At 71.9% G+C, this 228,935-nt stretch carries 195 protein-coding genes, 4 tRNA genes, 1 pseudogene and 1 riboswitch (2 of these 201 only partly in view); of the genes and pseudogenes, 82 read left to right on the top strand and 118 right to left on the bottom strand.

All coding sequences use genetic code 11. The features are described from left to right. A protein-coding gene (locus ACFYZR_RS16285; protein ID WP_391910568.1) for a cystathionine beta-synthase crosses the window boundary here: on the bottom strand, positions 1-766 show its 5' portion. 632 nt of this gene lie to the left of the window's left edge; the window shows 766 of its 1,398 coding nt (coding positions 1-766); the start codon lies at positions 764-766; its stop codon lies beyond the left edge, outside the window. 224 nt (positions 767-990) lie between these two features. Here ACFYZR_RS16285 and ACFYZR_RS16280 point away from each other — a divergent pair, with 224 nt between their 5' ends. The 3 genes from ACFYZR_RS16280 (at position 991) to ACFYZR_RS16270 (ending at position 4,368) form a co-directional block, all read left to right on the top strand. After that, entirely contained in the window at positions 991-2,055 is a 1,065-nt protein-coding gene (locus ACFYZR_RS16280) for an SGNH/GDSL hydrolase family protein (RefSeq protein WP_391910712.1), read from the top strand. Between the two features lie 41 nt (positions 2,056-2,096). Continuing rightward, the gene (locus ACFYZR_RS16275) at positions 2,097-3,317 is read left to right on the top strand and encodes an acetyl-CoA C-acetyltransferase (RefSeq protein WP_391910566.1); all 1,221 of its coding nucleotides are present in this window, start codon (positions 2,097-2,099) and stop codon (positions 3,315-3,317) included. Between the two features lie 241 nt (positions 3,318-3,558). Further along, positions 3,559-4,368: a hypothetical protein gene (locus ACFYZR_RS16270; RefSeq protein WP_391910565.1), complete on the top strand. Its 810-nt coding sequence runs from the start codon at positions 3,559-3,561 to the stop codon at positions 4,366-4,368. Positions 4,369-4,374: 6 nt separating this feature from the next. Here ACFYZR_RS16270 and ACFYZR_RS16265 read toward each other — a convergent pair whose 3' ends face one another. After that, the gene (locus ACFYZR_RS16265) at positions 4,375-4,701 is read right to left on the bottom strand and encodes a hypothetical protein (protein WP_391910563.1); all 327 of its coding nucleotides are present in this window, start codon (positions 4,699-4,701) and stop codon (positions 4,375-4,377) included. A 98-nt stretch (positions 4,702-4,799) separates the two neighbouring features. Between ACFYZR_RS16265 and ACFYZR_RS16260 the strand changes: the two genes are divergently transcribed. After that, a complete protein-coding gene (locus ACFYZR_RS16260; RefSeq protein ID WP_229353983.1) occupies positions 4,800-5,030 on the top strand; it encodes a DUF4287 domain-containing protein in 231 nt (76 codons plus the stop codon). A 96-nt stretch (positions 5,031-5,126) separates the two neighbouring features. On the opposite strand, the gene ACFYZR_RS16255 is transcribed toward ACFYZR_RS16260, so the two are convergent. Together ACFYZR_RS16255 and ACFYZR_RS16250 are read right to left on the bottom strand one after the other, a co-directional pair. After that, on the bottom strand, positions 5,127-6,014 hold the full coding sequence (locus ACFYZR_RS16255) for a Bax inhibitor-1/YccA family protein (protein WP_391910561.1): 888 nt from the start codon (positions 6,012-6,014) through the stop codon (positions 5,127-5,129). A gap of 242 nt (positions 6,015-6,256) precedes the next feature. After that, a tRNA-Leu gene (locus ACFYZR_RS16250) sits at positions 6,257-6,339 on the bottom strand. A gap of 436 nt (positions 6,340-6,775) precedes the next feature. On the opposite strand from ACFYZR_RS16250, the gene ACFYZR_RS16245 reads away from it, so the two are divergent. Continuing rightward, positions 6,776-7,549 carry an ABC transporter ATP-binding protein gene (locus tag ACFYZR_RS16245; protein WP_391910710.1) on the top strand — a complete coding sequence of 258 codons (774 nt, stop codon included), beginning with the start codon at positions 6,776-6,778 and terminating at the stop codon, positions 7,547-7,549. 34 nt (positions 7,550-7,583) lie between these two features. Further along, positions 7,584-10,103 carry an ABC transporter permease gene (locus ACFYZR_RS16240; protein ID WP_391910559.1) on the top strand — a complete coding sequence of 840 codons (2,520 nt, stop codon included), beginning with the start codon at positions 7,584-7,586 and terminating at the stop codon, positions 10,101-10,103. 62 nt (positions 10,104-10,165) lie between these two features. Here the strand turns inward: ACFYZR_RS16240 and ACFYZR_RS16235 are convergent, their stop codons facing one another. The 5 genes from ACFYZR_RS16235 to ACFYZR_RS16215 all read right to left on the bottom strand — a co-directional run bounded on the left by ACFYZR_RS16235 (position 10,166) and on the right by ACFYZR_RS16215 (position 15,314). Next, the gene (locus ACFYZR_RS16235) at positions 10,166-11,476 is read right to left on the bottom strand and encodes a class I SAM-dependent methyltransferase (RefSeq protein ID WP_391910557.1); all 1,311 of its coding nucleotides are present in this window, start codon (positions 11,474-11,476) and stop codon (positions 10,166-10,168) included. A 199-nt stretch (positions 11,477-11,675) separates the two neighbouring features. After that, the gene (locus tag ACFYZR_RS16230; protein ID WP_391910555.1) at positions 11,676-13,052 is read right to left on the bottom strand and encodes an NAD(P)/FAD-dependent oxidoreductase; all 1,377 of its coding nucleotides are present in this window, start codon (positions 13,050-13,052) and stop codon (positions 11,676-11,678) included. 555 nt (positions 13,053-13,607) lie between these two features. Then, positions 13,608-14,084, bottom strand: coding sequence for a hypothetical protein (locus tag ACFYZR_RS16225; protein WP_391910553.1), 477 nt, complete (start codon positions 14,082-14,084; stop codon positions 13,608-13,610). Between the two features lie 157 nt (positions 14,085-14,241). Further along, complete coding sequence (locus ACFYZR_RS16220; protein WP_391910551.1) at positions 14,242-14,460, bottom strand: DUF397 domain-containing protein; 219 nt, start codon at positions 14,458-14,460, stop codon at positions 14,242-14,244. Further along, positions 14,457-15,314: a helix-turn-helix domain-containing protein gene (locus tag ACFYZR_RS16215; protein WP_391910549.1), complete on the bottom strand. Its 858-nt coding sequence runs from the start codon at positions 15,312-15,314 to the stop codon at positions 14,457-14,459. Before ACFYZR_RS16215 ends, ACFYZR_RS16220 begins: the two co-directional genes overlap by 4 nt. 237 nt (positions 15,315-15,551) lie before the next feature. Between ACFYZR_RS16215 and ACFYZR_RS16210 the strand changes: the two genes are divergently transcribed. Both ACFYZR_RS16210 and ACFYZR_RS16205 read left to right on the top strand, forming a co-directional pair. Continuing rightward, positions 15,552-15,902 carry a hypothetical protein gene (locus ACFYZR_RS16210; protein ID WP_391910547.1) on the top strand — a complete coding sequence of 117 codons (351 nt, stop codon included), beginning with the start codon at positions 15,552-15,554 and terminating at the stop codon, positions 15,900-15,902. A gap of 650 nt (positions 15,903-16,552) precedes the next feature. Beyond that, positions 16,553-17,665 (top strand): protein-L-isoaspartate(D-aspartate) O-methyltransferase, encoded by a 1,113-nt coding sequence (locus ACFYZR_RS16205; RefSeq protein WP_391910545.1) that lies wholly within the window; start codon positions 16,553-16,555, stop codon positions 17,663-17,665. A gap of 60 nt (positions 17,666-17,725) precedes the next feature. Here the strand turns inward: ACFYZR_RS16205 and ACFYZR_RS16200 are convergent, their stop codons facing one another. The 13 genes from ACFYZR_RS16200 to ACFYZR_RS16140 form a co-directional block, all read right to left on the bottom strand. Further along, positions 17,726-18,667, bottom strand: coding sequence for an exopolyphosphatase (locus tag ACFYZR_RS16200; RefSeq protein ID WP_391910543.1), 942 nt, complete (start codon positions 18,665-18,667; stop codon positions 17,726-17,728). Next, positions 18,664-19,200, bottom strand: a complete 537-nt coding sequence (locus tag ACFYZR_RS16195; RefSeq protein WP_391910541.1) for a DUF501 domain-containing protein — start codon at positions 19,198-19,200, stop codon at positions 18,664-18,666. The genes ACFYZR_RS16200 and ACFYZR_RS16195 overlap by 4 nt, the downstream gene beginning before the upstream one ends. A gap of 51 nt (positions 19,201-19,251) precedes the next feature. Next, on the bottom strand, positions 19,252-19,728 hold the full coding sequence (locus ACFYZR_RS16190) for a septum formation initiator family protein (protein ID WP_391910539.1): 477 nt from the start codon (positions 19,726-19,728) through the stop codon (positions 19,252-19,254). Between the two features lie 114 nt (positions 19,729-19,842). Then, positions 19,843-21,123, bottom strand: a complete 1,281-nt coding sequence (gene eno / locus ACFYZR_RS16185; RefSeq protein ID WP_391910537.1) for a phosphopyruvate hydratase — start codon at positions 21,121-21,123, stop codon at positions 19,843-19,845. A 304-nt stretch (positions 21,124-21,427) separates the two neighbouring features. Beyond that, positions 21,428-22,177, bottom strand: coding sequence for a transglycosylase family protein (locus ACFYZR_RS16180; protein ID WP_391910535.1), 750 nt, complete (start codon positions 22,175-22,177; stop codon positions 21,428-21,430). A 4-nt stretch (positions 22,178-22,181) separates the two neighbouring features. After that, a riboswitch (cyclic di-AMP (ydaO/yuaA leader) is annotated at positions 22,182-22,364 on the bottom strand. A 259-nt stretch (positions 22,365-22,623) separates the two neighbouring features. Further along, positions 22,624-23,637, bottom strand: a complete 1,014-nt coding sequence (locus ACFYZR_RS16175) for a transglycosylase family protein (RefSeq protein ID WP_391910533.1) — start codon at positions 23,635-23,637, stop codon at positions 22,624-22,626. Positions 23,638-23,820: 183 nt separating this feature from the next. Continuing rightward, positions 23,821-25,092, bottom strand: coding sequence for a cytochrome P450 (locus ACFYZR_RS16170; protein WP_391910531.1), 1,272 nt, complete (start codon positions 25,090-25,092; stop codon positions 23,821-23,823). Between the two features lie 59 nt (positions 25,093-25,151). Then, entirely contained in the window at positions 25,152-25,595 is a 444-nt protein-coding gene (locus ACFYZR_RS16165; RefSeq protein WP_391910529.1) for a DUF6479 family protein, read from the bottom strand. A gap of 75 nt (positions 25,596-25,670) precedes the next feature. Further along, positions 25,671-26,684, bottom strand: a complete 1,014-nt coding sequence (locus tag ACFYZR_RS16160) for a nucleoside triphosphate pyrophosphohydrolase (protein WP_391910527.1) — start codon at positions 26,682-26,684, stop codon at positions 25,671-25,673. 120 nt (positions 26,685-26,804) lie between these two features. Further along, positions 26,805-27,422 (bottom strand): SurA N-terminal domain-containing protein, encoded by a 618-nt coding sequence (locus tag ACFYZR_RS16155; protein ID WP_391910525.1) that lies wholly within the window; start codon positions 27,420-27,422, stop codon positions 26,805-26,807. Between the two features lie 198 nt (positions 27,423-27,620). Continuing rightward, complete coding sequence (locus tag ACFYZR_RS16150) at positions 27,621-29,153, bottom strand: protein kinase (protein WP_391910523.1); 1,533 nt, start codon at positions 29,151-29,153, stop codon at positions 27,621-27,623. Then, the gene (locus tag ACFYZR_RS16145; RefSeq protein WP_391910521.1) at positions 29,150-29,782 is read right to left on the bottom strand and encodes a hypothetical protein; all 633 of its coding nucleotides are present in this window, start codon (positions 29,780-29,782) and stop codon (positions 29,150-29,152) included. The genes ACFYZR_RS16150 and ACFYZR_RS16145 overlap by 4 nt, the downstream gene beginning before the upstream one ends. A 178-nt stretch (positions 29,783-29,960) precedes the next feature. Next, entirely contained in the window at positions 29,961-32,009 is a 2,049-nt protein-coding gene (locus ACFYZR_RS16140) for an N-6 DNA methylase (RefSeq protein WP_391910519.1), read from the bottom strand. A 200-nt stretch (positions 32,010-32,209) separates the two neighbouring features. On the opposite strand from ACFYZR_RS16140, the gene ACFYZR_RS16135 reads away from it, so the two are divergent. After that, positions 32,210-32,902 (top strand): hypothetical protein, encoded by a 693-nt coding sequence (locus tag ACFYZR_RS16135; protein ID WP_391910517.1) that lies wholly within the window; start codon positions 32,210-32,212, stop codon positions 32,900-32,902. Between the two features lie 53 nt (positions 32,903-32,955). Beyond that, on the top strand, positions 32,956-34,407 hold the full coding sequence (locus tag ACFYZR_RS16130) for a DUF2079 domain-containing protein (RefSeq protein WP_391910515.1): 1,452 nt from the start codon (positions 32,956-32,958) through the stop codon (positions 34,405-34,407). A gap of 136 nt (positions 34,408-34,543) precedes the next feature. On the opposite strand, the gene mfd is transcribed toward ACFYZR_RS16130, so the two are convergent. The 3 genes from mfd to ACFYZR_RS16115 form a co-directional block, all read right to left on the bottom strand. After that, a complete protein-coding gene (gene mfd, locus ACFYZR_RS16125; RefSeq protein WP_391910513.1) occupies positions 34,544-38,104 on the bottom strand; it encodes a transcription-repair coupling factor in 3,561 nt (1,186 codons plus the stop codon). Between the two features lie 286 nt (positions 38,105-38,390). Continuing rightward, entirely contained in the window at positions 38,391-40,961 is a 2,571-nt protein-coding gene (locus ACFYZR_RS16120; RefSeq protein WP_391910511.1) for an ABC transporter permease, read from the bottom strand. Beyond that, on the bottom strand, positions 40,958-41,746 hold the full coding sequence (locus ACFYZR_RS16115) for an ABC transporter ATP-binding protein (protein WP_391910509.1): 789 nt from the start codon (positions 41,744-41,746) through the stop codon (positions 40,958-40,960). The genes ACFYZR_RS16120 and ACFYZR_RS16115 overlap by 4 nt, the downstream gene beginning before the upstream one ends. A 524-nt stretch (positions 41,747-42,270) precedes the next feature. On the opposite strand from ACFYZR_RS16115, the gene ACFYZR_RS16110 reads away from it, so the two are divergent. Beyond that, positions 42,271-44,097 carry a lytic transglycosylase domain-containing protein gene (locus tag ACFYZR_RS16110; RefSeq protein ID WP_391910507.1) on the top strand — a complete coding sequence of 609 codons (1,827 nt, stop codon included), beginning with the start codon at positions 42,271-42,273 and terminating at the stop codon, positions 44,095-44,097. A 51-nt stretch (positions 44,098-44,148) separates the two neighbouring features. Here ACFYZR_RS16110 and ACFYZR_RS16105 read toward each other — a convergent pair whose 3' ends face one another. The 3 genes from ACFYZR_RS16105 to ACFYZR_RS16095 all read right to left on the bottom strand — a co-directional run bounded on the left by ACFYZR_RS16105 (position 44,149) and on the right by ACFYZR_RS16095 (position 49,016). After that, on the bottom strand, positions 44,149-45,039 hold the full coding sequence (locus ACFYZR_RS16105) for a cellulose-binding protein (RefSeq protein WP_391910505.1): 891 nt from the start codon (positions 45,037-45,039) through the stop codon (positions 44,149-44,151). A gap of 186 nt (positions 45,040-45,225) precedes the next feature. Continuing rightward, the gene (locus ACFYZR_RS16100; RefSeq protein WP_391910503.1) at positions 45,226-48,030 is read right to left on the bottom strand and encodes an SUKH-4 family immunity protein; all 2,805 of its coding nucleotides are present in this window, start codon (positions 48,028-48,030) and stop codon (positions 45,226-45,228) included. Beyond that, complete coding sequence (locus ACFYZR_RS16095; RefSeq protein WP_391910501.1) at positions 48,024-49,016, bottom strand: HNH endonuclease; 993 nt, start codon at positions 49,014-49,016, stop codon at positions 48,024-48,026. The genes ACFYZR_RS16100 and ACFYZR_RS16095 overlap by 7 nt, the downstream gene beginning before the upstream one ends. 331 nt (positions 49,017-49,347) lie before the next feature. On the opposite strand from ACFYZR_RS16095, the gene ACFYZR_RS16090 reads away from it, so the two are divergent. Together ACFYZR_RS16090 and ACFYZR_RS16085 are read left to right on the top strand one after the other, a co-directional pair. Beyond that, the gene (locus tag ACFYZR_RS16090; RefSeq protein WP_391910499.1) at positions 49,348-49,878 is read left to right on the top strand and encodes a YwqJ-related putative deaminase; all 531 of its coding nucleotides are present in this window, start codon (positions 49,348-49,350) and stop codon (positions 49,876-49,878) included. A gap of 9 nt (positions 49,879-49,887) precedes the next feature. Continuing rightward, on the top strand, positions 49,888-50,394 hold the full coding sequence (locus tag ACFYZR_RS16085; protein ID WP_391910497.1) for an SUKH-3 domain-containing protein: 507 nt from the start codon (positions 49,888-49,890) through the stop codon (positions 50,392-50,394). 69 nt (positions 50,395-50,463) lie between these two features. On the opposite strand, the gene ACFYZR_RS16080 is transcribed toward ACFYZR_RS16085, so the two are convergent. Next, positions 50,464-51,858: a sensor histidine kinase gene (locus tag ACFYZR_RS16080; protein ID WP_391910495.1), complete on the bottom strand. Its 1,395-nt coding sequence runs from the start codon at positions 51,856-51,858 to the stop codon at positions 50,464-50,466. A 314-nt stretch (positions 51,859-52,172) separates the two neighbouring features. Between ACFYZR_RS16080 and ACFYZR_RS16075 the strand changes: the two genes are divergently transcribed. From ACFYZR_RS16075 to pth, 5 genes and pseudogenes are all read left to right on the top strand, one after another. Further along, positions 52,173-52,243 (top strand) — tRNA-Gln (locus ACFYZR_RS16075). Positions 52,244-52,353: 110 nt separating this feature from the next. Next, on the top strand, positions 52,354-53,811 hold the full coding sequence (gene glmU, locus ACFYZR_RS16070; RefSeq protein WP_391910493.1) for a bifunctional UDP-N-acetylglucosamine diphosphorylase/glucosamine-1-phosphate N-acetyltransferase GlmU: 1,458 nt from the start codon (positions 52,354-52,356) through the stop codon (positions 53,809-53,811). 73 nt (positions 53,812-53,884) lie between these two features. Continuing rightward, a complete protein-coding gene (locus ACFYZR_RS16065; protein WP_229356662.1) occupies positions 53,885-54,862 on the top strand; it encodes a ribose-phosphate diphosphokinase in 978 nt (325 codons plus the stop codon). A 206-nt stretch (positions 54,863-55,068) separates the two neighbouring features. Continuing rightward, a pseudogene (locus ACFYZR_RS16060) lies at positions 55,069-55,350 on the top strand (50S ribosomal protein L25); the annotation flags it as partial. Positions 55,351-55,456: 106 nt separating this feature from the next. Beyond that, positions 55,457-56,047: an aminoacyl-tRNA hydrolase gene (pth, locus tag ACFYZR_RS16055; RefSeq protein WP_126914516.1), complete on the top strand. Its 591-nt coding sequence runs from the start codon at positions 55,457-55,459 to the stop codon at positions 56,045-56,047. A gap of 63 nt (positions 56,048-56,110) precedes the next feature. Here the strand turns inward: pth and ppc are convergent, their stop codons facing one another. Next, entirely contained in the window at positions 56,111-58,834 is a 2,724-nt protein-coding gene (gene ppc, locus ACFYZR_RS16050; RefSeq protein WP_391910490.1) for a phosphoenolpyruvate carboxylase, read from the bottom strand. 202 nt (positions 58,835-59,036) lie between these two features. On the opposite strand from ppc, the gene ACFYZR_RS16045 reads away from it, so the two are divergent. Further along, positions 59,037-60,038 carry an acyl-CoA desaturase gene (locus ACFYZR_RS16045; protein WP_391910488.1) on the top strand — a complete coding sequence of 334 codons (1,002 nt, stop codon included), beginning with the start codon at positions 59,037-59,039 and terminating at the stop codon, positions 60,036-60,038. Beyond that, entirely contained in the window at positions 60,035-60,730 is a 696-nt protein-coding gene (locus tag ACFYZR_RS16040) for a TetR/AcrR family transcriptional regulator (RefSeq protein WP_189454456.1), read from the top strand. The genes ACFYZR_RS16045 and ACFYZR_RS16040 overlap by 4 nt, the downstream gene beginning before the upstream one ends. A 329-nt stretch (positions 60,731-61,059) precedes the next feature. Here ACFYZR_RS16040 and ACFYZR_RS16035 read toward each other — a convergent pair whose 3' ends face one another. Continuing rightward, a complete protein-coding gene (locus tag ACFYZR_RS16035; protein WP_391910485.1) occupies positions 61,060-61,926 on the bottom strand; it encodes a trans-aconitate 2-methyltransferase in 867 nt (288 codons plus the stop codon). A gap of 56 nt (positions 61,927-61,982) precedes the next feature. Here ACFYZR_RS16035 and ACFYZR_RS16030 point away from each other — a divergent pair, with 56 nt between their 5' ends. Further along, entirely contained in the window at positions 61,983-62,480 is a 498-nt protein-coding gene (locus ACFYZR_RS16030; protein WP_391910483.1) for a MarR family winged helix-turn-helix transcriptional regulator, read from the top strand. Here the strand turns inward: ACFYZR_RS16030 and ACFYZR_RS16025 are convergent. After that, entirely contained in the window at positions 62,439-63,227 is a 789-nt protein-coding gene (locus ACFYZR_RS16025) for a LuxR C-terminal-related transcriptional regulator (protein WP_391910481.1), read from the bottom strand. The genes ACFYZR_RS16030 and ACFYZR_RS16025 overlap by 42 nt on opposite strands. A gap of 242 nt (positions 63,228-63,469) precedes the next feature. Here ACFYZR_RS16025 and ACFYZR_RS16020 point away from each other — a divergent pair, with 242 nt between their 5' ends. Continuing rightward, on the top strand, positions 63,470-63,925 hold the full coding sequence (locus ACFYZR_RS16020) for a GNAT family N-acetyltransferase (RefSeq protein WP_391910479.1): 456 nt from the start codon (positions 63,470-63,472) through the stop codon (positions 63,923-63,925). On the opposite strand, the gene galK is transcribed toward ACFYZR_RS16020, so the two are convergent. The 3 genes from galK to galT are packed head-to-tail and all read right to left on the bottom strand — an operon-like array spanning position 63,922 to position 67,132. Further along, positions 63,922-65,106: a galactokinase gene (gene galK, locus ACFYZR_RS16015; protein WP_391910477.1), complete on the bottom strand. Its 1,185-nt coding sequence runs from the start codon at positions 65,104-65,106 to the stop codon at positions 63,922-63,924. The genes ACFYZR_RS16020 and galK overlap by 4 nt on opposite strands. After that, entirely contained in the window at positions 65,103-66,089 is a 987-nt protein-coding gene (gene galE / locus ACFYZR_RS16010; RefSeq protein WP_391910475.1) for a UDP-glucose 4-epimerase GalE, read from the bottom strand. The genes galK and galE overlap by 4 nt, the downstream gene beginning before the upstream one ends. Then, positions 66,086-67,132, bottom strand: coding sequence for a galactose-1-phosphate uridylyltransferase (galT, locus tag ACFYZR_RS16005; protein WP_391910473.1), 1,047 nt, complete (start codon positions 67,130-67,132; stop codon positions 66,086-66,088). Before galT ends, galE begins: the two co-directional genes overlap by 4 nt. 96 nt (positions 67,133-67,228) lie before the next feature. Here galT and ACFYZR_RS16000 point away from each other — a divergent pair, with 96 nt between their 5' ends. Both ACFYZR_RS16000 and ACFYZR_RS15995 read left to right on the top strand, forming a co-directional pair. Then, entirely contained in the window at positions 67,229-68,884 is a 1,656-nt protein-coding gene (locus ACFYZR_RS16000) for a sodium:solute symporter family protein (protein ID WP_391910471.1), read from the top strand. Positions 68,885-68,910: 26 nt separating this feature from the next. Next, positions 68,911-69,165 (top strand): hypothetical protein, encoded by a 255-nt coding sequence (locus tag ACFYZR_RS15995; protein ID WP_391910470.1) that lies wholly within the window; start codon positions 68,911-68,913, stop codon positions 69,163-69,165. On the opposite strand, the gene ACFYZR_RS15990 is transcribed toward ACFYZR_RS15995, so the two are convergent. The 3 genes from ACFYZR_RS15990 to ACFYZR_RS15980 form a co-directional block, all read right to left on the bottom strand. Next, positions 69,104-69,853 carry a response regulator transcription factor gene (locus tag ACFYZR_RS15990; RefSeq protein WP_391910468.1) on the bottom strand — a complete coding sequence of 250 codons (750 nt, stop codon included), beginning with the start codon at positions 69,851-69,853 and terminating at the stop codon, positions 69,104-69,106. The two genes, ACFYZR_RS15995 and ACFYZR_RS15990, sit on opposite strands and share 62 nt — an antisense overlap. Positions 69,854-70,089: 236 nt before the next feature. After that, the gene (locus tag ACFYZR_RS15985; protein ID WP_391910466.1) at positions 70,090-72,033 is read right to left on the bottom strand and encodes a PQQ-binding-like beta-propeller repeat protein; all 1,944 of its coding nucleotides are present in this window, start codon (positions 72,031-72,033) and stop codon (positions 70,090-70,092) included. Between the two features lie 195 nt (positions 72,034-72,228). Further along, the gene (locus ACFYZR_RS15980) at positions 72,229-74,031 is read right to left on the bottom strand and encodes an ABC-F family ATP-binding cassette domain-containing protein (protein ID WP_391910464.1); all 1,803 of its coding nucleotides are present in this window, start codon (positions 74,029-74,031) and stop codon (positions 72,229-72,231) included. Between the two features lie 193 nt (positions 74,032-74,224). Between ACFYZR_RS15980 and ACFYZR_RS15975 the strand changes: the two genes are divergently transcribed. Further along, entirely contained in the window at positions 74,225-75,367 is a 1,143-nt protein-coding gene (locus ACFYZR_RS15975; RefSeq protein WP_391910462.1) for an acyltransferase family protein, read from the top strand. Positions 75,368-75,372: 5 nt separating this feature from the next. Here ACFYZR_RS15975 and ACFYZR_RS15970 read toward each other — a convergent pair whose 3' ends face one another. The 11 genes from ACFYZR_RS15970 to ACFYZR_RS15920 all read right to left on the bottom strand — a co-directional run bounded on the left by ACFYZR_RS15970 (position 75,373) and on the right by ACFYZR_RS15920 (position 87,500). Further along, positions 75,373-76,293 carry a 4-(cytidine 5'-diphospho)-2-C-methyl-D-erythritol kinase gene (locus ACFYZR_RS15970; RefSeq protein WP_391910460.1) on the bottom strand — a complete coding sequence of 307 codons (921 nt, stop codon included), beginning with the start codon at positions 76,291-76,293 and terminating at the stop codon, positions 75,373-75,375. Next, positions 76,290-77,180 (bottom strand): 16S rRNA (adenine(1518)-N(6)/adenine(1519)-N(6))-dimethyltransferase RsmA, encoded by an 891-nt coding sequence (gene rsmA / locus ACFYZR_RS15965; protein ID WP_391910458.1) that lies wholly within the window; start codon positions 77,178-77,180, stop codon positions 76,290-76,292. Before rsmA ends, ACFYZR_RS15970 begins: the two co-directional genes overlap by 4 nt. Further along, complete coding sequence (locus tag ACFYZR_RS15960; protein WP_391910708.1) at positions 77,177-78,664, bottom strand: ubiquitin-like domain-containing protein; 1,488 nt, start codon at positions 78,662-78,664, stop codon at positions 77,177-77,179. Before ACFYZR_RS15960 ends, rsmA begins: the two co-directional genes overlap by 4 nt. A 627-nt stretch (positions 78,665-79,291) precedes the next feature. Further along, positions 79,292-80,224 (bottom strand): TatD family hydrolase, encoded by a 933-nt coding sequence (locus ACFYZR_RS15955; protein ID WP_391910456.1) that lies wholly within the window; start codon positions 80,222-80,224, stop codon positions 79,292-79,294. Positions 80,225-80,277: 53 nt separating this feature from the next. Continuing rightward, a complete protein-coding gene (locus ACFYZR_RS15950; protein WP_391910454.1) occupies positions 80,278-80,724 on the bottom strand; it encodes a hypothetical protein in 447 nt (148 codons plus the stop codon). A gap of 185 nt (positions 80,725-80,909) precedes the next feature. Next, positions 80,910-81,761 carry a 16S rRNA (cytidine(1402)-2'-O)-methyltransferase gene (rsmI, locus tag ACFYZR_RS15945; protein WP_391910452.1) on the bottom strand — a complete coding sequence of 284 codons (852 nt, stop codon included), beginning with the start codon at positions 81,759-81,761 and terminating at the stop codon, positions 80,910-80,912. A gap of 43 nt (positions 81,762-81,804) precedes the next feature. Then, entirely contained in the window at positions 81,805-82,290 is a 486-nt protein-coding gene (locus ACFYZR_RS15940) for a DUF6299 family protein (protein WP_391910450.1), read from the bottom strand. Positions 82,291-82,361: 71 nt separating this feature from the next. Further along, a complete protein-coding gene (locus ACFYZR_RS15935; RefSeq protein WP_391910448.1) occupies positions 82,362-83,213 on the bottom strand; it encodes an EamA family transporter in 852 nt (283 codons plus the stop codon). Positions 83,214-83,350: 137 nt separating this feature from the next. Beyond that, complete coding sequence (locus tag ACFYZR_RS15930; protein ID WP_391910446.1) at positions 83,351-84,994, bottom strand: penicillin-binding transpeptidase domain-containing protein; 1,644 nt, start codon at positions 84,992-84,994, stop codon at positions 83,351-83,353. 167 nt (positions 84,995-85,161) lie between these two features. After that, the gene (locus ACFYZR_RS15925) at positions 85,162-86,931 is read right to left on the bottom strand and encodes a dolichyl-phosphate-mannose--protein mannosyltransferase (protein ID WP_391910444.1); all 1,770 of its coding nucleotides are present in this window, start codon (positions 86,929-86,931) and stop codon (positions 85,162-85,164) included. 80 nt (positions 86,932-87,011) lie between these two features. Continuing rightward, positions 87,012-87,500: a DUF6415 family natural product biosynthesis protein gene (locus tag ACFYZR_RS15920; RefSeq protein ID WP_391910442.1), complete on the bottom strand. Its 489-nt coding sequence runs from the start codon at positions 87,498-87,500 to the stop codon at positions 87,012-87,014. A 153-nt stretch (positions 87,501-87,653) separates the two neighbouring features. Here ACFYZR_RS15920 and ACFYZR_RS15915 point away from each other — a divergent pair, with 153 nt between their 5' ends. The 5 genes from ACFYZR_RS15915 (at position 87,654) to ACFYZR_RS15895 (ending at position 90,717) form a co-directional block, all read left to right on the top strand. After that, a complete protein-coding gene (locus ACFYZR_RS15915; protein ID WP_391910440.1) occupies positions 87,654-87,893 on the top strand; it encodes a hypothetical protein in 240 nt (79 codons plus the stop codon). Further along, complete coding sequence (locus ACFYZR_RS15910; RefSeq protein ID WP_391910438.1) at positions 87,868-88,392, top strand: DUF6879 family protein; 525 nt, start codon at positions 87,868-87,870, stop codon at positions 88,390-88,392. The genes ACFYZR_RS15915 and ACFYZR_RS15910 overlap by 26 nt, the downstream gene beginning before the upstream one ends. A 24-nt stretch (positions 88,393-88,416) precedes the next feature. Further along, on the top strand, positions 88,417-89,280 hold the full coding sequence (locus ACFYZR_RS15905; protein WP_391910436.1) for a helix-turn-helix domain-containing protein: 864 nt from the start codon (positions 88,417-88,419) through the stop codon (positions 89,278-89,280). 98 nt (positions 89,281-89,378) lie between these two features. Further along, the gene (locus ACFYZR_RS15900; RefSeq protein WP_391910434.1) at positions 89,379-90,362 is read left to right on the top strand and encodes a hypothetical protein; all 984 of its coding nucleotides are present in this window, start codon (positions 89,379-89,381) and stop codon (positions 90,360-90,362) included. A gap of 1 nt (position 90,363) precedes the next feature. Next, the gene (locus ACFYZR_RS15895; protein WP_391910432.1) at positions 90,364-90,717 is read left to right on the top strand and encodes a GntR family transcriptional regulator; all 354 of its coding nucleotides are present in this window, start codon (positions 90,364-90,366) and stop codon (positions 90,715-90,717) included. Here the strand turns inward: ACFYZR_RS15895 and ACFYZR_RS15890 are convergent. From ACFYZR_RS15890 to ACFYZR_RS15870, 5 genes are all read right to left on the bottom strand, one after another. Then, a complete protein-coding gene (locus ACFYZR_RS15890) occupies positions 90,655-91,536 on the bottom strand; it encodes an SDR family NAD(P)-dependent oxidoreductase (protein ID WP_391910430.1) in 882 nt (293 codons plus the stop codon). The two genes, ACFYZR_RS15895 and ACFYZR_RS15890, sit on opposite strands and share 63 nt — an antisense overlap. Before the next feature lie 57 nt (positions 91,537-91,593). Further along, complete coding sequence (locus ACFYZR_RS15885; RefSeq protein ID WP_391910428.1) at positions 91,594-92,772, bottom strand: serine hydrolase domain-containing protein; 1,179 nt, start codon at positions 92,770-92,772, stop codon at positions 91,594-91,596. A 110-nt stretch (positions 92,773-92,882) separates the two neighbouring features. Then, a complete protein-coding gene (locus ACFYZR_RS15880) occupies positions 92,883-93,644 on the bottom strand; it encodes an energy-coupling factor ABC transporter ATP-binding protein (RefSeq protein ID WP_391910426.1) in 762 nt (253 codons plus the stop codon). Next, positions 93,641-94,405 carry a cobalt ECF transporter T component CbiQ gene (cbiQ, locus tag ACFYZR_RS15875; RefSeq protein WP_391910424.1) on the bottom strand — a complete coding sequence of 255 codons (765 nt, stop codon included), beginning with the start codon at positions 94,403-94,405 and terminating at the stop codon, positions 93,641-93,643. Before cbiQ ends, ACFYZR_RS15880 begins: the two co-directional genes overlap by 4 nt. A 1-nt stretch (position 94,406) precedes the next feature. Continuing rightward, positions 94,407-95,450 carry an energy-coupling factor ABC transporter permease gene (locus tag ACFYZR_RS15870; RefSeq protein ID WP_391910422.1) on the bottom strand — a complete coding sequence of 348 codons (1,044 nt, stop codon included), beginning with the start codon at positions 95,448-95,450 and terminating at the stop codon, positions 94,407-94,409. 282 nt (positions 95,451-95,732) lie between these two features. Between ACFYZR_RS15870 and ACFYZR_RS15865 the strand changes: the two genes are divergently transcribed. Next, the gene (locus ACFYZR_RS15865; protein WP_391910420.1) at positions 95,733-96,977 is read left to right on the top strand and encodes a DUF1524 domain-containing protein; all 1,245 of its coding nucleotides are present in this window, start codon (positions 95,733-95,735) and stop codon (positions 96,975-96,977) included. A 117-nt stretch (positions 96,978-97,094) separates the two neighbouring features. On the opposite strand, the gene ACFYZR_RS15860 is transcribed toward ACFYZR_RS15865, so the two are convergent. The 3 genes from ACFYZR_RS15860 to ACFYZR_RS15850 all read right to left on the bottom strand — a co-directional run bounded on the left by ACFYZR_RS15860 (position 97,095) and on the right by ACFYZR_RS15850 (position 101,506). After that, entirely contained in the window at positions 97,095-98,294 is a 1,200-nt protein-coding gene (locus ACFYZR_RS15860) for a MarP family serine protease (protein ID WP_391910418.1), read from the bottom strand. Positions 98,295-98,576: 282 nt separating this feature from the next. Then, a complete protein-coding gene (locus ACFYZR_RS15855) occupies positions 98,577-100,796 on the bottom strand; it encodes an MMPL family transporter (RefSeq protein WP_391910416.1) in 2,220 nt (739 codons plus the stop codon). Between the two features lie 110 nt (positions 100,797-100,906). Further along, complete coding sequence (locus ACFYZR_RS15850) at positions 100,907-101,506, bottom strand: TetR/AcrR family transcriptional regulator (protein ID WP_391910414.1); 600 nt, start codon at positions 101,504-101,506, stop codon at positions 100,907-100,909. 150 nt (positions 101,507-101,656) lie between these two features. Here ACFYZR_RS15850 and ACFYZR_RS15845 point away from each other — a divergent pair, with 150 nt between their 5' ends. Then, entirely contained in the window at positions 101,657-104,980 is a 3,324-nt protein-coding gene (locus tag ACFYZR_RS15845; RefSeq protein ID WP_391910412.1) for a S41 family peptidase, read from the top strand. 62 nt (positions 104,981-105,042) lie between these two features. On the opposite strand, the gene ACFYZR_RS15840 is transcribed toward ACFYZR_RS15845, so the two are convergent. The 3 genes from ACFYZR_RS15840 to ACFYZR_RS15830 all read right to left on the bottom strand — a co-directional run bounded on the left by ACFYZR_RS15840 (position 105,043) and on the right by ACFYZR_RS15830 (position 107,732). Then, the gene (locus ACFYZR_RS15840; protein ID WP_391910410.1) at positions 105,043-105,252 is read right to left on the bottom strand and encodes a hypothetical protein; all 210 of its coding nucleotides are present in this window, start codon (positions 105,250-105,252) and stop codon (positions 105,043-105,045) included. Between the two features lie 78 nt (positions 105,253-105,330). Further along, on the bottom strand, positions 105,331-106,215 hold the full coding sequence (locus ACFYZR_RS15835; protein WP_391910408.1) for an SDR family oxidoreductase: 885 nt from the start codon (positions 106,213-106,215) through the stop codon (positions 105,331-105,333). Then, positions 106,212-107,732 (bottom strand): flavin-containing monooxygenase, encoded by a 1,521-nt coding sequence (locus ACFYZR_RS15830; RefSeq protein WP_391910406.1) that lies wholly within the window; start codon positions 107,730-107,732, stop codon positions 106,212-106,214. Before ACFYZR_RS15830 ends, ACFYZR_RS15835 begins: the two co-directional genes overlap by 4 nt. 158 nt (positions 107,733-107,890) lie before the next feature. Between ACFYZR_RS15830 and ACFYZR_RS15825 the strand changes: the two genes are divergently transcribed. Both ACFYZR_RS15825 and ACFYZR_RS15820 read left to right on the top strand, forming a co-directional pair. After that, positions 107,891-108,613 carry a MerR family transcriptional regulator gene (locus tag ACFYZR_RS15825; RefSeq protein ID WP_391910404.1) on the top strand — a complete coding sequence of 241 codons (723 nt, stop codon included), beginning with the start codon at positions 107,891-107,893 and terminating at the stop codon, positions 108,611-108,613. 211 nt (positions 108,614-108,824) lie between these two features. Continuing rightward, on the top strand, positions 108,825-108,959 hold the full coding sequence (locus ACFYZR_RS15820; RefSeq protein WP_391910402.1) for a hypothetical protein: 135 nt from the start codon (positions 108,825-108,827) through the stop codon (positions 108,957-108,959). A gap of 215 nt (positions 108,960-109,174) precedes the next feature. On the opposite strand, the gene ACFYZR_RS15815 is transcribed toward ACFYZR_RS15820, so the two are convergent. Both ACFYZR_RS15815 and ACFYZR_RS15810 read right to left on the bottom strand, forming a co-directional pair. Then, the gene (locus ACFYZR_RS15815) at positions 109,175-109,846 is read right to left on the bottom strand and encodes a hypothetical protein (protein WP_391910400.1); all 672 of its coding nucleotides are present in this window, start codon (positions 109,844-109,846) and stop codon (positions 109,175-109,177) included. A 148-nt stretch (positions 109,847-109,994) separates the two neighbouring features. Beyond that, a complete protein-coding gene (locus tag ACFYZR_RS15810) occupies positions 109,995-110,789 on the bottom strand; it encodes an exodeoxyribonuclease III (RefSeq protein WP_391910398.1) in 795 nt (264 codons plus the stop codon). A 66-nt stretch (positions 110,790-110,855) separates the two neighbouring features. On the opposite strand from ACFYZR_RS15810, the gene ACFYZR_RS15805 reads away from it, so the two are divergent. Beyond that, complete coding sequence (locus tag ACFYZR_RS15805) at positions 110,856-111,350, top strand: GNAT family N-acetyltransferase (protein WP_391910396.1); 495 nt, start codon at positions 110,856-110,858, stop codon at positions 111,348-111,350. A 52-nt stretch (positions 111,351-111,402) separates the two neighbouring features. Here ACFYZR_RS15805 and ACFYZR_RS15800 read toward each other — a convergent pair whose 3' ends face one another. Genes ACFYZR_RS15800 through ACFYZR_RS15790 form a run of 3 tightly spaced genes read right to left on the bottom strand, consistent with a single transcriptional unit; the run spans position 111,403 to position 113,710 of the window. Continuing rightward, positions 111,403-111,909, bottom strand: a complete 507-nt coding sequence (locus ACFYZR_RS15800; RefSeq protein WP_391910394.1) for a DUF1269 domain-containing protein — start codon at positions 111,907-111,909, stop codon at positions 111,403-111,405. A 12-nt stretch (positions 111,910-111,921) separates the two neighbouring features. Then, positions 111,922-113,205, bottom strand: a complete 1,284-nt coding sequence (locus ACFYZR_RS15795; protein ID WP_391910392.1) for an ATP-binding protein — start codon at positions 113,203-113,205, stop codon at positions 111,922-111,924. 40 nt (positions 113,206-113,245) lie between these two features. Continuing rightward, the gene (locus tag ACFYZR_RS15790) at positions 113,246-113,710 is read right to left on the bottom strand and encodes a hypothetical protein (protein ID WP_391910390.1); all 465 of its coding nucleotides are present in this window, start codon (positions 113,708-113,710) and stop codon (positions 113,246-113,248) included. A gap of 320 nt (positions 113,711-114,030) precedes the next feature. Between ACFYZR_RS15790 and ACFYZR_RS15785 the strand changes: the two genes are divergently transcribed. Further along, complete coding sequence (locus ACFYZR_RS15785) at positions 114,031-116,208, top strand: alpha-N-acetylglucosaminidase (RefSeq protein ID WP_391910388.1); 2,178 nt, start codon at positions 114,031-114,033, stop codon at positions 116,206-116,208. Positions 116,209-116,393: 185 nt separating this feature from the next. Here the strand turns inward: ACFYZR_RS15785 and ACFYZR_RS15780 are convergent, their stop codons facing one another. Continuing rightward, on the bottom strand, positions 116,394-117,887 hold the full coding sequence (locus ACFYZR_RS15780; RefSeq protein ID WP_391910386.1) for a hypothetical protein: 1,494 nt from the start codon (positions 117,885-117,887) through the stop codon (positions 116,394-116,396). Positions 117,888-118,213: 326 nt separating this feature from the next. After that, positions 118,214-119,047 (bottom strand): NAD(P)H-binding protein, encoded by an 834-nt coding sequence (locus ACFYZR_RS15775; RefSeq protein WP_391910384.1) that lies wholly within the window; start codon positions 119,045-119,047, stop codon positions 118,214-118,216. 121 nt (positions 119,048-119,168) lie between these two features. On the opposite strand from ACFYZR_RS15775, the gene ACFYZR_RS15770 reads away from it, so the two are divergent. After that, complete coding sequence (locus ACFYZR_RS15770) at positions 119,169-120,062, top strand: AraC family transcriptional regulator (protein WP_391910382.1); 894 nt, start codon at positions 119,169-119,171, stop codon at positions 120,060-120,062. A 272-nt stretch (positions 120,063-120,334) separates the two neighbouring features. Here ACFYZR_RS15770 and ACFYZR_RS15765 read toward each other — a convergent pair whose 3' ends face one another. From ACFYZR_RS15765 to ACFYZR_RS15745, 5 genes are all read right to left on the bottom strand, one after another. Continuing rightward, positions 120,335-121,165, bottom strand: a complete 831-nt coding sequence (locus ACFYZR_RS15765; protein ID WP_391910380.1) for a serine hydrolase — start codon at positions 121,163-121,165, stop codon at positions 120,335-120,337. A gap of 12 nt (positions 121,166-121,177) precedes the next feature. Beyond that, a complete protein-coding gene (locus tag ACFYZR_RS15760) occupies positions 121,178-121,576 on the bottom strand; it encodes a thiol-disulfide oxidoreductase DCC family protein (RefSeq protein ID WP_391910378.1) in 399 nt (132 codons plus the stop codon). Positions 121,577-121,644: 68 nt separating this feature from the next. Then, positions 121,645-122,676 carry a hypothetical protein gene (locus ACFYZR_RS15755; RefSeq protein ID WP_391910376.1) on the bottom strand — a complete coding sequence of 344 codons (1,032 nt, stop codon included), beginning with the start codon at positions 122,674-122,676 and terminating at the stop codon, positions 121,645-121,647. After that, positions 122,673-123,281: a DUF5819 family protein gene (locus ACFYZR_RS15750; RefSeq protein WP_391910374.1), complete on the bottom strand. Its 609-nt coding sequence runs from the start codon at positions 123,279-123,281 to the stop codon at positions 122,673-122,675. The genes ACFYZR_RS15755 and ACFYZR_RS15750 overlap by 4 nt, the downstream gene beginning before the upstream one ends. A 23-nt stretch (positions 123,282-123,304) precedes the next feature. Further along, a complete protein-coding gene (locus ACFYZR_RS15745; protein WP_391910372.1) occupies positions 123,305-123,685 on the bottom strand; it encodes a hypothetical protein in 381 nt (126 codons plus the stop codon). An 895-nt stretch (positions 123,686-124,580) separates the two neighbouring features. Between ACFYZR_RS15745 and ACFYZR_RS15740 the strand changes: the two genes are divergently transcribed. From ACFYZR_RS15740 to ACFYZR_RS15730, 3 genes are all read left to right on the top strand, one after another. Then, positions 124,581-125,132, top strand: coding sequence for a hypothetical protein (locus tag ACFYZR_RS15740; protein WP_391910370.1), 552 nt, complete (start codon positions 124,581-124,583; stop codon positions 125,130-125,132). A 1,001-nt stretch (positions 125,133-126,133) separates the two neighbouring features. After that, positions 126,134-126,652, top strand: a complete 519-nt coding sequence (locus tag ACFYZR_RS15735; RefSeq protein ID WP_391910368.1) for a hypothetical protein — start codon at positions 126,134-126,136, stop codon at positions 126,650-126,652. Positions 126,653-126,852: 200 nt separating this feature from the next. After that, on the top strand, positions 126,853-128,466 hold the full coding sequence (locus tag ACFYZR_RS15730) for a hypothetical protein (protein WP_391910366.1): 1,614 nt from the start codon (positions 126,853-126,855) through the stop codon (positions 128,464-128,466). A 234-nt stretch (positions 128,467-128,700) separates the two neighbouring features. Here ACFYZR_RS15730 and ACFYZR_RS15725 read toward each other — a convergent pair. The 7 genes from ACFYZR_RS15725 to galU form a co-directional block, all read right to left on the bottom strand. After that, positions 128,701-128,774 (bottom strand) — tRNA-Ala (locus tag ACFYZR_RS15725). A gap of 107 nt (positions 128,775-128,881) precedes the next feature. Further along, positions 128,882-130,012: a gephyrin-like molybdotransferase receptor GlpR gene (gene glpR, locus ACFYZR_RS15720; RefSeq protein ID WP_391910364.1), complete on the bottom strand. Its 1,131-nt coding sequence runs from the start codon at positions 130,010-130,012 to the stop codon at positions 128,882-128,884. Positions 130,013-130,158: 146 nt separating this feature from the next. Then, the gene (locus ACFYZR_RS15715; protein ID WP_391910361.1) at positions 130,159-130,821 is read right to left on the bottom strand and encodes a GNAT family N-acetyltransferase; all 663 of its coding nucleotides are present in this window, start codon (positions 130,819-130,821) and stop codon (positions 130,159-130,161) included. Next, a complete protein-coding gene (locus ACFYZR_RS15710) occupies positions 130,818-131,411 on the bottom strand; it encodes a molybdenum cofactor biosynthesis protein B (RefSeq protein ID WP_391910359.1) in 594 nt (197 codons plus the stop codon). Before ACFYZR_RS15710 ends, ACFYZR_RS15715 begins: the two co-directional genes overlap by 4 nt. Beyond that, the gene (gene moaC / locus ACFYZR_RS15705) at positions 131,408-131,902 is read right to left on the bottom strand and encodes a cyclic pyranopterin monophosphate synthase MoaC (protein ID WP_391910357.1); all 495 of its coding nucleotides are present in this window, start codon (positions 131,900-131,902) and stop codon (positions 131,408-131,410) included. Before moaC ends, ACFYZR_RS15710 begins: the two co-directional genes overlap by 4 nt. 86 nt (positions 131,903-131,988) lie before the next feature. Continuing rightward, positions 131,989-133,344 (bottom strand): gephyrin-like molybdotransferase Glp, encoded by a 1,356-nt coding sequence (gene glp / locus ACFYZR_RS15700; protein WP_391910355.1) that lies wholly within the window; start codon positions 133,342-133,344, stop codon positions 131,989-131,991. Next, entirely contained in the window at positions 133,325-134,227 is a 903-nt protein-coding gene (gene galU / locus ACFYZR_RS15695) for a UTP--glucose-1-phosphate uridylyltransferase GalU (protein WP_391910353.1), read from the bottom strand. Before galU ends, glp begins: the two co-directional genes overlap by 20 nt. An 80-nt stretch (positions 134,228-134,307) precedes the next feature. Here galU and ACFYZR_RS15690 point away from each other — a divergent pair, with 80 nt between their 5' ends. Beyond that, positions 134,308-134,910 (top strand): 5-formyltetrahydrofolate cyclo-ligase, encoded by a 603-nt coding sequence (locus tag ACFYZR_RS15690; protein WP_391910351.1) that lies wholly within the window; start codon positions 134,308-134,310, stop codon positions 134,908-134,910. A gap of 159 nt (positions 134,911-135,069) precedes the next feature. On the opposite strand, the gene ACFYZR_RS15685 is transcribed toward ACFYZR_RS15690, so the two are convergent. Then, positions 135,070-137,997 (bottom strand): penicillin acylase family protein, encoded by a 2,928-nt coding sequence (locus tag ACFYZR_RS15685; RefSeq protein WP_391910349.1) that lies wholly within the window; start codon positions 137,995-137,997, stop codon positions 135,070-135,072. 339 nt (positions 137,998-138,336) lie between these two features. On the opposite strand from ACFYZR_RS15685, the gene ACFYZR_RS15680 reads away from it, so the two are divergent. The 6 genes from ACFYZR_RS15680 to ACFYZR_RS15655 all read left to right on the top strand — a co-directional run bounded on the left by ACFYZR_RS15680 (position 138,337) and on the right by ACFYZR_RS15655 (position 144,267). Further along, on the top strand, positions 138,337-139,863 hold the full coding sequence (locus ACFYZR_RS15680) for a potassium/proton antiporter (protein WP_391910347.1): 1,527 nt from the start codon (positions 138,337-138,339) through the stop codon (positions 139,861-139,863). A 278-nt stretch (positions 139,864-140,141) separates the two neighbouring features. Further along, positions 140,142-141,419, top strand: a complete 1,278-nt coding sequence (locus ACFYZR_RS15675; protein ID WP_391910345.1) for an MFS transporter — start codon at positions 140,142-140,144, stop codon at positions 141,417-141,419. A 66-nt stretch (positions 141,420-141,485) separates the two neighbouring features. After that, positions 141,486-141,815, top strand: a complete 330-nt coding sequence (locus ACFYZR_RS15670; RefSeq protein WP_391910341.1) for an FmdB family zinc ribbon protein — start codon at positions 141,486-141,488, stop codon at positions 141,813-141,815. A gap of 78 nt (positions 141,816-141,893) precedes the next feature. Then, the gene (locus ACFYZR_RS15665) at positions 141,894-142,775 is read left to right on the top strand and encodes an S-methyl-5'-thioadenosine phosphorylase (RefSeq protein ID WP_391910339.1); all 882 of its coding nucleotides are present in this window, start codon (positions 141,894-141,896) and stop codon (positions 142,773-142,775) included. A 383-nt stretch (positions 142,776-143,158) separates the two neighbouring features. Continuing rightward, the gene (gene mscL / locus ACFYZR_RS15660) at positions 143,159-143,656 is read left to right on the top strand and encodes a large conductance mechanosensitive channel protein MscL (RefSeq protein ID WP_391910337.1); all 498 of its coding nucleotides are present in this window, start codon (positions 143,159-143,161) and stop codon (positions 143,654-143,656) included. A 62-nt stretch (positions 143,657-143,718) separates the two neighbouring features. After that, complete coding sequence (locus ACFYZR_RS15655) at positions 143,719-144,267, top strand: GNAT family N-acetyltransferase (RefSeq protein WP_391910335.1); 549 nt, start codon at positions 143,719-143,721, stop codon at positions 144,265-144,267. Between the two features lie 42 nt (positions 144,268-144,309). Here the strand turns inward: ACFYZR_RS15655 and ACFYZR_RS15650 are convergent, their stop codons facing one another. Beyond that, the gene (locus ACFYZR_RS15650) at positions 144,310-144,501 is read right to left on the bottom strand and encodes a hypothetical protein (protein WP_391910333.1); all 192 of its coding nucleotides are present in this window, start codon (positions 144,499-144,501) and stop codon (positions 144,310-144,312) included. Between the two features lie 95 nt (positions 144,502-144,596). On the opposite strand from ACFYZR_RS15650, the gene ACFYZR_RS15645 reads away from it, so the two are divergent. Both ACFYZR_RS15645 and ACFYZR_RS15640 read left to right on the top strand, forming a co-directional pair. Further along, entirely contained in the window at positions 144,597-145,826 is a 1,230-nt protein-coding gene (locus tag ACFYZR_RS15645) for a low temperature requirement protein A (RefSeq protein ID WP_391910331.1), read from the top strand. Between the two features lie 38 nt (positions 145,827-145,864). After that, a complete protein-coding gene (locus ACFYZR_RS15640) occupies positions 145,865-146,983 on the top strand; it encodes a P1 family peptidase (RefSeq protein ID WP_391910329.1) in 1,119 nt (372 codons plus the stop codon). Between the two features lie 57 nt (positions 146,984-147,040). Here the strand turns inward: ACFYZR_RS15640 and ACFYZR_RS15635 are convergent, their stop codons facing one another. Continuing rightward, the gene (locus tag ACFYZR_RS15635) at positions 147,041-148,480 is read right to left on the bottom strand and encodes an MFS transporter (protein ID WP_391910706.1); all 1,440 of its coding nucleotides are present in this window, start codon (positions 148,478-148,480) and stop codon (positions 147,041-147,043) included. Between the two features lie 206 nt (positions 148,481-148,686). Between ACFYZR_RS15635 and ACFYZR_RS15630 the strand changes: the two genes are divergently transcribed. After that, positions 148,687-149,649, top strand: a complete 963-nt coding sequence (locus ACFYZR_RS15630) for a helix-turn-helix transcriptional regulator (RefSeq protein WP_391910327.1) — start codon at positions 148,687-148,689, stop codon at positions 149,647-149,649. Positions 149,650-149,753: 104 nt separating this feature from the next. On the opposite strand, the gene ACFYZR_RS15625 is transcribed toward ACFYZR_RS15630, so the two are convergent. Beyond that, positions 149,754-150,758, bottom strand: a complete 1,005-nt coding sequence (locus ACFYZR_RS15625) for an RNA polymerase sigma factor RpoD/SigA (RefSeq protein WP_391910325.1) — start codon at positions 150,756-150,758, stop codon at positions 149,754-149,756. Between the two features lie 451 nt (positions 150,759-151,209). On the opposite strand from ACFYZR_RS15625, the gene ACFYZR_RS15620 reads away from it, so the two are divergent. Next, positions 151,210-151,644 (top strand): hypothetical protein, encoded by a 435-nt coding sequence (locus ACFYZR_RS15620; RefSeq protein ID WP_391910323.1) that lies wholly within the window; start codon positions 151,210-151,212, stop codon positions 151,642-151,644. A 137-nt stretch (positions 151,645-151,781) separates the two neighbouring features. Continuing rightward, positions 151,782-152,825 carry a questin oxidase family protein gene (locus tag ACFYZR_RS15615; protein WP_391910321.1) on the top strand — a complete coding sequence of 348 codons (1,044 nt, stop codon included), beginning with the start codon at positions 151,782-151,784 and terminating at the stop codon, positions 152,823-152,825. Positions 152,826-152,958: 133 nt separating this feature from the next. On the opposite strand, the gene recQ is transcribed toward ACFYZR_RS15615, so the two are convergent. From recQ to ACFYZR_RS15575, 8 genes are all read right to left on the bottom strand, one after another. Then, positions 152,959-155,004, bottom strand: a complete 2,046-nt coding sequence (gene recQ / locus ACFYZR_RS15610; RefSeq protein ID WP_391910319.1) for a DNA helicase RecQ — start codon at positions 155,002-155,004, stop codon at positions 152,959-152,961. A gap of 110 nt (positions 155,005-155,114) precedes the next feature. Further along, positions 155,115-157,166 (bottom strand): restriction endonuclease, encoded by a 2,052-nt coding sequence (locus ACFYZR_RS15605; protein ID WP_391910317.1) that lies wholly within the window; start codon positions 157,164-157,166, stop codon positions 155,115-155,117. Positions 157,167-157,257: 91 nt separating this feature from the next. Next, positions 157,258-157,866: a hypothetical protein gene (locus ACFYZR_RS15600; protein WP_391910315.1), complete on the bottom strand. Its 609-nt coding sequence runs from the start codon at positions 157,864-157,866 to the stop codon at positions 157,258-157,260. Between the two features lie 122 nt (positions 157,867-157,988). Beyond that, a complete protein-coding gene (locus tag ACFYZR_RS15595) occupies positions 157,989-160,061 on the bottom strand; it encodes an RICIN domain-containing protein (RefSeq protein WP_391910313.1) in 2,073 nt (690 codons plus the stop codon). A gap of 116 nt (positions 160,062-160,177) precedes the next feature. Then, positions 160,178-161,911 (bottom strand): sigma-70 family RNA polymerase sigma factor, encoded by a 1,734-nt coding sequence (locus ACFYZR_RS15590; protein ID WP_391910311.1) that lies wholly within the window; start codon positions 161,909-161,911, stop codon positions 160,178-160,180. 163 nt (positions 161,912-162,074) lie between these two features. Continuing rightward, on the bottom strand, positions 162,075-162,803 hold the full coding sequence (locus ACFYZR_RS15585) for an SDR family oxidoreductase (RefSeq protein WP_391910309.1): 729 nt from the start codon (positions 162,801-162,803) through the stop codon (positions 162,075-162,077). Between the two features lie 172 nt (positions 162,804-162,975). Then, positions 162,976-163,048, bottom strand: a tRNA-Arg gene (locus tag ACFYZR_RS15580). Between the two features lie 111 nt (positions 163,049-163,159). After that, positions 163,160-164,512 (bottom strand): M6 family metalloprotease domain-containing protein, encoded by a 1,353-nt coding sequence (locus tag ACFYZR_RS15575; RefSeq protein WP_391910307.1) that lies wholly within the window; start codon positions 164,510-164,512, stop codon positions 163,160-163,162. 245 nt (positions 164,513-164,757) lie between these two features. Between ACFYZR_RS15575 and ACFYZR_RS15570 the strand changes: the two genes are divergently transcribed. Both ACFYZR_RS15570 and ACFYZR_RS15565 read left to right on the top strand, forming a co-directional pair. Then, positions 164,758-165,456, top strand: coding sequence for a TetR/AcrR family transcriptional regulator (locus ACFYZR_RS15570; RefSeq protein ID WP_391910305.1), 699 nt, complete (start codon positions 164,758-164,760; stop codon positions 165,454-165,456). A gap of 73 nt (positions 165,457-165,529) precedes the next feature. After that, entirely contained in the window at positions 165,530-167,032 is a 1,503-nt protein-coding gene (locus ACFYZR_RS15565) for an MFS transporter (RefSeq protein ID WP_391910303.1), read from the top strand. Between the two features lie 170 nt (positions 167,033-167,202). Here ACFYZR_RS15565 and ACFYZR_RS15560 read toward each other — a convergent pair whose 3' ends face one another. Further along, positions 167,203-167,733, bottom strand: a complete 531-nt coding sequence (locus tag ACFYZR_RS15560) for a MarR family winged helix-turn-helix transcriptional regulator (RefSeq protein ID WP_391910301.1) — start codon at positions 167,731-167,733, stop codon at positions 167,203-167,205. Between the two features lie 145 nt (positions 167,734-167,878). Between ACFYZR_RS15560 and ACFYZR_RS15555 the strand changes: the two genes are divergently transcribed. Both ACFYZR_RS15555 and ACFYZR_RS15550 read left to right on the top strand, forming a co-directional pair. Continuing rightward, on the top strand, positions 167,879-168,736 hold the full coding sequence (locus ACFYZR_RS15555) for a dioxygenase (protein WP_391910704.1): 858 nt from the start codon (positions 167,879-167,881) through the stop codon (positions 168,734-168,736). Positions 168,737-168,793: 57 nt separating this feature from the next. Continuing rightward, positions 168,794-169,642, top strand: coding sequence for a GyrI-like domain-containing protein (locus tag ACFYZR_RS15550; protein WP_391910702.1), 849 nt, complete (start codon positions 168,794-168,796; stop codon positions 169,640-169,642). Here the strand turns inward: ACFYZR_RS15550 and ACFYZR_RS15545 are convergent. Further along, a complete protein-coding gene (locus ACFYZR_RS15545) occupies positions 169,639-170,148 on the bottom strand; it encodes an EF-hand domain-containing protein (protein WP_391910299.1) in 510 nt (169 codons plus the stop codon). The genes ACFYZR_RS15550 and ACFYZR_RS15545 overlap by 4 nt on opposite strands. Before the next feature lie 233 nt (positions 170,149-170,381). Here ACFYZR_RS15545 and ACFYZR_RS15540 point away from each other — a divergent pair, with 233 nt between their 5' ends. Beyond that, entirely contained in the window at positions 170,382-170,927 is a 546-nt protein-coding gene (locus ACFYZR_RS15540) for a hypothetical protein (protein WP_391910297.1), read from the top strand. 44 nt (positions 170,928-170,971) lie between these two features. On the opposite strand, the gene ACFYZR_RS15535 is transcribed toward ACFYZR_RS15540, so the two are convergent. Genes ACFYZR_RS15535 through ACFYZR_RS15525 form a run of 3 tightly spaced genes read right to left on the bottom strand, consistent with a single transcriptional unit; the run spans position 170,972 to position 172,235 of the window. After that, positions 170,972-171,169, bottom strand: coding sequence for a DUF397 domain-containing protein (locus tag ACFYZR_RS15535; protein WP_391910295.1), 198 nt, complete (start codon positions 171,167-171,169; stop codon positions 170,972-170,974). Then, positions 171,166-171,381 (bottom strand): DUF397 domain-containing protein, encoded by a 216-nt coding sequence (locus tag ACFYZR_RS15530; RefSeq protein WP_391910293.1) that lies wholly within the window; start codon positions 171,379-171,381, stop codon positions 171,166-171,168. Before ACFYZR_RS15530 ends, ACFYZR_RS15535 begins: the two co-directional genes overlap by 4 nt. Beyond that, complete coding sequence (locus tag ACFYZR_RS15525) at positions 171,369-172,235, bottom strand: helix-turn-helix domain-containing protein (RefSeq protein ID WP_391910291.1); 867 nt, start codon at positions 172,233-172,235, stop codon at positions 171,369-171,371. Before ACFYZR_RS15525 ends, ACFYZR_RS15530 begins: the two co-directional genes overlap by 13 nt. A gap of 178 nt (positions 172,236-172,413) precedes the next feature. Here ACFYZR_RS15525 and ACFYZR_RS15520 point away from each other — a divergent pair, with 178 nt between their 5' ends. Both ACFYZR_RS15520 and ACFYZR_RS15515 read left to right on the top strand, forming a co-directional pair. After that, positions 172,414-172,641, top strand: a complete 228-nt coding sequence (locus tag ACFYZR_RS15520) for a hypothetical protein (RefSeq protein WP_391910289.1) — start codon at positions 172,414-172,416, stop codon at positions 172,639-172,641. Further along, entirely contained in the window at positions 172,638-172,874 is a 237-nt protein-coding gene (locus ACFYZR_RS15515; protein WP_391910287.1) for a hypothetical protein, read from the top strand. Before ACFYZR_RS15520 ends, ACFYZR_RS15515 begins: the two co-directional genes overlap by 4 nt. A gap of 34 nt (positions 172,875-172,908) precedes the next feature. Here ACFYZR_RS15515 and ACFYZR_RS15510 read toward each other — a convergent pair whose 3' ends face one another. The 3 genes from ACFYZR_RS15510 to ACFYZR_RS15500 form a co-directional block, all read right to left on the bottom strand. Continuing rightward, positions 172,909-173,556 (bottom strand): class F sortase, encoded by a 648-nt coding sequence (locus ACFYZR_RS15510; RefSeq protein ID WP_391910700.1) that lies wholly within the window; start codon positions 173,554-173,556, stop codon positions 172,909-172,911. A gap of 229 nt (positions 173,557-173,785) precedes the next feature. Next, positions 173,786-174,358, bottom strand: coding sequence for a hypothetical protein (locus tag ACFYZR_RS15505; RefSeq protein WP_391910285.1), 573 nt, complete (start codon positions 174,356-174,358; stop codon positions 173,786-173,788). Between the two features lie 361 nt (positions 174,359-174,719). Then, positions 174,720-176,600, bottom strand: a complete 1,881-nt coding sequence (locus ACFYZR_RS15500) for a glycosyltransferase family 87 protein (RefSeq protein ID WP_391910283.1) — start codon at positions 176,598-176,600, stop codon at positions 174,720-174,722. Positions 176,601-176,995: 395 nt separating this feature from the next. Here ACFYZR_RS15500 and ACFYZR_RS15495 point away from each other — a divergent pair, with 395 nt between their 5' ends. Beyond that, on the top strand, positions 176,996-177,925 hold the full coding sequence (locus ACFYZR_RS15495; protein ID WP_391910281.1) for a hypothetical protein: 930 nt from the start codon (positions 176,996-176,998) through the stop codon (positions 177,923-177,925). Between the two features lie 105 nt (positions 177,926-178,030). Then, positions 178,031-178,420 carry a peptidase inhibitor family I36 protein gene (locus ACFYZR_RS15490; RefSeq protein ID WP_391910279.1) on the top strand — a complete coding sequence of 130 codons (390 nt, stop codon included), beginning with the start codon at positions 178,031-178,033 and terminating at the stop codon, positions 178,418-178,420. A gap of 105 nt (positions 178,421-178,525) precedes the next feature. On the opposite strand, the gene ACFYZR_RS15485 is transcribed toward ACFYZR_RS15490, so the two are convergent. Beyond that, complete coding sequence (locus ACFYZR_RS15485; protein WP_391910277.1) at positions 178,526-181,111, bottom strand: D-alanyl-D-alanine carboxypeptidase family protein; 2,586 nt, start codon at positions 181,109-181,111, stop codon at positions 178,526-178,528. A 261-nt stretch (positions 181,112-181,372) separates the two neighbouring features. Here ACFYZR_RS15485 and ACFYZR_RS15480 point away from each other — a divergent pair, with 261 nt between their 5' ends. The 3 genes from ACFYZR_RS15480 to ACFYZR_RS15470 all read left to right on the top strand — a co-directional run bounded on the left by ACFYZR_RS15480 (position 181,373) and on the right by ACFYZR_RS15470 (position 183,929). Next, positions 181,373-182,164, top strand: a complete 792-nt coding sequence (locus tag ACFYZR_RS15480; protein WP_391910275.1) for a GPP34 family phosphoprotein — start codon at positions 181,373-181,375, stop codon at positions 182,162-182,164. A 440-nt stretch (positions 182,165-182,604) separates the two neighbouring features. Beyond that, a complete protein-coding gene (locus ACFYZR_RS15475) occupies positions 182,605-183,495 on the top strand; it encodes a helix-turn-helix domain-containing protein (RefSeq protein WP_391910698.1) in 891 nt (296 codons plus the stop codon). A 230-nt stretch (positions 183,496-183,725) separates the two neighbouring features. After that, positions 183,726-183,929 carry a DUF397 domain-containing protein gene (locus ACFYZR_RS15470; RefSeq protein ID WP_126914603.1) on the top strand — a complete coding sequence of 68 codons (204 nt, stop codon included), beginning with the start codon at positions 183,726-183,728 and terminating at the stop codon, positions 183,927-183,929. A 183-nt stretch (positions 183,930-184,112) separates the two neighbouring features. On the opposite strand, the gene ACFYZR_RS15465 is transcribed toward ACFYZR_RS15470, so the two are convergent. The 4 genes from ACFYZR_RS15465 to ACFYZR_RS15450 all read right to left on the bottom strand — a co-directional run bounded on the left by ACFYZR_RS15465 (position 184,113) and on the right by ACFYZR_RS15450 (position 190,428). Next, entirely contained in the window at positions 184,113-185,261 is a 1,149-nt protein-coding gene (locus ACFYZR_RS15465; protein ID WP_391910273.1) for an ADP-ribosylglycohydrolase family protein, read from the bottom strand. Positions 185,262-185,454: 193 nt separating this feature from the next. After that, entirely contained in the window at positions 185,455-186,741 is a 1,287-nt protein-coding gene (locus ACFYZR_RS15460) for a hypothetical protein (protein ID WP_391910271.1), read from the bottom strand. Positions 186,742-186,819: 78 nt separating this feature from the next. Beyond that, entirely contained in the window at positions 186,820-189,447 is a 2,628-nt protein-coding gene (locus ACFYZR_RS15455) for a bifunctional FO biosynthesis protein CofGH (RefSeq protein ID WP_391910269.1), read from the bottom strand. Between the two features lie 123 nt (positions 189,448-189,570). Next, positions 189,571-190,428 (bottom strand): TIGR03619 family F420-dependent LLM class oxidoreductase, encoded by an 858-nt coding sequence (locus ACFYZR_RS15450; RefSeq protein WP_391910267.1) that lies wholly within the window; start codon positions 190,426-190,428, stop codon positions 189,571-189,573. Positions 190,429-190,744: 316 nt separating this feature from the next. Here ACFYZR_RS15450 and ACFYZR_RS15445 point away from each other — a divergent pair, with 316 nt between their 5' ends. Together ACFYZR_RS15445 and ACFYZR_RS15440 are read left to right on the top strand one after the other, a co-directional pair. Then, on the top strand, positions 190,745-192,256 hold the full coding sequence (locus ACFYZR_RS15445) for a CehA/McbA family metallohydrolase (protein ID WP_391910265.1): 1,512 nt from the start codon (positions 190,745-190,747) through the stop codon (positions 192,254-192,256). A 141-nt stretch (positions 192,257-192,397) separates the two neighbouring features. Further along, complete coding sequence (locus tag ACFYZR_RS15440; RefSeq protein WP_391910263.1) at positions 192,398-192,871, top strand: DUF3574 domain-containing protein; 474 nt, start codon at positions 192,398-192,400, stop codon at positions 192,869-192,871. 28 nt (positions 192,872-192,899) lie between these two features. On the opposite strand, the gene ACFYZR_RS15435 is transcribed toward ACFYZR_RS15440, so the two are convergent. Continuing rightward, complete coding sequence (locus tag ACFYZR_RS15435; protein ID WP_391910261.1) at positions 192,900-193,802, bottom strand: helix-turn-helix domain-containing protein; 903 nt, start codon at positions 193,800-193,802, stop codon at positions 192,900-192,902. A gap of 350 nt (positions 193,803-194,152) precedes the next feature. Here ACFYZR_RS15435 and ACFYZR_RS15430 point away from each other — a divergent pair, with 350 nt between their 5' ends. The 5 genes from ACFYZR_RS15430 to ACFYZR_RS15410 all read left to right on the top strand — a co-directional run bounded on the left by ACFYZR_RS15430 (position 194,153) and on the right by ACFYZR_RS15410 (position 197,352). Beyond that, positions 194,153-194,395 (top strand): hypothetical protein, encoded by a 243-nt coding sequence (locus ACFYZR_RS15430; RefSeq protein ID WP_391910259.1) that lies wholly within the window; start codon positions 194,153-194,155, stop codon positions 194,393-194,395. Beyond that, positions 194,367-194,888 carry a DUF6879 family protein gene (locus ACFYZR_RS15425; protein WP_391910257.1) on the top strand — a complete coding sequence of 174 codons (522 nt, stop codon included), beginning with the start codon at positions 194,367-194,369 and terminating at the stop codon, positions 194,886-194,888. Before ACFYZR_RS15430 ends, ACFYZR_RS15425 begins: the two co-directional genes overlap by 29 nt. Before the next feature lie 15 nt (positions 194,889-194,903). After that, positions 194,904-195,752, top strand: a complete 849-nt coding sequence (locus ACFYZR_RS15420; protein ID WP_391910255.1) for a helix-turn-helix domain-containing protein — start codon at positions 194,904-194,906, stop codon at positions 195,750-195,752. 372 nt (positions 195,753-196,124) lie between these two features. Further along, positions 196,125-196,601: a glycine-rich domain-containing protein gene (locus ACFYZR_RS15415; protein ID WP_391910253.1), complete on the top strand. Its 477-nt coding sequence runs from the start codon at positions 196,125-196,127 to the stop codon at positions 196,599-196,601. A 76-nt stretch (positions 196,602-196,677) separates the two neighbouring features. Next, positions 196,678-197,352 (top strand): class I SAM-dependent methyltransferase, encoded by a 675-nt coding sequence (locus tag ACFYZR_RS15410; protein ID WP_391910251.1) that lies wholly within the window; start codon positions 196,678-196,680, stop codon positions 197,350-197,352. Positions 197,353-197,406: 54 nt separating this feature from the next. Here the strand turns inward: ACFYZR_RS15410 and ACFYZR_RS15405 are convergent, their stop codons facing one another. The 4 genes from ACFYZR_RS15405 to ACFYZR_RS15390 form a co-directional block, all read right to left on the bottom strand. Continuing rightward, on the bottom strand, positions 197,407-198,993 hold the full coding sequence (locus tag ACFYZR_RS15405; RefSeq protein ID WP_391910249.1) for an APC family permease: 1,587 nt from the start codon (positions 198,991-198,993) through the stop codon (positions 197,407-197,409). 195 nt (positions 198,994-199,188) lie between these two features. Next, complete coding sequence (locus tag ACFYZR_RS15400; RefSeq protein ID WP_391910247.1) at positions 199,189-200,967, bottom strand: amidohydrolase family protein; 1,779 nt, start codon at positions 200,965-200,967, stop codon at positions 199,189-199,191. A gap of 196 nt (positions 200,968-201,163) precedes the next feature. After that, complete coding sequence (locus tag ACFYZR_RS15395) at positions 201,164-202,294, bottom strand: LLM class flavin-dependent oxidoreductase (protein WP_391910245.1); 1,131 nt, start codon at positions 202,292-202,294, stop codon at positions 201,164-201,166. A 130-nt stretch (positions 202,295-202,424) separates the two neighbouring features. Continuing rightward, positions 202,425-203,651: an amidohydrolase family protein gene (locus ACFYZR_RS15390; protein ID WP_391910243.1), complete on the bottom strand. Its 1,227-nt coding sequence runs from the start codon at positions 203,649-203,651 to the stop codon at positions 202,425-202,427. A 166-nt stretch (positions 203,652-203,817) separates the two neighbouring features. Here ACFYZR_RS15390 and ACFYZR_RS15385 point away from each other — a divergent pair, with 166 nt between their 5' ends. The 3 genes from ACFYZR_RS15385 (at position 203,818) to ACFYZR_RS15375 (ending at position 208,312) form a co-directional block, all read left to right on the top strand. After that, positions 203,818-206,748, top strand: coding sequence for a BTAD domain-containing putative transcriptional regulator (locus ACFYZR_RS15385; RefSeq protein WP_391910241.1), 2,931 nt, complete (start codon positions 203,818-203,820; stop codon positions 206,746-206,748). Between the two features lie 403 nt (positions 206,749-207,151). Beyond that, complete coding sequence (locus ACFYZR_RS15380) at positions 207,152-207,439, top strand: hypothetical protein (RefSeq protein WP_391910239.1); 288 nt, start codon at positions 207,152-207,154, stop codon at positions 207,437-207,439. A gap of 612 nt (positions 207,440-208,051) precedes the next feature. Then, a complete protein-coding gene (locus ACFYZR_RS15375) occupies positions 208,052-208,312 on the top strand; it encodes a hypothetical protein (RefSeq protein WP_391910237.1) in 261 nt (86 codons plus the stop codon). A 128-nt stretch (positions 208,313-208,440) separates the two neighbouring features. Here ACFYZR_RS15375 and ACFYZR_RS15370 read toward each other — a convergent pair whose 3' ends face one another. Next, the gene (locus tag ACFYZR_RS15370) at positions 208,441-210,159 is read right to left on the bottom strand and encodes an AMP-binding protein (RefSeq protein ID WP_391910235.1); all 1,719 of its coding nucleotides are present in this window, start codon (positions 210,157-210,159) and stop codon (positions 208,441-208,443) included. A gap of 111 nt (positions 210,160-210,270) precedes the next feature. Between ACFYZR_RS15370 and ACFYZR_RS15365 the strand changes: the two genes are divergently transcribed. From ACFYZR_RS15365 to ACFYZR_RS15355, 3 genes are read left to right on the top strand one after another with little or no spacing between them, the layout of a single operon-like run. Continuing rightward, entirely contained in the window at positions 210,271-211,422 is a 1,152-nt protein-coding gene (locus ACFYZR_RS15365) for a lipid-transfer protein (RefSeq protein ID WP_391910233.1), read from the top strand. 6 nt (positions 211,423-211,428) lie between these two features. Next, positions 211,429-211,893 (top strand): Zn-ribbon domain-containing OB-fold protein, encoded by a 465-nt coding sequence (locus ACFYZR_RS15360; RefSeq protein WP_391910231.1) that lies wholly within the window; start codon positions 211,429-211,431, stop codon positions 211,891-211,893. Further along, on the top strand, positions 211,890-212,657 hold the full coding sequence (locus ACFYZR_RS15355) for an enoyl-CoA hydratase/isomerase family protein (RefSeq protein ID WP_391910229.1): 768 nt from the start codon (positions 211,890-211,892) through the stop codon (positions 212,655-212,657). The genes ACFYZR_RS15360 and ACFYZR_RS15355 overlap by 4 nt, the downstream gene beginning before the upstream one ends. Positions 212,658-212,764: 107 nt before the next feature. Here ACFYZR_RS15355 and ACFYZR_RS15350 read toward each other — a convergent pair whose 3' ends face one another. Next, positions 212,765-215,284, bottom strand: a complete 2,520-nt coding sequence (locus ACFYZR_RS15350) for a PQQ-binding-like beta-propeller repeat protein (RefSeq protein WP_391910227.1) — start codon at positions 215,282-215,284, stop codon at positions 212,765-212,767. A gap of 223 nt (positions 215,285-215,507) precedes the next feature. Continuing rightward, positions 215,508-216,311: a VOC family protein gene (locus ACFYZR_RS15345; RefSeq protein WP_391910225.1), complete on the bottom strand. Its 804-nt coding sequence runs from the start codon at positions 216,309-216,311 to the stop codon at positions 215,508-215,510. A gap of 315 nt (positions 216,312-216,626) precedes the next feature. On the opposite strand from ACFYZR_RS15345, the gene ACFYZR_RS15340 reads away from it, so the two are divergent. After that, on the top strand, positions 216,627-217,274 hold the full coding sequence (locus ACFYZR_RS15340) for a TetR family transcriptional regulator (RefSeq protein ID WP_391910223.1): 648 nt from the start codon (positions 216,627-216,629) through the stop codon (positions 217,272-217,274). 215 nt (positions 217,275-217,489) lie between these two features. Here ACFYZR_RS15340 and ACFYZR_RS15335 read toward each other — a convergent pair whose 3' ends face one another. Continuing rightward, positions 217,490-217,975, bottom strand: a complete 486-nt coding sequence (locus ACFYZR_RS15335) for a nitroreductase family deazaflavin-dependent oxidoreductase (RefSeq protein WP_391910221.1) — start codon at positions 217,973-217,975, stop codon at positions 217,490-217,492. Beyond that, complete coding sequence (locus ACFYZR_RS15330) at positions 217,975-219,294, bottom strand: acyl-CoA dehydrogenase family protein (RefSeq protein ID WP_391910219.1); 1,320 nt, start codon at positions 219,292-219,294, stop codon at positions 217,975-217,977. The genes ACFYZR_RS15335 and ACFYZR_RS15330 overlap by 1 nt, the downstream gene beginning before the upstream one ends. A 97-nt stretch (positions 219,295-219,391) precedes the next feature. Here ACFYZR_RS15330 and ACFYZR_RS15325 point away from each other — a divergent pair, with 97 nt between their 5' ends. After that, entirely contained in the window at positions 219,392-220,564 is a 1,173-nt protein-coding gene (locus ACFYZR_RS15325) for an acetyl-CoA acetyltransferase (protein ID WP_391910217.1), read from the top strand. A 77-nt stretch (positions 220,565-220,641) separates the two neighbouring features. Here the strand turns inward: ACFYZR_RS15325 and ACFYZR_RS15320 are convergent, their stop codons facing one another. Continuing rightward, the gene (locus tag ACFYZR_RS15320; protein WP_391910215.1) at positions 220,642-221,079 is read right to left on the bottom strand and encodes a Zn-ribbon domain-containing OB-fold protein; all 438 of its coding nucleotides are present in this window, start codon (positions 221,077-221,079) and stop codon (positions 220,642-220,644) included. A 124-nt stretch (positions 221,080-221,203) separates the two neighbouring features. On the opposite strand from ACFYZR_RS15320, the gene ACFYZR_RS15315 reads away from it, so the two are divergent. The 3 genes from ACFYZR_RS15315 to ACFYZR_RS15305 all read left to right on the top strand — a co-directional run bounded on the left by ACFYZR_RS15315 (position 221,204) and on the right by ACFYZR_RS15305 (position 225,174). Continuing rightward, positions 221,204-223,429 (top strand): acetate--CoA ligase family protein, encoded by a 2,226-nt coding sequence (locus tag ACFYZR_RS15315; protein ID WP_391910213.1) that lies wholly within the window; start codon positions 221,204-221,206, stop codon positions 223,427-223,429. A gap of 133 nt (positions 223,430-223,562) precedes the next feature. Beyond that, complete coding sequence (locus ACFYZR_RS15310) at positions 223,563-224,438, top strand: enoyl-CoA hydratase/isomerase family protein (protein WP_391910211.1); 876 nt, start codon at positions 223,563-223,565, stop codon at positions 224,436-224,438. Between the two features lie 58 nt (positions 224,439-224,496). Next, entirely contained in the window at positions 224,497-225,174 is a 678-nt protein-coding gene (locus ACFYZR_RS15305; protein WP_391910209.1) for a flavin reductase family protein, read from the top strand. A gap of 32 nt (positions 225,175-225,206) precedes the next feature. Here the strand turns inward: ACFYZR_RS15305 and ACFYZR_RS15300 are convergent, their stop codons facing one another. The 3 genes from ACFYZR_RS15300 to ACFYZR_RS15290 all read right to left on the bottom strand — a co-directional run. Continuing rightward, positions 225,207-226,226, bottom strand: a complete 1,020-nt coding sequence (locus ACFYZR_RS15300; RefSeq protein WP_391910207.1) for a hypothetical protein — start codon at positions 226,224-226,226, stop codon at positions 225,207-225,209. Positions 226,227-226,387: 161 nt separating this feature from the next. Then, on the bottom strand, positions 226,388-227,461 hold the full coding sequence (locus ACFYZR_RS15295; protein ID WP_391910205.1) for an alcohol dehydrogenase catalytic domain-containing protein: 1,074 nt from the start codon (positions 227,459-227,461) through the stop codon (positions 226,388-226,390). Positions 227,462-227,533: 72 nt separating this feature from the next. Further along, on the bottom strand, positions 227,534-228,935 hold the 3' portion of the coding sequence (locus ACFYZR_RS15290; protein ID WP_391910203.1) for an aldehyde dehydrogenase family protein. 62 nt of this gene lie beyond the right edge of the window; 1,402 of the gene's 1,464 nt are visible here — the last part of the coding sequence; its start codon lies beyond the right edge, outside the window; its stop codon occupies positions 227,534-227,536.

The following is a 228,935-nucleotide window of genomic DNA, read 5'->3' as shown; positions in this document are numbered from 1 at the left end:
GCGTCATCTGGAAGGCGTCCTTGTCGGAGACCGCGACGATCTCGTCGGTCACCGTGCCGTCGTAGGCGGTGGGCCAGAAGTCCTCGCCGACGCCCTCGATCAGGTACGGGCGGCCCGAACCGCCGCTGTACACCGAGCCCTCGGGGTCGGAGCCGATGACCTTGACCTTGCCGCCGCTGATCTCCTTCAGGTACCGGCCGGTGCCGCTGATCGTGCCGCCCGTGCCCACGCCTGCGACGAAGTGGGTGATCTTCCCCTCGGTCTGCTCCCAGAGCTCCGGACCGGTGGAGTGGTAGTGCGAGAGCGGGTTGTTGGGGTTGCTGTACTGGTCGGGCTTCCAGGCGTTGGGCGTCTCGCGCACCAGGCGGTCGGAGACGTTGTAGTACGAGTCCGGGTGCTCGGGGTCGACGGCGGTCGGGCAGACGACGACCTCCGCCCCGTACGCGCGCAGTACGTTGATCTTGTCCTGGGAAACCTTGTCAGGGCAGACGAAGATGCACTTGTAGCCCTTCTGCTGCGCCACGATCGCCAGACCCACGCCCGTGTTGCCCGAGGTGGGCTCCACGATCGTGCCGCCCGGCTTGAGCTCGCCGGACTTCTCGGCCGCCTCGATCATCCGCACGGCGATGCGGTCCTTCACCGAACCACCGGGGTTGAAGTACTCCACCTTGGCGAGCACGGTCGCCTTGATGCCTTCGGTCACATGGTTGAGCTTCACGAGCGGGGTGTTGCCAACGAGCTCAATCATCGAATCGTGATACTGCACGGTGATCTCCGCGGTCGGGGGCACTAGCGGTTCGTCGCGTGCCCATACCGCCAGCCTAGAGCGCCTCCGGCCGCTCCAACGGCGCGTTGCGGAGGCGAGTGCGCGGGGCAACCTGCTCATAGCGCGCACTCGCAAGGGTGCGCCGGATTCATGAAGCTTTTGTGAAGCGTTTGTAAACCGTCTTTCGGAGCGCTGAGGAGCGCTGAGGAGGCTGTCCGGTGTCCATGCTGAGGGCGAGGGCCGCGCGGCGGATCGCGGCCGCTGCGGCATACGGAGGCGGTGGGGTCGGCCTGCTCGGCGGGGCGGCGCTCGGGGTGCTGATCACGGAGGTGGCGCTGGCCCGGCGGGTCGTCGGCGGGGCCGGCGGCACCCCGCCGCACGCGGACGGCCGCTACGGCTCCTCGTTCGTCCACGGGCCGGGGCGGGAGCCGCTGCTGCTGGGGGTGCTGGGCGACTCCACGGCGGCGGGCCAGGGGGTGCACCGGCCCCGGCAGACCCCGGGCGCGCTGCTGGCCTCGGGGCTCGCGGCGGTCGCGGAACGGCCCGTGGAGCTGCGCAACGTGGCGCTGTCCGGGGCGCAGTCCTACGACCTGGAGCGGCAGGTCACCCAGATCCTCTGCGATCCGGAGCGGATCCCGGACGTCTGCGTGATCATGATCGGGGCGAACGACGTCACCCACCGGGTGCCCGCCACCCGCTCCGTCCGGCTGCTCACGGAGGCCGTGCGCAGACTGCGGGAGGCCGGGTGCGAGGTGGTGGTCGGCACCTGCCCCGACCTGGGCACGATCGAGCCCGTCTACCAGCCGCTGCGCTGGCTGGCCCGGCGGCTGAGCCGGCAGCTGGCGGCCGCGCAGACGATCGGGGTGCTGTCGGCGGGCGGCCGGACGGTCTCGCTGGGCGATCTGCTGGGGCCGGAGTTCGAGGCCAACCCCCGGGAGCTGTTCGGGCCCGACAACTACCACCCGTCGGCCGAGGGTTACGCGACGGCGGCCATGGCCGTGCTGCCCACGCTCTGCGCGGTGCTGGGGCTCTGGCCGGAGGAGGAGGAGCGGCCGGACGCGGCGCGCCGCGAGGGCATCCTGCCGCTGGCCCGGGCGGCCGCCGAGGCGGCCGCGGAGGGCGGCACGGAGGTCACGGCCCGGGGCCGCTGGGCGCTGCTCAAGCACCGCAAGCGGCGGCGGCTGCCGATGGGGGCGGAGGCCGCTCCGAACGGGGAGCGGCCCGCCCATACTGGAAAGAGTCCGGCGTCACAGCCCGGAGACCGTGACCCGGGACGTACTTGCGGGTAACTTCCGGGGAGTCTTCGTTCCCGCGCAACTGGAGCCGTGTGATGCCCGAAGCCGTGATCGTCTCTACCGCCCGCTCCCCCATCGGTCGCGCCTTCAAGGGCTCCCTGAAGGAGCTGCGGCCCGACGACCTCACCGCCACGATCATCCAGGCCGCGCTCGCCAAGGTCCCCGGGCTCGACCCGCGCGACATCGACGACCTGATGCTCGGCTGCGGTCTGCCCGGCGGCGAGCAGGGCCACAACCTGGCGCGCATCGTGGCCGTGCAGATGGGCATGGACCACCTGCCCGCCACCACGATCACCCGCTACTGCGCCTCGTCCCTCCAGACCTCCCGGATGGCGCTGCACGCCATCAAGGCCGGCGAGGGCGACGTCTTCCTCTCGGCGGGCGTCGAGATGGTCTCCCGGTCCGTCAACGGCTCCTCCGACGGCATGCCCGGCACCCACAACCCGCTCTTCGCCGACGCCGAGGCCCGTACGGCCGCCCGCGCCGAGCAGGGCGGCGAGGGCTGGCACGACCCGCGCGAGGACGGCCTGGTCCCGGACGCGTACATCGCGATGGGCCAGACCGCCGAGAACCTGGCCCGCCTCAAGGGCGTCACCCGCGAGGAGATGGACGAGTTCGGCGTCCGTTCGCAGAACCTCGCCGAGGAGGCCATCAAGAAGGGCTTCTGGGAGCGCGAGATCACCCCGGTGACGCTGCCCGACGGCACGGTCGTCTCCAAGGACGACGGCCCGCGCGCGGGCGTCACCGTGGAGGGCGTCGCGGGCCTCAAGCCCGCCTTCCGCCCCGACGGCCTGATCACGGCGGGCAACTGCTGCCCGCTCAACGACGGCGCCGCCGCCGTGGTGATCATGTCCGACACCAAGGCGCGCGAGCTGGGCCTGACCCCGCTGGCCCGGATCGTCTCGACGGGCGTCTCCGCGCTCTCCCCCGAGATCATGGGCTACGGCCCGGTGGAGGCCAGCAAGCAGGCCCTGCGGCGGGCGGGGCTGACCATCGGCGACATCGACCTGGTCGAGATCAACGAGGCGTTCGCCGCGCAGGTCATCCCCTCCTACCGCGACCTGGGCATCGACATCGACAAGCTCAACGTCAACGGCGGCGCCATCGCCATCGGCCACCCCTTCGGCATGACGGGCGCCCGCATCACTGGCACGCTCATCAACTCGCTCCAGTTCCACGACAAGCAGTTCGGCCTGGAGACGATGTGCGTGGGCGGCGGCCAGGGCATGGCGATGGTGATCGAGCGGCTGAGCTAATCGGCAAGCGGCAACTGCCAATAGCAACGTTCGGCCACCTTGCCGGAACGTGACCCAATCTCCCCCAGGATGTGACCAACATCCCGGGGGAGATTCGTTTCCCCAGGTCAGGGTGGTTGAAGGAAGAACGTCCGGGCCCTTGGTCCCGTCCGTTTACTGACGTTTTGCACTGTGGGCCTCCAAAGGCATGCGCGAAGCTGGGGTAGGAATTCGGGGGATCCAAGCAACCGGGAGTACGTCAGTGAGCGCCATGTCCCTTGCCCTGCTGCTGGGCGCTGCCGCCGCCACGGCCGCGGGCGCCGCCGCCCTGCACAGCACTCGCGGTCTGCGCCGGCAGATCACCGCCCTGCGCGAGGAACTGGCCGCCACCACGGCCGGCGCCGCCGCGCGCGGTGCCGTGCCCGCCGCCCGTACCGCCCCCGTCGCGGAGCTCTCCGAGATACGCGCGGCCGTCGCCGACGCGCTCGCGGAGGAGCGGGAGCGCGAGCTGGCCGAGGCCCGGGCGTTCTGGGCCGCCCAGGAGGCCCGCGACCTGGCCGGGGCCGCCGACGCGCCCGCCCTGCCGCTGGTCCTGCCCGGCCTCGACGACGCCCTGTTCCTGCCCCGCCAGGCCGACCTCGCCGGGCTGGACCTCACCGAGCTGGACCCGCTGGCCGACCTCGAGGCGGAGGCCGCGGACTCCCCCGAGCTGGCGGCGGCCCGCCGCCGCCACCCCTCGCACCCCGACTTCACCCCCATGGCCCCGTCCGTCACCGACCACGAGCGCACGGTCGAGCGCCTCACCGAGCTCGCCGACGACGGCGTGCCGCTCACGGACGTCCGCCCCGGCCCGCTGGGCACCCTCGACGTCTATGTCTTCGCCGACGGCACCACGGTCTGCATGACCCCCGGGCACCGCGAGACCGCCGAGCGCCTCGCCGAAGCCCTGCGGGCCGGTGACGCGCCCGTCCTGCTGGGCGGCTCCGGGGTCTCCGGCGCCTACGCGCTGACCTTCGAGTGCGCGTCGGGCACGGTCTACGTCCTGGCCGACCGCGTCATCGCGTCGCTGTAGTCGCTGTCACAGCCCGCAGCGCCCCGCGGCCTCCTCGATCAGGCCCACGGCCCGGGTCACCCCTTCGGCGACCCCGCCGGAGGCGAGCAGCGCTTCGGCCAAATCATGGCCGGCCACCGCCACTTGATCGGCCACCGCGAACATCCCGGCGTCCGGCATCTCCCGTACCGCCGGGGCGTCCGGCTCCTCGATCCGCTGGGTCCACGCGGCCAGCTCCCGGGCCAGGGCCAGCGCTTCCGCCGCCGCGCCCCGGCTCAGCCGGGACTGGGGCAGGGTCCGCAGCCGGTCGGCGAAGGTGTCCACGGCGGCCAGAAGAGGTGTCACATCATCCACGCCATGAGACTATGCGCCGCCCGCCGACTGTTGCCAACGCTTGAACACTCGGGCACGGTGACATGAAGGACCATCATTCGACGCGTCCGGAGGCGCCGATGTCCCACGTCTTCTCCGACGAGACCCACCGGAACCTGCTCTCCCGAATCCCCCAGTGCACCGGCCGCGAAGTCGCGGACTGGCTGCGCACGGTCGAAGAAGGCCCCTCCCTGTTCCGTTTCGAGGAGAAGGTCAGCTGGCTGCGCGGCGAGCACAATCTCGCCTACGGCCACGCGAAGGCCATCGTCCACGAGTACGACCTCCGACGAGCGGCGCGAAAGCTGGGCTGAACCACGCGCCACGCGCGAACGGAACAGGCCCGGGAAGGCGATGCCTTCCCGGGCCTGTCATGCCGTGGATATATCCAGATATACCCGAGCGGGGTTTTAGTCGTTGTTCAGGATCGCGATGATCCGGAGAATCTCCGTGTAGATCCAGACGAGCGACAGCGTCAGGCCGAAGGCCGCCAGCCAGGACTCCTCGCGGGGAGCGCCATAGGCCACGCCGTCCTCGATCTGCTTGAAGTCCAGCGCCAGGTAGGCCGCACCGAGCAGCACACCGACGACGCCGACCGCGATACCGAGACCGCCGCTGCGGAAGCCCAGACCGTCACCGCCGCCGAAGACCGCGAACAGGGAGTTCGCGACCATCAGCAGAAGGAAGCCGATCGAGGCGCCGATCACAAAGCGCGTGAAGCGCCGGTCGACCCGGATGATCCGGGTGCGGTAGGCGATCAGGACACCCGCGAAGACGGCCATCGTGCCGAGCACGGCCTGCATCGGGGCGCCGTAGGCGACCGCGTTGTAGTACTTGCTGATCACGCCGAGGAACAGGCCCTCGAAGGCCGCGTAGGCCAGGATCAGCGCCGGGGAGGGCTTGGCCTTGAACGACTGGATCAGGCCCAGCACCATGGCGACGATCGCCGCGCCGAAGCCCACGCCGACGGGCAGCGAGAGCGCCCAGGCGGCGCCGGCCGCGACGATCACCGTGCCCAGCGTGATGCCGGTCTTCGTGACGACGTCGTCGATCGTCATCCGGCCGGTGGCCCGCGCCGGTGCCTGCAGGCCCTGCTGGAGATCCGGCCCGCCCTGCGCGTACGGGTTCGTCGCGTAGGGGTTGCTGGGCTGGGCGTACGGGTTCCCGGCGTACTGGTCGCTCGCGTACGGGTTCCCCTGGGACGCGGCCCCGGCCTGCGCCCCCGCGCCGAAGCCCGCGTAACCGCTGTTGTCGCGGCTGAACCCCCGTCGCGAGAAGACCGGGTTGCTGCTCCTCATCTCACTCCTCCGTGGCCACCCTGCGCGGCCTTGGCGTCAAGGGTAATGGGCGAGCAAAGAAAAGGCCCTCCTGCTACGGGACGATCTTTTCTCTGCCGGACCCCGTACCGGACAACGCGATCCGGAGGCGACCGGTTCCGGGAGAACCGCGAAATGCGGCACTCTTAACGCGATGCCGACGGCAATACGGCTCTCGCGGAGTGATCGCACAGTGATCGCGGAACGATCGTGAAGTGATGAGGTGCCCGGAGCCGGACTTGAACCGGCACGGCCCGAAGGGCCAGCGAGGTTTAAGCTCGCCGTGTCTGCATTCCACCATCCGGGCGGGGGGCTCTCGGGCAGCCCGGCGGTGAGGCGCGCGAGCCTCCCCATCAAGGAGAGCAGCACGAGCCTAGCCGGGGCACGCCCCCCAAACAGCGGAACATCGACCCGAGGTTGTCTTATTTTATGGGCAACTGAGCCCCCGTCAGTGCCTGGATGACGCCTTTGGCACATGCCAGGGGCCGATCTCCGCCGTTCACCACCCCGCCCTCACGGTGAACCGGAATTGTCGCAATCTCGTCGCCCTCGGTAAGGGTCTGTCTCCTACCCAGGGATGACAGGGCCCTCCCGGCATACCTCCGGAGGCTGTCCCGGGAACGGGAGCTACGGCTGATCCGGGCGGCCGAAGCGCATCGGACCATGGTGTACGTGCCCTGAATCCGTGGACGACGAGTCCCGGAGCCCGCCGTCCCGACAGGAGAGGCCCCACCGTGACCACCATGCCCTTCGGCGCCCCGACCGCCGTCCGCAGCACCGCTGTGGCCGCCCGCGCCACGGACCTGACCAAGGTCTACGGCCAGGGCGAGACCCAGGTGGTCGCGCTGGACGCCGTCTCCGTGGACTTCCGGCAGGCCGAGTTCACCGCCATCATGGGCCCCTCCGGCTCCGGCAAGTCCACGCTCATGCACTGCATGGCCGGTCTCGACTCCGTCTCCGGCGGCTCGGCCCGCATCGGCGACGTCGAGCTCACCGCGCTGAACGACAAGAAGCTCACCCGGCTCCGCCGCGACAAGATCGGCTTCATCTTCCAGGCCTTCAACCTGCTGCCGACGCTCACCGCCCTGGAGAACATCACGCTCCCCATGGACATCGCCGGCCGCAAGCCCGACCAGCAGTGGCTGAACATGGTCGTCGACACCGTCGGCCTCTCCGGGCGCCTCAAGCACCGCCCGAACCAGCTCTCCGGAGGCCAGCAGCAGCGTGTCGCCGTGGCCCGCGCCCTGGCGGGCCGGCCGGAGATCATGTTCGCCGACGAGCCCACCGGAAACCTCGACTCCCGCTCCGGCGCCGAGGTCCTCGGCTTCCTGCGCAACTCCGTGCGCGAGCTCGGCCAGACCGTCGTCATGGTCACCCACGACCCGGTCGCCGCCTCCTACGCGGACCGCGTGATCTTCCTGGCCGACGGCCGGATCGTCGACGAGATGCGCGAGCCCACCGCCGACGCCGTGCTCGACCGCATGAAGCGGTTCGACGCCAAGGGCCGCACGAGCTGATCCCCGCCGGACTCGAACTTCAGGACTGAACCCCATGTTCCGCACCGCGCTGCGCAATGTGCTCGCGCACAAGGCCCGGCTGCTGATGACCGTCCTCGCCGTCATGCTCGGCGTGGCCTTCGTCTCCGGCACCCTGGTCTTCACCTCGACCATCTCCGACGCCTACCAGAAGAGCTCCCAAAAGGGCTTCACGAACGTCGACGTCGCCGTCCAGCCCCACAAGGAGAGCCGCGACCAGGACGTCCCCGGCGCCGCTCCCCGGCTGACGCAGGACCTCCTCGACCGAGCGGCGAAGGTTCCCGGCGCCGCCTCCGCCACCGGCTCCGTCAGCGGCTTCGCGGCGATCGCCGACAAGCAGGGCAAGCTGATAGGCAAGGGCTTCTCCTCGTCCGGCGCCAACTACTACGCGGGCTCCGGCGGCAAGGACGCCCGCTACCCGATGAAGACCGGCCGCGCCCCCCAGGGCGCCGGCGAGATCGCCCTCGACGCGAAGACCGCCGACCGGGCCGGCTACAAGGTCGGCGACACCGTCCGGATCTCCGTCGACGGCCCCGTCCTCCAGCAGAAGATCAGCGGCATCTTCACCACCGACGACGGCAACGTCTCCGCCGGCGGCAGCCTCGCCCTGTTCGACACCGCCACCGCCCAGAAGCTCTACGGCAAGCCCGGCGGCTTCGACGAGATCGACGTCAAGGCCGCCGCGGGCACCTCCCAGGCCGCCCTGAAGTCCTCGATCGAGAAGATCCTCCCCAAGGACACCGAGGCCACCACCGGCCAGCAGCTCGCGGACGAGCAGAGCAAGGTGATCTCCCAGTCCATGGACGGGATGCGGACCACCCTGCTGATCTTCGCGGGCATCGCCCTGTTCGTCGGCATCTTCATCATCGCCAACACCTTCACCATGCTGGTCGCCCAGCGCACCAAGGAACTGGCCCTGCTGCGCGCCGTCGGCGCGAGCCGCCGCCAGGTCACCCGCTCGGTGCTCATCGAGGCGTTCGTCGTGGGCACCGTCGCCGGTGTGACCGGCCTGGTCGCGGGCATCGGCATCGGCGCCGGCCTGCGCTCGCTGATCGGCGGCACGGGCGCCACCATCCCGGACGGCCCGCTGGTCATCTCCCCCAGCACCATCCTGGTCTCGATGGTCGTCGGCATCGTCGTCACCATGCTCGCCGCCTGGCTGCCCGGACGCCGCGCCGCGAAGATCCCCCCGGTCGCCGCGATGAACAGCGTCCACGCCGTGGCCACCACCAAGTCCCTGGTCGTCCGCAACTCCATCGGCGGCGTCATCACCGCCATCGGTGCCGCGCTCGTCCTGACCGCCACCAGCTCGTCCATGATGGGCCTGGGCGCGGGCCTGGTCCTCATCGGCGTGTTCGTGCTGACGCCGCTGCTGTCCCGCCCGCTGATCGCCGCCGCGGGGCCGCTGCTGCGCCCCTTCGGGATGACCGGCAAGCTCGCCCGGCAGAACGCGGTCCGCAACCCGCGCCGCACCGCCGCCACCGCCTCCGCGCTGATGATCGGCCTCACCCTGATCACCGGTCTGACCGTGATCGCCGGCAGCATGCAGCAGGCCATCGACAAGATGGCCACGGGCTCCCTCAAGGCCGACTACGTCGTCTCCATGGCCAGCATGACCCCGCTGTCCACCGATGTGGAGAAGAAGCTCGCCGGCCACCCGGACGTCGTCGCCTCCAGCCCGCTGCGCTCCTCCCCGGCCCGGATCAACGGCGAGTACCAGAGCCTCACGGGCGTCAACGGCAAGGACATGGGCAAGCTGACGAACCTGGACTTCACGTCGGGCTCGTTCGCCGGCCTCTCCGGTGACAAGGTCCTCGTGGACGACGCCACGGCCCGTACCAAGCACTGGAAGCTCGGCTCCTCCTTCGACGTCACCTTCGAGGACGGCAAGAAGGGCAAGCTGACGGTCGGCGGCGTCTACAAGGGCAACGACCTGATGCGCGGCGTCTGGATCGACGCCCCGACCCTGGCCCCCCACCAGAAGCAGGTCGACGACCGTCAGGTGATGGTCAAGGTCAAGGGCGGCGCCGACGAGAAGGTCAAGGACTCCCTCGCCAAGACCCTCGGCGACAACCCCGCCATCCAGATCCAGACCAAGCAGGACATCTCCGACGGCATCTCCAAGGCCATCGGCCTGCTGCTGAACATGCTCTACGGCCTGCTGGCCATGGCCGTGGTCGTCGCCGTCCTCGGCGTCATCAACACCCTGGCGATGTCCGTCTTCGAGCGTCAGCAGGAGATCGGCATGCTCCGCGCCATCGGCCTGGACCGCAAGGGCATCAAGCGGATGGTGCGCCTGGAGTCGCTGATCATCTCGCTCTTCGGCGGTGTGATGGGCATCGGCCTGGGCGTCTTCTTCGGCTGGGCCGCGGGCGACCTCATCAAGAAGGCCGTGAGCACCTACGAGCTGGTCCTGCCCTGGGACCGGATGGGCCTCTTCCTGCTGCTGGCCGCGGTGGTCGGCGTGCTGGCCGCGCTGTGGCCCGCCCGCCGGGCGGCCAAGCTCAACATGCTGTCGGCCATCAAGGCCGAGTAGCCTCCGCCCCCCGAGCGCGAACGGGCCGGGGCCCGCGGCAGCAGCCGCGGGCCCCGGCCTTTTCAGTTCCAGTCGCGGGTGCGCAGCGGCAGCCCGGACTCGCCGGACCCGGGCGTACGGATCGCCAGCACCTGGTTGACGCCGATGCGGTTGCGCTCGAAGGCCAGCGCGGAGGCGGCCATGTAGAGCCGCCAGACGCGGGCGCGGCCCGGGGAGGTCAGCCGCACGGCCTCGTCCCAGTGCGCCTCCAGGTTGGCCACCCAGCGCCGCAGCGTGAGCGCGTAGTGCTCGCGCAGCGCCTCGACGTCCCGGACCTCGAAGCCCGCTTCCTCCAGCTGGGCCACGGTCCGCCCGACGGGGGCGAGCTCGCCGTCGGGGAAGACGTAGCGGTCGATGAACTCGTCGACGCGGTAGTCGCCCTCGTCCCGCAGCGGGCGGCGGGCGATCTGGTGGTTGAGCAGCCGGCCGCCGGGCCGCAGCAGGGCGTACAGGTCGGCGGCGTACTCGGCGTAGCGCGCGGAGCCGACGTGCTCGGCCATGCCGATGGAGGAGACGGCGTCGAAGGGCCCGTCGGCGACCTCGCGGTAGTCCTGGGTGCGTACCTCTATACGGTCCGCCAGTCCGGCCCCGGCGGCGCGTTTACGGGCGTAGGCGGCCTGCTCCTCGGAGAGGGTGACGGCGACGACGTCCACGCCGTACTCGCGGGCGGCGTGGAGGGCCATCGAGCCCCAGCCGCAGCCGACGTCGAGCAGCCGCATTCCGGGTTTGAGCCCCAGCTTGCGGCAAACAAGGTCGAGCTTGGCCCGCTGGGCCTCCTCAAGGGTCGACTCAGGACCCTCCCAATAGGCACAGGAGTAGACCATGGACGGGCCGAGGACGTGCTCGTAGAAGGCGTTGCCGACGTCGTAGTGGTGGCTGATCGCCTGCCTGTCGCGGTGCAGGGAGTGAAGGGGGCCGCTGCCCCGGCGGGCCTCCTCGGCGGGCGGCGCGGGGGGCGGGAGGGGCCCTGCGAGCCTCAGCAGCTCACGGCCGACGGAGCGGACCTCCGGGTCGCGCAGGGCCCTGAGGACGGCCTTGGGGCCGGTGGGCCGGTCCGCGTCCTCGTCGCGCTCCCAGAAGAACCCGGCGAGCAGACCGAGGGCCTCGTAGAGATCGCCCTCGACGTCGAGGTCCCCGGCGACCCAGGCGCGGGCCAGACCGAGCTCACCGGGCTTCCACAGCAGCCGGCGCAGGGCGCGCCGGCGCCGGACGATCAGTACGGGCGTGCCGGGCGGGCCGGACTCGCTGCGGTCCCAGGCCCGTACCCGGACCGGGAGCGGGGCGCCCAGGGCGCGCTCCGCGAGCGCGGTGAGCCGTCGAGCGGCCTCGGCCATGTCGCACACCTCCATGATGAAGGGTCAGCAGATCGTTTCGCCTGACACCTGAAACACCGGCAGGTCGTGCTCTAGTCCTTCCCCGCCCGGGGGATCCGTCCTCGTCCGGGTACGCCGAAGGGCGCGTGGATACGCCGAAGGACGTCCACCCCACGGATTGGTGGACGCCCTTCGGCAGTTGTTCAGTTGTGACCGGGGGTCAGGAGGCCTTGGCCTTCTCGGTCTTGGCGGCGGCCTGCGGGGCCGGCTTGGCGGCCTCGTAGAACTCCTCGCGCGGGTTCTCCATGGCGCGCAGGGAGACGACCTCGCGCTTGAGGAACATGCCCAGGGTCCAGTCCGCGAAGATACGGATCTTGCGGTTCCAGGTCGGCATGGCCATGCCGTGGTAGCCACGGTGCATGTACCAGGCCAGCCGGCCCTTGAGCTTGATCTTGGTCTTGCCCATGACGATCATCGCGACGCCCTTGTGGAGGCCGAGACCGGCCACCGCGCCCTTGTTGGCGTGCGAGTACGTCTGCTGCGGGAAGCCGCGCATGCCGGACAGGACGTTGTCGCCGAGGACCTTGGCCTGGCGCAGTGCGTGCTGGGCGTTGGGCGGGCACCAGGCGTTCTCGTTGCCGGCCTTGCGGCCGACGACGTCCGGGACCTGGGCGTTGTCGCCGGCGGCCCAGATGTAGTCGGTGCCCTGGACCTGGAGGGTCTCGGAGGTGTCGACGTGGCCGCGCGGGCCCAGCGGCAGGCCGAAGCGGGCCAGCGCCGGGTTGGGCTTGACGCCCGCGGTCCACACGATCGTGTTGGAGTCGACCTCGAGGCCGTTCTTCAGCACGACGTGACCGTCGACGCAGGAGTCCATGGAGGTCGAGAGGTAGATCTCGACGCCGCGGCTCTCCAGGTGCTTCTTGCCGTACTCGCCGAGCTTGGGGCCGACCTCCGGGAGGATCTTGTCGGCGGCGTCGACGAGGATGAAGCGCATGTCCTCACGCTTCACGTTCGGGTAGTACTTGGCGGCGTCGCGCGCCATGTCCTCGACCTCGCCGATCGTCTCGGCGCCGGCGAAGCCACCGCCGATGAAGACGAAGGTCAGCGCCTTGCGGCGGATCTCCTCGTCCTTCGTCGAGTCGGCCTTGTCGAGCTGCTCGAGGACGTGGTTGCGCAGGCCGATGGACTCCTCGATGCCCTTCATGCCGATGCCGTTCTCGGCAAGGCCGGGGATCGGGAAGGTACGGGAGACGGCGCCGAGCGCGATCACCAGGTAGTCGAAGGGCAGCTCGTACGCCTCGCCGACGAGCGGCGCGATCGTGGCCACCTTGCGGTCCTGGTCGATCGTGGTGACACGGCCGGTGAGAACCTCCGCCTTGGGCAGCACGCGGCGCAGCGGCACCACGACGTGGCGCGGCGAGATGCTGCCGGCGGCTGCTTCAGGGAGGAAGGGCTGGTACGTCATGTACGAGCGCGGGTCGACGACCGTGACGGTCGCCTCGCCGTACCGCATCTTCTTCAGAATGCGGCGCGCCGCGTACAGGCCGACGTACCCACCGCCTACTACGAGGATCCGTGGACGCTCCGTGGTGCTCATGATTCGAGTATCCAGCACTCTCCCATGGGGTGCTCGTGAGCCCCTTCACAAGGCACCGAAAGGGGTCTGCTACACTCCGCCGCCCCCGTGATGGACGCCATACCTCCGCAAGGGAACCGCAACAGCCGGGCGGGCGTTGAACACCCCCGCTGAACTGGCCTTGGGGCCTCGCGAGCGACTGGACCACTGCCCGGCCCGGGCCCGCATAAGGCTTCCTTTAACACGGCCGAAACCGGATGGTTTCCCACCGCCAAGGCCCCGGAGGGCCCGAAAGAGGGGCCGAAGGCCCTCTTCCGACGCTCCGGAGCCGCTTTTTCATGTGAAGGATTTCACGAACATTTCCCGGCGGCCTGTCCACGGCCCGTCCGGTACGCCCGTTAAGGCACGCTCCGGGCCGCCCTCGCCGACTGCCTCGCCCGCGTCATGGGCCTGCCCGCAGTCGAGGCCCCTGCTCGAGCTCGAGCGGTTGCGCGGGACCGTCAAGGCAGGGTCCGCCCGCCTCGGCAGTCTCGAGTGCGCCCGTTGGCCGCACCCTTCTGCCGCCGCGTCGGCCGGTCAGTCCCTTTGGGCCCCGTCGGGCCAGAAGATCCGAACCGGCACGCCCATCCGACGTGCGTAAGCGACGACATCAGCGGTACCCCCGTACCCACGAGCAGGCTGACCGTCCCAGACTGCCCATAGCTGGTCAGCCAGGCCGACGAGCAGCTCGCTACCAGCCATGTGCGCTTGCGAATCCGACTGGGCGAGTCCGGTTCGGTGCACGTCCGAAGCCCTACCGAGAAGAGCGTCGTATGTCTGGTGGTGCCAATCGGGCAGGCCATCGCGGTATTCCTCGGCCGGAAGGACGACCTCGAGTCGCCCACCGCGCTCAACCACGGCTTCGGCAAACCAGCTGTCCGGCCCGTCAGCTATGCAGCTCACCCCGACCAGATCCTCGGGGCCGTACGAAGAAATGGCCTCCGTGAGGTCACGGCGCACCTGATCTTCTACGTCCGAGGGAAGGCCGCGATGGCCAGTGATGCCGATCCTCATTTGCCCCTCTCGTTTCACATGTAGACGTCGTGCATCTGCTCGTCGAAGTCACGGACGACGGTTGGTGGGGTTGGGGAGGAGTAGCAACGGCGGAAAGCGCGGGCGCGTTCCACTACACGGCCCGTCCCTTACGGCACGCTCCGGGTGTTCCTCGGGCCTACCCGAGTCTGCCGACGCGAACCGCCTCAACGAAGCCGCGGATCTGCCGGTGGCCGAACAAGAGCGCGGGCCCTGTAGGGCGCTTGCTGTCCCGCACCGCGATCACTTCCTCTTCCTCGCCCACGATGCCGACCTCCACACAGTCGGACACCGCCCCGGACGCGCTCGCCTTCCACCACCGCGCGGGAAGTATCGAGGCGTCGTCAACGTGCGTCATGCCGTCTTCCTTATCTCTGCGATGCGCTCGGCAGATACCTCCGGCGCAAGCGCCGCAGCGCTCAGCCGTTCGAAGGCACCCTGATACACCGCTACCTCTTGGCCGTCCTCGACGTAAAGGCCGGACGTCAGACTCTCGATGTGCACGACGTCGAGGTCGCTGTGATCGGCGAACCCCAGCAGGGAAAACGAACCCATCTGCCCCACATGCGGCGGGACACCGGCAGGCAACACCTGAATGGTGATGTTCGGGCGACGGCTCACCGTGAGAAGACGCGTGAGCTGGTCGTGCATCACGCCGTCTTCGCGGCACTTCGTGTGGAGCGCGCTCTCACCGATGACAACGCGCAGGTCGAGCGGGCGCTCGCGTGAGGTGAGAATCGACTGACGGGCAAGGCGCACCTCGACGAGTGCGTCGACCTTGCCCTTGACGGCTGCCGACGTGGCAGTACTGCTGATGATCTCGCGGGCGTACTCGGCGGTCTGGAGCAGGCCCGGAATCGCGCCCATCTGCCACGACCGCACCGAGGCCGCCTCAGCCTCCAAGGAGATCAAGTCTTCGTACACCGGGGACAGTACGCCCCGGTAGGAGTGCCACCAGCCACGGGCAGAGCCTTCGTTGGCCAGGGCGATCAGCGCCGCGCAGAGCTCGTCGTCAACTCCGTAGAGAGCGAGCAGCATCTTGACGTCAACGGGTTTCGCCGGCGTGCGCGCCGTCTCAAGGCGACTCAGTTTCGCGACGGTGATCCTGCCATCAGCCCTCGCGGCGACGTCTTCGAGCGTCAGCCCCAGACCATCGCGGAGTGCTCGCAGTTTCGTCCCCAGCCTGCGGCGACGCACGGTCGGTGCGCTCAACTTGCCCTCCATCATCGCGTTCTGTCGGCCAGTCTGCCGCCTGTTCGTTGGCCATGTCATCTGTGTTGATCATTTGACCCTCGTCATTTACGCACGGGCATGCAAATTCTCATTTCTGATGAGACCACTTGCATGGAACCTGAGTTGAGAGCACTCTGTTGCGCACGAAACGTCGCCGCACGATCACACCGTGACGACTATTCGGTGCTGGTCAGTGCTGCCCAGAGGGGATTTTGCATGGCGATCAGGCCTTCGCAGGCGCTCCCACAGGCTCCCGGCAACCGCAAGCCCGACGACCCTGGCCATACCGGACACCACTTGGTCGGCAGGGTGGTGCACGACTCCGAGACAGGCCGCCTCGGCAAGGTCATGGACAAGGTCGGACCGCGCTACCAGCTACGCCGACTCGATGGCGGGCGTGAGTGGGAGGCAGCGGGTGACTCCCTCGAAATCGTCACGCCGCTGCGATGCGAGTACATCGCCAGGCTCAAGGCCGAGCGCAGAAAAGCGCTGGAGGCGGGCCGCACCGATGCCGCCCACCTGCTCACCGTGGCCGTGTGTCGCCACCTGCGGGTGATGCACCCATGAGTCGACTTCGGCGCCTTCTTCGCCAAGCCTGGCGCATCGCACAACCGGCGTCGCCGCCTTCGAAGGTCCCCGAGGCACCGTCACCGCCCGCTTCACCCCCGGCAAAAAGCCTCACATGGGCCGAAGCGGTGGGGCCGTTCTTCTCTCCACCCGCCATGCCGCACCCGGACCTACCGACCGCCGTCCAGCGGCACTACGCACTCGTGGTCTGCCCGGCATGCCAGCAGGCGCGCATTCCCCAACAGACCACCCGATAGAGAAGTCCCCCGCACGCCGCCACCGCAGCGCCCCTACGATCCTTGGCCAGCGGCCCGCGCCTACTACGCTCCCGTGCCCCTTAGACCCCTGTCCGGTCGCCACCCCACAACAGTGAGGGCTCGGCGGCCCGACAGGCGCAAGTGCCCATCCGAACGAGCGAAAGGGTACAAAGTGAACATCCAATTCGTAACCGCCGTTGACGGCGGGCGTGGCAAGGACGAAGGCGAGGGGGACGGATACCCCGGGCAGCCGTGGACGCCGCCGTCCGAGCCTCCGTCCCCCGACGGCGGCAGCCCCGAGGGAGACGGGGACCACCGCAAGTGACGTTCAACCCGCAGGTGGAGCGCCCCAGCCGAAATGAGCTGGGGCGCGTCCTCTTTGAGACGAAAGCGATGTCGTCGGACTGGGCGCCGACCTTTGCCGCCGTGGACCGGGCCGCCTTCCTGCCCGATCTCATCTGGCCGTGGGACATGGAGACCGGTACGAGCGTCGCCGTCGACCGGACGACCGACCCCGACGGCTGGTACGCGGCCGTGGACAGCGACCGGCCCATCGTCACCCAGTGGGACGACGGCGAACACTCCGGCACCGCGCCGGGGCGCGTGTCGACAAGCTCGTCGTCCGCGCCGTCCGTGAACTACGGGCTGTTTCAGGATCTGGACGCGGACGAGGGCATGAACGTGCTGGACGTGGCCACCGGGACGGGTGAGACCGCCGGGGCCCTGTACCACCGCTGTGTGGGCTCACGCGGACGCGGGCGCGTCACCACGATCGAGATCGACCGCACGGTGTCCATGCGGGCTCGCGAGCGACTGTGCGCGGCCGGGCTGTACCCGGACGGGGTCGTCGGCGATGGGTTCGAGGGCCACGCGGACCACGGGCCGTACGACCGCATCCTCGCCACCGTGGGGCTCCGGGAGTCCCCGGGGGTGTGGCTGCCACAGCTGCGTAAGGGCGGGATCATCGTCGCCCCGTGGGGCACGCACTACAGCAACGCGGATGCCGTGGCCTGCCTACGGGCAAACGGCGGAATCGCGCTCGGCCACTTCACCCGCCCTGTGGAGTTCATGAAGATCCGGGCCCAGCGCTCGCCCCGGCGACCGCACGCGGAATACGTCCCGGCGGGCACGTTCGACAGCGCGGACACCTCCACCACAGCGGTTACCGAGTCCGAGTTCGTCACCGGCCGGTACACCGCCCTGCCGTTCGCCCTGGGCCTCCGTGTGCCGCACTGCGTTCAGGCCGTGGCCGACGCCCGGGACGGCGCGCGTCCCGTGTGGTTCTACGGGCTGGGCGACCGCTCCTGGGCCTGCGTGATGTTCCGGGACGGGGAAGGGACACGCGTTTGGCAGTCGGGCCCGCGCCGGCTGTGGGACGACGTGGAAGCCGCCTTCCGGTGGTGGCAGAAGCAGGACAGGCCCACGCACGACCGCTTCGGGCTCACCGTGACGCCGGACGGACAAGAGGCGTGGCTCGACACGCCGAGCGATTCCTGGCCGGTGTGAAGCAACGAGGTGGCCCCGTCCCGCGTACAGCGGGCCGGGGCCGTTCGGCTTCAGCGATTCTCAGGCGACGCTCCACGCGATGCCGTCCAGGATGTCGTGCTCGCTGACGACGACCTCCCGGGCCCCCACGCGCTCCATCACGCACTGGAGGATCAGCGCACCCGCGGCGATCACATCGACCCGGCCGGGGTGGAGCACCGGGATCGCGGTGCGCTCCTCGTGGGTGGAGGTGAGGAGGCGGGCGGTGATCTCCCGGACCCGCTCCAGGGGGATGCGCGCGTGGTGGATGGCGGTGGAGTCGTACTCGGCCAGGTCGAGGGCGATGGCCGCGACCGTGGTGACGGAGCCGGCCAGGCCCACGAGCGTGCGGGCCTCGGTGAGCGGGACGCTCTCCTCGGCGAGGTCGAGGGCGGCCTCGACGTCGGCCCGTATCGCGGCGATCCGGTCGGCGGCCGGCGGGTCGGACACCACGCCGTCCGTCACGAGATGACGTTCCGTCATCCGTACGCAGCCCACGTCCACGCTGCGCGCGGCCCGGACGTGCTCCTCGCCCACGACGAACTCGGTCGAGCCGCCGCCGATGTCCACGACGAGGAACGGCTTCGTCAGGTCGGCGCGGCCCACGAGCTCCTTGGTGGCCCCGGTGAAGGAGAACTCGGCCTCCTGGTCACCGCTGATCACCTCGGGCTCCACGCCCAGGATGTCCTTGACGCCGCGCACGAACTCCTCGCGGTTGGAGACGTCCCGGGAGGCGGACGTCGCCACGAAGCACACCCGCTCGGCCTTGAGCTCGCGGATGACCTCGGCGTACTCGCGGCAGGCGGCGAAGGTGCGCTCCAGCGCCTCCGGCGCGAAGCGGCCCGTGCGGTCCACTCCCTGGCCGAGGCGGACGATCGTCATCCGGCGGTCGAGCTCGTTCAGTTCGCCCGTGGCCGGGTCGGCGTCGGCCACCAGCAGCCGGATGGAGTTGGTACCGCAGTCGACGGCGGCGACACGGGTCACGCGCAGCCCTCCTCACCGGCGCACGGGTTCACGCACGGGCCCTTGCTCCACCACTCCGGGAGGAGGGCGATGGCCTCGTCGCCGAAGGGGTTCACGCCCGGGCCGGCCGCCAGCGAGTGGCCCACCAGGACGTGGAGGCACTTCACGCGGTCCGGCATGCCGCCGGCGCTGGGGAAGCCCTGCAGGACCTCGATGGCGTCGCGGCGCGCGATGTAGTCCTCGTGGGCGGCCCGGTAGGCGGCGGCCAGCTCCGGGTCGGTCGCCAGCCGGTCCTGCATCTCCTTCATCAGGCCGGAGCCCTCGAGGGTGCCGATCGCGCCCGCGGCGCGGGGGCAGGTCAGGTAGTAGAGGGTGGGGAACGGCGTGCCGTCCTCCAGGCGCGGCGCCGTCTCGACCACGTCGGGGTTGCCGCAGGGGCAGCGGTGCGCGATGGAGCGCAGTCCGCGCGGCGGGCGGCCCAGCTGCTCCTTGAACGCGGCGATGTCCGCGTCCGTCGGCTCGGTGGGCTCGGTCTTCGGAGGAGGCGTGTCCATGTGCTCGCTCGTGCTCGATCGGTCGTGTGCGTAATAGGTATGGATCCGCCGTCAGCGATGACCGTCTGAGGCGTCCACGTCGTCGAAGAGATTGCTGTACCAGGGGCGGTCTGCGGCGCCCTGATCCTTGTGGCGGCCGCCGTCGGCGCTGCCGTCCACCACGGTGTACCCGGTCTCGCCGGGGCGTACGAAGTGGAGGTGCTCGCGCGCCAGCTGTTCCACGTACGCCGGGTCCTCCAGCCGGGCCTTCTCCTCGTGCAGCCGCTTGACCTCCTCGCGCGCCTGCTCCGTCCGGTGCCGCTGGTCGGCGATGTCCGAGCGCTGGGTGACCCACTGGCGCATGGGGTAGGCGAGGGCGACGACGAGCGAGCAGACGACGAGCGCGAGCAGCGCCGCGCGGCCGGTGAGCCGGGAGCGGCGCTGCGGGCGGGCGCGGTAGACCCGGGCCCGGGCCGCGGTCGGCCCCTGGACCAGCGCCGTGCCCAGCGCCTTGAGCCTGGTCGCGGTGGAGAACCGGTCCGCGCCCACGTCGCCTCCCCTGGAGAGTCCGTTACGAACGTACGTCCCCGGACACGGTACGGGACCGCGGCCGGGGACGTACGGAGACTGGCGAGAAGGTCAGCCTTGCTGTGCCTTTTGGGCTCAGCCCTTGAAGCGCGGGAAGGCGCTGCGGCCGGCGTAGACCGCGGCGTCGTCGAGGATCTCCTCGATGCGCAGCAGCTGGTTGTACTTGGCGACGCGCTCGGAGCGGGCCGGGGCGCCGGTCTTGATCTGGCCGCAGTTGGTGGCGACGGCCAGGTCGGCGATGGTGACGTCCTCGGTCTCGCCGGAGCGGTGGGACATCATGCACTTGAAGCCGTTGCGCTGGGCCAGCTCGACGGCGTCCAGGGTCTCGGTCAGCGAGCCGATCTGGTTGACCTTGACCAGGAGGGCGTTGGCGGAGTTCTCCTCGATGCCGCGGGCGAGGCGCTCGGGGTTGGTGACGAACAGGTCGTCACCGACGAGCTGGACCTTGTCGCCGAGCTGCTCGGTGATGGTGTTCCAGCCGGCCCAGTCGTCCTCGAACAGCGGGTCCTCGATGGAGACGAGCGGGTACGCGGCGACGAGCTCCGCGTAGTACTCGGTCATCTCGGCGGCGGTGCGGTCCTTGCCCTCGAACTTGTAGACGCCGTCCTTGTAGAACTCGGAGGCGGCCACGTCGAGCGCGAGCGCGATGTCCTGGCCGGGGGTGTAGCCGGCCTCCTTGATGGCCTCGAGGATGAGGTCGAGGGCCTCGCGGTTGGAGCCCAGGTTCGGGGCGAAGCCGCCCTCGTCGCCGAGGCCGGTGGACAGGCCGCGGCCCTTCAGCACCTTCTTGAGGGTGTGGTAGACCTCGGTGCCCCAGCGCAGGGCCTCGGAGAAGGACTCCGCGCCGATCGGCGCGATCATGAACTCCTGGATGTCCACGTTGGAGTCGGCGTGCGAGCCGCCGTTCAGGATGTTCATCATCGGAACGGGCAGCAGGTGCGCGTTCGGGCCGCCGAGGTAGCGGAAGAGCGGCAGGTCGGACGCCTCGGAGGCGGCGTGCGCGACGGCCAGGGAGACGCCCAGGATGGCGTTGGCGCCCAGGGAGCCCTTGTTGTCGGTGGCGTCCAGGTCGAACATGGCCTGGTCGATCAGGCGCTGCTCGGTGGCGTCGTAGCCGACGAGCTCCGGGCCGATCTGCTCGATGACGGCGAGGACGGCCTTCTCGACGCCCTTGCCGAGGTAGCGCTTGGGGTCGCCGTCACGGAGCTCGATGGCCTCGAAAGCGCCGGTGGAGGCGCCGGACGGCACGGCGGCACGGCCCGTGGAGCCGTCGTCGAGGCCGACCTCGACCTCGACCGTGGGGTTGCCTCGCGAGTCGAGGATCTCGCGAGCTACGACGACGTCGATGGACGGCACGAGGGTCTCCTTCGTGTGTGTCTGGAGTTCTGCACCACGAGCCTAACGGGCGCCGGGGGCTCCGCCCGCCCTTGGTCTGCTCCCCGGGCCGAAAATTGGCACAAACGCCGAGAACACCGGACGAATCGTCGGTGTGTTCGCTCAACGAGGACGCGGGATCGACCGGCAGAACGAGCGGAGCCCCGCTCCGATGCGGCTCGGGGGGAAGTCGCATCGGAGCGGGGCGGCCGCTCGGCCGGCCGGAGCCTTCGTTCGATGGCTCCGGCCGGCCCTCGCTCAGCGCAGGTGGATCAGCGCGGATGGATCAGCGCAGGTGCAGCTGCTGGCCCGGGAAGATCACGTCCGCGTCGGGCACGATCTTCTTGTTGAGCTCGTGGAGCTTCTGCCAGCCGCCCTGGACCTTCTGGGAGACGGCGATGGTGGCGAGGGTGTCGCCCTCCTTCACCTGGTACTCGCCGTCGCCCTTCTGGACAGTCTGCGGGGCGGTGTGCTTCGGCGCCGGGGCCTCGTCGTCGGAGTCGTCCGACTGCTGGACCGGCTTGCTGCTGTGCTTCTGCTGCGGCGCGGCCTGGCGCTTGCTGCGGTCGGCGTGGGACTGGGCCTTGCCGTAGGCGCCGGACGCGGACTTCGTGGACTTCTTCGCGACGTAGCCGTCGGAGTCGTCCGTGTCGACGTTCGCCTTGGCGCCACCACGGGCGAGGCCGGTGCCAGGAGCGCACTGCCAGGCGCCCGGGCCCTGCATGGCGAGCAGGCGCTCGGCGGTGGCGATCTGCTGGGACTTGCTGGCCAGGTCGGCGCGCGGGGCGTACTGCTTACCGCCCGCAGCGGCCCAGGACTCGTTGCTGAACTGCAGGCCGCCGTAGTAGCCGTTGCCATTGTTGATGTGCCAGTCACCACTGGACTCGCACTGGGCGACCTTGTCCCACGTGGAGACGGAGGCGGCGTTGGCAGAGGTCGCGACCATCAGAGGGGCGGCGACAGCCGCGCCGGTGACACCGGCGAGCGTGACGATGCGGACGGCCTTGGACGGACGACGGTGCTTGCCCTTGGACATAAGTCGGTTTCCTCACCGACGCCTACGAGGTGAGCTGTCGGGTTCGGGCTGTGAGTTCGCCCGGCCCGGTGCGCTTTCGCGTTCCGGGCTTCACCCCAAGCCGTTCCGCTCCTTCGGCCATTGGCCTTGGGACCGTTCCGGCGACTTACCTTGGTTCCCCCGCTCCTGCCTACGGCGCTTGCGCGACGACTCCCCCGGCCGCCGGCAGGATTCGGCGTGCGGCCGTGGTGCTCGCGGTGGCGAGCGGTGACGACGGTAATCACAGGCGGCCGACGGGTTCAAACCCCACTTTTCAGCCACCGATGGCCTGAGTTGGCCCCAGAAACCTCACGTTTCCGCAGGTGAGAGGCCATTCGAGCAAATCGGATCCAAGGCATCCGACGGTCAGTCAACGAGACCCATGTCTCACTTTCGACCGGAACAGACATTCGCCTCGAACCGGAGCGCTACTGCTTGATATCAAGCTTCTGACCAGGGCGGATAAGGTCCGGATCAGAACCGACTGCTTTTTCGTTCTTCTGATACAGCGTCTGCCAGCCTCCGGAGACCGAGTGTTGCTCCGCGATCGCTGACAGATTGTCACCGGGCCGCACGGTGTAGTCGTTCGCGGCGGGCAGTTCCGTCCGGCCCTCGCCACCCCGGGAGGGCCGCTGAGCATCGCCGGAGCCCGACGGGTCGGCACGGTGCCGGCCGTTGCCGGGGGTCGCGTCGGCATCGCCGGGAAGCGGCGAAGCGGAAGGCGAGGATCCCGTTCCAGGGGTGTCCGAGGGCGTGTTCGCCGAGGTGTTCGAGGGGCTGCCGACCGGGGCGGTCGGGATGGTGGTCGGATCGGCCGACGCGCCGGTGCCCGTACCCGTCGTCGGCCGCCCCGACGGGTCCGACGGGTCCTTGCGGTGCTTGCCCGCGGAGGTGTCCGGGGACGGGCTCGTGGAAGCGGACGGGGTGCCGGAGGAGCCCGGCGTGGGCGAACCGGACGAGCCGGGCGCGGGCTTGGGCGACCCGGAGGACGGGGCGGACGGCGCGGGCGACGTGCGCTCGGGCGCGGGCTGGTTGCCGCGCCCGGGCGTACGGGGGCGGCTCGGCTCCGGCGCGGCGGAGTACGAACCGTCGCCCGGGTCCACCTCCGGCTCCTTGTCCTCGCCCCGGTCCGCCTCGCCGGCCAGGCCCGAACTCACCGCGCAGCTCCGCCAGGTGTCGGCGCCCTCCGCCTTGAGGATCCGCTCGGCCACGGCTATCTGCTGGGACCGGCTGGCCAGGTCGGGGCGCGGCGCGTACGCGATGCCGCCGTACTGCTCCCACATCTGCTGGGTGAGCTGGAGGCCGCCGTGGAGGCCGTTGCCGTTGTTGGCGCTCCACATCCCTCCGCTCTCGCACTGGGCGACCTTGTCCCAGGTACCCGCGTCGGCGGCGACGGCGGATCCGGTCGCCAGCAGCGGAAGTGCCGCGCTGGAGGCCGTCACCCCCGCCGCGACCACGATGGCGGGTATCTGACGGGGACGGCGATGTCTACCGGTTCCTGAGAGCATCTGCGGGCCTCTCGCGTAGGCGGCGTTCGAATGGTCGCAGACCCTAGCGAGGCCTCCCCGGAGTCACAAGCCGGTGTAGCGGAGGTCACGTGCCGATAAACACGGATTGACCGGGCATCACACGAGGGGGTTTTGGGGTGTGAACTCCACGGGCAAAGTACGCAATCCACGCATGATCAGGCCGCCGCGCCAGCGCAGGTCATCGGGTTCGGCGGCGAGGGATAGGTCGGGCAGCCGGCGCAGCAGCGTCGCGATCGCGGCCTGGCCCTCCAGGCGGGCGAGGGGCGCGCCGAGGCAGTAGTGGATGCCGTGCCCGTAGCCCAGGTGCTGGTTGTCGCGCCGGGACAGATCAAGGGTGTCGGGGTCGGTGAAACGCTCGGGATCGCGGTCGGCGGCGGCCAGGACGACCAGTACGGGATCGCCCTCGGCGATGCGCTGCCCGCCGAGGGTCAGGTCCTGGGTGGCGAACCGCCAGGTGGCGAGCTCCACCGGGCCGTCGTAGCGCAGCAGTTCCTCGACGCCCGTGGCGAGGAGGCTCTCGTCGCCCTCGGCGAGGGCGCGCTGGAGCCGGGCGCGCTGCTCCGGGTGGCGCAGCAGCGCGTAGGTTCCGTTACCGATCAGGTTCACAGTTGTTTCAAAACCGGCGAACAAGAGGATGAAGGCCATCGCCGCGGCCTCGTTCTCCGTGAGGTGCTCGCCGTGGTCGCTCGCCCGGATGAGACCGGAGATGAGGTCGTCCCCGAGGTCCTCCCGCTTCCGGTGGATCAGCTCCGCGAGGTACGTCCGCATCATCTTGACGGAGCGGGCCACTCCGCCGCGCGGCCCGCCGCCGTGGCCCGCTTTTGTATGGCGCAGCATCATCCCCGCCCAGTCCCGGAAGTCGTCCTGGTCCTCGCGGGGGACGCCGAGCATGTCGCAGATGGCGTAGATGGGGAGGGGGAAGGCGAACTCGTGGATGAGGTCGGCCTCCCCCTTCTCCACGAAGCCGTCGATCAGCTGGTCGGTGAGCTCCTGGACGCGGGGCGCGAACTCCGCGACCCGGCGCGGGGTGAACGCCTTGGACACCAGCCGGCGCAGCCGGGTGTGGTCCGGCGGGTCGATGTTGAGCAGGTGCGTCATCAGATTGGCGCTGCGCTCGCCGGGGATGCCCACCTTCCCCTTGCCGTGGGCGCTCTCGGAGTGGTGCACGGGATTCTTCGACAGCCGCTGGTCGGCGAGCGCCTGCCGGGCGTCGGCGTAGCGGGTGACCAGCCAGGCCTCGACGCCGCTGGGCAGCTCGGTGCGGTGCACCGGCGAGTGCTCGCGCAGCCAGGCGTACGCCGGGTAGGGGTCGGAGGCGAACTCCCAGGTGAAGAGGGGTGGGGCGGGGGGCGTGTGATTCTCGTGCACGCCCCGACGCTACCTACCCGGCGCCATGCGGGCGCCCCTGGTGGTGCCCACCGCCGCCCCTAGTGGTGCCCACCGCCGCCGCTGCCGAAGGCGCCGCTGCTGCCGGGGTCCCATTTCTTCCGCTCCTCGGAGAGCTCCTCGGGATGGGCGGGCGGGTTCTTCATCTCATGCGGGAGGACACGCTCCCCATCGGCCTCCGGCAGCAGCTGGTCCGGCTCGTGGTGCTCGGTGACGTACCCCACCGACTCCTCGTCGTGGGTGTGCCCCGGACCGTGGTCGGGAGACGAGGGCCCCCGATCGTGCTCCTGCCGGGTCTGCCAGGCGCCCTGGCGGCGCTGCGGCTGGCTCGGCGGCGGGGGCTCCCGGTCGCGGACCCTCCGGCCGACGACGATGGCGCCGATCAGGATGGCGACGACGAAGAGCCCCACGATGAAGGGGGCGATCCCGCCGAGCTGAGCGGGAGCGGCGAGGGCCGCGGCTGTGACGAGGAGCTCAGTGCGCATGGGATTCGGGTACCCGCCCGCCGCGCAGTCAAGACCGCCACTGGGCCGAACGGGTGCGCGAACGCCCCGTCCGCGCTACTCCCGGTCCCCGCCGCGGGCCTCCTCGGCGGCCCGGATCGCGTCACGGTAGGTGCGCGCGGCGGCCCGCAGGGCGGTCTCCGGCTCGACGCCGGCCGCCTCCGCCCGTACGGCCAGGGCCAGCAGCTCGTAGCCGACGCCTTCCCCGTCCGGCAGGGCGACCTCCAGCCGCTCGTGGCGGGCCCGGGAGGCGAGCTTCGCGGCGAGGGCCAGGGCGGGCTGCCCCAGCGGCACTCCCTCGGTGACCGACTCCCGGCGCTTCTCGTCGGCCTTCGTCCGCATCCAGTGCGCCTTGACCTCCTCCGGCGTCTCGGCGGACTCCTCGCCGAAGACGTGCGGGTGGCGGTGGATGAGCTTGTCGACGATGCCGGCGGCGACGTCGTCGACGGAGAACGGCTCGTCCGGGTCGTCCTGCGCGATCCGGGCGTGGAAGACGACCTGGAGCAGGACGTCGCCCAGCTCCTCCCGGAGCGCCTCCCGGTCACCGGTCTCGATGGCCTCCAGGAGCTCGTACATCTCCTCCAGCCCGTACTTCGCCAGGTCCTCGTGGGTGCGGATCCCGGTCCACGGGCAGGACAGCCGGATCCGGTCCATCACCTGCACCAGGTCGAGCAGCCGGGCGCCGGGCAGGTCGTACGAACCGGGGAGCAGCTCCAGCGCGGGCATCGACTCCCGGCCGGAGCCGGCCAGCCGGGCCAGACCGTCGGTGAGGGCCGACTCGCCCTCGGCGGAGGTGAGCACCACGGCGGTGCGCCCGCCCGCCGCGCAGTAGTCGACGAGCTCCCGCGCGACCGGCACCGCGTGCTCGACCACGACGCCGGCCTCCCCCAGATACGGCAGCTGGGGGTGGCCGGCGTCGGCGCACAGCACCCGGTCGGCGGCGCGCAGCGTCTGCCACGCCGGCCAGGACAGCAGACCGGGGGCGACCCGGTGGCTGGTGGTCAGCAGGACGATGCGGCCGAGGGAGTCGCCCTCGGGGGCGTCGGCGGAGGCGTTCACGCGGTCATTCACACGGCCGAGCCTAAAGGCTCCGCCGGGAGACCGATGATGCGTCTGCGGGCCGGTCGTGGCTGGTCGCGCCCACGCGGCGGTAGCCGCATATCGGCGCTGCCTCGCGCCCCTTACGGGCGCTCAGGCCGGCTGTTCGGGGGCGGGCTGCTCGGCGGGGCGCAGCCAGGGCTCCTGGACGGTCCGGGCCGTGCCGCGCTTGGCGTCCCACGTGCCGTAGCGCGGATTGACGTCGACGCGCAGGGCCTCGGACGTCTTCATCAGCGTGTCGACGGCACGGGCCTGGCCCAGCTTCTTCTCCAGCTTGGCGCGGACGAGCCCGGCCGACAGCTCCTGGTCCACCTGGTCCGGGGCGATCCCCGCGGCGAGGAACCGGCTGTCGACCGCCGCCGGGCCGCCGAGCAGCTTCTCCACCTCTCCCCGGCGCTCCTGGATCTCCCGCCGGGTGACGTCGACGCCGTTGTCCCGGCCGGCGGCCTCGATGACCCGGTACTGGATCAGCCGCACCAGGGTGTCCTGGCCGAGCCGGGCACTGCCCGCCAGCAGCTGCCGGCCCTGCGGCGAGGACCGCTGCGCCTTCCGCACGTCCTCCACCTGGCTCTGGAGCTGGGCGACGGTGATCCGGTCCTTGCCCACCACGGCGGCGGCACCGGGATGCGGGGTGGAGCCGCAGCCGGTGAGCAGGGGCACGGCGAGCAGCCCGGCGGCGGAGACGGAGAGCGCTGTCCTGCGGCGGATCATGAAGCCTCCCGGCAACGGAGATCGTGCGGCATGCGTGGGCAGGGGCGTAGGGCGGGGCGGCGCCCCGCGACGTGCGGTCCATCGGCCTGGCGTTGATCGATGGTAGGCAGTCCGCGTGGCCCAAGCCACTGATTCGGCCAACGATTCGCGGTCCGCCGGGATGCGCGAACGCCCCGGGGGACTCCCGGGAGAGTGGCGTCAGGCGTGCACCTGGCCGAGCCACTGGAGGGTGTGCCGGATCTCGGCGGGCAGCTGGTGGTGCGGTCCGTGCAGGAGCTCGGCGTCGTGGAGCAGGGCGACGAGGGTGTCGTGGGCCGCCTGCCGGTCGCCGAGGGACAGCAGCAGATGACCCATGCGGCGCCGGACGTCGAAGGCGGTGGCGGTCTCGTCGGGGTGGCTCTCCAGGTACGGCAGGAGGACGCGGTACTCGCCGAGCGCGGCGACGGCCTCGCCGAGCTGCTCCAGGCACTGGGCCGCGTCGTAACGGCAGCGGAGCGCCTGGCGGGCCGCGTACGGGCCCGGGTCGGCGGCGTACTCCTCGGCGAGGCGGCGCAGTTCGGGCAGGGCTCGCCGGTACTGGCCGTCGTCCATCAGCGTGGCCGCGTACTGCTTGCGGAGGGTGCGGACGACGGTGGAGTGCTCGCCGTGCTGGGCGGCGGCGGCCGGGAGGATCGAGCCGAGGAGGTCCACGGCCTGGGTGATGCCGCCCTGGTCGAGCAGGCGCTTGACCTCCTCGACGGCCGCGGCGACGTCCGGGCGGCTGGGCGGCGGGCCCACCAGGCAGGTGGCCGGGGGCGGCGGGACGGCCGCGGGACGGTCGGGCCAGGGGGCGTGCGGGAGCAGGAAGGGGCGGGTCGGGTTCATCGGGCCGAGGCGGCCGGCCGGGACGCCGGGCCTGGGGAGCAGGGGGACGAGGGCCTCGTAGACATCCTGGGCGTCGGCGGGGCGGTGCTGGGGGTCCTTGGCGAGCAGGCGCAGCACCAGGTCCTCCAGGGCCTGGGGCACCTCGGGGCGGATCCGGCGGACGGGGACGGGTGGCTCGTAGAGGTGGCGGTGGAGCACGCCGAGCGCCGTGGACCCGGCGAAGGGCACATCTCCGCTGAGCAGTTCGTGGAGCAGCACGCCCAGGGCGTAGAGGTCGGTGTACGGGCCGACCGCGCCGCCCATGGCCTGCTCGGGCGCCATGTAGGCGGGGCTGCCGATGGGGGAACCGGTGCGGGTCAGCCGGGTGGTGTCGGTGTCGAGGACGGCGGCGACACCGAGGTCGAGGACGAGGAGGGAGCCGTCGGGACGGACCATCACGTTCCGCGGCTTGAGGTCGCGATGGATGATCGGGACCGCGTGCACGGCGGAGAGCACGGAACACAGCTGGGCCGCTATGGAGACCGCCCAGGGCCAGGGGTAGGGGTCGTGCTCGGCGAGGTGGTCGGCGAGGTCGGCGCCCTCGACGTACTGCATGACGAGATAGAGGTCGTCGCAGTCCTGGCCGGCGTCGTGGACGGTCACCAGGCCGCGGTGGTCGACCTGGGCGGTGACCCGGCACTCGCGGACGAAGCGGCGGCGCAGCTCGTCGGCGGCGCTGTCGGTGCCGGCCATCCGGTCGGGGCGCAGCAGCTTCACGGCCACGCGCCGGTCGAGCCGCCGGTCGTACGCGGTCCACACCTGGCCCATGCCGCCCTGGCCGATGACGGTGGCCAGCTCGTAGCGGTCGGCGATGAGGCGTCCGTTCACTGCCCGTGCTCCTTACGGTCGCGGGGCTCCTCGCGGAGGAGCGCGCTGAGCTCGTCGAGTTCGGCCCGGACCTCGTCGATCCGGGGTGACGCCGGTCGCTGCGGACCGGCCGGGGGCGGCGTCCTGCGGGCGCCTTCCGCGAATTCCGCGAAGGGATCGGGGCGCGGCGCGGGACGCGGCGGGACGCCGAAGGGGCCCGCGGCCGGCACGGGGACGGTGGCCGGGAACGGGGCCGTCGTGGGCGGGTACGGGGCCGTCGTGGGCGGGAAGGCCGGGGCCACGGGCGGCTGCCGGTCGAGGTCGCGGTAGTGCTGGATCTCGTTCCAGAGGTAGTAGGGCACGACGAGGAAGATCAACGCCAGGAGGGTGTAGCCGCCGACCTTGTTCAGGAGGGTGCCGGCGAAGTGGTCCTCGATGGTGACCAGGCAGCACAGGCACAGCAGGAGCACGACCCAGAAGGCGGCCCAGTCGCGTCGCTGCCGGCGCACCATCGCCAGGCGCAGCAGCGGCGCCCAGGAGCACACGCCGATCGAGCCCCAGGCGACGACGCAGACGAACACGCGGATCGCGATCGCCTTCGCCCTGCCGGGTGGGCGACGCTTCGGCAGGGCGTGGCCTGGGGCGTTCATTGCTGCTCCTGGGGTGCGGTTGTCCTCTTGAGCCTAACCGCCGCCCCGTCCAACATCGCCCGGGTTGTACGGATCAGACGGTGCAACAGATCACTCAAGAGCACATCTCCCGCCCGGAGCAAGCCATTCCGGACAAGGAGGCCGGCCGCGCGGTGGCGTCACCGGCCTTCCGGGCGGCTCAGTCCGGGCGCACGGAGCCGTCGGTCAGTCCGTCGTACAACCCCTGGACCAGCTGGGCCGCCAGGCGTTCCGTCTCCCGCAGCGCCTCTTCGAAGGCGGCGAGCTCCCGGAAGCGGGCTCCGTAACGGCGCTGGTCGGCCAGGGGCAGCCGGGGCACCTGGAGACGGCGGACGTCGAGCCGGGTGGCGGTGGAGGCATAGCTGCTGGCCTGGCGCTGGTTGGCGGTGCCACGCAGGAAGCCGGCGAGGAACCAGGGATCCAGCGCCGTCGGGTCGGGCCGCAGCAGGAACAGGCCCCGGCCGAGCGCGGCGGCGGCGGTGGCCTCGTCCACGACGCGGGCCACGGTGACGTCGCCGACGACGGGCACGACGACATCGCCGGCCTCGACGAGGACGGGCTCCTCGGCCGGGCCCTCGGGGAGCGTGCCGGTGGGCGGGCTCCCGGCCTTGACGTCGTAGTCGGTGAGGACGGGGGTGGTGGCCCCGTCCGGGGAGGCGCCGGGGCCGCCCGCGCGCAGCACCAGGGCGCCGGTCCTGGCGAGTTCGCCGACGCTGGTGGTGGGCCAGCGCAGGGACCCGGCGGGCTCGGCGGGCGGCGTGGGCGAGAGCTCGCCCGTGCGCCGGAGGGCGAGGGTGAGGCGTTCATGGATCCCGGCGAGGCCTTCGGCGTCGCCCGCGGCGGGGGGCGGCGGCAGGTGGCGGGCGGGGGCCAGGTCGACGTCGTCGTCGAGAAGGTCGATGACGGGCAGCGAGCGGTGCTGTCCCGGCCGTTCCTCGACCGCGCCGTGCCGGTCGAAGTCCTCCCAGGCGTCGACGACGGCGGTGTGCACGGCCTGCCAGGGCAGCTTCTCCCGGCCGGCCGGGGCGAGCCCGGCGGTGTCGACGAGCAGCACCTGCGGGGCGGGCGAGGCATGGGCGGCCGGGCGGCGCAGCACCCACAGATGGAGGGGGATGCCGTAGGGCGGGGCGGCTCCGGCGGGCAGGGCGATCACGGCGCGCAGGGCGCCGCGGCGCAGCAGATCGGCCCGGATGCGGCGGCCGGAGCGGCGGGAGGCGGCCGCCGGGGGCATCAGGAGGACGGCCGTGCCGCCGTCGCGCAGCCGGGCGAGGGCGTGCTGGACCCAGGCGAGCTCGGATTCGGTGCGGGCGGGGAAGCCGTACTCCCAGCGCGGGTCGTAGGCCAGCTCCTCATGGCCCCAGTTGCGCTCGTTGAACGGCGGGTGGCACAGCACCGCGTCGGCGGCCTCCGTGCCGAAGGCGTCGGCACGGAGGCTGTCGCCCGCGCGCACCCGGACCTGGGCGTCGGTGTGGAGGGCGAGCCGGAGCGCGGTGACGGCGGCGAGGTCCGGGTCGGCCTCCTGGCCGAGGACGGCGGGCGCGGCCGGCTGCCCGGTGGGCGCGGCGGCGCGCAGCAGGCCGCCGGTGCCGCAGGCGGGGTCGAGGACGGTGCGGGGTCGCCGGCGGTCGTGGAGGCCGCCGGCGAGGGCGGCCATGAGCTCGGCCGGGCCCTGGGGGGTGAGGGTGTACTGCCGGGGGTTGGCGTCGAGGTGGCGGCCGAGGAGGAACTCGAAGGCCTGGGGGGCGCTCCGCCCGGCGGCCAGGTCGGCGGCGCCGCGTACGAGGGCGGCGGAGACGGCGAGCTCGGCGGCGGTGGGGAGCGGGACGGGGTGGCCCTCGCCGAGGCGGGCGCCGAGCACGGCGTCCAGGGCGGCGGGAAGTTCCTCGGAGAGCTTCAGATCGCCGAGGGCCGCCAGCTCCAGCCAGGTCGTGGGCCGCTCGCGCAGGAGCAGGAGCGCGGCGCCCGCGTGCCGCAGGGCGACCAGGGCGCCGAGGGGGTGGCTCACGACCTGCTGCCAGACACGCTCCTGCAGCGGCACCTCGGCCAGTTTGCCCTGGTGGCGCAGCCACTGCTCGACGTCGCCCAGGTCGAAGGTGGGGCTGGTCTCGGTGCCGCCGACGGGCTGGGGGAAGTCGGTGTGGCGCCGACGCCAGTTGCTCACCGCCGCGCGGCCCACCCCGGCCAACCGGGCGATTCCGGCGGCTGTCACCTCTGCTGCGCTGTCCGGCACCCGGTTCCCCTCCCACGCACTCGCGTCGATCGCTGTGTTTCCGAGCATACCCGCGAGGCCCGAACACACCCCTTCACAAGCGTGAACTCACTCGATCACGTGAACCTGGTTGACTCGGTTAACAGCCCATGCTGTCATTGACTCATCGGTTCACGAAGATCTCGCCGAAAGGTGTCCCCATGTCTCAGCACGCCCATCAGAAGCAGCGCAACTGGTTCGCGCGGCACAAGGTCCTCACCGGCGCGGGCGCCCTCGTCGCCGTGATCGCCATCGGCGGAGCCCTGTCCGGCGGCAGCGGAGGGGACGCCGGCACGGCCTCCGGGCAGTCCTCCGGCAAGAGCTCCGGCGCGGAGGGCGGGGAGAAGAAGGGGAAGAAGGCCGACGCCTCCGGCAACGGCACCTTCCAGGTCGGCTCGGACATCAAGCCCGGCACCTACCGCTCCGCGGGGAACAAGGAGGGGTGCTACTGGGAGCGCGACAAGGACTCCAAGGGCGAGGCCGACTCGATCCTGGCCAACGACAACGCCGTCGGCACCAGCTACGTGACGATCGCCGCGAGCGACAAGATCTTCAAGAGCAGCGGCTGCAAGGGCTGGAACCTGGTCACGGACGCCAAGGGCGCGGGCACCACGCCCGCGACCGAGGCCCGCGGAAACGGCATGTACCGCGTCGGCCTCGACATAGCCCCGGGCACCTACACCTCCCAGGGCAACAAAGAAGGGTGCTACTGGGAGCGCGACAAGGACGCGCTCCACAGCGGCGACTCCGTGATCGCGAACGAGAACGTGACGGGCAACGGCATCGTGACGCTCACCACCGAGGACGCATACTTCAAGACCAGCGGATGCACGGACTGGAAGAAAACCGGCTGAAGTCGGCCAAGGGGTGCGAAGCCCCGGAAGCCGACATGAAGAGAGGACCGCCCATGGACTCGGCCACCGCCGACGTGTCGGCAGCAGGCCACAGCCCGGCCGAGGCCACACCCGCCGGCCGCCCCCCGTCCGCCCGGCTGCGCGCACCGGGACTGGACCCGTACTGGGTGGGCGCCGCCCTGTTCGTCCTCTACACCACCCTGTCCGTCAGCCGTCACCTGCGGATGCTCACCATGTCCTGGGACCTGGGCATCTTCGAGCAGGCGATACGGGCCTACGCCCATCTGCGGGCGCCCATAGCCGACCTCAAGGGCCCCGGCACCAATATCCTCGGCGACCACTTCAGCCCCGTCACCGCGCTGATCGCCCCCCTCTACCGGGTGTTCCCCACCCCCGTCACCCTCCTCGTGGTGCAGGCCGCGCTGTTCGCGCTGTCGGCCGTGCCGGTCACCCGGCTCGCCGCCCACCTCCTCGGCCGCGGCCGGGGACTCGCGATCGGCATCGCCTACGGGCTGTCCTGGGGAATCCAGCGCGCGGTCGAGTTCGACTTCCACGAGATCGCCTTCGCCATGCCGCTGCTGGCCTTCTCCCTGGAGGCGCTGGTCCGCCGGCGGTGGACGGCCGCGGTGCTCTGGGCGGCGCCGCTCGCCCTGGTCAAGGAGGACCTCGGGGTCACGGCCGCGACCATCGGCGCGGTGATCCTGCTCCGGCTGCGCGGCACGGGCCGCGACCCCAAGGCCACGGCCCTGGCCTCCGGGCTGGTCGCCTTCGGACTGGCGGCCACCGCGCTCGCCCTCGGCGTGATCATCCCCGGCTTCAACAACAGCGGCTCGTACGACTACTGGAACAAGCTCAGCGGCGACGGCGGCCCCGCGCCCACGATTCCCCTCGACACCGCCGTCCGCACCCTGCTGTGGATCCTGCTGCCCACCACCGGACTACTGGCCCTGCGCTCACCGGTGCTGCTCGTCGCCCTGCCCACCCTGGGCTGGCGGTTCGCCTCCCACGACGACCACTACTGGGGCACCGACTGGCACTACAGCGCCGTCCTGATGCCCATCGTCTTCATCGCCCTCACCGACGCGCTCACCACGACGCGCGGCGCCGGCCGCCGATGGCTGCGCCGCTACGCCCACCAGCTGCCCGCCGCCGTCCTCGCGGCGGCCCTCGCGCTCTGCGCCTCCCTGCCGCTGTACTCCCTGACCGTGCCGGACACCTACCGGATACCCGAGGGCGTCAAGGCCGCGGAACGCCTCTTCGACCGGATCCCCGACAACGCCACCGTCGAGGCCGACATCACCCCCATAAGCCGGCTCGTCCACCGCTGCCGGGTCTTCTGGATAGGCGACACCCGCGGCATCGTCCCCGACTACATCGCGCTGCGCGTCACCGACGGCAGGACCGCGCAGGACCTCGTCGAGGACGCGCGACACCGCCACCCGGGGGCCGTGTTCACCGTGCTCGGCACGGAGAGTGGCTACGCGGTGCTGCGGCACGTCGGGTAGGCCGGGGCCCGGCCCCGGCGGCGGGGCGCCCGCGCCCCGCCGGAAGTCCGGTACGTCGTCCGCGGGTGCGTCGTGGCTGGGCGCGCCCACGCGGCGGTAGCCGCATATCGACACTGCCCCGCGCCCCTTCGGGGCGCTAGCCCAGGATCGTCGTGAGGAACTCGCCGGTCCACGCGAGGAGCTCGCGGCCGACCAGCGGCTTGCCGCCGATGGGGCGGGTCGCCGGGCGGGGCACCAGGATCTGCTGGGTGGCGGGCTTCATGACCGTGCGCGGGTGGAGCCGCTTGAGCCTCAGCTCCTGGGACTCGCGCAGCTCCACCGGGCCGAAGCGCACATTGGAGCCCTGGAGGGTGATGTCGGAGACCCCGCAGGCACGGGCGAGCATCCGCAGCCCGGCGACCAGCAGCAGGTTCTCCACGGGCTCCGGCAGCTTGCCGTAGCGGTCGGTGAGCTCCTCGCGGACGGCCTTGATGTCCTCCTCGGAGTTGGCCGAGGCGATGGCCCGGTAGGCCTGGAGGCGCAGCCGCTCGCCCGGTGCGTAGTCGTGGGGGACGTGCGCGTCGACGGGCAGCTCGATCTTCACCTCGAGCGGCGCCTCCGGCTCCTCCTCGCCGCCCTCCACGGACGCCCGGTAGTCGGCCACGGCCTCGCCGACCATCCGGATGTAGAGGTCGAAGCCGACGCCCGCGATATGGCCGGACTGCTCGCCGCCGAGGAGATTGCCCGCGCCGCGGATCTCCAGGTCCTTCATGGCGACGTACATGCCCGCGCCCATCTCCGTGTGCTGGGCGATGGTGGCCAGCCGCTCGTGCGCGGTCTCGGTGAGCGGCTTCTCCGGCGGGTAGAGGAAGTAGGCGTAGCCGCGCTCACGGCTGCGGCCCACCCGGCCGCGCAGCTGGTGGAGCTGCGACAGGCCGAAGTTGTCGCCGCGCTCGACGATGAGGGTGTTGGCGTTGGAGATGTCGATGCCCGACTCGACGATCGTCGTCGAGACCAGCACGTCGAACTTCTTCTCCCAGAAGTCGACGACGACCTGCTCCAGCGCCGACTCCGACATCTGGCCGTGCGCCGTGGCGATCCGCGCCTCCGGCACGATCTCGCGCAGCCGTGCGGCGGCCCGGTCGATGGACTCCACCCGGTTGTGGATGTAGAAGACCTGGCCCTCGCGGAGCAGCTCGCGGCGGATCGCGGCGCCGATCTGCTTCTGGTCGTACGGCCCCACGAAGGTCAGCACCGGGTGCCGCTCCTCCGGCGGGGTGGTGATCGTGGACATCTCGCGGATGCCCGTGACCGCCATCTCCAGGGTGCGCGGGATGGGCGTGGCGGACATCGTCAGCACGTCGACGTTGGCGCGCAGCTTCTTCAGCTGCTCCTTGTGCTCGACGCCGAAGCGCTGCTCCTCGTCGACGATGACCAGGCCCAGGTCCTTGAACTTCGTCTCGGAGGAGAAGAGGCGGTGGGTGCCGATGACGACGTCGACGGAGCCCTCGCGCAGGCCCTCCAGCACGGCCTTCGCCTCGGTGTCCGACTGGAAGCGGGACAGCGCCTTCACGGATACGGGGAACTGGGAGTAGCGCTCGGAGAACGTGCCGAAGTGCTGCTGCACCAGCAGCGTGGTGGGCACCAGCACGGCCACCTGCTTGCCGTCCTGGACGGCCTTGAAGGCCGCGCGGACCGCGATCTCGGTCTTGCCGTAGCCGACGTCGCCGCAGACCAGGCGGTCCATGGGGACGGTCTTCTCCATGTCCTCCTTGACCTCGGCGATGGTGGTGAGCTGGTCGGGCGTCTCCGCGTAGGGGAAGGCGTCCTCCAGCTCGCGCTGCCAGGGGGTGTCCGGTGCGAAGGAGTGGCCGGGGGCGGCCATCCGGGCCGAGTAGAGCTTGATCAGGTCGGCGGCGATCTCCTTGACGGCCTTCTTGGCGCGCGCCTTGGTCTTCGTCCAGTCGGCGCCGCCCAGCCGGTGGAGGGTGGGGGCCTCGCCGCCGACGTACTTGGTGACCTGCTCCAGCTGGTCGGTGGGGATGTAGAGGCGGTCGCCGGGCTGGCCGCGCTTGGCGGGGGCGTACTCGACGAGCAGGTACTCGCGGGTGGCGCCCTGGACGGTGCGCTGGACCATCTCCAGGTAGCGGCCGACGCCGTGCTGCTCGTGGACGATGTAGTCGCCGGCCTGGAGGGTCAGCGGGTCGATGGTCTTGCGGCGGCGGACCGGCATCCGGCCCAGGTCCTTGCTGGCGGACTTCTGGCCGGTGAGGTCGGCCTCGGTGAGCACCGCGATCTTGAGGGCGGGGTCGACGAAGCCGTTGTCGAGGCTCGCGCAGGAGACGTGGACGAGGGCGGGCGTCAGGCCCGGCAGGTCCGCGTCGAGGCGGGCGGGGATGCCCTCGCCCGCCAGCACCTCGGCCGTACGGGCGGCGGGGCCGTGGCCCTCGGTGAGGAAGACCGTGCGCCAGCCGTCGGCGACCCAGCCCTTGGTGTCGGCCAGGGCGCGGGCGGTGTCGCCGCGGTAGGTCTCGGGGGCGTGCATGCCGAGCTTGAGGGTGTCCCCGCCGTTCAGCTCCTCGTCCGTGGCGGCGCTGTGCTCGATGTCGCCGGAGGCGAACGGCGTGACCGACCACCACATGATGCCGAGCTCACGGGCCCGGTCGCGGACGTCGGCGATGCTCCACAGGGACGCGGCGTTCACATCGATGGGGGCCTCGCCGCCGCCGGCGGTGGCGGCCCAGGACGCCTGGAGGAACTCCTGGGAGGTGGCGACCAGGTCGGCGGCGCGCGTCCGGACCCGCTCGGGGTCGCAGACCACGGCCATCGCGCGGGCCGGCAGCACGTCCAGGAGCAGCTCCATGTCGTCGACGAGGACGGGCGCGAGGGACTCCATGCCCTCGACCGCGATCCCCTCGGCGATCTTCCCGAGGAGCTCGCCGAGCTCGGGGTGTTCCTCGGCGAGGGCCGCGGCCCGCGTCCGGACCTGGTCGGTCAGCAGCAGCTCACGGCAGGGCGGGGCCCACAGGCCGTGCTCGGAGACCTCCAGGGAGCGCTGGTCGGCGACCTTGAAGTAGCGGATCTCCTCGATGTCGTCGCCCCAGAACTCGACGCGGAGCGGGTGCTCCTCGGTCGGCGGGAACACATCGAGGATGCCGCCGCGGACGGCGAACTCGCCGCGCTTCTCGACCAGTTCGACGCGGGAGTACGCGGCGGCGGCGAGGGCGCCCACGACCTCTTCGAGGTCGGCGCTGCGGCCCGTGCGCAGGGCGACCGGCTCCAGGTCGCCGAGACCCTTGACCTGCGGCTGGAGTACGGAGCGGATGGGCGCCACGACGACGCTGACGGGCCCCGCGGCCGGGTCGTCCTTGCTCGGGTGCGCGAGGCGGCGCAGCACGGCGAGGCGGCGGCCGACGGTGTCCGAGCGCGGGGACAGCCGCTCGTGCGGCAGCGTCTCCCACGCGGGGTACTCGACGACGGCGTCCTCCGGGAGGAGCGAGCGCAGCGCCGCCGCCAGGTCCTCGGCCTCCCGGCCGGTGGCGGTCACGGCGAGCACGGGCCGTCCCGCGTCCCGGGCGAGCGCGGCGATCGCGAAGGGACGCGCGGCGGGCGGGCCGACCAGGTCGACGTGCGGCCGGTTGCCGTCGCCCGCGGCCTTCACCGCTTCGGCGAGCGCCGGATCGTTGACGACGGCGTCGAGCAGACCGTGCAGGCTCATGAAGTGCATCCCGTCCCGGGGGTGGACAACGCGACTAGCCCGACGCGGGCTGTGGGGGCCGGGCCGGGGGTTCCAGCCTACGACGGGGCGGTGACAGCCGCCGTGCCGCTGCGCGGGGCGGTGGCCGGTTCGGCACCGCCGGACTCCCGGGGGGGGTGCTCGCCGTCGCGGCGGCGATCGGCCCGGGGGTGCCGAACCAGCCGGCCCCCCGCCGGGACGGCGAACGGCCCGGACCCGCACCCCCGTGGCGCGTCCGGGCCGTCGTTCCCCCGCGGGGGCGGCCGGGCTAATCCGTCGCGATCGCCCGCAGGACGTTCATCCGGCCCGCCCGGAACGCCGGGATCAGCGCGGCGAGGAGCCCCACCACCGCCGAGCCGAGGAAGACCGTGGTGATCGTCGGCCAGGGGATGTCCAGCACGCCCAGCCCCTGCGTGGCCAGCAGTCGCTGGGACGTGGTGCCCCAGGCCATGCCCAGGCCCAGGCCGAGCAGCGCGCCGAAGAGGGCGATGACCACCGACTCCAGGCGGATCATGCGGCGCAGCTGGCGGCGGGAGAAGCCGATGGCGCGCAGCAGGCCGATCTCGCGGGTGCGTTCGACGACCGACAGGGCGAGGGTGTTCACGACGCCCAGGACGGCCACGATGATCGCGAGGGCCAGCAGGCCGTAGATCATGTTGAGCAGCTGGCCGACCTGGTCCTGGATGAGCTTCTTGTAGTCGGCCTGGTCGCGGACCTTGATCTGCGGGTAGTCGGCGACGGCGGCCTTGAGGGAGGCGGCGGCCTCCTTGGTGTGGCCGTCGGCGGCCTTGGCGAGGATCAGCATGTCCAGCGGCATCCGGTCCGCCGGCAGGTACTGGCGGGCGGTGTCGATGCCGATGAACATCCCGCCCTTGTTGATGCTGGTGTCGTCGGAGGTGATGGCCTTGACCTGGAGCCGGGCCTCGCGGCCGCCGGTCATCGTGACGGTCAGCCGGTCACCGAGCTTGATCTTGTGGTCCTTGGCGAAGCCCTCGGGGACGGTCATGGCGTCCTTGCCCCAGGCGTCCGCGAAGGTGCCCTGGACGGTCTCCGTGCGGAGGTCCTCGCCGTAGGTGGCCTCGGAGGCGTTCAAACCTTCGGTGGCGGACGTGCCGTCGGGGAGGGCGATCCGGGCCTTGACCGTGGTGATCGTCGTGAAGTGGGCGATGCCGCCGGCCTGACGGACGGCCTTGCTCTGGGCCGGGGTGAGCGGCCCGCTGTCGTTCTGGACGATGAAGTCCGCGCCGACGGACTTGTCGAGCTGGTCCGTGGCCGAGGCGACCATGGAGGAGCCGACCACCGACAGGGCGGCCACCAGCGCGAGGCCGATCATCAGGGCGGAGGCCGTGGCGCCCGTACGGCGCGGGTTGCGCAGGGCGTTGCGTTCGGCGAGCCGGCCGACGGGGCCGAAGACCCGCAGGACGACGGCGGCGAGGACGCGGACCACGAAGCCGGCCAGCAGCGGGCCGACGACCACGAAGCCGACGAGGGTGAGCAGGACGCCCAGGCCCAGCAGGCCCGAGCCGGCCGAGGGGTCGCCCGCGTTCGCGGCGGCCAGCAGCGCGGCGCCGCCGGCGGCCGAGACGGTCAGGCCGATGACGGCCCGGATCCGGCCGGCCTTGCCGTCGGCGGGGGTGCCCGCGTCGCGCAGGGCGGCGATCGGGGAGATCTTCCCGGCCCGCCGGGCGGGCAGGAAGGCGGCCAGCACGGTGACGACGACGCCGAGGAGCAGGCCCACGACGGGCGTGGTGGCCTTGACGGTGAGTTCGGAGGTGTCGAGGTTCATGCCCATGGAGCCCATGAGCTCCATCAGCCCCACGGCCAGGGCGATGCCGCCGCCGATGCCCAGTACCGAGCCGACGACGCCGAGGAGGACCGCCTCCGCCAGCACGGACCGCAGGACCTGCGAGCGGCCGGCCCCGATGGCCCGCATCAGGCCGATCTCGCGGGTGCGCTGGGCGACGAGCATGGAGAAGGTGTTGACGATGAGGAAGATGCCCACGAGGACGGCGATGCCGGCGAAGCCCAGCAGCGCGTACTTCATGACGTCGAGGACGGAGCCGATGTCCTTCTTGTTCTCGGCCTTGGTCTCGGCCGCGGTCTGGATCGCGTAGTGGGCGCCGTCCGCGCCGAGGGCGGCGGTGACGTTCTTCTTCAGCTGCTCGTGGGTGACGCCGGGGGCGGCGGTCAGCCCGTAGCCGCTGTAGGCACCGGCGCCGCCGAGCAGCCGGGTCTGCGCGGTGGGGGTGTCGAAGTAGAGGACGGCCGCGCCCGGGTTGGTCGTCTTGTACGTGGCGATGCCGACGATCGTCACGGAGAAGTCGCCCGGCGCCGCCATGACCCGGAGCTTGTCGCCCGTCTTCAGGCCGTGCTTGGTGGCGGTGTCGGCGTCCAGGACGGTCTCGCCGGGGCCGTGCGGCTCGTGGCCGCTGGTGATCTCGACGGACTTCTTCTGGCTCTCGTCCCAGTTGGTGCCGACGGTGGGGGCGCCGGACTCCGGGCTGATGCTCTTGTTCTTCGCGTCGGCCGCGGTGAGCTGCTTACTGGTGGCGTGCGGCTCGACCTTGCCGACGCCGGCCACCCCGGCGAGGCGGGGCGCCAGGGACGCGGGGACGGTCTCCGGGCGGCCGGTCTCCTGGGCGTCGTCGGCCTTCTTCGGGGAGACGCTGACGTCGGCGGCGGTGGAGGCGAAGAGCTTGTCGAACGTGGCGTTCATGGTGTCGGTGAAGACGAGCGTGCCGCACACGAACGCCACCGACAGCAGGACGGCGACGGCGGAGAGCGCCATCCGTCCCTTGTGCGCGAGTACGTTGCGCAGGGAGGTCTTGAGGACGGTCACGACACCCGCCCACGGGCGTCGAACCGCTTCATGCGCTCGAAGACGGCATCCGCCGTCGGGGCGTACATCTCGTCGACGATGCGCCCGTCGGCGAGGTAGAGCACGCGGTCCGCGTAGGAGGCGGCGACGGCGTCGTGCGTCACCATGACGATGGTCTGCCCCAGTTCGTCCACCGAGCGGCGGAGGAAGCCGAGGACCTCGGCGCCGGAGCGGGAGTCGAGGTTGCCGGTGGGCTCGTCACCGAAGATGATCTCGGGCCGGGCGGCGAGGGCGCGGGCCACGGCGACGCGCTGCTGCTGACCACCGGAGAGCTGGTTCGGACGGTGCTTGAGCCGCCCGGACAGACCGACGGTGTCGACGACCCGGTCCAGCCACGCCTGGTCGGGCTTGCGGCCGGCGATGTCCATGGGGAGCGTGATGTTCTCGATGGCGTTGAGCGTCGGCAGCAGGTTGAACGCCTGGAAGATAAAGCCGATCCGGTCCCGGCGCAGCCGCGTGAGCTTCTTGTCCTTCAGCGACGTGAGCTCGGTGTCGTCGATGAATATCTGCCCCGAGCTGACGGTGTCGAGCCCGGCCAGACAGTGCATCAGCGTGGACTTGCCGGAACCCGACGGGCCCATGATGGCCGTGAACTGGCCGCGGGCGATGTCCACGTCCACGTGGTCGAGGGCGACGACCCGGGTCTCCCCGGACCCGTACGCCTTGACGACCTGCCGGGCCCTCGCCGCGACGGCCGCTTGACCTCCGGTGCCCCCGGCCGTGGGAATCGATACAGCGGTTGTCACGGTGCGCTTCTCCTATATACGGGTGTCACGGATGTCACGGGCTCATGCCGAGGAGCCCCGGCAGGGGGCTGTAACGGGTTCAGGGCGTTGTAACGGCTCCAAGGATGCGGGCCGGCGAAGCCCGCGACGATGGTGCTCGTCCGTGTCTTGGGGGTGGGGACAACCCCACCCCCGCACTCCGGCCGCCCATAGAAATCTAGGCGGCGGCCCGGGCCCCGCTCCTCCTCCTGCGGTACGAACCGGAAGGTGGAGAACGTACGGCGGTACCCCTAGGGGTTCGCACGGCCGACCCTGACGGAGGCCCGAGCTCCACTACGCACCGGCCGCGCGACGAACGCGCAACAGCCCGGAAGTGCCCACTCCGGAAGGCCACTCGGGGAAGAAGAGGCCGCGAAGAATCTGTGAAGCCAGTCCCCGGACAAGACAATTGCGGCCACTGGGAATTAATGTTCGGGTCTATGGCCGAGGGGGGAGACGGGCGACCCCCTTCACACGGCCGCCGGTCTCCCGAGGAAGCAGCCTCCGTGAAGATACTTCGTACCCGCGCTGCGAGCGTCTCCCGCCAGGGACTGTGCACTGCTCTGCTCGTCGCCAGCCTCACGACCGCCGCGGTGGGCGCCAGCCCCGCGAGCGGCGCGTTCGGCGGCGACCCGTCCCCCGGGCCCGACAATCCGCAGCGGAAGCCGCACGGCGTCCCCAACCTCACCCTCCCCGACCTCGTCCCGCGCCCCGGCGCCTCCGGCAAGCCCGGCAGCCCCGCCGGCCGCGGTGACACCCCCGACGGCAGCACGGGCATCCCGGTGACCGCCCTCGCCGCCTACAAGAACGCCGAGAAGCTCGCCGCCGAGCGCTACCCGAGCTGCCACATCCCCTGGCAGCTCGTCGCCGGCATCGGAAAGGTGGAGTCCGAGCACGCGGCCTCCTACGGGCTGCGCTCGGACGGCACGACGGAGAGACAGATCCTGGGACCCCGGCTGACGGGCGGCCAGTTCGCGGAGATCAAGGACACCGACGGCGGCCGCTGGGACGGCGACGCCCAGTACGACCGGGCCGTGGGACCGACCCAGTTCATCCCCTCCACCTGGGAGAGCTACGGCGTCGACGGCAACGGCGACGGCAAGGCCGACCCCAACAACATCTTCGACGCGGCCGCGGGCACCGCCCGTTACCTCTGCGCCGGCAACAAGGACCTGCGCGACCCCGCCGACCTCGACCGGGCCATCCTCAGCTACAACAACTCCCGCGAGTACGTGAACGCCGTGCTCGCCTGGATGCGGACCTACCAGAGCGGCCAGGTCGGCACCACGCCCGACACCGGCACCGGCACCGGCACGTCCCCCAGGCCGACCCCGCCGTGGAACAGCCCGAAGCCCACGCCGTCACTGCCCTGGAACGGCGGCAACGGCGGCAACAACGGCGGCACGGGCAGCGCCAAGCCCGGCACGCCCTCGAAGCCGTCGAAGCCGTCGACGCCCTCGACCCCGGACAAGCCGACCCCGGACAAGCCCAAGCCCGACAACCCCAGCAAGCCCGACAACCCGGACAAGCCCAAGCCGCCCGCCGTCTCCCGCCTCGACCGCGTCGGCGACGAGCAGCTGACGGCCACGGCGGGCGAGACCTTCGCCGAGCAGCCGGCCGTCCGCGCCCTGACCGCCGACGGAAAGGCCGCCCCGGCGGGCACCCGCGTCACGTTCGAGATCGTCGGACTGCGGACCGAAGCCCGCTTCGAGGACGGCACCCGCACCGCCACCGTCACCGTCGACAAGGACGGCAAGGCCGTCGCCCCGAAGCTCACCGCGGGCAGGCTCGCCGGCGACTTCACCGTCCGCGCCACGGTCGACGGCAAGGGCGGCGCCAAGATCACGACCGACTTCGCCGGCACCGTCAAGGCCGCACCCGCCCCACGCGCCACCCTCCTGGAGCGCGACGGCAAGGGCGACCTGACGGCCGCTCCGAAGAGCTCCTTCAAGGAGCAGGTCAAGCTCAAGGCCACCGACAAGGACAAGGGCAAGGCCGCCGCGGGCGCGATGGTCACCGTCACCGTCCTGGAGAGCGACAAGAGGACCCCCGCCACCACCGGCCCGTACTTCCTGGACGGGGGCGACACCCCGCAGCGCCGGGTCACCCTCGTCAAGACGGACGAGAACGGCTACGTCACCCTCCCGAAGCTGTTCACCGACGAGCACGCCGGAACGTACATCCTGCACCTGACCACCACCGACGGCGCGTTCCTCGACCTGGAACTGACCGTCGCGGCCCCCGCGACACAGAGCCCGGCACCGGCCACGCCCTCTGCCACGGCCTCAGCCACACCCTCGGCCACGCCCTCGGCGACACCCGCCAAGAAGTAACGCGCACAACGGCCCCGCCCCCCACCAGGGGGCGGGGCCGTCCGCTGCCCGCTACTCGTTCGCCGCCACGTCCTCCGCCACCGGCTTGCCCGTCAGGGCCGCCAGGCTGTGCCGGACGTGCGCCATGTGCGACTTGAGCTCCTCACGCCGCTCCTCGTGCTCGCGCAGCACCCGCTCCGTGTCCCGCGCGATCCGCTCCTCGCGCACCCGCGCCTGCGCGATCACCGCCGCCGCCTGCGCCTCGGCGTCCTCCTGGCCGTGCCGCGCGGCCTCCTCCGTGTCCGCGTACCGGCGCCGCGCGTCACCCAGCGCCGTCCGCGCGTACTCCTCCAGCGCCGCCACCCGCGCGTCCATCGCCGCCTCCCGCTCGGCGATCTCCCGCCCCGCCGCGTCCCAGCGCTCCGCGTGCTCCTTCTCCTGCTCGGCCAGGATGTGGGCCGTCCGCTGCCGCATCTCCTTCAACGCGGCCAGCGACTCCTCACGCCGCTCCGTCGTCTCCTGACGCACCGTGGTCCGCAGATCGTCCGCGACGGTCTGCGCCGCCAGCTGCGCCTGCCGCGCCCACTCCTCCGCCTCGCCGCGCACCGCCACCGCGTACTCGTGCGCCGAGTCCCGCACCGAACGCGCATGGGTCTCCGCCGCCTCGGCGAGCCCCGTCGCCTCCGCCTCGGCACGCTCGCGCAGCCCCGCCGCCTCCAGCTCGGCCGTGGCCACCAGACCCTGGGCACGCGGACCGAGGGTCTCGTACGTCTGCGGCGGAAGCTTGGCGACGACCTGGGCGAGGTGCCGCACCTCGTCCTCCATCTCCCGCGCCAGGACCGTCAGCCGAGCGGCCCGCTCCCAGGCGGAGTCCCGCTGCCGGGCGAGCTCCCCCACCGTGCGGTCGACCTGCTCGGGCCGGTAACCACGGCCTCGTACAACAGCGAAACCGTCAGGAGACACCGGTGAACTCATCCTTGTAGCCCCTTATATCCGGATATCCGGTATGCGACAGGTCGGCGTCCATCATTCCCGTACAACCGAAGTGCCCATGACGCGACACTCCGCGACACCGGACGCCCGGCCCCGATCCGGGGACCGGGCGCACCGCGCCGTCCGGGCACGCCTCACCGACCGCCGGCCCGGCCGCTAGAAGAGACCGTCCCACATCTGCTCCAGCAGCACGGCCCACCAGTTCTCCGGCGTGGACAGAGCGGCCGGGTCCAACGCGGCCAGCTGCTCCTGAAAGTCCACGGTCCAGCGCCCGGCCTGCTCCGGCGTCAACCCGTAACGCCACCGCCACATCTTCCCGAGCAGCGCCAAAGAGCGAACGAACTGAGGGAGGCTCGTGTTGACGAACTGCGGCGGCACGGGGTGGCCGTCCGGCCCCGCCTCGAGGGGAACCGCCACGATGTGCGCCGTACCGTACTGCACACACAACTGACGGCCGTAGTCCCCGCCCATCACCAGATACGAACCCGCGTCCGCCGCCGGCCGCACCCCGCGCTCGGCGGCGAGCTCCGCCAGCGTCGGCACGGGCCGGCCCGGCTGCGCCTGCGCCCAGAAGAACGGCCCGAAGTCGGCCGGCAGCCCCGCCCAGACCAGCGTCTGCGCGACGACCTCCGGCACACCCTGCCGGGACACCGCCCGCTGGTCGAACCGGAACACCCCCTGCGGACCGAACGCCTCCGCCAGCTCCCGCCCGATCACATCCGGCCCGACCGGCGGCGCCGGCTGGATCAGGCCCGGATGCGGCAACGGCACCGGATTCGGCGCGGGCCGCGCGGGACCGTCCGCGACCTGGTGCAGCTCACCCTGGTGCGCCACGAGATGACGCATGCCCTGCTGACGGGTGGCGTGCTCACGCCCGTACGGGGCGGTGTGACTGACCCGCACCTGCGGCCACGTCTCACGGACCATCCGCGCGCAGTACCCACCGGGCAGATCACAGGACTCCAGCTCCGTGTGCAGCTCCAGCACCTGCTGCGGCGGCACGTTCATCGCCCGCAGCTCGTGCAGGATCTGCCACTCGGGATGCGGCGTACCCGGCGCGCTGCGCCGGATGATCTGCTGCTCGGACCCGTCCTGGGCCCGGTAACGGAGCACGGCCATATAGCCCGGGCCGACGGTGGGCAGCCCGGTGGGGGCGGCCTGCGGATAGCCGTAGGCGGGGGCGGGAGCGGGAGCTTGTGGGGGCTGCGGGACGCCGGGTGCCTGGGGCGGCTGCGGAGCTCCCTGCGGGACGCCGGGTGCCTGGGGCGGCTGGGGCGCCGCGCCGGGGAGGCCGGGGGTGCCGGGCCCGGCGAGCATCGTCGCGGCCGCGTGCACACCGCCGCCGGGCGGCGCCTGCGGGGGCGCCTGCGGCGGCGCGGCGGGGGCACCGGGTGCGCCCGGAGCGCCGGGCATGCCGGGCGTGCCCGGGCTCGCCAGCATGGTCGCCGCGTGGGCGACCCCACCGGGCCCCTGCGGGGCCCCGGGCCGCGCGGGCGCGCCGGGAACACCGGGCGGCGCGGGAGGCACGGGCCCCCCGGGGCTCGCCAGCATCGTGGCAGCGGCGTGCGCACCCCCGCCGGGCCCCTGCGGGGCGGGGGCGGGGTCGGCACCGGGGCCCTGCGGGGCACCCGGAGCACCGGGGACCGGCGGCATGCCCGGCTGACCCGGGGCACCAGGCCCCTGCGCGCCTGTGGCCTGACCAGGGATCGACGGAACACCAGGCTGACCGGGGGCGCCGGGGCCCTGGGGGGCACCAGCGGCATCGACGCCGGGAGCACCCGGAGCACCAGGGACCGGCGGCATGCCGGACTGACCGGAGGCACCGGGAGCGCCCGGAGCACCAGGTGCCTGCGACGTCCCCGGCTGACCCGGGGCGCCCGGAACCGGCGGCATCCCCGGCTGACCGGGGGCACCCGGCACACCGGGCGCGGGGGCGGGCGGGGCGTCCGGCCGGCCCGGCGCGCCCGGAACCGGCGGGACGTCGGACGCCTGCGCACCCGGCACCGGCGGCATCCCCGGCTGGCCCGGAACGCCCGGCACCTGCGCGTCCGGGGCCCGGCCCGGGGCGCCCGGCGCACCCGGCGCGGCACCCGGAACCGGCGGCATCCCCGGCGCGGCACCCGGAACCGGCGGCGTCCCCGGTGCGGCCGGGCCGTCGATCGCCGGGGCGATCGCCGTGCGCGGCAGGGCGCTGCCCTGCGGGAGGAGCTCGGTCTTGGCCTCCGGGCGCGTGCTCGGGGGCGGGGTGTCGTCGAAGTCCGAGCCCGACAGGGCCGGGGCCAGGACCGTGGCGGGCAGGCCGACGGAAAAGTCGTCCTCATCGTCGTCCGGGCGGACGTCCGCCCCCGCCCACGGCTCGGCGGCCGCCACCGGAGCCGCAGCCGGCTCGGAAGCCGGCTCCTTGACCAGCACGGGCGCGGGCGCGGGCGCAGGCACGGGCTCGGGCACCCGCTCAGGCTCGGGTGCGGCCTCAGGCGCAACCTCGGCCTCGGCCTGAGGCCCGGCCTCGGGCCCGTCCTCCGGCCGCGCCGGCACTGACGTCGACACCGACGCCGACGACGACCCCGACCGCCGATCCGGAATCCCCATCGCGTCCGCCGCGTCCTGAAGCCACTGCGGCGGACTCAGCAGGAACGACGTCGCCTCCAGGTCGAGCCGCCGCGGCGCGGCGTCCCCCGTACCCCCGGCCGGCTGCTCCTCCACCGTCCCGTACTCCTCCTCGTACCGCCGGATCACCTCGCCCACCGGCAGCGCGGGCCACAACGTCGTCTCACCGCTGTCCCGCGCGATGACCAGCCGCACCCGGCCCCCGTCACCCCGGGGGCCGTCCTCGCGGTCCTCCGCCCAGCAGACGAAGCCCAGGTCGAACTCCCGGACCTTCACCTCCCGCTGGAGATAGGCCGGCACATCGCCGTTGACCCAGCGCTCCGCACGCTCCTGCGCCTGCGCGAACGTCACCATTGCGCCGATCGTCCCTCCACCGGGACGGTGTGCGCGAAGCCACCGTCCACCATCAGGTTCGCCACCGTCTCCAGCTCCGGCGGACCACCCGCCAGCCGCGACAGGAACGCGTCGAAGTCCTCACCGCAGGGCAGCAGCAGCCGCTCCACCCGGTCCTGCACCGTCCAGCCGTCACGGTCACGCGCGTCGTCGTACGGACAGAACCAGACCGAACCGATCGCCTCGCCCTTGACCTTCACCGCCAGCACACCACCCTGGACGAACGCGACGCCCAGATGGTCCTTGCCGAAGTGATCGCGCAGACACTTGTTGACGTACACCAGATCGTTCACGGCCGCCTCGTCGCGCACCGTGAAGAACGGCTGGTCGATGAGGAGCCCCAGCTCCGCGTCGAGCGCGGCACCCACCGGCGCACAGCCACCCGCCGCCTTCAGGAACGCCCGGTACGCGCCGGGCAGCCGGTAGCCGAGATCCTCCTCGACGCCCTGCACCTGCTCCTCCGTCACGGCCAGATCCCGCTTCGGCAGCGCGAAATGCACCGGACGGGTCTCCTGAAGCGGACGCGTCCCCCGCTTCTCCTGGTCGACGGCGGCCGTCGCCAGCCCACCGTGATGCCGCAACAGCGCCTTGACCTCCACCGGCACCAGCTCCAGCCGGCGGGTCCCGACGACGTGGTGCCAGGTCCAGCCGTGCGGCGTCGCCACCGGCGACAGACTCGCCCATAGCTCATGCCCCTCGGCATGCTGCGCGGCATTGGCCGACACATAGTCGGTCAGCCGCAACTCGTCCACGCCGAAACCCTCCGGCGGCTCGGCGATCTCCGCGGCCGCCCGGGCATAGGGCGAGAAGTCCGGGAAACCGTCGTCGTCGACGCGCACGCCCTTGGGATAACGGCTGCGACGCACCGGATCCGGGAAGTGCACGACCTGCCCGGCATAGGCCGCGTTCGGTGGCGCGGCCTGCTGCCCGAGCCGACCTGTCGTCATGGCGGAAGCCCCCTGCTGAACTGTCTCTCCCACAGGACCTGCGAACCCCTGCGGGACTGCTGAACACCCCGGCCACGCGGCGGACGCCGGGAACACTCGTGCCCGACAGCCTATGCGCTGCCGCAAGAACGGCCCCGCGCCCATGGCCGCACCCGTATGCGAATGCGTACGAACCCCGCACACCGACGACCGGGCCGCGACGACTCGTGACCTCACGGTGACCGTTCGACACACCAGACCCGTACAACACCGACCTGCCTTCCACACCCGCCGCCCCGTTTGGCAGGCTGATCCCCGCAACAGGGGGATTGCACGGGAGGGAAGAACCGCCATGCACACGACTCAGGAACGGCACACCGACGCGAGCGCCCCGGGCGACCCCCGGCTCACCTGGAGCTCCACCGAGGACGCCGAGCGCCCGCCCGCCCTGCTGCACCGCCGCGACGGCTTCCTGCCCGCCGTGGCCGCCGCCCTGTCCGTCCGCGGCGAGACACTCACCTGCACCGCGGCCAAATCCGACCAACCACCCAGACTCCACCCCCTCGTCCAGGACTTCCTCGACACCCTCACCCACGAACGCCGCGAACGCTTCACCGGCCGCTGCCCCGAAGCCGTACTCCTCACCCGCTACCTCAGCGCCCACGAAGCCGGCCGCAGCAAACGCGCCGCCCGCAAACCCCTCACCCACGGCGAAGCACGCCGCGCCCTCAAGCAGGCCAAGGTGACCGCCCGCCACATCCGCGAGGACGGCGACCCCCGCCACGGCTGCTACGCCCCGCCCTGCCGCTCCTGCACCGAACTCCTGGCCCACTTCGGCGTACGGGCCGTCGACCCCGCCGCCCCGACCAACGGCAGGAGCTGACCCCCCGCCATGCGCGCATTCGACCGCACCGCCGCCACCCGCTTCCCCGTCGCCGTCGACGCCGCCCTGCGCGAAGCCGGCTGGCAACCGGGCCGCTGGGACATCAAAGCCGCCGAGAACTGGGCCGACGCACTGCGCGCCCACGTCTCCCCCGCCGGACACCGGCACACCGTCTTCCCCGCCGCCGTCGAGGCCTGGGCCGAATTCGGCGGACTGCACATCGTCGGCCCCGGGCCGGGCCGGCACATCGCCCCCACGCCCTTCCACATCGACCCCCTGCACGGCCTCCACCTCGCCCGCACCGTCGCCGACCTCGGCCGCGCACTCGGCACCGAGGTCTGCCCCCTCGGCCAGGAACTCGACGGCCAGGCCCTCCTCGCCATCGACACCCACGGCCGCGTCTACAGCCTTGACCACACCGGGGACTGGTACCTCGGTTCCGACATGGACCACGCGATCGGAACACTCGTGACGGGCGTCAGGCCCTCACGCCTCTCGGCGGCCGCCCCGCACTGAACAATCCGCGACGCTCCACGCGCGGGGGCGCAGTGGCCCCGGGACACGCCCAGGGCCACCCAGGGCCACCTACGCCGCCACCGCATCCGGAATGACCGCCGACACCCGGAATCCCCCCGCGTCCGTCGGCCCCGACACGAACACCCCGCCCAGCGCCGTCACCCGCTCCCGCATACCCACCAGACCGTTGCCACCACTCGGCAGCCCCGCGTCCGTACCGCCACCGTCGGACGGACCGTTCTCCACCTGCAAGGCCACCTCCGCGTCCCGGTGGGCCAGCCGCACGACCGCCTTGGCACCCGGAGCGTGCTTGTGGACGTTCGTCAGAGCCTCCTGCACCACCCGGTAGGCCGTCCGCTCCACACCCGGCGCGTACGAACGCTCCTCACCCACCACGGACAGCTCCACGGCCATCCCCGCGTCCCGGGACTGACCCACCAGGTCCTCCAGCCCCTCCAGCGTCGGCCCACCACCGTCCACGACAGCCGCCACCGGAACGCCCGGCACCGCCGAGGCCACTGGCGCACCCGGCCCACCAGCCGCCGCCCGCGCCCGCGCCGAGGCGGCCACCGCCACCTCCGCCAGCCGCTGCGGCTCCACCTCCCCCGGCCGCTCGGCCACCGACGCCCCGACCTGCGACGTCCGCAGCACGCCCAGCATCTCCCGCAGCTCCGTCAGCGCCTGCCGCCCCATGTCACCCACCAGCCCCGCGTTCCGCGAGGCCTTCTCCGGATCCTTCAGCGCCACGGCCTGCAACGCGGCCGCGTGCACCACCATCAAGGACACCCGGTGCGCCACCACGTCGTGCATCTCCCGCGCGATCCGCGTCCGCTCCTCGTTACGGGCCCACACGGCCCGCTCCTCGGCCCGGTCGGCCAGCAACGACAGCTCCCGCTCCAGACCGTCCGCCCGCTCCCGCAGACTCTCCACCAGCCGGCGTCTGGCCCCCACGTACAACCCCATCAGCACCGGGGGCGCGGTCAGCCCCAGCGCCAGCAACATGGAGATCGCGAGCATCGACCACGAGCCCGGGTGGTAACCGTCCTGAGCCATGTCCTGATGGAACCGGGCGACCGTCACGACCAGCGTGCCCAGCAGCGACGCCGCCGACAGCACCACGATGATCCGCCGCGGCACCTCGGAGGCCGCCAGCGAATACAGACCGACGATGCCGAGGAGAAAACCCATCTCCGCCGGCGTCGTCGCTATGGAGATCAACACCACGGCGACCGGCCACCGCCGCCGCACCACCAGAGCGGCCCCCACGGGCACACCTATGAGCCCGCCCAGCACACCGGGCATCCCCACCTCGTGCGCGAAGGAGACACCCTCCAGCAGACACTCCAGAGCCGACACCAGAGCCAGCGCCACATCCAGCACCATGCTCCGCCGCCGCGCCCACCACCACGGCCCCGAAGGCGCGCCGCGCGCGCCCTCTTCCACGATTGCCCCCGTTGCGGTCATACCACCCAGACTACGGGCGGGCGCCATCGGTTTTCCCGTACGCGCGGCAGCATGGAGCGGATCCGAACGGGGGCGAAAGCTGCACGTTTCGCCCGAACTGTTGAATCGATCGCGGATTCGATGCTTCCGCTCGGGCCGGGCGCGGACGCCGACCTCATGGTTCGACCGGAGACGGACATGCAGGCCCGCGCCCGCCCGACCGTTCGCATGGCCGGAAGTGCCGACCCGTACCGTCGCATCGAAGGCCGGTGGTACGGCATAGTGTTCCCTGCGCGCGCAGCCGATCAAGCGAATCGGACATAGTGCGCAAACCATCCCGGGTCGTCTAAAGGCAGGACAAACGGTTTTGGTCCGTTGAATGAGGGTTCGATTCCTTCCCCGGGAGCCTTGAATTCGGGTCCTGACCTCCCAGGTCAGGACCCGCGCGCGTTTCGACCTTCTTACGCCCCGGTATCCTGCGGATGTCCACCCCCCTCGAAGCCGAAGGGCACACCCGTGAGCGCCAACCGCCCGGCAGCCGTCGTCGTCCTCGCAGCGGGTGAGGGCACCCGCATGAAGTCCACGACCCCCAAGGTCCTCCACGCGATCTGCGGCCGCTCCCTCGTCGGGCACGTCGTCGCCGCCTCCCGCGAGCTCGACCCCGAGCACCTCGTCGTCATCGTCGGCCACGCCCGTGAGCAGGTCTCCGCGCACCTGGCCGAGATCGACCCCGAGGTCCGTACCGCCGTCCAGTACGAGCAGAACGGCACCGGCCACGCGGTGCGCATGGGCCTGGAGGAGCTGTCGAACAGCGGTATCGCCCTCGACGGCACCGTCGTCGTCGTCTGCGGCGACACCCCGCTGCTCACCGGTGAGACCCTGAAGCGCCTCGCGGACACCCACGCCGCCGACGGCAACGCCGTGACCGTGCTCAGCGCCGAGGTGCCGGACTCGACCGGCTACGGCCGCATCGTGCGGGACGAGGCGACCGGCGCCGTGACCGCGATCGTCGAGCACAAGGACGCCACCGACGAGCAGCGCGCCATCCGTGAGATCAACTCCGGGGTGTTCGCGTTCGACGCCCAGCTGCTGACCGACGCGCTCGGCAAGGTCCGTACGGACAACAGCCAGGGCGAGGAGTACCTGACCGACGTCCTGGGGATCCTGCGCGAGGCCGGGCACCGGGTCGGTGCCGCCGTCGCGGGCGACCACCGGGAGATCCTGGGGATCAACAACCGCGTCCAGCTCGCGGAGGCCCGCAAGCTGCTCAACGAGCGGCTGCTGCACGTCGCGATGATGAGCGGTGTGACGGTCGTGGACCCGGCCTCCACCTGGGTCGACGTGACGGTGACCTTCGAGCCGGACTCGCTGGTGCAGCCGGGTACCCAGCTGCTGGGCGCGACCCATCTGGCCTCCGGTGCCGAGGTCGGCCCGAACACGCGGCTGACGGACACCACGGTGGGCGCGGGCGCTCGCGTGGACAACACCGTCGCGGAGTCCGCCGTCATCGGCGAGGGCGCGCTCGTGGGCCCGTACGCCTATCTGCGGCCGGGGACGAGGCTGGGCCGGAAGTCCAAGGCCGGCGCCTACGTCGAGATGAAGAATGCCGAGATCGGCGAGGGGACGAAGGTCCCGCATCTGTCGTATGTGGGCGACGCGACGATCGGCGAGTACACCAACATCGGCGCGGCGAGCGTCTTTGTGAACTACGACGGTGTGGCCAAGCACCACACCACGATCGGCTCGCACTGCCGGACCGGATCGGACAACATGTTTGTGGCTCCGGTCACGATCGGGGACGGCGCGTACACCGCCGCCGGCTCGGTCATCACCAAGGATGTGCCCCCGGGCTCGCTGGCCGTCGCCCGTGGCCAGCAGCGGAATATCGAGGGCTGGGTGGCCCGTAAGCGTCCCGGGAGCGCGGCCGCGCAGGCCGCTTCCGCGGTCCAGCGGGACACCGGCGAAGAGCAGTGACCGTGACACCGGCACGCCGCGCGGGGCGTACCGTGATAAGCGCACACAAAGCGACATCCAAGGAGACTGTGCTGTGACCGGGATCAAGACGACCGGCGAGAAGAAGCTGATGCTCTTCTCCGGCCGCGCCCACCCCGAGCTTGCCGAGGAGGTCGCGCACCAGCTGGGCGTCGGCCTGGTCCCGACCAAGGCCTTCGACTTCGCCAACGGTGAGATCTACGTCCGCTTCCAGGAGTCGGCCCGTGGTGCCGACTGCTTCCTGATGCAGAGCCACACGGCTCCCATCAACAAGTGGGTCATGGAGCAGCTGATCATGATCGACGCGCTGAAGCGCGCGTCGGCCCGCAGCATCACCGTGATCCTGCCCTTCTACGGCTATGCCCGTCAGGACAAGAAGCACCGCGGTCGTGAGCCCATCTCGGCCCGTCTGATCGCGGACCTGATGAAGACGGCCGGTGCCGACCGTCTGCTGACGGTGGACCTCCACACCGACCAGATCCAGGGCTTCTTCGACGGTCCGGTGGACCACCTGTTCGCGCTGCCGATCCTGGCGGACTACGTGGGTGCCAAGGTCGACCGCGACAAGCTGACGGTGGTCTCGCCGGACGCCGGTCGTGTGCGTGTCGCCGACCGCTGGTGCGACCGTCTGGGCGCGCCGCTGGCGATCGTCCACAAGCGTCGTGACAAGGACGTCGCCAACCAGGTGACCGTCCACGAGGTCGTCGGTGACGTCAAGGGCCGCGTGTGCGTGCTCGTCGACGACATGATCGACACGGGTGGCACCATCTGCGCCGCCGCCGACGCGCTGTTCGCGCACGGCGCCGAGGACGTCATCGTGACCGCGACGCACGGTGTGCTGTCGGGTCCGGCCGCGGACCGGCTGAAGAACTCCAAGGTGAGCGAGTTCGTGTTCACGAACACCCTGCCGACGCCGAACGAGCTGGAGCTCGACAAGATCACGGTGCTGTCGATCGCGCCGACGATCGCGCGTGCCGTGCGTGAGGTCTTCGAGGACGGTTCGGTGACGAGCCTCTTCGACGAGCTGGGCTGAGTGCTCGTGCTGTAACGATCATGCAGTCGCGGTGAGCGATCGCTGATCGATTTCTGGGCGGCCTCCTCCGCCGGGTAGACTCCTGGAGTTGCTCGGCGAGGGAGGCCGCACTCATGTGCGGCGGTCCGTTATCGACGCGCTCTTCGTAGCAGGCCTGTCGTGGGCCGGGTGACCGTCCACATCAGCTGTTACTCGAGGAGTGCACCATGGCCGAGGTCAAGCTCGCCGCCACCGTCCGCACCGACTTCGGCAAGGGCGCCGCCCGCCGTATCCGTCGCGCCGACCAGGTTCCCGCCGTCGTCTACGGCCACGGTGCCGAGCCGGTTCACGTGTCCCTGCCGGGCCACGACCTGATGATGGCCCTGAAGACCCCGGGCGTCGTCCTGTCCCTGGACATCGAGGGCCGCAACGAGGTCGTCGTTCCCAAGCAGGTTCAGCGCGACCCGCTGAAGGGCTTCCTGGAGCACGTCGACCTGCTGGTCGTCAAGGCCTGATCCAGGGCCTGAGCCACGCCCCTCGCGGGTTTCTTTCCGACCGCCGTCCCGTTCCCTCGCCGGAGCGGGGCGGCGGTTGGCGTATGAAGGAGGTATGCGCATGACGGACGACTCCAGCCCCTGGCTGATCGTGGGCCTCGGCAATCCCGGCCCTGAGTACGCGGGGAACCGCCACAACGTGGGTTTCATGGTCGCGGATCTGCTGGCCGAGCGGATGGGCGGCAAGTTCAAGGCGCACAAGGCGCGGGCGCAGGTCGTCGAGGGCCGGGTCGGCCCGCCCGGTCCGGGGAGCCGCCGGGTGGTGATCGCCAAGCCGATGTCGTTCATGAATCTGTCGGGTGGTCCGACGACGGCGCTGCGTGACTTCTACAAGGTGCCGGTGGAGCGGATCGTCGCGGTCCATGACGAGCTGGACATCGATTTCGGGCAGTTGCGGCTGAAGCTCGGTGGTGGTGACAACGGCCACAACGGTCTGAAGTCCATCACGAAGGCGATGGGGCCGGACTACTGCCGGGTGCGGTTCGGGATCGGCCGGCCGCCGGGGCGGATGCAGGTGGCGGACTTCGTCCTCAAGGATTTCTCGTCCACCGAGCGCAAGGAGCTGGCCTTCGAGGTCGACCGTGCGGCGGATGCGGTGGAGACGCTGATCGTGGACGGTCTGGAGCGGGCGCAGAGCACGTACAACTCCTGACCGGGTGCGCCGGACGGGCCGGGATCGTGGCGATCCCGGCCCGTCCGGCGTTTTCCGTGGGTGTCAGCCGGTGTTGCGGAGGCCGGCGGCGACGCCGTTGACGGTGAGGAGCAGGGCTCGTGCCAGGAGCGGGTCCGGGTCGGCGCCCTGTTCGGCGGCGCGGCGCTGCCGGTCCAGGAGCGTCACCTGGAGGTAGGAGATCGGGTCGAGGTAGGCGTCGCGGATGTGGAAGGTCTGGCGCAGCACGGGGCTGGCGGCCAGCAGCTCGCCCTCTCCGGTGATGCGCAGGACTTCCTGGACGGTCAGCTCGTGTTCGGCCCGGATGGTGTCGAAGACGTGCTTGAGCTCGTCGGGTACGAGGGTGTCGACGTAGTGCTGGGCGATGCGCAGGTCGGTCTTGGCGAGGGTCATCTCGACGTTGGAGAGGAAGTTCTGGAAGAAGTGCCAGTGGGTGTGCATTTCGTCCAGGACGGTGTCCAGGCCCGCTTCGCGTGCGGCCTTGAGGCCGGAGCCGACGCCGAACCAGCCGGGGACGATCTGGCGTGACTGGGTCCAGCCGAAGACCCAGGGGATGGCTCGCAGGCCGTCGAGGCCGGCGCCGGAGTCGGGGCGGCGGGAGGGCCGCGATCCCAGGTGGAGCTCCGCGAGCTGGTCCACCGGTGTGGAGGCGAAGAAGTAGGCGGGGAGGTCCTTGTCCTCCACCAGGCGCCGGTAGGCGGAGTGGGCGGCGTCGGAGACGGTGTCCATGGCCGCGTCCCAGCGGGCGAGGGCTTCGTCGGACTGGCGGGGGGCGGTGTGGAGGGCGGAGGCCTGCAGCGTCGCCGCCACTGTCAGTTCCAGGTTCTCCCGGGCGAGGGAGGGGATGAGGTACTTGTCGGAGATGACCTCGCCCTGTTCGGTGACCTTGATCTCGCCTTCGAGGGTGCCCCAGGGCTGGGCGAGGATGGCGTCGTGGGTGGGGCCGCCGCCGCGGCCGACGGTGCCGCCGCGGCCGTGGAAGAGGCGGAGGCGGACGCCGTAGCGGTGGGCGACGTCGCGCAGGCGCCGCTGGGCTCGGTGGATCTCCCACTGGCTGGTGGTGATGCCGCCGAACTTGGAGGAGTCGGAGTAGCCGAGCATGACTTCCTGGACGTCGCCGCGCAGGGAGACCAGGCGTCGGTAGGAGGGGTCGGCGAGCATTTCGTCGAGGAGGCGGTCGGCTTCCTTGAGCTCGTCGGTGGTTTCCAGCAGCGGGACGATGCCGATCTTGGCCCAGCCGGCGTGGAGGTCGACGAGGCCGGCCTCGCGGGCGAGGACGGCGGCGGCGAAGACGTCGTCGGCGCCCTGGCACATGGAGATGATGTAGGACTCGACGACCTCGGGGCCGAACTTCTCCAGGGCTTCGCGGATGGTGCCGAAGACGCCGAGGGTCTTGGCTCCGGCCGCGTCCAACGGCGCCGGGCTGGGGGCCAGGGGGCGGCGGGAGCGGAGTTCCTTGGCGAGAAGGCGGCGGCGGTAGTCGCGGGGCATGTCGGCGTAGCGCCAGGATTCCTCGCCGAGGCGGTCGAAGAGCTGGCCGAGGGCGTGGTGGTGGGCGTCGGCGTGTTCGCGGACGTCCATGGTGGCGAGGTGGAGGCCGAACGCGGCGAGGGTGCGGATGGCTCGCTCCAGGCGGCCGTCGGCGATGAGGCCGCCGCGGTGGACGCGGAGGGAGTCCTGGATGAGCTGGAGGTCGGTGAGGAGGTCTCCGGCGCCGAGGTAGTCGCGGCCTTCCTGGTGGGGGGTGCCCTTGGCGAGGCGTTCGCGGGTGTTGACGAGCTTCTGGCGGACGCAGGTGGCCTTGAGGCGGTAGGGCTCCTCGGCGTTGAGGCGCTTGTAGCGGGGGCTGATCTCGGGGAGGGCCTCGAGGTCGCGCTGGAGGGAGGTGAGGAGTTCCTCGGTGGCGCCGCTGTTGCGGATGGAGTTGGAGAGGGCGCTACGGAGGCCGTCGACGAGTTCGAGGGCGTCGGTGATGCCGTGCTCGTGTTGCAGTATCAGCACGTCCCAGGTGACCTGGGGGGTGACGTTGGGGTTGCCGTCGCGGTCGCCGCCGATCCAGGTGCCGAAGGTCAGGGGGCGGGTGCCGGCGGGGAGGCCGACGCCTACGCGGTCCAGCTCCGCGGCCAGGTCCTCCAGGACGTCGCCGACGGCGTCGGCGTGGAGCTCGTCGAGGTAGTAGATGGCGTTGCGGGCCTCGTCGGTGGGTTCGGGGCGGGCGACGCGCAGTTCGTCGGTCTGCCAGAGCAGGTCGATGTTCTCGGCGAGGCGGAGGTCGGTGCGGCGCTTGTCGCCGGTGCCGGTGGCGGGGGTGTCGAGGAGCTCGGCGATGCGGCGGAGCTTGTTGAGGACGCTGCGGCGGGCGGCCTCGGTGGGGTGGGCGGTGAAGACGGGGCGTACGCCGAGGTTCTCCACGGTCTGGCGGAGGTGCTCGGGGTCGGCTTCCTTGAGCTGGTCGGCGGTGCGGGCGAGGATCGAGCCCTCGGCGTCGCGCTTGGCGCGCAGTTCGCGGCCGCGGTGGACCTGCTCGGTGACGTTGGCCAGGTGGAAGTAGGTGGAGAAGGCGCGGACGAGCTTGGCGGCGGTCTCCGGGTCGGTGCGGGCCAGGAGCGCGGCGGCGGCCTCGCCGTCGGTGCGGGTCAGCGCGCGTACGCGTTCCACCAGATCGAGGAGCTCTTCACCCTCCTGGCGGACCAGGGTTTCCCCGAGGAGATCACCGAGGCGGCGGATGTCGGCGCGCAGGGCGGCGTTGGTCTGGTCGGCACTGCTCACAGGTGCTGCTCCTTGCAGAGTTTCCGGCACTTCTGGAGGGGTGGCGGACCGCGCTGTCCGACGGCAACAGCATAGGTCGCCGCCCGACGCGCGGTTGTCCGCAGCCCTCTTGCTCAGGCGCCCGGCCCTGCCATACTTACGAAGCCGTAGGTTACGGAACCGTAGGAACCGTGATCAAGATCCGACCCCCATGAGGGAACCCATGACTGCAAGCCCCGACGTGCTCGAAGACGCGCCGAAGGCCCAGGAGACCCCGCTCCCCTCCGCCACGCTGGGCGGGGAGCAACGCCGGTCGATCGAGCAGTTCACCCTGCTGCTGTTCATCGTCGTTCCGTTCGTCGCCCTGCTCGCCGCCGTCCCGCTGGCCTGGGGCTGGGGGGTGAGCTGGCTGGATCTGGGCCTGATGGTGGCCATGTACTACATCGGTTGCCACGGCATCACGATCGGCTACCACCGGTACTTCACCCACGGTTCGTTCAAGGCCAAGCGGCCGCTGCGGATCGCGCTGGCGGTCATGGGGTCGCTGGCGGTCGAGGGACCGCTGGTCCGCTGGGTCGCGGACCACCGCAAGCACCACAAGTTCTCCGACGCCGAGGGCGACCCGCATTCGCCCTGGCGCTACGGCGAGACCGTTCCGGCCCTGATGAAGGGGCTGTGGTGGGCCCACGTCGGCTGGATGTTCGACGAGGAGCAGACGTCACAGCAGAAGTACGCACCGGATCTGATCAAGGACCCCGCCCTTCGTGCGGTCTCGCGGCAGTTCGTGCTGTGGACGGTGGTCTCGCTGCTGGTGCCCCCGCTGGTGGGCGGGCTGGTGACCTGGTCGTGGCAGGGTGCGGCGACGGCGTTCTTCTGGGGTTCGCTGGTGCGGGTGGCGCTGCTGCACCATGTGACGTGGTCGATCAATTCGATCTGCCACGCGGTGGGCAAGCGTCCGTTCAAGTCGCGGGACCGCTCGGGGAACGTGTGGTGGCTGGCCGTGCTGTCGTGCGGCGAGTCCTGGCACAACCTCCACCACGCCGACCCGACGTCGGCGCGGCACGGTGTGCTGAAGGGGCAGCTGGACTCCAGCGCCCGTATCATCCGCTGGTTCGAGCGGGCGGGCTGGGCGTACGACGTGCGCTGGCCGAACGCGGGCCGGATCGAGTCCCGGCGGGCGTCCGGGGAGAAACGGGATAAGGAGGATGCCGCGCACGCGGCATGATTGACGGCGTGGCGATCGACAGCAATACCAGTGACAAGGACCTGCCAGCTGCCTCCGGGAGCCGGCGCGGCCGGCCCCGCCGTGTGCGGATGACCGGTGCGGAGCGCCGTGAGCAGCTGCTGGACATCGGTCGCACGCTCTTCGCCGAGCGGGGCTTCGAGGGGACGTCGGTGGAGGAGATCGCGGCGAAGGCCGGGGTCTCCAAGCCGGTGGTCTACGAGCACTTCGGCGGCAAGGAGGGGCTGTACGCGGTGGTCGTGGACCGTGAGATGCGGCGGCTCCTCGACATGGTCACGGGCGCGCTGACGGCGGGCCACCCGAGGGAGCTGCTGGAGCAGGCGGCCTTCGCCCTCCTGGACTACATCGAGAAGTCCACGGACGGCTTCCGGATCCTGGTGCGGGATTCGCCGGTGGCGCAGTCGACGGGCACGTTCGCCTCGCTGATCAGCGATATCGCCACGCAGGTGGAGGACATCCTGGGCCTGGAGTTCAAGGCGCGCGGCTTCGACCCGAAGCTGGCGCCGCTGTACGCGCAGGCGCTGGTGGGGATGGTCGCCCTGACGGGGCAGTGGTGGCTGGATGTGCGGAAGCCGCGGAAGGCGGAGGTGGCGGCGCATCTGGTGAACCTCGCGTGGCACGGGCTGGACGGGCTGGAGCCGAAGCCGCGGCTGGTGGGCCACCGCAAGTCTTGACCGGCCGGGCCGGGTGGGCCGCCGGGGGCGGCGCCGGGGGACCGGGGTGGCGGGGGCGGTTCGGCACCGCCGGGCGGGTAGCGGGGTGGCCGGGCGCCGTGGCGGCGGGAGGGGGCCCCTGACCCGCCTCTTCCCGTTTCCTGGGGGCAAGCCCCCAGCCCCCCGAACCGGGGCTGCGCCCCTGGCCCCCCCGGGGGGGGGCAGCTCCCGGGTGGGCGGGGGCGGAGCCCCTCGCCTCACCCGCCGTGGGGACGGGGGCCTGCCCCCGGAAACGGTGAAAGGGCGGGACCGGGGCACCTCACCCCGCCGCAGCGGCGCCCAGCCACCCACTACGCGCCCGGCGGTGCCGAGCCCGGCTCAGGCGGCAGGTCCCGCTTCCGGGCCACCACGAAGATCCGCCGGAAGGGGAACGGCGTCGTCCCGTCCGGCCCCGCCGGGTACGCGTCCCGCAGCATCGCCCCGTATTCGGCGAGGAAGGCGCGCGTCGCCGCCGGGTCGTCCGCGAGGCCGGTCAGGACCGGCCGAAGCCCCGTGCCGCGCACCCAGTCGAGGACGGGGTCCTCGCCCTGGAGGACGTGGACGTACGTCGTCTCCCACGCGTCCACCTCGCAGCCGAGCGCCGTCAGCCGCTCCAGGTACTCCACGGGCCGGAGGACGTCGAGGGTGCGGCGGCCCGCCGTGCCCAGGCGGTCGTGCCAGCGCGGTGAGGCGCACAGCTCGCGCAGCAGGGCGTGGCTGGGGGCGTCGCCGTTCCCCGGGACCTGGAAGGCGAACGTTCCGCCGGGCGCGAGGCCGGCCAGCCAGGCCGGGAAGGCCCGTACATGGCCGGGCACCCACTGGAGCGCGGCGTTGGAGACGATCAGGTCGTAGTGGCGCTCGTCGCCGACGCCCGGCGTCCAGTCGGCCAGGTCCGCGTGGGCGAAGTCGAGGCGGCCGCCGCCGGGGGTGGGGCCGGCGTGGGCGGCGGCCTCGGCGAGCATCGGGGCAGAGTTGTCGTAGCCGGTGATGCGGGCGTCCGGCCAGCGGTCGGCGAGCAGCGCCGTGACGTTGCCGGCGCCGCAGCCGAGGTCGGCGATCCGGGCAGGACGACCCGGCGGCTCCGGCACTCGGGCGAGCAGTTCATGGAAGGGCCGGGTCCGGTGCCCGGCGTGGCGGAGGTACTGGGCGGGGTCCCAGTCGGGGGTATGGCGCACCATGCGACCTATCTTGACATCAAGAGACTTCATGTCGACAGACCTACTACACTGATCCCATGGAGGACGAGGTCGATCGGCTGGTCGCGGCGTGGCGCCGAGAGCGCCCCGATCTCGACGTGGAACCACTCGAAGTACTCAGTCGCGTCTCCAGGCTGGCCCGGCATCTCGACCGGGCGCGCCGGATCGCCTTCGCCGAGCACGAGCTCGAGCCCTGGGAATTCGACGTCCTGACCGCCCTGCGCCGCGCCGGGGACCCCTATCAGCTCTCCCCCGGGCAGCTGCTGACCCAGACCCTGGTCACCTCGGGCACCATGACCAACCGCATCGACCGGCTCGCCAAGAAGGGCCTGGTCCAGCGGGAGCCGGACCCCAGCGACCGGCGCGGGGTGCTCGTCCGGCTCACCGCCGAGGGGCGGGACCGCGCGGATCAGGCGCTCGCCGGGCTGCTCGCCCAGGAGCGCGCGATCCTCGCCGAGCTGTCCGCCGGGCAGCGCGGTGAACTGGCCGGGCTGCTACGCCAGTTGACCGCCCCGTTCGACAACGTCCCCGGCTAGGTCCACCGGGCCCACCCCGGCCCGCCGGGCCAGCGCGACGGCGGCCAGGGTGGAGTGCACCCCGAGCTTGCCGAGCACGTTCTGCATATGCGTACGGACCGTGTGCGGGGAGAGGTAGAGCCGCTCGGCGACGGCCTTGCGGCCCAGCCCGGCCACCATGCAGCGCAGCACCTCGCGCTCGCGCGGGGTCAGCGACTCCACCAGCCGCTCGCTCTCCGTGCGGTGCTTGCGCGCGGCCGTCAGCTCGCGCAGCACGCCCGTCAGCAGGGCGGGCGGCAGATGCGTCTCGTCCCGCAGCACCCCTCGTATCACCGACAGCAGGCGTGAGAGCGAGCAGTCCTTGGCCACCCAGCCGCCGGCTCCCGCCTGGAGCGCGGCGGCCGCCCGCCGTGGATCGTCGCGCTCGGCCAGTACGACCGTCCGCACCCCCGGATGGCCCGCGCGGACCCTCGCCACCAGCGAGATCCCGTCCACCGCGCCCTCGCCCGGCCCCGAGCCGTCCTGGCCCGGGCCCCGGGGCTGCGCCGGCACATGCGCGACGTCCGGACCCACCGTGCCGAGGTCGGCGTCGATCAGCAGCACCTCGAAGCGCCGCCCCTCGCTCGCGGCGCGCTCCAGCGCGCGCAGCGCCGCCGGCCCGCTGCCGGCGGCCGAGACGTCCACGTCCTGCTCCGCCGCGAGGGCGGCGGCGAGCGACTCGGCGAAGATGCGGTGGTCGTCGACCACCAATACCCGAATACGTGCCACAACCACCCCCATGTCCCGGTAGGCGGAGGCAGTGCGGGTACGGCGCCCGAACCCGGGGCCGCCACGCGCGCACGGCCGCCGCCGTGCCCTGACAACCACCCCGCCCCGGGCGTCGTACCTGCCTGTCTCGCCCCCTGATCAGCGCCGGCCCCCACCGGCACTGTGCATCAGCGTACGGCCGGGGTCCGGCGACGGAAGCCGATTGGCAAAACTGCTTGACCCGGGTGTTTATCGTGAGCTTTATGTTCAGTATTGAGGCGGTGAACGACTCGGAACGACGCGATGTGGTCCTCGCGCGACTCCGCGCGACCAATACCGAACGTTCGTCCGTCATGCGGGCGTTGCGGGGCACACCCGTCGAGCGCAGCGTCCCCGTGGAGGTCTACGCGACCGGCCCGGACGGCGAGCTGGCGGGCGGGCTCATCGGGCACGTCCAGTGGGGCTGGCTCCACCTCGACCTCCTCTGGGTGGACGAGCGCCACCGCGGCGCGGGGCTCGGCGGCGCGCTGACGGCGCGCGCGGAGGACGTGGCGCGCGAGGCCCACGGGGCGGTGGGCAGCCAGGTGGAGACATGGGACTTCCAGGCGCCGGGCTTCTACCGGAAGGTGGGCTACGAGGAGGTGGCGGCGGTCGAGGACTATCCGCCGGGGATGACGAACCACCTGCTGATCAAGCGGTTCGGGGACCGGGAGCACTAGAGCTCGCGCCGCGCGCCCTCGCCCGCCGTCGCCGTGAAGACGCGCGGCGCCGCGTACCCGGCGGCGGCGAAGGCCTCCGTCACGGCCCGTTCCACCGTCCCGGCCGCCGCCTCGTCCGTGAGGACGAGGGCCGAGCCGCCGAAGCCGCCGCCCGTCATCCGCGCGCCCGGCGCACCGGCCCCGGTCGCCGCGGCGACCACCAGGTCCAACTCCGGGCAGGAGACGGCGAAGTCGTCCCGCAGGGAGGCGTGCCCGGCCGTCAGCAGCGGCCCGACGGCTCGCGGGTCGCCCGCGTCGAGCAGCGCGGCCACGGCCCGCACCCGCTCGTTCTCGGAGACGACGTGCCGCACCAGCGCGCCCGCGCCGGCCACGGACCGCACCTCCCGTACCGCGTCGTCGAGTTCCTCGTACGGGACGTCCCGCAGGGCGCGCACCCCCAGTGCGCGCGCCGCCGCCTCGCAGCCCGCGCGCCGTCGCGCGTATTCGCCCTCCCCCAGGTCGTGTTTGACGCGTGTGTCGACGACCAACAGCCGCAGGCCGTGCGCCGCCGGGTCGAAGGGGATGTGCCGCCGGGTGAGGTCGCGGGTGTCGAGGTGGAGGACGTGGCCGGCCACGCAGCACGCCGAGGCGGTCTGGTCCATGATCCCGCAGGGGACGCCGGCGAAGACGTTCTCGGCCCGTCGCGCCAGCCGGGCCAGCTCCGGGCGGGCGAGCCCGAGCCCGTACAGCCCGTCGAGGGCGAGCGCGGTGGCGATCTCCAGGGCGGCGGAGGACGAGAGCCCCGCCCCCACCGGCACCTCGCTCTCCACGTGGAGGTCCGCGCCCGCCACGGCGTGCCCCGCCTCGCGCAGCGCCCACAGGACGCCCGCGGGGTACGCCGCCCAGCCCCGGACGGCGCCGGGCGGCGGCTCGTCCGGCGACACGGTCACGACGCCGCCCGGCATGTCCGCCGAGTGCAGCCGCAGCCGTCCGTCGGCGCGGGCGCGGGCCGCCACCCGGGTGACCCGGGGCAGGGCGAGCGGCATCACGAAGCCGTCGTTGAAGTCGGTGTACTCGCCGATGAGGTTCACCCGGCCGGGCGCCGCCCACACGCCCTCGCAGCCGGTGCCGTGCACGGCCCGGAAGGCGGCCGCGGCCCGTACCGCGGCCGCCCGCCCGGACGCCGCCCGCCCGCCGCTCAAGGGCGCTCCCGGGCGGCGCCGTGCCGTGCGAAGTCCCAGGCGTCCTCGACGATCGCGGCGAGGTCCGGGCGGCGCGGCCGCCAGCCGAGCAGCCGCCGCGCCCGTTCGGCGGAGGCGACGAGCACGGCGGGATCGCCCGCCCGGCGCGGGCCGGGGATCTCCGGGACGGGGTGCCCGGTGACCTTGCGGACGGTCTCGACGACCTCGCGGACGGAGAAGCCGCGCCCGTTGCCGAGGTTGAGAATCAGGTGCTCGCCGGGGCGGGCCGCGCCGAGGGCCAGGAGGTGGGCCTCGGCGAGGTCGGCGACGTGGATGTAGTCGCGGACGCACGTCCCGTCGGGGGTCGGGTAGTCCTCGCCGTGGACGGAGATCGTCTCGCGCTCCCCCAGCGCCACCTGGAGGACGAGCGGGATCAGATGGGACTCGGGCGCGTGGCGCTCGCCGTGGCGCCCGTACGCCCCCGCCACGTTGAAGTAGCGCAGGGAGACGGCGGCCAGGCCGTGGGCCGCGCACTCCCCGGCGATCATGTGGTCGACGGCGAGCTTGGTGGCGCCGTAGGGGTTGGTGGGGGCGGTGGGGGCGTCCTCGGTGATCGGGACGGTGGCCGGTTCGCCGTAGGTGGCGGCGGTGGAGGAGAAGACGAGGGTGCGCACGCCCGCGTCCCGCATGGCGGTGAGCAGTTCGAGCGTGCCGCCGACGTTGTTGCGCCAGTACGTGTCCGGGCGGGTCACGGACTCCCCCACCTGCGAGAACGCGGCGAAGTGGAGCACGGCGTCATGGCCGGCGACCAGCTCTCGGGCCGCGTCCTGGACCCGGCCCTCAATGAAGCGGGCCCCCTCGGGGACGGCGTCGCGGTGGCCGGTGGAGAGGTCGTCGAGGACGGTCACCTGGTGCCCGGCGGCCAGCAGATGCGCGGCCACGACGCTTCCGACATAGCCGGCACCGCCCGTGACCAGGTACGTTCCGCTGTCTCCGCTGCTCATGCGCTCGCTACCTCCCGTAGCCGTCCGGCCGCGGCCTCCGGCCGCACGTCGTTGATGAACACGTTCATGCCTGCCTCCGAACCGGCGACGAACTTCAGTTTTCCGGGAGCCCGGCGGCTGGTGAAGAGCTCGAGGTGGAGCGCGAATTCGTTCCTGTGGGGGTGCCGGAAGGGCGCCTGGTGCCAGCCGGAGACATAGGGGGTCGGCGGCAGGCCGGGGCCGAAGATCCGGTCGAAGCGCCGCAGGAGCTCCAGATAGACCCGGGGGAACTCGGCGCGCGCCGCGTCGTCGAGGGACGGCAGGTCGGGCACCCGGCGGCGCGGGTGGAGCCGGATCTCGTACGGCCAGCGGGCGGCGTACGGCACGAAGGCCAGCCAGTGCTCGCCGTCGAGGACGATCCGGCGGCCGTCGGCCAGTTCGTCGGCGACGACGTCGTCGAAGAGGTTCCGGCCGCCCGTGCGCTCGCGGTGGGCGGCGGCGGAGTCGAGCATGCGAGCGGTGCGCGGGGTGACGAAGGGGTAGGCGTAGATCTGACCGTGGGGGTGGCCGAGGGTGACGCCGATCTCGTGGCCGCGGTTCTCGAAGCAGTAGACCTGCTCGACGGCGGGGAGCAGGGCGAGTTCGGCGGTGCGGTCGCTCCAGGCGGCGAGGACGAGCGCGGCGCGGTCGTCGTCGAGACCGGCGAAGGAGGCGTCGTGGTCGTCGGTGAAACAGACGACCTCGCAACGGCCGTTGTCGCCGGAGAGGGCGGGGAAGCGGTTCTCGAAGACGGCCACCTCATAGGCGGGGGCGGGGATTTCGGTGTCCCGGCCGTCGCGCGAGGGACACAGCGGGCAGGAGTCGGCGGCCGGGTGGAGGGGCCGGTCCTGGCGCTGGGCGGCGATGGCGACGCCGTCGCCGACGAGCGGATCGTAGCGGATCTCCCCTGCCACGGACGGGGGTTGGAGCGGGCGCCGGTCGGCGGTGTCGCGCACGGCGTCGTCACGGGAGTCGAAGTAGAGCAGTTCACGGCCGTCGGCGAGCCGGGTCGCCGTCTTCTTCATACGACCTCTCCTCACACACCTTCACACATAACCGAACACAAGGAATCATGACCCGACAGCACGGTCAACAGCGCCCGAGCGACCGAGAGGTGAAGCATGCGCTATTCGGCCGAGAGTCTGCGGCTCCCCGTCAACGGGCTCGACTATGCCATCCTGGCGATCTACTTCGCCGTGGTCCTGGGCATCGGCGTGGCCGCGCGCCGTTCGGTCCGCACCAGCCTGGACTTCTTCCTCTCCGGGCGGTCGCTGCCCGCCTGGATCACCGGGCTCGCCTTCGTCGCCGCCAACCTCGGCGCCACCGAGATCCTGGGCATGGCCGCCAACGGCGCGCAGTACGGCGTGTACACCGTGCACTGGTACTGGATCGGCGCGATACCGGCCATGGTCTTCCTGGGGCTGGTGATGATGCCGTTCTACTACGGGTCGAGGGTCGGTTCGGTGCCCGAGTTCCTGCTGCGGCGGTTCGGGCCCGCCTCGCACCTGCTCTCCTCGGTGATCTTCGCGGTGTCGTCGGTGCTGATCGCGGGCGTCAACCTCTACGCGCTGGCGCTGGTGCTGCGGGCGCTGCTGGGCTGGCCGCAGGGGGTCGCGATCGTCGTCGCGGGCCTCTTCGTCCTGGCGTACATCACGCTCGGCGGGCTGTCCTCGGCGATCTACAACGAGGTCCTCCAGTTCTTTGTGATCCTGGCGGCGCTGGTGCCGCTGACGGTCGTCGGCCTCAAGCGCGTGGGCGGGCCGGGCGGGCTGTGGGACTCGCTCTCCGCCGAGCGCGGCGAGGACTTCCTGAGCGCCTGGGGCGGCACGGGCGTCGGCCACGCCAATCCGCTGGGCGCCAACTGGCTGACCATCGTGCTGGGTCTGGGCTTCGTGATGAGCTTCGGCTACTGGACGACGAACTTCGCCGAGGTGCAGCGCGCGCTGTCCGCGAAGGACCTGGGCGCGGCCCGGCGGACGCCGCTGATCGCGGCCTTCCCGAAGCTGCTGATCCCGCTGGTGGTGGTCGTGCCGGGGCTGATCGCCCTGGTGCTGGAGCCGTCCCTGGGCCGGGCCGGCAGCGGGCTGAGCTACAACGACGCGATCCCCGTGCTGATGCGCGACCTGCTGCCCAACGGCATGCTGGGCATCGCGGTGACGGGCCTGCTCGCGGCGTTCATGGCGGGCATGGCCGCCAATGTGTCGTCCTTCAACACGGTCTTCACCAGCGACATCTGGCGGGCGTACGTACGTCCGGGCCGCACCGACGCGTACTACCTGGCCACCGGCCGCGCGGTGACGGCGGCCGGGGTGCTCGCGGGGATGGGCACGGCGTTCATCGCCTCGTCCTTCTCCAACATCATGAACTATCTCCAGACGCTGTTCTCGTTCTTCAACGTGCCGCTCTTCGCGGTCTTCGTCATCGGGATGTTCTGGAGGCGGGCCACGGCCGCGGCGGGCTTCTGGGGGCTGCTGTCGGGCACGGCGGCCGCGATGGTCAACTACTTCTGGCTGTACCGGCGGGGCGTCATCGGCATCCCCACCGACCAGGGCGCCAACTTCGTCTCGTCCATCGTGGCGTTCGCCGTCGCGGCCGCGGTGATGCTCGCGGTCTCGCTCGTCACCGAGCCGAGGCCCGCCGGGGCGCTGACGGGGCTGGTGTACGGGACGGCCGCCGCGCCCGCCGAGGGCGGGACCGTCTGGTACCGCAGGCCCGCGCCGCTCGGCTGGGGGGCCGTGCTCCTGGCCGCCCTCTGCTACGTCCCCTTCTCGCTGTAGAACCCTTCCCTTCAGGACCTCTCTCGATGGAGGAGCACGCTGTGAAGAGCGCCTTCGACATACGGCGGGTCATCGGCGGCCTGTTCACCGTCTACGGGCTGCTGCTCACCGCCGCCGGGGCGGCCGCATCCGACGCGGACCTGCGCAAGGCCCAGGGGGTGAACGTCAACCTCTGGGCCGGTCTCGGCATGCTCGCGCTCGGCGGCCTCTTCCTGTGGCTCAGCCGCCGCCCTGCTGACCCGGCACGCTCCGGACAGGCCCCGGCGGACGGGGAGGACTGACCGGCGCGGGGGCGGCCGCGGAGCCGCCCGTGGCACGGTCCAGCAGGCCCGTACGGGCGGCCAGGGCGGCCGCCTCCAGCCGCGAGCCCACCCCGAGCTTCATCAGGACGCGCTGGACGTGGGTGCGGGCCGTGCTGGGCGCTATCCCCATGCCGGCGGCGATCAGCCGGGTGTCCTCGCCCTCGGCGACCCGCACCAGGACCTCGACCTCGCGCGGGGTGAGCAGCTGGAGCAGCCGGGCGCCCTCGTCGTCGGGCTGGGTGGCGGGGTTGAGGAGCTCGGTGAAGGCGCCCTGGAGGAGCTGGGGCTCCACGGCGGCCTCGCCCGCGCGGGCCTTCATCATCGCCCGCTCGACGCCTTCGATGCGCTCGTTGTGCCGGACGTAGCCGGAGGCGCCGGCGGCGAAGGCCGCGGCGATGCCCAGCGGGCTCGGCACGGGGCCGAGCACGACGACGGCGACCTGGGGGCGCTCCCGTTTGATCCGGACGACCGGGTCGAAGGCGCCCGGCTCGGCCGGGGACGCCGTGCCCAGCAGGCACACCTCGGGGGCGCGGCTGATGACCAGGTCGGCCGCGCCGGCGCTGGGCGCGGCCGCGGCCAGCACGCGGTGCCCGCGCAACTTCAGTGCCGAGGCGAGGGCCTCGGCCAGCAGACGATGGTCGTCCACCACCATGAGCCGCACGCCCATTGAGCTTCCCCCTGTCGTCCGCTGCCGCCCACTGCCGCTCGCGTACGTCTCCCCGGCACCCTCTTGCCCGGGAAGCTACACGCTTGTTCGACGTTCCGCGCCCCTTACCGGTGAGAAGTCCCCCGGAATGCCGAAATCCCTGCCAATCACGTGTACTTCGCGACTGAAACGGATCGTTCAGGCATGCACACGCGGTGGGCAGGGATACGGCTGGAGTGCTCGTCAATCGATCAGTATCAACTACCGCCGAAAATCATCACCAGATACTGCTTGCCGAAACTCACCGAGCTGGGCTTGTTGGCGTAACTGCCGCCCAGGTACAGGCGGCCCTGGGACCAGAGGGTCGGCTGGATGGTCGGCGAGAGCATGCGCTCACTCTGCGCCGACGAGGCCGGATTCTTCAGCAGGACATCGGTCTTGAACGACTTCGGATCGATCCGGACCACCTGGCCGCCCGCCTTGTAGGTCGGGTCCTGGTAACCGATGGGGTAGCCGTCCTTGTCGACGCCCAGCGGGGTCAGGGTGGATCCCGGCACGCCCTCGGCCTTGCCCCTGGACTGGCCGGTGGCCAGGTCGAAGCCGACGATCTCGTTGACGCGGCCGACCTGCTGGGCGTTGCCGCTGGAGTGCTCCTCGGAGGGGAGGAAGAGGGTGTCCTTGGTGACGGCGAGCTTGGTGCAGCCCTCGACGTTCGTCGAGGGGCACTTCGGCGTGAAACCGCCGTTCCCCGTGGAGACCTTGGAGCGCAGCTTGCCGTCCGTGGCGCTGTCGTCGATCGCCAGGAAGTCGGAGGCGCCGCTGCCCTTGTCCCCTCCGGCGTCGACCGCGATGACCAGCGGGTCGGTGGAGGCGACGTGCACCCACTGGATTCCGGCGGGGACCTTGTAGACCGACTTGGGCGCGCCCGACGCCGGGTCGAGGGTCTGCACCTGCATCTGCGGGCGCGCGTAGTCGCCGCAGCGGCGGACCGCGACGAGCTTGGAGCCGCCGCCGTAGCCGTCGTCCCGGCAGTCGTCGCCCGGCTTGGGCTTCCACAGTTCCTTGCCGCCGTCCAGCGACCAGGCCGCGCCGCCCGACGTGCCGCCCGCGGCGACGGTGCCGCCGCCGATGGTGACCTCGCCGAAGCGGAGGTCCTGGTCGCCGCTCTTGGCGGACTTCTGCCAGAGCTTCTTCCCGTTGTTCAGGTCGAGGGCGACGACCTGGGTGCACTGGGCGGCGGGGGACTTGTCGGCCTTGACGACCAGAGCCGTCTTGCCGTCGGCGGTGGTCTGCTGGGACGGCCAGCAGATCTCGCCGTCGAGCGGGACCTCCCACTGCTTGCCGCCGGAGAGGCCATAGCCGACGATCTTGTAGATGTCGGCCTTGGCGAAGACCTTGTCCGTCGCCCACATGCCCTTGACGCTGATGAGGTCGTCGGCCTTGGGCTGGTCGACGGTGAAGAGCAGCTTGCCGTCGACGGTCTTGGGGGCCTTGCCGCCGCCCTGGGCCGCGCCGCCCTGCGTACCGGCGCTGGAGCCCGCCTCGGTCTTCTTGCCGTCGTCACCGCCGCCCTTGGTGGCGAACCAGATGCCGCCGCCGGCGACGACCAGCACCGCGGCCACCGCGCCGGCGATGATCGCCATGCGCTTCTTGGGCCCGCTGCCGCCCGGGGCGCCGACGGGCGCGCCCGCGGGGAACTGCGCGGTGGGCCCGTATCCGCCGTACTGCGGCTGGCCGGGGGCACCGGGCGCGCCCGGATAGCCGTAACCGCCGGGCGCACCGGGAGCACCGGCCTGGCCGGGGTAGCCGTAGCCGCCGGGGGCGGCGGGAGCGCCGGGCGCGCCCGGGTAGCCGTAGCCACCGGGAGCACCGGCGGGCGGCGGGACCTGGGGCGCCGCGCCCGGCTGCGGCGGGGTCTGCGGGGCGCCCGGCGGCGGGACCGCGGGCGTGCTCAGCATGGTGGGCGGCGGGGCCTGGGGCGGGGTCTGCGGGGCCGCGCCCGGCTGCGGCGGCTGAGGAGCGCCGGCGGGCGGGGGCACGGGCGGGCTGACCATGGTGGGCGGCGGGGCCTGCGGGGGCGTGCCCGGGGGCGGTCCCTGCGGCGGCGGGGTGCCGAAGCCGCCCCGGGGGTCCTGCGGTGCGCCGAAGCCTCCGCCCGGCGGGCCCTGCGGTGGCTGGGGTGGCTGCGGCGGCTGTGACATCAGCTTTCCTCTTTACACGCGGACCGGGGCTTGTACCGCACAAATCCCGCCACTGTGCGGCAGGCGAGCGGGTGTTCTTTGTACCACCCGCCACGGACGGCCCAAGGGCCGATCACAGATGTATCCACCACCTGAGACCCCGTCGTGACGAGACTGTTGCGGCGCCGGTCCGCAACAGCCCGTCCGGCCCGAGGACTACGCGTCCTCGGCGAGTTCGAGCCAGCGCAGCTCCAGCTCCTCGCGCTCATTGGCCAGTTCCCGCAGCTCGGCGTCGAGCTTGGCCACGGCCTCGAAGTCGGTCGCCTGCTCGGCGATCCGGGCGTGGAGCTTGGCCTCCTGCTCGCTGATGCGGTCCAGCCGGCGCTCGATCTTCTGGAGCTCCTTCTTCGCCGCGCGGGCGTCGGCGGCGGGCTTCGCCTTGACGGCGGCGGGCGCGGCGGGGGCGGCCGGGGCGGCGGCCTCGATGACGCGCTGACGGCGCTCCAGGTACTCGTCGAGGCCGCGCGGCAGCATCCGCAGCGCCCGGTCGCCGAGCAGCGCGTAGACGCGGTCCGTCGTGCGCTCGACGAAGTACCGGTCGTGGCTGATGACGATCATCGAGCCGGGCCAGCCGTCGAGGAGGTCCTCGAGCTGGGTGAGGGTCTCGATGTCGAGGTCGTTGGTGGGCTCGTCGAGGAAGAGGACGTTGGGCTCGTCCATCAGCAGGCGCAGGATCTGCAGCCGGCGGCGCTCACCGCCGGAGAGGTCGCCGACGGGCGTCCACTGCTTCTCCTTGGTGAAGCCGAACTTCTCGCAGAGCTGTCCGGCGGTCATCTCCCGGCCCTTGCCGAGGTCGACCCGGTCGCGGATCTGCTGGACGGCCTCCAGGACCCGCTTGGCGGGGTCGAGTTCGGCGACCTCCTGGGAGAGGTAGGCGAGCTTGACGGTCCTGCCGACGACGACCTTGCCGGCCGCCGGCTGCTTCTCGCCCTCGGTGCGGGCCGCCTCGGCGAGGGTGCGCAGCAGCGAGGTCTTGCCGGCGCCGTTGACGCCGACGAGGCCGATGCGGTCGCCGGGGCCCAGCTGCCAGGTGAGGTGCTCGATGAGCGACTTGGGGCCGGCCTGGACGGTCACGTCCTCCAGGTCGAAGACGGTCCTGCCCAGCCGCGAGCTGGCGAACTTCATCAGCTCGGAGGTGTCGCGCGGCGGCGGCACGTCCGCGATCAGCTCGTTGGCGGCCTCGATGCGGAAGCGCGGCTTGCTGGTGCGGGCGGGGGCGCCGCGCCGCAGCCAGGCGAGCTCCTTGCGCATCAGGTTCTGCCGCTTGGCCTCCTCGGTGGCGGCGATCCGCTCCCGCTCGGCGCGTGCGAAGACGTAGTCGCTGTAGCCGCCCTCGTACTCGTGGACGGTGCCGCGCTGGACGTCCCACATGCGGGTGCAGACCTGGTCGAGGAACCAGCGGTCGTGGGTGACGCACACCAGCGCCGAGCGGCGGGCCTGGAGGTGGCCGGCGAGCCAGGTGATGCCCTCGACGTCGAGGTGGTTGGTGGGCTCGTCCAGGACGATCAGGTCCTGCTCGGAGATCAGCAGCTTGGCCAGCGCGATGCGGCGGCGCTCACCGCCGGAGAGCGGGCCGATGACGGTGTCCAGGCCCTGCGGGAAGGCGGGCAGGTCCAGGCCGCCGAAGAGGCCGGTGAGCACGTCGCGGATCTTGGCGTTGCCGGCCCACTCGTGGTCGGCCATGTCCCCGAGGACCTCGTGCCGCACGGTGGCGGCCGGGTCCAGGGAGTCGTGCTGGGTGAGGACGCCCATGCGCACGTGACCGGCGTGGGTCACCCGGCCCTTGTCGGCCTCCTCCAGCTTGGCGAGGATGCGGATGAGCGTGGTCTTGCCGTCGCCGTTGCGACCGACGACGCCGATCCGGTCGCCCTCGTTGACGCCGAGGGAGATGCCGTCGAGCAGCGCACGGGTGCCGTACACCTTGTCTACGGCTTCCAGATTGACCAGGTTGGCTGCCATGCCGCTGCCGCTCCTTGTTCGATGGGACTGACTCCAGGATCCCACGGCCGGCCGGAGGCCCCGACCGGGCCCGGGCGGCGCCGCGCGCGGCATCCGGCCTGATCCGCCGCGGGGCGCGGGGAAAGATCGCTGGTAGATTCCACCCGGTCCGCGCCCGTATCCGCGCATTTCCGTCCGGCCAGAAAGACACCGCGTGAGCCTTATATCGGAGGCCGTTCCTCAGGCCGGTTCGGCTCCACGCCCCCGGACGGTGGCCTCGCGGACACGGCTGGAATCGCTCACCGGTCTGCGGTGGTTCGCGGCGCTCCTCATCTTCAGTTACCACTTCTCGTACGAGCAGTACGGCGCCGGTACCGCGAAACACCTGCGCGCGCTGAAGGACGCCACCTTCGCCGGCCCCTCGGCGGTCTCCTTCTTCTTCATCCTCTCGGGCTTCGTGCTCGCCTGGTCGGCACGGCCCGGCAACCCGGCCCCCGGATTCTGGCGGCGGCGTTTCGCCCGTATCTACCCCAGCCATCTGGTGACCTTCGGCATCGCGGCGCTGATGCTGGTCTGGATGGGGAAGAGGCTGGAGACCGGCCCGGCACTGAGCAATCTCACCCTGACCCAGTCCTGGGTGCCCAACGACGAGGACCGCTGGTTCGCCTACAACGGCGTCTCCTGGTCGCTCTGCTGCGAGTTCTTCTTCTACCTCTGCTTCCCGCTGCTGATCTCCGCGATCCGCAGGCTCCCGCTCGCGGGCCTGTGGGCCGTGGTCGGCCTCGGGAACGCCTTCGTCCTGCTGCACCCGTTCACCACGGGCTTCTTCCTGCGGACGGCGGGCTGGGACCCGAAGTTCACGATGTACATGTTCCCGCCCGTGCGCCTGGCCGAATTCGTCATCGGCATCGCGCTCGCCCTGCTGGTGAAGAAGGGCGCCTGGCGCGGCCCGGGCCTGGTGGCGAGTGTCGCGCTGTCCGTGGGAGCCGTCTTCGCCCTGGCGCACCTCGTGCCGGAGAGGTTCCACTGGGTCGCCGTCACGGTGGTTCCCTTCACCCTCACCGTCGCGGCGGCCGCGCGCGCGGACGTACGGGGCGAGGAGTCACCGTTCCGGAACCGGTTCGTGGTGTACCTCGGCGAGGTTTCCTTCGCCTTCTATCTCCTGCACGAAATGGTCATTTTCAGTACGAGCCATTTCCTGAGGCTGCACCACGTCACGATCCCGCTGGCCGTGCACGCCGCCCTGGTCATGGCGGTCTCACTGGGCGGTGCCGTTCTCCTGCACGAGTGCGTGGAGAAGCCGTGCGTGAAGCTGCTGCGTCCCCGGGCGGAACGCATCCGTAGCTCGGGCCGATGAGCCGCTCAGGCCGATGAGCGGGCGGTCCCGCACACCGTCGCGCCGGGCGCCGGGCCGGAGGTGACGCGGACCGCGCGGCAGGTGCCGGAGGAGCGGAGCGCGTCGGCCACCTTCTCGGCCTCGGCCTCCCCGGCGGTCAGGAACGCCGTCGTCGGGCCGGAGCCGGAGACCATGGCCGCCAGCGCCCCGGCCTCCTCGCCCACCGCCAGCGTCGCGGCGAGCGACGGGCGCAGGGAGACGGCGGCGGGCTGGAGGTCGTTGCTCACGGCGGCCGCCAGCGCCGTCGCGTCGCCGGTGCGCAGGGCCTCCAGCAGGGCGGCCGACGGCTCCGGGTCGGGTACGGGCGTGGTGCCGCGCAGCCGGTCGCACTCGGCGTAGACGGCCGGGGTGGACAGGCCGCTGTCGGCGACGGCGAACACCCAGGAGAAGGAGCCGCCCGCCTCCAGCGGCGTCAGCAGCTCGCCCCGTCCGCGGCCGAGGGCCGCGCCGCCGACGAGGCTGAAGGGCACGTCGCTGCCGAGCTCCGCGCAGATCTCCAGGAGCTCCTCGCGGGAGGCGCCGGTGCCCCACAGGGCGTCGCAGGCGAGGAGGGCGCCCGCGCCGTCCGCGCTGCCGCCGGCCATGCCGCCCGCGACGGGGATGTCCTTGTCGATGTGGATGTGGACGTCCGCCTCGCGGCCGTGGCGGGCGGCGAGGGCGAGCGCCGCCCGGGCGGCCAGGTTGGTGCGGTCCAGGGGTACCTGGGCGGCGTCCGGGCCGGAGCAGGTGACGCGCAGCTCGTCGGCGGGGGTGACGGTGACCTCGTCGTACAGCCCGACCGCCAGGAACACGTTGGCCAGGTCGTGGAAGCCGTCGGGACGCAGCGGGCCGACGGCGAGCTGGACGTTGACCTTCGCGGGGACGCGAACCGTGACGGAGGCGGTCACTGCGCGGCGCCCTTCTGCTCGGCGATGGCGGCGAACTCGTGGACGGTCAGCGCCTCGCCGCGGGCCTGCGGGGAGATCCCGGCGGCGACCAGCGCGGCCTCGGCGGCGGCCGCCGAGCCCGCCCAGCCGGCCAGCGCGGCGCGCAGCGTCTTGCGGCGCTGGGCGAAGGCGGCGTCCACGACGGCGAAGACCTCGGCCTTGGTGGCCGTCGTCCTGACCGGCTCGGTGCGCCGGACCAGCGAGACGAGGCCGGAGTCGACGTTCGGCGCGGGCCAGAAGACATTGCGGCCGATGGCGCCGGCCCGCTTGACGTCCGCGTACCAGTTGGCCTTCACCGACGGGACGCCGTAGACCTTGTTGCCCGGCTTGGCGGCGAGCCGGTCGGCGACCTCGGCCTGGACCATGACCAGGGTGCGCTCGATGCTGGGGAAGCGGTCGAGCATGTGCAGCAGCACGGGCACGGCGACGTTGTAGGGCAGGTTGGCCACGAGGGCGGTGGGCGCCGGGCCGGGCAGCTCCTGCACGTGCATGGCGTCGCTGTGCACGAGCGCGAAGCGGTCGGCGCGCTCGGGCAGCCGCTTGGCGATCGTCCCCGGCAGCGCGGCGGCCAGCACGTCGTCGATCTCGACCGCCGTGACCCGGTCGGCCGCCTCCAGCAGGGCGAGGGTCAGCGACCCGAGACCGGGTCCGACCTCGACGACGACATCGTCGGGCCGCACCTCGGCGGTCCGCACGATCCGGCGGACCGTATTGGCGTCGATCACGAAGTTCTGGCCGCGCTGTTTGGTGGGGCGGACCCCGAGGGCGGCGGCCAGTTCACGGATGTCGGCCGGGCCGAGCAGGGCGCCGGACTCGCCGGACTCGTCTGTGCTGGGGCTGGAGCTCACCCGTGAAGTTTACGGCCGCACACGGGCCAGGGGCTCGCCCCCCGGCTGACGTACAGCTTCTTGGCCCGCATGGTCTGCTCCTCCGAGGGCGCGTCCTGCGGGCGGCCGCTGCCGCCGAGGGACTGCCAGGTGTGGGTGTCGAACTGGTACAGCCCGCCGTAGGTGCCGGACGGGTCGACGGCGTCGGGCCGCCCGCCCGCCTCGCACTGCGCGAGCCCGTTCCAGTTGAGCCCCTCCGCGCCCTGCACGGTGGTGGGCCGGGCCTTGGTGCCGACCTTGACGATCTCGGTGCGGGGCGGCCGGACGACCTCGGAGCGGATCTTCTTGGGCTTCTGCTTGACGCCGTTGACGGTCCGCAGGGAGTACGTGACGCGCTCGACGCCCTTCTCGCCGCGCTGGGAGACGACCTCGGTGCCCTTGTAGAGCGAGGGGTCCTCGTGGCGCTCGGTGGTGAAGTCGATGGGCTCCTCCCTGGCCTCCTCACCGGCGGAGATCCGCATGACGGAGATCGTCTGGCCCTCTCGGGGGAAGCTCTCGGGGTCCACGGAGGTGGTGTCCTCGCCGCGCAGCCCGATGCCGGCCTGCTCGATGGCCTCGCGGACGGTCGCGGCGTTGGTGCGGACGGTGCGCTCGCGCCCGTCGGCCATGAAGGTGACGGTGCGTTCGGTGCGGACGTCCAGGTCCAGGCCCTTGCGCCCGATGGGCGCGGAGCGGGACGCGGACAGATAGGCGCCCTCGGCCCGGACGCCGAGCTGGCGCAGGGCGCCGTCGACGGTGCGGGCGGTCGTCCACACCTGGCGGCGCTCCCCGTCCAGGGTGAGGGAGACGGGCCGCCCGTAGCGGACGATGACGCGGTCGCCGGAGGCCAGGTCGTGGTGGCGGCCGGGGGCGACGATGTCGTGCTCGCCGACGGCCATGCCCTCGTCGGCCAGCAGCTCCTCGACGTCGCCGGCGAAGGTGTGGAGGGTGCGGGGCTTGCCGTCGACGCTGAGCTGGACGGCCTTGTCGCCGGCGATGAAGGCCGACGTCCCGCCGGCCAGGAAGGCCACGACGAGCGCCTGCGGCAGCAGCCGGCGCAGCGGCTCGGCGCCCCGTTCGCGGGGCGCCGGACGGGTCCCGGACCGGTCGCCCGCCGCCGCCCCGGCCGCGGGCCGGGGGGCGGCGCCGCGCGCCGAACGCTTACGGCCGCCGCCCGCGGCCGCCCGCCGCGAGGCGGCCCGGCCACCGGGGGCGGGCACGATCGCGGTGCCGGGGCCGGTGGCGTGGTCCGGCTCGGCGTCGACGCCGAGCCCGGCCACGGGCGGGCCCGTCACGGGCAGACTGTCGACCACGGGCGGGCTGTCGGCCACCGCGATCCCGGCGGCGCCGTGGGGCCCGTGGGCCTCGGCGGCCCCGGGGCCGCCGTGCGTCCCGGGGTGCCCATGGGCGCCGGAACCACCGCTGGGGACCCCGGAGCCGTCGTCCGTCCCGGGGCTCTCGTAGATCCCGAGGTGCCCGTAGGCCCCATGGCCCTCGTGGGCCCCCGGCCCGCCGGAGGTTCCCGGGGACTCGGGGCCGTAGGTGCCGGGGCCACCGTGGCCCGGACCGCCACGGGCGCCGGAGGCTCCGGAAGTCCCGGGGCCGCCATGGTCACCGGGACCGCCCGGGGCCCCCGGCCCGCCGCCGCCCCCGGGGCCCCGGCCGCTCGGTGGGGTCGCCTGCCGGGGAAGCTGGGGGTGGCCGAACGGCTCGTACGTCTCGTAGCCCTCGTGGCCCCCGTACGCGCCGTACGTCCCGTACCGCTCCGGCGCGGCGGACGCGCCGGACGCACCGTGCGGGTCATGCGCGTCGTACGGCCGGTACGGGTCGTAGGGCTCGTACGCCTCGAACGGCTCCAGGGGCGCGAACGTCCCCTGGTTCCCGTACGCGTACGGGTCCGGCGGCGGCCCGTACGGCTCGCGGGGCGCGTACGGGTCGTACGACGGGGTTCCCGTCGCGGCGCGGGGTGCAGCGTGGGGGCTGCCCGGTGCATGACTCACGACACTCCACAGGTCCGGCTAGGCCCGGGACTGTAGCGGAGCGACCATCACCCACCAAAGTCGTATCGTCACACGGTGTCGCGGAAATCGGCGTCAGTATCCGAAGGCGCGTGCGGTATTGGCCGCTACCGCCGTGGCCAGGGCGTCCTCGGCGATGTCCTTCACTCCGGCCATCGCGCGCAATGTGACCGGAATGAGGTAGGGCGCGTTGGGCCGTCCGCGATACGGGGCCGGGGTCAGGAAGGGCGCGTCGGTCTCGACGAGGATCAGGTCGAGGGGGGCGACGGCCAGGGCGTCGCGCAGGTGCTGGGCGTTCTTGAAGGTGACGTTGCCGGCGAAGGACATGTAGTAGCCCGCCTCGGCGCAGACCTTCGCCATGGCGGCGTCACCGGAGTAGCAGTGGAAGACCACCCGCTCGGGAGCGCCCTCCTCGGCCAGGACGCGCAGCACGTCGTCGTGGGCGTCGCGGTCGTGGATGACCAGGGCCTTGCCCTGCCGCTTGGCGATGTCGATATGGCGCCGGAAGGAGTACTCCTGGGCGGCCATTCCCTCGGGTCCGGTACGGAAGTAGTCCAGCCCCGTCTCCCCCACCCCGCGTACCTGGGGCAGGGCGGCGAGCCGGTCGATCTCCTGGAGCGCGGCGTCGAGGGCGGCCGTGCCGCCGGGCTCGCGGGCACCCTGGCGCGACCAGCCGTCGGGGTCGCCGAGGACGATGCGGGGCGCTTCGTTCGGGTGCAGGGCCACCGTGGCCCAGACGGGCTCGTGGGCGGCGGCCGTCTCGGCCGCCCAGCGCGACCCGGCCAGGTCGCAACCCACCTGGATCACCGTGGTGACCCCGACGGAGGCGGCCTTGGCCAGTGCGTCCTCGACGGTGCCGCTCTGCATGTCGAGGTGGGTGTGGGAGTCGGCGACGGGCACGGCCAACGGTGCCGGGAGCGGCGGAGGGACGTCCTGGTCGCTCTTCTTCTTCCGCTCGCCGCCGACCGGACCGTTGTTCGCGCTGTCGTTCGATGCTGTTGCCGCCATGACCGCGATTCTAAGGAGGGGGGTCACACGCGGCCGGGCTCACCCGCTCCGGGTCACTTCCGGTGGAAGGGCCGCAGCAGGTCGGAGAGGTGCCAGTGGTGACCCTCGCGGCGCTCGTGGGTGCCGCCGTCGTGGAGCGGTCCGGAGGCCGACTGGAGGGTCGCCGGGACGGCCGTGCGCTCGGCCAGATGCAGGGCGTCGGCGACCACGGACACCTGCCCGGACCGCATGATGCGCACCGTGTGCGCACCGCAGTTGACGCAGGTCGGGCGGGTCAGCGGAGACGGGACGCGCTCGCCGTCCGCGTAGTAGGTGACGAAGGGCAGGCCCTTCGCGTCCACGTGGTGCCTTATCTCGTACGACTGCTCCCAGCCGCTCCCGCATCGCATGCAGACGAAGGAGTAGGACTCGTGGGCCGGCTCGAACGCGGCGGCGGTCTGCTCCGTCACCGTGCGGGTCGCGCGCTGGGCTCCGTTCGAAGCTCCTGCGGTCTCGCTCATGGCAGCTCCTCTTGTCCTAGGACAAGTCTCTCCGGGACCGGACGTCCCACCACAAGGGAACGCCCATCCCGGCGACGGCGCAGCAGCCTGACCCACGAATTGGGACAAACTTGGCGGCTCCATGCCCGAAAGCGTTGGCTGCCATGCCAGGGCTTTGCTTTTCAGGTCAGCCCTTTACCTTACTGTCAATCCCGCTGTGCGGCATTTTTTGCCGCTACGACCGCATCGAACACATCTCTCTTGGGTAGGCCTGTCTCCGCCGCCACGGCCGCGATCGCCTCCTTGCGGCGTTCGCCCGCCTCCTCCCGGACGCGTACGCGCCGGACGAGCTCGGCGGGGTCCACTTCCTCGGGCCTGTCGGGGGCCCCTTCGACGACGATCGTGATCTCGCCCCGGACGCCCTCGGCCGCCCAGGCCGCCAGCTCGGCCAGGGGGCCGCGCCTGACCTCCTCGTACGTCTTCGTCAGCTCCCGGCACACGGCGGCGCGGCGGTCCGCGCCGAAGACCTCGGCCATCGCGGCGAGGGTGTCGTCCAGCCGGTGCGGGGCCTCGAAGTAGACGAGCGTGCGGCGCTCGCCGGCCACCTCGCGCAGCCGGCTCAGCCGCTCGCCGGGCTTGCGGGGCGGGAAGCCCTCGAAGCAGAACCGGTCCACGGGCAGGCCCGAGACCGCCAGCGCGGTGAGCACGGCCGAGGGGCCGGGCACGGCCGTGACCTTGACGCCCTTCTCCACGGCGGCCGCGACGAGCCGGTAGCCGGGGTCGGACACGGACGGCATCCCCGCGTCGGTGACCAGCAGCACCCGCGCCCCGCCCACGAGGGCCTCGACCAGGTCGGGGGTCCGGGCGGACTCGTTGACCTCGTTGTAGGAGACCACCCGGCCGGTGGTCCGCACCCCCAGCGCCTGGGTCAGCCGGCGCAGCCGCCGGGTGTCCTCGGCGGCGATCACCTCGGCGGCGCCGAGCTCGGCGGCCAGCCGCGGGGGCGCGTCGGCGACGTCGCCGATGGGGGTTCCTGCGAGTACGAGAGTTCCAGTCACGCTCCCATCCTCGCAGCCCGGGCGCCCACCGGCCCCGGCCGCCTCAGCTCCGGCGGGCCGGCACCAGCGTGATGTCCCGTTCGCGGGCGACGGTCAGGAACCGCGGCAGCGGGATCCCGCCCCGGTCGGAGCTCATCTGCAGGAGCGTGCCGTCGGCCCGCGCCGGGCCGGGCCGGAGCGAGGCCCCGTAGGGCCGTGCCGAATTGCGCCACCGGTGCCGGGCGCCGTCGCAGACGGCCCTGCTGCCGCCGATGCCCTCGGTCCGGCGGTTCTGGAGGACGTTGCTGGCGACGAAGACCGTGCCGGTGTGCTCGACGACCGTGCAGCGGTAGCTGCCGCTCATGGTGAGGGTGCCGTCGGGGGCGAGGGTGGCGGAGGGGTCGATGGTCATGGAGCCCGTGGACCGGGGGGCGGGCGCGGCCTGGGCCATGGGGGCAGCCGTGGCCAGGCAGGCGAGGGCCCCGGCGGCGACGCCGACGCGGGTGCGGGTGCGGGTGCGGAGGTGAATGAGGTGAATGCGGATGCGCATGGGGCAGGGATACCGGAACCGGCCGCCGAGGTGTCCGCACCTCACCCGCCCGGCGGCGCGTCTCCGTGACATCAGCTGGTGTGCAGCATCAGCCCGATCCCGACGACCATCAGTCCCGCCGCGGCGATCCTCGGCGCCCCGAACCGTTCCTTCATCACGATCGCGCCGATCGCCGCGCCCACGATGATCGACGACTCGCGCAGCGCCGCGACGGGGGCGAGAGGTGCCCGGGTCTGCGCCCACAGCACCAGCCCGTACGCGAAGACGGACAGCAGTCCGCCGAGCAGCCCGCGTACGGCGAAGGGGCGGATCTGGGCGAGCAGGGCGCCGCGCCGGGCGGTCACCGCCCAGGCGGGGATCACCAGCCCCTCCAGGATCATCAGCCAGGAGATATAGCCGAGCGACGAACCCGCGGCCCGTACGCCCAGGCCGTCGACGACCGTGTACGCGGCGATGGCGAGCCCGGTGGCGACGGCCGCCCCGATCGCCGCCCACCGGGGCCGGGTGCCCGAGCCGCGGATGCCCCACAGGGCGAGGCCGGTCAGCCCGGCGGAGGCGACGGCGACGCCCGCGAGCTGACGGCCGTCGGCGACCTCGTGGGCGAAGAGCGCCGCGAGACCGGTGACCGCCAGCGGGGCGGTGCCGCGGGCGATCGGGTACATCTGGCCGAAGTCGCCGAGGGTGAACGACCGCATGAGCAGGACCTGGTAGACCGTGTGGAGGACGGCCGAGGCGAGCAGGTAGGGCCAGGCCCCGGCGGCGGGCGTCGGTACGAACGGCAGCAGCGCCGCCCCGCAGAGCGCCCCGCCGCCGCCCACGAGGGTGAAGGCGAGGAGCTGGTCCTTGATGCCGTGGGCGATGGCGTTCCAACTGGCGTGGGTGACGGCGGCGATGAGGACGGCGAAGGCGACGAGCGGCGTCATGCGCCACCACCCCCGGCCCGGCGGTCAGGTATGCGGGACGGAATGCTCATGACACCCGACGCTAGCGGCGCCGCCGGGGGCCCGCGATGTCGTTTCCGTCACCTCTCCACCCCGTCACCCCATCACCTTTCCCCGCTTCACCCCGTCACATCGGCCCCGGGCCTGGGGTCGGCACGCAGCACGGCCGCGACGACCGGGCCGGCCGAGTCGCCGCCGTGCCCGCCCTGCGGGACGACGGCGGCCGCCGCCACGTCGTTGCGGTACGCGGCGAACCAGCCGTTGGACTTGGCCTGGCCGTCGACCTCCGCCGAGCCCGTCTTGGCGCCGATCTCGCCGCCGAGGCCGGCCATCGCCCTGGCGCCCGTACCGGAGACGGCCGTGAGCCGCATCATCGAGCGCAGGTCACCGGCGGCGGAAGGCGCCAGCGGGCGGGCGGCCCGGGCGAGTTGACGGCCGTCCAGGGACGGGGAGACGAAGTACGGCTGGTGGAACGAGCCGTCGCGGACGGTCGCCGCGATCGACGCCATGTTGAGGGGGCTCATCTGCACCCGGCCCTGCCCGATGAGCGAGGCGGCCTTGCCCGCGCCGCTGTCGGTGGGCACCCGGCCGTCGAAGGTCGCGACGCCGGCCTTCCAGTCCAGGCCGATCCCGAAGACGTCGCGGGCCTCGGCGGCGAGGGCGCCGTCGGAGAGCTGCCCGGCGAAGGAGATGAAGGCGGTGTTGCAGGACGCGGCGAAGTCCTGGGCGAAGGTGGCCCGGGGGTTCTCGCTGTTCTCGACGTTGTGGAAGGTCATGCCGTACGTGGCGTTCTTCGGGCACGGCAGGGGCTTGGAGGGTGCGGCCTTGCCCTGTTCCAGCAGCAGCGCGGACGTCACGATCTTCATCGTGGAGCCGGGCGCGGTCGTACCGCCCAGCGCGGCGTTGAACCCCGTCTTCTTGGAGTTGGCGACGGCGAGGATCTCGCCGGTGCTCGCCTTCACGGCGACCACGGAGGCGTCGTCGTACCTGTTCACCGCGGCCTCGGCGGCGCGCTGGAGCCCCGCGTCGATGGTGGTGGGCAGCTTGCCGGGCTTGCCCTCGGAGACGACGTGGAGGTTCTTGGGCTCCGTGCCCGCGGGCCCTTCGAGCCGGACCGCGACGGCGGGCTCGCCGCCCGCCTTCTCGCCGTACTTCTTGCGCAGCTCGGGCAGGACGGACGCCAGGGACGGGAGGTCCTTGGGGTCCAGCTCGACGCCGCCCCGGCCGACGGCGACGACCTTCGGGTCCTCGGTCGCGCCGGTGCGCAGCGTCCGGCCGGCGGTGAGCTCGGGGTGGACGACGGTCGGCTGCCAGCCGACCTTCGCCCGGCCGCCCTCGGCGCCGCGGACGACGTCGAGCGAGGAGTCGTAGGCCCAGGTGGTGCGCTGCTTGCCGTGGACGACCTCGGCGCTGACGGAGAAGGGCACCTTCGTGCCGACGGCCGTGCCCTGCTTGAACGTCACCTTCTGTACGTGCGCGGCGTCCCGGAAGGCGGTCAGGGCGGTGGTCGCCGCCTGGGCGTTGTCGGTGAGGCCGGCGGCCTTGCCGGTGTCCCCGGCCGCCCAGGCGCCGAGGAAGTCGCGCGCGGTCTTCTCGGTCTCGTCGGATGTCGGCGGCCCGGTCCGGGCCGGGGCGGCTTCCGCCCGTAGCCCGCCCGCTCCGCCGCCCGTGACGGCGTCGACGAGGTTGTAGGCGCCGATCCCGGCCGCCCCCACGACCGCCGCGGCGGCGACGCCTATGCCGATCTTCGCACCAGTGCGCATGTTCCCCTGCCCCCTCCTGGTTTTAATCACCTGATTAAAACCCTGGACGGCACTCTACGGGATGACGGTGACGCATGGTGTGAAACGGCCGGAAACAGCCGCTTGAAACCGACGGTGCGTCAAACGGCGCTCGCGGAAAGGGGACCGGCCCAGAATCGGATCCAGGATCAAATCCAGGTGTCGAGCCACATCCGGTTGCGCCAGGCGTCCATGGGGATCGGCTGGCCGGTGTAGATCGGGAAGAAGTAGATGAAGTTCCAGGCGATGAGCAGGACGAGCACGCCCGCGCCGACGGCGCCCAGCGCGCGGCGCCGTTCGGAGGATCCGGGCGGGCCGAGGATCGCCCCGATCATCATGGCCACCGCCAGGCAGAGGAACGGCACGAAGACGACCGCGTAGAAGACGAAGATCGTTCGTTCCTGCCACATGAACCAGGGGAGGTATCCGGCCATGAGGCCGCACAGCACCGCCCCGGCCCGCCAGTCGCGGCGCAGCGCCCACCGGTAGAGCAGATAGACGACCGCGAAGCAGCCCGCCCACCACAGCAGCGGGGTGCCCAGGGCGAGCACCTCGCGGGCGCACTTGTCGGCGGTGTCGATGGGGCAGCCGGCGTTGCCGGGCTTGGGGGACTCGTAGAAGTACGAGACCGGGCGGGACTGGACCAGCCAGCTCCAGGGGTTGGACTGGTAGGTGTGCGGCGAGGTGAGGGTGGTGTTGAAGTCCCACACCTGCCGTTCGTAGTGCCACAGGCTGCGCAGCGGGTTGAGGACCCCGGCGAGGAAGCCGTCCGGGCTGCCACCGCCTTCGGTCTCGGCCCAGTGGCGGACATAGCCGCTGTGCTGCCAGCCGGCGGTTTTGCTGTAGGTGCCGCTGTGGGTGAACCAGCCGGTCCAGGAGGCGATGTACACGCCGATCGCGACGGGCACGGTCGAGACGAACGCCCAGGGCGCGTCGCGCAGCAGCGCGGACCGCCAGGGCCGCCGGGCGCCGGCGAGCCGGCGGGAGCCGACGTCCCACAGCACGATCATCAGGCCGAACGCGGCGAGGTAGACGGCTCCGTTCCATTTGGTGGCGAAGGCCAGCCCGAGGAACACCCCGGCGGCCAGCCGCCAGGGCCGCCACCCCAGCCGCAGCCGGTCGCCGACCGCGGCGTCGGGCAGGACGGTGCCGTCCTCCCGCTCCGGCAGGGCGGCGGCGAGCCGGGCCCGCGCCTTGTCGCGGTCGACGAGCACACAGCCGAAGGCGGCGAGGACGAAGAACATCAGCACGGTGTCGAGCAGCGCCGTGCGGCTCATGACGAAGTGCAGCCCGTCGACGGCGAGCAGCGCCCCGGCGAGGCACCCCAGGAACGTCGACCGGAACAGCCGGCGTCCGATGCGGCACAGCATCAGTACCGAGAGCGTGCCGAGCACGGCGACCATGAACCGCCAGCCGAAGGGGTTCAGCCCGAACATCCACTCGCCGACGGCGATGACCCACTTGCCGACGGGCGGGTGGACGACGTACCCGGGGGCGTCGGGGACGGCGGCGTGCCCGGCGATGATCTGGTCGTTGACGTCCTTGACGCTGTTCCAGTCGACCTCGTAGCCGCGCTTCAGCAGGGCCCAGGCGTCCTTGGCGTAGTACGTCTCGTCGAATATGACGGCGTTCGGGGAGCCCAGATTCCAGAACCGGATCAGCCCCGCGAACAGCGCCACGACCAGCGGCCCTGCCCACCCCGTCGACCGCGCGAGCACCCGCGCCACCCCCGGCCCGGCCCCCATCGCCTCCCACACCCGCGTCCCGGGCTCGGGAAACGCGGGCACGAGCCGCTCCCGCACATCCGGCCGCGCCACACCCCCCTGATAGCCGAACCGGCGGAGTCTGCGCTGCCACGGGAGTGGCTGCTCGTCCGTCGTTCGGCCCTGCCGGGGGTGCGTCGCGGTGTCACTGGTCACCGCGCCATCGTAGGGAACGGACCTGTGAGGGCGCGGGTCGGCGCGTCGCGCGGTGCCCTGCGGGCGGCTTCGCCGGACGCTCAGGGCGCGTGCGCGGCGCGCTGGTGGACGCCCATGCGGGTGGCGGCGTCCCTCATCCCACCGGGATCGCCCCGCCGCTCCGCCTCGCGCCGGTCGGCCTTGATGTACGCGCACTGGGCGCACGGCAACGCGCTCCTCAGCCCGTGGCAGGCCCGGCCGAGATCCTGCATGTGCATGACGGCCGAGCGCAACCCGTCCCCGGGCCCCTCCCCGAGCACCCGCCGCGCCTCACCGACCACCGCCCGCGCCCCTTCCCCGCCCGGCGCCGTCGGCGGCATCCGGCCGACGTACGCCTCCGCGACCGGCAGCAGCTTCTCCAGGAACCCGCGCAGGCACGCGGTGGTCTCCTGGACCTCCTCGTGCCGGGGCAGGGCGGCGGGGTGCGCGATCGCGCGACGGATGGCGTCGGCGACGTAGCGCGACATGGCGGTCGCGGTGTCGTCTTCGGAACCGCTGGCGGCCGGTCCCTTGATGCACGTTGTTGGCATGCAACGGACCGTACGGTCGGAGCAGCGACATCCTCAGCGGAGTTGCATGGAATTGCGGACCAATTCCCCGCCGCACTGGCCCACTTGACGCCCCTCACCTGCACCGTAAAGCTTGTGCAAGCTACCGCAACCCACTCGGCATGGGAGGCAGGCATGGCCCTACGATTCGTCGGCATCGACCCGAACACGGGCGACGGCGAGTGCCCCACGGTGTGGTTTGACGAGGACAAGAAGGAGTTCGTCTTCCAGGGGTGGAAGGCTGACGGGGAGCTCCTGGGCAGGTGCCTGGAGACCGGCCCCATCCCGCCGACCGAGGCGGTGGTCCGGTTGCCCGCCCGCATGGCGCAGATGATCAGGGAGGCCTGTGATGCCGCAGAACGTGCCCGGCTTTGAGGAACTGCTCCGCGGCTGCGAACGTTCCGCGGTCCACCTGGAGACACGGGATATGTACGCGGTGGACTACGAGAAGTCCGGCTTCGCGGCCTGGAAGGCCGGATACCGGCACGACCCCGCGGACCGTACGACGTGGTGGCGCCCCTGGCTGGACCTCGTGGCCGAGACCGTCGGCCGCGGAGTGGTGATCCGCCGAGCCCGCATCGTGTCCGAGCCTGTCAGCGAGTACATCAGGTACGAGCACAGCGGCACGTTCACCAATGTCGCAGCCGGCGAATCGGTTCGTTGGCTGCCTCGTCGGCGCGCGTCGGACCTCTGCTTGCCCGGCAATGACTTCTGGGTCTTCGACGACAGGCTGGTGAGGTTCAACCACTTCACAGGGGATGGCGCGTCAGTCGGCGGCGAGATGCGCGAGGAACAGGCCGTGGTGGAAATCTGCGCATCGGCATTCGAAGCCGTCTGGGCCCGTGCCGTCCCGCACGAAGACTTCCACGTATAGGGCCCGATACGTGACAGCCGGCTCATGAACAAGTCTCCTTCGTCCAGCGCACAGGCCGCCCGCGAAGCCGTTGCGTCCAGACTTCGCGAGCTCAGGTTGGACGCGGGGCTCACCGGGCGTGAGCTGGCTGCTCGCGGGCAATGGCATCCCGCGAAGACCTCCCGGATCGAGAACGCCAGGACCCCTCCGTCGGACGCGGACATTCGCGTATGGTGCGCCGCCTGCGACGCCGAGGACCAGGCAGCGGACATCATCGCCGCTTCTCGCACAGCTCATTCCATGTGGATGGAATGGCGGCGCAAGCAGCGGACCGGGCTGCGTCGCTTGCAGGAGTCGTACGTATCGCTGTTTCAGGAGACACGGCTGTTCCGTGTCTATGCGTCGACGCTGGTCCCCGGCCTGCTGCAGACCAAGGGCTACGCGACCGCGCTGTTCTCGGCCATCACAGGGTTTCGCCAGATTCCCGATGATGTGGACGACGCCGTCGAGGCCCGACTGGCACGGTCTCGAGTTCTCCACGAAGGCGATCGCCGGTTCGCCCTGCTCGTCGAGGAATCCGTGCTCCGGTACCGGATAGGTGATGCGGAAACCATGGCGGGCCAGCTCGGCCACTTGCTTTCCGTCGGCTCCCTCCCCTCCGTCTCCCTGGGGGTCATCCCGTTCACGGCAGACACACGACGGGTCTGGCCCATGGAAACATTCCATGTGTACGACGACGAGCTGGTGTCCGTGGAGCTGCTGTCGGCCCGGGCGACCGTCCAGCAGCCCAGCGAAGTCGGCCTGTACGTGAAGGCATTCGCGGGCCTTTCCCGCATGGCGGTCTACGGCCCCAGCGCCCGGGCGCTCATCGTCTCGGCCATCGAGGATCTGGATCGCGCCGCCACCTGAAGGGAGATCGCCGCTGCCGAAGCGGCCTGAGGAAGGCCGGCAGCCCACCTTCAAAAACCTCCACTTGTTCTACTACTATGCAAACAACTGGAGGTGCCATGTCCACCGCACGTCGCGTTCTCGTCTCCGTCCTCCCCTACCCCCTCGCCTGCGCCGCAGTCGCCGGCGCCTATCGCTCGTTCCGTGACCGGCTTCCGCATCCCATGGCCACGCACATCGGTTCCGGCAACAAGGCCGACGGGTTCGACGATCCGGGGGCGTTCCTCTTCGTCTCCCTCGGCGTGCTCCTCGCCCTGGGCGTGGTGTTCGCGTTCCTGACGTGGCTGACGCGGTCGGCGCCCGGGCCGCAGCAGCGGGGGGTCGCCGCGGCCGGGGGCGGTGTCGCCGTGGTGCTCGGCTGGATCGTCGTGGGGATACTCCGCGCCAACGCCGAGGTGGGCGCGGACGGTGACGCCGCCACGGTCTCGCTCCCCGGCTGGCAGGCGGCTCTGGGCTTCGCCGCCGCGGCCGTCTACGGCGTACTGGGGTGGGTGCTCGCCGGGCGGGACGAGGTCCCCGCCCCGGCCACCGAGCGGGCGTCCGCCGGAGCCGCGCGGCTGCCCCTGGGCGAGAGCGAGAGCGAGAGCTGGACCCGCGTCGTCGGGGGGCGGGCGCAGCTCGGCGTCGGGGCGATGATGCTGGCCACCGCGCTGTTCGTCGGGGGCGTCGCGGGCTGGCCGGGTGGGCTGATCTGCCTCGCCGTCGGGGTGCCGCTGGTCGTCCTCTGCCGGGTGCGTGTCGGCGTCGACCGGCGTGGCATCACCGTCACGCCCGCCGCGCTGCCCTGGCCGCGCCTGAACGTTCCGCTGGAGCGGATCGAGGAGGCCGGCCACCGGTCCGTCGACGCCCTGCGCGACCTCGGCGGCTGGGGCTACCGGGCCCACCCCGGCATCAGCGGTATCGTGCTGCGCTCGGGCGACGCGATCAGCGCCCGGCTCACCACCGGCAGCGAGTTCGTCGTCACCGTCGACGACGCGGCCACCGCCGCCGCGCTGCTCAACACCCTGGCCGACAGAGAGCGTTCCAAAGGAGTGCGGGGCTGACATGTTGTTCCGGGTCGACCCCTCCTCCCCCGTCCCCCTCGGCGAGCAGATCGCCGGCGGGCTGCGGGGCGCCATCGCCGACGGCTCCGTACGCCCCGGTGAGCGGCTGCCGTCCGCGCGGGAGGTCGCCGCGTCCCTCGGCGTCAACATGCACACCGTGCTGCGCGGCTACCAGCAGCTGCGCGACGAGGGGCTCATCGAACTGCGCCGGGGGCGCGGGGCCGTGGTGACGGGCGGCCCGGCCCCCGGGCGGGCCCGGCTCACCGCGCGGGCGCGGGAGCTCGTCGCCGAGTCACGCGCGCTCGGGCTCTCCGACGACGACATCGTGGCGCTGGTCAGGGCGTCCCTCGGCTGATTCGCGGGCCGGGCCAGGGGCTGAGTCGCGGGCCGGGTCGCGCCGCAGCGCCCCGCGCAGGCCCAGGTTCCCGATCAGGATGCCGCCGTCCACCGGCAGCGTCACCCCCGTGATCCACGACGCGTCCGGCGAGGCCAGGAAGGCCACCGCCGCCGCGATGTCCTCCGGACTCCCGACCCGCCCCAGCGGGTAGTGCTCGGCCGCCCGGGCCAGCGAGTCCTCCCGGCCCGCCCAGCCGGGGGTGCGGATCGTGCCGGGCGCCACGAGGTTGACCCGTACGCCCCGGGCCGCGCAGTGGCCGGCCAGCGTCCGGGTCAGGCCGGCCAGGCCCGCCTTGGCCGCACTGTAGGCGTGGTTGCCGAAGTCCTGCTCGCCGTTGACCGAGCCGACGCTGACGACCGAGGCGCGGCCGCCCGCGGCGGCCAGCAGCGGCATCGCGGCCCGGACGCACCGGAAGGCGCCGGTGAGGGTGATGTCGAGGTCGCGGGACCACGCCTCGTCCGGGAAGTCCTCGACCAGCGGTGGGTCCGGGTGGAACGAGTAGGCGTTGTTGACCAGCACGTCCAGGCGTCCGTAGCGCTCCGCCACAAAGGCCAGCGCTGCCTCGACCGCCGCCGCGTCGCCGACGTCGCAGGCGAGCGAGTCGGCGGCGAGCCCGTCCGCCCGCAGTCCCGCCGCGGCCTTCGCCGCGCGCTCGCCGTCCAGGTCGGTGACGAGCACGCGCGCGCCCTCCGAGGCGAAGCGGCGGGCCGTGGCCTCGCCGATGCCCCGGCCCGCGCCCGTGATCAGTACCGCGTAGCCCTCGAACCTTCGGGTCATGCGGCCAGCTCTACCCCGCCGACGGCCGTCTCTACCCCGCCGGCCCCCGTCGGCGCGCTACCCCGCCAGCGACCGGGCGACCGCCCGGACGAGCGCCTGGGCGCGCGGGTCCGCCGTGACGTTCTTCTGCATGCCGTTCGTGACGTACCCGAAGGCGACGCCCGACTCGGGGTCGGCGAAGGCCAGGGAGCCGCCGCGGCCCGGGTGGCCGAAGGAGCCGGGGGCCAGCAGCGGGGAGGCCGGGCCGTGGAGCATATAGCCCAGGCCGAAGCGGGTGTTGACGACGAGGACGCGGTCCGGGCCCGCCGACTCCTCCGTGCGCGCCAGGGTCAGCGTCGCCGGGGCGAAGAGCCGGCGGCCGCCGTCGACCGGGCCGATCAGCGAGGCGTAGAAGCGGGCCAGCGCGTCGGCCGTGGCGATGCCGGCGGAGGCGGGCAGCTCGGCGGCGCGGTAGGCCGGGTCGTTCTCGTCGGCGGCGGGGCTGATCGCGCCGAAGGCGCGGCGGGTCAGCGAGTCCGGATCGCGGTAGGCGTCGGCGACGGACGCCTTGGGGCGGACGCGCAGCCCGGCGGCCGCGGGCGCGGCGGGGGCCTCGATGTCGGCGATCCGGCCGACGCGGTGCCGCTCCGCGTCCGGCAGGCCTATCCACAGGTCCAGGCCCAGCGGCCCGGATATCTCCTCGGCCACCCACCGGCCCAGGGACCGCCCGGTCACGCGCGGCACCAGCTCGCCGAGCAGCCAGCTGTACGTCTGGGCGTGGTAGCCGTGGTCCGTGCCGGGCTCCCAGGCGGGGGCCTGCGCGGCGAGGGCGCGCGGGCCGCTGACGCCGTCGATGGCCTCGGCGGGCGTGAGCGGGGTGTCCAGCACGGGCAGCCCGGCCCGGTGCGCGAGCAGGTGCCGGACGAGGACTCGCTCCTTGCCGGCCGCCTTGAACTCGGGCCAGTACGTGCCCACGGGCGCGTCCAGGTCCACCTGGCCGCGCTGGTGCAGCAGGAGGAGGACGGCGGCGGCGACGCCCTTGGTGGCGGAGCGGACGATCTGGGCGGTGCCCCGGGTCCACGGCTCCTCGCCGCTGCCGTCCGCGTCCTTCGCGCCGGCCCAGAGGTCGGCGACCTTCCGCCCGTCCCGGTAGACCGTCACGGCCGCGCCGCGCTCACCGCGCCGGGCGAAGTTCTCCACGAAGGCGTCCCGGACCGGCTCGAAGCCATCCGTCACCGTGCCCTGGACGTCCACCACTGTCTTCCGCTCCCACTGTGCCGATCGCTACAAAACCATCCACCATGGTGCAACGTGTCCGGAAGTGGTCGGGGACGGGGGTCACCTCCCGCCGGGTCACCTCCCCGAGGTCACCCCCGTACGACCGCCGTGCGCGGGTCGAAGCCGAACGGCAGCTCCAGGCGGTGGGCCCGCATGGTGTCCTCGTCGCACAGCAGCTCCCCGGTGGGCCCGTCGGCGGCGATGACCCCGCCGCTGAGGATCACCGAGCGCTCGCACAGCTCCAGCGCGTACGGCAGGTCGTGGGTGACCATGAGCACCGTCACATCCAGGGAGCGCAGGATGTCGGCGAGCTCACGCCGGGAGGCCGGGTCGAGGTTGGAGGAGGGCTCGTCCAGGACGAGGATCTCCGGCTCCATGGCGAGGACCGTGGCCACCGCCACCCGGCGCCGCTGCCCGAAGGACAGGTGGTGCGGGGGGCGGTCGGCGAAGTCCGCCATGCCGACCCGGTCCAGGGCGGCGTGGACGCGTTCCTCCAGCGCCGCCCCGCGCAGCCCGGCGGCGGCCGGGCCGAAGGCCACGTCCTCGCGGACGGTCGGCATGAACAGCTGGTCGTCCGGGTCCTGGAAGACGATGCCGACCCGGCGCCGCACCTCGGCCAGGTTCGGCTTGGTCACCGGCAGCCCGGCGACCCGGACCGAGCCCACGCCGCTGTCACCGCCACCGCCGAGGATGCCGTTGAGGTGGAGGACGAGGGTGGTCTTCCCGGCGCCGTTGGGGCCGAGCAGGGCCACCCGCTCCCCGCGCCGGACGGTCAGGTCGACGCCGAAGAGGGCCTGGTGGCCGTCGGGGTAGGCGAAGGCCAGCCCGGAGACCTCGAGGGAAAGGGTCATGTCAGGGTCCATCCCGTCAGGCAGACCGCCAGCGCGGCCAGCGGCAGCGCGGCCGCGTGCGTCCACTGCGCACGGGTCGCGGTCACGTCGTCGATCACGGGCATCACGCCCGTGTACCCCCGGCTGACCATCGCCAGGTGGACGCGCTCACCACGCTCGTAGGAGCGGATGAACAGCGCCCCCGCGGACTTGGCCAGCACCCCCCAGTGGCGCACCCCGCGCGCGGTGAAGCCGCGCGACTCCCGGGCGATGCGCATCCGCCGCATCTCGTCCGTGACCACATCGCCGTAGCGGATCATGAAGGACGCGATCTGGACGAGCAGCGGTGGCATCCGCAGCCGCTCCAGGCCCAGCAGCAGCGCCCGCAGCTCGGTCGTCGCGGCGAGCAGCACCGAGGCGGCGACGCCCAGGGTGCCCTTGGCCAGGATGTTCCAGGCGCCCCACAGCCCGGGCCCGCTGAGCGACAGCCCCAGGACGTCCACCCGCTCGCCGGGGACGACGAACGGCATCAGCAGCGCGAACGCCACGAACGGCACCTCGATCAGCAGCCGCCGCAGCAGAAAGCCGTACGGCACCCGGGCCGCGCCCGCGACGGCCGCGAGCAGCAGCGCGTACAGCCCGAAGGCCCACACCGCCTCGCGGGGCGTGGCGACGACGACGAGGACGAAGCAGAAGACGGCCGCGAGCTTGCAGTGCGGCGGCAGGTCGTGGACGGGCGAGTGCGCGTGCCGGTAGAGCTTGTGGGCGTGTCCGGCGCCCATGTCAGACGGTCTCGGAGACGGGAGCCGCGGATTGCGTCCGGCTCCTGCGGCGGCGTACGACCACGAAGACGCCCGTGCCCACCGCCAGCGTGGCCCCGACGCCGATCACACCGGCCAGTCCGCCGGAGAGCCGGGCGTCCGAGACGTCCTTGACCTGGTAGTCCGCGAGCGGGGAGTCCTTGGCCGCGTGCTCCTTGGCCCTGGCGTCGATGCCCTTGTCGTGGGCGACCTTCTCCAGGCCGTCCGGGCTGGTGGAGGCGTAGAAGCTGACGAAGCCGGCGAGCGCCAGGGCGAGCACGAGGCCGACGCCGGCGATCTTGCGTACGGGGCGCGGGGCGGCCTTCGACACCTCGACGGGGACCACGGTCCCGTCCGCCTTGCGGATCTCCAGCGGCTTGGCCAGCCCCCGCGCGCCGTATACGAGGTCGGGACGGACGGCCACGACCGCGCCCACGGTCAGCGCGGTGATGACGGCCTCGCCGACGCCGATGAGGACGTGCACCCCGATCATGGCCGTCGCGACCTTGCCGATGGGCACGTCGGTCGTACCGCCCAGCGCGTACATCAGGGTGAAGGCGCCGGCCGCCGCCGGGACGGACACCAGCGCGGCCACGAAGGCGGCGGCGGTCACGGACGAGCGGCGGCGCGGCAGCGCCTTCGCCAGCAGCCGGAAGAGGGCGTAGGCGACGACCGTCGTGACCACCGCCATGTCGGTGATGTTGACGCCCAGGGCCGTGAGCCCGCCGTCGGCGAACAGCACGCCCTGCATCAAGAGCACCACGGATATACAGAGGACCCCGGTGTAGGGGCCGACGAGTATCGCCGCGAGCGCTCCGCCCAGCAGATGGCCGCTGGTGCCCGCCGCGACGGGGAAGTTCAGCATCTGCACGGCGAAGATGAACGCCGCCACCAGCCCCGCGAGCGGCGCGGCCCGCTCGTCCAGCTCCCGTCGCGCGCCGCGCAGGCAGACCGCGACGGCGGACGCCGCGACGGCCCCGGTGGCCAGGGACACCGGGGCGTTGATGAACCCGTCGGGTACGTGCATGACGGTTCTCCGTCTCTCCGTCCGAAATATCCGGCCGATTCGTCAAGCCGTGAACCGCTCGATGATAGGGGCGTCCTGCGAACGAGTGGCAAGAGCGTGTGCGGCGCGACTGCGCGCCCCTGGCCGGGGCCCGCGCCCCACCGTCCGGCACGGACCGGATCACCTCCGGGGCCAGTCGAGTGATTCGCCCCTCCTCAAGGCATATGTCCCGTTCCACGGCTCACTCGTCATGACGGCCATCTCTGCTCTGCCCTGGCCCGCGGAGCCACCGAAGGAGGTCCCATGCGTTCGCAGGACATATCCGTACGCCGGTACCGGCGGCCGTTCCTCGCGTCCACCGTCACCGCCGCCGCCCTGCTCCTGGCAGCGGCTCCGGGCACCACCGCCCGGGCCGTGCCACCGTCCGGCACGGATCACGCGCGGCCCCGGGCCGCCGGGCTGCCCGGCGACTACGACGAGACCGCCTGCGAAGGCCCGGCACCGGACGAGGGGGACATCTACTCGCGGCCCCCCAAGCCCGGCCCCGAGTCCGACCCTCCCGGCGGCAAGCCCGCGAGGCCCAACCCCTCCAACCCGGCCAGGCCCCCGGAGCGCGCGTCGCACGGCTCCTCGGCCGGGGCCGCGCCCGCACGCCACGGCCGTGCCCTGCCCAGGCGCGTGTCCAAGCGCGTGCCCACGAGGTGGCCCCGGAACCTGCCCGGCCGCGACGAGGCCACGCGCATGCTGGCCGACCTGGACGTCAGGCCCCTGCGGGGCGAGGGCTACGACCGCCGCTACTTCGGCGCGACCTGCTGGGTTCGGCACGGCCTGGACCAGTGCACGACCCGCGAGGTCGCCCTGAAGCTCTACTCCGTCGTGCCGGCCACGCTCCAGGGCAAGTGCCGGGTCGTCGACGGCCAGTGGCACAGCGAGTACGACAACAGGACGCTGTCCGACCCGGTGCACGTCGACGTCGACCACGTCGTGTCGCTGCGCAACGCCTGGGGATCGGGGGCGCGCGAGTGGTCACCGGAGAAGCGCCTCGAATTCGCCAACGACCTGACGGCGTCCCCGGAGCTGATCGTGGTGTCCACGTGGGGCAACCGCCGCAAGGGCGACAAGTCCCCGGACCAGTGGCTGCCGCAGGACCCGATCGGGCAGTGCCTCTACAGCCAGGCGTGGATCGGGGTGAAGGACTACTACGGGCTGAGCGTCACCCGGGCCGAGAAGGACAAGCTGCGGCAGGTCCTGGACGGCTGCCCCGACCGGGCCCCCACGGACGGCCCCGGCCGCCCGAACCGTCCGAACCGCCCGGACCACCCGGACCGCCAGCCGCAGGGAGACCGGCAGCCGCAGGGGGACCGCCCTGACCGGCAGGACCACCAGGACCGGCCCGACCGTCCCGACCGGCCCGACCGCCAGAAGGACCACGGCGGGCAGGACCGCCAGGACCATCAGGACCGGCCCGACCGCCAGAAGGACCACGACCGGCAGGACCGCCCCGACCGGAACGACCGCCACGACCGGGACAGTCGGGACGACCGCTAAGCGCTCCGCCGGAAGTCCTGTGCGTCATCTACCGGTGCGTCGTGGCTGGTCGCGCCCACGCGGCGGTAGCCGCATATCGACACTGTCCCGCGCCCCTTCGGGGCGCTGCCCGGCCGCTTAAAGGGCGGCCCGGCTGCCGGTGCTGACCGGTGTGGTCGCCTGCGCCGCCCGTCGCGCGGCGTCGGCGACCTGGTCGGCGGTCAGCACATAGCCCGTCTCCGCGTCCGTCGTGGAGCGGGCGAAGACCACCCCGTACACCTTCCCCGAAGGAGTCAGCAGCGGTCCGCCCGAGTTGCCGGGGCGGATCGTGGAGCGGACGGAGAAGACCTCGCGCGTGGTGATGCCGTCGCCGTAGATGTCCTGGCCCTTGGCCCGGACCTCGTTGGCGACGATCGCCGCGCGCAGGTCGAGTCCGCCGTTCTCGGGGAAGCCCGCGACGACGGCCGTGTCGCCGCGCTTGGCGCTCTTGTCGAAGGGCAGCACGGGCGCGTCCAGGCCGGGGACGTCCAGGACGGCCACGTCCGTGTCCGGGTCGAAGAGGACGACCTTCGCGTTGTACGCCCGTCCGACGCCGCCGACCTTGACGGTCGGGTCGCTGACGCCGGCCACCACATGGGCGTTGGTCATCACGTGCTCGTGGGAGAAGACGAATCCGCTGCCCTCCTGGCCGCGCCGCCCGTCGCCGCCGACGTTCGCCACGCCCTCGACCTTCACCACGCTCCGCCGGGCCGCCCGGGCCGCGTCGGCGGTCACCATGTCCCCGGTGGGCTTGGGGACGCTGGTGGCGGGCTCGCTCTCGAAGGGGTTGAACACCTGGGGGAACCCGGCCCCCGCCAGCGCGTCGGTCGTCCGGCTGAACCAGGTGGGCGCCTGCTCGGGCATCACCTTGTGCACCGCGCCCAGCAGCTTCGACTCCTTGATCTCCCGGGTGAGGGAGGCGGAGTTCGCCGAGACGAGCACGCTCGCGGCCACCCAGCCGACCAGCAGCACGGCCAGTGAGGCGGCGGCCGCGCCGGCTATGCCGTCGAGGCCGCGCACGGGCGCCCACGTCAGCCGGGACCGCAGCCGCCAGGCGAACCGGCCGGCGACGGCGTGGCCGATCACGGCCGGGATCAGCACGACCAGGACGGCGGCGACGGCCGCCAGGGACGTACCGGGCTCGAAGGGCTCCAGGGCGTAGGGCAGCGCCCAGACGCCCAGCACGGCACCGCCGAGGAACCCGGCGAGCAGCACGACGCTCGCCACCAGGCCCCTGCGGTAGCCGGAGACGGCGTAGCAGAGGACGAGCAGCAACAGCAGCACATCGATCAGGTTCAACGCGAAGCCCTTTCCTTCACACGCGTCCCCCGACCGCGCCCACCTGCGTGGACTTAGAAAAACGCCACCGCGGCGGGTGGCGGTTCCCATTCCGCCCGAATTCATGGCGTACGCCACGTAGCCGCCCACCGGGCAGCTCCGCCCCCGGGAAACGGGAAGGGGCGGGACCGGGGCCTCTTCTCCGCCGCGACGGCGCCCGGCCCGAAAACAAGCGGCCCGGCGGTGCCGGACCCGCCGAAGCGGGACCGTACCACCGGGCCGCGAAGCACCGGGAATGCCGCGTCAGACGCGGACCGGCTCCCGCTCCCCGTCCGGGTCGGGCGAACCGGCCTCGCCGGAAGGAGTCGCGAGGGTCTTCTGGAGCCCCTCACCCTCCACGTCCACATTCGGCAGCGCCTTGTCCAGCCACCCCGGCAGCCACCAGGCCGTCTTGCCCAGCAGCGCGAGGACCGCCGGCACGATCGCCATCCGCACCACGAACGCGTCGAAGAAGACCGCGATCGCCAGGCCGAAGCCGATCATCTTGATCATCTGCTCGGACGAGCCGATGAAGCCCGCGAAGACGCTGATCATGATGATGGCCGCCGCCGTGACGACCCGCGCGCCGTGGCGGAAGCCGGTCACGATGGCCTCGCCCGGGCGCTCGCCGTGGACATATGCCTCGCGCATCCGGGTCACGAGGAAGACCTCGTAGTCCATGGCCAGACCGAAGACGACGCCCACCATGAAGATCGGCATCATGCTCATGATCGGGCCGGTCTCCTCGACCCCGAAGAGGGAACCCAGCCAGCCCCACTGGAAGACCGCGACGACGGCGCCGAGCGCGGCGACCACCGACAGCAGGAAGCCCAGCGCGGCCTTCAGCGGCACCAGGACGGACCGGAAGACGACGATCAGCAGCAGGAAGGCCAGGCCGACGACGAGCGCCAGGTACGGCAGCAGGGCGTCGTTGAGCTTCTGCGAGACGTCGATGTTCATCGCCGTCCCGCCGGTGACCAGGATCTTCGCGCCGGTGTCGGTGGCCAGCGCGTCCCGCTCGCCGCGGATCGTGTGGACCAGGCCCTCGGTCTGCTTGCTGGTGGGCTTGGACTTGGGGATGACCAGCAGGGTGGCCGTGTCCCCGGCCTTGTTGAACTGCGCGGGGGTCACCATGGCGACGTCGTCGAGCTTCGCCATGGTGTCGTGGGTCTTCTGCGCCGCGGCCTTGGGGTCCTTGGCGTCCTTCAGGTCCACGACGTTCAGCAGCGGACCGTTGAAGCCCGGGCCGAAGCCCTCGCTCAGCAGGTCGTAGGCCTTGCGCTGGGTGGTGCTCTTGGAGGCGGCGCCGTCGTCGGGCAGACCGAGCTCCAGGGAGGCGGCGGGCACGGCGATCGCGCCCAGGCCGATCACACCGGCCGCGAGCACCAGCACCGGGCGGCGCAGCACGACGCGGGCCCAGCGGGTGCCCATGTTCGGCTTGTCGCCGGCGGCCGCGGCGGGGCCGCCCTTGCGGATCTTGCGGGGCAGCACCTGCTTGCCCGCGAAGCCCAGCAGCGCGGGGATCAGCGACAGGGCGATGAGCACGGCGATGGTGACCGTGCCGGCGGCCGCCATGCCCATCTTCGTCAGCATCGGGATGTTGACGACCGCGAGGCCGGCCAGCGCGATGACGACGGTCAGGCCGGCGAAGACCACCGCGGAACCGGCGGTGCCGACGGCGCGGCCCGCGGCCTCCTCGCGCTCACGGCCCTCGGCGAGCTCCGCGCGGTAGCGGGAGACGATGAAGAGGGCGTAGTCGATGCCGACCGCGAGGCCGATCATCATGGCGAGCGTCGAGGTGTTGGCGGAGAGGTCGAGCACGGGCGCCAGGGCGGCGATCGAGGAGACGCCGATGCCCACGCCGATGAGGGCGGTCAGCAGCGGCAGCCCGGCCGCGACCAGCGAGCCGAAGGTGATCACCAGGACGAGCGCGGAGACGGCGATACCGATGATCTCGGAGCCGCCCTCGGGCATCTGCTGGAGGACGCTGCCGCCGACCTCGACGGTCAGCCCGGCGTCGCGGCCGTGCTGGGCGGCGTCCTTGAGCTCGGTGCGGGTGTCCTCGGTCAGGTCCATGGACTTGACCTTGTACGCGGCGGAGGCGTACCCGATGTTCTGGTCCTTGTTGACGGCCTTGCCCAGGAACGGGTCGACCGCCATGGCCACCTGCGGGCCGCGCTTGATCTCGGCGACGACCTTCTCGACGGCCGCCTTGTTCTTGGGGTCGGTGAGCTTCTGGCCCGCCGGCGCCTTGAAGACGACGCGGGCGGAGGCGTTCTGCTCGGTATTACCGGGGAATCGTTTCTCCAGGAGGTCGAAGGCCTGCTGGGCCTCCGTGCCGGGTATGGAGAAGTCGTTGTTGGTGGACTTGGACGCCGTGGCGGCGCCCGCCCCGGCCAGCACCAGCAGCAGCACCCAGATGAGGGCGAAGTACCAGCGCCGTCGGAAGGACAGCCTTCCGAGTCTGTAGAGGAACGTGGCCACGAGTGTGGTGCTCCCGTCGGATCGGTGGTGCAGGGAACTGGATGTGGGAACCAGCCCGACGGGAGCGGTACGTCAGGTGGGGCCTCAGTGGGGGTGTAAGTGGGGGGTGGTCACACGCCTAGAGCGGGGATGATCACGGCGTCGACGTAGTGGGTGAGGAACTCGGCGTCCGGGGCCCGGTCCTCGATGAGCGGACGGGCCAGAAAGCCGCCGATCATCATGTGCGCGACGAACGGGATGGCGGGGTTGTCCGCCGCCAGTTCACCGCGCTCGACCGCGCGCCGGAGCATCTCGTCCATCCATCCCATCTCGGGCTCGACGAGCACCTCGCGCAGCGCCCGGTGGAGTTCCGGGTTGGTGTGCACGGCGTGCCCGAGCCCGCGGAGCAGGGCGGTGTCCTTCTCCATCTGCTCGGTGTCGGCCTGGCACACCATGGCGTGGAGGTCACCGCGCACCGAACCGGTGTCGATGCCCTCCAGACTGCCCGGCTTGTTGTGCCGCAGGGCCTTGGCGACCAGCTCCGGCTTGCCCTTCCACTGGCGGTAGAGGGTCGCCTTGCTGGAGTGCGTCCGGGCGGCGACGGCGTCCATCGTCAGGGCGTCGTAGCCGACCTCGCGCAGGATCGCGAGCACCGCCTCGTAGAGCTCGGCCTCGCGTTCGGGGGTCAGCCTGGTGCGGCGGACCGCCGGCTTGGGTGGTTCCGTCGGCATACCGCATCGTTCCTTTCCCCCGTCGCCGTACGAAACGGTTTCGTACCGTACGAGCGTAAGCCCGGCCGTCATCGAAACGACATCGTTTCGATGGTGTTCTCCGTCACGAACCGAGTTGCCGGGGGATCCCCGGGCCGAAACGATTGACGGGTGAGCGATGCCTACATCCGCTTTCCCCATCTGCACGGCGAGCTGCTCTGCTTCGTGGCGGAGGACGACCTCTGGCTGGCCCCGCTGGGGCCGCCGGGGGCCGCCGCCGGGCGGGCCTGGCGGCTGACCGTGGACCGCACCCGGGCCGGGCACCCCCGCTTCTCCCCCGACGGGCGCCATATCGCCTTCACCAACTGGCGCAGTCTGGATCCCGAGATCCATCTCGTGGACATCGAGGGCGGGCCCGCCCGCCGGCTGAGCTACTGGGGCAGCACCGACACCCGGGTCTGCGGCTGGGCGCCCTCCGACCGCAACGGCGGCCACGACATCCTCGCCGTCTCCTCGCACGGCCAGCCGTTCTCGTACTTCTCCTGGGCCTACCGGCTGCCCACCGACGGCGGCCCCGGGCTGCGGCTGCCCTGGGGGCCGGTGTCCGACATCGCGATGGGCGAGGTCGACGGCGAGCACCGCACCCTGCTGCTGGCCGGCAAGCCCCCGCACGAGCCCGCGTCCTGGAAGCGTTACCGGGGCGGGGCGACGGGCCGGCTGTGGCTGCACGGCACCCGGCTGGTGGAGGACGTCCGGGGCCATCTGGACTCGGTGATGTTCGTCGACGGCCGGATCGCCTTTCTCTCCGACCACGAAGGCATCGGAAACCTCTACTCCTGCCGGCCCGACGGTTCGGATCTGCGCAGACACACCGACCACGCCGACTTCTACGCCCGCCACGCCGCCACCGACGGCTCCCGCGTCGTCTATCAGTGCGCGGGCGAGGTGTGGCTGGTGGAGGACTTCTCCCCGGGAGCCGCCCCGCGCCGGCTGGACCTGCGCCTCGGCGGGCCGCGCGCGGGACGGCGCACGTACCAGGTGCACGCCGCCCAGAACGTCGGCGCGCTGGCCGTGGACACCACCGGCCGGGCCAGCGCGGTCGGGGTGCGCGGCAGCCTGTACTGGCTCACCCACCGCGACGGCCCGGCCCGCGCCATCGCCGACACCCCGGGCGTACGGGTGCGGCTACCGGAGATGCTGGGCTCCACCGGCCGTATCGCCTATGTGACGGACGCCGAGGGCGAGGACGCCATCGAGATCGCCCAGCTGCCGCGCGCCTCCGGGCCCTCCGAACCGCGCCGGCTGGCCGCCGGCCTGCTGGGCCGGGTGCACGAGCTGCTGTCCTCGCCCGACGGCGCCCGGCTGGCCGTCGCCTCGCACGACGGGCGACTGCTGCTCGTGGACGCCACGGCCGAGAGGACGGGCGAGGGGGCAGAGGAGGGGACGGCCGAGGGGACGGCCAAGACGGCGGGCGAGGGGACCGGCGAGGTCACGGAGCTGATCCGGTCCACCAACGGGCCCGTGCGCGACCTCGCCTTCTCCCCCGACTCCGGCTGGCTGACCTGGTCCCACCCGGGCGTCGGGCGCTCCCTGCGGCAGATCAAGATCGCCCGGCTCTCCGACCGGCTGATCGTCGACGTCACCAACGGCCGCTTCGAGGACGAACAGCCCGTCTTCACCCGCGACGGCCGCTACCTCGCCTTCCTCTCCTGGCGCGGCTTCGACCCGGTGTACGACGTCCACACCGGCGACCTCTCCTTCCCCCTGGGCTGCCGCCCCTACCTCGTCCCGCTGTCCTCCGCCACGCCCTCGCCGTTCGCGCTGTCCGCGGAGGGCCGGCCGGCGGGCGGCGGGCTCGACCTGGACGACACCGGGGACCACGAGGGCGCGCTGGTGGTGGAGGTGGAGGGGCTGGAGAACCGGGTGACGCCGTTCCCGGTGGCCGCCTCGAAGTACTCCTCGCTCCACCCGGTGACCGGCGGCGGCCTGGTGTGGCTGCGCTGGCCCATCTCCGGCGCCCTCGGCGAGACCTTCGCCAGCCCCACCGACGTCTCCGGCAAGCCCACGCTGGAACACTTCGACCTGGTCAAGGCCAAGCGCACCGAACTCACCTCCTCCATCGACTGGTACGCGGTCAGCGGCGACGGCACCCGGCTCGTCGTCAACGACGACGGCGACCTGCGCGTCGTCCCCGCCGCCGACACCCCCGACCCCGACTCGACCGTCTTCATCGACATGCGGCGCATCCTCCACGAGGCCGACCCCGCCGCCGAGTGGCGGCAGGCCTACGCCGAGGCGGGCCGGATCATCCGCGCCTACTTCTGGGAACCGGGCATGTGCGGCATCGACTGGGACGCGGTGCTGGAGCAGTACCGGCCGCTGGTCGAACGCGTCGCCTCCCCGGACGAGTTCGCCGATCTGCTCCGCGAGGTCCTCGGCGAGCTGGGCACCTCCCACGCCTACGTCGTCCCCGCCCGCCGCAACGAGGGCCCGCCCCAGTACCAGCGCGCCATCGGCCTCCTCGGCACCAACCTCACCCACCAGAAGGACGGCTCCTGGACCGTGCGCCGCGTCCTGCCCGGCGACTCCTCCGACTCCAAGGCCCGCTCCCCGCTGGCCGGTTCGGGCATCCGCGAGGGCTGGGCGCTCACCCATGTCGACGGCCGCCCCGTCGACCCGGTCGCCGGCCCGTACCCGCTGCTCGCGGCGGCGGGCGGGACGACCGTCGAGCTCACCTTCCGCCCGCCCGAACCGGACGGGCACCCGCGCCGGGTCGCTATCGTCCCGCTCGTCGACGAACGGCCGCTGCGCTACCAGGACTGGGTGACCAAGCGCCGCGCGGTCGTCCACGAGCTCAGCGGCGGCAAGTGCGGCTACCTCCACATCCCCGACATGGGCGGCTCCGGCTGGGCCCAGTTCAACCGCGACGTGCGGATGGAGATGTCCCGGCCCGCCCTGATCGTGGACGTGCGCGGCAACGCGGGCGGCAACATCAGCGAGCTGGTGGTGGAGAAGCTCACCCGCACCATCATCGGCTGGGACCTCACCCGCGGCGCCCAGCCCGTCTCGTACGCCTCCAACGCCCCGCGCGGTCCCGTCGTCGCCATCGCCGACGAGATGACCTCCTCCGACGGAGACATGATCACCGCCGCGTTCAAGCTCCAGGGCATCGGCCCGGTCGTCGGCCTGCGCACCTGGGGCGGCGTCGTCGGCATGACCGGCCGCCACCGGCTCGGCGACGGCACGTCCATCACCGTGCCGATGAACGCCGCCTGGTTCGACGCCTACGGCTGGGGCGTGGAGAACCACGGCGTCGAACCCGACATCGAGGTCGACCGCACCCCGCTGGACTGGGCCGAGGGCCGCCACAAGCAACTGGACGACGCGGTACGGGTGGCGCTGGACCTGCTGGAACAGCACGGCGCGACGAACCCGCCCGACTACTCGGGCGTACCGGACCTGCGCCGGCCGAAGCTGCCGCCGCGCACGGACTGACCGGGCATGAGTGAGGGGCGCGCCCTGCTACTGGGCGCGCCCCTCACTCATGCGTACGCGGGCTACTGGCGGTCGTCGAACTCGTCCTGGATGTCGTCCAGGGACTGCTGACGGCCCTGCTGGCTCTGCTGCTGCCGCTCCTGCTGTTGCTGCTGCTGGCCCTTGACCTTGTCCTGCGTCTGCTGGCCCTTCTGCTTGGCCTGCTGCTTGGCCTGCTGGGCCTTCTCTCTGGCCTGCTGGGCCTTGTTCTGCATCTCGTCCTTGATGCCCATGCGTACTCACTCCTAGGGGGTGATCGGGGAAGTGGGCCGCGACCAGCCTCACACGCCCCCGCACCCCCCGCATGTCGATCAGTGACGCTCCGTGCGCGCCTTCGCGTCGGCCTCCCCGCCCGCGCCCACCAGCCCGAACCGCTGCCCGGCCAGCCGGGGTTCGACCCGCCGCATCTCGCGCGGGCCGCCCAGGGCGACCAGTGCCGGGAGCGCGCCGCGCAACGGCTGCAGCGCACGCAGCCAGCCCTGCCCGTAGACGTGCGCGGACCGCCGCTCGACACCCGCCGCCAGCCGCTCCACGGCCGGGCCCAGCGGATAGGTGCGATTGGCCGGCCACGGCAGCCGCTGCCGCAACTCCCGCATCACGTCGGACTCGTCGGCCCCGCGCACCATGTCGGTGTCGGTCCAGCTCAGATAGGCCACGCCGACGCGTACGCCCCTGTGGGCGACCTCGGCGCGCAGGCTGTGCGCATAGGCCTCGACACCCGCCTTGGACGCGCAGTACGCGCTCATCATGGGCGCCGGGGTGATCGCGGCGAGGGAGGCGATCTGGAGCAGATAGCCACGGCTCTCGGCGAGGACGGGCAGGAAGGCATGGCCGGTGACGGCGCTGCCGATGAGATTGACCTCGATCACCCGCCGCCAGTCGGCGAGGTCGGAGCCGGCCAGCGGGCCGCCGGCGGCGACACCGGCGTTGGCGACGACGACGTCCACCTTGCCGAAGCGCGCCTTGACCTCCGCCGCCACGCCCGCCATCGCCTCGTGGTCGGTGACGTCGGCGTGCCAGTGGGCGGCGTCGCCGGGCAGCGACCGGGCGACCCGGCGCAGCGCGTCCGGCTCCAGCCCGACCAGCGCCACGTCCGCGCCGCGCGCCGACAGCGCGCGGGCCAGTGCCTCCCCCACGCCGCGCGCGGCGCCGGTGACGACGGCGACCTGCCCGACGAGGCTCGTCCGGGGCCTCATCGCGCGGCTCCGGCAGCAGTGACCGCACTTCTCCTGGCCACCCTCAGCAGCTGGTACTCGGCGAGGTCCACCCGCCGGGTGACCTTGCGGAACTCCGCCGTGCTGCCCGGCCAGACCGTGGTGTTGCGCCCCTGGGCGTCGAGGTACCAGCTGCGGCAGCCGGTGTTCCAGACCGTACGCTCCATACGGCGCTGGATGCCGCGGTTCCAGGCGCGGACGGCGGAGGGGCGGGCGTCCAGGGCGGCCCGGCCGCCGATGGTGTCGAGCTGGCGCAGGAAGTCGGCCAGGTAGTTCAGCTGGGCCTCGATGATGAGGATCATCGAGTTGTTGCCCAGGCCGGTGTTGGGGCCTATGACGAAGAGGAAGTTGGGGAACCCGGCGGCGCTGGCGCCGCGCAGGGCCGCCATGCCGTCCTTCCGCCACTCCTCCGCGAGCGTGGTGCCGTTGGCGCCGGTGACGCGGTCGGCGATCGGCATGTCGGTGGTGTGGAAGCCGGTGCCGAAGACGATGACGTCGGCCTCCGTCTCCGTGCCGTCGGCGGCCACGAGCGTGGACCCGCGCACCTCGGCGAGGCCGGAGGCGACGACGTCGACGTTGGGGCGGGCGAGCGCGGGGTAGTAGTCGTCGGACAGCAGGATGCGTTTGCAGCCGATGCGGTAGTCGGGCGTCAGCTTGGCGCGCAGGACGGGGTCCTTGACGGCTCTGCGCAGATGGGCGGCCGTGACGCGCTCCATGAGCCCGAGCCGTTCGGGCCACTTGGTGAACAGGCCGACCTGCATCTCCCGTACGCCCCACAGCGTGCCGCGCCGCAGCATGCCCGTGGCCGGGACCTTCGAGTGCAGCCGGCGCTCGGCGGCGGTGATCCGGCGGTCGAAGCGCGGCAACACCCAGGGCGGAGTGCGCTGGAAGAGGGTGAGCCGGGCCGCCTCGGGCTGGATCGCGGGCACGATCTGCGCGGCCGAAGCGCCGGTGCCGACCATGGCGACGCGCTTGCCCCGCAGGTCGGCGTCGTGGTCCCAGCGGGCGGAGTGGAAGACGCGCCCGGGGAAGTCCGCCAGCCCGGGGACGTCCGGGATCCGGGGGTCGGAGAGCGGCCCGGTCGCGGAGACCACGACATCGGCCGTCCAGTCGTCCTTGGAGGTGCTGATCTCCCAGAGCAGCCGCTCGGCGTCCCAGCGCATCGCCAGCACCTCGGAGCCGAACCGCAGATGGGGGCGGAGCCCGAAGGTGTCCGTGATCCGCTCCAGATAGGCCCGGATGTGCGGCTGGCCCGAGAAGCTGCGCGGCCAGTCGGGGTTGGGAGCGAAGGAGAAGGAGTAGAGATGCGAGGGGACGTCGCAGGCGCAGCCGGGATAGGTGTTGTCCCGCCAGGTGCCGCCGACGGAGTCCGCGCGCTCCAGGACGACGAAGTCGGTGACGCCCTCGCGCCGCAGCCGCACGGCCGCGCCCAGCCCGCCGAACCCCGACCCGATCACCGCCACGCGCACGTGACGTACGCGCTGTTCGTGCTCGGCCATGCCGCCGCCTCCCGGTCCGGTCCCTGTCCCACAGAAGCACCCGCCCGACCGCGCCAGCGCTCACTGGCACGATCGGAGCGAGCGTAGGGCAGGGACGGGCCGCGGCGATAGGGGCCGGGGGAAGGGAAGTTACCGGCGGTCGCGCGTACGCTTCCCGCGTGGCGAACGACGGCAAGCGCGAGTACCGGACGGCGGAACTGGCCGCGGAGGCCGGCATCACGGTGCGCACCCTGCGCTTCTACCGCGAACGAGGACTCCTCCCGGCGCCGCGCCGCGAGGGCCGTATCGCCTGGTACGGCGAGCCCCACCTGGCCCGGCTGCGCACGGTCGCCGCGCTGCTGGACCGGGGCCACACGCTCGGCGGCATCGCGGAGCTGATCGCCGCCTTCGAGGGCGGCCGGGATGTGGCCGAACTCCTGGGCACGCCTTGGCCGGAGTCGGATTCGATGGAGACATCGGTCCGGCTGACCCCGGAGGAACTGGCCGACCACTTCGCGGGTGACGTCACCCCGGAGAACCTCGCCGCCGCCCTCGACATCGGCTATCTCGCCGTGGACGGCGAGCAGATCGTCCACATCAGCAGCCGCCTCCTGGACGCCGCCACGGATCTCGTCCGCGCGGGCATCCCCCTCTCCGCCGTCCTCACGGCGGCCCGCGAGGTCCGCGCCCACGCGGACGCGCTGGCGGGGATGTTCACCCGCCTGGCGCGGGAGCACGGGGTGGCGGACGAGGGCGAGTTGACGCACCTGCGTCCACTGGCACGGACGGTGGTGGACGCGGAGTTCTCGCTGGCGATGGACCGACGGTTGCGCGAGGTGGGCGCGCGCAACGTTCCGGGCTCTGGGGACGAGCCCGCGTGCGCCCCGCCCAAACCCTGCTAATGGGCGAACAGTTGAGGATGACGGCGCTAAAGTCCCTGTTGTGACGAGCCGAGCCGTAATGGCTCAATGCGGGCCTTTCCGAAGGTCAGCTCGCCGCGTTCGGGGCCCCAGCCAGGGGTCTCGGACGCGGGCCGAAAAGTGCCGTGTCCGGGGTCCCTTTATGGGGCCTCGCCGTCGGCGTGCCCCTTCCTGCGAAGGAAAGGTGCCTCGCATGGCCCGTCATGGGAAGCCGAAGCCGTCGATCGACTGGGAGCAGGGGAAGCGGTGGGTGAAAGCAGTTACACCGTGGGTGGAACTGCTTGTCACCGTCACAACGCTGATCTTGCTCATGATCGGCAAGGGATGACCGGCTGGGCCTATCTCCATTAGGCCCGGAACGACCACCTTTCGGCCCGCCCGTCACGGCTCCAGTTCCGTGGCGGGCGTTCCTGTTCCTGTGACAGGAACAGGAGCCAGCATTGTGACCGGCGGGGCCCATACCCAGTAGGCCCCGAACGGACACCGTGCTTCGTCTCCTGTATACCAGCCCACCCCTCGGCGTGCACGGCACTCCGCCCCGGACTACCCCTTCGGGACGGGCGGGAGCTCGGCGTGGTGGACGGTGTAGCCGCCCTTGGTGACCGGGGCGTAGGGGGCGGAGGACATGCAGGTGCCGACGTCGGAGGAGACCGGCTCCTTCGCGCCCTTGTCGCCGTCGCGCAGGACGTTCACCGCCGCCCAGGAGAAGCCCACCCGGTCCTTGGACTTGTGGCCCGCCTTCTCCTTGCCGCCGTCCAGGACGCTGAAGCCGAGGCGCTTGCCCACCCAGTCCTGCGGGCCGTCCGCGCTGACCTTGGTCATCACCGCCGTGAGGGACGCGACGCCCGGACCGGTGACGAGGCAGTCGACCTTGCCCTCGGCGGTCATGGTCTTGCCGAGCGCGGCGACGTAGTGGGAGACCTTCACCGTCCCCTCGGCGTCGGTCGGCAGACCGGTGGGGAGCCCGGCCAGCGGCCGACTGTAGGGCTTGGCGTGGGCGTCGAAGGTGAAGGAACGGACGTCCTTGTCCGGCCAGTACGGGAGCCCGAATTCCGCCGACCCGGTCACGCTCGCGCGCTGCGGGGCGGTGTCCGCCGCCGCGTTCCCGGCGGCGGCGCCGCCGAGGGTGACCGTGGCAGCCAACGCGGCACCCAGCGCGGCGACTTTGCGCGAGCGCGAACGCGAGGAAAGGCGGGCGGACGATGCGAATGCCATGGCGATTCTCCTGGGCCGGTGAAGCCGCGGTTGCCGCGGCTGCTGCTGAACTCATCGTTCAGCAGCGCCCACCGCCGCCCATCCGTCCCCGGGCGTAACCCGCCCCCGCCCCCTCCCCCACCGGGCGATCCGCCGTCCGCCCGAAGGACTACCGCGCCTCGTAGACGGCCGTCACCGGTGCGTGGTCCGACCAGCGCAGATCATGGCTCGCGGCCCGCTCGACGACCGCCTTCACCGCGCGCTCCGCGAGCCCCGGCGTCGCGACCTGGTAGTCGATCCGCCAGCCGGAGTCGTTGTCGAAGGCGCGGCCGCGGTACGACCACCACGAGTACGGACCCTCCACCCCGGGGTGGAGGGTGCGGACGACGTCCACGTACTCCTCGAAGACCTTGCCGAGCCACTCGCGCTCCTCGGGGAGGAAGCCGGCGCTCTTGCGGTTGGCCTTCCAGTTCTTGAGGTCGGCCTCGGTGTGGGCGATGTTCCAGTCGCCGCAGACCAGCGCCTCACGGCCGTCCGCCGCGGCGCGGGCCTTCAGGCCCACGAGGTAGGGCAGGAACTCCGCCATGAAGCGTTCCTTCTCGTCCTGCCGCTCCGTGCCCACCTCGCCCGAGGGCAGGTAGAGGCTGGCCACGGTCACACCGGGAAGGTCGATCTCCACGTACCGGCCGCTGCCGTCGAACTCCGCCGAGCCGAAGCCGACGCGCACCGCGTCGGGCTCGCGCCGGGAGTAGAGGGAGACGCCCGCGCGGCCCTTGGCCGCGGCCGGGGCGTGGACGACGTGCCAGCCCTCGGGGTCGCGGACCTCGTCCGGGAGCTGGTGGGGCTCGGCGCGGACCTCCTGGAGGCAGACGACGTCGGCTTCGGTCTGCGCGAGCCACTCGACGAAGCCCTTCTTGGCGGCGGCGCGCAGTCCGTTCACATTTGCGGTGGTAACGGTGAGCATCCGGGCACGATACCGACTCCTGAAATCCCTTGCCGCCCGGCGACCGTACGCACGTACCATCGCCGCATGGAGATCGTGCCGGTCGCCTACGACCACCCGGACGCCGTAAAGCTCAATGACCAGGTGCAATTGGAGTACGTCGAGCGCTACGGGGGCGGTGACGACACTCCGCTGGACCCGGCGCACTTCGCCCCGCCGCGTGGCCTGTATCTCATCGCGTACGACACGGACGGCGAGCCCGTCGCCACGGGCGGCTGGCGCGCGATGGAGCGCGACTCCGAGGGCGGCGTGGGGTACGCGGACGGGGACGCCGAGCTCAAGCGGATGTTCGTGATCCCCCGCGCCCGCGGCCGGGGCCTGGCGCGGCGCATCCTGTCCCTCCTGGAGACCGACGCCCTCGGGGCGGGCCGTGCCCGCATGGTCCTGGAAACGGGCGACAAGCAGCCGGAGGCCATGGCCCTGTACCTCTCCAGCGGCTACGACCCGGTACCGGCGGAGGGGAAATTCGGCTACTACCGCGCGTACGACACGAGCCGCTGCTTCGCCAAGCCGCTGCGCTAGCCGTCAGCCTTTCCGCCCGGCCGGGGTGCCCCCGGTCCACGGCCGGGTCCCGCTACGACGGGCCCCCGTGGCCCGCGGCCATCGCCGCCTCCACCTCCTCGCGGACCCGCTCCGCGGGGTAGCGGCGGACCTCGCCGAAGGGGGAGAGGGCGCGGTCGACCGGGCCCGGGTCGTCCTCGCGGACCTCGGCCATCAGGACCGTGCTGCCCGGCGGCACCTCCGCCGCCAGCATCTCCAGGGCCGCGTTCGACGCGGTGGCCGCGCGGGCGTCGTGGACGCCACCGATCAGGCCGCCCGCGCCGAAGCCGACCAGGACGCCGAGCGGCCCGCCGAGGATGCCCAGCAGTCCGCCGAGCAGCCCGCCCATGGCGAAGGCGGTGGCCGTGCCGGTGTTGTCGACGGCGTCGGGGAAGTCGAGGGCGCCCTCCGCGTCCCGGGCGATCACGGCGCCCTCGCGCAGGGTGATCTCCTTGTCGGTGTGGGCACGGCGCAGGGCGTCCAGCGCCTTGTGGCCCTTGGCGGGACCGGAGACGTTCAGGAAGAGGACGTTGTCGTTCACGGCATCCACTCTTCAGCCTGCCGCCGCACCCCGCACCCCGGCGCCGTCGTCCGGCGGAGTCTCCCCCGCATCCTCCTCGTCCCGTATCGCGTCGCTCAGGTCGAGCACCGCCTCCGCTCCCCCGCCCGGCGGGTTGGTGAAGGAGAGCCGGGCGCCCAGCACCCGTGCCTGGCCGACCGCGATCGTCAGCCCCAGGCCGAGCCCGGCCCGCGAGCCCGTGCGGAAGCGCTGCGGGCCGTGGGAGAGCAGCGGCTCGGGAAAGCCGGGGCCCAGGTCCCGTACGCGTATGACGCCGTCGTCGACCTCGGCCACCACCGGTCCCGAGCCGTGCCGGAAGGCGTTCGTGACGAGGTTCGCCAGGATCCGCTCGACACGGCGCGCGTCGGTCTCGACCAGCCGGTCGCGGACCACCCGGACCTCGACGGCCTCCCCCGTCCCGGCCCCCGTACCGGCCGCCGCCGCCCGTACCGCCCGCCGGGTGAGCTCGCCCAGCGCCCGTACGTCCGTCTCGGCGTGCTCGGCGTCCGCGTCGAGGCGGGCGACCTCCAGGACGTCCTCCATCAGCGTGCGCACCCGGTGCGACCGTTCCCGGACGAGCTCGGCGGGCCGGCCCGGCGGCAGCAGTTCCGCCGCCGCGACCAGGCCCGCGACGGGGGTGCGCAGCTCATGGGCGATGTTGGCGGTGACCTCGCGCTCGGCCTGGAGGCGGGCGGCCAGCGCGTCGGCCATGGTGTTGACGGCGTGGATCAGCCGGGCGAGCTCGTCCTTGCCGCCCCGGGGCCGGAGCCGGGCCGTGAGGTCGCCGTCGGCGATCCGCTCGGCGGTCCGCGCGGAGGCGTTGAGCCGGCGCCCCGCGACCGTCGCCAGCGCCACCCCGACGATCCCGGCGAGGGCGGTGCCGATGCCGCCCGCCAGCCACAGGACCTCGTCGAGCTCCTCCAGATTGCGGATCTGTCGGGTGTAGGGGTGCTTGAGGACGACGACGTCGGCGCCCACGCGCGTCGCGGCCCACAGGGTCGGCTCGGGCCCCGAGCGGTCCAGGTAGGTGGCGCGTCTGCCCCGGTCGACGGCGCGGCGCAGGGGCTCGGGCAGCCGGTGGGGGTTGAGGATCACACGGGGGCGGTCGAAGCCCGCCGCGTGGTCCTCGGCGGCGGACACCACCCGCTGGTCGAGGGAGTCCCGTGCCGTCTCCAGCTGGTTGAGCGCGGTGCGGTGGTGCACGACGAGGCCGATGAGGACGGAGACGACCGCGGCGGTGGCCGTGATGGCCACCCCGATCTTGGTACGCAGACCCATCGACTGAAGTCTCCTCGGCTGGGGGCTGGGCTCCGCGCGCTCAGCGCGGCGTCTGCTGGGGGACGAAGAGCCGCAGGTCGCGCAGCTCGTTGTGCTGCCCGGGCGGGATCCCGTCGACGACGACCACGGCCCGCCCGTAGTAGGCGGAACGATCCTTCCGCACCAGGCCGACGAAGGTGACCTTCGCCGGGTAGCTCCTGTCGCGGCAGGCCGGCAGGCACCAGCCGCCGGACGCCTCCCCGGTCGCCTCGGCGGTCGGGCCGCCCCAGGACAGCCAGCGCAGCCCGGTGAGCCGTACGGACTCACCGGCCTCGAAGGACGCGGGACGGCGCAGCGAGGGTTTACCGGGGCCCTCGACCGCGTAGACCGGGCCGGTGAGGGCGGTGGGGGGCCGGGCGGGGCCCGCGTCCTGGAGCCCGCCGGGTTCCGAGCAGCCGCAGAGCAGGGCACCCAGCAGCCCGGCGGCGAGGGTGACGGTACCGGGTCTCGCGTGGAGTGGTCGCACGGACTTCCTCACGCCGTCGGGACAGGAGCGGACAGGAGCAACGGACAGGAGCGGAACGAGCCGGACGAGTGGAACGGACCGGATGGCCACCCCGCCCGCACCCGCCCCTAGCAGGTCGCACAAGGCTCGCGGGGCCATTCGTGCCAAATGTAACCGGCGTGGCTGGTTCGACGCCCGTGCCCTTGACCGATTCCCGACGGGGACTCATAGGATCTCCGCGCTCAAGTGGTCCAGTCCAGCCAGTCGTCAGCCGACGGCCGGGAGCCGGCCCGCAGCCGGTCGCCGGCCGGCGGGCCGCGGCGCCACGGTGGAGGTCACTCATGCCCATCGCCCGTCGTACGATCCTCGGCGCGCTCGCCGGGACCGCCGCACTCGGCACGGTGGGGGTGCCCTCCGCCGGGGCGGCTCCGGCCGGGGCCGCCGCCTCCGCGCTGGCCCGGCTGCTGCCGCGCCACCATGACCAGGTCACCTTCCGTACCGTGCCCCGCCGGGGCGGCCACGACGCCTTCCGGGTGTCCGGCACGGCGGGCCGGATCACCGTCGAGGGCACCACGGCGGCCGTCCAGCTGACCGGCTTCCACCACTACCTCCGGCACGTCGCGCACGCCCATGTCTCCTGGCGCGGCGAGCAGACCGGTCTCCTCCCGGCCCGGCTCCCCGCCGTCGGCACCCCGCTCGCCGCCACGGCGAACGTCGCCCACCGCTTCGTGTTCAACGACACCAACGACGGCTACACCGGGCCGTACCACGACTGGGACTACTGGGAGCGCGAGCTCGACGTCCTGGCCCTCCACGGCTTCAACGAGGTCCTCGTCTACGCGGGCGCCGACGCCGTGTACCACCGCACCTTCATCGAACACGGTTACAGCGACGCGGAAGCCCGCGCGTGGGTTCCCGGCCCCGCGCACCAGCCGTGGTGGCTGATGCAGAACATGGCCTCCTTCGGCGGGCCCGTCTCCCCCGGGCTCCTCGACCGCCGCACCGCCCTGGCGCAGAAGATCGTGCGCCGGCTGCGCGAGCTGGGCATGACCCCGGTGCTGCCCGGCTACTTCGGCACCGTCCCGCCCGGCTACGCCGAGCGCAACAAGGGCGCCCGGACCATCGCGCAGGGCGGCTGGTGCGGCTTCGACCGCCCCGACTGGCTCGACCCCCGCACCCCCCACTTCGCCGCCGTCGCCCGCACGTTCTACCGGGTGCAGCAGGAGCTCTACGGGGCGACGGCCATGTACAAGATGGACCTGCTGCACGAGGGCGGGACCCCCGGCGACGTCCCCGTCGGCGCGGCCGCCAAGGCGGTGGAGAAGGCGCTGCGCGCGGCCCACCCGGACGCCGTCTGGGCCATCCTCGGCTGGCAGCACAACCCCCGGCGGGAGATCGTCGACGCCGTCGACCGCTCCCGGATGCTCGTCCTCGACGGCATCCCCGACCGCTTCCCGAAGATCACCGACCGGGAGCGGGACTGGGGCGGCACGCCCTACGCCTTCGGCACCATCTGGAACTTCGGCGGCCACACCGGTCTGGGCGCCAACGCCCCCGAGTGGGTCTCGCTCTACGAGCAGTGGCGCACCAAGCCGGGCAGCGCCCTGCGCGGCATCGCCGTGATGCCGGAGGCCGCCGACAACGACCCCGCGGCCCTCGCCCTCTTCTCCGACCTGGCCTGGACGTCCGGACCGGTCGATCTCCGGACGTGGTTCGGGCAGTGGGCCGTCACCCGCTACGGGGCCGCCGACGCGGGCGCCGCCCGCGCCTGGGACGCCCTGCGCCGCACCGCCTACGGCACCACCCGCGCCGACAGCTGGAGCGAGCAGGCGGACGGCCTCTTCGGCGCCCGCCCCGACCTGGCGGCCGACCGGGCCGCGAGCTGGTCGCCGCGGCAGCTGCGCTACGACGCCGCCGAGTTCGAGGCGGCGCTCCCGGCCCTGCTGTCCGTGGCCCCGGCCCTGCGCGCGAGCTCCGCGTACCGGGCCGACCTCGTGGACGTCGCCCGCCAGTGCGTGTCCAATCGCAGCCGGCTGCTGCTGCCGCGTATCAAGGCCGCCCACGACGAGGGGGACCGCGACCGCTTCGGCGACCTCACCCGGCAGTGGCTGGACTGGATGGAGCTGCTGGAGCAGATCGTCGCCACGGACGACCGCCATCTGCTGGGCCGCTGGCTGGCCACCGCCCGCGCCTGGGGGTCCTCCGACGCCGAGCGGGACCGTCTCCAGGCCGACGCCCTCTCCCTGCTGACGGTCTGGGGCCCCCGCCCGGCGGCGGACGGCGGCAAGCTCCACGACTACGCGAACCGCGAGTGGGCGGGCCTGGTGGGCGGCCTCTACCGGCTGCGCTGGAAGACGTACTTCACGGAGCTGGAGACGGCCCTGGACGAGGGCCGCGACCCGCACCCCGTCGACTGGTTCGCCCTGGAGGACCGCTGGACCCACCGGCCCCCGGAGACCCGCACCCGCCCGACGGGCGACATCGTCCGCATCGCGAGAACGGTGGCGTCACGCCTCTAACTCAGCCCCTCCGGCGTTTGAGGAGCGGGGTCTGGGGCGGAGCCCCAGGAAACTGGGGGCACCTCCCAGCGGTAGCTGGGGGAGAAAGGGCGGGACCGGGGCCCCGGCAAACGACGGGGACCCCCACCGGCGCCAAGCCGACAGGGGTCCCCGGAACCGGAAAACGCGAACGCGCTACGCGCGAGCTACCGCTTCTTCGCCGCCTTGCTGACAGTCCCCTCCCCGCCCGCGAGCTTCCACTCCCGGTGCAGGATGTCGACGGGAATCCGCCGCTCGAACAGCGGCGTGCCGAAGATCTTCAGCTGCGCCTGGAGCGCACCCGTCAGGTCGACACCGCCGTACGCGGCCCACTTGCCGCTCGCCGAGGCCGACCCGTTGGACGAGGCCGTCGCCGTGCCCTCCGCCTCGGCCCGCAGGTAGGGCGCGAGGTTGGCGCTGACACCGACCGCGCCGTAGAGGCCCACGGACGCCTCGGTGCCGAGCGTCGCCTTGACCTTGCCCGCGGCGGACGCCGTGGCCGTGACCGGCGTGGCGTTCATCTGCGAGCTGCTGATGGGCGTCCAGCCCTTGCCCCACGAGTAGGAGCCGCCGACCTTGAAGTCGCCCTTCAGCTCCTGCTTGACGTCGACGGAGATCTTTCCTTCGGCGTCGATCTGGAGGTAGCAGGTGAGGTCGAGGTTGACGACGACCGGCACCGGGCCGACCTGGATCACCGGGTCGGCGTGGAGCTTGGCGAAGGGCAGCTTGATGGGCTTGTCGGCGGTGGTGGCCACCGCCTGGCCCTTGAGCTCCCACGCGGAGGACCAGTCGCCGGACAGGGCCAGCGACGCGGTGCCCGGGCCGCCGGTGGAACCGACGCCCTTGCCGTTGTAGGAGAAGTCCACCTCGGGGGCGAGCTGGACATAGCCCGCGGCGGACGCCTCGGCCTTGACCGGGGAGCCCGGGGGCGTGGGGATGGACGCGCCGACGTCCAGCCGCAGGTTGCCCAGCGGCACCTTGGCGCCCTGCGGCCCCACGTGCACACCGTCCGGCTTCGTCCAGGAGGCCTTCACGCCCGGCAGGAGCGGTACGACCTTCACGGCCGACGGGTCGACGGGCACCGCGCCCTTGGCCTCGGAGTCGCCGAGCAGCGCGTCGAGGGTGGCCGGGGCCGTGTTGACCTCGGTGCCCTTGTCGGTCGTGCCCAGCACCTTGGTCACCTTGGCCAGCAGGCCGGAGGGCGCGCCGGGCGCGGGGGCGCTGGCGATGACGTCGCCGACGGCCACGCCGTTCGCCTCGGCCCCCGGCTGCGAGCCCTGAGCTCCCGGCTGCGAGCCCTGGGACCCCGGGGCCTGCTGCGCCGGCTGCGAGGTCTGCGGCGACTTCGAGGGCTGGGGCGCGATGCCCTTCGGCTTCTTCGAGGCGCCGTCGGCCTTGGGGCCGGCGATCACGGCCCGGCCGCTGCGCTGGTCGAACGAGGCGACCTTCAGCGACGACTTGGCCGCCTTGGGCGCGGCGGCGCCGCCCGTCCCGCCGCCGGGGCGGGCCACCGCGCTCGGCGCGCCCGCCCCGGCGGGGGCGGCGGCGACCGCGAGCTGCGGCGCGAGGGCGTTCGACGTCGCGGCGACCGGCTCGGCGTCCGAGCCCTTGGCCGCCGTGGAGGAGCTACCCGCCGAACAACCCGTGGAAAATAGGGACACAGCGGTCAGAGAAGTTAAAACGGCGGCGTATCTAACAGACTTACGCAAATTCAAGTCCTTGGGAGCGTGAGGTGGGGGCGACCCGGCGAGGTACGCGTCCGGGCCGCATCACACGGCATCAGGAAGGGCTACGACCGCTACACGCACCGTCATTACCGGCAAGTAGCGATCCGCAAGATCGTGCCACGGGTCACACGCCCAGAAGAACCGTTTCCCTACCACCGGAAACATGATCTGAGTCACACTTTGTTCAACAAGGTTTAATAAGTCAGCCGTTCAATCATCAGCAGCTCAACTGACGTCGATAAGCAGAACTTTGAGTCGCTCTACGACCACACCCCCGTCGGCGCCACCCGCGCCGCGTACGCGCCGAGCCCCCGGGGCTCCCGCCCGATGACCCGCCGCACGTCGTCCGTGAGCGCGGTCATGTGCCCGGCGCGCTGCGCCGCGAACATCGCGCCCAGCCCCGCGACCGTCTCCTCCGGCCACCCCTCGGCGCGCAGCTCCGCCGCGTACTCCTCGGGCGTCAGCTCCACGAACCGGATCGGGCGCCCCGCCGCCCGGGCGATCGTCTCCACGGCCGCCTCCCAGGGCAGCGCCTCCGGCCCGGACAGCTCGTAGACCCGGCCGTGGTGCCCGTCCCGGGTCAGCAGGGCCGCCGCGACCTCGGCGACGTCCTCGGCGTCCACGAACGGCTCGGGCACCCCGCCGGTCGGCAGCGCCAGGCGCCCCGACCTCAGCGGCCGGTGCCAGAGGTCCTCGTCGAAGTTCTGGTGGAAGTTGTTCGGGCGGATGACCGTCCATTCCACGCCGGAGCCGCGCACGGCGTGCTCGCCGGCCGCCATCCCCCGCCCGAAGTCCGGGCCGACGTGCTCGACGCCCCGTCCGGACAGCGCCACGAAGCGGCCCACGCCCGCGTCGACCGCCCGGCCGACGAAGTCCGCCACCGGCCCGGGGTCCTCGGGCGTCATCAGATACACCGCCGACACCCCCGCCACGGCCGGCTCCCAGGTGCCCGGGTCCGACCAGTCGAAGCGCACCTCCCCCGAACGGGACGCCGCCCGCACCCGCTCACCCGCCGTCCGCAGCCGCCGCACCACGCGCCGCCCCGTCTTGCCCGTACCGCCGAGAACCAGGATGTCCTTGCCCGTTGTCGTCATGACGACGAGTCAACCGCCCGGCGCACGCACCCGACATGGCCGGGAGTCCGCCGCGCATGCGCGATCGTCCACACGCCTGCGGCCCGCCCACGGCCGCGCAGGGCTCGCGTACTGTGACGCCATGGGCGACCCCTTCGACGACCTGCTGCGCGGTGTACGCGCCGACGGCACCGCCGTCGACCGGTCGGTGCTCACCCCGCCCTGGGCGCTGCGCTTCGACGACGGCGCCCCGCTGACCCTGTGCGTCCCGCTGCGCGGCGAGGCCTGGGTCCTCCTCGACGGCGACGACCGGCCGCACCGCGTCGGCCGGGGAGCCGCGGCCATGGTGCGCGGCCCGCGGCCGTTCGTCCTCACCGACGCCCCGTCCTCCACCACCCCGCCGCGACCGCTGCGCGAGGCCGGTCCCACGGACGGAGAACCGGCGGAGGGGCCCGGCCGTACGGTCCTGCTGGCGGGCGCGTACCGCTTCCAGGGCGCGATGCCGGCGCGGCTGCTGGACGCCCTGCCGCCGGTGGCGGTGGTGACCGACGACGACTGCTCGCCGGTGAGCGACTTCCTGGAGTCCCAGCTCACCAGGGGCCGGCCGGGCCGCCGGATCGTGCTGGACCGCCTGCTGGACTGGCTGCTGGTGTGCACCCTGCGCGACTGGTTCGACAGCCCCGGGGCCTGCCCGCCCACCTGGTACCGCGCCTGGGGCGACGCCGTCGTCGGCCTGGTGCTGCGCGCGATGCACGAGTCCCCCGGCCGCCCCTGGACGCTCGCCTCGCTGGCCGCCGAGGCGGGGGTCTCCCGGACGACCATGGCCGCCCGCTTCAGCGAACTGATGGGCGAGCCCCCGCTGTCCTACCTCACCCAGTGGCGCATGGACCTGGCCGCCGACCTGCTGACCGACCCCGCCGAGACCGTCGCCGCCGTGGCCCGCCGCGTCGGCTACGCGGACGCCTTCGGTTTCAGCACCGCTTTCAAACGCGTCCGCGGCCTGACGCCCAGCGAGCACCGCAAGGCGGCCTCCTGACAGCGATACAGGTCACATTGGAGAACGCAGAGAAGGAAGTCACCCCGAAACGCAAAAGATCCCGCCCGATCTGACGATCGGACGGGATCTCCCGCTGGCTCCCATTCCGGTTCGGGAACCTTCTGTTGTGGGGTGTGCACGAGCATGGTCACCTGTGATGACATCCGCCCCCTAAAGATCGTTTCCCAGGTGCCGGAAGATCGTTCCCCGACGACGGGCCGTGCGACTGTGACATCCGCACTCACCACACACTCATCCGGCTGACTCGTATCTCATCCTTTGCCCAGGCGTGCGAGGAGCTGAGCCCCCGTGCGGTCAGTGTCAGCCACCGTTCCGCCGAGTCTGTGGACCAGTACCCAGGCGCCGTTGGTGAGCGCGCCTGCGAAGACGGAGTTGTTACGTGTTGCTCCGGTGTGCCAGGTCACTTTGCCGGCCGTCTGCCACGTGGGCGCGGGCTCACCCAGCTCCTGGTCGACAAGCAGCCTTCGCACCAGGTCGGCGGCGGCATGGGGGGTCGCCCACATCCCGCCGGCAGGCAGGATGGCTCCGCTCAATGCCCAAGGCCTCAGCCGACGGCCCAGAACCCCCGTGGCGTACAGACAGCGTTCTTCGGGAGGGCAGGAGGTTATCTCCCGGATGCCCAGAGGCTCAAGGACATAGTCTTGGACCACTCTCTCGTAGGGGGCCTTTGCTGCGATCGACAGTGCCGCGCCAAGTACCGCGTAACCAAGGTTCGAGTACTCCCTGGCTTCTCCGACCGGTCGCACGGTGATCCGGTTCAGCTGGTCCAGCAGGGCGTGCAGAGCGGCGTTGTCAAAGGAGAGATAGGGGTTCCTGCGTGGCAAACCTGGTGGCTGCCTGGGCAATCCGGCAGTGTGATCTACCAGGTGGCGCAAGGTGATGCCAGTGTCCTGTGGCACCTTGAGCCAGCGCTCCACCGGGTCGTCGATGTCCAAGGCACCCACTTCCGACATACGCATGAGCGCAGTACCTGTAAGAACCTTGGTGAGTGAGCCGATCTGGACAAAGCGGTACGGACTATGTCCGTGAACCGCTTGGGGCTCCGTCGCGCTGGTCAGAACACATGTAGGCGTCCGGGACACGGCCGAGTCCTCTCATGAGCGTGTGATCGGCACCGCGCATGATGGCGTCCCTGCCGGCATGCGATGTCTGTTTCGGGCCACCCATCGGTAGATCCCTCGGGCGCAACGGCGGAGCACGGGAAGCTTTATGGCCGAACCGGCTGTTCGGTAGCCGTAGGAGGAGGAACTCCCCAGGTATTCACCCAGCGCATCAGCACCGCCAGCGATCACCTTGCCATCCAGCAGCAAGAGGACCTCACGGTCGAGTCGGTGAAGATGTGGCTGCGTGACCTCTTGGGGCAGAAACTGCCAGGGGACGGCATTCAGAGCGGGACGACCTCGCGTGGAAATCCGGTTGATGACAGCCTGGCAGAAGCCGCAGTCTCCATCGAAGGCCAGAACTGGTTCGCGGGAACTGATTGTCGGAGTCATGTAGGCCCTCTCTTGTCGGCTTGCCGTTCGAGTGCGTGTCCGCAGCTAGCGTGCGGCGCTTGCTTCGGTCACTTACTGGACGGCGCCACCGCAGGCTGCGGAGCGTTGTCGGGTACGGAAGAGGCCGGCGTTTCCGAAACCGCCTGCTCTTGTTCGGCGGGACGTCGACTTACCGTACGGAGCCGCTGGGCTGCCGCAGAGCATCGCTCCAAGGCCACGCCGAGTGCTCCGCTCAGGAAAACGAGGTCACACGCGATCATCGTGAGAGCGAAGCTGGTGAGCCCCATCAGGACGCCTATGGCCACATGGAAGCTGATGGAGGCCACAGCCGCCCAGGGCCGTAGCTGCGGGACAAGGATGCCCAGCGGGAAATAAACCAAGAAGATGGTGGTCGAATAAGTCCCCAAGAAGACCAGCATGTCATTTTTGTAGACAAGGTCCGAAACCCCGGGGAGGCTGAACTCCGAGACTCTGAGGACATAGAAGAGAGCAGTGCCATCCTGCCACATCTTCCCTTGCACCTTGTAAAGTCCACTCACCACATATACGAGGCACATCTGCATGGCAATGGCAAGGATGCCCAGATTATGAATTGGCTCCGACAATGATCGGATCACAGCAGGAATACGTGCCGCGGCCTTACGGCCGAGTCCGCTGGGAAAAGCAAACCTGTCGTAGCAGCGAGTGAGCAGCAGCATAGGGATCACGACGTATGCCAAGTTGTCCCCGCCATCGAGGAGAACGGGCTGACGCTGGTAGATCGACCATAGGAACACCCAGTGAACAGCCAGGCCAACCCTGCCACCCACGCCGCAGGTCACTGCGAGTGCAGCCAGCATTCCGGCATGGAAGACGATTTCGAACCACAGGGCGGAGCTGCCGAAGGCATAGAGGCTGAATGTTTCATTTTCCTGGACCTTGGCAGTGAACTCCGCCCAAGGAAACACCCCGTCGGGACCGAACAGGTATCCACGATCACCGTATTGGCTCGCGTAGTACATGAATCCCACAAAGCCCAGCAGGAGCCGTGTGCCGCTCACCCCCAGCACACCGAAATGACAGCTACTCGCCCTGTCCAGCAGCCGGATCACTTTCTTCACAGTTCCGCCACCTTCAGCCAGTCCATGTCCTGAACGTCCACCTTGTCGTCAGCTTTTGGATCGTGACGCTTCGACCAGGGCGGTAGCTGCTGGATGTACATGCGGATCTGAATCTTTTCAGGTCTTCCACCGCAAGTGCGGGGAATCTGCGACAAGGAGTATCTTGAAAGGAACCGGACTGCCTCTTTCTGTGAAGTTTTTTCGTAGGGAGTCAGGGGCAGCTCCGGCTTCTTCTTCTCCTTCTCAGACTCGCGCAGTCTCGCCAGGACCGGGTCACCGCCGTTCAGCTGTTGCACGTTACCGGTAACCAGTCGCGACATGCGAGACGGAAAAAATCTACTCTCTTGAGCTTTCTCGACATATCTTGTCGTGACGTCATAGAAGCCGGTCGTCGATCCATCTGAACACATGGCTCGCGCCAGGATCCCTCGGTTATCAGAGAGGGGATCCGGCGCGAAGAGCATCCAGTTCTGAGAGAAATAAGGGTCCAGGTAGTCGGCCGCATAGTGGTAGTAGCGAAGCTTCATCGGGGTCAGCGGCATCTGCGAGAACGCGGATGCCAGGAAATGAAGGCCCAGGAGGGCGGCGCCGAGAAGCAGCGCCACCCTCCTGGCTACAGCGTGTTCCTTCACTTGTCGAAGACCGTCTCGACGGAAGCGCCGTCGGGAAGCGACTGGTTAGAGGGTGCGCCGAGCAAGTCCGTGGCGTTACCGGCGAGCTCTGCGGCCTGGTCGCCGGCCAGCTCGGCCGCCGCCTTGGCGTGAACTGCGGCCCTCTCGGCGGCACGGCCGGCAGCCTTGCCTGCCTTGCCTACAGCACTAGCCGCCTTACCTGCGAGCTTGCCCAGACCTCCGATTGCCTGCGGAGCATTGCCCGAGTCCTGAGCCTCAACAGCGACAGTAGGCGCCACCGAGGCTTCCGACGCGTGCGCCGATCCCTGAGTGACCACGAGAAGCGAGGCACCGCCGAGGGCTACGCCTATACCTGCAATTATCTTCTTCATCTTCATTCCTATCCGTTCGCCCGCCTAAGAGGCGAGGACTGAATGATGCAGCACCCCAGCACTTCCCCCAGCATTTTCTTGCTTTTCCTTAAGGGGCCTGGAGCGCGTTACGAATAATTACATGCCCGCCCCACGCGATCCAGGCATTAAGAAAGCAAGGGCCCGACCTAAACACGCTGTTGAGATACCGCCTCACGAGGGGAACGGCGGGTATGCGAAGCGGTAGGGAGGAATCCCCTTCCCCTTCGATCAAGGACGATCACACTACGTAGCGAGCGCCAGTCGCGGTCATTCCGGCAGGCTGTGGGCATGACCGCATGTTTTCCGGTCAGCACTTGGAGGCGCCCCGTCAGTGCTACTTGATCAACCTGGCTGGAAAATTCCTTCAGGCCGGTCACGATTCGCCATCCTGGCTCAAATACGCAGTGCACGGCAGAGGATCCAAGATGGGCCTGGCTGATAGCGAGAGTGGCTGACCTTTCTTGTCGTCGCCTGCGGCTCACCGCGTCTGGCCTTGCTTGCCTGAGCGCCAACTCTCCATACCACCACCACGATCCGGGCAAGGACCGCCGGGGCGCCGCTCAGCTACTGCTGGTTCTCGGACCGACTGCCCGTCGATGCATCGCCGTATCGACGGGGGGATCCGCACCCGAGCCAGGTGCTCTCCGTACTGGCCGCCGAGAGGCCGGCGGGCAACATCAGACCCCGCGTCCAACTGCTGGGCTGTTGTCGACGGTTTGGCGAGCTGGGGCGTCTGGCGTTCCCTACGATGTGCGGCGTTGAGCTGATCTTCTGGTGATTGGGGTCCTGGGTGGGGTCGGCAGGCGAGGACGGGGCCGCTGCGGCACAGGGACTGCGAGCGGCTGTCGGGTTCTACTCGGCCAAGGTCGACAAGCTGCAGGTGCATCACGAGCAGTTGGAAGCAGAGCTGGCCGCACTGCAGGACAAGCTGGCTTCGGTGCAGGCCGGCCTCACCAAGGCTCAGGACGCGAGGGATCAGCTGGCCGATGCATTGGAGGAACTCCTCGCGGACGTTCCGTCTCCCACTCGTAGGGCCGCACAAGCGCCTGAGGAACCGGATTCGTCTCCCGGCCGGGAAACGGGGCTTGCCAGTCGGCTGGCGGAGTCAGGTCGGTCAGGCACCACGACCAGCGGCGGCCGCAGGGGCTCTTCCCGGGAAGGGGCGAAGCAGAAGCGGACGCAGACCAGCGGCCTCATGCGGGCCATTGTCCAGGTGCTTGTAACGGCTGGGAGGCCGATGAAGCCGAAGGAGATCGCTGAAGCCCTGGGTCGACCTACGAAGGGCAAGGAGGGTGATTCCGCCCGGGAGACGATCCGGGGCTCCTGCAAGCGCCTGGTGACTGCAGGCCAGCTGGTCCGGGTGTCGGCGGGGGAGTTCGTGATCCGCCAGGCCGCACACTCGCAGGAACCGCTAGCAGAAGGGGGCGCCTGACGATACGCCGTTGAAGAGTTGTTCCCTCCTCCCGTTGCGGGGAGGAGGGAACTGGTTCCGCTGAGGTTGACCCCTCTTCGGAACCGGTGACGTGGAACCCCTTGTCAGTGGCTCACGTTTGCCCCCGAGATTAGAGCAATCGCGTTCATCTCGGGGGCGCGTGGCCTATTTCGTCGCGCCCGGAGTCCGTCGGCTCCGGGCGCCGGAAGGCCGGTCTTCATGCGAAATGCACGTTCCATCCCTGTGCGGGTACAGAGGGACGGCGAGGAAGTTCTCGAGTCGGGCGACAGTGGCGATGTCGGGCCAGCAGCGTCCGGCAATGAGGTCGGCGATGGCCTGGCGGTTGACGCCGGAGCCTTCTGTGGCCCGTCGAAGGCTTCTCTTCTGGCTGGTCAGAGCCGTCGTGAGAGCGCGGGCGATGTCCTGGATCACCATGGCAGCGGGATCGTCGACTGCCGCGTGGGGCCAGGCTTCCGGATCGTGGGCAAGCTCCAGCGGCGGGCGGCTGCGGGCGCGTCCTCCGACCATGCGAATGCACTTCTTTCGGTGAATGTCCTGCTCGATCCCACCGGCTGCTTGTCCAGCCGATATTGGTGGAGCGTGACGCTCTCCCCGAGGTTTCGGCCCGTATCCGCGACTACCGCCCGAAGCTGCCTCCGGAGAAGTGGGCGCGGATCGCCGATCAGGTCCGCGCCACCGTGGCCGCCGCCGCACCGATCACCTGTTACGAGGCCGGGCATCTGATGCATGCCGTCGGGCGGCTTGCAGCCTGGGCGAACGGGACTGGGCTGCCGATGGATCCAGCGGTGTGGCTGCGGACAGAGACGATCGACGCGTTCGTGCTGTCGGGCTGCACCAGCAAGGCCCCAGACACTCTGCAGACCTACCGGTCGTGGCTGCGGCGGACTCATGAGGCTCTGGTCTGGGTCCAGCGCGGAGAAGCGCCTCCCGTCCGACTGTCTGCCCCGAGAGGTCCGCAGCCTCCTTACCAGGCAGGAGAGTTGAGCAGGCTGCGGTCCTGGGCAGAGCTGCTGGGCGGCCGGGCCCGGCTGGGCGGTCAGGCGCTGATGGCTCTGACGGCCGGATGCGGCCTGATGCCCCGTGAGCTCCGGGCCGTCCGGGGCACCGACATCCGCACGGCCAGGAGCGGGCTCGCACTGGTCGAAGGGCTGAACAGGCTGGTGGCCTGTCAGGCCGGCTGGGAGGAAACGCTCTCCGAGCTGGCTGCCATCGCCGGGCACGACTACCTCTTCCGCCCGCACCGGAAAGTCGCCACGGCGAAGAACCTGGTCAGCTCCTGGCCGGCCCGCCACCGTCCACCTGCCGGACTGCCACCGCTGTCGGCCAGGCGTCTGCGCTCGACGTGGATCGTGAAACTGCTTGCCCTGGGCATCGCACCGGCTCTGGTCGCCGAGTCGGCAGGCATGACGTCGATGGCCGCGCTGGCTCCCTACCACCAATGGGTGCCTCCGCTGGACCGGGAGACGGCCGCCCATCTTCTGCGCGGGCGCCGCCCTTGATGCGGCGCCCGGACGATCCGGAGGCCGCAGCCCGGCTGCTGCGGCCCCGTATCCGCCGCAGCGGACCCGTCCAGATCCCCGACTAAGTCGGGCAGCTGCTGACCTTGCTGGACCGCTCCGGCGTCCCCCAAGCCCTCGAGGCTCTTCTTGAGGGCCGGCCGGGGCCTGCCGGGATGCGGCCCCGCACAGTGCTGGCAGCGTTGCTGCTGGCCGTGTACTACACCGGACGCGCGACCGTCGCCGATGCGTGGCGGATCACGCACTTCAGCCTGCGGCCACGGGCCAGGGCATGGCTGGGGATCCCGGAACACCCGCCGCACACGGCACGGTCCCGCATCGCGACCAGCCGATGCCTCTACCGCGGCCTGGACCGGATCACCACTGTGCTCGACCCGGCCCGCTGCGACCGTCGCAAGCGCCTCCCCCTCCACGAGGCCGAAGCCATCGCGGCCCGGTGGGATGGCGCGAGAGGGCGCCAGACCGCTGCCGTTTTGCAGCAACTGGCCAACCAGCTGGTCCTGAGTGTGGTTCGCATGGCCCAGCGGCGCGGCCATCTCAAGGGCTGGCACGGGGACGTCGGCGTCGACGCCACTTCCATCCCCGTTCTCGCTCTCCCGGACAGCGACCGCTCGCAGACTGCCTCGGCCGAGATCACCGCGGGTTGGCACTACAGCGGCGGCTCCGACGAGGGCGTCTTCGGCTACAGCGCCACTCTCGCCGTCGCCGCGCACCGCAGCGACAGTGCCGCCCGGGCCAAGGCGTATCCACAGCTGTGCCTGGGCCTCGTCCTGGACACCCCCACCGTCCGCACGGGCCACAACGCGATCACCGTACTCAGCCAGCTCAAGGCCTTCGGCCTTCCTGCCGGGACCTGCGCAGCCGACCGCGCCTACACCGGGCAGTCGCCGGAGAACTTCCAGATCCCCGCCCGCCGACTCGGTTACCGCCTCGCTCTCGACTACAAGGCCATCGAACGCGGCCGTCAGGGCAGCTGGGGCGGCGCCCCGCTCGTCGGCGGCTCGTTCCTCTGTCCCCTCACTCCCACCGAGCTGATCGACGCCACCACAGGAGCAGACGACAAAGCCGTCCGCCTGCGCAGCCCTCAGCTGCGAGAGCTGATCACCGCCCGTGGCCCCTACCACCTCAAGCTCAAAGAAGGTCCCGACCACCGCGGCACCATCCGCCTGCAGTGCCCCGCCGCCGGGCCCTCTCCCCCGGTCAACTGCCCCTGCCGCCAACGACTGCGGCCACAATCCACTCGCACCGCCAGTCTGCCTCCGGTCACAGTCGACTTGGCCCAGGCACGCGCTCGCGCCGGCCACCCCGCCGCGCGTCCTCCCGTTCAACTTCCCGAAGGCGAGTGGCACACCCCACCGCCGAAAGGGGAACTGCCCAAGGTCTGCAGCGCATCCGCCATCACCCTGCGAGCCGACGCGGGCATCGGCGACGACTTCCGCATCGCCAAGTACCGGCGGGATGAGCACTACCTCAGCACCGCCTGGGACAGCTCCTACAAACCCATCCGCAGCCACAACGAAGGCGCCAACGGCCGCTTCAAAAGCGACGACCTCGACATCGGCAACCCCAAACACCGGCCCGCCACCGGCCAGGTCGCCCAGACACTCCTGGTCGCCCTCATGCTCACCGTTGCGAACCTGACGACACTTGAGACCTGGCTCATAGAGCGCTCCGGAAACGCTCTCACGGACAACGACTTCGAAGCGATCAAGGCCGTGGAGATGGGTTCGGACGGCAGCCACGAGCCCGACATCATCGGCTTCGGAAGCAGGCCACCTCCGCCGAACCCGTCCTGACGCAACGGCCCGACAACCGCACACACCCACCAGCCGCCGAACCCGGTCGGCTGCAGCGGCATGCCCGCGACGCCAGGAACTCGAGCCAGCCCGGACCTGACGACGCCCGAACTCGACCTCCGCCAGCACCCGGACCTCCCGAACACCCCAGAAACGAAAAGATCCCGTCCAATCAGAGTGATCGGACGGGATCTCATCAACCGATCCTGAGCTAACTCAAGAACGGTCCTGTTGTGGACCTGAGGGGATTTGAACCCCTGACCCCCTCGATGCGAACGAGGTGCGCTACCGGACTGCGCCACAGGCCCTTGCAACGAGTGAAACTCTAGCACCCCCACCGCGCTGTTCGGAAATCCGCTCCCCATCGCCTCCGCTGGTCAGCGCGGGGAGCGGCCCCCGGCGTCACTCGTCGGCGTCACTCGTTGGCGGCGCGGGGACGACCCTCGTCGGCGTACTGGTCGAACAGCGGGGTGTGCCCGCGCTCGCGCCGGGGGCGGCGGGGGCGGGTCGAGCGGCGGTCCTCGGCGGGCGGACGGTGGGCGTCGGCCGGCTCGGCGGTGCTGGAGCGGGCCGAGCTCCAGGTGTCCGCCGCGCCGGCGCCGGTCGCCCGGGGGGCCACCGGCGCGGAGACATAGGTGGGCAGCGGGACGGGCACGGGCTCCCAGCCCTCGCCCGGGTCCCGGTCGCGCTGCTGGTCGACCCACTCGGCGTGGTCGGTCTGCTCGACCAGGGCGCGCCGGCCCGCGCTGCGCGCGGCGGCCGCGCCGCCCGCCGCCGGGGGCGCCGTGTGGTGGACAACGGTGTCGGCGTCGGCGGGGCCGTCCTCGGGGGGCGCGGAGTGGGAGCGCGCACGCCCCTCGCGGAGGCGCTGGGCGGCCAGTTCGGCGCGGCGCTGGTCCATGGTGAAGGCGAAGCGGCGGCGCTCCTGGACGCGCAGGTAGCAGATGTACGCGCTGAGCAGCGCGGCCGGGACGCCCGGCACCCACAGGAGGGCGAGGCCGCCGACGCCCGCGACGACCGCGCCCAGGGAGAAGGCGAGGAAGAGCAGCACCGTGGTCCGGCGGCGGCGGGCCAGCACCTTGGAGCGCCGGGCACGCTCGGCCGCCGTCAGGGCGCCCGCCTGGGCGGCCGGGGCCGACGGCGACGCGGACGGAGGCGGAGACGCCGACGCGGACGCCGATGCGGATGCCGACGAAGACGCCGGTGGGGCCGCCGGGGGCGCCTGCGCGGCGTCCGGCCGTCCGGACGCGGGCGCGCCGAAGGACCGGACGTCGACCATTTCGGTCGCCGCTTCCGGCTCGGGCGCCCGGGGCTCCGGCTCCCCGGCTTCCCCGGGGGCCGCCGCCTCGGCGGGGACACGCCCCTCCAGGTCCTTGGCGTAACGGCGCTCCATGCCCGCCCGTCCGGACAGCAACCGGATGGCCGTGCTGAAGCGTTCCGTCGGACGGGCTTCATTGAGCTCGTCCTGCCTACGGAGCCACATCGGCACCAAGTAGGCGGCCCAGGCCCCGACGATGACTGCGTAGATCAGGCCGCTGCTGCTCACCCTTCACACGGTAGAGGGGTGTGCGCAGATGATTCCGCCAATTGGCGCGGTGTGTCGCACGATCCGGCTGATATCTCGAACTTTTTTTGTGATTGTTGAGATCGGAACCCTACGAATACCGTCAATTGACCGGTCAATTCGAACGTTTATTTTATTTCCGGGGAGAGTCCGGTCCCCGCGCCCGTCCCGTTGCCCGTCCCGCCCCTCGGCCGGGACCGGTGCCAGCGCGCCAGCAGCCCCTCGGGGACCTCCTCGGCGGTCAGCGCGTAGACCAGGTGGTCGCGCCAGGCGCCGTCGATGTGGAGATAGCGGGGGCGCAGGCCCTCCTCGCGGAATCCCAGTTTCTCCACCACCCGGCGGCTGGGCAGATTCTCCGGCCGGATGCACACCTCCACGCGGTGCAGCCCTACCGCGTGGAAGCAGTGGTCCACCACCAGCGCCACGGCCGTGGGCATCACGCCCCGGCCCGCCACGGCCTCGTCCACCCAGTAGCCGATGTGGGCCGAGCACATCGAGCCCCAGGTGATCCCGGCCACGGTCAGCTGGCCGACGAGCTGCCCCCGGTACTCGATCACGAACGGCAGCATCCGCCCGGCGTGTGCCTCGGCCTTCAGATGGCGGACCATCTGCCGGTAGGTGGGGCGCTGGGCGACGGGCCCACCGGGCGGCGGCGGGGGCACGGTGGCCTCCCAGGGGCGCAGCCAGTCACGGTTGCGCCGGTTGACCTCGCGCCAGGCGCGCTGGTCGCGCAGTTTTATGGGGCGCAGGGCGACATCGCCGTCCGCCAGCTCCACCGGCCAGATGTTCATGGGGCGACTGCGGGGTTTCTCGGGTGATCGACGCCGGGCCCGCCTCCCCCTGAGGGGTCACCGCCCGGCCCGTCCCCGCCGGCATGGTCCCCACCGGCGTGGTCCCCACCGGCGTGGTCGCCGCCGTGGAGCTGGTCCACCGCGTGCCGGAGCAGCCGCTCCAGGACGGCCAGCCCGTCGCGTACGCCGCCCGTCGACCCCGGCAGGTTGACGATCAGCGTCCGTCCGGCCACCCCGGCCAGGCCCCGGGAGAGCGCGGCCGTGGGCACCTTGGCCAGGCCCTCGGCCCGGATGGCCTCGGGGATGCCGGGGACCTCGTGGTCCAGGACGCGGCGGGTGGCCTCGGGGGTGCGGTCGGTGGGGGAGATCCCGGTGCCGCCGGTGGTCAGCACCACGTCGTACCCGGCGGCGACCGCCTCGCGCAGCGCGGCCTCGACCGGGTCGCCGTCCGGCACCACGCGGGGCCCGTCCACGGCGAAGCCCATGGCCGCCAGCCCGGCCGCGAGGAGGGGCCCGCCCCGGTCCTCGTAGACGCCCGCCGCGGCCCGGTTGGAGGCGGTGACCACCAGGGCCCGGTACGGCGCCGTCACGCGCCCGCTCCCTGCCGGACGTAGCGGCCGGACTTCCCGCCCGTCTTCTCCTCGACGCGGATGTCCGCGATCACCGCCGCCTTGTCGACGGCCTTGACCATGTCGACCACGGTCAGCCCGGCGACGGCGACGGCCGTCATCGCTTCCATCTCCACGCCCGTGCGGTCCGTGGTCCGCACGGTCGCGAGGATCTCCACGGCCTCGTCGGTGACGGTCAGGTCGACCGTCACCCCGGAGAGGGCGAGCGGGTGGCAGAGGGGGATCAGCTCGGGCGTCCGCTTGGCGCCCATGATCCCGGCGATCCGGGCGGTGGCGAGGGCGTCGCCCTTGGGCAGCCCCTCGCCCCGCAGCAGTTCCACGACGCGCGGCGAGACCAGCACCCGGCCGGTGGCCCTCGCGGTGCGCGCGGTGACCTCCTTGGCCGAGACGTCGACCATGCGGGCCGCGCCCGTGGCGTCGAGATGGGTGAGGTGCTCCTGGCCGCTGCTCATCGTTCTCCCGGTCCGGTCCCTGTGGGCAGCCACCGTACCCGGCGGGAGCGCGGGCCGGTCGGGAAGGACGCCCTCGGGGAAGGGCGTCAGCCCAGAAGGACGACTTCCACTTCGGCGCCCGGATCCACGGACGTGGTGTCCTCGGGGACGACGATCAGGGCGTCCGCGTCGGCGAGGGCCTTGACCAGATGGGAGCCCGCCCCGCCGACCGGGGTGACCTCGCCGTCCGCGTAGCGGCCGCGCAGGAACTGCCGCTTCCCCGCCGGGGAGGACTTCACCCCGTCCACGCACACCGCCCGTACCGTCTCGCGGTCGACGGGCGGGAGCCCCATCAGGGCGCGCAGCGCGGGCCGGACGAAGAGCTCGAAGGAGACGTACGAGCTGACGGGGTTGCCCGGCAGCGCGAACAGGGGGACCCGGTCGGGGCCGACGCGGCCGAAGCCCTGGGGCTTGCCGGGCTGCATGGCCAGCCGGCGGAAGGAGACCCGGCCCTCCTCGCCGGTCAGCCCGGTCAGGGCCTCCTTGACCACGTCGTACGCGCCGACGCTGACGCCGCCGCTGGTGACGACGGCGTCGGCGCGCACGAGCTGGTCCTCCAGGGTGGCGCGGAAGACCACGGGGTCGTCGTCGACGGCGCCGGCGCGGTAGGCGAGGGCGCCGGCGTCCCGGGCGCAGGCGGTGAGCATGAAGCTGTTGGAGTCGTGGATGCGGCCCTCGCCCAGGGGCTCGCCGGGCGGCACGAGCTCGCTGCCGGTGGAGAGCACGACGACGCGGGGGCGGGGCCGTACGGTCACGGTGGCGCGGCCGATGGCGGCCAGCAGCCCGAGCTGGGCGGGGCCGAGGACCGTACCGGCCCGCACGGCGATCTCGCCCGCGGCGACGTCGCTGCCGCGGGCGCGGATGTGGGCGCGGGCGGCGACGGGACGGTGGACGCGGACCTCGCCGAAGCCGTCACCGTCCTCGGGGGCGTCCTCCCCGGCGGCGGCCATCGCCGTGGCCGGGCCCTCGCCGCTCTCGCCGTCGGTCCACTCGACGGGCACGACGGCCTCGGCGCCGGGCGGCAGCGGGGCGCCCGTCATGATCCGCACGGCCTCGCCGGGACCCACGGCGGGCAGCTCGGCGCTGCCCGCCGCGATGTCGCCGACGACGGTGAGCACGGCGGGGAACTCCTCGCTCGCCCCCTCGACGTCGGCGGTCCGGACGGCGTAGCCGTCCATGGAACTGTTGTCGAAGGGGGGCAGGGCGGCGGGGACGACGACGTCCTCCACCAGCACACAGCCCTGCGCGTCCAGGAGTTGCAGCTCGATCGGCTCCAACGGGCGGATCTTCCCCAGGATGTCGTCGAGGTGCTCGTCCACCGACCAGACGCGGTCTCCTTCGGCGGCCGACCCGTCCGAACCGTCCGTCACACTGCTCAAGTCGCTACATCTCCTCGGTGACATAACTCCGGAGCCAGGCCCGGAAGTCCGGTCCCAGATCCTCGCGTTCGCATGCCAGTCTGACAATGGCACGCAGATAGTCACCACGGTCGCCGGTGTCGTAGCGGCGGCCCTTGAAGACGACGCCGTGCACGGGCCCGCCGAGGCCGGGCGCGGCGGCCAGGGCCTGGAGGGCGTCGGTGAGCTGGATCTCGCCGCCCCGGCCGGGCTCGGTCTCGCGCAGCACGTCGAAGACGGCCGGGTCGAGGACATAGCGGCCGATCACCGCGTAGTTGCTGGGCGCCTCGCCGGGGCCGGGCTTCTCGATCAGGCCGGTGACCTCGACGACGCCCTCGACGTCGGTGGGCTTGACGGCCGCGCAGCCGTAGAGCCCGATCTGCGCGGGGTCGACCTCCATCAGCGCGATCACACTGCCGCCGTGCCGGCGCTGGATGTCGACCATGCGCGAGAGCAGCGGGTCGCGTGCGTCGATCAGGTCGTCGCCGAGCAGCACGGCGAAGGGCTCGTCGCCCACGTGCGGGGCGGCGCACAGCACCGCGTGGCCCAGGCCCCGGGGGTCGCCCTGGCGCACGTAGTGCATGGTGGCGAGGTCGCTGGACTCCTGCACCTTGGCGAGGCGGGACTCGTCGCCCTTGCGCCGCAGTGCCTCCTCCAGCTCGTAGTTGCGGTCGAAGTGGTCCTCAAGAGGGCGCTTGTTACGGCCCGTGATCATGAGGACGTCCGACAAACCCGCGTGAACCGCTTCTTCCACCACGTACTGGATAGCCGGCTTGTCGACGACCGGCAGCATCTCCTTGGGCGTGGCCTTGGTGGCCGGGAGAAAACGGGTTCCGAGCCCGGCGGCAGGGATGACAGCCTTGCTGATCCGAGGGCGCGATTGAGTCATGGGCCGAACACTAACCGTTGAGACTGAGCGGAAGATGTGACTCCGCCGAGTATGACCCCAGACAGGAGATTGCCGAAACCATGGGTTCGTCAGCAGAGGTCCCCCGGCCCGACAAGGCGGCGCTGCGGCGCTCCCTCCTGGCGGTGAGGGCCGGGTTGACCAGGGATGACATCCGCGCGTACGAGACGGAGCTGGGCCGGCGCGCCCTGGAGCTGCCGGAGCTGGCGACGGCGCGGACGGTGGCCGCGTACGTGTCCATCGGCGGGGAGCCGGGCACCCGCGCGCTGCTGGACACGCTGCGTGACCGAGGGGTGCGGGTGCTGCTGCCGGTGCTGCTGCCGGACAACGATCTCGACTGGGGGCTCTACCGGGGCCCGGGGCATCTCGTCCGGGCGGGCCGGGGCCTGCTGGAGCCCGACGGGGAGCGGCTCGGCCCCGACGCGGTCACCGGGGCCGACGCGGTGCTGCTGCCGGGGCTCGCCGTGGACGGGCGCGGGCTGCGGCTGGGGCGGGGCGGCGGCTCGTACGACCGGGTGCTGGCCCGGCTGGACCGCGCGGGGGCCGCTCCCGCCCGTGTCGTGCTCCTCTACGACAACGAGGTGGTCGCGCGGGTCCCGGAGGAACCGCACGACCACCCCGTGCACGCGGTGATCACCCCTGGCGGGGTCCGCCGCTTCGGCTGAGCGGTACCGCGCCCCGTCAGGGGCGCGGGACGGTGTCGCTATTGCGGCTACCGCCGCGTGGGCGCGACCAGCCACAGTCCACCCGCGGCCGCAGGACCGCGCTTCCAGCGGAGCGCCTGGCGCCCGGCACCGCCGGACCTGGCTCCCCGCCGGGAGGGCTCACGGCTTCAGCGTCAGCACCGCGTCCTTGCTCTTGTCGACGGCCTCCTTGCTGAAGGCCCACGGCAGGAGCTCGCCCTTGGCCCACATGTCCGTCTGGTCGTAGTAGTGGGCGTTGTAGGCGTGGCCGGAGGCGCCGGTGAGGTTGATCCAGCGGGACTTGTCGAGGTCGGCGAGGTTGACGACCATCCGCATGGACGGCACCCAGACCACGCCGTAGCCACCCGCCGCGTTCCAGCCGGCGGCGTTGACCGCCGCCTCGCCGCCCGCCAGGTTCCAGGGGCCCCGGTTGAGCATCCACCGGACGATGGCGGGGCCCTCCTTGCCGAGGGTCTGGTTCTTCAGGTTCAGCTGGTGCAGCCGGCCCCAGCTCCACTGGGTGACGTCCTTGCCGAGCTTGGAGGTCAGCTCCCAGCGGGCGTCGATCATCGCCTGGGCCAGCAGCTGGTCGCGGTTGGCGGCACCCGGGTTGGCACGCGTGCCGTTGGTCTTCCACCACGCGTTGTCGGGCTTGTCGAGGATGTTGCGGACGACCTCGAACCAGCGGTCGCCACCGTCGGGCTGCGCGGCGTCGGGGTCGCGCTCGCCGCACTCCAGGACCAGGCGGGTGTTGCCGTCCAGGTCCTCCTGCGGGCCGGAGTCATTGGCCGGGCGCACCCGCAGGCACTGGCCCTTGACCCGCAGCTCCTTGGGGAGCTTGTTGCCGAAGGCGAGCTTGAGGGTGTTGCGCCACACCGCGTTGAAGTACGCGGCGGCCGCCGAGTCGGGCTCCTGGGTGTAGTCCCAGTCCTTCAGCAGCTTCTGCGCCTCGCGGACGTACTTGGTCTCGCGCTCGTTGGCGCCCTTGACGTCGATCTTGAGCAGGTAGGGCGTCAGCAGCTTGCCGATCTCGCTGCTGTTGTCCATCTGCATCTTCTGCATGTCCTCCGTCGAGATCTTCCCGCCGTCCTTGATCTTCGACTGGATCATGTCGTTTATCCGCTGGCTGCGGGCGCCGTAGCCCCAGTCCTGCGTCAGGAGGTACGGGTAGTTCTTGTCGGCGACGGCCTGGTTGGCGGTGACGATGTAGCCGCGCTTGGGGTTGTAGTCGTACGGCAGCGCGGACTGCGGCACGTAGTCGGTCCACTGGTAGGCCGGGTCCCAGCCGGGCGCGGGCAGCCGGCCGTCGGGCGTGGCGGTCTGCGCGTCGGGCTTGGCGGCGTCCTTGGCGTCGATCTTGCCGTCGCCGTTGACGTCGGTCTTCGGCACGCCGGGAGTACCGGCCGCGCCGGTCGTCCCGGTCTGGCCCTTCTGCGGGGTCTCGCCGGTGTCGCCGCCCTTGGCCGCGCCGCCCGCCTTGCCGCGGACGGGGATCCGGCCCGGGGCCTGGTAGCCGATGTTGCCCTTGGTGTCGGCGTAGATCAGGTTCTGCGAGGGGACGTCGAAGTCGGCCGCCGCCTTGCGGAAGGAGGCCCAGTCGCTCGCCAGGTCCAGCGAGAACAGCGCGTCCATCGTCTTGCCGGGGTCCAGCGCGGTCCAGCGCAGCGCGACGGCGTAGCCCTCGGCGCGGTCCGGCGCCGGGTCCTGCACGGGCGCCTTCTCGCCGACCTTGACGAGCTCGTCGTTGCGGTCGGAGACGATCGGGCCGTTGTTGGTCTCGCGGACGGTGATCTCACGGCTCTTCTCGCCCGCGACCTTGATGGTCTCCTTGCGGGTGACGAAGGGCTTCTGCTTGCCGTCGTAGAGGTAGCTGTCGGCGGTGACCTTCTCCAGGTAGAGGTCGGAGACGTCGGCGCCGAGGTTGGTCATGCCCCAGGCGATGTCCTTGTTGTGGCCGATGACCACGCCGGGCATGCCCGCGAAGGTGTAGCCGGCCACGTCGAACGGGCACTGCTCGCCGGTGGTGGTGCAGTGGAGGCCCATCTGGTACCAGAGCGAGGGCATCTGCGGCGCGAGGTGCGGGTCGTTGGCCAGCAGCGGCTTTCCGGTGGTCGTGTAGTCACCGGAGACGACCCACGAGTTGGAGCCGATGCCGTTGCCGCTGGGGCCGAGCAGCGCCGGGATCTTCTCCAGCGAGCTCGACAGCGAGGCCAGGCTGCTGCGCAGACCGTTCGCCGCGCCCGCGCCCCCGGCCGTGGCCGGGTTCTGCGCACCGGCGGACTGGGTCCCGCCGGTGGCGGCGCCCTTGGGGTCGAAGGTCTTGGCGGAGTCGACCGCGCCGCCCTCGACGATCGGCTTGTTCCGGTCGTACGGGTACCCCGGGTACAGGTCGTCGATCTGCTGGGGAGTCAGCCGCGAGGAGGCGAGGGAGCGGTCGATCTCGTCCTTCATATTGCCGCGCAGGTCCCAGGCCATCGCCTTGAGCCAGGCGACGGAGTCGACCGGGGTCCAGGCCTCGGGCTTGTAGTCGTTCTGGAACTCGAGGGCGGCGTACTCGACGGACAGCGACTTGCCCTTGTGGTCCTTCAGATAGGCGTTGACGCCGTCCGAGTAGGCCTGGAGGTACTTCTTGGTGGTCGCCGACAGCTTGGTGTCGTACTCCTGCTGCGCGACCTTGCGCCAGCCCATGGTGCGGAGGAAGGCGTCGGTCTCCACCTGGCCGGATCCGAACATCTCGGAGAGCCGTCCGGCCGTCAGATGACGGCGGACGTCCATCTCCCAGAAGCGGTCCTGCGCCTGGACGAAGCCCTGGGCGCGGAAGAGGTCCTCGGCCGTGCCGGCGTAGACCTGGGGAATGCCGTGCTCGTCGCGGACGACCTTCACCTGGCCGGACAGGCCCTTGAGCTGGAGGGTTCCGTCGGTCTCCGGGAAGGAGGCGCGAACGGTGCTGACGCTCCAGTACGCGCCGAAGGCGACGCCCGCCACGAGCAGCAGCACGGTGGTGATCACGAGCAGGCGGGCGCGTCGCCCTTTCTTCTTCTTGCCGGGGCCGTTCTTGTTGGCGGGCATCGCTGTCCTTAGAGGGGCAGATGGTCCTGGGAATGCTGGAAGCAACCATAGGCGCAGGGCGCGGGGCGCCCGGACGCGGTGCCGTGCCGATCGACATCCGGCCAGAGCGGAGGTGCCGAAGAGGCGTTAAGAACCCGTAAAATATTAGATGAGGAAATTAACTTCCTCTGGACGCATCCCCCATTGCCCCCGCCTTCGCGGCCCCCAGGACGGGAGGCCCCAGGACAGGAGGAACGTTTCGGCCGAATCGTGAACACCCCCGACGCCGTATGACGACGCCCGTGGAACATCTCGTGAAGGGACCGGCCCCTGACTGTCCACCACCTCAACGAACTCCTGTTGATCTGCTCGCTCGTGCTGCTCGTGGCGGTGGCGGCGGTCCGGATCTCCTCACGCAGCGGGCTCCCCAGCCTGCTCCTCTATCTCGGCATGGGTGTCGCCATCGGCCAGGACGGCATCGGCGTCTCCTTCAACGACGTCGGGCTCACCCAGGTCATCGGCTACGCGGCGCTGGTCGTGATCCTCGCCGAGGGCGGTCTCGGCACGAAGTGGCACGAGATCAAGCCGGCGCTGCCCGCGGCGGCCGTGCTCTCCACCTTCGGTGTCGCGATCAGCGTCGGTGTGACGGCCGCCGCCGCGCACTACCTGGCCGGCGTCGAATGGCGCCAGGCACTGATCATCGGCGCCGTGGTGTCCTCCACGGACGCGGCCGCCGTCTTCTCCGTCCTGCGGAACGTTCCACTGCCCGGACGGCTCACGGGTGTCCTGGAGGCCGAGTCCGGCTTCAACGACGCCCCCGTCGTCATCCTCGTCGTGGCCTTCTCGGCCGCCGGCCCGGTCGACCACTGGTATCTGCTGCTCGGCAAGATCGCGCTGGAGCTGGTCATCGGCGCCGCCGCCGGCATGCTGATAGGCATGGCGGGCGCGTACGGGCTGCGGCACGTGGCGCTGCCCGCCTCCGGTCTCTACCCGATCGCCGTGATGGCCATCGCCGTCACCGCCTACGCGACCGGCGCGCTCGCCCACGGTTCGGGCTTCCTGGCCGTCTATCTCGCCGCCCTGATCCTCGGCAACGCCAAGCTGCCGCACTCGCCGGCCACCCGGGGCTTCGCCGAGGGGCTGGGCTGGATCGCCCAGATCGGCATGTTCGTACTGCTGGGCCTGCTGGTCACCCCCCACGAGCTGGGCGACGACATCCTGCCCGCGCTGGTGGTGGGACTGGTGCTCACGATGGTGGCCCGCCCGCTGTCCGTGTTCCTGAGCACGGCGCCCTTCCGGACGCCCTGGCAGGAGAAGGCCCTGCTGTCCTGGGCCGGGCTGCGCGGCGCGGTGCCCATCGTGCTGGCGACCATCCCCATGGTCGCCGGGGTCCCCGACAGCCGCCGGATATTCAACATCGTCTTCGTGCTGGTGATCGTCTACACCCTGGTACAGGGCCCGACGCTGCCCTGGCTGGCCCGGTGGCTGAAGCTGGGCGACGACGACGAGGCCCGGGACCTGGGCATCGAGTCGGCGCCGCTGGAGCGGCTGCGCGGGCATCTGCTGTCGGTCTCCGTCCCCGACGGTTCGCGGATGCATGGCGTGGAGGTGAGCGAGCTGCGGCTGCCCGCCGGGGCCGCCGTCACCCTGGTCGTCCGGGACGGCGCGAGCTTTGTGCCGGGGCCCTCGACCGTGCTGCGCCACGGCGACGAGCTGCTGGTCGTGGCCACCGACCCGGTGCGCGACGCGGCCGAGCGACGGCTGCGGGCGGTCGGTGAGGGCGGCAAGCTGGCGGGCTGGCTGGGCGCGACCGCCGCGTCCCCGGAGAGTGCGGTCGCAAAGCGGAAGGAAAAGAGGGGGCTGGTGAAGAAGAAGTTGGTTAAGTAAGCTATTCGGACTATTCGCGTGCGTAGCGAGAGTCCCACCGGGATCTCCGGGACCACTGGGATCTCCGGGGCCTCTCGGCGTCACGCGTGGACCCGACAACATCGAACCATCTCTGCCTGACGCAGAGCTGGCGCGACCGCACGGCGGCCGTGGCCGCATGAGGCGGCCGGATCGGTATCTACCACGGTCCTGCGCGAGAGGACAGCTCTCGGCGCGCTCCGTGGCGGCGTTACCCCGTCTCTCCGGAGTGCGCTACCAGGCGGCGGAAAGGCCGGACCGTGGCAACCACGGTCAAAGACACCACCGAGGCCCGTGCCGGGTACGGCAGCCTGCTGCGCACGCGCGGCGCGCTGTCGTTCCTGCTCCCCGGGTTCCTGGCGCGCCAGCCGTTCGCGATGCTGACGATCGGCATCCTGCTGCTGGTCAACGACACCACCGGTTCGTACGGCACCGCGGGCACCGTCTCGGCGACGGCGGGCGTGGCCATGGCCCTGTTCGCCCCGCTGGGCGGCAAGCTCGCGGACCGCTACGGACAGGCCACCGTGCTCATCCCCGGTGTCGTCGTGCACGCCGCCGCGATCTCACTGCTGACGGTGCTCGCGCTGTCGCACGCGCCCCTGTGGGCGCTGCTCGCGGCGGCCGTGCCGGCCGGCGCGTCGACCCCGCAGATCGGCCCCATGGTCCGGGCCCGCTGGGCGGCCAAGCTGGACGGCTCGCCGCTGATGCCCACGGCGGCGGCCTTCGAGTCGGTCACCGACGAGTTCACATTCGTGATCGGCCCGGTGCTGGCCACCGCGCTGTGCACCGGCGTCCACCCGGCGGCCGGCCTGGTCGCCGAGGCGGCCCTGACGCTGATCGGCGGTCTGGTCTTCGCCTCCCAGCGGCGTACGCAGCCCGCCGCCACGGGCCGCACGGCCGCCGGGAGCGCCAAGAGCGTCTCCGCGCTGTCCGTGCCGGGTGTCCGGGTGCTGGCGATCGCCATGCTCGGCATCGGCACGGTCTTCGGCGGCATGCAGGTCTCGATGACCGCCTTCACCAAGGAGCTCGGCGAGCCCGGCCTCAACGGCCTGATGTACGGCACGTTCGCGGCCGGAAACATGATCGCGGGCATCGTCTGCGGCGCCATCGCCTGGAAGACCAGCGCGCAGCGCCGGCTGCTGATCGCCTACCCGCTGCTGGTCCTGGCCACCACGCCGCTGTGGGCCGCGCACGCCCTGCCGCTGCTCGGCGCCGCGGGCCTGCTCGTGGGTCTGTGCATCGCGCCCTCGCTGATCACCGGCTACACGCTGGTCGAGAAGCTCGTCCCGGCGAGCGCCCGCACGGAGGCCTTCACCTGGCTGACCGGCGCGGTCGGCCTGGGCCAGGCGGCCGGCGCCACCGTGGGCGGCCGGCTGATCGACGCCCACGACGCGAGCACCGGATTCCTGGTGCCGCTGGGCGGTACGGCGCTGGCGCTGGTGGTCCTGCTGGGCCTGCGCAAGGCGCTGACGCCGAAGGGCGAGTCGGTCGTCGCGGCACGTGGGGTCGGTCACCGTGAGCCCGTTTCGGTGGACTGACGGGCCGGAATACTGCACTATTGAGCGTCGTTAGCACTCATTGAGTGAGAGTGCCAGGAGGAACAAGTGCCGACTTACCAGTACCAGTGCACCGAGTGCGGCGAGGGCCTCGAGGCGGTGCAGAAGTTCACCGATGACGCCCTGACCGTGTGCCCGCAGTGCGACGGACGCCTCAAGAAGGTGTTCTCGGCGGTCGGCATCGTCTTCAAGGGCTCGGGCTTCTACCGGAACGACAGCCGCGGCTCGTCGTCCAGCAGCACCCCGGCGTCGAAGTCGACGTCCTCGACGTCGTCCTCCTCGTCTTCCGCGAGCTCGTCGTCCTCTTCGAGCACCGCGAGCACCTCCTCGTCGAGCACCTCCTCGTCGAGCACCGCGAGCAGCAGCTCGGCCGCCTGACCCACGCGCCTTTTCGACGGAGCCCGTCGCCCCACCTGCTTCAGGGGCGACGGGCTCCGTGGCGTTTAGGGTGAGCCCATGGTTGAGACCAGCAGCGCAGCGACGACCGCGAACACTGCGGGAACGACGAACACGGCCGAGATAGGGGTCATCGGGGGCTCGGGGTTCTACTCCTTCCTCGACGACGTGACCGAGATCACGGTGGAGACGCCCTACGGGGCGCCCAGCGACTCGCTCTTCCTCGGCGAGCTGGCGGGCCGGAAGGTGGCCTTCCTGCCCCGCCACGGCCGCGAGCACCGCACTCCCCCGCACCGCATCAACTACCGGGCCAACCTCTGGGCCCTGCGGTCGGTCGGCGTCCGGCAGGTCCTGGGCCCGTGCGCGGTGGGCGGTCTCCACCCGGAGCACGGACCGGGCACCCTGCTCGTACCGGACCAGCTCGTGGACCGTACGAAGTCCCGCGCCCAGACCTTCTTCGACGGGGAGCCGCTGCCCGACGGCTCGGTGCCCAACGTGGTCCACATGACCTTCGCCGACCCCTACTGCCCCGCCGGACGCTCGGTGGCCCTCGGGGCGGCGCGCGGGCACGGCTGGGAGCCGGTGGACGGCGGGACGATGGTCGTGATCGAGGGGCCGCGCTTCTCCACCCGTGCCGAGTCGCGCTGGCACGCGGCGCAGGGCTGGTCGGTCGTCGGCATGACCGGGCACCCGGAGGCGGTCCTCGCCCGTGAGCTGGGGCTCTGCTACACGTCGATGGCGCTGGTCACGGACCTGGACGCGGGCGCGGAGGCCGGGGAGGGCGTCTCCCACGAGGAGGTGCTGCGGGTCTTCGGCGAGAACGTGGACCGGCTGCGCGAGGTGCTCTTCGACGCGGTGGGCGCGCTGCCGAAGACGGAGGACCGGGACTGTCTGTGCACGCGGGCGCACGAGGGATGGGACCTGGGGATCGAGCTGCCGTAGGGGGCGCGTACGGGGCGCAGGGGTGACGGAGTTGTCCACAACCGGCGAGTAGTCCACAGGGCTCAGCGGGATCGGCGCGGAGCCGGGATCGTGGGGAGCGTCCGTTGCCGCTCCCCACGTCAGGTGGTGTCCCCCGTGTTCCCCGTATCCCCCGTGTCCGCGATCGCTGTCGCCCCCGCAGGTCCTGCTTCCCGCCCCTTCCCCGCGCCCTGGACCCCGCCAGGGCGCCGGGTGCCGGTGTTCGCGCCGGTGCGCGTGGGGCGGCGCGGGCGCCGCCGAAGCACCCGGGCGCGTGTTTGCGGATTGGACAGACCAGCCAGACTCTCTCGTATGTTATGTAGTCGGCCATTCCGGCACAGGTACGTACAGAGAGAGGTTGTTCGGTGAGCTCCGGGAGCGGTAACAAGACAGGAGTCCTCGGGGGTTTCAAGGCCTTCCTGATGCGGGGCAACGTGATCGACCTCGCGGTCGCGGTCGTCATCGGAGCGGCGTTCACCAACATCGTGAACTCTGTGGTGAAGGGCGTCATCAACCCCGTCGTGGGCGCCTTCGGCACCAAGGACCTCGAGCACTACGCGTCCTGCCTCAAGGGCCCGTGCTCCCGGAACAGCGCCACGGGCGAGGTCACCAAGGGCGTCTACATCCAGTGGGGCTCGGTGCTCAGCGCCTCGCTGACGTTCCTGATCACGGCAGCGGTGGTCTACTTCCTGATGCTGCTGCCCATGAAGCGCTGGCAGGACCGCCAGGCCGCCAGGACCCCGGCGGAGACCAAGCCCGACGAGCCCACCGAGATCGAGCTGCTGGCTCAGATCCGCGACACCCTGATCGAGCAGCGCCGGGGCCCGGGCTCGGGCTCGGATTCCGTTCCGGCCCAGCGCTAGGAGTAACGGAGCCGGGCTGCCGGGGCGCCGCGGCTCCCGGCGGAGCGCTTAGCATTCGGCGCATGCCCGACGACGTCCCGGCTCCTGCCCCGGCAGGCGTGCCGACACCGGTGGACCCGCTGGTCCGTGAGCTGGATCTGAACGACGCGGCGGTCGCGGCCGCCGTGCACGAGGCGGGCCGGCGCGCCTATGCCGTCGAGGCCGGCATCATCGGCTTCGACGGCATCCCCGCCCTGCGCGAATCGCTCCAGGACATGCGGGCCCGCCCGCTGCGCTGGCTGGGCTCGCTCACCGACGACGGACGGGTGGCGGCCTTCGTGGCCTGGCAGACCCGGGCCGGCGCAGGCCCGCGGGTCACCTGGATCGACCGGGTCTGCGTGGACCCCGCCTTCTTCCGGCGCGGCCTCGCGACCCGGCTGCTGCGCCACCTGCTCACCGACGTGATCGGCAGCGGCGAGGTGCGGGTCAGCACGGGCGCGGCCAACCGGCCCGCCACGACCCTTTACGGCGGACTCGGCTTCCACCGCACCGCCGACTCGGAACCCGCGCCGGGGCTCCGGATGGCCAACTTCGTCCTCCACCTCGGCAGCGGCCGGCCGGCCGACGGCTGAGGTGGCGCGGCGGGGCCGAGGCCTCAGACGTGGGCCGAGGTCTCAGACGTGGTGGGGCGGCTTCTCGTCCAGGAAGCGGGCCAGGTCGGCGGCGCTGCCGCCGGTGGCCGGGCGGTCGCCCCAGCCGCGGTCGGTGTCGTCCGAGGACTGCCGGTCCAGCGGGTCGTCGAAGATCAGCGCGGCGGCCGGGGAGGCGGGGTCCCGGCGGGGCGCGGGCTCAGGGGCGGTGCTCATGCGTCCAGGGTACGGGCGGCACCGACCGCGCGGCCGCCCACCGCTCACCGCCGCGTCGGCGCGCGGCGGGCCCGTACGGCGGTGACAATCGCCCTATGAGCGAGGAGCCGCTGCCCGGGGAGCCGCCTCCCGCCCGGCGCTCCGGCGTGCTGCGCCGGATGACCGCGCGCGGGCGCGACGAGGAGCACCGGGCCGCGACCCCCCTGGAGCTCTTCTTCGACCTGTGCTTCGTCGTCGCGGTCGCCCAGGCAGGCAGACAGCTGGTCCACGCGCTCGCCGAAGGACACCCCGGACATGGCATTCCGGGCTATTTGATGGTGTTTTTTGCGGTGTGGTGGGCTTGGATGAATTTCAGCTGGTTCGCCTCCGCCTATGACACCGACGACGTCGTGTACCGCGTCGTGACCCTGATCCAGATCGCCGGTGTGCTGATCCTGGCCGCGGGCATCCCCCGCGCCTTCGGCCAGGCGAACTACACGGCCGTCCTGCTCGGCTACGTGGTGATGCGACTCGCGCTCGTCTCGCAGTGGCTGCGGGCCGCGCACGCCTGCGCCGGGGCCGAGCGGCGCACCGCGCTGAAGTACGCCATCGGCGTCAGCCTGTGCCAGGTGGGCTGGCTCGGGCTGCTCGTACTGCCCGACCGTGCCAAACCCTGGGTGTTCCTGGTGATGGCGATCGCCGAGATGGCCGTGCCCACCATCGCCGAGGCCTCGCACCAGACGGCCTGGCATCCGCATCACATCGCCGAACGCTACGGCCTGTTCACGATCATCGTGCTGGGCGAGACGGTCTCGGCAGCCACCGTCGCCGTCCAGTCCGCGCTGGACGAGCACGAGGCGGTGGGGGAACTGCTGCCGATCGCGAGCGGCGGACTGCTTTTGATCTTCGCGGCCTACTGGATCTACTTCGCCGTGCCCATCCACCTCCATCTGGCCTCCAACCGCCAGGCGTTCCTCTGGGGCTACGGCCACTATCTGATCCTCGGCTCGGCGGCGGCCATCGGCGCGGGCATCGAGGTGGCGGTCGAGGAGTCGGTGGGCAAGGCGCACATCTCCACGTTCGCGGCGTCGTCCTGCGTCACCGTTCCCGCCGCGCTGTTCATGTTCTGCGTCTGGCTCATCCACTCCCGCCACTACAAGCGCGGTACGGCCCAGCAGCTGGTGCTGCCGCTGTCCGCGCTGGCCGTCCTCGCCTGCACGTTCGCGGGCGGGGCGGCGGTGCTGCTGGCGGGCCTGGCCGGGGTGGTGACCGTGGCGGTCGGGGTGACGCTCGCCACGCGCGACCCACAGGAGCCCGCAGGGGCGTCAGCCCATCAACACAGCTGACTCCTCCATCTTTTGATGGCCCGTGATACGGATGTCGCATGACTGACGCTCGTATCGCACCCGTGCCCGGGCCCCAGGACGCCCTCACCGATGTGCCCGGCCTCCATGTGGGGCACGCCGGCCGCCAGGGCGACGGTGCCCTCACCGGCACCACGGTCGTCCTCACCGCGCCCGGCCTCGGCGGCGCCGTCGCCGCCGTGGACGTCCGCGGCGGCGGGCCCGGCACCCGCGAGACCGACGCCCTGGACCCCCGCAATCTCGTCCAGCGCGTCGAGGCCGTCGTCCTCACCGGCGGCAGCGCCTTCGGCCTGGACGCGGCGTCCGGTGTCATGGCGTATCTGGAGGACGCAGGCCGGGGCTTCCGGGTGGGGCCGGATCCCGCGCAGGTCGTCCCGGTGGTCCCGGCGGCCGCCCTGTTCGATCTCGGCCGGGGCGGCGACTGGCGGGCCCGGCCCGACGCCGCGCTGGGCCGGGAGGCCGCCGAGGCGGCGGCCCGTACGGCACCGGGGGCGCCCGTCGCACAGGGCACGGTCGGCGCGGGCACCGGCGCGGTGGCCGGCGGGATCAAGGGCGGCATCGGCACCGCCAGCGTGGTCCTGCCCTCCGGGGTGACGGTCGCCGCGCTCGCGGCGGTCAACGCCGCGGGCTCCGCGGCCGACCCGGCGACGGGCGTGCTCTACGGGCGGCTGTACGAGGGCCGGCCCGCCCGGTACCCCTCCCCCGAGCGGCACCGGGCGGCCCAGGAGTCCCTGGCGGCGGCGCGGCAGGAGTCGGCCCGGCGCTGGGCCGGTTCCGTACGCCCCCCGCTCAACACCACCATCGCCGTCGTCGCCACCGACGCCGTCCTGACCCGCGCCCAGGCCCAGAAGCTCGCGGGCACCGCCCACGACGGCCTGGCCCGCGCGGTCCGGCCGGTCCATCTGCTGACCGACGGGGACACCGTCTTCGCGCTGGCCACGGGCGCCCGCCCGCTGCCGGAGGAGGAACACCTCCCCGGCAGCGCGGACTTCGCGGCGGGCGCGGTCAACGAGATCCTGGCGGCGGGCGCGGACGTCCTGACCCGTGCCGTGGTCAAGGGCCTGCTCGCGGCGGAGGGCGTCGACGGGCCGGGGGGCGTCTTCCCCTCCTACCGCGACCTGTACGGCACGATCGGCTGACCCGCCGTGGGGGTTTTCCGCGCCTTCGGCGCGGTTCCACCCCGCCCCGCCCCCGACCTACGCGGCGGCCGGCACCGACGCGGCGTCCTCGACAGACGCGGCGTCCTCAACAGCAGACGCAGACGCCGCCTTGCGCGGCATCGCGAACATCAGGGCGAGGACCACGCCCAGGACCGCGGCGACCCACCACATGCCGTGCCGGAAAGCGGCGGCGAACGCTTCGCCCGCGTGGCCGCGGGCCACCTCGCCCTCGTCGAGGGCGTTGAAGAAGACGACCGACACCAGGCCGAGGCCCACCGCGTTGCCGAGCTGCTGCGTGGTGTTTATCAGGCCGGACGCCGAGCCCGAGTGCTCGCGCGGCACCCCGGCGATGACGGTCTCGGTGAGCGGGGCGACGATCAGGCCCATGCCGAGGCCCATGACGGTCAGCGGGAGGGCCATCTGCCAGGGGTGGATGGCCGTGCCGAAGTGCTCGGACTCCCAGATGTAGAGCAGGACGCCCGCCATCATCGACAGCGCGCCGGCCTGGAGCACCTTGCGCCCGAAGCGGGGGACGAGCTTCTGCACCGAGAGGCCCGCCGCCACCGACACGGCGATGGAGAAGGGGATGCCGGTCAGGCCCGCCCGCAGCGCGCTCCAGCCGAGCCCGATCTGCATGTAGAGGGTCCAGATCAGGAAGAAGACACCGCAGGCGACACCGAAGGCGACCTCGACGCCGATGCCCGCCGCGAAGCTCTTGACCTTGAACAGCGACAGCTCGACCAGCGGTGAGCCGTCCTTGCGGGTCTTGTGGCGCTCGTAGGCGACGAAGGCGGCGAAGACGAGCGCGCTGCCGGCCATGCTGAGGAAGCCCCACAGCGGCCAGCCCAGCTCACGGCCCTGCGTCAGCGGGTAGAGCAGCATCAGCAGTCCGCCGGTGGCGAGGGCGACGCCGACCAGGTCCAGCTTGAGCGCCTGCGGCGCGCGGGACTCGGAGATATAGCGCCGGCCCATGATCAGACCGGCGATGCCCACCGGCAGGTTGACCAGGAAGATCGGCCGCCACTCCAGCCCGAAGAGGTTCCACTGGGTGAGCAGCGCGCCGAGGATGGGGCCGGAGACGGCGCCCAGGCCGACGATGGCGCCGAACATGCCGAAGACCTTGCCGCGCTCGTGGGCGGGGAAGGTGGCGTGGACGATCGCCAGCACCTGCGGCACCATCAGCGCGGCCGTGGCGCCCTGGAGGACGCGCGCGGCGACGAGCAGGTGCGGGTCGCCCGCGACGCCGCAGAGCATCGAGGCGAGGGTGAAGCCGCCCATGCCCAGCAGGAAGACCTTCCGGCGACCGTATATGTCGCCGAGCCGTCCGCCCGTGATCAGGCCCGCCGCGAAGGCGAGGGCATAACCCTCGGTGATCCACTGAAGGATGCTGAAGGAGGCGCCGATGTCCTTCTGGATGCTCGGCATGGCGATGTTGACGATGGTGACGTCGACCAGGTCCATGAAGGACGCGGTCATCACCACGGCGAGCGCCAGCCAGCGGCGGCGGTCTGCGGTCGCGCCGGGGGACTCCCCGGCGGGCGGATCGGTGGTCGCGGTGCTGGTCACAGGGGTATTGCCTTTCCTCTTCCTGCGCGCCGGATCGTCTCCCTCACCCGGTGCAGCCACCACGCTAGGGGCCGTATAGGTCAGGTCATGTCCTAGATACCTGCCACCCTGGTGAGATGACGGACACCCCGGCACGGCTGCTGAATCTGCTCTCTCTCCTCCAGACCCCTCGCGAATGGCCCGGCAGCGAGCTCGCCGAGCGGCTCGGCGTCAGCTCCCGCACCATCCGGCGGGACATCGAGCGGCTCCGCGACCTCGGCTACCCCGTACAGGCAACGATGGGAGCCGAGGGTGGGTACCGGCTGGCGGCCGGAGCCGCCCTGCCGCCGCTGGTCCTCGACGACGAGGAGGCGGTCGCCATCGCGGTGGGGCTGCGCGCCGGCGCGGGGCATGCCGTGGAGGGCATCGAGGAGGCGTCCGTACGGGCCCTGGCCAAGCTGGAGCAGGTGCTGCCCGCCAGGCTGCGGCACCGGGTCTCCGCCCTCCAGGCCGCGACCGTGCCGCTCACCGGCGGCGACGGAGCGACCGTGGACCCCCATACGCTGACCGTGATCGCCTCGGCCGCCACCGGCCACGAGCGGCTCCGCTTCGCCTATCGCAAGGGCGACGGCACGGAGACGAAACGCCTGGTGGAGCCGCACCGGCTGATCAGCACGGGCCGCCGCTGGTATCTGGTCGCCCATGACGTCGACCGCGGCGACTGGCGGACGTTCCGGGTGGACCGGGTGAGCGAGCCCTTCGCCACCGGAGCCCGCTTCGCCCCGCGCGAGCTGCCGGTGCCGGACGCGGCGGAGTATCTGAAGCGGTCCATGGCCCGCCTCCAGCCGACCTACCGGCTGGTGGTCACCTTCCGCGCCCCGGCCGAGTTCGTGGCCGCCCGGCTGCCGAACTGGCTCGGCGCACCGGCGGCCGTCGACGCGACGACGTGCCGACTGGACGTGACGGCGTCCGACTCCATCGAGTGGGTGGCCCTGCGGCTGGCGATAGTGGACTGCGAGTTCGAGGCGCACGAGCCGCGCGAGCTCGTGGAACACCTGCGGGAACTGGGCGCCCGCATCAGCAGGGCGGCGACGGCCTGAGGCCACGGCCCTTATGCGTGCGGCCGCACGCATAAGGGCCCCGGCGCAAGGGGGGGAGATGCGCCGGGACCCGGTCTGCTGGCTTATATCCAGATTAGACCCGATTAGGCCGCCGCGTCGAACCCCGTGGCATGTGCCATCTTCTTCAGCTCCAGCAGCGCGTGCTTCTCGATCTGCCGGATGCGCTCACGCGTCAGCCCGTGCTGCTTGCCGACCTCCGTCAGCGTGCGCTCGCGCCCGTCCTCGATGCCGTACCGCGCCTTGATGATCGACGCGGTGCGCTGGTCGAGCCGGCCTATGAGGTCCTCCAGCTCCTCGCTGCGCAGCAGCGCGATGACCGACTGCTCCGGCGAGACGGCGGAGGTGTCCTCCAGCAGATCGCCGAACTGGGTCTCGCCCTCGTCGTCCACGGACATGTTCAGGCTCACCGGGTCACGGGCCCAGTCCAGCACGTCGCCGACGCGCTCGGGCGTGGTGCCCAGCTCCTCGGCGATCTCCGCGTGCTCCGGGTCGCGCCCGTTCTCGCGGTTGAACTCGCGCTGCACCCGGCGGATGCGGCCCAGCTCCTCCACCAGGTGGACGGGGAGCCGGATCGTACGGGACTGGTCGGCGATCGACCGGGTGATGGCCTGGCGGATCCACCACGTCGCGTACGTGGAGAACTTGAATCCCTTGGTGTAGTCGAACTTCTCCACCGCGCGCACCAGGCCGGCGTTGCCCTCCTGGATCAGGTCGAGGAGGGGGAGGCCGCTGCGCGGGTAGCGACGGGCGACGGCGACGACGAGACGCAGATTGGACTTGATGAAGACGTCCTTCGCGCGGGCGCCCGCGGCGGCTATCGCCGCCAGCTCCTCGCGCGAGGCCTCGCCGGCCCGATCCCCGCCGGCCTCCAGGCCGTCCAGGATCTGCTGGGCGTAGACGCCCGCCTCGATGGTCTGCGACAGCTCGACTTCCTCGGCGGCGTCGAGCAGGGGTGTACGCGCGATCTCGTCGAGGTACATGCCGACCAGGTCGCGATCGGCGATCTCCCCGCCTGTGGCGCGAACACTGCTTGCCTCGCCAGCCCGCTGTGCGGTGGTCTGACGACGGGCGACGGCACGGGTTGCCATGCGTACTCCCTTGCGATGAGACGTGTCGCGGGATGGACCAGGTGCCCCCGGGGCGCCCCGTCCGAAGTAAAGAACGGCCGGAATCCGGACAGAATTCCCCGGGGACGTCTTCTTTTTATGGATCATGCAGTACCCTGTGCGGCCGCACAGCGGGCACACAGGGTGATACGGCTCGGGGAAGCGCAGGTCAGCCCCGGCGACAGGCCCGGTCCCACGGCCCTCGTGAACCCCCGCGGCCACGACGCCCATGAGACGGCCGTCACATTGCGGCCACCCCCCGCTCCCTCACCCCCAAGGACGCCGGTCACCGGCCACCGGTTGCCCGAGAAGACCCGGAAGGTCGGTTTCCGGGCGCCCCGGGCCGGACGTGATCGAGTTGCCCCGGCAAGGGGGCGGGTGTGCTCTGGTGGGACAGAGGGGCGGGACAGACGGTGAGCGAGAGGAGCCCGCCATGACGCACTCGATCATGCCCGGCCGGCACCACGCCCACGAGGGCCCCGGCCCGGTCCCCCGCACCGGCCACGTCCGCCACGAACGCACGACCCCCACCGCCGGCTGGGCGGTCCCCGTCTTCGGCGGCTTCGTCCTCGGCCTCTACGCGGTCTTCCTCTCCCACGAGAACGGCTTCGGCGAGCTCCAGGGCTGGATGCTGGGCCTGGTCGCGGCGGTGGTCTCGGCGGGCCTGGGCTATCTGGTGATCCGCAACCGCAACAAGATGATCACCGAGGTACGCGCGGCCTCGTTCGGCGCCCTCTTCGGCGTCTCCATGGGCTTCCTGCGCAGCCTCACCCGCGTCTCGGTGCTGGAAGCCTCCTGGATCGGCCTGGTCTTCGGCGCGTGCATGGCCCTCGCCTCGTACTACCTCTTCTACTGGCACGAGCACTGACGAGCACCGCCGAGCACCGAGCACCGCCGCCGGGGCGCACCGGTCCGACGGAGTACCGGCGACCGACGCCAGGTGGCCAAGGGGCGTAGGTCCGCCGACCGTTCCGCCGGGCCCGCCCCCGCTCCTACGGTGAGGCCATGACCGCCATCACCGAGGACGGCACCCTCGACGAAGCCCTGGAGCGCGTCCACTCCACCGGTCCCGAGTTCCGCGGCTGGCTCTCCAACCACGCCCCCATGACCGTGGAGGCGCTCGCCCGCCACGGCCAGGCCCGCGCGGTGCACCGCTGGCTGGACGCCTACCGGCACCGGACGGAGGACCTGCCCGCCGCCGCCCTGACGATCACCGATGACAACTGGCGCGAGGCGCTCGGCGACGCCCGCCATCTCGGCTCCTGGATCGCCCACTTCAGTCGGCTGACAGCCGAACTCCCCTGGGCGGAGGTGCTCACCGCATGGTGGCCGCGGCTGCTCCCCGGCATCACCGCCGGCGCCACCCACCCCGTGATCCGCGTCGGCCACGCCGTCCGTACGCTCCTCACGGACGGCGAGACCGCGCCCCGTACGACCGAACTCGCCCACGCCCTGGGCTACTGGGCCGCCCGCCACCAGCCGCTGCCCGTCACCGTCACCCCCTCCGGCACCGCGGGCCCCCACCGCGCGCTGGACGCGATACCGGTTTCCGCCGCCGTCCAGGAGGGCGGCATCCGCGACCGCCTCGCGCGGCTCCCGGCCGCCGACGGCTGGCCCGCCGCCGCGAGCGGCCTACGGCGGCCCGCCGGCCCGGACGAGGCGCGCGACCTGCTGGCGGAGCTCGTCCGCGCCGCGGTCGCCCGCTACCCGCGCTACGCCCACGGCGACGCGGTCATGCTCGTCCACGCGGCGACCGCGCCCAACGCGGTCCTCCGCGTCCTTCCGGCGCTTCCCCGCGCCCTGTGGGTGCCGAGCCTGGCGGCGGCGTGGGAGGCGAGTGCGGTCCTGACGGCCGCGTACGCCCCGGCCGAGCCGCGGGACGCGGCACCGGGTCCCGCCACGACGGTGGAGGATGCCTTCGCCCTGGCGGTCGCCCACGGCGACGCGCACGCGATCAAACTCGCGGACACGGCGCTGGACGTGGGCGGCCCGGCCGCGCTGGCGGCGATGGCGCGGGCGTGCGAGCTGATCCCGGCCGGGGCGGGGTGAGTGGGCCCCAAACGCCGGAGGGGCTGATTTCAGCCCGTCCGGCGTTTGAGGACGCCGCGCGTCAGCGCGGAACGGGGGCGCGAGGGGGCGGAGCCCCTTCGGAAACGGTGAAAGGGCGGGACAGGGGCCCCTCTCAGTCCTCAGCCCAGTACGGCGGCTCCTCGTCCGGCCACGGCACCTCGTCCTCGTCCACAGCCTGAGCCGGGGCCTGGGCGGGCACCGGGGCCGGAGCCGGAACAGCCGGGGCCGGAGCCGGAGCCGGGGCCGGGGCCGGAGCAGCCTGAGCCGGAACCGGGGCAGCCGGCGCGGGCGTCACCCCGCCGTGCTCCCCCAGCACCCCCAGAATCCCCTCCCCGTACTTCGCCAGCTTGTTCTCGCCCACACCGCTCACCCCGGACAGCGCGTCCAGCGATACCGGCTGCGCCGTCGCGATCTCCCGCAACGTCGCGTCGTGGAAGATCACATACGCCGGAACGCCCTGTTCCCGCGCCGTCGCCGCACGCCACGCACGCAGCGCCTCGAAGAGCGGGACGAGCTCCGCCGGAAGGTCGACGGGGGCGCGCTTGCCGGAAGCCGTCTTCGTCGTCTTCGCCGCGCGCGCCGGCTTCGGCTCGCGTCGCAGCGAGACCGTGCGGCGCGAGCCCAGCACGTCCCCGCTCGCCTCCGTCAGGACGAGCGTGCCGTAGTCGCCCTCGACCGCCAGCAGCCCCTGCGCCAGCAACTGCCGCACCACGCCCCGCCATTCGGCGACGGAAAGCTCCGTGCCGATGCCGAACACGGACAGCGTGTCGTGGTCGAACTGGATGACCTTCGCGCTCTTCTTCCCGAGCAGGATGTCGATGATGTGGCCCGCGCCGAACTTCTGCCGTCGCTCGCGGGCCAGCCGGAAGATGGCCGAGAGGAACTTCTGGGCGGCGACCGTGCCGTCCCAGGTCTCCGGCGGGGTCAGGCACGTGTCGCAGTTGCCGCACGCTTCGGCGCTCGTCTGGCCGAAGTAGTCGAGCAGCCGCGCCCGGCGGCACTCGACGGTCTCGCACAGGGCGAGCATCGCGTCGAGGTGCGCGGCCAGCCGGCGGCGGTGCGCCTCGTCGCCCTCGGAGCCGTCTATCAGCTTGCGCTGCTGGACGACGTCCTGGAGGCCGTACGCCAGCCAGGCCGTGGACGGCAGGCCGTCGCGCCCGGCGCGGCCGGTCTCCTGGTAGTAGCCCTCGACGGACTTCGGCAGGTCGAGGTGGGCGACGAAGCGCACGTCCGGCTTGTCGATGCCCATGCCGAACGCGATCGTGGCGACCATGACGACGCCGTCCTCGCGCAGGAAGCGCGCCTGGTTGGCCGCGCGCGTCCGGGCGTCGAGGCCCGCGTGGTACGGCAGGGCCTCGACGCCGTGCTGCGCGAGGAACGCGGCCGTGTCCTCGACGCTCTTGCGGGAGAGGCAGTAGACGACGCCCGCGTCGCCCGCGTGCTCGGTGCGCAGCAGCTCCAGGAGCTGCTTCTTCGGGTCGTTCTTCGGCGCGATGCGGTACTGGATGTTGGGCCGGTCGAAGCTGGCGACGAAGTGCCGGGCGTCCTGGAGCTTCAGCCGGGTGGCGATCTCCTCGCGCGTCGCCGCCGTGGCCGTCGCGGTCAGGGCGACGCGCGGCACGTCCGGCCAGCGCTCGTGGAGCTGCGACAGGGCCAGGTAGTCGGGGCGGAAGTCGTGACCCCACTGGGCCACACAGTGCGCCTCGTCGATGGCGAAGAGGGAGATCTTGCCCCGGTCGAGCAGCCGCAGCGTGGACTCCACACGCAGCCGCTCGGGCGCCAGATAGAGCAGGTCCAGCTCGCCCGCGGCGAACTCGGCCTCCACCAGGCGGCGTTCGTCGAGATCCTGCGTGGAGTTGAGGAAGCCGGCCCGCACGCCGAGCGCGCGCAGCGCGTCGACCTGGTCCTGCATGAGCGCGATCAGCGGGGAGATCACCACACCGACCCCGGGTCTGACGAGCGCGGGGATCTGGTAGCAGAGCGACTTGCCGCCACCGGTCGGCATCAGCACGAGCGCGTCGCCACCGCCGACCAGATGATCGATGATCTCTTCCTGGTCGCCGCGGAACGCGTCGTAACCGAAGACGCGCCGCAGACAGCTCAGGGCCTCGCTGTCGAGGCTGCCCGGCGCTGCTGTGGTCTGTGTGGGGTCGGCCATTGCAGAAGTCTACGAGGCTCCGCCGACAGAACCCGATGGATCAAGGAACTCCACACGAACGGGTGATCGAGAGTTCGAGCGGGTGATCAGGCGGACGATCACACCGGCGATCAGGCGACCTCTATCCCGTACTCCTGCACCAGCGCCTCCAGCCCGCCCGGGTACCCCTTCCCACCCAGCACGAAGTCCCAGTCGCCGTTCGCCCGCCGCCGGAAGGAGCCCAGCACCAGCGCGGTCTCGCCGGGCCGCCCGTCCGAGACCTCCATCTGCCCGAGCTCGGCGCCCGAGGCGTCGGCGAGGCGGATACGGGCGTCGGTGAACTGCGAGAGGTCCGCCTCCGGGTTGACCTCCGGGTCTATGGCCGCGACCAGCACCAGCCGGTCGGCGGCGGCCGGCAGCTCCTCGAAGGCGACGCGCAGCGCCGCCTTGTCGGCGAGGGTGGGCTCCAGCGCCCGGACCGAGCCGTCGGGGGTGCGCGGGTTGTTGTAGAAGACGAAGTGATCGTCGCTGAGGACCCGGCCGCCGTCGCAGACCAGGGCGCACACGTCCAGGGCGACCCGGCCGGACCATGACATGCCCAGCACATTGTGGGACTCGGGCCGGTCCTCGGGTCGGTCCTCACCGGAGGGAGCCGCACCGCCGCTCCCCCGGGCCGCCGCCGGGCGGGACGTCCCGCCCCCGAGCCGGCCGCGCAGCCCGTGCTGGGCCAGCAGGTCCACCAGCTCCTCGCCGGAGACGAGCGTGAGCGGCTTGCCGTTGGCGAAGGCGTACGAGCCCGGGCCGAAGCCGGACGTCGTCACCAGGACGCCCTTGTTGGCGCCCGCGCCCTGCACCGTGCCGTACAGGTCGCGCACGGCGGTCGGCGGCACGGTCTTCCGGTACCGCTTGACCTGCACGATGATCCGGCCGCCGCTGATCGGGTCGGGGTCCAGGGCCTCGACGTCCACGCCGCCGTCGTTGGAGCGGGTGGTCATCACCGCCCGCATGCCGCGCGCCCGGAACAGCTCGGCGACGAGCTCCTCGAACGCGATGGGGTCCATCTCGAAAAGGTCCGGGTCGTCACCGCCGCCGTGGGAGACCACGCCGCGCCCGACGTCGCCCGGCACCCGTCCCGGGCGGACGGCGGCGAGCTGGTCGGGCCGGCCGGACAGCTGTCCGCCGAGCCCGTCGACGAGACAGTCGACCGCGCTGACCTGCTCCAGGCGCAGGCCCGAGAAGACGGACCGGCCCACCGTCACCGAGGCCAGGACGATCTGGGCGCGGTGCCCGGTGGCCGGGTCGTGGTCGTCGACGAAGCCGTTGAGGGCGACGGACTCCAGGATCCCGAACTCGTCGGCCGCGAACAGCTCCCGCATCGCCAGCAGCACGCACTGCGCCAGTACGTCCCGGTAGGCGCCGCGGCGCTGGGTGACGGGCCGGGCCGTCTCCTTCTCCTCGTCCGCCGTCGGCATGTACCGCACCGACTTGATCTCCGGGACGATCCCGAAACCGGGCAGCTCCCAGTCGAGGACGAGCTGCCGGGCGCCGGGGTCATAGGCGGCGGCTATCTGGTGCGGGAACTCGTCCGGCCAGGCGGTGGAGGCGTAGAGCGCGGCGGAGAAGTACTCCACCACGGCGTCCGGATCGCCCTCGCGCAGCGCGGTGATCATCTCGCCGATGCCGGCGTTGTGCCGGTGGACGTCCGCGAGCGCGGCCGCGGCCCACTGGTCGTACTGCTGCCGGTAGGCCGCGAGCTGCTGCTGCCGCTGCGCCTCGGCGGCCTGCGCGGCGTGCCAGTCGTGCTCGTACTGCGAGCGGTTGCCGAAGCCCCGGTAGGCGTTCGGGTCCGGCATGGGCACCGGCTGCCCCAGGTGGCCGGGGTTGAACGGCTCCAGCCGCTCGGGCCGCTCCAGCGCGCTCGTCCGGAAACCGGGCGCCCCGCACCCGGCGACCAGCAGGCCTTCGAGCGCCGCCATCCGCGCGTCGAGCTCCTCCGTGCGCCGGCGCGCCTCGGCCTCGCGCGCCTGCCGGTACGCCTGGCGCCGCTCACGGTCCTGGCGCGCCAGATCCCGGTCGTACGCGCGCTGCTGCCGTTCCTGCTCGCGCTGCTGCTGCGTCAACGCCCGCTGCCGGGCCTCCTGCTGACGCTGCTGCTGACGCTGCGCCTCGGCCCATATGCTCATCAGTCCACTGGAGCGGCGACTCATCGGTTACGTTCCTCCCCCGGCGGACTGCGCTTGCATGTCGACTTTAGTCGGCTTGCGCGTGAATTGATCACCGCCTGGCGAAAGACCGCCCCGTAGACCGCTCCGGGCGGCGGGATCGCAGCACGAACCAGCCAGCGATCAGCGCGATCGTGCTGATGACCGCTGTCAGGACGACGGTGGTCAGCCGTGCGCCCCCGGCGAAGGAACGGGACGGCGCCGTGCCGGATTCCGGCGTGGCCGCGGGCGCGGCCGCCACGCGGGCCGCCGGGGCGGGCGCCGGGGTGGTGGCCGTCGGGGTGGCCGTCGAGGCGGGCACGGTGACGGCTGCCTCACCGTGGCCGAGGTCGGGGAAGCCGCAGTGGAGAGTGACGGTCCAGTTGCCGGGCGGCAGGGACTCGTGGGTGGTGTAGGCGCCCTTGGTACCGGGGACGGGGACGAGCACCCAGGGCCCCTGGGTGTGCCCGGCGGCGTCCCGGGCCGCGAGGGTCCCGGCGACCCGCTCGTCCACGGGGTCGCCGTCGTTGTCCCAGGTCGCGACGGTCCGGATGTGGCCGTCCGACGGGGGTCCGGCGACGGTGAGGCGGATCGTGTCGCCGTGCGCGGCTGCCGGGCCCGCGGCGCCCAGGGCGAGCAGGACGGCGCCGAGGCAGGCGGCCGTACGGGGACGGAAGGTCATCGTGCGCTCCAGGGGACGTGGGGGGGGTGGGGGGAAGGGCCGGCGGCCACCGGTGGGGGGGGGGTGGGGGGTGTGGCCGCCGGCCCGGATCGAGGAGGAACAGATCGAGGAGGAACAGGGCGTCAAGAGGCCTTGGCCGGCGTCCAGTTCTGGTAGCCCTGGTCGTTGCGCTGCTGGAGTTCCAGCAGGCGACCGCCGTAGTACTCGCGGTTGCTGATGCCCAGCACCAGCCGCGAGCCCTGCGGCTGGAGGACGTACGAGCCGTCGCCCGCGGCGGTCAGCCGCCACTTCTGGGCGGCCGTGCCGTCGCAGGACCGCTGGGCGACGTACTGGCCGGCCACGGCCCGCCCGTCGGTGCCCGGCTGGAGGCACTTGCCGGACTGGACGGACTTCATGCGCACCGCGCCGCCGCCCGCGTCCTCGAACGTCCACTGCTGGTTGGCGTAGCCGTGCCGCTGGTAGGCGATGGCGACGGTGCCGTCGGCGGAGGAGCTGCCCCACAGATCGGCGGCCTGTCCGGTCAGACCGTTGACCAGCACGTACTTACCGCCGGGCCGGGTCGGGCCGGTGGTCGCCGCGAGGGTGCGGAAGGACGCGGCGCGGCCGGGCGCGGAGACCTTGCCCTGCCCGTCGCGCACGGCGACGGCGACCCGGTGCGCGGTGTCGGGTGCGAGCCGGGTGATCCGCAGGGCGGTGCCGCTGACGTCGGCCAGCTTCCTGCCGTCGAGGACCAGCTCGTAGCCCGTGGCCCCGGTGACCGGGTTCCAGCCGACGAGCGCGGAGTCCGGGCCGATCTGGGTCACCTGGACGTCGGGGCCGGTGGACGGGCGCGTCGGTCCGGACGTGGGACCGGTGGTGGGGGTGGGGCTGGGCGAGGGGTTGGGGTCCTTGCCGCCGCCGCCCGCGATCAGGAAGCGGTTGTTGGCGATGTTCCAGTGGGTGGCCAGATAGCTGCCGGGGCTGGGGTTGGTGTGGAAGTAGTCGTCGTGGTGGCAGTCCAGGCGCTGGTCGCCGGCGCGGTCGGGGCAGAGGATCTGCATCTGCGGGTAGTTGGGCGCGTCCGAGTAGCACATGATGTCCCACTCGTCGACACAGTGCCCGGCGCGGCTGGTGTGCGGGGCGCTGTTGTTCACGGCGCCGAGGTTGTGGCCCAGTTCGTGGGCGGGGGTGCTGCCGCCCCAGCAGCCGGAGTCGGTACGGCCGTAGGAGGGGCCGAAGTTGCTCATATTGTCCTGGCCGGGGCGCTCGTCACCATTGAAGGTGCCTATGCCGCAGTAGACCTGGGTGTCCGCGAAGATCATGTACTTGCGGTCGCGGCGGTTGAAGCCCTTGGCGGCCAGCGCGTCGTTCGTCGCGCCGAACTCCTGGAGGGCGCCCGCGGGCAGCTCGACGTTCAGGACGGACGCGGTGCAGTCGGACTCGGTGACGTAGCGGACGTGCCGTTCGCCGCCGGTCTCCTGGGCGCTCGCGTTGTAGATGAGGTCGGTCTCCGCCGCCCACTGCTTGAACGAGGCGGCGTACTGGGCGAAGCGGTCCCGGCCGGGCGCGTGGGCGTACAGCACCTGGACGCGGTTGCCGCTCGCGCCGTCGCCCTCGCAGACCACGCGGGAGCCGGACGGGGCCTGCGGCGTGGTCGTCCCGGAGCCCGGGGCGGCCGGGGCCGCCAGGCCGCCGGTGCGGGCGTCGAGGACGGGCTGGGCACCGCGCAGCGCCTCGGCGGCCGAGGGGGCCCTGCCCCCGTCCCCGGCCGGGTCCGTGGACCCGGAGGCGGTGGCGCGGGCCACCGGCGGGGTGTCCTTGGCGATGTCGACGTCCTTGGGCGGCGCGTCCGGGCCGTGGGTGCACAGGCGCGCGAAGGAGACGCGGTAGACGCCGGCGCAGCGGTCGCCCTTGGGGGCGGGGTCGAGGCCCTCGTAGACCATGCCGCGCGAGGCGTCGGACTTCGGAGTGGTGGTGAGGGGGGTGGGGGGTGCCTGGTGCTGCGGCGCGGCGGCGGGCACGACCGCGGCGTCGGCGAGCGGGGCCCCGGCCTCGGCGTCCGGCGCGGGGCCGGTGCCGGAGCCCAGGGTGAGGACTCCGGCGGCGACGGTGGCGGCCGCGATCGTCGCGGCCGCCGTGAGTATGAGCGGTCGTCGTCCGCTCTTCTTCCGACGATGGGTGGTACCGCGTCTTTCGCGTACGTGCTTGGAGCGCATGGATGATCCCAACGGTCGTGTCGTGGAGGGTTGGTACGGCCGGGCCTTCGCGGGCCCGGCGGGACCGCGCGACGGGCGCGCGGAAGCATCGGTGGGTGGGGTCGTGCGGCGGTGGCTCAGCGGGCGGCGACGACCGGCGTCCAGTGCTGCGGCGATCCGGCGGTAAACGTGACGCCGACGCCGAGTTCGGTCAGCGAGCAGTCGCGGACGACGTCGTGGCGAGCCGCGCCGCGCGTCCACACGGTCATCGCTCCGGCGAGGTCGAACCGCCCGGCCGAGACCGCGCCGGCGCCCGCGCCCGCGAGACTCCAGCGGTGCCGGGGATCCACCTTCTCCTGACCCCGGTCCCGGTCCTGATCCCGGTCCTGCTCCCGGTCCTGGTCCCGGGAGACGTCGAAGCGGCCGCGCACGGCCAGTTCGTCGGCGCCGCGCTGGGCGACGACGACCAGCTCGGCGCTGGCGCGCAGCGGCCCGCACCCCGCCTTGGCCCGCTCGGCGTTGACCTGGCGCTCGACGTCCCGGGCGGCCTCGTCCCGCTGACCGGTCCCGTTCCCGGTCCCGGACGTGGTCGCCGGCGCCGGGGTGCGGACCGGGGTGGCGGTGCGCGCGGAGGGGGACGCGGAGTCGTTACGGGCGGGCTGCCGTTCGACGGGACGGTGGGCGGCCGCGGACGCGGACGTGGCGTCACGGGCCTCGGGGGCCGGCGCGGAGGGTGAGGGCGCGGGCGGCGAAGGGAGCTCGGTCCGCAGGGAGGTGAGCGGAAGCACGACGTTCTCCGCACCCCGGCCCTGGCTTCCGTCGTGCGTCCCGCTGCCTTCCGGAGCGGGGGCGAGGTAGCGGTACCCGCCCAGGATGCCGACGGCGACGGTGACGGCCAGGGCGGCGGCGGTGACGACCGCGCGGACGCCGGGCCGACGGCGTACGGCCGGGGCGGGCGCCCCCGAGGACGTACCGGGGGCCACCCCTCCCACGCCGCCGGAGGAGCCGGCCGTGGCACCGGCCGTGCTCCCGCTCGTGGCACCGGCCGTGGCGAAGGCGACGGGCTGAACGCCCGGCACCCCGGCGGCGAACCGGTCCAGCAGGGCGGTGCTCACCGGGACGAGCCCGAGGCCCGCGAGCAGTCCCTCGGCGGGTATGAGCGCGGTCCAGTGGCCGCCGCACTCGGCGCAGCCGCGCGTGTGCCGGGCTATGCGCTTGCGCCACAGCGGGGAGGGCGTGCCGTCCCAGATGCCGACGATGCCGGCGAGTTCCGGGCAGCGCGGGGTGGTGGCCAGGGCCCGTACGACGGCCCGGGCGGTCTCCAGCTGGAGCTTGGTGCGCTGGATGCGTACGGCGGTGTGCTGCGGCGTGAGCTCCAGCGCCGCGGCGACCTCGGCCCGGGTCAGCTCGCCCGTCGTCTCCAGCCACCACAGGGACAGCGCGGCCCGCTCGTTGTCGTCGAGCCAGCGGGTGGCCTCGGCGACCTGACGGCGCTGTCCCTCCAGGCCGAGCCGGAGGATCGTCAGCTCGACGAAGTCGGCGCCGGGGTCGGAGAGGTGGCACGCCTCCTGGAGCCCGCCCACGGGGGCGTCCTGCTGTCTGCGCCAGTGGCCGCGGATCCGGTTCATGGTGATCGCGACGAGCCAGGAGCGGAAGCGGGAGGCGTCGCTCAGCCCGGAGAGACCGCCCACCATCCGGATCATGGTCTCCTGGACCACGTCGTCGACGTCGGCGTGGCCCTTCAGCGCCCTGCCGACGATGTTGTAGACCAGCGGCAGGCAGGCTGCCACGAGTTCGCCCTGCGCACCCGCGTCCCCGGCCCGCGCCGCCTCGACCACCTCGGTCACCCCGGTCACACTCTTCACAGTCACGCCTCGCCACCTCGTTTCCGCCCGCCATTCCTGGCGTTCCGATGCATGGGAGACCTGCGGTAACAGGGGGCATAACGAAAACTGGTCCAACTTTTCGGCCACTGCTTCGCCACCGGCCGATCACGGCACGGGGTGCCGAAGCAGTCGGCAAGGCGTGAAGCGGTCAGGAGAGCCAGTCGGTGTAGCGAGTGGGGGCGAGGTGAGCGTCCTTGTCGGTGAGGACGTCGCCCTTGACGACGGCGAACATGCCGGCGGTGGGGTCGGTGACGACGGTGCGGTCGTCGCCCTTGTGGGCAAGGGTGATCCGGCCCAGTTCGTCCAGGGTGAAGATCTCGGGGCCGGCGATGTCGCGAATGCCGTTCAGCGGGGCGCCCGCGGCGACTTCCGCGACCTCGGCGGCCACGTCCCTGGCGGCGATCGGCTGGATCGGCGTGGCGGGCAGCCGGACGGTACCGGCGTCGGCGGTCCAGGACATGACGGCGTCCATGAACTCCATGAACTGCGTCGCCCGGACGATCGAGTAGGGGATCGGCCCGGCCGCGAGGATCTCCTCCTGGAGCGCCTTGGCCCGGTAGTAGTCCAGCTCCGGGACCCGGTCCGTGCCGACGATCGAGAGGATGACGAAGTGGCCGACGCCGCCCTTCCCCGCCTCGGCCAGGAGGTTGTCCATCGAGGTCCGGAAGAAGGCCGGGGAGGCTTCGTCGAAGGTCGGGGAGTTCGTCAGGTTGACGACGACGTCGGCTCCCGCCACCGCCTCCTCCAGTCCCCTGCCGCTGATGACGTCGACTCCGCTGGACTTCGAGTGCGGCACGGCCTCGTGCCCGGCGGAGTTCAGGTTCTCGACGACCTGCGAGCCGATGAGTCCGGTGCCGCCGATGACTGCGAACTTCATGACATGCCCTTCATGCCCTTCATTGCGAATGGGTACGCAATATGGCATATCACCCACGGTATGGGCGTACGAAGAAGCGACGCCCGGAACGGCAAACGGCCCCGGACGAGGAGTCCGAGGCCGAATGGACCGCCTTCCCGAGGAAACCCCAGGCCGGCGCGTTACTACGAAGTGCCCCCGGGCAGATTCGAACTGCCGACACCCGCTTTAGGAGAGCGGTGCTCTATCCCCTGAGCTACGGAGGCGGGGCATGAGCGCGTCCGCCGGCGCCCGCGGACACCCCTGGGGGCCGCGCGGCCTGCGAGGACGCTCGACGGACAGGTTAGCGGATCGGCGTGCGGCCGGTCAGTGGGCCATCAGGCGTAGTCGTCCGTATCGTCCGCCGGAGGGCGGCGGGTGACCAGGACGCGCCAGTTCCCGGCACGGTCCCGGCCGAGGACGTCGATGGCGACGCCGGCCGCCGTGCAGCGCTGGCCGGTGCGGTAGGGGGCGTCGGTCAGGGCCGGGCTGACGTTGGGGTCGCCGGTCAGACAGCCGCGGCTGCCCGGGGTGGCGTCGGAGGTGCGCACGGGCGCGCCGCCCGAGGGCAGGTCGGAGGCGACGGTCGTGACGAGGACGCCGGGGCGGCAGACGGCGTGGTCGAGGCGGCCCGGGGCGCGGGCCTCCAGGGTGATGGCGCGGGTCGGGGAGAGGGGGATCACGGCGAGCTTGGGGCCGCCCGGCACCGAGGTGGGGCTCAGGGTCAGCACGCGGCGGCCGGGCCGGGAGACGCAGTGGACCTGCGAGGGGGCCAGCCAGCCCAGCTTCCACTTGTGCCAGGCGAGGAAGTCGTTCGAGGGCCCCCAGTCCTCGTCCATGGGGTCCCAGTGGCCCACGGGGGTGCGCGGCAGCCGGTTCTGGTCGCCCCGGTAGAGGTCGGGGAGGCCGAAGCTGTGGGCGTTCTCGTGGTTGAGGACGCGGTAGGGGCTGTCGCCGGTCTGCCGGCTCCAGATGAAGGAGACGTTCCGGATGGGGGTGCCATTGCGGGAGGTCAGTCCCGTGGCGGCGCCCGCGAAGGTCACCGAGCGGACGTCCTGGACGGCGGGCGGGCCCGCTTCGGGCGTGGCCAGCACGTTGATCAGGTCGTAGTGCCGGAAGTCGACCCGGCCGCCGACGGCGGCCAGGATCTCCTTGGTGATCGCGTAGTAGCCGTCGTCGCGGTTGGGGTCGAAGGTCGCGCCGCGCGTGATGCCGTACGAGCGGTACGGGCGGGACATGCGGATCCAGCGCGGCCAGGGCGTGGAGCGGTAGTCGAGCCGCCCGTAGGAGCTGACGCGGTAGTAGTCGGCGACGGCCGGGAAGAACTCGGCGTACCGCTTTCGCGGGCTCGTCCTCGCCGGGGCGTCCGGGAAGTCGATGAGGAAGGTGGCGGCCCGTACGACGCCGCTGGACCGGGCGTACCCGCGCGGGGTGCGGGCCCCCTCGGAGACGTGCCGGGTGACGGTGCGCAGCGCGCACGGGCCGCTGGGCGGCCTGGCCCCGCCCCGGAGGCCGGCGGCCGGGGCGCCGGTGGACGGGTCGGCGGAGGAGGAGTCGGCGGCCGTCCCGTCCGTGACGGCCGCACTCCGGCTCGCCGCCGCCGCGCCCCCGGCCTCCCCCGCCCGCGCGGGCAGCGGTGCGGTGAGGGCGCCCACCGTGGCCGCCGCGACCAGGATGACCAGGGGTCTCATGCCGCCTCGCCTTCATCCCGCCGTCGTCATTTCGTCGTACTCATCACCCACCCTGTGCCCGGTGAGTGGGCCCACGCGCCTTGGACTGCGGCAGACGGGGAGCGGAATCCCGCCATCCGGGGGTGTGATTCACGCCATACGGCGCCCTGAAATATCCGGGGAAGCTCTCCCCGTTTAAGTGAGCGTTCCTGCCAAACGGGGAGTTCCTCCCCGCATAGCGATCCTCACGGAAGGAGGGCACGGCCTTGGCCACAGCCCAGCAGCCCCGCCTGCGCGCCGACGCCCTGCGCAATCGCGAGCGGATCGTCGCGGCCGCCCGCGAGGCCCTCGTCGAGCACGGGGCCGATTCCTCACTCGATGAAATCGCTCGACGTGCCGGGGTCGGCAATGCCACGCTGTACCGGCACTTCGCGGACCGCCGCGAGCTGATCCACCATGTCACCCTCTCCGTCATGGCCCGTATCGCCGACCGGGCGGAGGCGGCGCTAGCGGAGGAGCCCGATGCTTTCCACGCGCTGAGGCGCTTCGTCCACGCCGCGGCGGACGAGCGGATCGGGGCCCTGTGCCCCCTGCTCGCCGAGGGCGTCGACAAGAGCCACCCCGACCATGTCGAGGCCCGCGACCGGCTGGAAAGCGTCATCGAGGCGCTGATGGCCGCCGCCCGCGCGTCCGGTCAGCTCCGCGCCGACATCGGCATCGGCGACCTGATGGTGGCCATCACCCAGCTCACCAGACCGCTGCCCGACACCGGCTGCCATGACTTCGGCCAGTTCGTCCACCGCCATCTCCAGCTGTTCCTGGACGGCCTGATGAACCCGGCCCGGTCGGAACTCCCCGGCACGCCCGCCACCTTGGCGGACCTGCGCAAGGGGTTCCCCCCGGCAGCGGACCCGGCCACCGGCCCGGCCACCGACCCGACCACCGGGGACGCACCCCGCCCGTAGCCCGCGCGGCCCGCGCACCGGACAGATCCACCACGACCCACCGCACACCCAGACCGCTAGGTAGGCCCCACCCATGCCAGAACTCCGCACCGAAGCCGACCCGAGGCGCTGGAAAGCGCTGATATTCATCGCCCTGGCCCAGCTGATGGTCGTCCTCGACGCGACCATCGTGAACATCGCGCTGCCCTCCGCCCAGGCCGACCTGGGCATCTCGGACGGCAACCGGCAGTGGGTCATCACCGCCTACGCCCTCGCCTTCGGCGGACTGCTGCTGTTCGGCGGCCGGATCTCCGACCTGTGGGGCCGCAAGCGCGCCTTCGTCACCGGCCTGATCGGCTTCGCGGCCGCCTCCGCGCTCGGCGGCGCCGCGGTCAACACCGCGATGCTGCTGGGCGCCCGCGCCCTCCAGGGCGTCTTCGGCGCGCTGCTCGCCCCGGCGGCCCTGTCGCTGCTCGCCGTGCTCTTCACCGAGGCGAAGGAGCGTGCCAAGGCGTTCGGCGTCTTCGGCGCCATCGCGGGTGCCGGTGGTGGTGTCGGCCTGATCCTCGGCGGTCTGTTCACCGAATACCTCAACTGGCGCTGGACGTTCTTCGTGAACATCCCCTTCGCCATCGTGGCCGCCGCCGGCGCGATCTCCGTGATCCGCGAGCCCGCCGAGGGCCGCAACCCCTCGAAGCTGGACATCCCCGGTGTCATCCTGGCCACCCTCGGCCTGGTCTCCCTGGTCTACGGCTTCACGCGCGCCGAGTCCGACGGCTGGTCCGCGGGCATCACCGTCGGCCTGTTCATCGCCGCGGCCGTGCTGCTGGGCGTCTTCGTGCTCGTCGAGCGCACGGTGAAGGCCCCGCTGCTGCCGCTGCGCGTGCTCACCGACCGCAACCGCGGCGGTGTCTACATCTCCCTGGGCCTGGCCGCCATCGCGATGTTCGGCCTGTTCCTCTTCCTGACCTACTACCTCCAGGTCGTGCGCGGCTTCTCGCCGGTCAAGACCGGTCTGTCGTTCCTGCCGATGATCGCCATGATGATCACCGGTTCCACGCAGATCGGCACCCGCCTGATGACCCGCGTCCCGGCGCGCTGGCTGATGGGCCCCGGCTTCCTGCTCGCGGCGGCCGGCATGGTCCTGCTCACCCAGATCGACCTGGACACCTCCTACGCCACGGTGGTCCTGCCCGGTCTGATGCTGATGGGCCTCGGCATGGGCACGGCCTTCATGCCCGCCATGAGCCTGGCCACCCACGGCGTCCAGCCGCGTGACGCGGGTGTCGCCTCGGCCATGGTCAACACCTCGCAGCAGGTCGGCGGCGCCATCGGTACCGCGCTGCTCAACACCATCGCGGCCAGCGCCACCACGGACTACTTCAAGTCCCACATGGCCGGTGCCACCAACCAGAAGGTCCTCACCTTCCAGTCGATGGTGCACGGCTACTCCACCGCCGTCTGGTGGGCGGTCGGCATCCTGACGCTGTCCGCGCTGGTCGCCCTCGTCTTCGTCAACGCCGATCCGGGCAAGGGCCCCGCCGCCTCGGCGGACGGCGAGACGGCCGAGGACGCGATCCCGGTGATGGCCCACTGAGGCCTTGAACGCCACATCTTGAACGCCACATGAGGAGGGCCCCCGCCGAGGGAATCGGCGGGGGCCCTTCGCACGTGCGGGCCGGCTCCGGATCACCGCAGCCAGGGTCGGCTCCGGGTCACGGCAGCCAAGGCCGGCCCCGGATCACCGCAGCCAGGGCCGGTTCCAGGTCACCGCAGCCAGGGCAGGTCGGCGCCCTCCGGCTGGAGCCCGGCGGCGATGATCCCGCACACCTCGCCGAACCGGGCGACCTGCTCGGGCGTCAGCCGGTCGAAGACCGCGCCCCGGACCGCTTCCACATGCCCCGGCGCGGACCTCTGCAACATCTCGAAGCCGGCGTCCGTCAGCACGGCCAGCTGCCCGCGCTTGTCCGACGGGCACTCCTCGCGCCGCACCCAGCCGCTCTTCTCCAGCCGGGCGATCGCGTGCGAGAGCCGGGACCGGGTGATCTTCGCGCTCTGCGCCAGCTCGGTCATCCGCATCCGGCGCCGGGGCGACTCCGAGAGCTTGACGAGCAGGCCGTAGTAGACGTGCGGCATGCCCGCGTCGCGCTGGAGCTGCCGGTCGAGATAGTCCTCCAGCAGCGTGGAGGCGTGCTGGTACGCCCGCCAGGCCTCCTGCTCGGCGGCGGTGAGCCAGCGGGGCTCGGCGGCGGCGTCCTTCGGGCCGAGGACCTCCGGGGGGCGGGGTCGGTTCGTCATGACATCCACTGTTTCACTCGCGGGTTCCCTCCGGTGCGACGACCAGCCATTGCTTGAAGCTTAAATAATAAAGTTGTAAGGTCGGGGATGCTAGATGTTTGAGACTTCAAGCAACTTCAGCGACTTCGGCGAATCGGAGGCTGTCATGCCGGCACCGGCACCCGGGCGCGTGCCCGCCCTCTACCTCTCCCACGGCGCGCCACCCCTCGCGGACGACCCCATATGGCCGGGCCAGCTCGCCGCCTGGGCCGCGGACCTGCCCCGGCCCACGGCGATCCTGATGATCTCCGCCCACTGGGAGGAGGCCCCGCTCGCGCTGGGCGCCACCGAGACCGTGCCGCTCGTCTACGACTTCTGGGGCTTCCCCGAGCACTACTACCGCGTCCAGTACGCGGCACCGGGCGCCCCTGCCCTCGCGGACCGGGTGCGCAGGACGCTGCGGGGCGCCGGTACGCCCGTACAGGACCTGCCCCACCGGGGGCTGGACCACGGGGCGTACGTCCCGCTCGTCGAGATGTACCCCGGCGCGGACATACCCGTCCTCCAGATGTCCCTGCCCACCCTGAACCCCACGCGACTGCTGGAGATCGGCCGGCGGCTCGCCCCGCTGCGCGACGAGGGCGTCCTGATCGTCGGGAGCGGCTTCTTCACCCACAACCTCGCCGCCCTCCGCCACGCCGGCTCCGGCCCGCCCGGCTGGTCGGCGGAGTTCGACGCGTGGGGCCGCGAGGCCCTGGCGGCGGAGGACGTCGACGCGCTCCTCGACTTCCAGCACAAGGCCCCGGCGGCCCGGCTGGCCCACCCCCGTACCGAGCACTTCGCGCCGCTGTTCGTGGCGATGGGCGCGGCGGGCGACGACCTCGGCGCCCAGAGCAGTGTCATAGACGGCTTCTGGGGCGGACTCGCGAAGCGGTCGGTGCAGTTCGGTCAGTCCTGGTCGCGGCTGTCCACCCGACCGGACCGGGCACAGGATGTCGGGTCCGGCAGGGTGGTCCCTTCCTAACGTGAGTGACCGAAAGGGAAGGAGTCCGGGGTGACGCTGGAACGGCTGAACCAGGCGATGGAGCACATCGAGTCACACCTCGACCAGCCGATCGACGTGGCCGAACTCGCGCGTATCGCGGCGACGTCGGAGTACCACTTCCGCCGGCTGTTCTCCGCGCTGGCGGGCCTCCCGCTGTCGGAGTACATCCGCCGCAGGCGGCTGACCGTCGCGGGCGCGGAGGTGCTCGCGGGCGAACGGACGCTGCTGGACGTCGCGACGCGCTACGGCTACGGCTCGGGGGAAGCCTTCGCCCGCGCGTTCCGCGCCCACCACGGCGTGGGACCGGGCGAGGCCCGGCGAACGGGCGCGGCGCTGCGCTCCCAGCCCCGGATGTCCTTCCGCCTCATCGTCGAAGGGAGCAGCAGTATGCGATACCGGATCGTGGAGAAGGACGAGTTCCGTGTGGCCGGAAAGAAGGCCCGCGTCCCGCTCGTGTACGAAGGGGTCAACCCGGCGATAGCCGAGTTCGTCCGGGGCATCGGGAAGGAGACGCTGGACCGTGTCTCCGCGCTGTCGGACCAGGAGCCGGCGGGGATCGTCGCGGTGAGCGTCCTGTTCGACCCGTCGCGGGCCGAGGGGACCGAACTCGACTACTACCACGGCGTGGTGACGAGCGCCGAGACGCCCGAGGACGATCTGGACGTGCTGCCCGTCCCGGCCGGGACGTGGGCCGTCTTCGAGAACTCCGGCCCGTTCCCGCAGGCGCTCCAGTACCTGTGGCGGGACGTGTTCACGCAGTGGTTCCCCTCGAACCCGTACGAGAGCCGGCCCGGGCCGGAGATCCTGCGGGTGAGCCCGTCGGAGGACGGGACGCGGGCGGACGCGGAGCTGTGGATCCCGGTGACGCGGTCCACGGCCGACTAGTAAAGGACCTCACCCATCGGGGAGCCGTCGCCGACGATGTAGGCGCGGATCGACGCCAGATACGCGTCACGGCCGATCCGGCCGTCGCCGTCGGCGTCCAGCGCGTCGAACGCGGCGGCGGCGTTCCCGGGCGGGTTGTTGAGCGCGGTGCGCAGCGCCGTGAACTCGGCCTTGTCCAGGGCACCGTCCCCGTCGGCGTCGACGAGGTCGAACAGCGAGCCGAGCGCGAACCGGCAGATGTTGTCGAACTTGTCGGCGCCCACCCATGCGTTGTACTCGTCGAAGGTCAGCTTCCCGTCGTCGTTCGCGTCCATCGCCGCCCAGGCCTTCCGGCCCTCGGCACGGGCGGTGACGACGAGCGGGTCGTCCTCCGTGCGTTCGGTGGCCAGGACGGTCCGGTCGATCCGGGAGAGGTAGTCGTACGCCGAGATGACCCCGTCCCCGTCCGCGTCCATCATGGCGAAGACGCGTGTTCGCGCGGCGGTGGCGGCGATCGTACGGCTCACAAGGATCTCCTTCTGCTCGGCGAGGACTCGTCCGGCGCTTCCTACCCGGCACGTTCCGCGTGCCATGCGACCGGCGGGAGCAGGGGCGCGCGTGACCGCGCGGCGGCCGGGGGCACGCGGGTGATGCGCTTCGGGACGCCTGGTCAGCACGTGCCGCTCTGGGTAGTCACGTCCCGCTAAAGCGCGGAACATGACGGTCTGGAGGGCATGTGTTCGGTATGCGCGGTGCGGCGGTGGCTCTGGGTTCCCTGCTACTGGTGGGCTCATCGGTGGTGTGGGCACCGGCCGGCCAGGCCGGGACGGGCGAGGGTGGCGGCGGACGCTGGGGCGGTGACGGACGCTGGGGCATCACCTGCACGGGCAGCAGCATGAGCCACTACGACCCGCCGCTCACCCTCACACCCCATCCATCCCACGTCCACGCGGACATCAGGTACGACTCCTGCACCATCGCCCCCGGCCACACCGTCCCGGCCACCGGCTCCTTCGACTCTGACCTGCCGGAACCGGTGTGCATCGAGCTGGCCGGTGGGAACGGAGTGGAATCCGTCCACTACGCCGACGGCCACAAGTCACTGATCGTCTACGACAGCGCGACGACCGCCCGCGCCGCCGGTCTTCTGATCCTTGAACAGTCGGGCCACGTCAAGGAGGGACGCGGCAAGGGCCACCTGGTACGGCGCACCGTCACCGGACCGCCCCACGAACTCCCCACGGACTGCCTCACGTCCGGCCTCCGGGGTGGCGGCAACGGGGTTCAGCTGGAGATCCAGCCGTAGCGTTCCGGGACGCGGCCGGGGCCCGCCGGACGGTTCGGGGCGCCTCAGCCGCCGGCCCCGAACCCCCCGGCCCGGAGGCCGGCGACGAACGCCGACCAGGCGCCCACGCCGAAGGTCAGTGGGGAGCGGGTTAAGTCCTTGCTGTCGCGGGTTGCCACCACCCCCTGCCAGACTGCGATCTCGAAACACTGGCCGTTCCCGCTGCTGTAGGAACTCTTGCGCCATATGCCATCGGGGGTCATCGCTCGGCCACCGTGACGATTTCATCGATCGCGGCGACGAATGCCGACCATGCACCGGCCTCCACAACAAGGACGGGACCGTGGGGGCTTTTGCTGTCACGAACAGGAACAACACCGGGTAAGCCATCGGCGACTTCGACGCAGTCGTTTTCCAAACCGCTGTAGCTGGATTTTCGCCATCGCGCCTTGTCGGCACCGGCTATGTCGGGCACTGGTAATCCTCCATGTACGTACGGACGAGCTCCAGCGATTCGCGCTCCGGCAGGGCCAAACCCCTTACCGCATCGAGCCGCTGCGAAAGCTCCACCACTCGCTTGGGAGACTCCACCAACTCGCCCGATCCGAACGATTCGACGTAGGCCAGCATCGTTCCGTTGGGTGCGGTGAGAAGCGTCAAGCTGCCGCCGAGCATCCAATATTCGCCTCGCTCGAAGGGTAGTACCTGAACAGTGACGTCCGGATTCTCGGCGGCCTTCAGGACATGACTGAGCTGGTCGGCCATGACCCCGCTTCCGCCGACCGGCCGCTTGAGCGCCGCCTCGTCCATGACCGCCCAATACGGTGGCGGCTCCTCACGGCTGAACACACGCTGACGCTCCATCCGCATCGCCACGGCTTTATCGAAGTCGCCACTGGGAGCCTTGGGGCGGGCCGTGTGGAGCAGCGCCCGCGCATAGTCCTCCGTTTGCAGCAGCGCCGGGACCGTACTGCTGGTGAAAACCTGGATGCGTTCGGCCTGCGCTTCCCTCTCGGCCGCCTTGCGACCGTACTCCTGCACCGAGCCCTCACGGGCTGCCTCCAGCAGCTTGACGAGCGTTCCGCCCATGTCGAAACGCCGATCCAACGCGACAGTCAGGGCATCGGACGGCAACTGCCCACCGTTTTCCACCCTGTGGATGTAGGTGTGGCCGTAGCGCGTCTCCTCCGCGAGGTCTCGAAGTGACAGCCCCTCGCGCCTCCTGAGGTGCTCAATCATCGCCCCGAGGACCTGCCGTGCCGTCAGCCGATCCCCCTGTTCGCGTTCCATCATCGAACAACCGCCCGTCACCATCCGCGAGTTGTGCACACGTCTCCCCTGGTGAGGGTATGCCCCTGCCCTCAATCCTGGTAACCGCCTGATCACTGACCGCAGGGGGCTCCGGCGCCCCTTGTCTTCGTCAGGCAGAGGACACGCCACACGCAGTACCCCCGCGACCGAGCGACCGGTCCGGGGGCGTGGCCAACGCTAGATAGGAGCGTCAGCAATGCATGACCTTATCCGCCGGTGGCTCGCGTGGGCGAGGGCGGTTTTCCGTACGAACAACTCCCGCGCGGGCGGCGACCGTACGTGCCCCACCTGCGCGGGGCTCGCGGCGCCGCCGCAGACCCAGCCCCGGCCCGTCGACGACGCGTCGTACTGGGTGTGGATCACCGCGCACGGCATCGACCTCCGCCCCCGCGTGCCGCACCACGACACGGAGGCGGTCCGGTGACCGACAGCACCGCTCACGGCGACGCGCTGCGCGCGAAGGTGGCCGACGCCAACCAGCAGAGCAGGCAGCGGCTGGCCTCCGCCAGCGGAAATCCTCCCGAACCACCGGCTCCCCGTTGCGCTGAATGCTGGGACATCAAGCGCCGCCGCGCCGCCGCCCTGCGCGTCGACGACCGTCAGGAAGCCGCGCGGATGACGACCGCGATGGGCGTCCACCAGCGCGACGCCCACTGACAAGCGCGCCCGGCACGGGCACCGGCCCCCTCCCTCAGCTCAGCAGCCCCGGAGGGTGCCGGACCCCCGTCAGGTGCGCGTACACGACCACGTTGCCCAAGTACTCGTCCGCCTCCGCCGAGAAGCCCCCACCGCAAGTGATCACGCGCAGCTCCGCCCGCCCGTGGCCCGGCGGGCCGACCGTCCCGTAGACCTTCTCGGAGGGGAAGTCCGCCCGGTCGTAGACCTCGATCGCGTCGATCGTGAAGACGGCCGTCAGCGCGTCCGCCCGCGCCACCTCCACCGTGTCGCCCTTCTTCAGCGCGCCGAGGTTGTAGAAGACGGCCGGGCCGTTGGCCAGGTCGACGTGGCCGGCGACGACGGCGGTGCCGGCGGCGCCGGGCGGGGTGCCGCCCGCGTACCAGCCGGCGAGGTTGCCGTCGTCCTCCGGGGGGCTCGCGAGGGTGCCGTCGGGGCCGAGGCCGAGGGGGGTCATGGGCGCGTCGACCTGGATGCCGGGGATGCGGACGCGCGTGGGCGCGGCCGACGGCAGGGGCGGTACGGCGTGGTCGTCGCGGCGCGGGCCGAGCAGTGGCTCCCCCGGGGTGGGGAACGCCTGGGCCCGGGACGGCTGCGGGGGCGGCTTCTGGTCCTTCGCCCCGTGCTCGATCAGCCAGCTGCCCGCCAGCAGTGCCACCGCCAGGACGACGGCGAGCGCGGTCTTGTGGCGCGAGTCGCGCGAGCCATGGGGCCGGGGCGTGCGCGGGCGGGACGTGCTCGGGCGGGACGTGCGCAGGCACGCGCTCGCCCACCGCCCCGCGCCGGGGGCCTCGCCGGGGGCCGGGCCCCCGGCCCCCGGGCGCAGCGCGCGCGTCCGGGGGCCCAGGGGCGGTCCGGCCGGCACCGGGAACCGTCCTCGGTCCTCGGTCCGGTCAGGCCTGGTCGGGCTGGTCGGGCCGGTCGCCGCCGCCGCGGCGCCGCAGGAACCAGACGCCGACGACCGCCGACGTGCCCAGGACGGCCGCGCCGGCGATGACCTCGGCGGTGCCGGAGTCGTCGCTGGTGCCGCCGACGCCGGTCTTCATGCCGCCCTTCGGGGTCATGGGCGACATGCTCGGGGCGGCGGAGGGCGAGCTCTTCGTGCCCGCGCCCGCCTTGACGACCAGGTCGCCGGTGGCCTCCTTGCCGTTGGCGCACTTGGCGCCGATCCCGTAGGTGCCGGGTTTCGCCGACTTCGGGACCATGAACTGGCCGACCACGTCCTCCTTGTGCGTGCCCGGCTTCAGCTCGAACGACGCCGGGCCGCCCACGGCGCTCGCGTCGCCCGTGCCCTTGCCGTCGGGACCGCAGACGGTGGTGTTCACCGTGACCGTGGCGCCCGACTGGACCGTACCCGGGGTGACCTCGAGCTTTCCGAAGTGATCGGCGGCGAGCGCGGGGGCGGCGGCCGTCCCCAGCGCGGCTATGGTCAGCGCGGCCCCGGCGAGCACTCGTGCGTTACGCATGCTTCCTCCGTGAGCGCGGGCGCGGCACGCCGATGTGCCGCAGCGGGAGTCGGAATGCCGCGCTCCTCTCTGCCGAGGGAAACCGCGCCCGAAGGGGCCCGCACCCGGCGGAACGGGCCACCGACGGCCCGGGGCGACCGGGGGCGGGGCCGTATGGGCAGGTCATCCCGGGGGCGCGAGATCATCCGGACGGCCTCCCCGCCGAGACTGCGAACGGGTGACCGAGAGAACACTCTCGGTCACCCGTTCGAGGTCCGTGCCCCGAAGGGGCGCGGGGCAGTGTTGATGTGCGGCTACCGCCGCGTGGGCGCGACCAGCCACGGACGGCCCGCAGCCGTACGCCCTCGCTTCCGGCGAAGCGCTACCGCGCCAGGTCGTCCGGGCAGCCCGTGCCGCGCGGCAGCTTGTACTTGGCCACGATCCGGTACGTACCGGGGTGCGGGGCCCGCAGCAGGGTCCAGTCGTCCTCCGGCTGGCCCGCTCGGGGCTCCTGGACCTGCTTGGCCAGACACCCGCTGACATTGACCGGCGGCTCGCCACCCGGCCCGGCCTTGGGGGGCTGGATGTCCTTGCCCTGCGCGTCGACCAGGCCCAGCCACGGCGAGTAGGGGACGCGGATCAGCACCGGGCCCGGCTTGTCCACCGTGACGGTCAGCCCCTCGGCGTCCGAGCGATCCACCACCGCGGGCGGGTCGGCGAGCGGCGTGGGGTCCTTCACGGCGAAGACGCGCCAGTTGTCGTCGGACCAGACCTCGCGCAGATACGGCTGGCCGCTCTCGACGAGCTTGGCCTCCTCGACGGCCGCGTTGTCCGGCTCGTCCTTGGGCAGCACCACATAGGCCACGGCCCAGCGGCCGAGCCAGGCGCGGTAGCTGTCCGGGGTGAGCATGCCCTCCTCATAGAAGAGCGGATTCCGCTTGAGGTCCGCCTGCCGGTTCCAGCCGCGCGCGAGATTGACGTACGGGGCCAGGGCCGACGCCTCGCGGTGGCTGCGGGCCGGGACGACCTCGACCCGGCCGCCCGCCGCGTCCAGCTTCTGGAGCTGGTCCACGAGGGGGGCGAGCTCCCGGGCCCAGGAGGCGGCGGGGGTGGTGTGGATGATGTCGCTGATGGAGTTGGCCAGCTGCCAGCCCGTGATGGTCAGTATGGCGAGCACGGTCGCGAGCCAGGCCCGGCCCCGCCCGATCAGCTCGGCCCTCGGCGGCACCTCCATCCCGGTCAGCGCGGCGACCAGCACCACACCGCCGAAGACCATGCCGAGCCGGGAGATGTTCGTGCCGATCTGCGAGGGGATCAGCCAGACCAGCAGCACGCCCAGGACGTAGAGCGCCGACACGGCCCGTACCGTGCGCCAGGACGAGGGCGTCATGAAGAAGCCGAAGATCCCGGCGAGCAGCGGCAGGATCGCCGAGGCGAAGGCCATGGGCTGCTGCCCGGAGAACGGGAACAGCCACGCCGACAGCGCCACCACCAGCACCGGGGTCACCCCCAGCGCGTACGCCGCGGGCCGGCGCCGGCCCAGCCACAGCGCCGCCGCCACGATGCCGACGAACAGGCCGGCCACCGGGCTCGACGCCGTCGCCAGCCCCGCCATCATCCCCGCCAGCGCCGCCCGCGCCCAGCGATATCGGCCCGTGGAGCGCCAGCGCACCGGCCACGCGAAGATCATGGCAACCGCCGCCAGCCCGAACATCGCGCCGAGCCCGAAGGTCACCCGGCCCGATATGGCGTTGCACATCAGCGCGAACGTGCCGTAGAGCGCCGGCCACAGCGGTCTGCGCACGACACGACTGCGGACCAGCAGCAGCGCGATCAGGCCGGCCGAGACCGTACCCGCGATCATCATCGTGGTGCGCACGCCGATCGCGGCCATGATGTAGGGCGAGACGACGCTGTAAGAGACCGGGTGCATCCCGCCGTACCAGGCGAGGTTGTACGCCGAGGCCGGGTGCTGGAGCGCGAACTCCGCCCACGCGTCCTGCGCGGCGAGATCGCCACCGCTGTTGGCGAAGATGCAGATCCACAGGATGTGCAGGGCGGCGGCCACGAAGAGGGTGATCCCGACCGTCCCGGTGAGCGCGGCGTAGCGCCCGCCCTTGGCGTGGTGCGGGACGACGGCCCACGACGGTCGCCGACCTGGCCTACTCCGGCCGTCTTGGTCGTCATGTCCGGAGCGGGTGCTCCCGTCCGGACTGCCGGGCTCTCCCGGCGTACCGGCCCGCGCCGGTCCCACGGTGGTCACTGCGGCTCTCCCCGTCTTCCCCCCAGGTCATCGTCACCCATTCTTCACGCACACCCGGATCACCTCGGCAGCGGGCGGCACGGTGAGTCGGTCCGTGCGGCCCTTCGAGGGTAGTGGCACCACGCGGCCGGCCCCACGGCCCGGCCGCTGGCGCTCCGACACCGGGCCGCTATCCGGGCCGCCCGGCGCCCACGGGAAAGTTTCCACCAAGCCGATTTTTACCAGAAGCGAGTTGATTGATCCACTATACCCGCTTCAATGTATATTGCACCCACCCCCCTCAAGACTGCCGGGAATCACCTTGATCAACATCGCGAAATCATGCTTGAATACCGACGCGAGCCCGGTATCGAGGAACGAAATACCGGGCCATTTTCAGGGGGACGGGTTCAGTCATGAGCCGACAAACAATCAGCCACAACCTGCGAACGGAACTGGTCGGCCTGACCGGCGCCATATGCCTTTTCCTGACCGGCTGCGGCTCATCTCATCAATCCACTCCCAAGGCGGTAGAGGAAACACACGCTCCAGAACTTCTGCCGAGCGTTGATCTGCATCTCCCGATAGAGACCTATCTCTTTTCCGATGAAGACTCGGAAAAAATGGCCAGAGCCGGCGCCGCGCTGCGCAAGAAGTGCCTACGCCGATTCGGCCTCGACTACGAGATCAACCCGCCGGGCCCGCCGACCGGACCGCGCACCCTCATGGAGCGCCGGTACGGGGTGACGGACAAGACCGAGGCAGCTGCCAACGGATACCACCTCGGCGACCGCGACCCGCGCACCCACCCGGCCCACCAGCCCAAGCTCTCCGCCGAGCAGCAGCAAGTGCTCACCGGGCGCTCTCAGGAAAACGCCGGCGAGGGTGACAGCACGCTCCGGGTCAACGGTGTGACAGTACCGCCCGGCGGCTGCTACGACGAGGCGAAGAAGGAATTGGTCGGCTCCGGAAAACTGGGCTCGAGCGATGTGGCCCAGCAGGCCAACTTCCAGACTTTTACCGCCAGCCGGTCGGTGCCGCAAGTGAAGCAGGCATTCGAAGCATGGTCCAGCTGCATGAAGGGGAAGGGCTACTCCTATCCCGACCCCTTGGCGGCCATCAGCGACGGCCGCTTCCAGGGGAACTCACCCACGCAGCCGGAGCGTCAAGTGGCGACTGCCGACGTGGCTTGCAAGCAGCAAGTGAACCTGATCGGAATATGGTTCACGGTCGAGACTTCCTTGCAAAAGGAACTGATCGCACGGCAACGAGCTGACTTCGCCGCGGCATTGACGGCAAAGAACGAACAGCTCACCAAAGCCGCGAGCGTACTCCGCGATCAGTGAAGCAGTGGGCCGACACTTTTACGTCCTGGCACGCCCACCCTTTCCCAGACATACCTGGGGACTGCACACACGCCATGGACGACCGTAAAGAGAGGACCGAAAGAAATGAAGCGCACCCCTAAGCTCGCCGCAGCGGCCCTGGGCGCTGCCCTGCTCGTCCCCACCCTCGCCACCACCGCGCAGGCCAGTGCCGGCGACTGCGAGGAAAGCCACTTCTGCTTCTTCTACAACTCGAACCAGCAGGGCTCCCACAACGCAATGCAGAGCAACGCGTCGGACCTCTCCGGATACACGTTCACCAGCCGCGGAAACGGCCAGGGCGTAAGTGTCAAGAACCACGCGGCATCCGCTGTCTCCAACGTATGCATGACCGTCCGGGTGTACTACAACTCCAACTACAGCGGCCCCATGGACATGTTCAACTACCGCGAGGCCAGCAATCTGGACAACACGTACAACAACAACGCCTCGGTGCGGTTCGCCGGAGACTGCTGAGAACCGACGCGCATAGCGGCTTGGGTCACTGCGACCAAGCCCCCGCAACACAACCGGGCCCCGGTACACGCCAGCGCGTACCGGGGCCCGGCCCATGTCCACCCGTCAGGAGACTCGTGTCAGTTTCGCGCCGAACGACGGCTCGGCGAGGTTCTTCTGCAGTGCCACCGGCACCTTCACCGCGCCCATGCCGCTGCCGACCGAGAGATATCCGACCTCTGTGCCGGACTTCGCCGTGTGCGGCACGGTCGTCTCCAGGGGCCTGATCTTCAGGTCGACCTTGAGGCCGGGCCAACCGGCGACGGTGAGGTCCTTGGTCGCGACAACCGGGGTGCGGCCGCCGAGGCCGTCGTCCACATGGCCGACGACGTCGCCCTTCTTCACAACAGTGCTGGTGGACAGCATCTTGCCCGTCGCCAGGATGAGGTCCTTGCTGTGACCGGTCGCAGTGTCGATGATCGGCGCCTTGTGCTGTCCGAAGACCGCGCCGATGATCAGCTGGGTGGAGAGGCCGACCTTCTTTTCCGCGGCGAAGAGCAAGTTACCTCCCGCCTTGGTCGTCGAACCGGTCTTGATGCCAACGACACCGTACGCGGGCACCAGCTTGTTGAAGTTGCGCTGCACCTTCTGATAAGCCTCGCGGCTGCTCGATCCGGAGGCAGTGGTCGAGTTGTACTGGATCGCCTTGGAGATCTCCCGGAAGATCGAGTCCTGCATAGCCTTCTTCCCCAGCTTCACCTGATCTTCAGCTGTGCTGACGGTGCTCTCCATCAGACCACTGGCGTCGGTGTAGGTGGTGTGGGTCATACCAAGCTCCTTGGCGGTGTCGTTCATCTTCTTGATGAACGCCTCCTCGGAACCAGCATCCCAGCGAGCGAGCAGCCGTGCGACATTGTTCGCCGACGGCAGCATGACGGCCTGCAGAGCCTCCTTCTCGGAAATCTGCTGACCCTTGTGGACCTCGACAACGGACTCGTTTTCCTTGTCACCGTTGACGAAATCGTCCTCGGCCTTCTGATCGATATCGATCAGCGGCCCGTTGTCGCCCGGCTTCAGCGGGTGATCCCGCAGGATGAGGTAGGTGGTCATCACCTTGGCAACGCTGCCGATGGGGAGCGGCTTCATCTCGCCGTACGAGCCGACCCGGCCGAGTCCATCGACGTCCACGACTGCCTGGCCCTCTGTAGGCCAGGGGAGGGACGGCTTCTCTCCGGAGAAGACGAACGACGACTTGCCGGCAAGCATCAGATTGGGGGCCGGCAACGGCCGGAACATCTGAACCACCACGAAGATGATGCCGAGCAGGACCACGAGCGGGGTCCAGATCTTCACCCGCCGCAGCGTCGTGCGCAGCGGCGTCTCCGGCGGCGGCGGAGTGTTCGTCAGCTGCGCGAGCAGGTCGAGCGGCGCGGCCGGGTCCGGGGCGGCGGCCGGGCCTGCGGGACGGCCCGGGGGCGGCGGGACCTGCGACTTCCCGGGCGCGGCCTTCGCCGGCCCGGGCGTCGCGGACTGCGGCTTCGCGGGCTGCGGCTTCGCCACGGCCGGGGCGGCCTTGGCAGGTGCCTTGGCGGCCTGCTCGGCGGGCGCGGCCTCGTCGTCCTTCTTCAGCGGGACGAACTGGCTCTTGCGCTCGCCACCGGGCGCCGGCTGCGGGGTCGGGGCCTTCAGCAGCTCGGTCGGCTGGTCGCCGTTGTCGGGCTTGGCGGCGTCCGTCTTGGGAGCGTCGGTCTTGGGGCGCACGGCACGGAAAACGGCCGTCGCCTGGTCGGCGCCGGACTTGTCCTTGCCGTCCTTCTCACCCTCGGCAGCGGGCTTCTTCCCGTCCACGGACGCGTCGTCAGCGGCGGCGTCCGCCTTCGGGCGCACCGCGCCGAAGACAGCGGTGGCCTTGTCCACGGCAGCGGGCTTCTTCGCCTCGGCGGCCGTGTCGCCGCCGGTTTCGTCCGTCTTCGGGTCCGTCTTCGGGTCCGTCTTCGGGCGGACCGTACGGAAGACGGCCGTCGCCTGGTCGGCGCCGGACTCGCCCTCCGCGTCGGCGGCCGCGTCGTCGTCGGACCCGGCCTTCGCAGTCGCATCCGCAGTCGCATCGGCCCGCTTGGCCCACGCGGGGCCGTCCGCGGCGTCCCTCGCCGTACGCGGCGCTCCTGCCGGGGCGTCAGCGGCCTTACCGGCAGGGGCGTCCGCAGTGGCGTCGGCGCGGCCCGCCGACGGCTTCTCACCTGCGGCGTCGGCCTCGGCACCGGCCTCCGGGCCGTCCTCGTCCTCGCCCGCCACCCAGGCGGCCACGGCGGCCTTCAGCCGGGCGTCGCCCTTGCCGCCGCCGCTCCCGCTCCCGGCGGGCTCGGCCGACTCAGCGGCCTTCGCAGCCGCATCGACACCGGAGGCACCAGAGGCACCGGAGGTACGAGAGGCACCGGAATCGGCCTTGGCCGCCGCCGACGCGTCCTCGCGGGGCTGCCGGCCCTCGCCCGAGCCATCGGAGCCATCGGAGCCGTCAGAACCGCCGGACGCGCCGGACTTGTCGTCCGCCTTGCCGCCCGTCCTACCGTCCGCACGGTCCTCGGCCGTGTCCGTGGCGGCCCGGAAGACTCCGAGCCGGGGGTCGCGTTCATTGCCGGTCGTACCAGTGGTGCGAGTCGTCTCCCCCGACGACTTCCGCTGCTCCGACTTGCCGGGGGACTCGCCCGCCACCGATGCCTCCTCGAATTCCGCGCACGTACACCGAGGCGGGACGACAAGCGCCCCGCAGCCCGGATTGTCTCAACGTCTATCAGTGTCCTCTGCCGCCGTCGCGCCAGGGCACAGCTAGCGGGTCACAGAGCGGTGTCCGCCTTCACCCACGTGCAAGACGAGACGACATACCTACCGGTTCCCACCCGAAGCCACCACGCGCTCTCGACAGACCAATGTGAGAGGGGTCACCCTGTCACTCATCCACGCGGGGAGGCATGGATGGGCAGGAGCCGCAGAACAATTCCGGAGGAGCTTCTGCTGCTCGCCCTGGACCCGGCCACGGGTACCACGGCGCAGCCGCAGTCGCTCGACCTCGGTCTCGCCGGAGCGCAGCTCGTGGAGCTGGCTCTGGCCGGACGGATAGCCCCAGACGGGGATCGTATCGCCGTGGTGCACCCACGGCCGACTGGTGATCCGACCCTGGACACCGCGCTCGAGCTGTTGCGCCGCCGCGGCAGCCCGGTGCGCGCCGTCCACTGGATCGGCGGGCCCCGGCTGGGGCTGCGTCAGACGTATCTCACGCACCTGGAGCGGTGCGGCATGGTGCATGCCGTGGCGGGCCAGATGTGCGGGGTGCTGCCGACCACGCGCTACCAGGCGACGGACACGGCGATCAGCCGGGAGATCAGGGCCCGGCTGGACAGCGCGATCCGCACCGGCGTCCCGCCGGACCCGCGGACGGCCGCGCTCGCCGCCCTGGCCCACGCGGTCGGCCTGGGCAAGCACCTCTACCCGGGCAACGAGGGCCGTTCCTCACGGTCCCGGCTGCGCGACCTCATCCGGCACGACCCGATGGGCGGGCTCGTCGCGCACGCCGTGATGGACGTGCAGAACGGGGTCGCGGCGCAACCGCGCCGGGCGCCGGCCACGGCCGGCCCGGCGGGCGGCGGCGGTTCGGGCCGTCGCGCGGCCGTACGGGCGCCGGTCGAGCCGGCGACGGTCGGCACGGTCGGCACGGGCCGGGCGACCCCGCACCGCGGTGGGGTCATGGCCCGCGCGGGCGCCTCGTGAAACGGTTCCGCAGCCGCTGACCACCGTCGTACCACCGCCGGCACCACCCCCGGCACAACTTCGTGCACAGCCCAACGCACAGTCCCAGGCACAACCCCACGCACAATCCCAGGCACCACTTCCGCTCCATCGACCGCACCGCGGTCCCCCTGACCCCGGTCCGGGAGCCGCAGCAGCGCGGGGCGGCGGGCCGCACCGTCCGAGGACGGTGGCACGGCCCCGCCGCCCCGCGTGCGCGTCCTGTGAGCGTCACGCACGCGTACGCGCGCACAGACGCGCGCCCGTGCGGTCGTGTACGTAGTCGCGACTACGTCACGCGCATCCGCATCAGGGTCACCACAAGCGGACCCGGTGTAAGCATTTTCCAGCGCCGCCCCGGCCGGTGGTGGCAGGCTGCCGGAGCAGGAGACAGCAGCATGACGGAGCCGGAGGTGCGTCCCGTGGCGTCCAGTGTCAACCCCACCGTAAGGCGGCGCCGATTGGGGCAGGAGCTACGCAAGCTCCGTGAGCTCAAGGGCATGACCGCCGAGGAGGTGGCCGAGCGGCTCCTGGTCTCGCAGTCGAAGATCAGCCGGCTGGAGAACGGCCGCCGCAGCATCAGCCAACGCGACGTCCGCGATCTGTGCGGCGTGTACGGCGTCGAGGATCACCGCATCGTCGATTCGCTGATGCAGATGGCGAAGGAGTCACGACAGCAAGGCTGGTGGCATGCGTTCGGCGACATCCCGTACAGCGTCTACATCGGACTGGAGACGGACGCGGCGTCGTTGCGCGTCTACGAGGCGTCGCTCGTGCCCGGGCTGCTCCAGACGCCCAACTACGCCAACGCCGTGACCGAGGGATCGTGGCCGGAGGCCACCGCGGCGGACGTCGAACGGCGTGTACAGGTGCGGATGCGCCGTCAGGAACGCATCACGGACCCGGAGAACCCGCTGCGCCTGTGGGCGGTCATCGACGAGTCCGCGCTGCGCAGGATCGTCGGAAACAGCACCATCATGCGCGAACAGATGGAGCATCTGGTGGAGTTCAGCCTCCAGCCGCACATCACCGTGCAGGTGCTGCCGTACGCGGTGGGCGCGCACCCGGGCATGTACGGGAAGTTCTCGATCCTCGAGTTCCACGATCCGCAGGACGCGAGCACCGTCTACCTGGAGGGCATCACCAGCGATCTGTACCTGGAGAAGCCCAACGACGTCCAGGCGTACAGCGTGATGTATGAGCATTTGCGGATGCAGGCGCTCAACGCCGAGGACTCACGGCGGTTCATCCTCCAGGTCGCGGAGGACTGGGCGCGGGACGGCCGGACGGAGGGGCCGGGCAAGCAGCCCTGAGATGCGGGGGCGGGACCGTACACCCCTTCCCACTGTGAAGGAAGGGGTGATGGATATATGCCATCCGGTCGAGTGAACGGGCCATTCATCAGGTGATGTTGGCGCGTAACGTCGATCGCGTCGGGACACCGGCCCCACCGGTCCGGCCAGTGGGTTCCCGGCCGTCTTCGGCCGACACCCGGGCGATTCCCGGCCGTACCAGGCAGCACTCATAGGCATCGGAGCAATTCATGGCGATTCAGCAGGGAAAGACCACGTGGCGGAAGTCCTCCTACTCGCTGGCCCACGGCGACTGCGTCGAGGTCGCCTCCCCGCTCGTGCGGTCCATCGCGGTCCGTGACTCCAAGGACCCGCAGGGCCCCGCCCTCGCTTTCTCCTCGGAGTCCTGGTCCGCCTTCGTGACGGTCGTCGGCGACAGCGCGCAGTCCCTCTGACCGACCGCGTTGACGCGGATCACCCGGCACTGCGACGCAAATCCGCCGTATCGATATTTCCGCAGAGAGCCCTCTTGTCGCCTGGCATCCCGTCCCGGCCGAGAGGGCTCCGCCATGCCCGGCACAGAATCGAAGCACCTGTCCGGGCCATTACGGTCCGGGCCTTACGGTCCGGGCCATTGCTTACGCCCGGGGATACCGCGCCAGCCAGGCCGCCGACGAGGCGGCGCCGGGCGGGCCGTGCAGCGCGGGTCCCTGGGTGAGCTCCATGGCGAAGTCGTCGGCGAGTTCCAGGATCGTGCCCCGTCCCTCCAGCTCCGCCACCCACCCGGGCGGCAGCGCGGTCTCCCCGTGCACGGCACCCAGGAGGTTGCCGCAGATCGACCCCGTCGAGTCCGAGTCCCCGCCGTGGTTGACCGCGAGCAGCAGGCCGTGACGGACGTCCTCGGCCACCAGCGCGCAGTACAGCCCCATCGCCAGGGCCTCCTCCGCCACCCAGCCCTCGCCCAGCGACCGGAGCCGCTCGGCCGAGGGCGGGCCCTGCCTGACGGCGGCCAGGGCGCCCCGCAGCGCGGCGGTGGTCTCCTCGTGGCCGGGCCGGGCCGCCAGCATCTCCAGGGCCCGCACGGCGGCGGCCTCCAGCGGCTCGCCCCGTACCGCGCCGTGCACGATGACGGCGAAGGCGGCGGCCGAGAGCCGGCCGGTGGGGTGACCGTGGGTCTGTGCCGCGCACTCGTCGGCCAGCTGGAGGACGAGGCCGGGGGCCCAGTCCGCCAGCAGCCCGAACGGCGCGGAGCGCATCACCGCGCCGCAGCCCTTGGAGTCCGGGTTCTTGGGCGCGGCCAGGGTGCCCATCCGGTGGTCGGCGAGGCCGGAGAGGCAGGCGTTGCCGGGGGCCCTCCGTGCGTAGAGCCACTCCTGTCCGGCGAGCCAGCCCGCGTCCCGCACCCGTTCGTCGGGGCCCCAGCCCTCCTGTGTGGCGGCCCAGCGCAGATGCGCGCGGTGGACGTCGGCCGGCGGGTGCCAGGCGCCGGTGTCACGGCGGACGTGGGCCCGGATCAGCCCCTCGACCGTGAAGAGCGTCATCTGGGTGTCGTCGGTGACGGCGCCGCGCCGGCCGTACGCGGGCACGTAGTCGGTCACGCCCGCGGGGCCGTGCGCGGCGCGGATCGCCTCCAGGGAGTCGAACTCGATGCCCGCGCCCAGCGCGTCCCCGATCGCCCCGCCGAGCAGGCAGCCGCGCACCCGGGAGCGGAAGTCCTGCTGTTCGGCCCGGCCCCGGGGAAGGGGCCCGGGGGCTCCGGCGGTACCCGCCGCGGCGGTCGTGGTCACGTGTCCGGCCTCCTGGACGGGCGAGGGGCGAGCGGGCCGCGGGCCCCGTTCACCGGGGCCCGCGTCGGTCGGCACGGCGCCATGTCGGCACAGCGTCACGTCGGCACAGCGCCGTGTCGGTACGGCACATGCCGGTACGGCACTGTAGTGCGCCGCGGCCGGCCCGGCGTCCCGGACGCCGGGCCGAAGGCGATTACGCGCCAGGCCCCTTGGCCGGGCGCACCGTGTTCATGATCTTGTCGATCTGGGCCTCGGTGAGCGCGTCCGGGACGCCCTGGTCCGCGTAGATGACCCAGCCGTGGAAGGTGCCGTCGGGCATCTTCTGGGCGATGGACTTCACGATCGCGGTGGGCGGCACGCACGCGCTCGGGCGGTTGGTGACGGTGACCTTGGCGGTCGCCGTCCAGCCGTCGATGCCGTTGTGCTTCCACTCCTTCTCGTCGGTGAACTCCAGCTTGGGCTTGTGGTCCTTGCCGCCGTAGGCCATGAAGCCCCAGTTGCCCGCCCAGTTGCGGGCGTTCGTCTTGAGGTCGCCGTCCTTGCCGCCGCCGGTGGTGCCCACCGTGGCGAGCTGGCCCTGGCCGGCCTCGCCGAAGGCGTCGGGGTTGGGCTGCGAGGAGCAGCCGCCCTCCTTGTAGTTGGACGTACCGGTCATCACGACGACCGGCTTGCCGTCCTCGGTGTACGAGATGGCCGTGTCGGTGGGGAAGACCTTCCACTTGTCGGCCTTGCCCGGCACGTCGTACTGGAAGTAGTGCTCCGCGCGGAGCTGCGTCTGCCACCCGGCGACGGTGGGCTGCTGGGCGGACGGGCCGGCCGAGGCGCCGCCGTCCGCCGGCTTGTCCGGCTGCCCGGGCGCGGCGGGGGCCTGCGACTGGGACTGGCCGGCCTGGGGCTTGTCGTTCTTCTTGTCGTCGTCACCGCCGCTGTTGCCGCTGAGGGCGAAGTACGCGCCGCCGCCGATGACGGCGAGCGCCACGACGCCGCCGATGACGGCCATCAGCGTCTTGTTGCTCTTCCCGGTCTGCGGGCCCTGGGCCTGACCGTAAGGGGCCTGGCCGTGGGGAGCCTGGCCGTAAGGCGCCTGACCCTGAGGAGCCTGGCCGTGGGGGGCCTGCGGCTGCGGCGGCCACGGCTGCTGGGCCATCGGCGCCGGGGGCATTCCGTGCGGCGGGGCCGTGCCGGGGCCGGGGACCGGGCCGGGCGCGCCGGGACCCTGGGCACCCGGGACGGGCCCCGGGGCGCCGGGCACCGGGCCCGGGGCGGGCGGCGGGGGCGGCGGGACCGCGCCCGGGGCGCCGCCCTGCGCGGGGCCGGGCGGCGGCGGTACGGCGGGCTGGGAGATCATCGTGGGCTGGGCGTGCCCATCGCCGTCCGGGCCCCAAGTGGGCGGCGGGCCGAAGCCGCCCTGCGGCGGCGTCGAGGGGTTCTGCGGCTGCTCGGGCTGCTGCGGCTGTGGGGGGTTCTGGGGCCAAGACATGCGGGACACCTTATGCGGGCACTGTCGCCGCCGGATCGGCGGTCCGCGACAGAACCGCAACACTTGTACGAACGAAGATCATTCGCTGCCGTCCAGCACCGGCAGCAGCGTGGGCAGATGGCCGTCCGAGGCGAGGGCGGCGTCCTGCCGTTCCTTCGGCACCTCGCCGTAGAGCGTCGTCCGGGGCCGCGCGGGGCGACCGGCGGCCTCGGCTATCGCGACGAGGTCCTGGATCGAGCGGTACGAGCCGTACGAGGAGCCCGCCATCCGGGAGATGGTCTCCTCCATCAGGGTGCCGCCCAGGTCGTTGGCGCCCGAGCGGAGCATCTCCGCCGCGCCGTCCATGCCCAGCTTGACCCAGCTCGTCTGGATGTTGGGGATATGGGGGTGAAGCAGCAGCCGGGCCATCGCGGTGACCGCGCGGTTGTCCCGCATGGTCGGGCCGGGGCGGGCGATGCCCGCGAGATAGACAGGGGCGTTGGTGTGGATGAAGGGCAGGGTGACGAACTCGGTGAAACCGTCCACGCCCTTGGCGAGCGCACTCCGCTGGATCTCGGCGAGCAGCCGGAAGTGGCCCAGCCAGTGCCGGGGCTGGTCCACATGCCCGTACATCATCGTGGAGGACGAGCGGATGCCCAGCTCGTGCGCCGTCTTGATGACCTCGACCCAGGTGGCCGTGGGGAGCTTGCCCTTGGTGAGGACCCAGCGGACCTCGTCGTCCAGGATCTCGGCGGCGGTGCCGGGGATGGAGTCGAGCCCGGCCTCCTTGGCGGCGGTCAGCCACTCCCGGATGGACATGCCCGTGCGCGTCGCGCCATTGACGACCTCCATCGGCGAGAAAGCGTGGACGTGCATGCCGGGCACCCGCTCCTTCACCGCGCGGGCGATGTCGAAGTAGGCGGTGCCCGGCAGGTCGGGGTGGATGCCGCCCTGCATGCAGACCTCGACAGCGCCCACGTCCCACGCCTGCGCGGCGCGGTCGGCGACCTGGGTGAGCGAGAGGGTGTAGGCGTCGGCGTCGGTGCGCCGCTGGGCGAAGGCGCAGAAACGGCAGCCGGTGTAGCAGACGTTGGTGAAGTTGATGTTCCGTGTGACGATGTAGGTGACCTCGTCCCCGACGACGGAGCGGCGGAGGTCGTCGGCGACGCGGCACAGGGCGTCCAGGGCGGGGCCGTCGGCGTGGAGGAGGGCGAGCGCCTGGTCGTCCGTCAGCCGGGTGGGGTCGTCGGCGGCCTGTCGCAGTGCCTCGCGGACGTCGCCGTCAATGCGCTCGGGGGCCATGCCGGGGGCGGCGGCCTCGCGGAGCGCGTCCCAGTCGCCGTAGACCTCGTCGAAGTCCTCGCGGCGGTCGGCGGTGCGGCCCTCGGTGTCGATGGCGCGGTGGAGGTCCGTACGGCCGGAGGCGGTGAACACCTCTTCGGGCTCCTGCCAGGGGATGCCCTTGACCTCGGCGTTCTCATTCGCCAGGCCGGTCTCGGGGTCGGCCAGGGCGCGGACGTGGGGCAGGATGCGGGGGTCCAGCCAGGGCTCGCCGCGCTGGACGAACTCCGGGTAGACGGCGAGGCGTTCCTTGAGGCGGAAGCCGGCCGCCGCCGAACGCTCGGCGAGCTCCTCGATCGCGGGCCAGGGGCGCTCGGGGTTGACGTGGTCCGGGGTGACCGGGGAGACGCCGCCCCAGTCGTCGATGCCGGCGCCGATGAGGCGGGCGTACTCGTCGTCCACCAGGTTGGGCGGGGCCTGGAGGCAGCCGGAGGGGCCCATGATGAGCCGGGCGACGGCCACGGTGGCGACGAGGTCGTCGAGGGTGGCGTCCGGCATGCGGCGCATAGCCGTGTCCGACTTGGCGCGGAAGTTCTGGATGATGAGTTCCTGGATGCCGTGGTAGGCACGGGAGATCCGGCGCAGGGCGAACAGGGACTCGGCGCGCTCCTCGGGCGTCTCGCCGATGCCGATGAGCAGCCCGCTGGTGAGGGGGACGGAGCTGCGGCCCGCGTCCTCCAGGTGGCGCAGCCGGACAGCGGGCTCCTTGTCGGGCGAGCCGTGGTGCGGCATGCCCGGCTCGCTCCACAGCCGCTGGGCGGTGGTCTCCAGCATCAGGCCCATGGAGGGCGACACCGGCTTGAGGCGCTGGAAGTCCGTCCAGGTCATGACGCCCGGGTTGAGGTGGGGCAGCAGGCCGGTCTCCTCCAGGATGCGGATGGAGACGGCGCGGACGTAGGCGATGGTGTCGTCGTAGCCGTGGGCGTCGAGCCACTCACGGGCCTCGGGCCAGCGGTCCTCGGGCTTGTCGCCGAGGGTGATCAGCGCTTCCTTGCAGCCGAGTTCGGCACCGCGCCGGGCGATGGCCAGCACCTCGTCCGGGGACATGAACATGCCCTCGCCCGCGCGGCGGAGCTTGCCGGGGACGGTGGCGAAGGTGCAGTAGTGGCAGCGGTCGCGGCAGAGGCGGGTGAGCGGGATGAAGACGCTCTTGGAGTAGGTGATGACGCCGGGCCGCCCGGCGGCCTCCAGGCCCGCGTCCCGCACCCGGGCGGCGGAGGCGCACAGGTCCGTAAGGTCGGCGCCGCGCGCCCGGAGCAGCACGGCGGCCTCGGTGACGTCCAGCGCGACGCCGTCGCGGGCGCGTTTGAGCGCGCGTCGCATGGCGTTGGCGGTCGGGGCGACCGGGGTGTTCGGCTGTTCGGGACGCGGTGCGCTCGAAGTCATTGTCCGAGCATACGAGCGGACACCGACACCGCCATGTACTGGAAGCGGACGTTCCATGTGCCTCTCGTCACGTCAGACGGAGGCATCCTCCGGAATGCCCCGGAGGCACCGCTTCCACTGTGGCTACAGGAACTCCGCGTGCGCGTCCAGCGCCCTCAGCACCTCCGCCTCGGGGGCCGCCGGCAGCCCGACCGCGACCTCCTCGATGCCCAGGTCGGCGTAGTGCGCGAGCTTGCCCGCCGAGGGGTGGACGGCGTACGGCATGACCTCCGGCTCCCCCGGCCGCCCGGCCGCCGTCCAGACCCGGCGCAGCTCCGGCAGCGTCTCGCTCAGTCCGCTGCCGCCCACCGGCATCCAGCCGTCCGCGTACTCGGCGATGTGGGCGAAGAGCTTCGGCCCGGCCGCGCCGCCGATCAGGGTGCGCGGCCCCACCAGCGAGTCGGTGCCCTGGAGCCGGCGCGGGCGCCGGACGGGCTTGGGGTGCGCCCAGCTCGCCTGGACCGAGCCGAATTCGCCGTCGTAGGCCGTCGGTTCCGCCGACCACAGCGCGCGCATCAGCGCCATCCTGTCGCGTACCAGCTCCCGGCGGGTGCCCCAGTCGACGCCGTGGTCCTCGGCCTCCTCCACGTTCCAGCCGTAGCCGACGCCGAGGGTGAACCGGCCGCCGCTGAGGAAGTCCAGGGTGGCCGCCTGCTTGGCCAGAATGATGGGGTCCTGCTGGGCCACCAGCGCCACGCCGGTCCCCAGCTCGATCCGGTGGGTGACGGCGGCGGCCTGCGCGAGCGCCAGGAAGGGGTCGACGGCACGGCCGTACTCGCGCGGCAGCGGGTCACCGGCCGGCGCGGGGGTCTTGCGGCTCACCGGAATGTGGGTGTGCTGCGGCAGATAGAGCCCGGCGAAGCCGCGTTGCTCCAGCTCATGGGCCAGCCGGACCGGGCTGATCGTCTCATCGGTGAGAAAGATCGTGGTGGCGATCCGCATCCCGGGGCACCTCCGTCGTCGCGGCCGTCTCGCGTGTGACCCACGGTATGCCCTGCGGGGCGGCCGCGGGGCACCACGCGCGGTCGTGTTCCGACGTATGTCGAGACGCGTGCCGAGAGGTGTGCCAAGACGTGTGCCAAGACGTGTGCCGATGTGTGTGCCGAGACGTGTGCCGATGTGTGTCGACGCGTGTTCGCGTACCGGCCGCCACGCGCGTCGGCGGGTGTTCCACCGGCCGCCACCCGGGCGTACAACAGTGGGTCACGGCAGTCACGGCACCGGCACGGGCCGACACGGCCCACGCGAGGAGGCGGGGATGAACCGGCGCGACGTACTCAGGATGGCGGCTGTCGCGGGAACGGTGAGCGCGCTTACGCTCGAAGGCGTGAGCTTCGCCCACGCCGAAGGCCGGGAACCCCGGCCCGGCGAGGAAACGCGCAAGGTCACCGGCCGGCTGCCGGTCGGCGCCCCGGACTTCGTCCATCTCCCCGTCGAAGTGCCGCGCGGCGTCCGTGAGATCGCCGTCTCGTACAGCTACGACAGACCCTCCGTGCCCGCCGGCACCCAGGGCAACACCTGCGACATCGGCATCTTCGACGAGCGCGGCACCGCGCTGGGCGGGCCCGGCTTCCGCGGCTGGTCGGGCGGCGCCCGCACGGAGTTCTTCGTGGGCACCGAACGGGCCACGCCCGGCTACCTCGCCGGGCCCGTCCGCCCCGGCACCTGGCACGTCGTCCTCGGCCCGTACACGGTGGCCCCGCAGGGGCTCGCCTACGAAGTCGCGGTCACCCTGCGGTACGGGACACCGGGAGCCACTCCGAAGCCGGTGTACCCGCCGCAGCGGGCCCGGGGCCGGGGCCGCGCCTGGTACCGGGGAGACAACCACCTCCACAGCGTCCACTCCGACGGGCTGCGCACCCCCGCCCAGATCGCCGCCGCGGCCCGGACCGCCGGGCTGGACTGGATCACGACGACGGAGCACAACACGACCTCCGCGCACGGGGCGTGGCAGGGCCTGTGGGGCGACGACCTGCTGATCCTCACGGGCGAGGAGGTCACCACGCGCAACGGCCACGTCCTCGCCCTCGGCACCGACCCCGGCGTCTTCATCGACTGGCGCTACCGCGCGAGAGACCACGCCTTCGGACGTTTCGCGCGAAGAATCCGGCAAACGGGCGGACTCGTCGTCCCGGCCCACCCGTACGCGACGTGCGTCGGCTGCGGCTGGAAGTTCGGCCTCGACGAGGCGGACGCGGTGGAGGTCTGGAACGGCCCGTACACCCCGGACGACGAGATGGCCGTCGCGGCCTGGGACAACACCCTCGTCGCCGCGGCCCGCTCCGGCGGCCGCTGGCTGCCCGCCATGGGCAACAGCGACGCCCACCGCGAACCCCAGGTCGTCGGACTGCCCCAGACGGTCGTCCTGGCCGACGCACTCTCCCGCGAGGCCCTGCTGGCGGGCATCCGCGCGGGGCGCAGCTGGATCGCGGAATCGTCGTCCGTGGAGCTGTCGTTCACGGCCGTCGGCGGGCGCGGCACGCACGCGGGCATCGGCGAGCGGCTGCGGGCCGCGCCCGACGAGCAGGTCACCGTACGGCTGAAGGTCACGGGCACGACGGGCTGCTCGGCCTCCTTCGTCACGGACCAGGGACGGATGTTCACCGCGCCGGTGCCGGCGGACGGCACGCTGGAGTGGCGTACGACGCCCGGGCAGGCGGCGTACGTACGGGCCGAGGTGCGGCACCCGGCGGGCGACGGCGGGTCGTCGGGACTGCCGGGCACGATGGCGGCGATGACGAACCCCGTGTTCCTGGGAACGGCCCCGTGACACGGGGCACGAACGCCTGACGGCCGCGAACACACCGCGAAATCCCCGCGAACAGCACCACATCCACGGCCTTCCGCCACTAGAGTTCTGGCGCTTCGTCACCTCTGGCATCACCTCCCATGGAAGGGAACAGCCATCCCCATGCCGAAGACCTCCTCCCGCGTCCGGCTCGCCTCCGTCGCCCTCACCGCGGCCCTGCTCGGCGCGAGCGCTCCCGTCGCGTACGCCGCCTTCGACGACCCGGAGCCCAAGGCCGCCGCCGGCGCGCCGGCGCGGGCGGTCGGCAAGCCGTACGTCAAGACCGAGCTGCTCTTCGGCACGGCCAAGCCCAACGGCGGTTCGCCGGTCACCGACAAGGAGTTCCGCGCGTTCGTCGACGAGGTCGTCACCCCGCGCTTCCCGGCGGGCCTGACGGTCGAGAACACCTACGGCCAGTACCGCGACGCCCACGGGAAGATCGAGCACGAGCGCTCGTACAAGCTCACCCTCCTCTACCCGAAGGGCGAGGCCCGGACCGCCGGCACCAAGATCGAGCAGATCCGCGCCACGTACAACAAGCGTTTCGCCCAGGAGTCCGTGGCCCGCGTCGACGACAACGAGCTCGTCGACTTCTGATCGCCCGGCGAGGCGGCCCGGCGTGCGGTCAGGCCGCCTCGTCGGCTCCCATCACGTGGTCACGACAGTCCCGACACCGGCCGGGCCCGTTCGCCCTGAAGGCCCGTTCGCAGCCGTCGCAGGTCTGGAACGGCAACGGTCGAGCGAGCCGCTCCGTGCCCGAAGCCCGGGGCTCGGCCGGTCCTGTCACGGGCAGGGCGGGCGGCAGCCAGTGAGCGAGGCGGTAGGCGAGCAGGCGCACGGGCCAGGTGATGCCGCCAACCGGCAGGTCGGCGGTCAGTGTGCGGACGACCTGCGCGGGGCCCACGTCCCGGTCGAGCCAGGCGCGTACGGCCGGGGCGAGGCGCCGGACGTCCTTCTCGGAGAGCAGCAGCCGGGGATCGCGGCGCCGCAGCCCGGCGAGCAGGCCGGAGGCGGGTTCGTCGACGGGACCGTCAGCGGGCGGTAGCGGCTTCGGCGGTGGTGGCTGTGGCGGTTTCCGCAGCGCGACGGGGCATTCGAGCCTGGGGGCCGGTCGAGGAACGGGAGTGGAAGGCCGCTTCACGAGATCGATCCGCTTGCCGGGGTCCGGAGGCAGCGCGCCGGGACGCTCGTACCAGCGGGTCGCGGTCACGACCCGGCCGCGTTCGGTCCGGAGGCGCCTGCGCTCCAGATACCCGGCGTCCTCCAGCTCGTTGAGGGCCCGGCCGATGACCATCTCGCCTTCGCGGAAGCGGCGGGTGAGGTCCTTGATGCCGACGAGAGCCCCGTCGGGCAGCGACTGGATGTACACGCCGAGGCCGATTGCGACGGCGGACAGGTCCGGGTGCTGGGCGAGGTGATTGCCGACGACGGTGAAATTCGCTTCGTGCCGGTGCCGGACATGAACCACTCCGGCTCGCGGCAACTCGCCGCGCACGCACTCACGCGCGCTAGACTGCGTTTCAGTCATTGGGAAGTTGTGGTCTTCCTGGATGATCAGGCCCTCGCTCGGGATGCCACTCCCGGCGGGGGCCGTCGTCTGTTTGCGGTTGTCGGCGCGACCGTACCGCGCCCTTCTCCGCATCTGCCACGCCTATCACCCGATGGGGTGACACGCGCCCGGTTGGGTGGGTATTGGTTCTTTCCCGGTTTCTTTAACAGGACGTCGGGCTCGTGCAGTTCGCGGCGATCCGGGACGAGGAAACCCCGATCCGGTGAGACGGCTCGTCCAACCAGGCCGTCTACCGCCCCTTGACGCGCCAAGCGTCCACGGCGAGTCTCGTAGACGTCTGTAGAACCGGCAGGCCGACGGAGGCTGTCATGGCGCTACTGTTCATCGCGAAGGACCCGAACACCAACGGCACCCAGTGCCCCACAGCCTGGGTGGATGACGAAGCGCAGGAGATCGTCATCCAGGGCTGGAAGGCAGGGGAAGCTCTGTTGGTCAAGTGCCTGGAGTCGGGCCCCATTCCGGAGAGTGAAGCGGTGGTGCGGCTGCCGATCCGCATGGTGCCCGCCATCAGGGAGGCATGTGATGTCGCAGACCGACTTGGCGTTCGCTGACCTACTGGCGAACACTCGGCACTCCGCCGTCCACCTTGAGATGCGCGACTCCTACGGCATCGGCGAGGAAGCAGCTGAGTTCGAAGCCTGGCGCGCCGGTTGGCGCCCATCCAGCGAACCGGGGACATGGTGGAACGACTTTCACGCGATGGTGAGCGACGCCGTGGCGCGCGGCGTTGCGTTCCGCCGTGCGCGGGTCGTCTCAGAGCCGGTGAGCGACTACATCCGATACGAACACAGCTGCACCTACCAGAACATTGCGGCGGGGGAGCGGGTGCGTTGGCTGCCTCGCCGCAATGCCTCGGACATCGCCCTCCCCGGCAACGACTTCTGGCTGTTCGACGAGCGAGTCATCATGTGGAACCACTTCACGGGAGGCGGCGGGTCCGCCGGACCAGAGCTGGATGAGCGACCCGACGTGGCGAAGCTGTGCTCTACCGCCTTCGAGGTGGTATGGGAGCGGGCGACGCCCCACGAGGAGTACCGGATCTGATCAGCGCGTCCAGAGATGCCCACCCCACCCTCATCCAGTGTTCAGGCGGCCCGGAAGGCCGTTGCCGACCGCCTCCGGGAGATCCGCCGGGACGCCGGGCTGACCGCCAAGGAGGTGGCTCAGCGCGCCGGCTGGTACCCCTCCAAGGCGTCACGCCTGGAGAACGCCGTGACGCCGCCATCCGACGCCGACATTCGCGCATGGTGTGCTGCATGCGGGGCGGATGACGTCGCCATGGACCTGATCGCCGCCTCTCGCTCCGCTGACAACATGTACGTGGAGTGGAGGCGGGTTCAGCGCACAGGGCTGCGCAGGCTCCAGGAGTCGTACGTCCCTCTTTTCGAACGCACCCGGGTGTTCCGCATCTACTGCTCGAACGTCATTCCAGGTGTGCTCCAGACCCATGCCTACGCCACGGCGCTCATGAGTGCGATCACGGATTTCCACGGCACCCCCAACGATGTCGCCGAAGCGGTCGATGCACGGCTGGCCCGGTCGCACGTGGTCCGTGAGGGTAACCATCGCTTCGCGTTGCTGGTAGAGGAATCGGTCCTGCGCCACCGGGTCGGAGACGCCGAAACCATGGCGGGGCAGCTTGGATATCTGCTGTCGGTGATGGCCTATCCATCCGTCTCTCTCGGAGTCATCCCCTTCTCTGCATCACGGCGCATGTGGATGATCGAGACGTTCAGCGTGTACGACGAAGACATTGCGCAAGTCGAACTGCTGACAGCGCAGGTGAACGTAACTGCTCCCACCGAGATAGTCCAGTATCTGAAGGCGTTCGGAGAGTTTGCCGACCTCGCCGTGTACGGCGCCAAGGCGCGCGCCCTCATCACCTCCGCCGTGGACGCCCTCGGCTAACTCTCGTGGAACTTCGTAGAACCTTGTTGGGGTCCGCGTGACCACGTCCCTAGCGTGTCGGCATGGCAAGCAGCAGAGAGCCGACGCCGGGCAGGTCCTCGCGGATGACGCTGCGGGTCAGCCGCGACAGTGGGCGGACGTACGGGCCGACACGAGCGGTTCGAGCGGATGGCCCCGTCGTCATCCTGGAGAACCCTGTGCGCTACCCGCCGTGCGAGTGTCCCCGCTGTGCGCCCGAGCGGCAGGCTTCGCGGGCGATATCGGCCCGTTCCCTGCGACCTGCCTAGCCGCCCGCTCCAGTCGTCGTCTTCACCCAGACACATGACCGTAGCGGGCTCACGTCCGAGCATCGCCCTTCCGAGGAGGTAAGACGTGACCATCGTGGAAGAACGTCCCGCCGTCGACGCGGGAACCCTCGTCAGCGCCGAGCTGCGCGAGACCATCGCCGGCGACGTACGAGCGAAGTACGACCACATCACCGCCGACATGGCGTATCGCGGTGTGGGGCAGATGCTGGCGTTCGTGGCCGCCAGCGCCACCAGTGAGAAGCCACTGAGCCCGTCCCCGCTGGTGGATGACTTCTGGCACGCGTTCGTCCTGCGGACCAAGGCGTACGCCGACTTCTGCCAGGACGCGTTCGGGAAGTTCGTCCATCACCAGCCCGGGTTCCTGGGCCGTGAGGAGCACGGCGGGGGCAAGGGCCTGCGGGCGCGGACGGTGGACGCCATCCAGGCGGCGGGATACGCGGTCGACCTGGAGTTCTGGCCGGAGTTGGACAACGCCGACTGCTCGCAGTGCCACGCCAACTGCCACAACAGCCCGAAGCACGCCACGGCCCAGGCCGGTTGAGTCCGGCACAGACCCCTTGGTCAGCCGTACCGCCCGGTGCGGCTGGCCGCCCCTCTCAGTCCACGAGGAGAAGCGCGTGACCGACACGACGGCGTGGGACATCTATGCCCGCAAGAAGCCCGGCGGACGGCGGGAGAAGAACGCCAAGGGGGAGACCACCTGGTTCAACTGGACCCAGTACCCCGACCACGGCCCCGGAATCGAGGTCTTGGGAGAAGCCGAGAGAGTGGCACTCCTGGAGCTGGGGTGCGGCTCAGGGGGGAACCTCGCCCATGCGGCCACCCTCGGACACCGCGCCGTCGGCGTCGACGTCTCCCCCATCCAGCTCATGGCCGCCCGCGGGCGGTGGGGCGGCCTGCCGGGTCTGGAGCTGCACCAGCGGGGCGCACTCGACTTCATGAGTGAGACCGCCGAGCGTTTCGACGCTGTGTACTCCGTTTTCGGCGCCATCTGGTTTACCGACCCGGGCCAGATGTTCCCCGCCATCCGCCAGGTCCTCAAGCCCGGCGGAGTGCTCGCGTTCTCCCAGCGGCCCCCGGTCGAAGGCTGCTACGGCTGCCAGGCGTCGTACATCAATCAGGCCGACGACCCGAATCCCCTGGTCGTGAAGCGCTGGGACTACACCCCCGACATGTGGACCGACCTCCTGAAGGAGCACGGGTTCCGCTACGCCCTGGCGAAAGAGATCACTCCGCCGGAAGGCTGGAAGACCGGCACTCTCCTGGTCCGAGCCCTGGCGCCCGGCGCCTGAGCCCACAGCCCCTGAAGCGGGCGGCCTGCTCCACCGCTCGGACGGGCCGCTCGCTCAGGAATTCTCGACGCGCACCGGCGCAGACCGTGTCAGCACTTCACCCCGGAAGAACGCCGGGCTGCGCCGCCGCATCAGCTCCATCAGCACCACGCCCAGGAGGAGCAGGCCCACCCCGATGACGAAGACCGAGCCGACGCCGAGCACCTCGCTGCCGCTGCCGTAGGCCGGGTTCCACATGTCGTGGAGCGTCTTGCAGAAGACCGACGCCAGCAACAGCCCACCCGTTAGCGGGAAGACGCCTTTGAAACACGCGTCCCGCACCGAATTTCGCAGCTCGCCCCGGAAGAACCACACACAGGCGAACGCCGTGATCGAGTAGTAGAAGCAGATCATCAGCCCCAGCGCGTAGATGGTGTCGACCAGCACGTTGCGGCTGAGGAAGCTCATCCCGGCGTAGAAGACGCCGGTGGCGACGCCCGCCGCGACCGTGGCCCGGCCGGGTGAGCGGAAGCGCGGGTGGACGCGGGCGAAGGACGGGGGAAGTGCCTGGTAGGCGCTCATCGCGAGGACCGTCCGCGCCACCGGCAGGAAGGTCGTCTGGAGGCTGGCCGCGGCGGACGCCAGCACGGCCACGAAGAGCAGGACGCCGAGGACGGGGCCCAGGACGGGGTCGGCGAGCGCGGCGAAGACGTTGTCGGCGGTCGCGGGGTCGCCCAGCCCGGGGCCCTTGCCGCCGGCCCCGGCGAACATCTGGGCGGCGACGGCGGTCAGCAGGTACGAGCCCACCAGCACGACCATCGCCAGCAGCGCCGCCCGGCCCGGCGTCCTGGCGCTGCCCTCGGTCTCCTCGTTGACGGTCAGGCACGCGTCCCACCCCCAGTACATGAAGATGGAGAGCGAGAGCCCCGCCGTGAAGGCGCTGAAGGACTCGACCTCGAAGGGGTTCAGCCACGTCCACGAGAAGCCGAGGGAGCCGGAGCCGGGCAGGCCACCGCCGGACCGCGCCTTCGTGAACGCCATGGCCACGAACAGGGCGAGCACGGCCAGCTGGAGCCCGACCAGCGTGTACTGCACCCCTTTGGTGGCGGTCATGCCGCGATAGCTGACGGCCGTCGCTGCGGCGATGAACACCAGGCAGGTCGCGACATGGACGAGCCGGTCACCGTCGAGGGCGGCGATGGAGTCGCTGCCGGTGAGCCGGCCGAGCAGCAGATAGAAGAAGGAGGTCGCGACGCCCGCGAGGTTCGACAGCACGATGATGGTCGCGATGACCAGGCCCCAGCCGCACATCCAGCCGACCCGGGGCCCGAAGGCCCGTACGGTCCAGGTGAAGGACGTACCGCAGTCGGGGAGGGCCTTGTTGAGCTCGCGGTAGGCGAAGGCGACCAGCAGCATCGGGAGGAAGCCCGCGAGGAAGACGGCGGGCATCTGGACCCCGGCCTTGCCCACGGTCGGGCCCAGGGTGGAAGTCAGGCAGTAGACGGGCGCGACGGTCGAGATACCGATGACGGCGCTGCCCAGCAGACCGACGGAGCCGCCGCTCAGGCCCTTGGCCCGCGGCTCCCGGGCGTCACGGCCCGCGACGCCCTCTGCCGTCCTTACCGTTCCTCCGGCCCCCGGCCGCGGATGCACCTGAACCATGGCGAGGACGTTAAGTGGTGCTGTATCCGCATCCGGAGAACTTTCCTCCGGGAGCCGGGCCTCTAACTCTCCCGCCCAAACAGCTTGTTGATCTTCCTAATGAAGGCGCCCACACTGTTACGTCAGGTAACACCAAGGGGGAACCCCAGCCCTCACCAGGTACGGGAATCGCACCTCCACCCCTTTTGTCCCGGTTCAAAATTTTCCCGTCCCCGGTCCCGTCGCCACCGTCTCCGTGTCCCGCCCCGACCGCAGCACCCGCCCCGGCACCGCCCCCGTCACCACGTCGTGCCGGACGGTCTCCACGCCGTTGACGCGTACGCTCACCACCCCCACCGCCCGCGAGTCCAGCCGGGCGCCGTCGCCCGGCAGGTCCCGGACCAGCGTCGCCGGGCCCGCGTCGACGCGCTCGGGGTCGAAGAGGACGAGGTCGGCGCACCAGCCCTCGGCGATCCGGCCGCGCTCGCGCAGCCCGAAGAGGCGCGCGGGCTCGTCGGTGAGCATCCGTACCGCCCGCTCCAGCGGCACCAGCTTCCGCCCACGCAGACAGTCGCCCAGGAAGCGCGTCGGGTAGGGGGCGCCGCACATCCGGTCCAGATGGGCCCCGGCGTCCGAGCCGCCGAGAAGGACGTCCTCGTGGTCCCAGGCGAGGCGGCGCAGCTCCCAGCTGGCGGGGTCGTTGTCGGTGGGCATCGGCCACAGGACGGTGCGCAGGTCGTCGGCGGCGCAGATGGCGACCAGCGTGGCGAAGGGGTCGGTGCCGCGCTCGGCGGCGATGTCCTCGACGACGCGGCCGGTGAGGCCGTCGTTCTCCGGGGCGTAGGTGTCGCCGACGACGTACCGGCCGAAGTCGGTGAGACGGCGGAAGGCGCCGGCCTCCGGGCTCGCCGCGCCGCGCAGCAGCCGTTCGCGGACGGCCGGGTCGCCCAGCCGGTCGATCCGTTCCGGCAGCGGAAGTCCCAGGATCTCGCCCCAGCCGGGGAGGAGATGGAGGGCGCAGAAGGTGCCCAGCGACATGTTCATGGGGGTGAGGATCGGCATGGTCAGGGCGACGATCCGGCCGCCCGCCGCGCGGGCCCGCTCGCTGGTGACCAGCTGGTGCGGCACCCGGCCGGGGACGGTGGACTCGATGGTGAGGACGTTCCAGTTCAGCGGGCGCCCGGCGGCGGCCGTCAGTTCCACGAGGAGCGCGCTCTCCTCCGCCGACAAGTGGTCCAGGCAGCCGGGGACGATGGCCTCCAGCTGGGTGCCCTCGTGCTCGCCGACCGCGCGGGCGAGGGCGAGGAGTTCGTCGGGGCGGGCGTGCCGGGAGGCGACGGGCCGGCCGTCGCCGTCGGAGTGGGTGTTCGAGCGGGTGGTGGACAGCCCCCAGGCGCCGGCGTCCATGGCGTCGTGGAGCAGCGCTGTCATCTGCCGTGATTCCGCCGTGTCAGGGGTGCCGCCGACGGCGGACGGGCCCATCGCGTACCGCCGCAGCGCGCAGTGACCCACCATGAAGCCCGCGTTGATCGCGATCCGGCCGTCCAGCGCGTCGAGGTAATCGCCGAATGAGGACCAGTCCCAGGGCGCGCCCTGCTCCAGGGCGGTGAGCGACATGCCCTCGACCTTGCTCATCATCCGCCGGGTGTAGTCGGCGTCGGCCGGGCGGCCCGGATGGAGCGGGGCGAGGCTGAAGCCGCAGTTGCCGCCGACGACGGTGGTGACGCCGTGGCTCAGGGAGGGCGCGGCGTAGGGGTCCCAGAAGAGCTGGGCGTCGTAGTGGGTGTGCGGGTCGACGAAGCCGGGGGCGAGGACGAGTCCGGTGGCGTTCTCCTCGGTCCGGGCCCGGTGCCCGACCCGGCCGCCCGCCTTCACCCCGCCCGCGCCCCGGTCGATCAGCGCGATCCGGCCGTCCCGGATGCCGACGTCGGCCACGTACGCGGGACCTCCGGTGCCGTCGACGACGGTGGCGCGGCGGATGAGGTGGTCCAGCACGGTCGGGCTCCTCTCGCTCGGCGTTCCCGGGCGGGGCGCGGCACCCCCGGGGCACGGCGTTCGCGAACGGGCACGGCGTTCGCGGACGGGGCCGGCGTTCGCGGACGGGGCCGGCGTTCGCGGACGGGGCCGGCGTTCGCGGACGGGGCCGGGGCGGCGGCCCGGGAGGCGCCGCCCCGGGGCGTGGGGCGGCCGCTCAGGCGTGCCCGGCGGCCTGGCGGTAGCGCGTGGTGCGGTGGACCGGATCGGTGTCTATCTTCGGGACGACGTGCTCGCCGATGAGCCGGATGGTCGTCATCGTGTCCTCGTAGGGGATGCCGATCGGCAGGCCGAAGGACAGCTGGTCGGCGCCGGCCTGCTCCCAGCGCTTGCACTGCCGGAAGACCTCGTCGGGGTCGCCGCAGATCATCAGCTCCTCGGCGATGAGCAGCTCGATGATCTCCTCGGTGTACTCCGGCAGCAGTTCGGGCCACCGGGGGATGCCCTCGGGGCGGGGGAACGTGTCGTGGTAGCGGAAGAGCAGCGACTGGAGGTAGTTGAGGCCGCCGCCCACCGCGATCTCGACGGCCTTGGCGTGGGTCTCCGCGCAGATGGCGGTCGAGGTGACCATGACGTTGTCGTTGACGTAGTCGCCGACGGGCCGGGCCTCCTTGACGGCGGTCTTGTAGGAGTCGACGACCCACTCCATGTCGGAGACCTTCTGGACGCTGAAGCCGAGGACGCCCAGCCCCTTGCGGGCCGCCATCGCGTACGAGGAGGGCGATCCGGCGGCGTACCACATGGCGGGGTGGGAGGGCCCGTACGGCTTGGGCAGGACCGTGCGCGGCGGCAGGGACCAGTGTTTGCCGGCGAATCCCTCGTAAACCCCCTCCCGCCACATCTTCGGGAACTCGGCGATGGTCTCCTCCCACATCGCCTTGGTGGCGTCCATGTCGGTCACGTCCGGCAGGAAGCCCAGGATCTCGTGGCTGCCCGCGCCCCGGCCGGTGCCGAACTCGAAGCGGCCGCCGGAGAGGTGGTCGAGCATGGCGGCCTTCTCCGCGAGTTTCACGGGGTGGTTGACCTTGGGCAGCGGATTGAAGATGCCGGAGCCGAGGTGGATGCGCTCGGTGGCGTGGGCGAGGTAGCCGAGGAAGACGTCGTTGGCGGAGAGGTGGGAGTACTCGTCCAGGAAGTGGTGCTCGGAGGCCCAGGCGTATTTGAAGCCCGACTTGTCCGCCTGGACGACGTAGGCGGCCTCCTCCATCAGCGCGTGGTGCTCGGCCTGGGGGTCGTCGCGCGACCGGCTGGCCGGCACATAGCCCTGTACGAAGATCCCGAATTCCACGAGGTCACCCCGTCCTTTTCTGACGTTTTTCCGACGCCTCTTCCTGACGTACCGTCAGATCGATTGACGCGATGCGACTGTGGCACCGGTCACATCCACCGTCAAGGCCACCGCCAAGGCCGCGGGGCCGTCAGGCCCGGGCCCCCGCCCAGAGCCCCTCCGGCGTGAGGCCGAGCAGCTCGACGGCGTTGCCCCGCACGACGCGCTCCACGACCTCCGGCGCCAGGTGGGCCATCTGCTCCTCGGCGACCTGGCGCGAGCGGGGCCAGGTGGAGTCGGAGTGCGGGTAGTCGGTCTCGTACAGCACGTTCCCCACCCCGACGGCGTCGAGGTTGCGCAGCCCGAAGGCGTCGTCGAAGAAGCAGCCGTACACCTGGCGGGCGAAGAGCTCGGAAGGCGGGGTGAGCACCTTGTCCGCGACGCCGCCCCAGCCCCGGTTCTCCTCCCACACTGTGTCCGCGCGCTCCAGGACGTACGGGATCCAGCCGATCTGTCCCTCCGCGTACATCAGGCGCAGGCCGGGGAAGCGGTCGAGCTTTCCGGACATCAGCCAGTCGGCGAGCGAGAAGCAGCAGTTGCCGAAGGTGAGGACGGAGCCCACGGCGGGCGGCGCGTCGGCCGAGGTGGAGGGCATCCGGGAGGAGGAGCCGATGTGCATCGCGAGGACGGTGCCGGTCTCCTCGCAGGCGCGCAGGAAGGGGTCCCAGGCGTCACTGTGGACGGACGGCAGGCCGAGGTGGGGCGGGATCTCGGAGAAGCAGACGGCGCGTACGCCGCGAGCGGCGTTGCGCCGCACCTCGGCGGCGGCGAGCTCCGCGTCCCACAGCGGCACGATCGCGAGCGGGATCAGACGCCCGTGCGCCTCGGGGCCGCACCACTCCTCGACCGTCCAGTCGTTGTAGGCCCGTACGCACAGCAGGGCCAGCTCCCGGTCGGCGGCCTCGGCGAAGGTCTGGCCGCAGAAGCGCGGGAAGGTGGGGAAGCAGAGGGCGGACTGGACGTGATTGAGGTCCATGTCGGCCAGTCGGTCGGGCACGCTGTAGGAGCCCGGCCGCATCCGTTCGTAGGTGATCCCTTCGAGTTTGATCTCGTCCCTGGAGCATCCGACGGCGGTATCAAGCCGCGTAAGAGGACGGCACAAATCCTCATAGACCCACCAGTCCGCCTCCGGGCCGTCGTCACCCGGGGTGCCCATGACGGGCGCGAAGCGGCCGCCCTCGAAGGTCATGCCCTTCACCGGGGCCCTCACGATCCGTGGCCCGACGGCGTGGAATTTCGCCGGTAACCGGTTCCGCCAGACGTCGGAGGGCTCCACTGTGTGGTCGTCCACCGAGATTATCTTGGGGAAGCTCGCCATGGCCGACACCGTAGCGCCGATCTGACGGTTCGTCAGGACAGTGCGGTTCCGGCCCGTGGCCGGGCGCTCCCGGACCGTACGGAGAGGGCCGGACCCCTGCTGACGTAGCAGCCCTGAACAAGGCAGACTGGCCGGTGCGACCGAGCAGGACAGGCAGGGGGTCACCATGGCCGGGGATACAGGGCACGGGCAGGCGCTGCGCTTCACCGTGCTCGGGCCCGTCCGCGCCTGGCGCGGCGACGAGGCGCTGCACACCGGGTCACCCCAGCAGCGGGCACTGCTGGCCGCCCTGTTGCTGCGCGGCGGGCGCACGGCCACCGCGCCCGAGCTCGTGGACGCCCTGTGGGGCGAGGAGCCCCCGCACGCCGCCCTGGCGGCCCTGCGCACCTACGCCTCCCGGCTGCGGAAGGCCTTCGGGCCGGACGCGGACGCCCTGGTCAGCGAGGCGGGCGGCTATGCGATACGGGTCCCCGGCGGCGGCCTGGACGCGGACGAGGCCGAGCGGCTCGCCGCCGACGCGGAGAAGACCCGAGCGAGCGGCGACCGCTACCGCGCCCGCGACCTGTTGAACCAGGCCCTGGCCCTGTGGGACGGCGAGCCGCTGGCCGGGCTGTCCGGCCCGTACGCCGACACCCAGCGCACCCGGCTGGAGGAGTGGTACCTCACCCTCCTGGAGACCCGTCTCGACCTGGACCTGGAGGTCGGCGGGCACGCCGAGGCCGTCTCCGAGCTCACCGCGCTGACCGCCGCGTACCCGCTGCGCGAGCGGCTGCGCGAGCTGCTGATGCTCGCCCTCTACCGCAGCGGCCGCCAGGCCGAGGCCCTCGCCGTCTACGCCGACACCCGCCGGCTGCTCGCCGACGAGCTGGGCGTCGACCCCTGCGCCGAGCTCTCCGAGCTCCAGCAGCGCATCCTCAACGCCGACACCGAGCTCAACGTCCACCCCGCGGGCGACCGCCCCAGCCTCGGCCCCACCTTCATCCGGCCCGCGCAGCTGCCCGCCACCGTCCCCGACTTCACCGGGCGTGCCTCCTTCGTCCAGGAGCTCGGCGACCAGCTGGCCACGGCTGAGGGCAGCGTGATGGCGGTCTCCGCCGTCGCGGGCATCGGCGGCGTCGGCAAGACGACCCTCGCCGTGCACGTCGCCCACGCCGCCCGGCACCACTTCCCCGACGGCCAGCTCTACGTCGACCTCCAGGGCGCGGGGCCCGTGGTCGCCGAGCCGGAAGCCGTGCTGGGGTCCTTCCTCCGCGCCCTCGGAATCCCGGACTCCGCCATTCCGGACGGGATGGAGGAGCGCGCCGCCCTGTTCCGCTCCACGCTCGACGGGCGCCGCGTGCTGACCCTGCTGGACAACGCGCGCGACGCCGCCCAGGTCCGCCCGCTGCTGCCCGGCAACGAGGGCTGCGCCGCGCTCGTCACCAGCCGCGTCCGCATGGTCGACCTCGCCGGCGCCCACCTCGTCGACCTGGACGTGATGAGCCCCGAGGAAGCGCTCGTCCTGTTCACCCGGATCGTCGGCTCCGAGCGCGTCAGCACCGAACGGGACGCCGCCATGGACGTCGTGGCCGCCTGCGGCTTCCTGCCGCTCGCCATCCGCATCGCCGCCTCCCGCCTCGCCGCCCGCCGCACCTGGACCGTCTCCGTCCTCGCCCGCAAGCTCGCCGACGAACGCCGCCGCCTGGACGAGCTCCGCGCCGGCGACCTCGCCGTCAAGGCCACCTTCGAACTCGGCTACGGCCAGCTGGAGCCCGGCCAGGCCCGCGCCTTCCGCCTCCTCGGCCTCGCCGACGGCCCCGACATCTCCCTGGCCGCCGCGGCGGCCGTCCTCGACCTGGGCCTCGACGACACCGAGGAGCTGCTGGAGTCCCTCGTCGACACCTCGCTCCTGGAATCCGCCGCACCGGGCCGCTACCGCTTCCACGACCTCGTCCGCCTCTACGCCCGCGCCTGCGCCGAACGCGACGAGCAGCCGCCCGCCGAGCGCGACGCGGCCATGTCCCGCCTGCTGGACTTCTACCTCGCGACGGCCGCCGGCGTGTACGTCCTGGAGCGCCCCGGCGACCAGCTGCTCGCGCACCTGACGCCGACCACCCACCCGGGCCTGACCTTCACCGACCGCGCGGCCGCCGGCGACTGGCTGTTCGCCGAGGCCGGCTGCCTGCTCTCCTGCGTACGCCAGCACGCCCGCGCCACCGGCGACACCCTGCGCCGCGCGGTCGACCTGCTGCTGGCCGCGAAGGACCTCGCCGAGTCCGGCGCCGACTCCCGCCAGTACGAGCAGGCGGCCTCCGCCCTGCTGACCGCCGCCAAGGAAGCGGGCGACACACGGGCCGAGGGCCGCGCGCGGACGGTGCTGACGCACGTGCTCAACTGGTCGGGCCAGTTCGACAGGGCCGATGAGCAGGCCCGCCTCGCCCTGCTGCTGGGCCGCGCGCACGAGGACCCCGTCCCTTGCTGCTACGCCGCCAACAACCGGGGCATCACCGCCATCTACCAGCACCGTCACGAAGACGCCGAGGCCTACATCGGGCAGGCGCTGAACGCCTTCCGCGCCGACGGCAACCGTCCCGGCGAGGCGAGCGCGCTGAGCAACCTGTCACGGGTGTACCTGGACTCGGGGCGCGTCCAGGCCGCGGTGCGCCTCGCCGAGCAGGCCCTGGGCATCTACCGCGAGGTCAACGTCTCCTGGCGGCTGGCCAACGGGCTGTACGCGTACGGGCTGGCCCTCACCCGCGCCGGGCGCTACGAGGAGGCACGGGCCCGCCTCGCCGAGGCGCTGACAGTGTTCCGCGAGAACCGTCAGCGGCTCTGGGAGGGCATGACCCTCTTCCGGACGGCGGAGCTCTACCTGACCGCGGGCAAGCCGGCCCAGGGCGCCGCCCATGCCGAGCAAGCGCTGGTGCAGTTGCGGGGCATAGGAGGCGAATGGCGGCGCGGCAACGTGCTGACCGTGCTGGGCAGGTGCCTGGAGCAGCTGGGCCAGTCAGGCCGTGCGCACGCGTGCTGGACCGAGGCGCTGGCCATCTACGAGGCACTGGGCTCCTCGGAGGCCGCCGAGGTACGGATGCTGCTGGTGCCGGTGGCTGCGGCCTAGACATCAAGACGTACATTCCTGCATACATTCCTACGCCCGTCCGCCTGGATCCCAGCGGAACTTGGCGTAGTCGTAGGCGTGGAAGGCGTAGCCGCAGGAATGGGACGGGATGCCGGGGGATCGCGCCGGCAGCCGCGTCCCGCGATGCCTTACCGACTTACCGGAAGTCGCAAACAAGCGGAACTAGCCCGCTTACGTGCCCGTTCATCGATCGTTTATCGTGGCCCGTCAATCTAAGGGATGTCGATCCGTCGCGTCGGGGGGCAGGCGGGTCGTAGGTGAGACCTTCACCTCAGGGCGAGCAGCCCTCACAACCCGTCCGGCGGCCCTCGGGGGAGTCGCCGGACGGGTTCTGCGATCCCTGACCGACCGACGACACGCAATGCCAACGGGAGACAGCATCATGAGCGACGACAACAAGCTCAACCCGCCCATAGCGGCCACGCCTCAGGACGACCACGCGAGCTCCGAGCCGATGAAGGCGAGGCTCAGCGCGGTGCCGACCGCCGAAGCCCTGACGGCCGACGGAGCTCTCGCGCCGGCGGACGACCACGCCAGCAGCCCCAAGCCGTTCGTCCTGAACGACGACCACGCGAGCAGCCCCACGCCGTTCGTCCTGAACGACGACCACGCGAGCAGCCCCACGCCGTTCGTCCTGAACGACGACCACGCGAGCGGGACGAAGCCCTGACGGTCGCCACACGGTCGCCACGACCCTGATGGGCCGGCAGGCGTGATGTACCGGGGAGCTTCCGCCAGACATCGGCCGGAAGCTCCCGAACGCCCGGCAGTGCCGGGCCTCCCAGAGCCGACGGGGGAACGGGGGAACGGCTCCTGGGGGCGGAGGAACGGATCCCATTGCACAACGGAAACCGACCGGTACCTGATGACCGACTGGTACCTGATGGAGAAATCCGGCGGGAATGCCTGAGGGCTTGCAGGGGGCACGGGGGAACCCGATGGCCGGCCTGCCGGACGCCGGATCCGGCGAATCGACGGGGAATTCGCCAAAGGATCCGGCGGGGGGAGCTCCTGGAGGTCGGTCTCGGGGTCCGCTACGGGGGGATCGACAGGGGTCGGCGTCGACGGCGGGGAGGGGGAGCCGTCGCCGCCGGCCCCTTCGGCCGTTCCAGGCCGAAGAAGAGACCGGGGACCGGTCGGGAGAATCCGGTACATCAAGTCCGCTGTTGTTTCAGGGTTTTCTTCCCGAACCCGCACATACCGAAGCCGTCCGACAGTACGTTCAAGCCAGCACCACTCACCAACTCATGGCACCACATCCCCCTGAGCAGAGGAGTCGCACATGAACCGCACCAAGACGATCGGCACCATGCACCGCGGCAAAAAGGCTTTCGTCGCCTTTGGCCTCACCGCGGCAGCGGCGGTCCTCGGCTCGGTACCGGCGGTCGCCGACGACCACGCCGGCGTCAGCACCTTCTCCAGCGGAGTGATATCCGCGCACGCCCAGCAGTACGGCAGCGCTTCCATCGGTGCGGACGACCACGCCCTGGGCGACCGTGTCATGGGGGGTGCGGACGACCACGCCGGTGGCGCGGAGGCCTAGGCCGGCAACACCACAACCCCGCAGTTCCGCAGCTGCGTAGCTCCATACGGGCAGACCTGGGCACGGGACGCCCGCCGACCCGGCACCACACGTGAACCGCGGTCAGCGGGCGTCGCCGCACCCGTTTCTCACTCGTGCGTCCTCGCACGCTCTCTCAGCAACCCCTTGAGCACCTTCCCGGAGGCGTTGCGCGGCAGCTCCCGGACGAACTCCACCTCGCGCGGCACCTTGTAGTTCGCCATCTCACGACGCGCCCAGGCGATCAGCCCGTCCGCCGTGACCGCGTCCCCGGGGCCCGCCCGGCGGACCGCGAACGCCTTGCCGACCTCGCCGAGCCGGCCGTGCGGAACGCCGACCACCGCGACCTCGGCTATCCCCGGGTGTCGTGCCAGGACCCGCTCGATCTCGGCCGGGTAGGCGTTGAAGCCGCCGACGACGAACATGTCCTTCAGCCGGTCGGTGACCAGCAGATTCCCCCGCTCGTCCAGCACCCCCACGTCGCCGGTGTGCAGCCAGCCGTCGAGGTCGAGGGCGCGCGCCGTGGCGACGGGGTCCTCGAAGTAGCCGGACATCACCTGATAGCCGCGGACCAGGATCTCCCCGGGCACCCCGGCCGCCCGTGCCCGCCCGTCGGGACCGGCCACCTTCACCTCGGTGCCCGGGACGGCCCGGCCCGAGGTGCCCGCGACGACCTCCGGCGGATCGCCGCGCCGGCACATCGTGACGACTCCGGTCGCCTCACTCATCCCGTAGGCGGTGAGCACGGTGTCGATGCCCAGCTCGCCGCGCAGCCGGTCGATCAGCCGCCGGGGCACCATGGCCGCGCCCGTCACCACCACCCGCAGCGACGACAGGTCGTACGCCGCACGGTCGGGGTGGTCCAGGAGCGACTGGTGGAGCGTCGGCGGCCCCGGCAGGACCGTGATCCGCTCGGCGGCGATCCGGGCCAGCACGGTCTCCGGCGCGAAGACGGGTTGCGGCACCATCGTCGCGCCCCGCATCAGACAGGCGATGACGCCCGCCTTGTAGCCGAAGGTGTGGAAGAACGGGTTGACGATCAGATAGCGGTCTCCTTCCCGCAGCCCGGCCAGCTCGCTCCAGACGGCGAACGTGCGCAGCGTCTGCCCGTGGGTGATGACGGCTCCTTTGGGCTCGCCCGTGGTGCCCGAGGTGAAGAGGATGTCCGAGGGCGCCGCGGAGGGTACGGCGTCGGCCCGTGCCCGTACCGTCCGCGCGGGCACGCCGTCCCCGGCGGCGAGGAACTCCTTCCAGGTGCGGAAGCCGACCGGCGCGTCGTCGGCCAGGACGACGACGTCCCGTAGCCGCGGCAACCCGGGCAGCGGCCCCCGCACGGCGCTGTCCGGCATGCCGAACCCCTGCACGCCGAGCCGCTCGCCGTTGGCGGCGGCGGTGGCGGCGGCGGTGGCGGTCGCGGCTGTGACAGCGGCGGCTGTGGTGGCGGTGGCAGCGCTGCGTAGCGCCGCCACGTAGGACGTGCCGAGGAAGGTGCCCGTGACGAAGAGCAGCCGGGCCCGGGTCCGCTCGAGCACCTCCACCGCCTCGGCACCCTTGAAGCGGGTGTTGACCGGGACCAGCACCGCGCCGGCGCCGACCGCGCCGAGGGCGGCGACGATCCAGTCCAGGCTGTTCGGCGCCCAGATCGCGACGCGGTCGCCCGCCTCCACCCCGGCGGCCACGCACGCGGCGGTGGCATGCTCAACGCGCTCGCCGAGCTGCCGGTAGGTGATCCGGGTCCGGCCCTCGACCACGGCCTCACGGGCGGCGTACCGCTCGGCGGCCATCCGGACGAGCCGGGGTATCGAGACGAATTCCAGGTCGCCGCGCATCGCACGCCCTCCCCCTGCCGCCCCAGGTTCCGCACCCCGTCAGCTGGCTGACGCATCGTCAGATTAGCGATAGCCTTCCGCGCTGTCAGCATCGACAGCACGGAGGCGGCGATGACGGCAACGCTCAAGGACACCACCGCGATAGTCGGCATCGGTCAGACCCCATTCGCCCGACAACTTCCCGCATCCGAAAAGAGCTTGGCCTGTCGCGCCATCCTCGCCGCGCTGGACGACGCGGGCCTCTCCCCCGCCCAGGTGGACGCCTTCGCCTCGTACACCATGGAGACCACCGACGAGGTCGAGGTCGCCAAGGCCATCGGCGCCGGGGACGTCACCTTCTTCTCCCGCGTCGGCTACGGCGGGGGCGGCTCCTGCGCGACCGTCGCCCACCTCGCCGCCGCGATCAGCACGGGCCAGGCGACCGTCGGCGTCGCCTGGCGCTCCCGCAAGCGCGGCTCCGGCCCCCGCCCGTGGCGGGACACGCGGGCACAGCTCCCCACCCCGGGGCAGTGGACCCGCCCGTACGGCCTACTGCGCCCCGTGGACGAGATCGCGATGCTCGCCCGCCGCTATATGCACGAGTACGGCGCCACCCGCGACCACTTCTTCAACATCGCCCTGGCCTGCCGCAACCGCGCCAACCAGAACCCCGCCGCCGTGATGTACGAGCGGCCGCTGACGCGCGAGATGTATATGACCTCCCGCTGGATCAGCGAACCCCTCTGCCTCTTCGACAACTGCCTGGAGACGGACGGAGCCCTGGCCTGCGTCGTCGTGGCCGCCGAACGCGCCCGCGACTGCCGCACCACCCCGGTCTATGTCCACTCCGCCGCCCAGGGGCTGCCCGCCCAGCACCACGGCATGGTCAACTACTGGACGGAGGATCCGCTGTCCGGCCCGTCCTGGACCGCCGCCCGGCACCTGTGGAAATCGGCCGACTTCGGGCCCGAGGACATCCATGTCGCCCAGATCTACGACGCGTTCACCCCGCTGATCCCGCTGTCGCTCGAAGGCTATGGCTTCTGCGGACGCGGCGAGGGCGCGGCCTTCTCGGAGGGCGGCGCTCTCGAACTCGGCGGCCGGCTCCCCCTCAACACCGGCGGCGGCGGTCTCAGCGAGGCCTACGTCCATGGCTTCAACCTCATCAACGAAGGGGTCAGACAACTCCGCGGCACCTCCACGGCACAGGTGCCGGGCGCGACGACATGCCTGGTCACGGCAGGCGAGGGCGTCCCCACTTCGGCACTTCTGCTGAGGAGTTGAGTGCTCATGTCCTCCATGATGCAGGGCACCACTGACAACGGCCTCCTGCTGCCCATCCAGGACGAGGACGGCCGCCCCTTCTGGGAGTTCGCAGCGCGCGGCGAACTGCGGGTCCAGGCCTGCGCGGACTGCCACCGGCTGCGCTTTCCGCCCCGGCCCTGCTGTCCGCGCTGCCAGTCCTTCGCCGTCGAATGGCACCGCGTCTCGGGCCGCGGCCGCGTCTGGTCGTACGTCCTGCCCCACCCGCCACTGCTGCCCGCCTACGCCGAGCAGGCCCCGTACAACGTCGTCGTCGTGGAGCTCACCGACGCCCCCGGCATCCGTCTCGTCGGCAATCTCGTCGCCGCGCCGGACGCTGCGCTCGACTCCGTCGACCCGTCCCGGCTGCGGATCGGGGCACCGGTCAAGGTGACCTTCACCGAGCTCGCGGCCGGGGTGACCGTGCCGCGCTGGCTGCTGGAGCGCCCATGACCATCCGTACCGAACACCGCCCGGACGGCGTCGCGCTGGTCACCCTCGACCGGCCAGAGCGACACAACGCGATCGACCTCGCGACGGCCGCGCGCCTCAAGGAGCTCTGGGCGGAGTTCCGCCGCGACGACGCCGTCCGCACCATCGTGCTGACCGGCGCCGGGGACCATGCCTTCTGCACGGGCATCGACCGCTCCACCGACGTCCCCCAGCCGGGCTCCCCGTACTCCCAGGACGACCCGCTGCGCACCGTCGGCCCCAAGGCCGCCGACCTGTGGAAGCCCGTCATCGCGGCGGTGGGCGGCATGGCGTGCGGGGGCGCCTTCTACCTGCTGGGGGAGGCCGAGTTCATCGTCGCCGCCGAGAACGCGACGTTCTTCGACCCCCACACGTCATATGGGATGGTCAGCGCCTACGAGGCCGCGTACATGGCACAGCGCATGCCCTTCGGTGAGGCCGCGCGCGTGGCACTGATGGGCACCGCCGAACGCCTCTCGGCGCGCCGCGCCCATGAGATCGGCCTGGTCTCGGAGCTGACCCCGCCCGGAGAGGCCGCAGCGGCGGCTCTGCGCGCGGCGGCGGTCATCGCCTCCTACCCCACCGAGCCGGTCCAGGGCACAGTCCGCGCCCTGTGGTCGACCAGGGAGCAGAGCAGATCCCACACCCATGCCCTGGCCCCCCACCTGATAGAGCTGGGCAACATCGCCGCCTCGAAGCAAGCCGAGCTCTTCACCAGCCGCACCCGTAACTACCGGGTCCGGTAGGTTGCGGGCAATCGTCCCGCAGGGCTGGGGGCACCTCCCAGCGGTAGCTGGGGGAGGGTGGGCGCAACCGGACCACCAGCCCGCACCCGGAAACAAACCCGGGCGCGTCAGCGCCGAACGTGCCCCGTCCCCTTCCCCGCGTCCAACGCGTAAACGCACCGGTCCTTGCTGCACGCGTAGACGACCCCGCCCGCCGCCACCGGCGACCCCGTGATCTCCCCGCCCGTGGCGAGCTTCCAGCGCAGCTGACCCCCGGCCGCGTCCACCGTGTAGAGACAGTGGTCGGCGGAGCCGAAGTGCACCCGGCCGTCGGCGACGACGGGTGTGCCGACGATGTCTCCGCCGGCCGCGAAGCGCCACTTCGGCGTGCCCGTGACCGCGTCCAGCGTGTAGAGCGCGCCGCCGCTGCCCAGGTGGACCGATCCCCCGGAGACCAGCACCGGCTCCGTGGACTGCCGGGACTCCGTGGCGATGCGCCAGCGGTCACGGCCGGTGGCCGCGTCCAGGGCGTAGACGGTGCCCAGATAGTCGGCGATGTAGACGCCCCCGCCGGTCACGGCGGGACCGGCGGCGAAGGCGGGCGGGCTCAGGAAGACCGCGGGCGCCTCGAAGCGCCAGCGCACATCCCCCCGGGCCACGTCGATGGCGAGCACCCGCGTGCCGGCCGCGACATAGACGACGCCGTCCGGCGCGGGCAGCAGCCGTACGGGCACACCGCCGCACGAGGCCGCGTCGCCCACCGGGTACGACCAGCGCTCCACGCCCGTACGGGCCTCGAGCGCGCGCAGCCGCGCGTCGGACCAGACGTACACCGTGCCGTCGTGGACGAACGGCCCGCAGTCGGGGGTCTCGAAGTCGGCCTGGGCGCCGTTCATCTCCCACAGGAGCTCGCCGTTGGCGGCCTCCCACGCCTGGACTCCCCCGCCGCGCGTGCCGGTGACGATCGTGCCCCGGTCGGCCTTGAGGGAGTAGACCCAGCCGTCCGTGGACAGCCGCCACCGCTCCGTGCCGTCGGAGGCGTCGAGCGCGTACAGCGTCGGCCCGTCGGAGGCGTGTATGCGGCCATCGGCGACGGCCATCGCCCAGGCCACGTCCCGGGTCTTGAACTGCCGCCGTCCGCTGGCCACATCGAGCGCGTGTACCTCGAACGATGTGACGTACAGCAGGTCGCCGGAGACGACGGGGGTACCCCAGACGTCGTTCGACATCCGGAACCGCCACGGCCGCCAGCGGCCCTGCTCCGTCTGCGCGGTGACCCCGCCGTCGGGGGCGGCGACCGGGGGCTGGCTGGGGACGACCGCCGCCGAAGCGCCGGCCGGGGGCCGGACCCATCCGGTGGTGGCGCTGGCGCCGGTGCCCGCGTGCGGTTCCCGGGCGTCGGCGACCTTCGGCCCCGGACCGATCGGCACCTGCGATCCAGCCAGCCGCACGGCCCCCTCGGAAGCGGAGGGCGCGCCGGCGTGGCGGCCGTGCGCGACGGCTCCGGCGCCGGCCACCGGCCTGACGCTGTGCGGTCCGCTGAGCCCGCCGCGCGGGTCGGGCGTGCCGGTGCCCGCGCGTCCGTCGCTCCAGCCGGGGGCATTGCGGCTGCCAGAGGCGCTGTGGCCGCCGGGGCCGCCGTGCGGCTCGTAGGCCGCCACGGGCTCCGGTGCCGGGGGCTGGGCGGGCCGGGGCGGGACGGCCTGACGGGAGCGGTCGGCCGCGCCCGTGCCCTTGGCGGAGGGGCGGTGGCCCGCGCGGCGCTGCTCGATCAGGGTGACGGCGTTGTCGGGCAGCCAGGCCGAGGCCGTGCCGCTGTCGTCGCCCCCACCGGAGGCGAACAGATGGGGGGCGAGCTGCGACTGGAGGTCGGCGGGGCTCGGCCGGTTCTCGGCGGCCATCTGCATACAGGAGTCGATCAGGGGCCGGAGCTCGTCCGGCAGCCCGCTCAGGTCGGGCCCCTCCCTGAGCAGCATGAACACGGTCTCGACCGGGTTGACGCCGTGGAAGGGGGCGTGGCCGGTCGCCGCGAAGACCAGGGTGGAACCGAGGGAGAAGATGTCGCTGGCCCCGGTGACACTACGAGAGTCGCGCGCTTGTTCGGGCGACATATACGCGGGCGTGCCGACGGCGACGTTGGTCATGGTCAGCCGGGTGTTGGAGACACCGGAGGCGATGCCGAAGTCGATGACCCTCGGCCCGTCCTCCACCACGAGCACGTTCGACGGCTTGAGGTCCCGGTGGACGAGCCCGGCGCCGTGGATGGACTGGAGCGCCTCCGCGATGCCCGCGGCCAGCCAGCGCACCGCCTGGGCCGGCAGCGGCCCGCACTCGGTGATGATCTCCTCGAGCGAGGGGGCGGGGACATAGGCGGTGGCCAGCCAGGGCACGGCCGCCCTGGGGTCGGCGTCGACGACGGCGGCGGTGTAGAAACCGCTGACCGCACGGGCCGCTTCCACCTCACGGGTGAAACGGACACGGAAGAGCTGGTCCTCCGCGAGCTCCGTACGCACCGTCTTGATCGCCACCCGTCGGCCGGACGCCGAGCGGGCGAGATAGACCAGCCCCATGCCGCCGGCACCGAGTCGGCCGAGCACCTCGAACGGGCCGATCCGTCTCGGGTCGTGCTGCGTAAGCTGCTCCACCACTGACCTGCCACCTCCCCGTGGGGGCTTGAAGGGTTTCAAGCCCCGTGCAGCGTCTCTCCGCGAAATTATCCCGGGGTACGCACCCCAGATTCTTCCTGGCGAAGCCCTCGGTTGCGAACCCGGGGCGCGCTTCGCCGTGTCTCCGCCATATGGGGCCATATGCCACGCCATGCGGAACGGCCCCTCTCACCTGCTGCTCAGCGGCCCTCCCCGCGCCCGTCGGCTACCCCTGCCCCTGGTGCGCGACGTCGATCACGGCGAAGTCGGCCCCTTGATCGTCGGCGAGGACCGCGAACCGTCCGTACGGCGTGTCCTGAGGCTCCCTGCGCACCCGCCCGTGCAGCCGGAGTGCCTCGCGCACCACCGCGTCGCAGTCCTCGACGACGAAATAGGCGAGGAAATGCGCGGGCATCTCCTTGGGGAACCGCTCGTCCATGACGGCTCTGCCCGCGACCGCGTTCTCCGGGGTGCCCGGGGCCCCGGCGGGCGTCCAGACGGCGAAGTCGATGCCCGCCTCCTCGCTCACGTCATGCGTGGTGAAACCGAAGACCGCCTCGTAGAAGGGGTCGACCGCCGGGGCGTCCCAGGTGTACACCTCGGCCCAGCCGTACGAGCCCGGCTCGCCGCGCTTCTCGAAGCCCCGGTGACTGCCGGCCTCCCAGACGCCGAAGGCGGCACCACCGGGATCGGCGGCCATCAGCATTGTGCCGAACGGGCCGATGGACATCGGGCCCATGAAGATCTGCCCGCCCGCCGCCCTGATCCGGTCCGCCGTGGCCGCCGCGTCGGGGGAGGCGAAATAGATCGACCAGGCCGTCGGGAACCGGCCGTCCGGCTTGGGCGCCAGCGCGGCCACGTTCTTCCCGTCGTGGAATGCCTGCGTGTAGTGCCCGTACTCGCCCCCGCTGTCCTCGAATGTCCAGCCGAGAAGTCCGCCGTAGAAGCGCTTGCCCGCTTCCACATCCGAGAGCATGGCGTCCGCCCAGCACGGCGCGCCTTCCCGGAATCCTTCCGTGGCTGCGCTCATGGTGCGGCTCCTTCCGCGCGCGGTCGGGTTCCGCGCGGGCGGGCGAGACGTCTGCTACGCGGAGTGTTCTCGCAGCCACGGTAGAGGCAGATCGAGGATCTCGCGCGGCCTGTGGATAACCGGAAATCGGAGTCGCCGGCTTCCCCGTCCACAGCTTGTTGATAGGACAATTCACCGGTACGGGCCAATCCGGTCCGGCTCTCCCGTCGCCCCTTCCAACACCGTCTGACCTGCGATTACATACCTTCGCCCACCCCTGCCCCCATTTGCATGCGGCCGAATCGCGCTCCGATCACCCCTCGGTAAGCTGACGGCATGACAGGACAAGTACGCACCGTCGACGGCCGCGTGGCCGGTCGGCGCGGTCAGGCGACGCGGCAGAAGCTGCTCGACTGCCTCAGCGAAATGCTCAGCTCCTCGCCCTACCGCGATGTCAAGGTCATCGATGTCGCCCGCCGGGCCGGGACTTCTCCGGCGACCTTCTACCAGTACTTCCCCGACGTCGAGGGCGCCGTCCTCGAAATCGCCGAGGAAATGGCGAAGGAAGGCGCGAGCCTCACCGATCTCGTCGCCGGCCGTTCCTGGGTCGGCAAGGCCGGCTGGCAGGCGGCCGAGGAACTGGTCGACGGTTTCCTCGGCTTCTGGCGCAAACACGACGCGATCCTGCGCGTCGTGGACCTGGGCGCGGCCGAGGGCGACAAGCGGTTCTACAAGATCCGCATGAAGATCCTCAACGCCGTCACCAACTCCCTGACGGACTCGGTCAAGGAGCTCCAGTCCAAGGGGAAGGTCGACAAGGACCTCAACCCCGCGGCCGTCGCGGGCTCGCTCGTCGCCATGCTCGCCGCGGTGGCCTCGCACCAGAAGGGCTTCCAGAGCTGGGGAGTCAAGCAGGCCGAGCTCAAGCCGAACCTCGCGCTCATCGTCCACCTGGGCATCACCGGCAAGAAGCCGACCAAGTAGCGATCGCGCGCCGTCGCGTCCGACGCGGCCACCCGGCCCGTCCGCGCGCCGCGTTGCACCGTCGCGTTCCCACGGCGTGCGGGCACTTCGAACGTGCCGGCGCGGCAGGGACGCCCGTCCTTCGCACGTCCTGTCATCGTGGCGGCGGGGCAGCCCGGGCCGTCGAGCCCGGGCCGCCCCGCCGTGCCGCATTCCGGCGAAGGGCCCCGGCGGCGCTACCGCCGCTCCAGCCGGAAGAGCCGTATCTCCCGTTCCACGCGCTCCTGGTAACGCGCGTACGGCGGCCAGAACCTCACCACCGCCGCCCACGTCTCCTCCCGCTCCGCGCCCTTCAGCAACCGCGCGCCCACCGGGACGTCCTGCCCCTTCCAGCTGATCACGGCATCCGGGTGCTTCAGCAGGTTCGCCGACCAGGCGGGATGCCCGGGGCGGCCGAAGTTGCTGCCGACGAGGATCCAGATACCGACCGTTCCGTCCTCGCCCTTCAGGGGCATGCACGCGAGCGGTGTCCTGCGGGGCAGGCCGCTCTTCGCGCCGGTGGAGGTCAGCAGACAGCTCGGCAGCAGACGGGTGCTCAGCAGCACCCTGCCGCCCGTCAGCCGGTGCACCGCGCGGTCGAGCGACGGAACGACATGCGGAGCGCATCGCGCGAACGACCGGGTCGAGGAGATTCTCTGTACGAGACGTTCGACCGTCGCCATCACAGCACCACCGTTTCCCTCTCCCCCGGGGCGTCAAACGGCCCCGTCGTGTCGAACAGCCCGGCCGTCCCGGCCGCCCGGGCCCGTAGCCGGTCCACCGGGCCGAACAGCAGCTCGTCCGACGCCGCTCGTTTGAAGTACAGCTGCGCCTCGTGCTCCCAGGTCACCCCGATGCCTCCGTGCAGTTGCACGGCCTCGCCGGCGACCTTCCTGGCGGTCTCCAGAGCCTGCGCAAGCGCGAGACCGGCCGCCGCGGGCCGCCCGGACCACGCGGCGTAGTACGCCGCCGAACGGGCGGCCTGCACGGCGACGTACAGGTCCGCCAGCCGGTGCTTGACCGCCTGGAAGGAGCCGATCGGCCTGCCGAACTGCTCCCGCACGCGCGCGTACCCGACCGTTCGCTCCAGCGCCCGGTCCGCCGCCCCCACCGCCTCGGCCGCGAGGACGGCCGCCACACCGGCGCCCACCAGGGCCGGCTCCCCCCGGACACGGGAACCGGGCGGTCCGAGCGGCTCCGCCTCGGTGTCCCGGAGCTCGACACGGGCTTGGGGACGCGTCTCGTCCAGCGAGGTCAGCCTGGTCCGCGTCACCCCGGAGGCCGTCCCGGGCCGCACGACGAAGAGCAGGGTGCGGGAGTCGGCGTAGCCTCCCGTGCGCGCGGCGACCAGCAGCAGCCCCGCACTGTGGCCGTCGAGCACCTGCCGGGCCTCCCCGTAGAGCCGCCAGCCGTCGCCGGAGCGCCGGGCCTGCACCCCGCCCGCCCGGCCGCCACCCGCCCAGTCGCCGCCCCACGGCCGGTCGCTGTCCCGCGATCGGCTGCTGTTCCGTGATCGGTCGCTGTTCCGTGATCGGTCGCTGCCCCCCGACGGGCCGCTGTCCCCCGACCGGTTGGCGCCCTCCGGCCCGGTCAGCCCGAGCGCGTCCGGCAGCGTGCCACGGGGGACGGCGAGCGTCCCGGTCAGTTCGCCGGACGCCAGACGCGGCAGCAGGTCGTCGCGCTGCTCCCGCGTGCCCAGGGCGGCGACCAGGGGGACGGTCACGGCGGACGTGGCCAGCAGGGGTGAGGGCAGGAGCACCCGCCCGGTCTCCTCGCAGGCCAAAGCCAGCTCCAGCAAGCCGCAGCCGGCCCCTCCGTACCGCCGCTCGACGGCCAGACCGGGCAGTCCCGGCCGCTCGGCGAGCCGCCGCCACAGGTCCGTGTCATGACCGGCCGGGGTCAGCACCGCCGCCCTGACCTCGTCCATGCCCGCGTGCTTGGCCAGCACCTCGCGCAACGTACGGCGAATCTCTTCCTGTTCGTCACTGAACGCGGCGTCCATCGGCAGAGCCACCTCCTGACTGACGGAGCGTCATATTAGGGAGAGTGCCCACGCTTTCCCAGACCGCGCCCGAATGATCTGATGTACCGTCAGTTCCATGACTCCAGGCACGCGCAGGGTCGCTGTCGTCGGCGTCGCCCTCTCGGACTGCGGTCGTCTCGACGCGGTCACGCCCTACGCCCTGCACGCCCAGGCCGCCCGTCGCGCCCTCGACGACTCCGGGCTCGACAGATCCCTGATCGACGGTTTCGCCTCCGCCGGGCTCGGCACGCTCGCGCCCGTCGAGGTCGCGGAATACCTGGGGCTGCGGCCCTCCTGGGTGGACTCGACCTCGGTCGGCGGGGCGACCTGGGAGGTCATGGCCGCGCACGCCGCCGATGCCATCGCCCAGGGGCACGCCGAGGCCGTGCTCCTGGTCTACGGCTCCACCGCCCGCGCCGACATCAAGGCCGGCCGGCGCACCGCCGCCCTGTCCTTCGGGACGCGCGGCCCGGCCCAGTTCGAGGCGCCCTACGGGCACACCCTCATCGCCAAGTACGCGATGGCCGCCCGCCGCCATATGCACCAGTACGGCACCACCCTGGAACAGTTGGCGGACATCGCCGTTCAAACCCGCGCCAACGCCTTTCACAACCCGTACGCCCTGTACCGCTCCCCCCTCACGGTCGACGACGTCCTCGGCGGCCCGATGGTCGCCGACCCCTTCACCACGCTGCACTGCTGCGTACGCTCCGACGGAGGCTGCGCCGTCCTGCTGGCCACCGAGGAGTACGTACCGGACACGGCGAAGCCGCCGGTGTGGGTGCTGGGCACCGGAACCGCCGTCTCGCACGCGACGATGTCCGCCTGGGAGGACTTCACCGTCACCCCGGCCGCGCTCTCCGGCCGGAAGGCCTTCGCACGGGCGGGTGTGACACCCCAGGAGATCGAGGTGGCGGAGCTCTATGACGCCTTCACCTACATGACCCTCGTGACCCTGGAGGACCTGGGCTTCTGCGCCAAGGGCGAGGGCGGTGCGTTCGTGGCGAAGGGCAGACTGACCACCGGCGGCGAGCTGCCCGTCAACACGGACGGCGGCGGCCTCTCCGCCTGCCACCCCGGCATGCGCGGCCTGTTCCTCCTGGTCGAGGCCGTGCGGCAGCTGCGCGGCGAGGCGGAGGAGGGCCGCCAGGTGCGCGGGGCCCACGGCCGCCTCCCCCGGCTCGCCGTCGCCTCCGGGACGGGAGGCTGGTTCTGCTCGTCAGGGACGGTCGTGCTCGGCCGCGACTGACGCGTGCCAACGCCGGGCCGACGGCTACCTGCTGGCGCCCGGCCGGCGGACCACCTGCCCAGAGCCCGGCCGATGGGCTACCCGACCGCCCCCGCCCCCTCCGGCCGGAAGACCGGCACCACCACTCCGGTGTCGGGCACAGGCCGGTAGGCCACCCGCAGCCGCATGCCGATCCTCAGCTCCCCCTCGGGGCAGTCGATCACCTCGGTCGTCATGCGCGGCCCCTCGTCCAGGTCGACCACGGCGGCCGTGTACGGCAGGCGCGAGCCGAAGGGCGGGAGGTCGTTCCGGTGGACGACGGACCAGGTGTAGAGCGTCGCCCCGCCGCCCGCCTCCTCCCAGCCGGCGTCCACGCTCCAGCAGTACGGGCAGAACTCCCGCGGGTAGTGGTGCGCCCGCCCGCACCCGGCGGCGCGGCAGCGGCGTATCAGCAGCCGTCCCTCGGCGGCGGCGGCCCAGTAGGGGCGCGTGAAGTCGTCGATCTCCGGCACGTCGGCCCTCGCCGGTCGCGTCAAGGGGTCCTCCTCCCCGCTCCGTTTCCGATCGTTTCGGCGCACACCCTGTTCCTGATGGACCATCAGCTCAGTAATCTGACTTACCATCAGCTTATCGGCCATTGAGCAGGAGTGGGCGAGAACGATGCTCGGATCGACTCACGGCACCCTCACCACCACCTCCCGTCCCGCCCGGGTGGCGGCCTGCGGCCGCCACCCGGGCCCTGCTGTCCATGGCACGACCGCCACCGCCGAGGACACCGACGTCAGCGGGCGTCCCCTCTCCTCGGACGTCCCCGACCTCGACCGGCTCTTCCGCCCCGAGACCGTGGCCGTCATCGGCGCCTCCGAGACCGAGGGCAGGCCCAACACCGCCATCACCCGGCAGCTCATCGACTGGGCCGAGCGCGTCGGCGCCCGCGTCCACCCCGTTCACCCCACCCGTACGACCGTGTTCGGCCTCCCCTGCCACGCCTCCGTCCGCGACCTTCCCGAGCGGATCGACCTCGCCGTCCTGCTCGTCGGCGACCCGGTCCCCGTGCTCGATGAACTCAAGGAGATCCGGGCCGGGTTCGCCGTCGTCTTCGCCTCCGGCTTCGCCGAGACGGGCGCCGAGGGCGCCACCGCCCAGGCCCGGCTCACCGCCGCGCTCCAGGGCTCCGGCACCCGTCTGCTCGGCCCGAACACCAACCTGAACGCCTTCGAGCGCTTCCGCGACGACCTCGACGGCCCCGCCATCGCCCTGATCACCCAGTCAGGCCACCAGGGCCGGCCGGTCTTCGCCCTCCAGGAGCTGGGCATCCGGCTCTCGCACTGGGCGCCGACCGGCAACGAGGCGGATCTGGAGTGCGCCGACTTCCTCTCCTATTTCGCCACCCGGCCCGAGGTCGGGGCCGTCGCCGCCTATGTGGAAGGGCTCAAGGACGGCCGCGCGTTCCTGCTCGCCGCCGACCGGGCCGCCCGCCACAAGGTGCCCGTGGTCATGGTCAAGGTCGGCCGGACCGAGACGGGCGCCCGCACCGCCGCCACCCACACCGGCAAGCTCACCGGCGCGGACGACGTGGTGGACGCGGCCATGCGGCAGTACGGCGTGATCCGCGTGAACGGCCTGGACGAGCTCCAGGACACCGCGGCCCTGCTCGCCCGCGCCCGCCCGCCCCGCGCCCAGGGCGTCGCCGTGTATTCGATCTCCGGTGGCACGGGAGCCCACTTCGCGGATCTCGCCTCCGCGGCCGGCCTCGACCTCCCCGTCCTGTCCGCCGGGAAGCAGAGCGAACTCCACCAGTGGATCCCCGACTACCTCAGCGTGGCCAACCCCGTCGACAACGGCGGCCACCCGGTCGGCGACTGGCGCGGACGGAAGATCATCGACGCGATCCTCGCCGACCCGTCCGTCGGTGTGCTCGTCTGCCCGATCACCGGCCCCTTCCCGCCCCTGAGCGACCGCCTCGCACGGGACCTCGTGGACGCGGCGGAGAAGACCGACAAACTCGTTTGTGTGGTGTGGGGTTCGCCCATCGGCACCGAGGACGCCTATCGCACCACCCTCCTCGGCTCCTCGCGCGTGGCCACCTTCCGCACGTTCGCCAATTGCGTCACCGCCGTCCGGGCCTACCTCGGCCATCACCGCTTCACCAGCGGCTACCGCTCCCCCTTCGACGACGCCCCGCGCACCCTGTCCCCGTCCGCCCGCAAGGCGCGGGCGCTGCTGCGGCCGGGCGAGCAGCTGAGCGAGCACGCGGCGAAGCAGCTCCTGCGCGCGTACGGCATACGCGTACCCCGGGAGCAGCTGGTGACCAGCGCCGCCGCGGCCGTCCGGGCGGCCGGCCAGATCGGCTATCCCGTGGTCATGAAGGCCTCGGGGCCGCGGCTCGCCCACAAGTCGGAGCTCGGCCTGGTGCGGATCGGGCTGACCTCGGCCAGCCAGGTCCGCGACACCTACCGGGAGCTGACCGAGATCGCCCGCTACGAGGAGCTGCCGCTGGACGGGGTGCTCGTCTGCCAGCTCGTCGGCCAGGGCGTCGAGATGACCGTCGGCATCACGCACGACGCCCTCTTCGGCCCCACTGTGACGGCGGGCCTGGGCGGCGTCCTGGTGGAGGTCCTGGACGACACCGCCGTACGCGTACCGCCGTTCGGCGAGGACCACGCGCGGGCGATGCTCGGCGAACTGCGCGGACGGGCCCTGCTGGACGGCGTCCGGGGGGCTCCCCCGGCCGATGTGGACGCCCTCGTCGAGACCGTCCTGCGCGTCCAGCGCATGGCCCTGGAGCTGGGCGACGGCCTCGCCGGGCTGGACATCAACCCGCTCGTGGTGCTGGAGCGCGGCCAGGGAGCCGTGGCCCTCGACGCGCTGGCCGTCTGCCGTTGAAACACCTGGCACATCCGCCGCAACCCGCGCGGCCGGGCCGCGCCCGGCCGCCCGTAGGACAGCAGCCCGTTGGACAGCAGCCCGTTGGACAGCAGCCCGTTGGACAGCAGCCCGTTGGACAAGGAGCTTCCCCATGACGCTCTCCCCCCGTGAGACATCCCCCGGGCCCGATGGACGCGACGAACCGGACGGGTCCACCGCGTCCACCGGATCCGCTGAGTCATTGGTACTGCACACCACTGACAACGGGGTCGCGTGGCTGACCCTCAACCGGCCCCACGCCCTCAACGCCATCACCCCTGACCAGCGCGAACACCTGATTTCCCACTTCGGCCGGGCCTCGTCCGACCCGGCCGTCCGGGCCGTGGTCCTCACCGGCACCGGCCCGGGCTTCTGCTCGGGCGCCGACCTGCGGGCGGCTCCGGGAGCGGCCCTCACCGACCGCGCCCCCGGCGATGTCGCCCGCACGATCCGGGACGGCGCCCAGCGGCTGATCGGCGCGGTGCTGGACTGCGAGAAGCCCGTGATCGCCGCAGTGAACGGCACGGCCGCCGGGCTCGGCGCGCATCTCGCGTTCGCCTGCGACCTGGTCCTGGCCGCGGAGTCGGCCCGCTTCCTCGAGGTGTTCGTCCGCCGGGGCCTGGTCCCCGACGGCGGCGGCGCGTACCTGCTGACCCGCCTCGTGGGCCCGCGCCGGGCGAAGGAGCTGATGTTCTTCGGCGACGCGCTCTCCGCCACCGAGGCGGAACGTTTCGGCCTGGTCAACCGAGTCGTCGCGGACAAAGAGCTGGACGAGACGGCACGGGCCTGGGCCCAGCGGCTGGCCGACGGCCCGACCCGTGCCCTCGCCCTGACGAAACAACTGGTCAACGCCTCGCTCGACGCCGATCGCGGCACGGCGTTCGCCGCCGAGGCGGCCGCGCAGGAGATCAACGCCACGACGGCGGACGCGGCCGAGGGCGTCGTCGCCTTCCTCGAACGCCGGAGCCCCGCCTTCCGGGGGCGGTGACCGTCATGGTCACCGGGTCCCGCGCACGGGGTACCGATCTCACACACCATCAGATTCAATGGGGGTCATGATGGGACACGCCGGTATGGCGGACGTCGCCCTGAGGTATCTGCGATCGGCCGGCTCACCCGCCCCGGTCGCCCCGCGCCTCCCCCCGCTCCCCCGCCCGGCGCTGCGGGCCGTACGAGCGGACGAGCCCCCTCCGCCGAACCCGGAGGCCTTCCGAACGGTGCTGGGGCATTTCGCCAGCGGAGTCACCGTGATCACGGCGCCCGGAGCGGACGGCGAGCCTCCGGCCGGCTTCGCCTGTCAGTCGTTCGCCTCACTGTCCCTCGACCCGCCCCTGGTCGTCTTCATGGTCGGCCGCACGTCCACGACCTGGCCCCGCGTGGCCCGCGCGGGCGTCTTCTGCGTCAACATCCTGGGCTCCGGACAAGGAACGCTGTGCCGGGGTTTCGCGGTCAGCGGCGCGCAAACGGCCGACAAGTTCGCCGGAGTCCTCCACAGCCCCGCTCCGGCGACCGGTTCGCCCAGGATCGAGGACGTGCCCGCCTGGGTGGACTGCGTGATCCACGCGGTGCACACGGCCGGGGACCACCTCATCATCGTGGGGCGCGTGGCGGCCCTGGGGACGGACGAGAACGCGGCGAGCGCCGGCCCCCTGCTGTTCCACCGCGGCGGCTTCGGCACCTTCGACGCGTTCGGGACGTACGACGAGGGGGCGTCCCGCCCCTGACGGGCGCGTCCGCCCTGCCGCGCCCCCTCCCATCACCTCTTCCTGTGCTTGACCACCTTCGTCAGCACATAGCGCTTGCCGGAGCCCGGCTTGCCGATCTCGTGGAAGATCCGCGGCTCCTTCTCCGTACCGATGACGCTCCAGTCCCGGGACAGCTCGCAGGAGCTGATCCGCATGGAGACGCCCTGCACCCGGCCGCCGTCCTTGACCGGCGTCCAGGTGCCGGAGCCGTCACAGTCCTTGGGCCGGTCCTTGCCCGTGCCGTCCCAGATGAAGTTGTCGAGCCCCTCGGCGATCGCGTTGCCGTCCGAGGCCAGCTTGACCGTGCCGCCACGGCCGTCCGTCCAGGTGCCGGCGAGGTCCGACTTGGTCAGACGCGGCGGCTCGTACACGCTCACCAGGCCCGTGCCGTACACCCCGGCGCCGATCGCGCCGACGACCAGCCAGGCCAGCAGACCGTCACGCGTCACCCGGCGGGCCACGCTGCCGGAGCGGCCCTCGCGAGCGCGACGAGCGGCCGCCCTGCCGGCCAGGGCGGCGGGCACCAGGACGACCGTCAGGGCGCCCCACCAGATCGGATAGCTGAACGGCCAGGCGAGGGAGAGGCTGCCGAGCGCGGCCACGCCACCGAAGACGACGACGGCCGCCGCGGCGACGGCGGTCGTGGCCCCGGCGGTCCACAGCGCGCCGGCACTCCGCTCCCGCGCGTGTGCCGTCCGCCGCGCCAGCGTCAGCGCGGGCATGACGAGGGCGGCCGTGACGAAGCCACTGATCAGCACGGTCAGCAGCAGGGCGCCGAGGGCCACGGCGGCGATCAGGAGGGGACCTTCGGGGAGCCCGTCGTGCTCCCGGGAGAGAAGGATGAGCACACCCACCGTCGCGGCGACGACGGTCTCCGCGCAGAGCGCGGCCATCGAGGCGCAGAACGCCGCGCCGAACCCGTCGTCGCGCTTCGTCCGGTGCGGCGCTGCGCAGCACGGCGCGGACGCGGCGTCCGTCGCCTCGTCCGGTGTCTCTTCCGCTATCGGGTGCGGCTCAGCCTGCTGTGTCATGTCAGCCCCTCTCTCCAAGAAAGATTCCCCCAGAGGCCGCGAGGTTCCGTTCCGGCCGGTCCGGAATCGGGCCGCTCGGCACAAAAGGCACAGGCCAACCCCACACTCAGGCGACGGCCCGCGCAAGACCCGCGGCGGGGATCACTTGGAGGACGACCGGCTCACCGGTCGAAGGAGAGGACGCCCCGGGTCACCGTACGGTTGTTCATGTCGTCCATGGCCTGTGTGAATTCCTCGGCGGGGTAGATCCGGCTGACGAGTTCGTCGAGCATCAGGCGGCCCTCCCGGTACAGCCGGGCGTAGAGGGCGATGTCGTGCTGCGGCCGGGACGAGCCGTAGCGGCAGCCCAGGATCGACTTGTCCAGGTAGAGGGACGAGACCGGGAACGACGCCTCCGCCCCGATGGGCGGCACGCCCAGGAGGACCGCCTGGCCGTGGCGCCCGAGGAGGTCCACCGCTTGCCGGACGAGCCGGACGTCGCCGACGCATTCGAAGGCGTGGTCGGCGCCGGCGGGCAGGACCTCCCTGACGGCGGCGAGGACGTCGCGGCCGGCGGAGGCGTCGACGAAGTGCGTGGCACCGAGGAGCCGGGCCGCGTTCTCCTTCGCGGGATTCGCGTCGACGGCGACGATCGGGGCGGCACCGGCGATCCGCGCGCCTTGCAGCACGTTGAGGCCGACCCCGCCCGCCCCGATGACGAGGACGGACTCGCCCTGGCCCACGCGCGCGCGGTTGAGGACCGCGCCGACACCGGTCAGGACGCCGCAGCCGAGGAGTGCCGCGGCGGCCGGTGGTACGTCGGCGGGGAGCCTGACGGCCTGGACGGCCTTGACGACCGTCCGCTCGGCGAAGACGGAGGTCGCCGCGAACTGGAACAGCTTCTCCCCGTTCCGCCGGAACGGCCTGCCGGGCCTGCCGAAGGCCGCCCGGCACATGGCCGGCCGCCCCCGGTCGCAGTCGGCGCAGGCGCCGCAGGAGGCCAAAGTGGACAGGGCGACGTGATCGCCGGGTGAGACGTGTGCGACGCCCGGCCCGACGGCCTCGACCATGCCCGCGCCCTCGTGCCCGAGGACCACGGGGTGGGGGTAAGGGATGGTGCCGTCGACGACCGCGAGATCGCTGTGGCAGAGGCCGGCCGCGGTGACGGCGACGAGCACCTCGCCGGGGCCCGGGTCCCGTACCTCCAGGCCGTCGACGAACCGGGGCCGCTCGCCGTCGAAGATGACGCCTCTCATCGGGGTCCTCCCATCGGTGGTCCTCTCATCGGCGGCCCTCGCCTTCGTCGCCTGCCCTCGCCGGGGCAGGGCTCAGGACGGCCAGACGACCGACTGGAGTTCGCTGTACGCGTCCAGGGCGAACGAGCCGCCATCGCGGCCGATCCCGCTCTCCTTGAATCCCCCGAAGGGCGTCTCGGGGTGCCGCTGGACGGTGTTCACTCCGACGTTCCCGCTGCGGAGCCGGGCGGCGAGGGCCCAGGCGCGGCCGGTGTCGGCGCTGAAGACGTAGTCGTGGAGTCCGTACGCGGTGCCGTTGGCGATACGGACCGCTTCGTCCTCGTCGTCGAAGACGAGCACGGCCACGACGGGGCCGAAGATCTCCTCGCGGGCGACGGCCATGTCGGGGGTGACGTCCGTGATGAGGGTGGGGGCGACGTAGAAGCCCGGGCGGACGGCGGGGCGCGTGCCTCCGACGAGGATGCGGGCGCCCTGGTCACGGGCCCCGGCGATGTGGGCCTCGACGCGGTCGCGCTGCTCGGCGGAGATCAACGGACCCACGACCGTGGAGTTATCCACAGGGTCCCCGACGATCATGGACCCGGCGTAGCGTGTGAGACCGGCGACGACCCGCTCGTACAGCGACCGGTGGACGAGCACGCGGGTCGGCGCCGTGCAGATCTGCCCGCTGTGGAAGGACCAGACCGAACCGACCGCCCCGACCGCCGACTTGATCGCCACCTCGTCGGCGTCCTCCAGGACGATGGCCGCGCCCTTGCCGCCCAGCTCCATCAGGGTGCGCTTCATCGACCTCCCCGCGGCCTCGGCGATCTTCTTTCCCACCGCGCTGGAACCGGTGAAGCTGATCATGTCGACGCCGGGGTGCGCCACGAGCGCCTCCCCGGCTCCCGCGCCCGAGCCGGTGATCACGTTGAACACCCCGTCGGGAAGCCCGGCCTCGCGGCACAACGGGGCCAGCTCCAGGCAGCAGAGCGGGTCCTGGGGCGCCGGCTTCGCGACGACCGTGTTGCCCATGGCCAGGGCGGGCGCCGCCTTGCCCGCGAGATTGACGAGAGGGAAGTTGTAGGAGGTGATACAGCCGACGACGCCCACGGGGCGGCGTACCGCGGCGGCGCCGAGCAGGCCGCCGGGTGCGAGGGGGCTCGCCCTGACGGGGCGCGGTGCGAGAGGGATGACGCGTGATTCCGTCGCGCCCCGCGCGTACCGGTGGAAGCGTTCGGCGGCGGTGGGGAGTTGCATGGTCGAGGTGACGCGTGTCGTCGCGCCGGTCTCGGCCTGGAGGAGGGGCGCGAGTTCCTCGCTCCGCTCGGTGATCAGATCAGCGATCCGGTCCAGTACGGCCGCGCGCTCGCGCGGATCCGTACGGGACCAGCCGTCCTGCGCGGCCTGCGCGGCGGCCACGGCGTCGGCGACTTCGGCGGGAGTCGACTCCGGGGCCTCCCCGACGACCTTCTCGGTCGCCGGATTGACAACT

The sequence above is a fragment of the Streptomyces sp. NPDC001678 genome, from assembly GCF_042892945.1.
In the GTDB taxonomy this organism is placed as follows: Bacteria; Actinomycetota; Actinomycetes; order Streptomycetales; family Streptomycetaceae; genus Streptomyces.
Note: the sequence above shows the minus strand (reverse complement) of the source record. Positions and strands in the feature narration are given on the sequence as shown.

Coding starts and splice junctions, on each gene's coding strand:
- ACFYZR_RS16280 (WP_391910712.1), top strand. CDS start 991: ATGCTGAGGGCGAGGGCCGCGCGGCGGATCGCGGCCGCTGCGGCATAC.
- ACFYZR_RS16275 (WP_391910566.1), top strand. CDS start 2,097: ATGCCCGAAGCCGTGATCGTCTCTACCGCCCGCTCCCCCATCGGTCGC.
- ACFYZR_RS16260 (WP_229353983.1), top strand. CDS start 4,800: ATGTCCCACGTCTTCTCCGACGAGACCCACCGGAACCTGCTCTCCCGA.
- ACFYZR_RS16255 (WP_391910561.1), bottom strand. CDS start 6,014: ATGAGGAGCAGCAACCCGGTCTTCTCGCGACGGGGGTTCAGCCGCGAC.
- ACFYZR_RS16245 (WP_391910710.1), top strand. CDS start 6,776: ATGCCCTTCGGCGCCCCGACCGCCGTCCGCAGCACCGCTGTGGCCGCC.
- ACFYZR_RS16240 (WP_391910559.1), top strand. CDS start 7,584: ATGTTCCGCACCGCGCTGCGCAATGTGCTCGCGCACAAGGCCCGGCTG.
- ACFYZR_RS16235 (WP_391910557.1), bottom strand. CDS start 11,476: ATGGCCGAGGCCGCTCGACGGCTCACCGCGCTCGCGGAGCGCGCCCTG.
- ACFYZR_RS16230 (WP_391910555.1), bottom strand. CDS start 13,052: ATGAGCACCACGGAGCGTCCACGGATCCTCGTAGTAGGCGGTGGGTAC.
- ACFYZR_RS16225 (WP_391910553.1), bottom strand. CDS start 14,084: ATGAGGATCGGCATCACTGGCCATCGCGGCCTTCCCTCGGACGTAGAA.
- ACFYZR_RS16220 (WP_391910551.1), bottom strand. CDS start 14,460: ATGACGCACGTTGACGACGCCTCGATACTTCCCGCGCGGTGGTGGAAG.
- ACFYZR_RS16210 (WP_391910547.1), top strand. CDS start 15,552: ATGGCGATCAGGCCTTCGCAGGCGCTCCCACAGGCTCCCGGCAACCGC.
- ACFYZR_RS16205 (WP_391910545.1), top strand. CDS start 16,553: ATGTCGTCGGACTGGGCGCCGACCTTTGCCGCCGTGGACCGGGCCGCC.
- ACFYZR_RS16195 (WP_391910541.1), bottom strand. CDS start 19,200: ATGGACACGCCTCCTCCGAAGACCGAGCCCACCGAGCCGACGGACGCG.
- ACFYZR_RS16180 (WP_391910535.1), bottom strand. CDS start 22,177: ATGTCCAAGGGCAAGCACCGTCGTCCGTCCAAGGCCGTCCGCATCGTC.
- ACFYZR_RS16165 (WP_391910529.1), bottom strand. CDS start 25,595: ATGCGCACTGAGCTCCTCGTCACAGCCGCGGCCCTCGCCGCTCCCGCT.
- ACFYZR_RS16155 (WP_391910525.1), bottom strand. CDS start 27,422: ATGATCCGCCGCAGGACAGCGCTCTCCGTCTCCGCCGCCGGGCTGCTC.
- ACFYZR_RS16145 (WP_391910521.1), bottom strand. CDS start 29,782: ATGAACGCCCCAGGCCACGCCCTGCCGAAGCGTCGCCCACCCGGCAGG.
- ACFYZR_RS16135 (WP_391910517.1), top strand. CDS start 32,210: ATGTCTCAGCACGCCCATCAGAAGCAGCGCAACTGGTTCGCGCGGCAC.
- ACFYZR_RS16130 (WP_391910515.1), top strand. CDS start 32,956: ATGGACTCGGCCACCGCCGACGTGTCGGCAGCAGGCCACAGCCCGGCC.
- mfd (WP_391910513.1), bottom strand. CDS start 38,104: ATGAGCCTGCACGGTCTGCTCGACGCCGTCGTCAACGATCCGGCGCTC.
- ACFYZR_RS16100 (WP_391910503.1), bottom strand. CDS start 48,030: ATGGTGACGTTCGCGCAGGCGCAGGAGCGTGCGGAGCGCTGGGTCAAC.
- ACFYZR_RS16095 (WP_391910501.1), bottom strand. CDS start 49,016: ATGACGACAGGTCGGCTCGGGCAGCAGGCCGCGCCACCGAACGCGGCC.
- ACFYZR_RS16090 (WP_391910499.1), top strand. CDS start 49,348: ATGCACACGACTCAGGAACGGCACACCGACGCGAGCGCCCCGGGCGAC.
- ACFYZR_RS16085 (WP_391910497.1), top strand. CDS start 49,888: ATGCGCGCATTCGACCGCACCGCCGCCACCCGCTTCCCCGTCGCCGTC.
- ACFYZR_RS16080 (WP_391910495.1), bottom strand. CDS start 51,858: ATGACCGCAACGGGGGCAATCGTGGAAGAGGGCGCGCGCGGCGCGCCT.
- pth (WP_126914516.1), top strand. CDS start 55,457: ATGACGGACGACTCCAGCCCCTGGCTGATCGTGGGCCTCGGCAATCCC.
- ACFYZR_RS16045 (WP_391910488.1), top strand. CDS start 59,037: ATGACTGCAAGCCCCGACGTGCTCGAAGACGCGCCGAAGGCCCAGGAG.
- ACFYZR_RS16040 (WP_189454456.1), top strand. CDS start 60,035: ATGATTGACGGCGTGGCGATCGACAGCAATACCAGTGACAAGGACCTG.
- ACFYZR_RS16035 (WP_391910485.1), bottom strand. CDS start 61,926: ATGGTGCGCCATACCCCCGACTGGGACCCCGCCCAGTACCTCCGCCAC.
- ACFYZR_RS16030 (WP_391910483.1), top strand. CDS start 61,983: ATGGAGGACGAGGTCGATCGGCTGGTCGCGGCGTGGCGCCGAGAGCGC.
- ACFYZR_RS16020 (WP_391910479.1), top strand. CDS start 63,470: ATGTTCAGTATTGAGGCGGTGAACGACTCGGAACGACGCGATGTGGTC.
- galE (WP_391910475.1), bottom strand. CDS start 66,089: ATGAGCAGCGGAGACAGCGGAACGTACCTGGTCACGGGCGGTGCCGGC.
- galT (WP_391910473.1), bottom strand. CDS start 67,132: ATGAAGAAGACGGCGACCCGGCTCGCCGACGGCCGTGAACTGCTCTAC.
- ACFYZR_RS16000 (WP_391910471.1), top strand. CDS start 67,229: ATGCGCTATTCGGCCGAGAGTCTGCGGCTCCCCGTCAACGGGCTCGAC.
- ACFYZR_RS15995 (WP_391910470.1), top strand. CDS start 68,911: ATGGAGGAGCACGCTGTGAAGAGCGCCTTCGACATACGGCGGGTCATC.
- ACFYZR_RS15990 (WP_391910468.1), bottom strand. CDS start 69,853: ATGGGCGTGCGGCTCATGGTGGTGGACGACCATCGTCTGCTGGCCGAG.
- ACFYZR_RS15985 (WP_391910466.1), bottom strand. CDS start 72,033: ATGTCACAGCCGCCGCAGCCACCCCAGCCACCGCAGGGCCCGCCGGGC.
- ACFYZR_RS15980 (WP_391910464.1), bottom strand. CDS start 74,031: ATGGCAGCCAACCTGGTCAATCTGGAAGCCGTAGACAAGGTGTACGGC.
- ACFYZR_RS15955 (WP_391910456.1), bottom strand. CDS start 80,224: ATGGCGGCAACAGCATCGAACGACAGCGCGAACAACGGTCCGGTCGGC.
- ACFYZR_RS15950 (WP_391910454.1), bottom strand. CDS start 80,724: ATGAGCGAGACCGCAGGAGCTTCGAACGGAGCCCAGCGCGCGACCCGC.
- ACFYZR_RS15940 (WP_391910450.1), bottom strand. CDS start 82,290: ATGCGCATCCGCATTCACCTCATTCACCTCCGCACCCGCACCCGCACC.
- ACFYZR_RS15935 (WP_391910448.1), bottom strand. CDS start 83,213: ATGACGCCGCTCGTCGCCTTCGCCGTCCTCATCGCCGCCGTCACCCAC.
- ACFYZR_RS15930 (WP_391910446.1), bottom strand. CDS start 84,994: ATGCGCACTGGTGCGAAGATCGGCATAGGCGTCGCCGCCGCGGCGGTC.
- ACFYZR_RS15920 (WP_391910442.1), bottom strand. CDS start 87,500: ATGCCAACAACGTGCATCAAGGGACCGGCCGCCAGCGGTTCCGAAGAC.
- ACFYZR_RS15915 (WP_391910440.1), top strand. CDS start 87,654: ATGGCCCTACGATTCGTCGGCATCGACCCGAACACGGGCGACGGCGAG.
- ACFYZR_RS15910 (WP_391910438.1), top strand. CDS start 87,868: ATGCCGCAGAACGTGCCCGGCTTTGAGGAACTGCTCCGCGGCTGCGAA.
- ACFYZR_RS15905 (WP_391910436.1), top strand. CDS start 88,417: ATGAACAAGTCTCCTTCGTCCAGCGCACAGGCCGCCCGCGAAGCCGTT.
- ACFYZR_RS15900 (WP_391910434.1), top strand. CDS start 89,379: ATGTCCACCGCACGTCGCGTTCTCGTCTCCGTCCTCCCCTACCCCCTC.
- ACFYZR_RS15895 (WP_391910432.1), top strand. CDS start 90,364: ATGTTGTTCCGGGTCGACCCCTCCTCCCCCGTCCCCCTCGGCGAGCAG.
- ACFYZR_RS15890 (WP_391910430.1), bottom strand. CDS start 91,536: ATGACCCGAAGGTTCGAGGGCTACGCGGTACTGATCACGGGCGCGGGC.
- ACFYZR_RS15880 (WP_391910426.1), bottom strand. CDS start 93,644: ATGACCCTTTCCCTCGAGGTCTCCGGGCTGGCCTTCGCCTACCCCGAC.
- cbiQ (WP_391910424.1), bottom strand. CDS start 94,405: ATGGGCGCCGGACACGCCCACAAGCTCTACCGGCACGCGCACTCGCCC.
- ACFYZR_RS15870 (WP_391910422.1), bottom strand. CDS start 95,450: ATGCACGTACCCGACGGGTTCATCAACGCCCCGGTGTCCCTGGCCACC.
- ACFYZR_RS15865 (WP_391910420.1), top strand. CDS start 95,733: ATGCGTTCGCAGGACATATCCGTACGCCGGTACCGGCGGCCGTTCCTC.
- ACFYZR_RS15850 (WP_391910414.1), bottom strand. CDS start 101,506: ATGCCGACGGAACCACCCAAGCCGGCGGTCCGCCGCACCAGGCTGACC.
- ACFYZR_RS15840 (WP_391910410.1), bottom strand. CDS start 105,252: ATGGGCATCAAGGACGAGATGCAGAACAAGGCCCAGCAGGCCAGAGAG.
- ACFYZR_RS15835 (WP_391910408.1), bottom strand. CDS start 106,215: ATGAGGCCCCGGACGAGCCTCGTCGGGCAGGTCGCCGTCGTCACCGGC.
- ACFYZR_RS15830 (WP_391910406.1), bottom strand. CDS start 107,732: ATGGCCGAGCACGAACAGCGCGTACGTCACGTGCGCGTGGCGGTGATC.
- ACFYZR_RS15820 (WP_391910402.1), top strand. CDS start 108,825: ATGGCCCGTCATGGGAAGCCGAAGCCGTCGATCGACTGGGAGCAGGGG.
- ACFYZR_RS15815 (WP_391910400.1), bottom strand. CDS start 109,846: ATGGCATTCGCATCGTCCGCCCGCCTTTCCTCGCGTTCGCGCTCGCGC.
- ACFYZR_RS15810 (WP_391910398.1), bottom strand. CDS start 110,789: ATGCTCACCGTTACCACCGCAAATGTGAACGGACTGCGCGCCGCCGCC.
- ACFYZR_RS15805 (WP_391910396.1), top strand. CDS start 110,856: ATGGAGATCGTGCCGGTCGCCTACGACCACCCGGACGCCGTAAAGCTC.
- ACFYZR_RS15795 (WP_391910392.1), bottom strand. CDS start 113,205: ATGGGTCTGCGTACCAAGATCGGGGTGGCCATCACGGCCACCGCCGCG.
- ACFYZR_RS15785 (WP_391910388.1), top strand. CDS start 114,031: ATGCCCATCGCCCGTCGTACGATCCTCGGCGCGCTCGCCGGGACCGCC.
- ACFYZR_RS15775 (WP_391910384.1), bottom strand. CDS start 119,047: ATGACGACAACGGGCAAGGACATCCTGGTTCTCGGCGGTACGGGCAAG.
- ACFYZR_RS15770 (WP_391910382.1), top strand. CDS start 119,169: ATGGGCGACCCCTTCGACGACCTGCTGCGCGGTGTACGCGCCGACGGC.
- ACFYZR_RS15760 (WP_391910378.1), bottom strand. CDS start 121,576: ATGACTCCGACAATCAGTTCCCGCGAACCAGTTCTGGCCTTCGATGGA.
- ACFYZR_RS15745 (WP_391910372.1), bottom strand. CDS start 123,685: ATGAAGATGAAGAAGATAATTGCAGGTATAGGCGTAGCCCTCGGCGGT.
- ACFYZR_RS15715 (WP_391910361.1), bottom strand. CDS start 130,821: ATGAACATCTGGCCGGTGGAGCTGGCGGACGGCGATGTCGCCCTGCGC.
- moaC (WP_391910357.1), bottom strand. CDS start 131,902: ATGAGCAGCGGCCAGGAGCACCTCACCCATCTCGACGCCACGGGCGCG.
- glp (WP_391910355.1), bottom strand. CDS start 133,344: ATGTCACCGAGGAGATGTAGCGACTTGAGCAGTGTGACGGACGGTTCG.
- galU (WP_391910353.1), bottom strand. CDS start 134,227: ATGACTCAATCGCGCCCTCGGATCAGCAAGGCTGTCATCCCTGCCGCC.
- ACFYZR_RS15690 (WP_391910351.1), top strand. CDS start 134,308: ATGGGTTCGTCAGCAGAGGTCCCCCGGCCCGACAAGGCGGCGCTGCGG.
- ACFYZR_RS15685 (WP_391910349.1), bottom strand. CDS start 137,997: ATGCCCGCCAACAAGAACGGCCCCGGCAAGAAGAAGAAAGGGCGACGC.
- ACFYZR_RS15665 (WP_391910339.1), top strand. CDS start 141,894: ATGGTTGAGACCAGCAGCGCAGCGACGACCGCGAACACTGCGGGAACG.
- ACFYZR_RS15655 (WP_391910335.1), top strand. CDS start 143,719: ATGCCCGACGACGTCCCGGCTCCTGCCCCGGCAGGCGTGCCGACACCG.
- ACFYZR_RS15650 (WP_391910333.1), bottom strand. CDS start 144,501: ATGAGCACCGCCCCTGAGCCCGCGCCCCGCCGGGACCCCGCCTCCCCG.
- ACFYZR_RS15645 (WP_391910331.1), top strand. CDS start 144,597: ATGAGCGAGGAGCCGCTGCCCGGGGAGCCGCCTCCCGCCCGGCGCTCC.
- ACFYZR_RS15640 (WP_391910329.1), top strand. CDS start 145,865: ATGACTGACGCTCGTATCGCACCCGTGCCCGGGCCCCAGGACGCCCTC.
- ACFYZR_RS15635 (WP_391910706.1), bottom strand. CDS start 148,480: ATGACCGCGTCCTTCATGGACCTGGTCGACGTCACCATCGTCAACATC.
- ACFYZR_RS15630 (WP_391910327.1), top strand. CDS start 148,687: ATGACGGACACCCCGGCACGGCTGCTGAATCTGCTCTCTCTCCTCCAG.
- ACFYZR_RS15625 (WP_391910325.1), bottom strand. CDS start 150,758: ATGGCAACCCGTGCCGTCGCCCGTCGTCAGACCACCGCACAGCGGGCT.
- ACFYZR_RS15620 (WP_391910323.1), top strand. CDS start 151,210: ATGACGCACTCGATCATGCCCGGCCGGCACCACGCCCACGAGGGCCCC.
- ACFYZR_RS15615 (WP_391910321.1), top strand. CDS start 151,782: ATGACCGCCATCACCGAGGACGGCACCCTCGACGAAGCCCTGGAGCGC.
- recQ (WP_391910319.1), bottom strand. CDS start 155,004: ATGGCCGACCCCACACAGACCACAGCAGCGCCGGGCAGCCTCGACAGC.
- ACFYZR_RS15605 (WP_391910317.1), bottom strand. CDS start 157,166: ATGAGCATATGGGCCGAGGCGCAGCGTCAGCAGCAGCGTCAGCAGGAG.
- ACFYZR_RS15600 (WP_391910315.1), bottom strand. CDS start 157,866: ATGACCTTCCGTCCCCGTACGGCCGCCTGCCTCGGCGCCGTCCTGCTC.
- ACFYZR_RS15595 (WP_391910313.1), bottom strand. CDS start 160,061: ATGCGCTCCAAGCACGTACGCGAAAGACGCGGTACCACCCATCGTCGG.
- ACFYZR_RS15585 (WP_391910309.1), bottom strand. CDS start 162,803: ATGAAGTTCGCAGTCATCGGCGGCACCGGACTCATCGGCTCGCAGGTC.
- ACFYZR_RS15575 (WP_391910307.1), bottom strand. CDS start 164,512: ATGAGACCCCTGGTCATCCTGGTCGCGGCGGCCACGGTGGGCGCCCTC.
- ACFYZR_RS15565 (WP_391910303.1), top strand. CDS start 165,530: ATGCCAGAACTCCGCACCGAAGCCGACCCGAGGCGCTGGAAAGCGCTG.
- ACFYZR_RS15560 (WP_391910301.1), bottom strand. CDS start 167,733: ATGACGAACCGACCCCGCCCCCCGGAGGTCCTCGGCCCGAAGGACGCC.
- ACFYZR_RS15555 (WP_391910704.1), top strand. CDS start 167,879: ATGCCGGCACCGGCACCCGGGCGCGTGCCCGCCCTCTACCTCTCCCAC.
- ACFYZR_RS15550 (WP_391910702.1), top strand. CDS start 168,794: ATGGAGCACATCGAGTCACACCTCGACCAGCCGATCGACGTGGCCGAA.
- ACFYZR_RS15535 (WP_391910295.1), bottom strand. CDS start 171,169: ATGACCCCCGATGGCATATGGCGCAAGAGTTCCTACAGCAGCGGGAAC.
- ACFYZR_RS15520 (WP_391910289.1), top strand. CDS start 172,414: ATGCATGACCTTATCCGCCGGTGGCTCGCGTGGGCGAGGGCGGTTTTC.
- ACFYZR_RS15505 (WP_391910285.1), bottom strand. CDS start 174,358: ATGCGTAACGCACGAGTGCTCGCCGGGGCCGCGCTGACCATAGCCGCG.
- ACFYZR_RS15495 (WP_391910281.1), top strand. CDS start 176,996: ATGAGCCGACAAACAATCAGCCACAACCTGCGAACGGAACTGGTCGGC.
- ACFYZR_RS15490 (WP_391910279.1), top strand. CDS start 178,031: ATGAAGCGCACCCCTAAGCTCGCCGCAGCGGCCCTGGGCGCTGCCCTG.
- ACFYZR_RS15480 (WP_391910275.1), top strand. CDS start 181,373: ATGGGCAGGAGCCGCAGAACAATTCCGGAGGAGCTTCTGCTGCTCGCC.
- ACFYZR_RS15470 (WP_126914603.1), top strand. CDS start 183,726: ATGGCGATTCAGCAGGGAAAGACCACGTGGCGGAAGTCCTCCTACTCG.
- ACFYZR_RS15460 (WP_391910271.1), bottom strand. CDS start 186,741: ATGTCTTGGCCCCAGAACCCCCCACAGCCGCAGCAGCCCGAGCAGCCG.
- ACFYZR_RS15455 (WP_391910269.1), bottom strand. CDS start 189,447: ATGACTTCGAGCGCACCGCGTCCCGAACAGCCGAACACCCCGGTCGCC.
- ACFYZR_RS15450 (WP_391910267.1), bottom strand. CDS start 190,428: ATGCGGATCGCCACCACGATCTTTCTCACCGATGAGACGATCAGCCCG.
- ACFYZR_RS15445 (WP_391910265.1), top strand. CDS start 190,745: ATGAACCGGCGCGACGTACTCAGGATGGCGGCTGTCGCGGGAACGGTG.
- ACFYZR_RS15440 (WP_391910263.1), top strand. CDS start 192,398: ATGCCGAAGACCTCCTCCCGCGTCCGGCTCGCCTCCGTCGCCCTCACC.
- ACFYZR_RS15435 (WP_391910261.1), bottom strand. CDS start 193,802: ATGACTGAAACGCAGTCTAGCGCGCGTGAGTGCGTGCGCGGCGAGTTG.
- ACFYZR_RS15430 (WP_391910259.1), top strand. CDS start 194,153: ATGGCGCTACTGTTCATCGCGAAGGACCCGAACACCAACGGCACCCAG.
- ACFYZR_RS15425 (WP_391910257.1), top strand. CDS start 194,367: ATGTCGCAGACCGACTTGGCGTTCGCTGACCTACTGGCGAACACTCGG.
- ACFYZR_RS15420 (WP_391910255.1), top strand. CDS start 194,904: ATGCCCACCCCACCCTCATCCAGTGTTCAGGCGGCCCGGAAGGCCGTT.
- ACFYZR_RS15405 (WP_391910249.1), bottom strand. CDS start 198,993: ATGGTTCAGGTGCATCCGCGGCCGGGGGCCGGAGGAACGGTAAGGACG.
- ACFYZR_RS15390 (WP_391910243.1), bottom strand. CDS start 203,651: ATGGCGAGCTTCCCCAAGATAATCTCGGTGGACGACCACACAGTGGAG.
- ACFYZR_RS15385 (WP_391910241.1), top strand. CDS start 203,818: ATGGCCGGGGATACAGGGCACGGGCAGGCGCTGCGCTTCACCGTGCTC.
- ACFYZR_RS15380 (WP_391910239.1), top strand. CDS start 207,152: ATGAGCGACGACAACAAGCTCAACCCGCCCATAGCGGCCACGCCTCAG.
- ACFYZR_RS15375 (WP_391910237.1), top strand. CDS start 208,052: ATGAACCGCACCAAGACGATCGGCACCATGCACCGCGGCAAAAAGGCT.
- ACFYZR_RS15370 (WP_391910235.1), bottom strand. CDS start 210,159: ATGCGCGGCGACCTGGAATTCGTCTCGATACCCCGGCTCGTCCGGATG.
- ACFYZR_RS15365 (WP_391910233.1), top strand. CDS start 210,271: ATGACGGCAACGCTCAAGGACACCACCGCGATAGTCGGCATCGGTCAG.
- ACFYZR_RS15360 (WP_391910231.1), top strand. CDS start 211,429: ATGTCCTCCATGATGCAGGGCACCACTGACAACGGCCTCCTGCTGCCC.
- ACFYZR_RS15355 (WP_391910229.1), top strand. CDS start 211,890: ATGACCATCCGTACCGAACACCGCCCGGACGGCGTCGCGCTGGTCACC.
- ACFYZR_RS15345 (WP_391910225.1), bottom strand. CDS start 216,311: ATGAGCGCAGCCACGGAAGGATTCCGGGAAGGCGCGCCGTGCTGGGCG.
- ACFYZR_RS15340 (WP_391910223.1), top strand. CDS start 216,627: ATGACAGGACAAGTACGCACCGTCGACGGCCGCGTGGCCGGTCGGCGC.
- ACFYZR_RS15335 (WP_391910221.1), bottom strand. CDS start 217,975: ATGGCGACGGTCGAACGTCTCGTACAGAGAATCTCCTCGACCCGGTCG.
- ACFYZR_RS15330 (WP_391910219.1), bottom strand. CDS start 219,294: ATGGACGCCGCGTTCAGTGACGAACAGGAAGAGATTCGCCGTACGTTG.
- ACFYZR_RS15325 (WP_391910217.1), top strand. CDS start 219,392: ATGACTCCAGGCACGCGCAGGGTCGCTGTCGTCGGCGTCGCCCTCTCG.
- ACFYZR_RS15315 (WP_391910213.1), top strand. CDS start 221,204: ATGCTCGGATCGACTCACGGCACCCTCACCACCACCTCCCGTCCCGCC.
- ACFYZR_RS15310 (WP_391910211.1), top strand. CDS start 223,563: ATGACGCTCTCCCCCCGTGAGACATCCCCCGGGCCCGATGGACGCGAC.
- ACFYZR_RS15305 (WP_391910209.1), top strand. CDS start 224,497: ATGGGGGTCATGATGGGACACGCCGGTATGGCGGACGTCGCCCTGAGG.
- ACFYZR_RS15300 (WP_391910207.1), bottom strand. CDS start 226,226: ATGACACAGCAGGCTGAGCCGCACCCGATAGCGGAAGAGACACCGGAC.
- ACFYZR_RS15295 (WP_391910205.1), bottom strand. CDS start 227,461: ATGAGAGGCGTCATCTTCGACGGCGAGCGGCCCCGGTTCGTCGACGGC.